The sequence below is a fragment of the Gilliamella sp. B2889 genome (genome assembly GCF_026536885.1).
In the GTDB taxonomy this organism is placed as follows: domain Bacteria; phylum Pseudomonadota; class Gammaproteobacteria; order Enterobacterales; family Orbaceae; genus Gilliamella; species Gilliamella apicola_E.
The window spans coordinates 1-230686 of record NZ_JAFNNF010000004.1; the positions used below are offsets into that span (position 1 = coordinate 1).

A 230686-nucleotide genomic window follows, 5' to 3' on the forward strand; every position below is an offset into this window, starting at 1 on the left:
TCAGTCCGTAGACTTTTAATTTTTTGTCTCGCAAGTGCCCACACAGATTGTCTGTTTCTTCTTTTTAAAGAGCTGACAGCTTTAAGTTAACTTCACAATTTCTTGCTTCAGTTTGCTGTCTCAAGGGCTGCGTATACTACGCTACACCTTTTTATTCGTCAAGATCTTTTTTTTAAAAATTTGATCTTGTTCACCAACTTCATTATCGCCTGCTTTCGCTGACGCCGTGTCAGTGGATGCGCATTATAGGCACTTCTTTTTTTTTGGCAAGTGAAAAATCACACTTAGAATTCCGTTTGTTTTTTATTTGTTCAGCAGCAATATTGATATACTCTAGATAAAGCAAAAATTGTTACTATAAAAATTCGAAAAATCAAAACGTTGCTTCAAGATACATATTGTTATATGTTTTGAACCATAAAAACACATAATTTCTATCAAGTATTCGTTTAACTATCATAAATATTAACGATTACCACCAATCAAATATTTTGCTTTATCTTTGAATACTAATTTAATGGTATACGCAACAAGAACACTTATAGTTAATGTACATATTAAAAAGCTAATAGCACCAAGTGATGCTAATTCACCATTATCTGTTTTGATAATGTATCCAAAAGGTGAGTTCAGTAACTGTGCTTCTAAAAGGATTACGATAATTTCATGAACAAAATAGATGGGAAAACTAACATTTGCCATGAAAGAAAAAAACTTATATGTATTACTTTCATCATTTTTATGGTTCAAACCATCCAGAAAATAGAGTGCTAAAATAAATAAAATAATCTTTTGTAATGTATCGTAATAAAGTTTTTCAACACAAAGATGATCAACATAACGATAAGCAAATGGAATAAAAAAGCATAAACCAAAAAAGAAAATCACCAAAACTAAATTATCTTTAACTAGTTTCATAATTTTTTCATAATTTTGCTTTATCATCATTCCCGTCAAATAAACAGGTCCATAATGCAATAAATTTAGCAATGGCTGGGTATAATCAGGCTTGGTGAACATAACTACCCAGAACATCGAAACTAACCCCACGATAATCAAACTTTTTTTTGACCATTTATATAATAAAGGGCTAATTGCGAAAATAATGATAATCATCGGCATAAACCATAATGGCAAAAGCTGGGTTCCGGTCAACATCATTTTAATGATTGAAGTACTCGAACTTGGTTCCGTTAGCGAAAAAATAGGTAAACTGGATAAATATTGGTAATGAAAATATAGGAAACAAAATATCGATACAGAAATATATGGGCAAACTACTGTTTTAAACTTAGATAAATAATACGCTTTTACATTATATTTATAAGTTAAATGCTGAAATAAAAACCCCGCAATTAATACAAAAAATGTTGTGAAATTAAAAGCAAATAAATTTAAAAAAGAAAATAAATAACTATTAGCAATTAAATGGCTATTTTTAAATACACCTAAACAATGGCTAAAAACAATCATAATGATGGCTACGCCACGCAATACATGAATAGAATGAATTTTTTGGGGTTTGACTATTGTCATTTCAGTTATCAAAACATAACAAAGAAAATTTGCTATACATTAGCACAAAATTTCAAGATAAAAACTAGTATTATTTTAGAAAATGCACAAAATATTTCTTGACAAATTTCTGAAAAAATTACAAATATTTATCAAATATAAACACAATTAGTTGTCTAGCTTACTCGCAGCAAAAGAACATAAAGGTATGATTTCACGTTTTTCTTGCTTTAATGTTTTTATCACAAGCTCAAGTAACTTATCTGCTATTCCTTGTCCACGATAATTAGGATCTGTATAGGTATGATTGATGGTTGCTTTATCTTGCCCAATTCGAGTAAACGTCATTTCTGCTATTTCTTGATTATTGTCATTACATACATAGAAACGATCGTTATCTTGCTTATATTGTAATGTCATAAAATTCCTCAATTAGTATGATTTTCATCGAAATTAATTAAATAAGAAAAGAAAAATTTGTTGGAATTTATTAAAAAAATAGTTTTAAACTTATAAAGTGAATAATTGATAAACCTAAATCAAACTATAGTATATCAATTATCCACATCTTATTAGATTATCAATGGAGCAATATTTAGAATAAACGTTTCGCTGTATTATAAAGATCCATATCAAATGGTCTTTTCATATTATTGATAGCATCAATGATATCATGATGAACCAATTTACCATTTTGAATTCCGACACAACGTCCAGCATGACCATCAATGAGTAATTCAACCGCATAAGCCCCCATACGTGAACCTAAAATTCGATCATAAGGTACAGGTGAACCACCGCGTTGTACATGGCCTAGGATAGTTGCTCGCGTTTCATGATGAACTGCTGCTTCAATATCTTTTGCTAATTGGTTTACATCACACATATGTTCAGTAACAGTGACAATTGCATGTTTTTTACCTTTAGCAAAACCTAATTTTATCTCTTCAATTAAGTCTTCTTTAGTATAAGAAACTTCAGGAATGATCATAAATTCACAACCACCAGCTACTGATGCACTTAATGTCAAATCACCACAATCTCGCCCCATAACCTCAATTACAGAAATTCGGTGATGTGAAGAACAAGTGTCTCTCAATCTATCTATAGATTCAACAACTGTACTTAATGCAGTAAAATAACCAATCGTGTAATCAGTTCCTCGGATATCATTATCAATGGTGCCAGGTAAACCAATACATGGAAAACCTTCTTCAGTTAATCGCATCGCACCCATATATGAACCATCACCACCGATAACCACTAAAGCATCAATTTGATGTTTCTTTAAATTAGCAATCCCTTTTTTTCTAATTTCTTGATCTTTAAATTCAGGAAATCGAGCTGATCCTAAAAATGTTCCACCTCGAGTAATGATATCTGAAACACTAGAACGATCTAACTTGACAATGCGATCTTCACAAAGCCCCAAGTAACCATCATAGATACCGAAAACCTCTAAGCCTTCAGTTAACGCAGTTCTCACAACTCCACGAATAGCTGCATTCATCCCTGGCGCATCACCACCACTGGTTAAAATACCTATTTTTTTTATCATAAAAAATAACTCCAATTTATAAACCTTTGGCTATTATAAGGTCATAATAAATAACTAACAATATAAAGTTTAGAAGCTATTTTGAATAGTTTTTCAGCTGATTTGTTTCAAGAGGAACAACAGAAATCGGATCTTGATGGATAATCACTGTTGCTGGAGCAAATTCTCTAGAGATATGTTTTTCGATTGCATCAGCAACTGCATGAGCTTTTATTAATGGCATATCATCATCTAATTCAAGATGTAGTTGTATAAACTTCACCGGGCCTGCTTGTCTAGTTTTCAAATCATGAAAACCACGCACATTTGAATAAGAAGAGACAATTACACTAATTCTTTGGTTATCACTTTCAGGTAAAGCCTTATCTAATAAGTCTTGAATTGCACTATAGGCTATTTTACAAGCATTATAAAAAATATATAACGCAATAAAGAATGCAAAACAGGCATCAGCATACGTAATACCATACCAGCTTAAAAATAGTGCAATAATAACTGCAATATTCATAAACAAATCTGATGAGTAATGCAACATATCTGCTTGAATCGCTTTACTATTTGTCTGTTTTATTACATGCTTTTGATATAAAACTAATGTGGCAGTCACAACAACCGAAACCATAGATACGATAATACCGAATAAAGGGAACTCTATTGCAGTTGGATGAATAATAGATTTAATACTTGATAATAATAAAATGGTCGCCGAACCAATAATAAAAGCACTTTGTGCTAATGCGGCTAATGATTCAGCTTTTCCATGACCAAAAGTATGATCATCATCAGCAGGTTTTAATGCATAACGGACTAAGAAAAAGTTAAGCCCAGATGCAAGCAAATCAATACTTGAATCCAACAGTGATGCAAATAAACTCATTGAGCCAGTGAACCAGCACGTAATTAATTTAATAATGATAAGGAAAATAGAAATTAAAACTGCACTCAATGTCGCCTTTTTAATTAATTTTTCATACAAATGTGATTTTGACATTTGTTACCTATTTATTGGTAGGATTCTATCCCTTGTGGAAGCACCAATTGCACAGCTACTTCGGCTGCAATCTTTTTGTCTAATAAAACTTCAATAATTTTTAAAGCAAAATCAATTGAAGTTGCAGGGCCTTGACTAGTAATAACTCTATTTTGAACATCAAAATAAACTCTATCCGATTTCCAATTTTTTATAGCATCTTTGGTTGATGGATAACCAGTCATATATGCATTAGGGAATAAATTATGATGTTGAAGAACCATCGCTGGGGTTGCACAAATAGCTGCAATAACAACTCCGGCTTGATGAGCTTGCTTTAATTTTTCAATTAATTGTTGAGAGTCTCGAAAGTTTTCAGCTCCAACTAATCCACCAGGTAAAATAATCGCATCAAAATGAATATCACTAACTTCAGAAAATGTTTTTTGAGTTAGGATAGTGACACCGCGAGAACATTGAACTTTTTTATCTTCAGTGATACTTGCATAGGTAACTTTAATTCCAGCTCGTGTCAACAAATCAATTGTTGTCACGGCTTCAGTTTCCTCACAGCCATTTGATAAAAAAACTAATGCTTGCTTTGTCATATTACACCCCTTCCTATCAACTAACTGTCTTTACAAAATGTTAAAAATAGAACTATTTAACACGTTCAATGTTAGCGCCTAATTTTCTCAGCTTATTTTCAATATTATCATAACCACGATCGATATGGTAAATACGATCAACAATTGTTGAACCTTCAGCTATACATCCAGCCAAAACTAGACTCGCAGAAGCACGTAAATCAGTTGCCATTACTTGAGTTCCACTAAGTTTCTCAACGCCATGAGTAATCAGAGTATTACCTTCGATTTCGCCATGAGCTCCCATACGAATAAGTTCTGGTACATGCATAAAACGATTTTCAAAAATTGTTTCTTTGATAATTCCAGTGCCTTCTGCCACCATGTTTAATAATGAAAATTGGGCTTGCATATCAGTTGGAAAACCTGGGTGAGGTGCAGTATGAATATTAACGGCTTTTGCTCGTTTACCTTGCATATCTAAACAAATCCAATCTTCGCCAGTTTCAATATTGGCTCCCGCTTCCTTCAATTTTGATAATACAGCATCAAGTAAGCTTGGATCAGTTTTACGACAAGTTATTTTGCCGCGTGAAATAGCTGCAGCAACTAAAAATGTTCCAGTTTCAATACGATCAGAAACAACTGAGTGTACACCACCACCAAGACTAGCAACACCTTCAATTTCAATGCGCATAGTACCGGCACCAGTGATTTTAGCGCCTAACATATTTAAAAATTTTGCGGTATCAACTATTTCTGGCTCACACGCAGCATTTTCAATTATCGTTTTACCTTCAGCTAGAGTTGCTGCACACATAATAGTAACTGTCGCACCAACACTAACCTTATCCATTACAATATGAGCGCCTTTTAAACGACCATCAACTGTAGCTTTAACATACCCCTCATCTAAAGTAATTGTCGCACCTAATTGTTGTAGTCCAGTAATATGTAGGTCTACTGGCCTTGCACCTATTGCACATCCACCTGGTAATGAAACTTGCCCTTGACCAAATCGAGCAACAAGAGGACCTAGAGCCCAAATTGAAGCTCGCATCGTTTTTACAAGTTCATAAGGCGCACAATAGTTATCAATCTGACCTGCATCAAGATGAATAGAACCGTTCCGTTGATATTTCACGCCTAATTGCTCAAGTAATTCCAGTGTAGTATCAATATCTTTTAACTTCGGAACGTTTTGTAATTCAACTGGTTTTTCAGCCAAAATTGCAGCAAATAAAATAGGTAGCGCCGCATTTTTAGCGCCAGAAATGACAACTTCTCCATTTAAAGAAGTTGGGCCTGTAACGTGAAACTTTTCCATTGTTAACTCTTATTCATTTAAAATGGCGATTATTATAAAAGTTATTCACTAATAGATAAATGAATTTTATCAAAAAATAGTGACTATATTTATCATTACTAAGCTACATCAAAATAATTTCAATTATTTATTATCTATAAATAATTTATTATTCCATCCAAAATCAAATAAATATTAAATAAAAAATTCTTAATTTCATTTTTAAATCAATTAGTAGGAAGTAGAATTAGATTTCAAAAACCCTCTCCTCAACTTTTTTTACGAAAATTGACTAATTTCCTTATTTTCCTATTTACTACAATTTTATCGAAGTATGATAAAATAGATGATATTCAATCTTATAAATCAAACAATACAATAATATGGATTACGATATTGCTATCATTGGACTTGGACCTGCAGGTAGTACCCTCGCACGTCTACTTAACCCATCTTTTAAAATTATTGCATTAGATAAAAAGCATCAAGCTGGTAATGAGGGTTTTCATAAACCTTGTGGTGGATTATTAGCAGATGACGCTCAAAAAGCATTTGTGCGACAAAAGTTAAATTTACCTACTGATATATTGACTGATCCACAAATTTTTAGCGTTAAAACGATCGATCTTCAATCCAAACTTATTCGTAATTATCAACGTAGTTATGTTAGTTTTGACCGACATAAATTTGACCTATGGTTAAAATCATTAATTCCCAACACTGTTAATGTTTTACATAACACACTATGTAAAGAAATCAGAAGAGTAATCGATGGATATCAAGTTACTTACATCGATGAAAATAAAATCGAACACAAAATTACGGCTAAATATGTAGTTGGTGCAGATGGCGCTAATTCGATTGTTAGACGAATGCGTTATCCTCATCATTCCATCAGACAATATGTTGCTATTCAACAATGGTTTACTGAAAAACATCAACGACCTTTTAATACATGTATTTTTGATAATCAATCAACAAATTGTTATGCGTGGAGTATTTCTAAAGATGGATATTTCATTTTTGGTGGTGCTTTCCCGAAAAAAACCGCGAATCAACACTTTGAATCGTTGAAAGAAAAGCTAACAAAGCAAGGGTTTATTTTTGGAGAACCGTTAAAAACTGAAAAATGTCTTGTGGTTTATCCAAATCGCTTCCAAGATTTTTATACAGGCAATGAAAATATCTTTTTAATCGGTGAAGCAGCAGGTTTCATCAGCGCAAGCTCATTAGAAGGTATTAGTTATGCGCTTGATAGCGCAGAGATTTTAAGCAAGATATTAAATAGGGGTATAGCAAAACCAAATAAGCGTTATTATCAAAAAACAATTCCATTACGCTTAAAGCTTTATAGCAAAATTATCAAGGCTAAAATACTGACTACACCATTGTGGCGTAAATTAATTATGAAAAGTAAAATTCAACATATCAAAACAATTTAATTTATAAAAAATGAAATAATGAAATATAACAAGGAAAAGACATTATGTTTGATGTCAACGATCTAATTCGCTTTAATCATGAATGGTCAGAAAAGATAGCACAGGAAGATCCTGAATTCTTTAAACAGCTCGCGGTTGCGCAAAATCCTAAATTTTTGTGGATCGGTTGTTCCGATAGTCGCGTTCCAGCAGAAAAGCTTATCAAACTAAAACCGGGTGAAATGTTTGTTCATCGAAACGTTGGCAACCAAGTGATTCATACGGATCTAAATTGCCTTTCAGTTGTCCAATACGCAGTTGATGTACTTAAAATCGAAGATATTATTGTTTGTGGTCATTTAGATTGTGGTGGTATCCGTGCCGCAGTTGAAAATCCCGATTTGGGCCTAGTTAATAATTGGCTACTTCATATCCGTGATTTATGGTTTCGCAACAGTTCTTTACTTGGTAAGTTTCCTGCTGATATTAGAATGGATATTTTATGTGAACTCAATGTAATTGAACAAATCTATAATTTAGGGCATTCGACCATTATTCAAGCAGCATGGCAACGTGGTCAAAAGGTTAATTTACATGGTTGGGTTTATGGAATCGATAATGGAAAAATTACAGATTTGCATATTACATCATCAAGTAGTGAAAATCTCGAAATCAACTATCGTGAAGCGATTTCTTATCTGTTAAATCTGCATAAATTACAATAAATTTATTTGAATCGATGGATAATTTGATTACTGCTACCTCGCCATAATAGTTTAGGATCAGCGAGATCTTGTACAAATTTTCCATCAATCAAGACATCAATATATGGCACTACAGATTGCTGTTCATCGGTTAATTCATTAAGTTTATAACCTGTCCATAACCAAATATCTTTATTATCACATTCGGCTTTTACTCGTTTAACTAATTTCAAAATGGTTGGCACATTTTTAGGGTGTAAAGGATCACCACCAGAAAGCGATAATCCTTGGCGTTTTATTTCGGCATCTTGTAAATCTTTAATGATTTGATCTTCAAGTGATTGTGTAAATGGCTTACCAGAGTTTATTCCCCATGTGCTTTTGTTATAGCAGCCAGGACATTGATGTACACAACCTGCTACAAAAAGTGTACAACGAGTCCCTTCGCCATTAACAACATCAACAGGATAATAACGATGATAATTCATAATAACAAAATTAATTTTTTAGCCTATTTGGCCATTATCCAAATGTTTAACTCGACGTTTTACTTCTTCTTGCTTACCGGCATTAAATGGACGAGCATCAGGACTTCCTAAATAACCACAAACACGGCGAGTCACAGAAACTTTTGACGAATCATGGTTACCACAACTAGGGCAAACAAATCCTTTGCTAGTACATGAAAACTCACCGGTATAACCGCATTCATAACATTCGTCAATCGGGGTATTAGTGCCATAATAAGGTACACGAGTGTAGCTGTAATCCCAGACATCCTCTAATGCTTTAACATTATTAATCATGTTAGGATACTCGCCATAACAAATAAATCCGCCACTTGCTACTGCTGGATAAGGTTTTTCAAACTCGATTTTTTCATATGGGTTAACCTTTTTCTCAACATCGAGGTGGAAACTATTCGTATAATAACCTTTATCTGTTACTCCAGGAATAATACCAAATTCAGCTGTATCTAAACGGCAGAATCGGTCACATAAATTTTCACTTGGTGTACTATATAAGCTAAATCCATAGCCTGTTTCTTTCTTCCATTGGTCAACAGCTTTAGCTAAGTGTTCAACTATTGCTATACCTTTTTCGCGTAAAGTTTCACTGTCAAATGGATGGGTTTGGTTTCCGTATAGTGCATTTAGTGTTTCATGTAGACCAATATAACCTAATGAAATTGATGCACGACCATTTTTAAAGATTTCAGAAACACTATCATCTTCTTTCAATCGAACGCCACACGCCCCTTCCATATATAAAATCGGAGCAACACGTGCTTTTACTCCATCAAGGCGAGCAATACGCGTCATCAATGCTTTTTTACAAAGGTTTAAACGTTTATCTAAAATTTCCCAAAAACGAGCTTCATCACCTTTTGCTTCAATTGCAATACGAGGTAAATTAAGGCTAATTACACCTAAATTGTTACGCCCGTCATGAATTTGTTGTCCGTCTTCTTCATAAACACCTAAAAAGCTTCGGCATCCCATTGGTGTTTTGAATGATCCAGTTACTTCAACAACTTTATCGTAATTTAAAATATCTGGATACATACGTTTGCTAGCACACTCTAACGCCAATTGTTTAATATCATAATTAGCATCACCTTGTTTATGGTTAATACCATCTTTAATAGCAAAAACAAGTTTTGGAAATACTGCAGTTTTATGATTTTTTCCTAACCCTTTTATGCGCACTTTTAAAATTGATTCTTGGATAAGTCGTGATTCCCAACTGGTTCCTAAACCAAAACCAAAAGTAACAAAAGGCGTTTGTCCATTTGCAGTATGAAGTGTATTAACTTCATACTCTAAAGATTGAAATGCATCATAACACTCTTTTTGCGTACGGCTTTCTGCATACGCTTCAGGATTTGGAATATCCCACTCTTCTGCAACTTTTTTATGCTTTTGATAACTGATAGTCACAAATTTTGCTAGAATTTCATCAATTCGATTAATGGTTGTACCACCATAAATATGACTAGCGACTTGTGCGATGATTTGAGCGGTTACCGCAGTTGCTGTTGCAATAGATTTTGGTGGCTCAATTTCAGCATTACCCATCTTAAAACCATTTGTTAACATCCCGTCTAAATCAATTAACATACAGTTGAACATTGGGAAAAATGGCGCGTAATCGAGATCATGATAATGAATTTCACCACAATCATGTGCACGAGAAATATCTTTAGGTAACAAATATTGTTTAGCATAATGTCTTGCAACAATACCCGCTAATAGATCTCGTTGAGTTGGAATAACTTTACTATCTTTATTCGCATTTTCGTTCAAAATAGCAACGTTACTTTGTTCTATTAAGCCACGAATATCTTGATTCAAACGGCTACGTTCTTCACGCGCACGATCACGATCATGTCGGTATTCAATATAAGTTCTTGCCAATTTTTTATAAGGCCCTGACATAAGTTGATTTTCAACGACATTTTGAATTTCATTGATATCAACACTTTCACGATCCATCATTTGATTGGTCACAACGCGAGCAACGGAGGCACAATAGTCTGGGTCATTAACATTGGCCGCAACAGCTGCTCTTATAATAGCGTCTTTAATACGAACCTCATTAAATGCAGTTTGACAGCCATCACGTTTGATTACTACGGGCATATATACTCCTCAATATTCATTAATAGTTAGCGCTTGGCATGAGTTTTATATCAACCTTAATAGTTGTTGTGGCTATTCAAAACTATTGATTTTTTATTAAAATATGGGCCTTTTGATATAAACTCGGATTTTCACATCGCTTTAGAAAACACTATATGTAGTAAATATTAGTAAATTATACACCATATATTGTGTTTTTCTAGTTTATTTAAAAAATAAATTTGCTTGACAAGGCCAACGCTAATAAATGCAAGTCTTTCGATGATTAAATTGAGAAAAATTTGGGTAGATTGGATATAAAAGATGGATAAATTTTGTATGAGTGCAACTGATTTTGCACTCATACATCGAATACAACAACAGATCTTAATCAGAATTAAGATTCAATATTTAACCAATCAGTATGGAACACACCTTCTTTATCGATACGTTTATAGGTATGAGCACCAAAATAGTCTCTCTGAGCCTGAATTAAATTAGCAGGTAGCACAGCTGAACGATAGCTATCATAATATGCTATTGCTGCCGACAAAGTAGGAACAGGAATACCTTGCGAAACCGCTAGACAAATAACATCACGTAATGATTGTTGATAAGCCTCAACCGTTTTACGAAAATATGGTGCTAACAGTAAGTTATCAATATTGTTATTTTCAGTATAAGCATCAGTAATTTTTTGTAAAAATTGCGCTCTAATAATACATCCTGCTCTAAAAATCTTTGCAATTTCACCATAATTTAATTGCCAATTATAATGTTCTGATGCAGCTTTTAACTGTGCAAATCCTTGCGCATAAGAGATAATTTTACCCATATAAAGTGCTTTACGTACTTTTTCAATTAAAGTTTGTTTATCTCCTGTAAAAGCTACTTTTTCCGGCCCTTTAAGCACTTTTGATGCAGCTACTCGCTGATCTTTAATCGCTGAAATATAGCGAGCGAATACAGATTCAGTAATCAAAGATAAAGGCTCACCTAAATCTAACGCGCTTTGGCTTGTCCATTTACCCGTTCCCTTATTACCAGCAGCATCAAGAATCATATCAACCAAATAATCGCCATTTTCATCTTTATATTTAAAAATGTCCGCTGTTATCTCAGTTAAATAGCTGTCTAATTCGCCTTTATTCCAATCAGCAAACACATCGGCAAGCTCATCATTTGTTAAACCAACAACATGTTTTAGCACACTATAGCTCTCTGCAATTAATTGCATGTCACCATATTCAATTCCATTGTGCGCCATTTTAACGTAATGTCCTGCTCCATCAGGGCCGATATAAGCCACACATGGTTCACCATTCGCTTTAGCCGCTATTTTTTCTAAAATCGGAGCAACTAACTCATACGCTTCTTTTTGACCACCAGGCATAATTGAAGGTCCTTTTAATGCACCTTCTTCACCTCCAGAAACACCGGCTCCTATAAAATTAAAGCCTTCATCGGATAACATTTTATTACGACGAATAGTATCTTCAAAGAAAGCATTACCACCATCAATAATGATATCCCCTTTATCTAATAACGGTCTCAGCTCATCAATTACGGCATCTGTTCCTTTACCTGCTTGCACCATAATTAATATACGCCGTGGTTTTTCTAATGAGTTAACAAAATCTTCAATACTATAATAAGGAACCAATCGTTTATCAGAATGTTCAGCCATTACTTGTTCTGTCTTATCTTTAGAACGATTATAAATTGATACTGAAAATCCTCGACTTTCGATATTAAGTGCAAGGTTTCGCCCCATAACGGCCATTCCAATAACACCGATTTGCTGTTTAGACATAATTTGGCTCCTTTATTTAATCTCTATAACCTTAACAAGGTTTGGTACTATTACCTTAACGCTTATTAACAATATAAGTTATATATTGCCATAAAAAAACCGTATCAATACATAATACGGCTTTTTTTCATTATTTTAATTAAAATGCTTTGGAATTAAGCGAATTATGAACGCTTCATCATTTCAAAAAACTCATCATTAGTTTTTGTCATGGCAAGTTTATCAATTAAGAATTCCATTGCATCAATTTCACCCATTGGGTTGAGGATTTTACGCAAAATCCACATTTTTTGTAGTTCATCAGGTGAAGTCATTAGATCTTCTTTACGCGTACCTGAACGATTAAAGTCAATAGCAGGGAATACACGTCGCTCAGCAATTTTACGTGATAAGTGAACTTCCATATTACCCGTACCTTTGAACTCTTCGTAAATGACTTCATCCATTTTAGAACCAGTATCAATTAAAGCAGTAGCAATAATTGTTAAACTACCGCCCTCTTCTACATTACGTGCCGCACCAAAAAAACGTTTAGGGCGATGTAACGCGTTAGCATCAACACCACCAGTCAATACTTTACCTGATGATGGAATAACGGTATTGTACGCACGAGCTAAACGAGTGATTGAGTCTAATAAAATAATGACATCTTTTTTATGTTCAACTAAACGTTTTGCACGCTCAATTACCATTTCAGCGACTTGAACATGTCTTGCTGCTGGTTCGTCAAACGTAGAAGCTACAACTTCGCCTTTAACTAAACGTTGCATTTCAGTAACTTCTTCTGGTCGTTCATCAATCATCAATACGACTAATTCACATTCTGGATGATTTACCGCTAAGCTTTGTGCAATGTTTTGTAATAACATTGTTTTACCCGCTTTTGGCGGAGCAACAATTAAACCACGTTGACCTTTACCAATTGGTGAAGCTAAATCAAGTACTCTTGCGGTAATATCTTCTGTAGAACCATTACCTCGCTCCATACGTAAGCGAGAATTAGGATGTAAAGGAGTTAAATTTTCAAAAAGGATTTTATTGCGAGCGTCTTCAGGTTTATCGTGATTAACTTCATTTACTTTTAATAAAGCAAAATATCTCTCACCTTCTTTCGGCGGTCTAATTTTGCCGGCAATGGTATCACCAGTTCTTAAATTGAATCGTCTAATTTGACTAGGTGAGACATATATATCGTCAGGTCCAGCCAAATAAGAACTATCTGCAGAACGCAAAAATCCAAAACCGTCTTGCAAAATTTCAAGTACACCATCGCCAAAAATATCTTCACCACTTTTAGCGTGTTGTTTTAATATTGCAAAAATAATATCTTGTTTTCTAAGGCGGGCAAGATTCTCAAGCCCCATTTTTTTCTCACCAAGCGCTACAAGCTCGGAAACAGAAGTGTTTTTTAATTCAGTTAAATTCATAGTTTATAAATTCTTGAGGATAAAATTGATATGTTTACAATTACTGCTATTTTTGTATATTTCTTTCATTTACTTATAAAAAATTTTCTTTCTAGCAATATATAAAATTAATTTATTAATCAGCTTTTTCGATGATAATTATGTATTTGGGCATTGAATTTTAACCACTTTATCAAGAAAAACAATGGATTGCTGAAAGGGGTTTATGTAAGAAATTAGCAATTTACACTAAAATTATAGGTATGTCTATACTTAATTGCGATTTTTGGGAATAAAAAATAATAAGCGTAATAAAACGCTTATTATTTATATTTTTTCAAGTGATTAAAGCTGTGGATCAATAAATGCTTTAAGTTGTGCTTTTGATAACGCACCTACTTGAGTGGCAACAACTTGACCATTTTTAAAAATTAATAGGGTTGGAATACCTCTAATCCCAAATTTTGGGGCAATATTCGGATTTTGTTCAACATTTAATTTGGCGATAATAATTTTATCAGCATATTCTGGAGCTATTTCTTCCAAAATCGGGGCAACCATTTTACAAGGTCCACACCACTCAGCCCAAAAGTCAACCAATACTGGTTTAGTTGATTCGCTTATTACTTTATCAAATGTAGCTTCAGAAAGTGCAACAATGTTATCACTCATTTAATTATCTCCTAGAAAATTTGTCTAAAAATATATTAGGATATTTTCATACCTACCGCTAGTAATTATTTTAATAGGACATAATTATTAGTGAAGTTGTTGTATTTAGTATGCTACAATTACCGAATTCTGATAATTATATTCTAAACAATAATGATTCAATCATATCTTACAAAAACAACTTTCAATCAATTTCCCTTACACCCATTAGTCATAAAAGCGTTGGAGAAAAAAGGTTTCGTTTACTGTACCCCAATTCAAGAACAAACATTGCCATTTACAACAAAAGGAATTGACATTGCAGGGCAAGGACAAACTGGAACGGGTAAAACGATTGCGTTTTTGGCATCAACATTTAATCATTTATTGAATAATGCTCCATTACCCGATCATAAATCTAATCAACCAAGAGCAGTCATTATTGCTCCAACACGTGAGTTAGTTGTACAAATATACAATGATGCTCAACCTCTTTCAGAAGAAACAGGTATTAAATTAGGGCTAGCTTATGGCGGTGATGGTTATGATAAGCAACTCAAGATGCTTTCTGCTGGTGTTGATGTATTAATTGCAACCACAGGAAGACTCATCGATTATGCAAAACAAGATTATATTAATTTAGGTGCAATCCAAGTTGCAGTTCTAGATGAAGCGGATCGTATGTTTGATTTAGGTTTCATCCGTGATATCCGATGGATATTTAGACATATGACATCGCCACAAAATCGTCTAACCATGTTATTTTCAGCGACGTTAACTCACAATGTTCGTGAATTAGCTTTTGAATATATGAACGAACCACAATATGTTGAAGTTGAGCCTGAACAAAAAATTGGTCACAGAATAAAAGAAGAGCTGTTTTTTCCATCAAACGAAGATAAATTAGCTCTCTTACAAACTCTTATTGAAGAAGAGTGGCCTGACCGTAGCATTGTATTTGCTAATACTAAAGTTGCCTGCGAAAAAATCTGGCGTCATTTAGTTGCAGACGGCCATAGAGTAGGACTACTTACTGGTGATATTGCACAAAAAAAACGTTTATCCATTCTTGATAAATTTACCCAAGGAGATCTTGATATTTTAGTAGCAACAGATGTTGCTGCCCGTGGTTTACATATCCCAAATGTAACCCATGTTTTTAACTATGATCTTCCTGATGATTGTGATGATTATAGACATCGAATAGGTCGTACAGGACGAGCCGGTGCCGAAGGTTATTCAATTTCATTAGCTTGTGAACGTTATTCACAAAACTTACCTGCTATTGAAAAAGCCATTGATCATACTATTCCTGTTAGTCAATATGATCCTCAGGCGTTATTAACTAATTTACCAACACCTAAACCATTCAAAAGACCAACTCGTAGAAAACCATCATAATAGAGATCGTTGGTTAAACCCTAAATAGCATCGAATTTAATACCATCATTAAAACTAAGTTTAATGATGGTATTTTCCTTATAAAAAGGAATTGATTAAATCAAATCTTGTTTTGTATTCAAGAAATTCTGATAAGCTAATTCAATTTCTTCTTTAGATTCGGATGATAATGTTCCTACATGCCGATCATGTTGAGCTCCATATAAACCAAACAGAACATTAATTGACAGTTTTGGATTTTTACTTTTTATTCGATAAAAAGTTTCCAAATAACCGACTTCTTTAAATGTTCCTATATCGGTAATATCAGAGCTTACCATCAATTTTTCCAAAGAAACCGTCATGTTGGGTAAAGATTTTAAACGACTTTGGTATTTAGCTACTTTTTCGTCTAGATCTTGTTTTGCATATTCAATGACCATTTTCACTATATCATGCAATTTTTTTCGATCTTGGCGTAACGCATCACTTGCTTTATAGTAATCAAGCAATTTATGTGATCCATCAAATACCAGATCAAGTGGTTGCATACCGAGTTCAACAAACATTGAACGATATTTATCATGAGCTCTCAAATAAACATCATTTTGATCGACCCAAGCAAACATAACTGATTCACTATTAAGACTAAATCCTCCAAAAAATGACCTTAATGAAATGTCTTCAATGCAAGAAAACTCCTGTTTAATATTCACTGCTAATGTTTTAAGCATATAAATTCCCTTTTCACTTACCTTTTCAAATAACTTTAACTAATATGTTTATGCTAAACTATATTAATTTGATTAATATTAAAACAACTAATTAACATTAATTAATAAATATGGGATCTGTCTTCCATAAATGAATATTTGTTTGATTTGTACTTGATTAATTAAATTTTTTTTGCTCTAAAAATATTTGAAGGCCTTTTTGGTGGTTAAATATTTGTCAAATCTTAATATTTCTTAAAAAAAGAAAAAACGGTTTAACATTGTTATTCTGTTGTAATAATTATACAATCAAAGACAATTAACTAAATGGTATCTATTTTTGTCAATTTCAATCAACATGCTCAAAAACGTTATAGTCCCACTTTTTATGTTTTGTTCATTTGCCGTATCAGCAGATAAAATACCGCTGATTGAAGAATTGACATCCTGTAACCCTGACTTTTTTAATCATGTCTATCAGCATAGAGAAGAATTAAAAAATCATACTAATGTTGAAATTTTTAATCATAATCAAGCTTATATTCCAGTTGAAAACCGCACAGACACGAACAACAACTTCATTTATTTCAAAACGCCAATTCAATATAAAAACTTAAAACTTATCGGTTATTATGATAGTGCGATGGATTTGAAAAAGATGGGGAAATATTATTTCTGGGGATTCATCATTGATAATGATATGAATGAGATACGTGAAAGTTTGGATTTTTTAGAGTGGAAAAATATGGAAGATAATCTTCTGTATATTGCCAATCCAAGAATTCGAAATATTACTGACGATATCCAGGTTTGGCATAAAAACACAGGGACAGTAGTTGGAGTAAAAACAATACCAGCTCCAAATACTACCGAAAAGTTATTACTGCTTGAAAAAGGTGATAATATGCAACTCCTTATTTGTTCGATTCAAGGCGTTGTCACCAATAATCTACTTAGGCAAGAACGTCCCGATATTCAAATCAATAAAGTTAAATAGCTGACTCATCCATTTCACCAGTACGTATACGAATTACTTGCTCAACGTTATAAACAAATATCTTTCCATCACCAATTTTACCTGTTTGAGCAGTTTTCATGATAGTCTCAATACATGTTTCTAAAATATCGTCAGCGACAACAAGTTCTATTTTTACTTTTGGTAAAAAATCAACCATATATTCAGCACCACGATAAAGCTCAGTATGCCCTTTTTGGCGACCAAAACCTTTCACTTCAGTGACGGTCATCCCCGTAATTCCTTGATCAGCAAGAGCTTCTCGAATATCATCTAGTTTAAAAGGTTTAATAATTGCTTCAATTTTTTTCATATTTTTTTGCCCTTAATTCGAGATTACCAATTCTTAAATCCAAAAGCAGAAGTAATTGGATATCGTCTACCTTTACCAAAATTACGAGTCGTAATTTTAGGACCTACTGCTGATTGACGTCTTTTATATTCGTTAATATCAACTAATTTAATCACTCGCCTTACAGTTGTTTCATCATAACCTTGCGCAACCAGTTGTTCAACGGAAAAATCGTGTTCAACATAGCCTTTTAATATCCCATCTAAAATATCATATGGAGGCAAACTATCTTCATCTTTTTGATCTGGTGCAAGTTCAGCTGAAGGTGGGCGTGTAATGACTCGTTCAGGAATGACAGGCGATCTACTATTTCGATATTTAGATAACGCAAATACCATGGTTTTAGGTACATCTTTAAGTACATCAAAACCACCAGCCATATCACCATAAAGTGTTGCATAACCAACCGACATTTCACTTTTATTGCCTGTCGTTAAGACTAATCTACGACGTTTATTTGAAAGCGCCATTAAAATTACACCGCGGCAACGCGCTTGTAGATTTTCTTCAGTTGTATCTTTTTGTGTCCCCATAAACATCGGCGTTAAAGAAGACATAAAAGCATCAAACATCGGTTCAATTGAAATAATATCAAATTCAACACCCAATATTTCAGCCTCTTCTTTTGCATCAGCAATACTAATATCTGCCGTATATCGGAACGGCATCATAACCGCTTGTACTTTATCTTTCCCCAAAGCATCAACTGCAATTGCCAATGTTAAAGCGGAATCAATTCCACCAGATAATCCCAATACAGCACCTTGAAAACCATTTTTAGTAATATAATCGCGAGTCGCTAAAACTAATGCATCGTAAACATTTGCTAATGGATCACTTTTAGAATCAACAACTGGTTTATAATCATGTCCAAGATAAAAAATAAAAATTTGTTCTTCAAAAAAGTTGAGCTGATGAACGATATGGCCTTTATCATCACATACAAATGAGCCACCATCAAAAATAAGTTCATCTTGACCACCAATTTGATTCACATAAATAATTGGTAAGCCGGTTCTTAAAGCATGTTGTTTTATAAGCTCTTCGCGATGCTTTTGTTTTTCATAAGCATAAGGTGAAGCATTAATAGAAATAACCAGATCCGCATCCTGAGCGCCAATTCGATCAATAGGCTCACATTGCCAAAGATCTTCACAGATCAATAAACCAATTTTTTTACCTTTAAAATAGATAACACAAGTCTGCTCACCAGCACTAAAATAACGTTTTTCATCAAATACATCATAATTAGGTAACTGCTGTTTATGATAACATGCCAATTGTTGCCCTTCAGAAAACAACGATAACGCATTATAAACCACTCCATCTTGCCAATGAGGATGACCAACAATAACACTACATTGTTGACTAGCTTGCTTGATAGTCAATAAAGCTTGTTGACAACGAATTTTAAAATCATCTCGATAAATTAAATCTTCTGGAGGATAACCACAAATTGCAAGCTCAGATAAAATAATTAGATCATTAGAGGAATAGTTTTGTATCAGTTCAATGATTTGCTGAGTATTACCTTCAATATCACCTACACGCCAATTTTTTTGTGCTAACACGAAAGATAAAGTCATATAAATTCAACATTACAGAAAAAAATTGCCAATAAGTTTAAATGATTCTAAGTTGCGCTGCCACTTTTTTATCGTTAACATTAAAGATTAAATTGGCATGAACTTATCTGGAAATAATTATGCAAAAAACCCTAAATGTAGCGTTAGATAATCGCAGTTATCCCATCACTATTGGTGAAAACTTACTTAGTCAATTTGAATATTTCAAACTACATAGTGGCCAGAGAGTCCTTATTGCTACAAATGACACTATTGCTCCAATTTATTTACAGCAATTAATTAAAATGCTTGAAGATCATGGGGTCAAAACTGATTTCATTATTGTTCCTGATGGCGAGCAATACAAAACTATGGAAACTTGGAATAAAATTTTGACCGCTTTACTTGCCAACAATCATACTCGCAGCAGCATACTTATTGCTCTTGGTGGTGGCGTTATTGGAGATGTGGCAGGTTTTGCAGCTTCCGCATATCAACGTGGCATAAAATTTATACAGGTTCCTACTACTTTATTATCTCAAGTCGATTCTTCCGTTGGGGGTAAAACTGCAATTAATCATCCTTTAGGTAAAAATATGATTGGCGCATTTTATCAGCCGCAATCAGTCGTAATTGATATTAATTGTTTAAAAACTTTACCACAAAGAGAACTTTCAGCAGGTCTAGCTGAAGTGATTAAATATGGCATTATAATGGATTGTGAGTTTTTTAATTGGCTGGAATTGCATATAGAGGATTTACTTAATTTAGATGTCGATGCATTAAGTTACTGTATTTATCGTTGTTGTGAATTAAAAGCTCAGGTTGTCGCTGCTGATGAAACAGAACAAGATATGCGCGCTATATTAAATCTTGGCCACACCTACGGCCATGCAATTGAAGCTGAGCTTGGCTATGGGAATTGGTTACATGGTGAAGCAGTTAGTGTTGGAATGCTAATGGCAGCTCAAACAGCTAAGTTACTTGGCAAATTTACTGATGAAGATTTTGATCGGATTAAAAAGTTATTAATTAAGGCCAAATTGCCAGTAAAAAGACCTACACAGATGCCAAATGAATCTTATATTCCTCACATGTTACGAGATAAGAAAGTTCAATCTGGGCAAATTAGATTAGTTTTACCGGCTAAAATAGGTTCTGTTGAAGTCATTGATGTTATTGATAAACAATTAATATTAAAAGCAATATCTTCTATTTAAATCTTAGTTAACCTCATTGATATACGAGTACTTGTAATTAATTCAAGTATTCGTACACATTTGTTTCCACTTATTTGAATTAAATCTTTAAGGTGTAAACAAGTATTTACACTTTGATATTATATCTTATCTAACAATAAGTAAAATTTTAATTTACTATTTTGTAATTTTGTGTTTACATATTAAGTGTTTATGTAATCAATATTTTACATATAAAAAATATGCATGATTTTAACAAGGAAAATAAAATGTTAAAAGACACACTAAATAATGTTCGAATTAGAGATGAGCACATGTTAATTACACCTGAAGAAATTAAGAATCTTTATCCATTATCATCAGAATTAGAAAATCAAATTGCTTCATCTCGTCAAACTATTGTTAATATTTTAGAACGTCGTGACCATCGACTACTTATTGTTTGTGGTCCTTGTTCTATTCACGATACTGAAGCCGCAATTGAATATGCACATAAACTAAAAAAACTATCTGATGAGGTTAAAGATAACTTATTTATCGTTATGCGTGTTTATTTTGAAAAACCAAGAACTACTGTTGGTTGGAAAGGTATGATCAATGACCCTCATATGGATAGTTCATTCGATATCGAACATGGTTTAAAAAAAGCACGTAAATTACTTCTTGATATCACTAAAATCGGGTTACCAATTGCAACTGAAGCATTAGATCCAAATACACCTCAATACATCGGTGATTTAATTAGCTGGTCAGCTATTGGTGCAAGAACCACTGAATCACAAACTCACCGAGAAATGGCGTCAGGATTATCCATGCCAGTTGGCTTTAAAAATGGTACAGATGGTAGTTTAGATGTAGCGATTAATGCAATGAAATCAGCCTCAATGGCACATCGATTTGTAGGTATTAATCAACAAGGGCAAGTTACGGTATTACAAACTTTAGGTAATCCACATGGTCACGTGATCCTAAGAGGAGGAAAAACACCTAACTTTGATGCCGAAAATGTTGCATTATGTGAAGTTCAAATGAACAAGGCTAAATTAGTGCCTAATTTAATGATAGATTGTAGTCACGCCAACTCAAATAAAGATTACCGTAATCAACCAATCGTTGTAGACTCAATTATTGAGCAAATTAAGCAAGGCAACAATTCAATTATTGGTGTAATGATCGAAAGTAATTTATTTGAAGGAAATCAATCATCTGAACAACCAAAAGAAAACTTTAAGTATGGTGTATCAGTTACTGATGCTTGCATCAATTTTGAAACAACTGAGCAATTATTGCGAAAAATGAACAATGATTTAGCAAAGCCTCTAAATAATAGGCAAAAGTAACCGATTAAAGTTTATATTATTTTCATGGAACTAAATCGCCGACAGAAGTCGGCGATTTTTTTATCCAAGTTGCTTACGTGCATTGCGGAAAATTCGCATCCAAGGACTATCTTCGCCCCAATTATCAGGATGCCATGAATTGGTTACAGTCCTAAAAACTCGCTCTGGATGTGGCATCATTATAGTGGATCGACCATCACTTGACGTTACAGCTGTAATACCATTTGGTGATCCATTCGGATTTGCTGGGTACTGCTCTGTCGCTTTTCCAAAATGGTCAATATACCTGACTGCCACTAAACCTGAAGCCTCTAAACGAGTTAAATGATCTAAATCTCTAGTTTCAACTTGACCTTCACCATGAGAAACCGCAATAGGCATATGCGAACCAGCCATATCAGTAAAGAGTAATGAAGGACTTGATTGGATTTTGACCAAACTAAAGCGTGCCTCAAAGCGTTCCGATACGTTTCGTACAAAACGAGGCCATAACTCAGCACCTGGTATTAGATCTTTGAGATTTGACATCATTTGGCAGCCATTACATACACCTAATGACAAAGTATCATTACGATGGAAGAATTGCTCAAACTCATGGCGAACTTGTTCATTAAATAAAATAGACTTAGCCCATCCTTCGCCTGCACCTAATACATCTCCGTAAGAGAAACCACCACAAGCAACGATGGTATTAAATTGATTCAATGTCACTTGCCCAGATAATAAATCCGTCATATGGACATCAATTGATTCAAATCCAGCTCGAGCAAATGCAGCAGCCATTTCAACATGCGAGTTGACTCCCTGTTCGCGTAAAATTGCAACTTTAGGCTTCACACCTTTGGCTATATAAGGTGCAGCAATATCTTGTTCTGAATCAAAAGTAAGGTGAACATTTAATCCCGGATCGTCATCATTTTGTTTGGCTTGATGCTCCTGATCAGCACATGCTGGATTATCTCGCAAACGCTGCATTTGCCAAGTGGTTTCTGCCCACCAAGTTCTCATGGTTAATCGAGATTCGCTATATACCACAGCACTGTTATTACGCACAATAAATTGCTGTCCGGCCTTAGCTGAGCCTAATTTATAAATCGCATGGGACAGTCCAAAATGCTTAAAGCATGTCATGACTTCGTCTAAATCACTACCACGAATTTGAATAACTGCCCCTAGCTCCTCATTAAATAACGAGGCAATCACATCACTACCGAGAGAATGAATATCAACATCAATACCGCAATGCCCTGCAAATGCCATTTCAGCCAAAGTAACCAATAACCCACCATCTGAGCGATCATGATAAGCCAATAGATTATTTTGAGCGACTAGCGTTTGTATAGCTTGATAAAAATCAGCTAATTCTTTAGCGTCATGAACATCAGCAGTTCTTTGTCCAAGATGGCGATAAACCTGCGCCAATGCCGTTGCACCTAATGCATGGTAACCTTTAGAGAGATCAACAAACAACAATAGATTATCCTGATCGGTGCGAAGTTGTGGCGTAACTGTTTTACGGACATCTTCAACTCGAGCAAATGCCGAAATCACTAATGATAAAGGTGAAGTTACCGTTTTTTGTTCACCATTTTGTTGCCATGTCGTTTTCATTGACATGGAATCTTTACCGACTGGAATAGCCAGACCCAATGTTGGGCATAGTTCTTCACCAATAGCTTTAACTGCTTGATAAAGACCAGCATCCTCACCCGGATGACCTGCGGCTGCCATCCAGTTAGCCGAAAGCTTAATTCGCTTCATGTCGCCAATGTTTGTCGCCGCAATGTTGGTAATTGCTTCACCAACAGCTAATCGTGCTGATGCAGCATAGTTAAGCAAAGCAACAGGGGCGCGTTCACCCATTGACATAGCTTCACCATAATAACTATCTAAACTTGCTGTTGTCACTGCACAATCGGCAACAGGTACTTGCCAAGGTCCAACCATCTGATCACGAGCAACCATGCCAGTTACCGAACGGTCACCAATAGTAATTAAAAAGGTTTTTTCGGCTACAACCGGCAAATGCAGAACTCGTTTCACTGCATCATATAAATTGATATCAGATGTAGAAAAATGGTCACCTTCGGCTTGGCTTGACTTTACATCACGTAACATTTTAGGGGTTTTACCAAGTAAAACATCTAAAGGTAAATCTATCGGATTATTATTAAAATGCTCATCATGTAAAACTACTGCTTTATTTATTGTAGCTTCCCCGATAACCGCATAGGGTGCGCGTTCTCGTTTACAAAGTTCATCAAATAGCTCAAGGCTTTCCGGATGAATAGCCAGTACATAACGCTCTTGTGATTCATTACACCAAATTTCTAAAGGCGACATCCCCGGCTCATCACTTAATATTTTGCGCAATTCAAACTGACCACCACAGCCACCATCACTAACAAGTTCAGGCATAGCATTAGACAAGCCTCCCGCGCCTACATCATGGATAAATAAAATAGGATTTTTATCGCCAAGTTGCCAGCAACGGTCGATGACCTCTTGGCAACGACGTTCCATTTCAGGATTATCACGTTGAACCGAAGCAAAATCGAGATCCGCATCCGATTGCCCAGAAGTCATTGAGGACGCAGCACCACCACCTAAACCAATATTCATAGCTGGTCCGCCTAAAACAATTAGTTTGGAACCAATAGGAAATTCACCTTTCTGGATATGTTCTCGACGGATATTTCCCATACCACCAGCTAACATAATTGGTTTATGATAACCTCTGACCTCTTCGCCATTAAAGCTGTTTACTTTTTCTTCATAAGTACGAAAATAACCTAACAATGCTGGACGACCAAATTCATTATTAAATGCAGCGCCACCTAAAGGTCCATCCATCATAATATCGAAGGCGCTCACTATTCGATCCGGTTTACCAAAATCTTGTTCCCACGGTTGCTCAAAATTAGGAATTCGTAAATTTGAAACGGAAAAACCAACTAAACCAGCTTTGGGTTTAGCGCCTTTTCCAGTCGCACCTTCATCCCGAATCTCACCACCACTACCAGTTGCTGCTCCTGGCCAAGGAGATATCGCAGTTGGATGATTATGCGTTTCAACCTTCATGAGAATATCTGCATATTCCTGATGAAAATCGTAAGTTCGATTTTCATAATCAGCAAAAAAACGCCCCACTTTTGAGCCATCCATTACCGCAGCATTATCTTTATAAGCGGATGACACATAATCTGGCGTATTTTCAAAGGTGTTTTTTATCATTTTAAACAATGATTTTGGTTGTTTTATACCATCAATCACCCAATCAGCATTGAATATCTTATGGCGACAATGTTCAGAATTCGCTTGACCGAACATATAAAGTTCAATATCTGTAGGATTACGGTTTAATTTTTGGAAACTTTCAACTAAATAGTCAATTTCATCCGGCGCTAAAGCTAAACCTAATTTTACATTAGCCTCTTCTAAAGCATTGCGCCCTTTTCCTAATAAATCAACAATGGTTACTGGTTTGGGCTGTTCAGTCTTAAATAATTGCTGAGCTTGCTCAAAGCTACTTAATACCGTTTCCATCATTCGGTCATGAATTAATGAAAGAAAAGTATTTTGTTGTATTGCCGTTAAGGATGAACTAACTTGTACATAATAAGCAATTCCACGCTCTATTCGATGGATTTGTGATAGTCCACAATTATGTGCTATATCGGTGGCTTTAGATGACCATGGTGAGATAGTGCCTTCGCGTGGGGTAACTAAAAAGAGTATTTTATTTGCTGGATTTTCTATCTTTATCTGCGCACTTTTAGGACCATATTGTAACAGCTTATCCAAGGTTAAACTCTGTTCGGAAGTCAGTTCATCAATCAGATCGATAAAGTGAATATATTGAGCTTCGATATTGACAATGGGGATAGATCGTTCACGACATGAGGATAGAATTTTATTAATACGAAATGTCGATAGAGCAGAAGAACCAGCTAAAATTTTCATGCTAAGTACTCTTTTTAAGCAAAAAAAGGAAAAAAATAGAACAACATTATAAAAGAAAGTAGCTAAAGAGGCTATCTTAAAAATCATTATATGATTTAATAAAAAAGTTGAGGAACGGGGTTTTTGAAAGCTTATTGACTAATCTTTAATGTCATCAACAATGATATGCTAAATAAAAAAATAGTTGATTTATTGAATAATTATTGATTTACTGCAACTCACAAAAATATATATGTATTATCAACTTTTAAAAATATTGAAGTAGTAAGTATTTTTTAGTATAAGGAAAGTGGAGTGGAATTCATTTTTTATTTCCTCATTATTGCGCTGTTTATTGCGGTATTTGTCAATTTTGCTAATTTGAAGGAACAAATTACGGTCTTACAGACCCAGATAACAGAATTACATAAAAATCTTTTATCTCTTACACAGCAACTTTATCAATCAGATAAAACATATGTAGAAGAAGAAAGCAATACAACAAAAGTAACTGAAGAATTAGTAACAGATAATCCTCATGAAATTAAGGACGAAGCTATCCAAACAGAGATTGAACAAAAAACTGACATGGTTCAATCAACACAAAACATACCTAATGAAGAAATAACAGAAAACAATGTAGAACCATTAACTTCAGAAATAATACAGCCATTAAAGCCTTTTCTTCACCAAAAAGAGACATTCTCAAGTTTGGTGCTTAATGAGAAAAATGAACTCGTTTTAGTTGATACTACGCTGCAATCAGATTCAACAACAGCCGATGAAAATGCCTTGTGTGTTGAACATGATCAGCCAGAAGTCAAAACACAACCAATCACAGAACAATATCAACAAATTGATAACCAACTAGAGATTTCACAACCTAAATACGATCCTTTTGAATCATACCATAAACGTTCTCGTAATAATGAACCAAGCATTGGTTATGCATTGTTTAATTGGTTAATTAGAGTCAATATTATCACTAAAATTGCTATTATAATTCTATTTTTGGGACTGTCTTATCTATTCAAATACGGCATTGAACATCATCATCATTATCTTAAACCTGAAATTAGAGTTTTAGGCTCACTGATTTTAGGTATTGGTTTATTGGCTATCGGCTGGAAATTGCGCCTTAAACGCCAGATTTACGCGCTTATTTTACAAGGTGGGGCTATTGCAATTTTATATCTGACTATTTTTGCTGCCTTCAAGTTATATGACTTAGTCCCTGCTTTAATCACCTTTGCCGTTTTAGTTGTGATTTGTTCTACCAGCATTATATTTGCCATCTTGCAAAGAGCAATGAGCTTGGCAATCATTGCCTGTGTTGGTGGTTACCTAACACCAATTTTACTATCCGATGGTTCCGGTAATCATATTGCGTTATTTAGTTATTATTTAATGATTTCAACAGCAATTTTGGTAATCAGTATTACGCAATCTTGGAGAATTCTTAATCTATTGGGATTTATATTTACTTTTGTTGTATCGCTAGTTTGGGGAATAAAAAGTTTTACGCCAGAATTCTATACTGAATGCCAAATCTTCATTCTTATCAATTTAGTAATTTACGGTGTTTTAGCGGTATTGTTATCAATCCGAAGCATCAATAATCAAGAAAAAAACCAGAATACTATTGATTTGCTATTACTGTTTGGTGCTCCCTTATGCGGATTCGGATTGCAATATGCTATTACCCAACAATGGGAATTTGGCCCAGCATTTTCATCGCTTGGTTTTGGATTATTCTATCTTGTCGGTGCCTATATTATTCTCCATTTATGGAAATCATTAGCTAAAACAATATCGTTATATTGGCTGGCTATTGGTGTTTCATTTATTACATTATCAATTCCGCTTGCTCTTAGCGCCAATTGGACAGCTTCATTGTGGATGTTTGAAGGAACGGCTATTACATGGATTATGTTCTCACAAAAACACTACCGTAATGCTTTATTTGGTACATTAATCATGTTGTTAGGTATTATTTCTTCACTAATATCTTTGGAGCACAATCAATTAACGCCAATCCTGTACTCTTCACTTTTAGGAACTACTAGTATTACTTTATTTGTTAATGCTTGTTTATGGCACCACTATGGACAAAAAAATGACATCACAAGATTAATCAAATTATCTTGCGTATCTATGTCTGTTGTTATATGGATATTTTGGATTTTATTAAGTATTCCGTTATTCTTAAATCAAATCAGTTTAGAAACATCATTAATTGTATTATGTTTTACTGTTTCGTTTTGGTTATGGTACTTCATTGGTAAAAAGATTAATTGGAATATTATTTGCCATGGAATGATATTACTTTGGGTTGTGTTAGCAACATGTTTGCTAAGAAGTGAAGCTCTCTCATGTTATTATTTATCTAACTATGTCTATTTCAGTTTAGCTTGGATTATAGCCTTCATCAGTGGTTATGCTTATCTATATAAATTACAGACAAACCAAATAAATTGTAACACTGACATAAAGCATCTATTTATTTTATTACATATTTGTTTATTTTGGCTAATATTGCTTTGGCTGGCCCGCGAAATACTACATATATTTAATGAATTGCCTTGGGGGTATGAGGTAATAAAATGGAGTCTTTGGGCTACTATTGCAAGTGGAATCACTTTGCTATTTTATATTCTTATTAAACGCCAATATATTACTTCATTTTCATTAATAAAAAGTTATTGGTTAGTCGGTTTGCTACCACTTGTCGGTTACATGGTATACTATTTGATTATGGGTATTGGTATGAATGGGCAAATTATCTATTGGCCTTATATCCCAATTATTAACCCGCTTGAAGAAAGTGCAATTTTTAGTTTAATCATGCTCTGCGTATGGTTAAAACTGTCTATGGGTTATTTGCAAATTGAAAATAAAACAACCAATTTTACTAACTTTAAAATACCGCTACCTAATTTGATTGTAGTCTTGTTAATGACATTAACATTCCTTTGGTTTAACAGTATTGTTTTACGTTGCCTGAGTCAAGCATTTGATATCACCTGGAGTTCATATATCTTATGGCACAATAATATTGTTCAAATGACCGCATCACTCCTTTGGATGTTAACCGCCGTCATTTTGATTATGATTGGACACAGAGCTTCACTCCGAAAAATATGGTTTACTGGCCAATTAATTCAAATCATTGTTGTTATTAAGCTGATTTTTGTCGATATTCGAGAAATAGATGGTTTATTGAGAGCTTTTGCGTTTATTGGTGTAGCGTTGTTAATGTTATTAATTGGTTATTTAGCACCTTTACCGCCAAAACAGAATGATGAAAGCTTGGTCGAAAATGAATAACAATCAATATAAAAAACAATTTAAAATATTAAGCGAATATTTCGCAAATTCAGGAAGAACAGAATTAGATTATTTACAACAGAAATAAGTACGAATTGCTGAATAGTATTTCAACTAATGGATAAAAAGTTATGAAAAAAATCTTATTAAGCTCGCTTTTGCTAATAAGTGGATTAAGTCATGCAGCTGATCAAACAAATCAATATGCCTATGGCGCTATGATAGAACTTAATGACAGTGGCAGTATGTATAACCGAATTGAGCTAACCCGTGATATATATACTCAAGCATTATCTAGCACATTAGATGATGTTCGAGTTTTCAATCAAAAAGGCCAACCAGTCCCATTTGCATTAGTCAATGTATATCAGGAAAATGAGGAAAATAAAACTTTTCCAGTTACCGTTTATACGTTAAACAACAATCTTCAAACGGAAGAAAATGATAATGAAGATGGGCAAGAAGAAAAAAATCAATCTCTAGTTGGTCAATACAATATCAATATTAATAATAAGAATGTAAAAATTAATTTTGATAGCACCAATAAATCAGATGGGTATCAGGCAACATACTTGTTGGAAATTCCTAATGAGATTAAACTTGGCCAACCATTTAGTCGTTTATCTATCGATTTCGATAAAACACAAAATTGGAGGGCAACTGCAAACCTTCTTTATAGTAGCGATTTAAAAAGATGGCAAACTGCGATTGATAATGTTCCAATAATGTCTTTGACGGATAATAACAATAATCAATCATTAAATGTTAATACTATTGATTTACCTTCGGGTATGAATTTCAAATCTACCTATTGGATTTTACAATTAAAATCAGACAAGCAAATAGTGCCGAATATTAGAGGCGTAGAATTCACATCGAGAAAAGCAACACCAATAAGAGCACTTTATCCGATCAAATTAAATTTAATTTCAGCTGATGAACAAGAGGCAATTTATGAATTACCTACATCACTACCGATTAAAGAGCTTACTGTTAAACTTCCAAATGAGCGTACAATCTTACCTGCTAGTATCTTTTATAAAACCCATGATAATGATAAAACATGGCACAAACTTGATGATTTTATTTTTCGAAGCATAAGTGACGCCAATCAAAGCCAAACAATCAATATTAATAATTCAACTTTAAATATTAAACAATTAAAAATTAAAGCAATTAATGCGTCTTTAGATCAAGCACCCTATGTTACTGCTCATTTATACCGGATGAGTATTATCTTTAACAGTGCTAATAATGGACCTTTTATTCTCGCTTGGGGGGCGGCAAATGCTAAACCGGCATCTTTAAGTGAAAAAGCTTTACTGTCTGATACAATATCTGCACAAGATGTGCCTATGGCCCATTTAGGCGATAAAATAAAACTAGGCAACAAAAATGTATTATCTCAAACCGATGATAATTCAAGCAAATCATCTTATTTATCTAAATGGTTAATTTGGATCATTTTAATAGCAGGTGCAGTATTTTTAATGCTTTTAGCTATAAAATTACTAAAAGAAGTAAAAAAGGTAGAATAACATCGCACCAGAGATGACAATAAAAACGCCAACTAAAGTTGGCGTTTTTATTCTATGATTAAGCTTCTCTATGATTAAGCTTCGTTCCAGCTATCTCTTAAACCTACGGTTCGATTAAAGACTAATTTATCTTCTGTCGCATACTTACTATCAAGACAGAAATAACCTTCACGTTCAAATTGATAAGCTTGTTCGGCTTTGGCTTTTTGCAAACTAGGCTCAACAAATCCTTGTTTAATAATTAAAGAATTTGGATTGATAGTTGATAAGAAATCCTCAGCGCTACCAGGATTTGGGGTACTAAATAAACGATCATAAAGACGAATTTCAGCAGGTTTACCATACTTGGCAGATACCCAATGAATGACACCTTTAACTTTACGTCCATCTTCAGGATTTTTATTTAATGTTGCCGGATCGTAACTACAATAAATAGTTTGTATATTACCTTCTGCGTCCTTTTCAACACGATCAGCGCGTATCACATAAGCATTACGCAGACGGACTTCTTTCCCTAATACTAAACGCTTATAATTTTTATTAGCTTCTTCTCTGAAATCAGCTCGATCAATATAAATCTCGCGTGTAAATGTTACTTCGCGATGACCGAGTTCTGGCCTGTTAGGATGATTTGGCATACTTAAGACTTCATCAAGTGTTTCTGAAAAGTTTTCAATTACCACTTTAACCGGATCAAGTACCGCCATTGCTCGTGGTGCATTTTCGTTGAGATCTTCTCGAATACAGAATTCAAGTGTACTCATTTCAACGGTATTTTCTTGTTTAGTTACCCCGATTCGACGACAAAATTCACGAATTGAAGCTGGAGTATAACCTCGACGGCGTAAACCTGAAACGGTTGGCATACGAGGATCATTCCAACCATCAACAATTTCTTCGGCAACCAATTGTGTTAATTTACGTTTTGAGGTAATTGCATACTCTAGATTTAATCTAGAAAACTCATACTGATGAGGACGAGCTTCAATAGTAATATTATCTAAAACCCAGTCATATAAACGACGGTTATCTTGGAACTCAAGCGTACAAAGTGAATGGGTTATATTTTCAATAGCATCCGAAATACAGTGAGTAAAATCATACATCGGATAGATACACCATTTATTACCAGTTTGGTGATGCTCGGCAAATTTAATACGGTATAAAACTGGATCACGCATAACAATAAAAGGTGAAGCCATGTCGATTTTCGCTCTTAAGCAAGCTTTACCTTCAGCAAATTTACCCTCTTTCATTTGGATAAATAATGCTAAATTTTCCTCTATACTTCGATCACGATAAGGGCTATTTTTACCTGGTTGTGTTAAGGTGCCTCGATACTCTCGAATTTCTTCAGGAGATAGTTCATCTACATAAGCTAATCCTTTATTGATAAGTTCTATGGCATATTCATATAAACGGTCAAAATAGTCAGATGAATAGCAAATCTCACCATCCCATTCGAATCCTAACCAGCGGACATCTTCTTTAATTGATTCAACATATTCAATATCTTCTTTGGCTGGATTGGTATCATCAAACCGTAAATTACATTTACCGTGATAATCTTGGGCAATACCGAAGTTTAAACAGATAGATTTTGCATGACCAATATGTAAATAGCCATTAGGTTCTGGCGGAAAACGAGTATGCGTTGTTTTATATTTTCCCGCAGCAAGATCCGCATCAATAATTTGACGAATAAAGTTATTTGGACGAGTTTCGTTCTCTGTCGGTAAATCACCGCTCATAAAAAACCTCTGATTATATATGTTTACTCATAACCAATTTAGAAATGAGATTTATCACTTTTATCACTTCGACCGACGAATATAGCAAATTTTTTGTCTTTTCGAAACGTTAAAACAAGAGATTTCAGTTACCTGAAAAAAATAATTACCCTCAAACGGATAACACTCCTAAATAATTTTAACAATTATTTTAATTTTAACTTCAGTTATTCCTCACCTGATTTTATCGAAACGACAAATCGTGCACCACCTAGTGGGCTAGTAACCACGAATGCTTTACCGTCATGAAATTCTGCCATTAATTTTACATAAGCTAAGCCTAACCCATATCCACCAGTTGATCGTGTACGACTGGTGTCAAGGCGAGCAAAAGGCATAAAAATTTTTTCTCGAGAATCGAAAGGAATGCCTACACCATCATCATCAATTTCCAAAATAACTCGGTTATCTTGTTTGGTTATATTTAATACTGCTTTATGGGCTGCATATTTAAACGCATTAAGTAGCAGATTTTTGACAATAGTTTCTGCCAAATTGATATCAATTTTAGCTTTAGCATCTTGGCTATGGCAAATGAGCTCAAAGCCCTTAGGTTTAAATAGTGCTAATGACTGACAAACTTTTTCACCCCATTGTTTTAACGATACAGTAGTAAAGTTTAATTCAATATTACTTTGCTGCATTTTAAAATAATTCAAACTAGCATTAATGAGGGTTTCAAGTTCATCTATATCATCACTCATTCCTTTTTGTAAATCAGATCTTTCTACTTCGTCTGTAGATTCTTCAAGCATACTTAACTCAAATCGCATTCGTGCAAGAGGGGTTCGTAGTTCATGTGCCATCGCATGTGAAATTGTTTGGTTAGTGCTGACAAGATGCTCAATGTGAGTCCCCATATTATTTAAAACATTGGCTAATGGTTTGAATAACCAACCTTTCACATTTTCCGTTCGAGCCTTCAAATTGCCCTGTCCAAGTTGTTCTGCGGTTTGACGTATGTTGACCAGATCTTTCCATACAGCACTAAACGCGAAATAGATTAATATAAAAAAGATTATGGCACTAAATAATGCCCAAATAATAAGGAAAACGCTCAACGACATGGTATTTGATTCTAATATATCTCGCATTAAAATCGGCCCCAATTGTAATAAATGACCATCATTGAGATTGATATAGACAACTTCGTCATCACCATCATAAGCAAAATCAAGTTTTTCAATTTCTTTTTTGACAGAATGAGATAATTCTGTATTTGCAGGTAATACTTTGATTGGATAACCAAAATATGGTTGTAACTCGTCAACTACTGCTTGCAGTGGACGCTGTTTATTTTCATCAATGTGTTTGCGAATTAAGTTGACTGTTCCTCGTTGTGATTCACGAAAAACGATATGATCATCTGGCATATCAGTTAATGATGAAGGTAGTGAATCAAACACTAATAATGCACCATAGGCGATAATACATTGCAATGAAAGTAAAATAACTAGATAAAAGACGATGCGGCGGTTAAAAAATAGCGGTTTAGCTAATAACTGTCTCAATGGTTTTCCCCTTCGCGCATGAATAAATACCCCTTTCCTCGAACCGTTTTAATTCTTGAAGGATTATCAGGATCATCAAGGAGTTTACGTCTTAACCGAGAAATTCGGGCATCAATTGAACGATCGCTACCGTCAAAATCAATCCCTCTAACTTGGGAAAATATATCGTCTCGAGATAGAATCTTACCTGCGTTATTAGCTAACAACCAGAGTAAGTCAAATTCGGCAGTCGTTAAATCTATTTCATGCCCGTCTAATAAAACTTTACGATTTTCACCATCAATCACTAAATTTTCAAAGGCTAAAGTATTATTGTTAAATAAAGCAATTTGCTCTTTTAGGCCTTCTTTGTCTGTTTCATTTTGCTTTCGGCGTAGCAATGCTCGAATCCGAGCTAGTAATAATCGTGGTTCAACCGGTTTAGCTAAATAATCATCAGCACCTAACTCTAATCCCACGATTTCATCAATATTATCTTCGCTAGCCGTCATTATAAGAATATAGTTACTGAACCATGAACGTATATCTCGACAGATATCAAATCCAGTTTTTTCAGGTAACATTACATCTAAAATAACCAAATCAGGGTTGATTTGTTGTATTTTTTCTTCTGCTCCTTCACCACTATTATGCCAATCTACCCTATATCCTTGACGGATTAGGTAGACTTGTATTAAATTGGCTAATCTTTCATCATCTTCGATAATTAATATGCGTTCACTCATTTCTGATTCTCTTTACCGTAAAGTGGACTTCGAGATGCTTCATTATACAGGCAAATAGAGCCTCGTTACAAAATATATACAAAGAGCCAACAAAGTTAGCTACCATTTTGTGAGAAAATTGTCGCCAATATCTATAACTAGCAATTTTTACTTGGAATATGAATACTTTTTCATCAATTACTAATCATCTTTTTCAACCATCTTACACTCGCTATCACAACCCTATTATTTTGTGTGATTTTGATGGAACAATTAGTGTTAAAGATGTAACTGATACTTTACTTAGTCAGTTCGGCCAAGATGGCTGTGATGAGCTCGAAGAGTTGTGGGTTAGTGGTAAAATTGGTTCTCAAGAGTGTATGAGTAAACAGATTGCCTTAATGGACGCAAGCTTAGAAGAGCTTAATCAAGCATTGGCAAAAATTGAAATTGATTCTAGCTTTAAATCATTCATTAAGTATACCGAAAAAAAACATATACCAGTTCATGTAGTTAGTGATGGTTTAGATTATGCTATCCAATTTGTATTAAAGCGTCATGGTATTAAACATTTACCTATTTATGCTAATAAACTATTGCATGATAATCACAGAAGTTGGCGCCTTGAGTTTCCTTACGCTAATAAGGATTGTATAAAACAAAGTGGTAATTGCAAATGCAATCATGTAAAACAACAGCAACATTTTCCTCAAATATTGTATGTTGGTGATGGTACTTCTGATTTTTGCGTTTCACATCATGTCGATCTGGTTTTTGCTAAAGATAAGCTGATCAATTACTGTGAAAAAAATAACATTAAGCACACTGCTATTGTTAATTTTGCTGATGTAACAGAGGCTTTAAAACAAGCAGAGCAATCACTAATTCCAGTCATGATGGTGAAATAAAGGAACAATAATGAGTACAATTGAAGATTTATCTTATTTTTTACCAGGAAATAAAAATGGAGTGCTATTAATTCATGGTTTAACTGGCACACCAAATGAAATGCGTATTTTAGCCAATGGTTTACATAAAGCAGGATTTACTGTTTATGCAATACAATTGGCAGGTCACTGTGGTACTGAAGCAGATCTCTGTAAAACAACTTGGCAAGATTGGTATAAAAGCGTTCAAGATGGTGCTGATTATTTAGCTAAACATGTAGACAACCTTTTTGTCGCAGGTTTATCAATGGGTGCCCTTTTGGCGTTGAAACTTGCTGCAGATCGTCCAAATCAAGTCAAAGGTGTTGGTGTTCTAGCACCTACATTTTATTATGATGGTTGGAGTATGCCATTTTGGGCTAAAAAGTTTTTCTTTTTATTGGTCTATTTTAAAAAACTTGGCATTTTTCAAAAAGTCTCTTTTATTGAAAAACCGCCTTATGGCCTTAAAGATGAGCGTATCCGAGCGGTGGTATCAGAAAGCATGTTAAGTGGCGACGCAGCATCCGCTGGACTTGCTGGAAATCCATTTCCTGCATTAGCAGAAATGCAATTATTGGCAAAACATGTTCGTCAAGAATTACCAAAAGTTACGTCACCTTGTTTAATTATGCATTCAGGTAATGACGATATTGCCAATATTGAAACTAATGCAAAATTAGTCGAGAAGCATGTTTCTGGTCCAAAACGATTAGTTGTATTAAATGATAGTTATCATTTAATTACTATTGATAGCCAACGCCGTGAAGTAATTAAAGAGTGCGCTTCATTTTTTAATAATCTGGCAGAAGGAACTTAAGCATAATGTCATCCTTAGTTATTTTTCTTTGGGTTAGTAATATTTGTTTTGATACCTTAGGACAAGTTGCTTTTAAATATGCTGCAATATCACCTACCAATAGAGATGGATGGTACTATTGGTTAGATCTCGCCAAAAATCATTGGATTTGGATAGGAATATCATCTTACATTGCCGAATTTTTACTATGGTTAGCTTTTTTAACTTTAGTTCCACTTTCCCAAGGTGTATTGCTCGCCTCATTTAATATCATTACTATCATGTTAGTGGGCCGAATTCTATTTAAAGAATTACTGACGGTTTATCGTGTTATTGGCATGTCTTTAATTACTGCTGGTGTGATCTTTGTGGGGTTATCTTAATATGGCTAAGTTCTATTTAATTGGTTTTACCGTATTATTAATGTTTGATACGATTGCACAATGTAGCTTTAAATTGGCTGCCGAACATGCCCAGCCACTTTCGATGAGTATTGAATGGATAGTTAGGGTATTTTCCGGTCATTGGATCTATGTATCAATAGCTGGCTACATTTTTACCTTCTTTACATGGATGACTCTATTAAAAAAAGCACCTGTAGGACCTGCTTTCGCAGCTTCACATTTTGAAGTTGTTACCGTGATGATTGCTTCAGTTTGGCTATTTAATGAACCTATCACTTTATTTAAGTTAATTGGAGCGATATTGGTTGTTTCAGGGATTTTGTTTTTAGCAATAGCAGAAAGTAAACTTGCGAAGAAAGATACTCATCATCGTCCTAAATAACGTCAAGATAAGGATTAAAAACCTGGCAAACTATATCAGTTCTTGAATGCTAGGTTTTTAAAGCTCTTAATAATGTTAAATTAAGTTGATGTTGTTCTTGTTGCCAATCATTTAACTTTTCTAATGATATTTCAGGCTGTTTGTCCAGTGAACTTAGTAATCTCTTAAACCAATTTTTAGGCTGCCATATTGATAATTCGCCCGTGATATCACTACCGATAATCCGAGGCTTAATAGATGTAATAGTGTCTAATAGATGATAGGTTTGTAGTTTTCCTTGGTCCCAATTGGTATGAATAACTTCTTCACTTAAGGCATCTTTATCTATCGATAAATATATCGGTTTAGTATTACGGTATTGTTCGGATAGAAACTGAGTAATAAGATCATCCGGTGAATCAAAATAGCGAAAAGCATGACTTAAACCAATTTTCTTAGCCCAGGAGACATTAACATCCAAGCTCCAATAAGTCAGTTTTTTATGAAACAGTGGTGACCATCTATTTTCCCAAAAATGCCATAAGCCTATATCATGTGATGTAATTCCTAATACATGTACATGGCTAACAAAAGGTAAACTAGCTACATAGCTAACCCAAGATCCACAGTGTATACCAAACAGATAACGCATGTTATCTGGGTGGTTATCGAAAATAACTACTTCAATGGGATTTTCTTCTGTATATTGCTTAGCTAGCTGCTCAATAAGTAATAACGAAATATGGTGGTAATCACCGCTACCCATTAATACCGTACCATAGCTTTCTGGTAATGATTGTTGTAATACCTTTTTAAATTTTTGGAATTTTTTTGTACTACAACCAAAGCGAATGACATCTTGCCACTGAGTAAAATCAATCGTTTTAGCATTATCAATTTCACCTACACTTTGATCAAAGTTAAGGATAACTAGCGATGTCATGCTACTTTCTCCTTATCAGTTTCGAAATGGCCAATTAATCTACGCAAAACTGCCCTTAATAAAGGATTTCGTATATAAACTAAGTGTTTAGTTAAGGTAAAACTAGCACCTAAAGAAGCTTTAACTTCTGGATCAGTCCAACCTGCAACATAATTACTAAGTTTTTGTTGTAATGCATATTCAAGATTAACAAACCAACTAACAAAATAGAGGTTTAATTCTCTTGCTTGAGGATAAACCATTCCTATGTATTTATCGATTAAAACATTGTTCACTACAAAACAGATGTTATAACCAATTAATTGTCCATTATGATGATAAGTAAAAATACGTCCATTTGAGGATTTGCTTTGCAGTAATTGGGTGAAAAATGGCTTAGTTAATAAATCAAAATGTACTTCACTCTGCTCATATACATTCAGATAAAGTTGATAATATAGATCAAGAGTCGCCTCATCAAAAAAACAATCATCACCAGTTTGTAAGATGTTAATCTCCAATTTTTCACGGGACTTTAGTTTTCTTCTTAAATTTTTACGACGACTGTATGATAGTTTTGCAAAAAAATCATCGATCGACTCAAAATCAATTGGAACCCAAGCTAAAGCTTGTCCATCAACTTCAATAAAACCCCGTTCTTTTAAGGAACCAATGATCTGTTTAGAATATTGATTATCCTGCTTACTAAGCAGAGGTGAATCGGATGGTAAATCTTTAACAATAACAAATGGATATTTTTTTGTATAAGCTGCCTTAACATTGTCAGCTAATTGATGCGCATCGATTTTATTAGTCAATAAACTATATTCTGAAACGGTTGTACCCACAAAGCATGTTTTTGGTTGTAACCAATGCCGCCATTTTTTATAAAAAGGCAATTTATGAACTTTATGTTTAAAATCATCATCAGCAGTTATGAGCAAATCAAACTTAGCGGAAAAAGCAGGTATACCGTCTTCACTCATCCAGCTAGTAAACTCTCGCGGAGGATGAGAAAGAAAATTGTTGATTAATTCATTAGGTTCTAATTGATTGATATATCGCATAACTTTCTATAAATGATCTGAAATTCCCGCTAATTGATATTAGCGGGATTATTTTGATTTAAGACTTAAAGTTCTTTTTTAGCTCGAGTAATTAATTGATCGAGTAGTTCAATACCTTGATCAATCTCTTGACGAGTAATATGTAATGAAGGTGCAAAAGTGATAACATTTTTGTAATAACCACCAATATCAAGCACCAAGCCCATTTTGTTACCTTTCCAATCAAGATCACCTGACATACCAATATCTACCATTTTATCAACTAATGCTTTGTTAGCTGTAAATCCATCTTCGGTACAAATTTCAGCACGAAGTGCAAGACCTAGGCCATCAACTTCGCCTATTTCTTTATGTTTCTTCTCAAGTGTTTTTAATCCTTCAAGGAAATATGCACCGCTATCCATTACCATTTTTTCGTAATCTGTTTCAGAAGTCATTTTTAATACTTCTAGGCCAACTGCGGTACCTAAAGGATTTGAAGCAAACGTAGAGTGGGTTGAGCCAACTGGGAATACTTCTGGATTGATTAACTCTTCACGAGCCCATAAACCACCTAATGGATTTAAACCATTAGTTAATGCTTTCGCAAATACCACCACATCAGGTTTAACATCAAAATGTTCAATTGACCATAATTTGCCCGTACGATAAAAGCCCATTTGAATTTCATCAACAACTAATAAAATACCATATTGATCTAAAACTTTTTTCAGACCTTTAAAGTAATTACGAGGAGGAACAATATAACCACCCGTTGCTTGTAATGGTTCGGCATAAAATGCAGCATATTCTGCTTGTCCGACTTTTGGATCCCATACACCGTGATATTCAGTTTCAAATAAACGTGCAAACTCAGCAACTAAGTGTTCACCATATTCTTCTGCTGTCATTCCTTTTGGACGACGGAACGGATATGGGAATGGTACAAACATTGCACGATCACCAAAATGACCATAACGACGACGGTAACGGTAGCTCGAAGTAATTGAAGATGCACCCAAAGTACGACCATGGTAACCACCTTGAAATGCAAACATCAGAGATTTACCACCAGTAGCATTACGAACGACTTTTAATGAATCTTCAATACATTGTGAACCACCAACATTAAAATGAACTCGTCCTTGGTAACCAAATCGCTGTTCCATACCTTGAGCAATTGTTTTTGCTAATTCGATTTTAGTTGGATGTAAATACTGGCTAGCACATTGTGGTAAAGTATCGATTTGCTTTTTAAGTACGTTATTTAAACGCTCATTAGCATAACCAAAGTTACAAGCAGAGTACCACATTTGTAAATCAAGGAAGGCTTTACCTTCTTTATCATACATGTAACTACCTTCACAGCCATCAAAAATCTTTGGTGGTTCAACATAATGCACGGTATCACCAAATGAACAGTATTTTGCTTCATCCGCTAATAACGTTGCATCGTCGGGACGACTATTAATCATTTCTAAAGTTGGTTTACTCATAATTTATCTCACTAATCCATATTCAAATATGACAAAATGTGGCATTATTATCAGAGAAAATGGATTGTAACAATGTACATTTAATGTATAGATTTTGTGACAACAAGCCTTGAGTGACAAAATAACTACAATAATTGTCTTAAATCATATCAGTATGAGTGGTTATCAAAATGAAAAAATTAAGCTGCATAATCTCACTATTATCAATGTTTCCTTTAGGGTATACTCATATTGCGTCAGCAGATCCTACTTCATTAGGCGTCGGTTTGGGTTGGTCTAACTCACCATATAAAAATTATAGTTCAAGTTACTATCCGGTTCCTCATATTGATTATGATAATGGCTATTTTTTTATTGATGATCTATCAGCTGGTATTTACGCTTTTAACAACGATAATCAAAGTTTATCATTTGGCGTTCGTTATCTTGCTAATGAATTTAAACCTCATGATTCTGACAATCATAAGTTAAGACAACTTAATAGTCGTCATTCCACTGTGTTAGCTGAAATTGATTATGATATCACCACTAATTGGGGTATTTTTTCAAGTAGTATTGGCGCTGATATGCTCAATAATAGTAATGGAATCTTAATTAATGCCGACTATACTGTTCCTTATATACAAGGTAATTTAATTATTGCACCTACTATTGGTATAAACTGGGCTGATGGTAAACATAATGACTATTATTATGGTGTATCTCATAAAGAATCTTCACGTTCAGGATTACGCTATTTCAATGCAGATAGTTCTTTTACACCTTACTTTGAAATCGGTGCCCAATATTCTTTAACAGATAATATCGCTACTTTTGGCGGAATTCATATTGATAAACTGACTGGTGATGCAGCTGACAGCCCTATGGTTGATGATAGTACGATAACATCCATTTATATGGGCTTATCTTATAAATTTTAATACTTTTATTAAATCTTATTAATAATACTTTATTTTCTGTGAAAATCTTATTTTAATTATTTTAATTAAATAGTTTTCATGAATTAATTTTTGGAAAAATTACACTATGCTTTGGTTTAAAAACGCAATTATCTATCAACTTAATAATGATAATTTACTGGATAAACAGACTATTGAAAATGCACTCAAATCTGCTTTATTTTCTCCTTGTGGTAATTTAGATACCACCAAAATGGGTTGGGTATCCCCTTACGATGATAACAATTTGGATGATTTTATTATTGATATGCAAGGGCATTTATTATTAAAAATAAAGAAAGAAACTAAAATTTTACCTGCACCTGTCATCAAACAAGCCTTAAATGAGAAGATTGACAAGCAAGAGAAAGCATTAAGCCGTAAACTTAGTAAAAATGAAAAAGCAACATTAAAAGATGAAGTGATGATCGATTTAATGCCTAGAGCATTTAGCAAATATAACTATTATTGGTTATGGATCGACATTGAAAATAAAAGGATTATTATCGATTGCAGTAGTTTTAAACTTGCTGAAGATATTCTAGCGATTTTGCGGAAAGAACTTGGAGCATTAGCATTAACGCCTCTTTCCATCGAAAAACCGCTTGAAAAGATTATGACAACTTGGGTTAGAGAAAAACTTAGTTTTCCTCCTTTTATATTGGGTGATGAAGCAGAATTAAAAGATCCACTTGAGGGTAATGGGATTATCAGTTGTAAAAATCAAGATATTACAAGTGATGAAATGTTAGTTCATTTAGATTCTGGTAAATGGGTCACCAAACTTAAAATCATTGATGAGCGTGGAATCAATTTTATTATTAATCCTGACTTAACATTGAAAAGAATTAAATTTGATTCTGTTATTTTAGATGAAAATGAAAATATTGGATCTGATGAATTTGATAAACGTTTAGAAGCTGATTTCTATATTATGGCTAACACATTATCAAACTCAATTAACGATTTATATATTATTATAAATAAGATTGTTTAATTTTTTTACAATATATTATCAATTATTCTAGATCCGAATAATAATTGTGCTATAATACGTAATAAATTATGTGTAACATAATTGGTCGTTAAGTATAAAACACCGTAAAAATTAAGTAAAATTAAACAATAAAAGCAAATTAAACAACGTCTATTACAACAAATAAGTTGAGGCAAAAAAATGAAAAAAACAACTCTAGCTCTAGCAATGGCTGTTGCAAGTTTAACCGCTACTGCCGCTAATGCTGCATATGAAGACAATACTTTTTATGTAGGTGCTAAATTAGGTTGGTCAGAACTTTATAATTTAGACGCAAATAAAGTTCGTGGTTATAATAAAGATAAAGCTGGTATTAAAACTTCTAATAGAAGTAATGTTGCTGGCGGCGCTTTCCTTGGTTTCCAAGCTAATCCTTACTTAGCTTTTGAATTAGGGTATGATTGGTTAGGTTCTGCAAAATATAAAAGAACTTACTTTAATGACCATACTAAAAATAGCAATAGCAAAATTTCAGCACAAGGTGTTTCTTTAACTGGTAAATTAAGTTACCCACTATCATTCATTTCTGACGATTTAGATATTTATGGTCGTGCAGGTGGAATGGTAACTATTGCTAAATGGAAAAATAGTGGTTATATCAAAGAAGCTTACGGCCGTGGTAAAACTAAAACTGATTTATCACCAGTTTATGCTTTAGGTCTTGATTATCGTCTTAACGAAGATTTCTCTACTCGTTTAGAATACCAATATGTTCAACATATTCATACTAAAACTCACGCATCTCCAGATGCAGGAACTGTAAGCTTAGGTATTACTTACCGTTTAGGTTCTCCATCTGTTGCAGCTCCAGTTGAAATCAAAACTGAAGTAAATCGTTATGTTTTAAATGAAGATGTGCTATTTGCTTATGCAAAATCTGATTTAAAAGCAGAAGGTCGTCAAGCACTTGATAATTTATTAACAACTCTTGTTAAAATTAACCCAACTCAAAGTGCTATCGTAGTAATTGGTCACACTGATCGTATCGGTTCAGATAGCTATAACCAAAAACTATCAGAACGTCGTGCACACACTGTATTGAACTATTTAGTTCAAAAAGGTGTTCCAGCTGAAATCATCACTTCACGCGGTATGGGTAAAGCACAACCAGTTACTGGTAATAAATGTAATGCACTTCGTGGCGCTGACTTAAAAGCATGTTTAGCACCAGATCGTCGTGTTGAAATTGAAGTTAAAGCACGTAACGTGCAAGAGGTCCAAGTAATTGATCAAACAAAATAGTTTTTGTTATTAATTACACCTTTGAACCCAGCTTCGGCTGGGTTTTTTCATTTATATGTTAATAATTAAATTATATCTTGCTTGAAACCTACAAATTATCCACAAAAAAGATTATAATTATTCCAGTATTGTTAGTATCCCAATTAAAGGAGTAGCCATGTCTACCTCGATTTGGCAAGATTGTCTTTCTCAATTACAAGAAGCGCTTCCTACAACAGAATTCAACTTATGGATTCGACCGTTACAAGTGGAAATGGTTGAGAATAAACTCTATATTTATGCTCCAAACAGATTTGTATTAGATTGGGTTAAGAATAAATATTTAACGACTATTTCGCAATTATTAAATAATTTACTGGGTAATGATTCACTAAAATTATATTTGGAAGTTGGTTCAACTTTATCTGTAGAAAAAAAATCTAAAATTAATAAATCTGATGTTGTACCTTCTTGGAAAACAACAAAAGAGAATAATAATAATCACACTTATTATTCAGGTATTAATCATAAGCATACTTTCAACAGCTTTGTTGAAGGTAAATCTAATCAACTTGCTGTTGCAGCAGCTAAACAAGTAGCTGAAAATCCAGGAAAAGCTTACAACCCTCTTTTTTTATATGGCTCAACAGGTTTAGGAAAAACTCACTTGTTACATGCTGTTGGTAATGAAATTATGGCAGGTAAAGCTAACGCTAAAGTTGTTTATATGCATTCAGAACGCTTTGTTCAAGACATGGTCAAAGCTTTACAAAATAATGCTATTGAAGAGTTTAAAAACTATTATCGATCTGTTGACGCTCTCCTTATTGATGATATTCAATTTTTTGCAAATAAAGAGCGTTCACAAGAAGAGTTTTTCCATACATTTAATTCATTGTTAGAAGGCAACCAACAAATTATCCTAACCTCGGATCGTTATCCTAAAGAAATTGATGGTGTAGAAGATCGTTTAAAGTCAAGGTTTGGTTGGGGATTAACCATCGCTATAGAACCACCAGAACTTGAAACTCGAGTGGCTATTTTGATGAAAAAAGCAGACGAAAACAAAATAAAATTACCTGAAGAGGTCGCTTTTTTCATTGCTAAACGACTACGATCAAACGTAAGAGAATTAGAAGGTGCACTTAATCGAGTTATTGCCAATGCTAATTTTACAGGCAAATCTATCACCATTGATTTTGTCAAAGATGCTTTAAAAGATTTACTTGCCTTACAAGAAAAATTGATTACTATTGAAAATATTCAAAAAACGGTTGCTGAATATTATAAAATTAAAGTTTCTGACTTATTATCTAAACGCCGTTCTCGTTCTGTCGCAAGACCAAGACAAGTAGCAATGGCGTTAGCGAAAGAGCTAACCAACAAAAGCCTTCCAGAAATAGGTGATGGTTTTGGTGGAAGAGATCATACAACAGTATTACATGCATGTCGGAAGATCGCAGAGTTAAAAGAAGAAAGCAATGACATTAAAGAGGATTATTCCAATTTAATTCGAACATTATCAACTTAAAAAAGAATTAACACTATGAAATTTATTATAGATCGTGAAAAACTTATCAAACCATTGCAACTTGTTAGTGCACCATTAGGTAGCCGACCTACCCTCCCCATTTTAGGTAATTTATTATTGCAGGTGAGTGAAAACACGCTATCCATGACGGGAACAGATTTAGAAATTGAAATGATTTCTCATATTCCCCTAACAGAGCCTAGTGAAGCGGGTGCTACAACTGTTCCAGCTAGAAAGTTTCTTGATATCTGTCGAAATCTTCCTAGTGATGCTCAAATATCGATAAGCGTTGACGATAATCGATTGATTATTCAGTCAGGTCGAAGTAAATTTTCTTTATCTACACTACCTGCATCAGATTTTCCTAATCTAGAAAATTGGCAAAGTGATGTTGAACTTTCTATACCTCAAAAGACTATCAAACGACTTATAGACGCAGTTCAATTCTCAATGGCTAACCAAGATGTAAGATATTATTTAAATGGTATGCTATTTGAAATTGAAGATGGTCTATTAAAAACCGTTGCAACTGATGGTCATCGATTAGCTGTGTGTGCTCAACCTGTTGGTCATGAGATCTCTGAATGCTGTTCAGTCATTTTACCAAGAAAAGGCGTAATTGAACTGGCAAAACTAGTTGGTGATAATGATGAGCTAGTTAATATGCAAATTGGTAACAATAATTTACGTATTAGTCTTGGCGATTTTACTTTTACTTCAAAACTTATTGATGGAAAATTTCCTGATTATAAACGTGTAATGCCTCGTAATCCTGATAAACCACTTGAAGTATCATGTGAAGAACTAAGAAATGCTTTATCTCGTGTTGCGATTCTTTCAAATGAAAAATTTCGCGGCATAAGATTATATGTACATAGCAATCAGATTAAAATTACTGCAAACAATCCTGAACAAGAAGAAGCAGAAGAAGTTATTGATGTAAAATACGAATCTCAAGAGCTTGAAATTGGTTTTAATGTAACGTATTTATTGGACATATTAAACACATTAAAATGCGATAGCGTCCAATTATTATTAACCGATGCAACATCAAGTGTGCAAATTGAAGATATCAACAACCAATCTGCAACTTATGTTGTTATGCCAATGCGCTTATAATTAACGATCATTTAAACTTCCGGCCTCGGCCGGAAACTTTACCGACATGACACTTTCTCAAATCAAAATTTATCACTTTCGAAATATTGATTATGCTGAATTATCATTATCCAAACATTTTAATTATATAGTTGGTGATAATGGTAGCGGAAAAACCAGCCTACTAGAGGCGATTTATATGCTCGGACATGGTCGAGCTTTTAGACATATTCAATCCAATCGAATAATACAACATGAAAAACCAGAGTTAGTATTATTTAGTCAAATTGAATCTGCACAAAAAACTCGAACAATAGGTTTATCAAAAACACGCCATAACGATAATACGATAAAAATTGATGGTGACGAAGGATTTCGGTTGACGGATTTAGCTAAATTATTACCAATTCAACTTATTACGCCTGAAGGATTTGATCTACTTACCGGAGGACCAAAATATCGCCGTGCTTTTATAGACTGGGGGTGTTTTCATCACTATCCTGAATTTGTATCACTTTGGAATAACTTAAAACGCCTTTTTAAACAGCGTAATGCATTATTAAAACAGTCATCAAACTATAATCAATTATTACCTTGGGATAAAGAGTTAGCACCGATTGCAGAAAAAATCAGCCAGATTAGGGCTAGTTATAGTCAAAATATATTTCCTCAAATTATGCAAACCTGTCATGATTTTCTACCAGAATATCAACTTAATTGCCAATATTATCAGGGCTGGGAGCATGGAATCAGTTATTCAGATATATTATATAGGCAATTTGAAAGAGATAAGTTCATTAATTATACTTCGCTAGGTCCTCATAAAGCAGATTTAAAATTACGAATAGATAATATTCCTGTTGAAGATTTATTATCTCGGGGACAATTAAAATTACTCATGTGTGCATTACGTTTGTCTCAAGGTGAATATTTCTCAGAAACAACAGGCCAATCCTGTATTTACTTAATTGATGACTTTGCTTCAGAGCTTGATAAAAATAAACGTAACTTATTAGCAAAACGATTAAAATCAGCACAATCTCAAGTTTTCATTACAGCGGTTAATCAAGAGCAAATTAGCCATATGATCGATGAAAATGATAAGATTTTTCACATAAATTCTGGTATAATTTCTTAAATATACAAAATGATATAAATAATCAAATAAGTCGAGAAATCCATGTCTAACTCTTATGATTCTTCCAGCATTAAAGTACTTAAAGGACTTGATGCTGTCCGAAAACGCCCAGGTATGTATATTGGTGATACTGATGATGGAACAGGGCTTCACCATATGGTTTTTGAAGTGGTAGATAATGCCATTGATGAAGCATTAGCTGGTTATTGTCACCATATTGAAGTTACAATCCATCCTGATAATTCCGTTTCTGTACGAGATGATGGTCGAGGTATACCTACTGGCATCCATGAAGAAGAAGGTATTTCCGCAGCAGAAGTTATTATGACTGTTTTGCATGCCGGTGGTAAATTTGATGATAATTCATACAAAGTGTCTGGTGGTTTACATGGTGTTGGTGTTTCAGTCGTCAATGCTTTATCAGATAAGTTAGAATTAGTGATTTATCGTGAAGGTAAAATACATAAACAAATTTATCATTTAGGCGTTCCTGAAGAACCGCTAAAAATCATTGGTGAAACAACTGAATCAGGTACATATGTTCGTTTTTGGCCAAGTCCAGAAACTTTTTCTAACATTGAATTTGTGTATGACCATCTGGCAAAAAGATTACGCGAACTATCATTCTTAAATTCAGGTGTTTCAATCAAACTCACCGATGAACGTACAGGTAAAAGTGAACATTACCATTATGAAGGTGGTATTCAAGCTTTCGTAGAATATCTAAATAAAAATAAAAACCCAATTCATCCAAAGATTTTTTATTTTAGTACTGAGAAAGATAATATTGGTGTCGAAGTTGCACTACAATGGAATGACGGTTACCAAGAAAATATCTATTGTTTTACAAATAACATTCCTCAACGTGATGGTGGTACTCACTTGGCTGGCTTCCGTGGCGCTATGACACGTACATTAAATAACTACATGGAAACCGAAGGCTATAGCAAAAAAGCAAAAATTAGTGCTACAGGTGATGATGCTCGAGAAGGGTTAATTGCTGTTGTATCAGTAAAAGTGCCTGATCCTAAATTCTCATCACAAACTAAAGATAAATTGGTGTCATCTGAAGTTAAATCAGCAGTTGAGTCTGTAATGGGCGAAAAACTAGCTGAATATTTACTTGAAAATCCTTCAGATGCAAAAATTGTAGTAGGTAAAATTATCGATGCAGCGAGAGCTCGTGAGGCAGCAAGAAAAGCTCGCGAAATGACACGTCGTAAAGGCGCTTTAGATTTAGGTGGTTTGCCTGGAAAACTTGCTGATTGCCAAGAAAAAGATCCAGCTTTATCTGAACTATACCTAGTGGAAGGGGACTCTGCAGGTGGCTCTGCAAAACAAGGACGAAATCGTAGAAACCAAGCAATTTTACCGTTAAAAGGTAAAATTCTAAATGTTGAAAAAGCTCGTTTTGACAAAATGCTTTCTTCACAAGAAGTAGCAACGTTAATTACTGCTTTAGGTTGTGGCATTGGCCGTGATGAATATAATCCAGATAAAATGCGTTACCATAGCATTATTATTATGACCGATGCCGATGTTGATGGATCGCATATTAGAACATTATTGCTAACATTCTTCTACCGTCAAATGCCTGAGATCATTGAACGAGGTTATGTCTATATTGCTCAACCACCACTATATAAGGTCAAAAAAGGGAAACAAGAGCAATATATTAAAGATGACGATGCAATGACTCAATTCCAAATCGCTTTGGCATTAGAAGATGCATCATTACATGTTAATGACCATGCTCCAGCTTTAGCTGGCGAAGCTTTAGAAAAATTAATTGCCGAATATCAGAAAGTCGAAAAATTAATTACTAAAATGGAACGTCGCTACCCTAAAGCCTTATTATCAGAATTAGTTTATCAGGAAGTATTAGATGAAAATATCTTGAAAGATCAATACAAAGCTGAAAATTGGGCAAAATCTATTGTTGAAAAACTATCTAATAAAGAACAACACGGTAGTACCTACCTTTATAGTGCGGATTACAACGAAAAAGCAGAATTGTATATACCTGTTATTAAAGTAAGAACACATGGTGTGGATACTAATTATGCGTTAGATCAAGTGTTTATTCATAGTAATGAATATCGAAATATCTGCCATTTAGGATCACAATTGAAAGATTTACTTGAGGAAAGCGCATTTATACAACGTGGTGAGAGAAAACAACCAGTTAGCTCATTTGAAGATGCAGTTGATTGGTTAATTCGTGAATCTCGTCGTGGATTAACTATCCAACGTTATAAAGGTTTAGGTGAAATGAACCCAGAACAATTATGGGAAACAACCATGGATCCAACAAGCCGAAGAATGTTACAAGTAACCATTAAAGATGCCATTGAAGCAGATCAATTGTTTACTACATTAATGGGTGATGAGGTTGAACCTCGTAGATTATTCATTGAAGAAAATGCCTTGAAAGCAGCTAATTTGGATTTCTAATTAATTATCTAATAAAAAACCAGACATTGTGTCTGGTTTTTTTGCAAATTTATTAAAAATTAAAAAGTAATTTTATGTGGTAAATTACCATCTATTAACTTTAATTACTGACAAACAGACCTATTGATTTTTAAGTCTGAAACAGCTTTATTCATCTGCCTAATCATATCTTTAGGACTTTGTGCAATATACACTTTGCCACCTGTCGCATTTGCGATACAGTCTATTTTATGTTCACCTGCAATATCTACTATATTTATCTTCAAACGAGGTTTTTGGGTAGCTATATGATTAGCAAGAGTACAAATATTTGCACGCGTACAATTATCCTCACCATCACTAATTATAAGAATATAATCATCACGTTTTACACCGTCAAGCATTTGGCTGGCTTTTTCTAATCCGCTATAAAGTGGTGTTCCTCCACCACCAGCAGCACTTGGTGTTAATCTATTAATTTTACTTTTCAAAGCACCTCTACTTGAATAATTATAAAAAGGCGTAGTATCGGCTACTGGGCAACCATTAAGTGCCACCAATGAAATATTAATATTTTGCTGTATTTTATCAATACTTGTTAATGCAACTTTTTTACTGGTTGATAAACGAGTGGGTAAACGCGTCATTCGTTTGTCATAATCTATTTTATCTTGCTGAGACATACCTCTCGGATAACCATAGCTTAAATAATTGAAATACTGCCCGACTTCCATTGGTGATTCAGCTAAAGTTACAGTCATCGATAATGAATTATCGAATATTAATGCCATTTTAGATGGATTACTATTTTTGGCTAATTCTTCTTTAGTAATACAATTTGGTGGATTTTTTACTTTTGGTTTTGGTTCAGGTTTAGGCTCAGGGTTAGTAATCGGATCTGGAACCGGTTTTGGTTTAACAACAGGTTGAGGTTCAGGAGCTTTAGGCTCTTGTTTTACTTCAGGCTTAGACTCAGGATTAGTAATCGGATCTGGAACCGGTTTTGGTTTAACAACAGGTTGGGGTTCAGGAACGTTAGGTTCTTGCTTTACTTCAGGCTCTGGTTGAGGCTTAATAACTGGTTCTTTTGGTTGTTCAACAGTTGGCTCTACTTTTTTTTCTTCCTTGACAGTTATAGACTCGACGTTTTTAGATTCTTTAAAAGGATTAAAAAAGTACCATAATAATCCTAAAGCTGCTAATAAAAGTAAGGCTAAAATCAAAGTATACCACCATTTCCAGAAAGGTTTTGGTACTATTACTGGAGCAATTGGTAGTTCGATAGGTTCAAACGTATCGACAATAACCGGCTCATTATTGATTACATAAATATTATTCTTTAGGTTTTTAATTCTCAGTAACCATGAAGAAACTAGAGTTTTTTGTTCATTAGTTAAAGAAATTAATTTTGCTGCTGTTTCAATATCATTGATTCTAGTAGCTAGAGTTTGTTTAATTTCAGATTTATGAGATTCGTCAATTATGTCATTAAGTAAGGTAGGTTGCCCTTCAAGATTTGTATACCAACCTATATATTGATTGCCTTCAATTAATTTTGGTGTAGCAAAAATTGAATATGTTCTAGCGGTTAGATGTGGTTTAAGTATTGAAAGTAAAGAACCATACTGTTCCAGTAACTGCATCTTGTTTAAATTACTTTGTTCAAAAGCTATGCGAGTTATTCTTTGCATTTCTTAACTTAATCCTCATCATTAGCCGGTAATTTTAAAAATTACTCGGTATTTTATTCGCAAATAGGCTTACTAATATTCATATTTGAAACTGCATTATTCATTTGATTAATAAGCTCTGTTGGACTTTTAGCTATATAAACATTTCCCCCCGTTCTTTTTGCAACACAATCTATTTTATGTTGCCCAGCTATATCAACAATATTTATTTTTAAACGTGGTTTTTCTGCTGCAATTTTAGTAGCAAGGGTACAAATATTAGCACGAGTACAATTATCCTCACCATCGCTGATAATTAAAATATAATCATCACGATTAACGCCATCAAGGAGTTTACTCGCCTGTTTAACACCACTGTATAATGGTGTTGCACTGTTATAGTCTAAAGGACGCAATCGTTTAATTTTATTTTTTAGTTTTTCTCTATTTTGATAAGAATAAAATGGTGTTGTTTGTGCTGCCGGACAGCTTGTTAATGTCACAAGTGAAATATCGATATTTTGTTGTATGTTATCAATACTTGTTACTGCAACTTCTTTGCTTTTTGATAAACGATTAGGTAAACGGGTCATCCGCTTTTCATAAGCTTCAGCTTCTTTCCGAGTCATTGAATAAAAATTAGCTTTTAAAAACTTATTAATACTTGCTTGTGACTCCATTAAGGTAATTGTCATGGAAGCTGAATTATCGAAAATCAAAACCATTTTAGGTGCGTCTTTATTATTGAGCACTTCTTCTTTAGGTACACAATCTTTTGCTTTTTCTACTGGTGCAGGTGCAGGTGCAGGTTCAGGAATAGGTTCAGGAACCGGTTCTGGTTTAACTTTAACATCTTCTGGTACCGATTTTATTTCAGGCTCTTTTGGTGGTTCAACTATTGGAGTTGGTTCCGTTTTATGTTCTTCTACATTTTGAGCAATTATTTGCTCAGGTATTTTTTCTTTTCCATATGGACAGAAGAAGTACCAAAGTAAACCAAGCAATCCAATTAAAAATAAGGCAAGCAACAAGAAATACCACCACCGCCAAAATGATTTTGGTGGAACTACCGGTGGTGTTATAGGAGATTTAGGTAAAATAGGTTCTTCAAAAGTATTAACTATAACCGGATCATCGTTGATAACATAAATTGTATTACCCAAACTTTTAATTCTCGGCAACCAGGTTGATATTAAAGTTTGTTCTTCGATTGTTAATGACATCGTTTTAATCGCTAATTCAATGTCATTAATCCGAGTATATAGTGTTTTTTCAATCTGCTTTTTATGTTCCTCGTTTTCAATATTACTAAGTAAGACAAGTTGACCTTCAAGATTACTATACCAACCAACATATTGATTATTATCAATTAACTTAGGAATACCTAAAATTGAAAACGTCCGCTCTGTTAAATTTCTTTTTAACAATGCTAACAAAGAATTATATTGTTCTAACAAAGACGCTTTATTAGGATCACTATTATCAAATATAATTCTTGTTATTCGCTGCATTGTTTCTTTATTTCCCTATGTTCAACAAATTTTTTAGTTAATATCAAATCATTGTTAAATATTTAACGCTTTTTGTAATCTTTGAAGCTTTTTATTTAACTTATCTAATTCAACTTGTTTTTCAATGTCAGATGCATTTGAATTATTAACTTTATTCATCTGCTGTTCAATGTCTTTAACTTGAGCTTGAAGATCATTACGATTTTTAGCTTTTGCTTTGACCTCATTGGTTAACTGAGTTAACTCAGTTTTTAATTTTTGTAATTGAGCTTGTTTTTGTTTAACACTCAGTGATGTAGAGTTTTTCTGTCTCTCAATAGTTGCGTAAATTTCTCTAAACTGCGCATTAGCTCTTTTCTCGTTTTCTAATATTTGTTCTTTCTTATCAATACGAGCTTGATAATTACCAGAATAATTACAGCTAATTTTGTCCAAAATACCAATGTTTGTATTGGTTGGATCGCACTGTTCTGGCGTTGTTGAACAACCACTCAAAAAAACGAGCGAGCTTAGTAATAAAATAAGTGAAATCTTTTTCATATTAGCTTACCTTCACTGCTGAGCGTTGCTGAGTAACAAGGTTGACTTGCTTTTCAAGCACAGCAATTTGTTTATGTAATTGGTTAATTTGTTTATCAAGTTTTGAAACGTTTACGCCTGATCGTCGTTCTTGAGCAGAAATTGATATCCAATCTCTTTCAACTTTTTTCATACGAGATAATTTATCTGTTAAATAAGCAATGTTAGCATCAATTTGAGTTAAATCACGTTTAGCTTCGGTTTTATTCACTGTTTGTGACTTAATTTGATTATTTAATGTTTTAAGTGTTGCTAAATTTTTATCTAATACAGTTTTAGCTGTTTCTGTTACAGCTTGAACTTCATAAGTATTTTGCTGAACATCTTGAATATAAACATCAAGTCGCATTTCGGCATCAGCGTATTCTGCACGTTTAGTATCAAGATAGTAATTTGCACCCATCATTACACCACAACCCACTGCAGCTGACGCAATACAAGTACCTGCTTTACCACCTAATAAAAAACATCCAACACCAGCTACACCTGCACCTACAGCGCAAGACTGCCATGCTGATTTACTAAAGAACTTAGCACTATTACTTTTAGTTAAGGTAGGATCTACACCTTTAGTTCTTGCCCCACCCGAATTCTGACAACCAGTTAAAACCATTGAGATACATAAGGTTATCGTTACTATTAGTTTATTCATTATTTTTTCCCTTTTATTTCATTACATGTTTGAAGCCAAGTGGAACGCTCGATCTTCCCTGATTCAATATATTGATTAATATGTTTGAAATAGAGTTTTAAATAATCACTCATATTAGCCTTACCACTATTTTCTAAAATAAATTGTGTGGGTTTAGATTGATTATTAATCGTGTCTATTTCATAATTTGTAGCAGTATTTACAATCGTATCAGAATAATATTTTAGTATAAAATCACGCGCCTTTTTAGATTCATCTAAGACATTTTTTAAATTATTTAATTTCACTTTCGAGCACATATTTTCATCATCTAAAGAATCTATTTCGTTTGGATCACAGATTTCTTCAGTCATTGTTTCATACAGATTATTATTATATTCAAATTTATCATTCAAATCTGATACATTAGCACAAAGGAAAGCACCTAATTGTAGTGCTGATTGAATCGAGCGGTCTCTTTGTTCATCTCGCGCTTGATTAGCGCTGCGTAATAAGGCATTTAGTTGATTCAATTCCTTTTTAGTTTTTTCATCATCAACTTGTTTAGTGATTTTTTCAAGTTCATTGACAACATTCTCATTCTTCGAAATGCCAGCACCATTACCTAATTCGTTCCATTCTTGATCGAGCTGTTTTACCAGATCATTCGACTGAATAACTTCACTTGTATAAACTAAACGAAAACCAACATCTTTGCTTTTATATGCACTTTGAGCATCATAATAAGGTTTTTCCGTTCTAATAGCTGTTGTCATTGAGGATTCAGGGGTTAAATAACTGCCTCCTCGAACAATCATACCGCCTTGTTGTCCATGGTAACGATCAAGCTTATTCATACGGAATGAATCAAACATCATTTCACTTGCATTACCCAAAATATCATAGATATCAAGAGGGTTAGGTTCTAATCGCCCAATAAGCTGCAATTTACCATTTGCTGATTTAGCACCTGAGAACCAAGCATAATTTTCTAAGTTATTAGTCATAGGAAATCTTAATTCTCTAAATTCCGATTCCGTAACTTTAGACCCACCTCGTGCTGCATATTCCCATTCAGTATTACTGGGTAATCGAACATAACCTTTAGGTACATCAATTGATTTAACTGTAGATTGATTAAGTAACCATCGATTATATTTATCAGTAAAAGCAACGGCATCAAACCAACTAACTTCAGTAATTGGGAAAATAAGATTAGGTTTAGCGGTTGGACAAGTATCATTCATAACAGCTTGATATTGAAGTGCAGTAATTTCATATTTACCAATAAGAAAATACCTTTCCTTACCAGCATCGGAAAAACTACCAGATATATAATTAGGAGTCGCATACTCAGCAAAACCTAATTCTTTATTATTACTACCTAAAACAATTTTGACATCATCTAGTAGTTTACGTGTTGGTGTAAAAACTTTTTTCATCACCAAACTGCCTTCACATGGCATAGGTAAAATAACGTCATCATTTGAAGGTTTGGGATTATAAAATTTACTATCCCATGGTTCAGCATAACTTATACTCGAAATTAAACCTAATCCAATTGCCAAGAAAACTGGTCTAAAATTACGCTTCGCGTAGGCTTTCTGCTGGTTGAATACTAATAGCACCTCGTCCTCCTATCGCAACAACAACAAATGATATAAATAACGTTAATACAAATGCGATAATAAAATGATAAAATTGTAATTGACTTACAATTGGTTGTGAAACTAAATTTTTACCTAAGACCAGATTAAATGTACAATTCCCTAATAAAAAAAGTAAACATGAAACAATAAAAGCTAAACAACTTAATGCCATCGCTTGAGTAAGCAAATAAAACATCACTTCCTTAGACTTAAATCCGATAAGTCTCATAAAAGCAATATCTTTACGCTTTCGCTCAATATTAGATAAAAATGAACCACTAAAGGATAATATACAACCAAAAATTGCGGTAATAGCAATCACGCTGAAAATAAAACTAAGTACCTTATCAATTGCTTGCATATTTTCAATTGCATTTGCTTGTGTTCGAGTTTCTATATTTTTTTCACGTAATTTCAATGATAAAGGCGCAACATTATCAAGAGAATTGGCATAAATTCGCGCTCTGGCAAATGAATCAGGATAAGTAGAATTAGCCAAACCGGTTCCGGTTGAAAAAATTTCACTTTGAAAACCGTCGTAAAAATGTTCCATTTCAATTAAAAGATCTAAACTTACAAAACCGGCTGCACGTCCATAATAAGTTTCAGGCACAATGCCAATAACCTCCAATTCCGTCATACCTTTTTCAATTTTGCCATCCAGTTGCCTTGTGATTACCATTTTTACTCGGCTTCCTATTTTTGCTTGCATTTTTTCAGCAGCTAGAGCGCTCAATAAAACTTGATTTTCTTGACTAATCAATGGCATATTTTGGGTTATCGGATCACCTTTTGCTGTTGGAACAACTTCAACATTATTAACAAAATGTCCAGAATCTTTAAACATATCTGCTTGGGTATTCAATGAACGTGTAAGAGGAATAACAAATGTAGTTTCAGGTTGGTTTTTAATCCAATCAAACATTGACTGATCAAATTGTAAATTACCAACAATTTTTACTTCTAAATTTTGTGGATCATTAAGTAATTGATGGCGTAGCTGTGCAACAACACCATATTTTAAACTAAACAAAAGTAACAAGGGTGTAATAACTGATATTATTGAGGCAATAATACAAAATGATACTTTCTTGTCATACCATAAATCGGCCAATGATAATCGAGAAATAAACCGCCACTTTGATGTTACTTTATCCATATTTTACACCTTACTTTATAACGGACGGTAAAAATTCTGACGATTGCATAGAGGTTAATTTTGCCGATAAAGTGAACAACCCTTTATTTTCAATTCGTTGCCAATCATGTGTAACAATCATTGCAGCAATATTATCTTGTTGAGCTTGTTCTATTATTAAATCAAATAACAAATTTGCATTATAAGGATCAAGAGCAGAGGTTGGCTCGTCAGCTAATAATAACGCGGGTTTATGAATAATAGATCGAATAAAAGATGCCCGTTGCCTTTCACCTATAGATAGTTGTTTCGGATATTTATTCAATAAATGAGCAATATTAAGTTTATCAACCAAATAGTCAAATCGATTAGAATCAACAGGTTTTCGCAATACTTTAGCTGATAACAAAATATTATTTTTAATATTTAAAAATGGAAGTAATCCACCAGTTTGTAACATAAAACCCAAATATTGCGCTCGGATATTGGCTAATTGATTAATATTATTCTGATGAATCACATTAGCAATGTCATAAGTTTCATTATCAACCATAAGATTATAACAATCGACTTCATCTGGCTTAAGAATCAAGCCTATCATCTCAAGTAAAGTACTTTTACCGCAACCACTATCACCTTTAATGACAACCACTTGCCCTGCTTTCATCGAAAGCTCAGGTAAACAAACCTTAAAAAAAGATTTACCGATCGGTCTAGAAATCACCAAATTATTTATAGTTAACATATTTTATGGCAACATTTCTAATGGAATCGGGTAAACGTTTTCTCTAGGGTCACTACCTTCAGATAGTGATATCCAACGATCAACATCAGCATTACATTTTTGGTAATAACGCACTTTACTATTTAGATTACGTATGAATTTTTCTTGTTCAATCCCACTCATACTTTTCCATGTCTCTTGATCAAGACTAGTTACATCACTTTTATACGGAATATTATCTAAATATTCACCTAATAGTCCTAAATCAGCAATTTTTGTGACTGAATCTGATTTTAATTTACTTGGATCTTGCCCCATCGCAGCAGCAACAGAACGTAATTGTGAGAACATATCATCGGCAGAAATTAACCCATCATTAGCAGCATTAGCGATTTTAGTTACAATATCGCTTAAATCACTTAATTGTGATTTAGTTAGTAAAATTCTAGGTTCTGCTGTTGGAATTGTCGGTTTAACAAAGTCTTTATCAGCTATCCAGGCTTTAAAAACTGACGGAGCCTTAGTGCCGTTAGTATCACCTAAATAAGCTAGCTGCATTGCTTTACCTAATAGTAAAGCATCTTTTAACATATTAGAGTCATTATCATCTTTGGCATTAAGGGCATTACCAACTGAAGACTCACCTTTATAGGCTAATTTAACTTGCTCTGATAATGCTTGAGCTAATGAATCTACTTTTTTACCAAACTCATTTACATCGCCAGCATTAACAGGATAATAAAGTGATTTATGAATAAAATCGTTATAGGTCAAATCAGAATATTGCTTTTCGGCCACTTGATGATCTTTTTCACCACTTGGCGTTTTTAAATGTAAAGCATAAATTGCAACACCTTTATGCTGTGCTTCAAGTCGTAATTGAGCAGCATCCATACCTGTACTTGAAAGCTTATCATCGCCAGGAATAGCGCTTGCATCAGTAATTAGAATCATATATCGAGCGCCAAAATTATTCCAATTAATATCATTTAACGCTTGTGCAACACCCGCGTAAGAGTCCTCAGCAAAATAAGTTGTTGAGACCGTGGCTTGTTTAAGAGAAGCACTAAGTTTTTTGAATTCTTCCTTATTTTTTACTTGATTTGGATCTACAAATATCTTACTGACAAACTCCAATTTATCCGAAGCTTTTAAGCTTGAACGAAAGGATACCAATCCAAATTTAACCTGATCTTGTAACTGTTCTTTTTCAATACGCTGATAAACTCGTTCAACAGCCTCTTTTGTTCTCGATATATAAGGATCCATCGAAATCGTTGAATCAATAACAAACACAATTGCAGCTTTAAATGGAGCAACTTGGTTAGTATTATCATCCGAAGATGAGGTAGATGGTTTATTATTACTTTTAACCACCGCTTGTTGTTTACTAACTGAAGCCACCTCTAAAATTCGTTCATAAAAACCTTGCCCATTCATTACCTCCTCACCTTGTAAAATCGGTAATAAATAAAAATTATTCTTGAAATCAACAAATTCCTTAGGTTCTTGAGCCAGAATCTGTGGTACGGCTTTATTCTCTTTTAGTGCGTCTCGAATGGGTTTTAATAACGTTTCAGGATTATCCGCATCAACAATTGAGGATAATGAGGCTTTATCTTTAAAAAATAACAGAGGGTCACGATCAACTGGATTTGTGAACACTAACGTCAATTGCATATTCCACTCAACCGCACATGAATTATTAATCCAACCAACTGTATTGCCGTAAGAATCTGGACCAACATTCAACCATTCTTGATTATTCTCATTTTTACGTTCATAGACATAATAACGAGAAAACGCAGGTACTGATTGGCCTTTAGCATCATTAATATTCTTCTTCAATTCACACGTCGGAGTACTGAGAACTCGCTGATAAAGTGTTGTTTTACCTGCTTGCTTTAATGGTTCTAAAGCTGACGTAACTAAAGGTAAGCAAGTAAGACTAAATCCGATAATCAATATTGAAATTAATGTTTTTTTCATACCTGCACCTTATTATTTTTGCAATTCAGCTAGGCGTTCTTTAGCTAAAACGTTATTAGGATCATTATTCAATGATGTTTCATACCAATAAATTGCGGTACCTTTATCAATTTTAAAGCACTGATTATCTTGATAAAATTTTTCATCATATTCTTTAGCATAAAGTAAGGCAATTTTAGCATTCAGCAAAGACTGATTAGCATATAAACGCTGAGCGATATTACATTTATTTGCTTGTTTTGCTTGATTTATTATCTCAATTATTGTGTCCGTATCAGGTTTTGACTGTAAACACTGTTGAATAAAAGATAAATCATTACTGTTTGCATTTGTAACGTCACACTGACTATTCATTGTCGCAGTCAAAGGACTCTTATCTTTTGAAAAGAAGAAATACCATGCCGCTACACTTAGACCAGCTAAAACTAATAATGTGATAAAAATTAGGATAATTATTCCCTTTTTACTTTTTGATTTAACTGGTTGTGGAGTAGAAACTTCTTCTGGTGTAATCGCAGGTTCAGGTTCAGGCTCAGGAGCTGCTTCTATTTCAACTTCAGGCTCGGCAATTACCTGATTTTCTTCTTCAGCAACAGGCAATTCAGTTTGAGGAACATCAGATTCTGAAGGTGCTTTTGAATCTGATTCAGTAAAATTCTGAACAATCTCATCAGGCTCAATTTTATCTTCTTCTATAGCATCAGATTGTTGAGTATTTAGAGCAGATGACGGAAATACTGTTTCACCAATATTAACAACACCACTATCGGTATAGCTTTCATTTTGCTTATCACGGATCTGAATAAGAAATCTAACACGGTTTTCTTGAGACAATAATGAGTCAACTAACCACTCATCAACTTGGCCAGTTAATTGCTCATTATCTACCGACATATTAGTTAATGTATGCCAATTTTTTTCTGGTCCCCACTGATTAAGACCTGATAAATAATAACCATCCTGGTTACGTTGAATAAGCATATCAATATCGGCACTACCATTCCATTTTTGTGCCAAAAATTTAGCAATACCTGGCTTGTAGCCTTCTAATTCAATTTTTAATGCCATGATATCCTCTATTTCACAATTATAATGTTATCAATATGGATTGATAAATCTTTCATAATAGAAGGTAGTTTAAGCTACCTTTTTTATAATTATTAAATGATAACCATCTAATATAATCACAACATATTATTTTATTTGCGATTGTTTAAAGATAGTTAAAACCTCACCAAGTTGAGAATTTTGTTCTTGACTAATTTCACGCCCAGCGTGATGCCCGACATTTTCTTGTGCCAGCACCGCAAATGCAATAAACCAATCAAATATAGCAAACTGAGAATAATTTTTAGTCTTATCATCAAGCACTGGAAGTGGATGAGATAATTGACTTGAAAATTGGCTCAATGGTGAAGAAAATATAGGTTTACCTTGATTAACACGGCTTGTCGGTATTTCATTTGCTTGCCCTTGAATAAACCCAAGCCAAGCAATAAAGTCGGTCAAAAAGAGATGAATAGAGCTAATTTGTCGAGACTCAAGATCATCACGTTTACTTCCCATATTTTCGATATCTAAAATTTTCTGCGTTAAACTTGCTTCAAGTTTTAAACGGTTAGCGGCAGTTATTAATTCTTCAACAATAAAAGAGAGTGATTTTTGCTCAAGTCCAAAAAATTGTAATATATGTTTATCTAATACAATATTTCTTAAATGCTCCAACCATGCAGTAAATACGTTTTTCGCAAATTTTGATTCAGTAGGTAAACTAGCAACAGCTTTAGGTTTTAGAGGAGAGCTAGAATCGGGGAACAGCTCAAATTCAGTATTTAAACCAAAATCGTTTGAAGAATTATCTAATATATCATCACTACCTGTACTGCTAACTTCATTATTTATATGGCTTGAATGATAAAGGGCTCGAATAGTTTGATCTGGCAATTCTAAAACTTTAAGTAGTTCGCCTAATAATAACGCTTTACCTTGTAGTTCTTTTACTACACCACTAATGATTTGTTTTTTCTTACCAAGTTCTTCATCACTGCCGGCTTGATACCAAGTATCAAAACGCATATTGATGATATAATCTATTTTCTCATTGAGTTGCTCAACAATTCGTTGTTGTTTAACTTCAGTAATCGCGACTTGTTCTAAATATTGGCTAATCCGACCAATTCCACCATCATTTAGCTTCAACATCGCATCCCAAGCTTGGTCTGGATCGCTTACATACTCTTTAATATCTGGATTTTCAACAAATGTCTTTTTCAAAACTGACATTTCTTGTTGATAATTATCATTATAAGATAATTCAAGATTTGCCTTGGCGTCGACATTTAAAAACGGTACATCAAATCCAGGTTTACGAACCAAAAATACATTATTAAATTTACCATTATTTGACCAATTGGATAACCAATCATAGCTACCAAAACGTTCTAAAATAGTTTGTTGTAATAAGCCACCTTTACCCCAAGTATTACTTAGATTATCTTCTGATTGATGTAATGATGCTCCAATTCTTTTATCAAACATGGTAATAGCCCATAGTAAGCCAGCTTTTTTAGTAGCCCTTTTCTCAGCGGTTTCACCTTGCGTTTTATCAATCCAACGTTCTAATACTGGACCAACATCATTAACATCTGACTGTTTATCTGATGGAGTACAAACAACCAAAACATTCATTTCTTGGCTATCAGTATATTTCTCAAATAGATAAGCAACTTTACCACGCAATAAAAGTTGAGCAATTGGATTACCTTCTTTAACATCAGAGATAGAAATTAAATTTAATCGACCTCGATATCCAGGAAAATCCAGTAAATCGACCTTCTCAAAAGTTGGTACTCGAGTTTGATTTACTAAGGGGAAGATTAATTCTGCGGTTAAAAAAGCTAATTGAGCTAATGATATCGAAGTTGGTATTCCATTAAGTGGTGTAACGGATACAGATGAATCTTTCTCCGTATTTAACCTTTCAAGCATATCAACATTCATTATGCTATCAATCTGTGACTTTTTACCATCATGCTCCTTCACCAATACTGAAAGAGGTGCATAAATAGTATTAGCATGGTTTAAACTTGACAAGGTCGTAGCTAACTGCACATAAATTGCAGTGAGTTCACTTATGCCTCCCCACAACACAGAGAATAAAGCACCTCGGTCTACAGTCGAAAGATAAGGTAGTAAAGACACAGCTTTCTCCCAATACCCCCCTTTTAAACCTTCAAGTGAATTACCAAAGTTTTCAGATAAATAATCATAGAGATCAACAATATCATCTTCAGTTATACCACCCGTATAATCAGATTGTTTTTTATTTTCAGATTGTTGAATAAGTTGATTTAACTCTGAAAATTCAATCTTATTCACAACTTTCTGTTGATCAAAATCTTTAAAATATGCATTAATTAAAATTTTAACAATTTCGATTTCTTGAAAAAGTTTAAGCTCTAGCGGATAGTTGGCAATGCCACCTTTAGCGGTACGACTAAATCGTGTAACAAGTCCAGTTGCCTCTTTACCTCCGCCAACAGGATTGACATGATCAATAAAATCTAAAATTTCATTATCGACAACGGTTTCAAGCTTACCATTCTCACCCGCAGCTAACGCTGAAATGAGATAAGATTTACCTGCTTGCGACAATCCAAAAAAGCCCACTGCAACAGACTTGGTTGACACATCACCCAATCGTTTTGCGCTATTACGCAAACGACGTAGATCTAGAATTAAATTATCAGCCTCATTGTTCAAACGCTTTGATGAATCTCGGGTTTGACTCACCCACTCTATTGCCTGTTCTGATGCTTGATAAACCTGTTCCCAAGATTTAGGGAGTTGTTCATTTAAATTTTTCATCGTTTTATCATTCCACTATCAAGCCAATATTGTGTGCTAATTAAACCTGAATTTACCATTGTGTTTAAATTAAGTTTGATATCCTTGGTTTTATTACAAGCACGTCCATCTGAAGCTTTGACATCTTTAATATAAAAATTCTCAACAGTTTTTTGTCGATTTTTAATGCCTAAAGTTACCTCTAAAACCACACCCTCAGCACTCAACCGTTTAGCAACATCACTATTTTCAATAGTCAAAATATAAATTGGTGATGCAGGCCAACGATCGATTTCAAGCTGTTTAAAACCAAGCCTTGTTGTGCCTCTAATTTCGAAAGAATGGTCAGGAAAATCATAATCAGGATCATCTAAATCAATATCTTGATAATAAATATTTTCTTTCTTTATCATGTTTAGATTATCTAACAAACCAATGTATTTGACTGTTGAATATAAATCCATATTCGATGATCTAAAATAGAAATTCGGTAATCTTAAGTTTTTACTTAGAAAACATAACATAGCGCCAACAGCAGCCGTTGTTTTTGGATCATCAATACGTTCTTGTTTATGGAATGGATACCATCCACCTGTATAATAACCATGTAATGGTAATATACGTCCTACTGGCATTGATAATCGTGAACGGAAATAACTTTGTACACCAGGCAGCCGCGAAGGACGACCTGTTAATAACAATACATCACATTGATAACAACTAATAATCTCTGATAACGCATCAAACGTTTTACAAATATTGTAATAATCACCACGAATAAATAAGTGATGAATACGTTTAAGGTCAATTTCCACATTTAAATCAAGCACAGAAAATTCAGGATTATTTAATGCTCGACTAATCGGTTCATTAATAAAATTCAGAACATGATCGGTCATCGCATTATTTTGCAGTAATTCACTAAATGTCATGTTATAAACATGCTGCTCAGCATGTAATGGATCATAAAGCTCATAAAGCTTTAATACATGCAAGCCTACTGGCGTAAACAGTTGTAAAGTTAATTGTTGGCGCAGTACTGCATCTTGTATTGATACCTGCTGAGAACCAATAATAGTAGATAAAATCGGATTAGGATCTGCAAGCCCAGCTTGTTTTAGGCCATTGTTTAGCGAAGATAAAACGGTATCTTGAATAATATCAAGTAAAATATCATCACCAGCGACTTTAAATCCATCACGAAAACGTTGTGTCGGAACAATGTAAGCATTACTGCCACTAAGCTGTTTATTAGCACCATAGTCAAGTTCATAATCATTTATAACTAAATCAGTTGTGCCACCACCAATATCAACGGTCGCAATCGTTAATTTTTGTTTATTGGTTTTATCTGGTCTGACCATTGAAGCTATAAACTCTTCTGATCGACCATTATAATTGTTTTGAGTTTCATTAAAGAGATAGACCACTTGGCCACAGGTCGCTTCATCCCACTGAATGTAAATTTCAGGGATGTTTGGCCATATACTTTTTAATTGTTCAGGATCACTAAAATCTATATCATCGTCAGAACTATCCCAACCTAAACTTTTCCATACCAAACCGATAGCTTGATAAACACAGCTTTTAAAGATAGCTTGTTCTGGTTTTGGCATCGCTGGGGGGATAGTAAGAATAATTGAACGTAAATTACGAGGCGTTCTAGCGTGTTCAAGCTTATTACGCTGAGCAACACTATTTATTTGCATTAAAGCATGCATTAATACTTCACATAGCATAAATGTCATTAGTGAGCTACGTGAATATTTTGGATGAAACACTGGCATTTTACGATCAAATTCTTCCTCAATTTCATTACTGAGGACATGCAGTGCTTCACCATATTCATTAATTAAGCTAGAGAACGGCTCTGCCGTTGCAAAGGGTTCATGATCGCTCTTCACATAATGAGAATTGAATCGCCAACCTTGCTCATACTTCTCCTGATCCCACAAATAACGTTTTGGACTTGAAAGCCCCGTTGCACCTTCGTTCCCTTCACGACGACTAGCTAAACGACTGGCTTCTTTTCCAACTCGTACAATACTAGGCCAGCGGAAAGTATCACGTCGTCCACTTTGTAAAGAAAAGTGCTCTTTACCAAAAAAGGTTTGTGCAAATTCTACTCGGCTCTCAAACGGTTCATTATAGATATGTTCAGGTTGAGTTAAATCCCGAATTTCAAGCTCATAGCGACGATTTAAGCTATCTTTATCTTGAACGTGATCTTCAATTAGTATTCCACATGTTCTAGAATTACCAACATCTAAAATCATATCAACAGGAATTGATTTAACCACATCATCTCGATTATTTGAGACAATTTTGATTTTTGGTAACTGTAATGAATCAGCAAGCAAATTAAGAATATTTAAATAATGACCATAGTAAGCTTTATTATTTATTTCTAACTCAATATCATCTTTATGAATTTTTAGTCGCTCTGGTTGGGGCGCTAACTCTTGAAATAGATCAATTAACCAACTGGTGATCCACTTTTGCTCTAAGTACCAAGCAACTTGATCTGAACGATGAGCTAAACTAAAAACAGCTCCTGTTTTGACATCATTTTCAGTCGGCGCTAAATAAGCAACGTCCTGCATATTGCTGAAAATTTTTGTATCGAAGGCGAATGTAATGCGGTGTGTATTGCCATCAGCATCTTCACCTTCTGGAATACTAACAATTCGAACTCGACTCCAGTTATGCGGGCCTTTATCAAAACGCTCTGGTGGCATTGATCTTAAAACTGGCACAGGCAACCAAATGCCATCAAACAGTTTTAATGATTGGTCAACACTTATCTCTTGAGTTGGCGTAACAGCAAAAGAGAGATTATCCGGCGCAAAAAATTTACCACTATCGATATCTTCAATTAATCTAACTAGTGCTCCGCTTTCTGATGGATCAATAAAACAGCCATTAACTTTACTTCGCCATTTATTATCTTTCCAATCTATTTTTAATGCAAAATCAAGAAACTGAATTCCACTATTCATGATAAGTGTGACTTCTTGACCATAATTGCGTATTTCTGGAAGCATATACAAACCTATTGTTTTTTCATCATAATTGGGAATGAAGTCCCGTTATCATAAACTCCCTGACAATCAGCTTGATTATTTTTGCCAGGTTTACACTGAATATTTGGTAATTTATATTTAGTATTATCACTACAAGTAGCTTCGGTATTACCCACAATATTTAAATTCGCGTTTTGAATACCACTACCGACCTTACCAACACATTTGACGCCATCACTACGAGTAAGCGTCACTTCACCATTGCCTTGATTAAAATTATAACTTAATTGTAATGGTTTACCGGTTGCTTTATCTTGAATACCGGCTCCAACTGACCATTGGCCATTTAAAAAGTTTGTTGACCCTTGCTTTAATGCATCAGTAGGTAAAGCTAAATTTTGGGATTGATTAGCATTGGTATCAGGTGAATTACCTTGATTAGAAGTGTTAGCTTCAGAATTATTAACGACATCTGGTGGTGTCGTTTGAGCATTTTTATCGTCATTATTCTGACCATTTTGATCCACGTTTTTATCATCAGGCGAATTAGGATTATTCGGGGTATTATTATCTTCACTCCCTTTATTTCCTTGATCACCTTGATCACCGTTATTTCCTTTATCATCAGGATTATTTGCATCAGGAGGCGTAGGTTGAAGTGGATCTGTAACACCATTTGCAATATTTTCTACTGTTTCGTTTGGAGCAGCAGGCGGTACGGCTGAATTATCAACAGCAGCAGAATCGGTAGAAACAACATTCACTGCATTAGGATCTACAGCAACAGTCCGATTTGATACGACACCATTAACCACACCAACAGGCCTGTTATCTATGATAACTTCTTTAGGTTTTCCCTCAGGATCCTGTTTATTATCCTCTGGTTTTTTGAGTTCTTCTGGTTTTTCTTCTTTCTTTTCATTGTTAACAACAGAAGAATTAACTTTATTATCTATCGAGACATTTGGATCTAAAGTTATACTTGGTTTTAACCAATAACCATTTAACCACAGCAACGCTAACAATAGTAATAAAAGGAGTAATAATCCCAATAACCAAACCCACCAACGCTTCCACCAAGGCTTTTTAACAACAACAGGTATTTTTTGAGAAGGTGCGGGTGCTGTACTTCTAAAGGCCTCTAAACAATAAAATGGCGAGGTCGCTTGTGGTGTTTGCGGATTAACAAAGCCCCAAAAAGTAATAACGGGTTTGCCATTAACAATATAAACAAACTGATTGCTAGGAAAGCGTATCGCCATCAAATTAGGTTCAAGGCTATCTGCGCTTTGTTTAGGATCATAGATAAGCCGACTAAAAAGTAGTTGGTCACCTTCTAAATTGGGGTTTCTAGATAATTTTTGACCTAATTCGATAACTTTGTTTTCAAAATCTTTAAGCAAAACTAGAGCAGATTCTTTTTCTGATTCACTAGCCGATGTCCAAGGAACAATATCATATTCCCCATCAGGTGAGTCTGAATCGAAAGGGATATACCAATCAACAATATTACCCTGATCATTACGTTGTGGGATAGCTAAACAATCTGAGTATTGACGCCCTAATTTGACTCGGAACATTTCGCGAATTTGAGAAGCAACAAGATAAGCCGCTTTCCCATCATGCCCGAGCATCTTGAAATCTTTTATATCACCACTTCGGAGTAATGTGTTTGCCATATATTTCCTGATATTCCTTTAAATTACTTATATTTTTTGTAATTATTATTTAATTAAATCAATTCTATCAGAAATAGCAAGTTGTTGTCATTGTTAACCCAAAAGATAATATGATTTTTTTGTCATATTTAATTCTTTATAATGATTTAAGCTATAAATATTCAACTAATTAATGACTAAATTGTTAAATTAGACCTCAAAAACCCCGTTCCTCAACTTTTTTTTGATTTCTGTTTTAAAAATTCTTCATCCGTTAACACTCGTAGTGGTTGCATATCACTTTCTCCTCTTATAACCAAAGAAGGATCAGAACGTAAACACGCACCTCCATAATGACCACCAACGGTGAAAGTACAAACTTGCAAATAACGATCATCAACTTTTGGCAAACACCATAATTCTTGATAAATATTTTCCTGTTTTGCAAATCGTCCAACAGTTTTATCCAACACTTGTTCATGACTACCAACTAACTCAATATCACTACCTCTTCGCCCGGCAATAGGCTTAATTGCGTAGCCTTTTTTGATTAAGTTGTCATTAAGTTCAAATGTAGATTCAAGCAAATAACGATGATTCGGAAATAGAGACCATAATACAGGTAAAATAGCTTTATTACTTGGGATTACAGTCCATAAAGGCTCAAAAACAGATACCTCAGGCCGCAGCAATACATCAATTAATCTAACCGCATTTTCAGGATGCCATGTTCGAATCGGCAATCCTGCTACTTGTGCTTCACTTTCTTGGCGTAATTGTTCAAGTACAGTTTCCCATGCCCACGTTTTCCAGACACAGGTAACTTGACGATCTTCATCATCAACTAAGCGTCCGCGTTTATCCCATCTTAACCCGGTTAGTCCTCGTAAAATTTTACTTTTAAATCCAGCTTGAGTCAGGGCCTTTTGCATAAATAGTGCATGATAATTTTCCTCATTGTCATTATCTTGCATAATGTGTACAAATGCTTTTGCGTCGCTATGCTTCCAACAACTAGCTAAAGCATTGAGTAATCCTGCACTCGGGTTTACCCCAACATTTAATTCGGCTTGGATTGCCCAATTTTCCAATATTTTTCCAGCTTCGGTATGACATGATGCAGAATCAGCATTGTATTCATAAACTTTAAAGCCTCTCTCATCCATACAAAAATCTAATCGACCAGTGATCATTTGATAACGCCGTTGCTGCCAAGATAACCGAAGTCTAGGCCAAAGAATTTCAGGAATATTGAAATTGCATAATAAATTGTCATCTTTTAATACTTTATCTGTAGCATGTAAATACATTAAATGAAGTTCATTTGTGGCACGAATAAGTTCCTGTTCTGCACTTTCAGAAATAGTGAAATAGCGATATTGATCATCATGACTAATAGCATGGCCAGTTGCTGACACATAAGCGCTTTCTAACGGATCGTTTTCGTTTAGCCATTTGCCATCAAATTGACCATGATTTTCAATGTGTACGCTGTGGATATCGAGTAAGTGCTTATTAACTTCAGGTTGTGGTAGGCTGTAAAGTGTATTATCTGTTTGAATCATCCAACCTAAAATTTTGGTATCATCAAAAGTATCATGCAAATAAAAGCCATCATCAGATACGGTCATCTCCAACTCACGCGTCCATTGCTGACCAATAGGAAGTCGGGTATGGATAACATTTTGTTCCGCAATTCGAATTTTATTATCAAAAACTTCAGTAACAATAGCAACATGGCCTGTTCTATCAAATATACCGCCATCATCCCATATTAATAATGCTCCTGCTTCTGGCATTTTTTTACTGCCGTTAGCAAATGCTTGTAATGGTAAAATAGCTTCATTGATAACCTGGCGAAGAAACCTTAACGAGAAAATTTCATGTGCCATGCCAACATCAGTAAAAACAATACCATAATTTAAAAATAAAAATCTTCTAGCAAATTCAACACATTGCCACTTGTACCCCATATACTCATGACCAGAATAGCTTCGAAATGAAGCATCATTAGGAAATTGTTCAGGATCTAATGTTTCATAATCAGATGAATAAATTGCGACACCACCTGGTGCATAACCAAGTAATGTACCAAAAGGTTCTTTATTAGCAGATTGGGATGACATGTTATTTTGGCCTTTTAGAATAATAGTAAGGTAGGTTTTACTAAGCTATGTTAGAATTTGCTTATCATAGATCAAATTATAAGCTTTAAAAAGTGATGTTTATGGCTTGAAGAATAATAAATTGACTATATATATTAGCAAAAGTTAGTAGTTACATTGATAAAACGAGAAAAAGACTATTATGCAACAAACAAAATTAAATGAATTATTAGATTTCCCTTGTTCTTTCACTTATAAAGTAATGGGTGAAGCAAAACCTGAATTAGTTGATAAAGTGGTGTCAGTTATTCAGCGCCATGCGCCTGGAGATTATACACCGTCGATTAAACCAAGTAGTAAAGGTAATTATCATTCTGTTTCAATTACGATTAATGCAACACATATTGATCAGGTGGAAAGTTTATACAAAGAATTAGGTGAAATAGATATAGTGAGAATGGTTTTATAATTCTTTACTTTTTGGTAATTTTTTGCACAAAATAAGAGTCTTATAGTTGTAAATATGAGGCTCTTATATGAAACCAGAAACAATTGTTTTGCACGCAGGCTATACTCCTGAACCAACCACTCACTCCGTCGCTGTTCCCATATATCAAACGACATCTTATGCTTTTGATGACACACAACATGGTGCCGATTTATTCGATTTAAAAGTCGCGGGGAACATTTATACTCGAATAACAAATCCAACAAATGCAGTACTTGAAGCACGTGTTGCTGCTCTTGAAGGTGGTATAGGCGCTCTTGCGGTAGCATCTGGTATGGCTGCTATTACTTACGCAATACAAGCCATCACATTTGCTGGAGAAAATATTGTTTCAGTGTCTAAACTTTATGGTGGCACATATAATTTACTTGCTCATACATTGCCTAATTTTGGTATTACAACTAAATTTGCACCACACAATAACCTAAAAGCTATCGAAAACCAAATTGATGACAAAACTAAAGCCATATACTGTGAAAGTATAGGTAATCCGGCTGGTAACCTTGTTGATTTGACTGCACTTGCTGATATTGCCCATCGGCATGGTATACCATTAATTGTTGATAATACAGTTGCCAGCCCTGCCCTTTGCCGACCATTTGAATTTGGCGCTGATATAGTTGTACATTCATTAACTAAATATATCGGTGGGCATGGCAATAGTTTAGGTGGAATGATAGTTGATTCTGGTAAATTTCGTTGGAAAGATCATGCCGATAAGTATCCTATGTTAAACCAACCAGACCCTTCTTATCATGGCGTTTCTTATACTGAAAGCTTTGGTGATGCAGCTTATATTGCACGTTGTCGAGTAATACCTCTTAGAAATATGGGAGCAGCTTTATCGCCATTTAATACGTTCTTATTATTGCAAGGCCTTGAAACACTCTCTTTACGTATTGAACGTCACTGCCAAAATACACTTAAAGTTGCTAAGTATTTGGCTTCACATCCTCAAGTTGAGTGGGTCAATTATGCAGGGCTTATTGATCATCCTGAACATCATTTAGCCGTAAAACAAATGGATAATGGATTACCTGCCGGGATTTTGTCTTTTGGCATTAAAGGAGGAAAGCAAGCTGGTGCAAAATTTATTGATGCCTTAAAATTGATTATTCGTTTAGTCAATATTGGCGATACGCGTTCATTAGCTTGTCACCCAGCATCAACTACGCATAGGCAACTCAATGATGAAGAATTGCAAAAAGCTGGTGTAAGCCAAGAAATGATACGTTTATCAATTGGTATCGAACATATCGATGATATTATTGAAGATTTAGAGCAAGCACTTAACTCAGCTAAATAATAAATTTGATAATATGAGGGATGAGTATCATCCCTCTTTTTAAAAATTAACCTAAAATTTTAGTTAATTCATTAGTCACAGCTGAAACAGCTTGTGTTCCATCAATGCGGTAATATTTAGTTCGACCTTCTTTCGCTTCATGTTGATAATAGTTAACTAAAGGTTTAGTTAAATCATGATATTCAACAAGACGTTTACGAACAATCTCTTCATTATCATCTTTACGGATAGTCAATGGTTCACCCGTTATGTCATCAATATTTTCCACTTTCGGCGGATTATGACGAATATGATATACACGTCCTGAACCAGCATGAATACGGCGACCACTCATACGATCAATAATAACTTCATCAGGTACATCAAATTCAAGCACATAATCTACATTAATTCCGGCTTCTTTCATTGCATCCGCTTGTGGAACTGTGCGAGGAAAACCATCTAATAAAAAGCCTTTTTCACAGTCGCTTTGTGCAATACGCTCTTTAACTAAAGCAATAACTAACTCATCAGTAACAAGCTTACCATTATCCATAAGCTCTTTTGCTTGTAGACCTAGCGGGCTACCTGCTTTTACCGCTGCACGCAACATATCACCCGTTGAAATTTGGGGAATGCCATATTTTTGCATAATAAATTGAGCTTGAGTTCCTTTTCCTGCCCCTGGTGCGCCTAACAAAATAATTCGCATAAAATAACCTCTTATGGCTTTAAATATAAATTTCTATTCTGGTAAATAATGAAATATCACTTTACTGCTGGAGATTAAACCATCAGTGTGACAAATGTAGTTTATAGCACCACAACCTTTAACTATTTGAGCACTTTGCTGACAAATTGGACAGATATACTGTTCTAGATAATGTTGCTTGCAATGAGGACAGTCATAATGTTGTGGCGACACTATGTCCATTTTATTATGGCATTTCGGACAAATACATTCTTGCCCCTCATCAATACTCTTTTTTGTTGTCATAAGTTATTTACGCCCCCGTACATGTTTCATTAAACGACGACGTTTACGTTGTTGGGAAGCCGTCAAACTATTTTTTCGGCCTTCAAATGGATTTGCGCCTTCTTTAAATTGAATTCGTATTGGTGATCCCATAATTTTTAATGAGCGTCTAAAATAATTCATTAAATAGCGTTTATAAGAATCAGGTAAATCTTCAACCTGATTACCATGAATAACAACAATTGGTGGGTTGTATCCACCTGCATGAGCATATTTTAATTTTACTCGACGCCCTCTCACTAATGGTGGCTGATGGTCATCTTGCGCCATTTGCATGATTTTGGTTAATAATGCAGTATTAACACGACGAGTCGCACAATCATATGCTTCTTGGATCGAGTCAAATAAGTTCCCTACACCACTGCCATGAAGTGCAGATATAAAATGTAAACGAGCAAAATCGATAAAATCAAGCCGATCATCTAACGTCGTTTTTACTTGCTCTTTGATATCTTGTGATAAACCATCCCACTTATTGACTGCAATAACAAGTGAGCGCCCACTATTAATGATGAAACCAAGCAAGGACAAATCTTGATCAGATATGCCTTCTCGGGCATCTATTACTAAAATAACAACATTAGCATCTTCTATCGCTTGCAGGGTTTTAATAACAGAGAATTTTTCAACGGTTTCTGTTACTTTACCTCGTTTACGAACTCCCGCTGTATCTATCAAGATATATTCACGATCATCACGCGTCATGGGGATATAAATACTATCGCGTGTTGTGCCGGGCATATCATAAACGACAACCCTCTCCTCACCTAAAATTCGATTAGTTAGTGTTGACTTACCTACATTTGGTCTTCCAACAATAGCAACTTTGATTGGCTGGTTGATGAGTGAGTCAGCTTCATCTTCAATGTCATCATAAGATTCAGGAAGCTCTTCATCTTCTGAATCATTTGATATGATTTCATGCTGATCATCTTCAAAATGGAAAATAGGATCGAGTACAGTTTCAATTAAAACATTTACACCACGACCATGACTTGCTGCAATCGGATGAATGTCCCCTAATCCTAAACTATAAAAATCAGATATTGCGCTATCTGCATCAATACCATCAATTTTATTAGCAACTAAAAATGTTGCTTTTTCACGAGCGCGAAGATGCTTAGCAATTGCATGATCAGCAGGCATAGCTCCAGCTCTTGCATCAACTAAAAAAAGGACAATGTCTGCTTCTTCAATTGCTTGTAGGGATTGTTCCGCCATAAAGCTTTCAACCCCATCTTCGGTGCCATCAATACCACCAGTATCAATGACTATATATTCATGCCCTTTGATTTCTGCTCGTCCGTATTTACGGTCACGAGTTAATCCCGGAAAATCAGCTACTAAGGCGTCTCGAGTTCGAGTTAATCGATTGAATAAAGTCGACTTTCCTACATTCGGACGACCAACTAGTGCGACAACAGGTACCATATTTTTTCTCTAATTACCTTAATTTTTTGTGAATGCGTAAATATCACCATTTTTAGCTTGGACAATAACTTTATTGTCGACAACTAATGGTTTCGAAATCAATCCACTACTACTAACTTGTGTTTTAGCAACGACTTCACCGTTATCTTTACTTAACCAATATAGATAACCTTCAAAATCACCAAGAACAATATAGTTTTCATATAAAACAGGATCGGTTAATTGACGATGTAACAAATCAGCTTGAGTCCATAGTACTGTACCACCATTTTTGCTGACCGCTTGTACATTATCATCTTGATCTACAACAAATAAATGTTGACTATCAACTGCAAAACTATGCGTAGACCCCATCTCTTTACGCCATACAATCTGACCATTACTTAAGTCAAGTGCTACAACATTACCATTGTACCCAATTGCATAAGCTAAATTACCTTCGATAACAGGGGTTGAATCAACATCATTCAATTTTGCAATTTCAGTTGATCCACTAGGTTGTGAAATACGTTGTTGCCAAATCAGTTGTCCATCGTTTAAGTAGTAAGCATTTACATGACCAGTATCATCACCAAGTATTGCTGCACCATGTGCAATTGTTGGGGTAGAATTACCTCTTAATGAAAGAGGTGGAACTTCAAGCATAACATCCCATACATCCTCGCCGGTATTACGATTCAAAGCTTGTAAATTACCACTTGCGGTATAAACAATGAGTTTATCTTCTGAAGAAATAGGACGAGCAAGTACTTCGCCTTTTACTGGTTTTTCCCAAATAACATTACCATCATTACGATCTAAAGCATATACAACAGCACGTTCACTACCAACATATACATATTTATCATCAGCACTTACACCGCCAGAAAATAGCGCTGTTTTGCTGCTAAATAATGTACTTTTTGATAAATTTTTATCCCATATTGTATGACCATTTAATAGATCAATAGCTTTAACTTGTCCGCTTCGGCTAGCAGCATAAATAGCATTATCATAATTAATAGGACCTAATAATGAATAAATATGTGTATTGCCTGATGTACTATTTCGCCATACTTCTTTTATTGAAAATTGGTTACTTACTTTCGGCGAAGGTGATACTTGTACTATCTCTTCTTCTCCACCAAACAATGAACATCCAGCAAGTGAAAACATAAAAACACTAATAGAAAGACATTTTGTTAACTTCATTGTATAAACCCTTATATCAGGATAAATTAATTTTTATTTTCTTGCGCTGCATTTACGTTAGCTTCTGCTTCTTGCTTTGCTTTATCTTTGGCGGCTTGAGCTTCTTGTTCAGCTTGTTGCTTATCTTTAAGATATTGAGCCTGATTTAACTTCATTTTGATATTTTTATCTAACTGTTCTGTAGGCAATGAAGCTTTAGAATAATTTTCCCCTGATTGATCAACTGGAGCAGGAGCTAATGCAACATTATAAGCCGCAACAGCTTCAGCATAATTATTCAATTTCATATAGGCATCACCACGAATATCATTAACTACAGGTACCCAACTTTTTTCAGTTACCTTATTTAAGGTCGCTAAAACATCCTGATAACGTTCAAGTTGATATTGTATTTTTGCAATACGAATATAACTGATTGATTTAATAACTTCTGAATCAGTTTTATTTAATGAATCAGTGAGTAACTTTTCAGCTTTTGGATAATCTTTCAATTCTTCAACGTAAAATTTAGCTGCTTTTAAATTAGCAAAAACACTATAAATAGTATTATCACTCTCAGCGAAAGAGACTAATTCATTTACTGAATCTGGATTATTTTTGTCTAAATTAGCTATTAATTGTTCATACCGTTCGGAAGATTCAATCGTTTTTTCTAATTTGTAAGATTGCCAGTAACGCCAGCCATAAAAAGCTAGTAATCCAATTACTATAACTGCAACAATGATTTTCCACGTTTTAGCAAGAAATTCTTTTATCTCTGAAACTTGTTCTTCGCCAGATAATTGATAACTCACGTTTTTCTCCTATTTTCCTTAACTTACAATATTGCCAAACACGTTTGAACAATCTCTTTTTGTGCAACTTCAACTTGTTCGCCTGTTTGTAAATTTTTAATTGTTACTGTTTGATTGGCAATTTCATTTTCGCCAATGATTACAGCTATTTTAGCACCTAATTTGTCAGCTTTGGCAAATTGTTTCTTAAAATTACTACTACCGTAATTTGTAACAATTCTTCTATCAGGTAAACCATCACGTAATGTTTCCGCCGTTCTTTGTGCAGCAGATATTGTTTGCTCATCACCAGAAGATATCATATAAATATCAATCGAGTTGTCACGATTTAAAGAAGGGTTAACCGCTTGTACAAGCAATACTAAACGCTCAACTCCCATGGCAAAACCAACAGCAGGGGTTGGTTGTCCACCAAGCTGACTAACAAGCCCATCATAGCGTCCTCCACCACACACGGTACCTTGAGCACCTAAACTGGTAGTAACCCATTCAAAAACAGTTCGATTATAATAATCTAAACCACGAACTAATCTTTGATTAATATTATATTTTATTCCTGCGTTGTCCAATAAATGACATAACCCATCAAAATGATTTTTAGATTCTTCATCTAAATAATCAAATAATTTTGGCGCCTGATTAAGCAATTCTTGTACAACAGGATTTTTTGAATCTAACACACGTAATGGATTAGTATACATTCTACGTAAACAGTCTTCATCTAATTTATCTTTATGTTGTTCTAAGAAGCTAACTAACGCGTTACGGTAATTGGATCTAGCTTCAACTGAGCCAATTGAATTGAGTTCAAGTGTAGTATGCTTTTCAATACCAAGAGCTTTCCAAAAACGAGCGGTTAATAATATAAGCTCTGCATCAATATTCGGTCCTTCAAGGCCAAATACTTCAACACCAAATTGGTGGAATTGGCGATAACGCCCTTTTTGAGGTTTTTCATAACGAAATGCAGGCCCTAAATACCATAAGCGCTGCTCTTGATTATAAAACAGACCATGTTCAATTCCTGCACGAACACAACCTGCTGTAATTTCTGGGCGTAGAGTGAGACTTTCATCATTACGGTCGTTGAAAGTATACATCTCTTTTTCAACGATATCTGTCACTTCACCAACTGCTCGTTTAAATAATCCAGTATCTTCAACAATTGGGGTTCTAATTTCATTATAACCGTAACTATTTAGCACACCTTTGACAATTTTTTCAATTTGTTGCCATGTTGCACTATCACTCGGGAGTAAATCATTCATTCCCCGTATTGATTGGATTTTTTTTTCAGTCATATATTTATTCGCTATCTAATAAGATTATAGTTCAGTGGTTGCTATTCTATTTTTCAAAATTAAGGCTTTAGCCCGTATTTTAGCTTCCAACTCATCTATCATTTTTTCATTATCTATACGCCCTATGCGCACACCATCTTCATAAAAACCGCTTTTATTGTGCCCACCAGCAACACCCATTGTGGAAGCTAATGCTTCACCTGGACCATTAACAACACAGCCAATAATAGAGACATCCATCGGTGTTATAATATCTTCAAGTCGTTGCTCTAGCGTATTAACGGTACTTATTACATCAAATTCTTGTCTTGAACAAGTTGGACAAGCAATGAAATTAATCCCTCTAGATCGGATACGTAAAGATTTCAAAATATCAAATCCAACTTTGACTTCTTCCGTCGGATCGGCAGCAAGTGAAACTCTTAATGTATCGCCAATACCTTCAGATAGCAATAAACCAAGCCCAATTGCTGATTTTACAGCACCTGTACGAATGCCTCCGGCTTCAGTTATTCCTAAATGTAAAGGCTGCTTAATTTGTTTTGCCAATAATCGATACGAATCAACTGCGGTAAAAACATCTGACGCCTTAACACTTACCTTAAATTGATCAAAATCAAGCCTATCAAGAATATCTACATGGCGCATCGCAGACTCAACTATCGCTTCTGGTGTTGGTTCACCATACTTTTCTTGGATATCTTTTTCTAGCGAACCTGAATTAACACCAATACGTATTGGAATATTTTTATCTTTAGCACAATCAACTACTGAACGAATTCTCGATTCATTACCAATATTACCAGGATTAATCCTTAAACAATTAACACCATATTCAGCAACTTTTAAAGCTATTCGATAATCAAAGTGAATATCGGCAATCAAGGGAACTTTTACTTGTTGCTTAATAAATTTAAATGCTTCAGCAGCATCCATCGTTGGAATAGAAACGCGCACAATATCAACACCAACACGCTCAAGCGTTTGGATTTGAGCTACTGTTTTCTCTACATCTGTTGTTCGTGTATTGGTCATGGATTGGACAGCAATCGGAGCTCCGCCTCCAATTGGCACATCACCGACATAAATTCGGGTAGATTCTCTCCTAACAATTGGTGATTCTTGATGACTCATAAGATGCCTAATCACATTACAAAATAACTAGGTCGCGATCTTAACAAGATTTGGGGCAAATGTCTGTATGTGAATTCGAAAATTTGCTAACTGTTAACGCGATCAGAGGCACCAGGAGAAATATAATGGCTAACTTCAACATAATTATTTTTGTTTTGACAGGTAGCGTAATATAATCCAACACCTAATAACAAAATAAAAATGGATAAAGCAATGAAGATAATCTTTTTACTATGATTTTTTTTATTATCTATTGATTCAAGTTTGAAAGGTTTTTTTACTGAATATTGCTTTGCTAATGCCTCAAGATAAGGTTGATATTCTTCACTAGGTAAACCAACAATTTTTGCATAGTTTTGAATATAGCTTTTAACAAGAACATAAGGGGCATGAACTAACTGATTATTTTCTATTTCTGAAATAACTTGAGTTCTAACATGAAGTTGAGCAGAGATATCTTTTTGGGTTAAGCCCATGTTATCCCTTAAATCGGAAAGAATCTTACCCAAAGTAATATTGTTTTCCATCATTCTCTCTTATTTCGCCTTCCATCAATTAACGTATTTTTAACTTATTTTTGCATAAGTTTATATATTTTTACATACTTTAAAAATTAATCAATTTTTTTTGCATTAAACCATTGTTTCGGTGTTTCAATTTCATTTTGTGCAGCGACTAATTGCAATTCATATTCATTTTGTTTTAATGTTTCAAGCATAACAGCATAAACTGCAGAGGTAGTATGTTCGAAAGCTTCAACCATTGATTTACCAAGCATTATATTTGCTAAAAATAGCCCGCTAGTCACATCGCCAACACCTACTGGTTGCTTAACACCAAAATCGACTAACGGGCGCTCAATATGCCAAGCTTCATCCATAGTTACAAGCAACATTTCAAAACGATCTTTTTGATAACCAGCGCGACTTAAATGTTTAACTAACACCACTTTAGGCCCTTTTTGACAAATTGAACGACAGGCTAAAATTGCTTCATTAACATTACTGATTGGTTGTTTACCATTAAGTTCCTCTAGCTCTAAGATATTTGGAGCCATCATATCTGCAATAGGCAAAGCGATATTACATAAAAATTCGGATACACCTGGTGCAACAAAACAACCTTTTTCAGGATGTCCCATTACTGGATCACAAAGATAAATTGCTTCAGGATTTACTGCCTTTACTTTCTTAACTATGTCGATGATTGCATTACCTTGCTCTGGAGATCCCATATACCCACTTAATACAGCATTACATCGTTCTAATTCCCCAATAGCATTAATTCCTTCAGCAATATCAACCAAATGAGATGCTGACATTACCGATCCAGTCCATTGACGATACTGGGTATGATTTGAAAATTGAACCGTATTTAGAGGCCAAACATTCACACCCAAACGACGCATTGGAAATACAGCAGCACTATTACCTGCATGACCAAATACAACATGAGACTGAATCGATAAAATATTTTTCATGAAATCATCTCCAAATGAGTAAGCAATAGTATTTTTTACCTCGGCGCAATAATGTATAACGATTAAAGAGTTTATCACTACTAGAAAAACGATAATCTGTTGTGGAGTTACGTTCACCATTAACAGAAATAGCATTTGATTCAATCATTGTTCTTGCCTGGCCTCTTGAAGGTGCAAAATCTGCATTAACGATTGCTTGTTGCAAATCTAGCTCTTCTTCAACAGCCAATGTAGGCATACCATCTTGAGCTAACTGCTCAAAATCAGCTTCAGATAAGTCAGTTAACTTACCAGAAAATAAACTTTCAGTGATACGTTTCGCTGCGGCTAAGCCATCTTCGCCATGAACTAAACGAGTAACTTGCTCAGCAAGTACATATTGAGCTCTAGGGGCTAAGCCACTATTCTTATCCTCTTCTTCCAATGCATCAATTTCTTCCAATGACATGAATGTAAAGAATTTAAGGAAACGATAAACATCGGCATCAGCAGTATTAATCCAAAATTGATAAAATTTATACGGGCTGGTTTTTTTAGGATCTAACCATACTGCACCGCTTTCAGTTTTACCAAATTTGGTTCCGTCCGATTTAGTAATTAATGGTACGGTTAAACCATAAACTTGTTTTTGATGTAAACGACGAGTTAAATCGATACCTGCGGTAATATTACCCCATTGATCAGAACCACCTATCTGTAACACGACATTATGTGCTTGGTTTAGGCTTGCAAAATCATAAGATTGTAACAAGCTATAAGAAAACTCAGTAAATGAAATACCTGACTCATCGCGGTCAATACGTTGCTTAACAGATTCTTTATTAATCATTGAATTGACGGAAAAATATTTACCAATGTCCCGTAAAAAAGATAAAACATTCATGCCACCAAACCAATCATAGTTATTGGCTACAATAGCTGCATTATCACCACATTCAAAATCCAAAAACGGCGATACTTGTTGTTTGATTTTCTCACTCCATTCAATAACAGTATTTTCAGTGTTAAGCTTACGTTCAACTGCTTTGAAGCTTGGATCCCCAATTAGTCCTGTTGCACCACCAACTAATGCAATTGGTTTATGACCAGCCAATTGAAAACGTTTTAAACAAAGTAATGGAACTAAATGACCAAGATGCAAACTGTCAGCTGTTGGATCAAAACCACAATATAGCGCAATAGGATTTTTTTCGATTAATTCCATTAGCGCGTTTTCATCAGTAAGTTGAGCAATAAGCCCACGCTCTTGCAGTTGTTTGATCACATTTTTTGTCATGATATTTTACCTATTAACGTTTCTATTCTATTTAATTACATTTATTTATTATGATATCTTTTATACGCTTGTTCAAAATGATCTTCGACTATTTCATTTGGTTTTTTATCTAATAAACTAAAAATAACTATTGCTATTGACGCAAATAAAAAACCTGGAATCAAGGAATACAAATTAAACCAATTGAAATTTATCCAAAGTAAAACGGTAATTGCTCCCGTTATCATTCCTGCTAGTGCGCCATTGCGAGTCATTCGAGCCCAGAAAACCGAAAATACAACAATAGGGCCAAATGCCGCTCCAAATCCTGCCCAAGCATGACTGACTAAATCAAGCACACTGTTATTTGGGTTTATTGCGAGTAAAATAGCAATAACTGAAACTAATAAGACCATAACACGCCCAACCCAAACTAATTCTCGTTGTTTAGCCTTTGGTCTGATAAATGCTCGATAGAAATCTTCAGTTAATGCACTTGAACAAACTAATAATTGGCAACTTAAAGTACTCATTACTGCAGCTAAGATAGCTGCAAGCAAAATACCTGCAATCCACGGATTAAAAAGTAATTTAGATAATTCGATGAAAATACGTTCATGCTTACCATCATCAATTAAATAAGCTAAATTTGGATTATTAGCAAAAAAAGCTATACCAAAGAAACCAACTGTAATAGCACCGGCTAAACACAAAATCATCCATGTCATACTAATTCGACGAGCGTTTTTCATTACATCATGTGAATCAGCAGCCATAAACCTTGCTAAAATATGAGGCTGACCAAAATAACCAAGTCCCCATCCTAATAAAGAGATAATGGCAATAAAATCCATATGTGAAAAGATGTTTGTATAATCGGGATTTAATGATTGAATATTAGCCAATGCATCTGCCCCCCCCCCAGCATTTATCATAACCATGATTGGGGTTAAAATTAATGCAAACATCATTAAACTAGCTTGAATAGTATCTGTCCAGCTGACAGCTAAAAAACCACCGATAAAAGTATAAGCAATGGTTGCTCCTGCACCAGCAAGCATAGCCCAGCCATAACTAAGGCCAAATGTACTTTCAAATAATTTAGCGCCAGCAACTACACCAGAAGCACAATAAATCGTGAAAAAGATTAAAATTATTACTGCCGAAATAATTCTTAGTAATGAGCTGTTATCATCAAATCGACGAGAAAAATAATCAGGTAAAGTTAATGAATTATGATTTATTTCAGTAAAAACTCTTAGCCTACCCGCAATAAGAAGCCAATTTAAATAAGCTCCAATTATTAAACCTATTGCAATCCAACTTTGTGAAATACCAAATAAAAAGACTGCACCCGGCAATCCCATTAATAACCAACCACTCATATCTGAAGCACCAGCAGAAAGTGCAGTCACTACACTACCGATACGTCGCCCACCTAATATATAATCACCAAAATTTCGCGTTGCACGGAATGCAAAAAAACCGATAGCAATCATTCCTAATATGTAAACAGCAAAGGTGACAATCATTGGTAATGACATTTTTATAATAAACCTTGAATGATGAAATTAAAAAATAGTTGGCTAGCTTACCACAAAAAGCCAATGCTAAAAAGCAGGTGATTACTGCAGGTAAATATTAAATAAAAAAGAAAAAACAATTCAAAAGTAAAAATATTTTATTATTTTCCAATAGATAGATTTTTAATAGTCTTAACTTTTATAAAAACTCAATAGATCCTACGGTTAAATCTAAAATAAAAGTATATAATATTAATTAACCATCTTATGTTTATAATATATTGTGAAACAATCAACACGAATACAAATTTTAGAAAGACTAAAAGATCATATTAAAGATCCTACAACCGAATTGGTGTATCAAACACCGTTCGAGCTACTTATTGCCGTTGTGCTTTCAGCCCAAGCTACAGATGTTAGTGTTAATAAAGCTACAAAACCGTTATTTGCGATTGCAAACACTGCAGAGCAAATTTTAGCGTTAGGCGTCGATAAATTAAAAGATTATATTCGCACAATAGGTTTATATAATAGTAAAGCTGAAAACATTATTAAAACTTGTCAGATTTTGGTTGATAAATATCAAGGACAAGTCCCAGAAAACTTTGATTCATTAATTGCGCTACCTGGTGTGGGTAGAAAAACAGCCAACGTTGTGTTAAATACAGCTTTCGGCTGGCCAACTATTGCGGTCGATACACATATATTTAGGGTAAGTAATCGAACTGGTTTTGCTCCAGGTAAAACCGTTGAAGCAGTTGAAGAGAAGTTACTGAAAGTGGTACCAAAGGAGTACAAAATAAATTGTCACCATTGGTTAATATTACATGGTAGATATACGTGTATTGCTAGAAAACCTCGTTGTGGATCTTGTGTTATTGAAGATTTGTGTGAATTTAAAGAAAAAGTTTATCCAGAGTGAGAATCAATGCCGAATAAATTTATATTAGATCATGAAGACATAGACTTGTTTAAAAATAGTATTGGTAAAACCAAACAGCTCAAACAAGATACTGTGATTCATAAACCTCAAAAACGATCTCAAAAGCTAATAGAAAATCAAAAAATTCAACATGAAAAAGTAAATAATGAATTTTACTTTTCTGATGATTACCAACCTCTATTACAAGAAGATCCGATTCGTTATAGTCGTGAAAACTCAGATCCTAATGAATTGAAAAAATTACGACGTGGATTTTATGCACCTGAATTCTTTTTAGATTTACATGGATTAACTCTGCAAGAAGCGAAAAAAGAAATAGCAGCATTAATCGCCGTTTGTTTAAAAGAAAATGCCAATTGCGCTTGCATCATGTATGGGCACGGTAAAAACATATTAAAAAAACAGACACCAATGTGGTTAGCCCAGCATCCTAATATCATTTGTTTTCATCAAGCACCGAAAGAATTTGGCGGCAGTGCAGCATTACTTATTTTATTTGATACCATCAATAACTAAAAAATAAATTTTAAATATATAAGGAATAAAAAAATGAAATTATTAAAAAAAATAAAACATGTTTATTTATTTCTAATACTTGCTATCTTTATAACTGCATGTGGCGGACTTGATGCAATTCCTTCAGAAAAAAGTAACTATATTGGCAAATGGCAAGGTGAATATATGGTGATAACTATCACTAAAGACGCCAAAGTTATTTACAATTATAAAAAAGATGGGGTAACTAAAAGCGTTGAAGGACCGATACAAGAATTTATTGGTGATGATTTTAAAGTAGGAGTTTTAGGTTTAAATTCTTTATTCAAAGTAAGTAAGCCTCCTTATTTTGAGGAGGGTCAATGGAAAATGGTCATTGATGATCAATTAGTTATCAAAACATCGTATTTTTAATCACTTTAAAATAAAAAAGCCAGCATAGTTGCGCTAGGCTGGCAAACATTGGAAGCAATGTGAGCAATGTCATACTTTTTCAGAAGTCTTGCGACGCTCTAATCAAGTACATCTTAATGATAATAATTCTCATTATTAAAAGCAAGCGTTTTTTTTGACTTTTTTCAAAAAATAAAAGAAAAATATAAACCACCAATTTTTTTAATATGAAATCATTGTGTTAGCGTTAGAATAATAGAGAGGAATACAGGGCTATGTCACCCTGTATTTTTCGCAATGGTGATTTTTTAGTTAATAATTTGAAGTGATAAGTTTAACCTATTTTAGGTTATTACTATTTTTGATAGATAAATTCAACCCCTTCTTCGTTACTGTCATCCCAATCATCAAAATCATCGTCATCAAAAGCCTCATCCATCGCTTGTTGGTGATAATCATCCCACATAAATTCAACTTTTTCTGCTGCCGTTTCTGCTTCTTCTGCTTCACGAGGATGCGCATTCATGTAGTCCATTAGATCCCAACATAAGGCTTTTACCCCTTCATGATTAACTGCTGAAATCACATAATATTTATCATTCCAGTCGAGTGCTTTTGCAATTTCTGCTGCACATTTGGCACTTTCTTCTTCACCCAATACATCCATTTTATTGAAAACTAACAAGCGCGGTTTATTGGCTAATTTTTCACTATATTGGTGAAGTTCTTGAATAATAACTTTAGCATTTTCAATTGGATCTGATTCATCGATTGGAGCAATATCAATTAGATGAACTAAAATCCTACAGCGTTCTAAGTGTTTTAAAAAACGAATACCAAGTCCTGCGCCATCCGATGCGCCTTCAATCAACCCTGGAATATCAGCAACAACAAAACTCTGCTCATTATCCATTCTAACTACCCCTAAACTAGGTACTAAAGTTGTAAATGGATAATCAGCGACTTTCGGTTTTGCTGCTGAAACTGAACGAATAAACGTTGATTTACCTGCATTAGGCAAACCTAACATACCAACATCAGCTAATAGTAAAAGTTCTAGTATCACATCACGTTTTTCACCCGGTGTACCATCAGTCTTTTGTCTTGGAGCTCGATTCACTGATGATTTAAAACGTGCGTTACCAAGCCCATGAAAACCACCTTTAGCCACAAGGACTTTTTGTTGATGATGAGTTAGATCACCAATAATTTCACCAGTATATTTGTCAGTGATACGAGTCCCAACAGGTACTTTAACGGTAATATCTTTACCTCGCTTGCCGGTACAATCAGAACCTTGTCCATTTTGACCACGTTCAGCGCGATAGTTCTTTTCAAATTGAAAATCCACGAGTGTGTTTAGATTTTCATCGGCAATAAAAAATACATCGCCACCATCTCCACCATCGCCACCATCAGGACCACCTTTAGGTATATATTTTTCACGACGGAAACCAACACAACCATTACCACCGTCACCAGCTTCCACTCGAATTGAAGCTTCATCTACAAATTTCATTATTTGTCCTCTTTTTTCGGTTAATCAGCCAGCCCTTTCTAGGTTGCCATAAATGATGTCCAACTGTTGCAAACATTGCACCTGCTACAACAGATACCGCGCCAATATAACCTATAATATTTAAATATTGCATTACAAACTTTTCTGGCCATAGTAAAGCAAATAAATCTGAGAAAATCAGTGCAAAAAGTGGTGTCAGTGTTGTTATAGCACTTACTTGCGCAGCTTGCCAACGCTCCATTGCCATAACTAAAGCACCATAAGCAATAATGGTATTTAAACCACAAAAAATAATTGCAAACAATTGACTAAAATCAGCATTAGCAATTTTAGTCGGCGATGCTAGAGGCCATAAAAAGATACTACATATAAGATAAATCAACCAAAGTAGCTGCTCTGCTCTTAATTTTCTTAATAATACTTTTTGCGCTAATGCATAACATGCCCATGATATAGAGGCTAATAAGGCAAGCCACACACCTATACCATATGAAGACATATTGGCAAAGAGATCTGCTAGATTTTCATTAAAAAATAGCGCTAAACCAATTAACAATATAGTAATACCAATAATTTGTGTTGGTCTTAATTTCTCTTTGAAAATAAAAGCACTAGAAATCATAAATATGACAATGCCAGTTTGTCCAACAACTTGAGCTGTAGTTGCAGATAAATACTGAACAGCTGTAGCAAAAAGCGCAAAATTACCTAATAAACCAAATCCGGCAATCATTAATAGAATAAAACGGCGTCGTTTTTTAAACATCATCAAATTAGGAAATTGTTTTTTATAAGCCAACCAAAGCGTTATACCTACTGCTGATATACTTAAGCGTGACCAAGCTAACGTTAATGGATCAATAACAACTAATGCATATTTCATAGCAATTGGCACGAGTCCCCACATCACTGACGTCAACATGGCTAGCGCAAAACCTAATTTAACATTTTGCTGTTTTATCATAATGAATTAATTTATATAAATTTCAAGAAATGAAAAAAGCCCCACAATAACTGTGAGGCTTCTATAACTTATGAACCGCTGGTTTATTAGCTGTTAGCAACTACACTAACATAACGGCGGTTTTTAGGTCCTTTAACTTCAAACTTAACCTGTCCATCAACTAACGCGAATAGGGTATGATCACGACCACAACCTACATTAGTACCTGGGTGGAATTGAGTTCCACGTTGACGAACTAAAATATTACCAGCAAGAACTTCTTGAGAACCATAACGTTTAACACCTAAACGTTTACTCTGGGAATCACGACCATTACGTGATGAACCACCAGCCTTCTTATGTGCCATTGTTCGATACTCCTATTAAGCGATTGCAGTGATCTTCACATCAGTGAACCACTGACGGTGACCTTGTTGTTTACGATAGTGTTTACGACGACGGAATTTAACAATTTTCACTTTCTCGCCACGACCGTGCTCAACAATCTCTGCTTTAACTGTTGCACCTTCAACAAACGGAGCACCAACTTTGATGTCTTCACCATTTGCTACCATTAAAACTTTATCGAAAACAACTTCTGCACCTGTTTCGACTTCAATTTTTTCCAAGCGAACGACTTGCCCTTCGCTAACTCGGTGTTGTTTACCACCACTTTGGAAAACTGCGTACATACTTAACTCCGCAATAAAAAGCAGACGATTCCTGATTTAACATATATGTCTGCATTGATTAATCTTATAGGGCGTGAATTTTACGCAAAATTTATGCTTGTTGCAAGCGCTGTTTAATAAAAGATCGCAAAAAGTCATAAAAAAGATCTTTGAACAACGGTTTTCACGATACAATAGAGCTAAATTATTATTTATTTAAACAATATTTAACACAAAAATATTGAGTATCGATATGCTAAAAAGAAAATTTCGCTACAGTGCATCTATTTTAAATCGTTTAACACTTTTAATGTTTTCTTTAGGTGCCATGGCGTTATTAGCTTTGTTTTTATCAATACAAGTAGCTAATGATACTAAAGGCAGTGCTTATATGATAAACCAATTGGGTTTAATTAGGATGAAAAGCTATCAATTTTTAGCCATGATCCCGATTGAAAAAAAGGACTATGATCGACTTAATATTTTTAATGATATTCCGTCTTCTGAGCAATTAAAATTATTTGAACGTTACCATTTAATTGATGAGCTTAACCAATTACAGTCTCAATGGATAACTGATATTGTCCCCAAAATTAAACAAGCAAACAGTATAGATGAAATAAAAAATGAAATTGATAAGTTTGTAACTCAGACCAATAAATTAGTCCATCAAATTGATCAAAAAACAGAAAATCAAATCCATTATATATCTCAACTGCAATTTGTTTTTATCATTCTAATTGTTCTTTTTCTTCTTGCGCAAATTTACTATTTACGTCGTTATCTTCTTGCTCCTTGGCGCAAATTAATTAATATGGCTGAATCTATTTCGCAACATAACTTTAGCCAACGATTTAACAGTAAGAAAAGTAAAAAGAACGAATTTGATTTATTGGGGCAAGCCTTCAATGAAATGGCAGAACAAATTGAATTGCAGTACCAATTATTAGAAGAACGAGTCACAGAAAAAACTGCCGAATTACAACAAATCAATAAAATATTGTCGTTTCAGTATCAAGCTATAAAACAACTGCACACATCAGATCCATTATGTGAACGCTTTTTAATTATACTCCGCCAGCTTGAGGAATTAGTGCCATTAACACAGTTTCAAATTCGTTTTTATGAGTCGGATAATATAGAACATTATCAACAAATCAGCTATGCCAACCAACAAAGACTACCTTATTGCCAAAATTCAGAATGTAACGCTTGCCTTATTCCATCAAAATCTTATCAAGAAAATGGATTTCAACGTTATTGGTATCTTCAAGAAAAAGGTGAAAAATTTGGTATTTTATTTGCTCTACAACCATCAACAATGCATCTAAGTGCAGAACAAGAAAATTTAATTACAGCCTTAGTCGAGCAAATGACGACAGCACTAATGCTTGATAGGCAAATAGAACAACAAAAACAATATCTATTAATGAAAGAGCGCTCAGCAATGGCCAGAGAGTTACATGACTCTATAGCACAATCTCTTTCTTGTTTAAAAATTCATCTTAGTTGCTTACAAATGCAACCAGATTTAACCTCACAGACAAGTAGTGATTTGCTAGCTATTATGCGTACAGAAGTTAATATTACATATTCTCAATTAAGAGAATTAATAACTTCTTTTCGTTTACGTCTTAATCAAACCGGTTTTTATGCCAGCTTAATGGAATTGATCGAAGAATTTAATCAAAAATTGAAATTTAAAATACAAGCTGAATATCAACTACCTCTCAATATCATTAAGAGCAAATATGCATTCCATCTATTGCAATGTGTACGCGAATCTTTAAATAATATTTATAAACATGCTAATGCAACACAAGTTAAAATAAGTTTAACTATTGATGATAACCAGATTATTACTGTCAGCATAAAAGATAATGGTATTGGTTTACAAAATAATGCTAATCAAGATAATCATTATGGATTAATAATTATGCGTGATAGAGTTGGAATATTAAATGGCAATTTAACCATTAATAGTAAGCCTAATCTAGGCACTGAGATTGTAATAACGTTTAAAGCAACTACAATGATCCCATTTAAAATGATAGAAGAATAACAAATGGAACAAGTTAAAAGTTCAATATTACTTATTGATGATCATCCCATGTTAAGAAATGGGGTTAAGCAGCTTATAAAAACAATCAATAATTTTGAGGTTATCGGTGAAACAGGCTCTGGCTTAGAAGGGGTTATGCTTGCAGAAACACTTGATCCAGACATTATTTTATTAGATATCAATATGAATGATGTGAATGGATTAGAAATCTTGCGTTATTTACGAGAAAAAAATATTTCTGCGCGAATCATTATATTTACTGTATCAGATGCAAAAGAAGATATCATTACTGCTATCAAAACCGGTGCTGATGGCTATTTATTAAAAGATATGGAACCGGAAAACCTTCTGAAAGCATTAATAGATATTTCTGAAGGCAAAATCACCATGGATGAAGCAATTTCACCTATTATTCTTGATTATATGCGTCATGGTGGAGGCACGACTACAAGTCAGTCCCATAATATTAATTTACTCACACCAAGAGAACGAGAAATATTTAATTTATTAGTTCAAGGATTATCAAATAAATTAATAGCGAAAGAGTTAGATATTGTCGAAAACACAGTAAAAGTCCATATAAAAAGTATATTTAAAAAACTAAATTTTAAATCTAGAATGGAAATGACTGTATGGTATTTACAAAGTAAAGAATAGCTAGTACTAATTATGCCATTCTCCACTTTATCTAACATTAAAGTTTAGAAAACCAATTTAACTTTTTGCGTAATGCAACTACACGTCCAATAATAATTAAACTAGGACTACAAGCATGTAATGCAAGTTGAGTAAGATCACATAACAATCCCTCTACAACTTTCTGATTGGCTTTTGTACCTTCTTCTACTATAGCCACAGGTATATTACTATCCATACCATGTTTAATTAATTGTGTTTTAATATTTTCTGCTTGTGATAACCCCATATAAAAAACGAGAGTCTGTTTTTCAGCAGCTAAACTTTGCCAATCCAAATGCGAGCCATCTTTCAAATGCCCCGTAATTAAACGAACACTATGAGCATAATCACGATGAGTTAATGGTATTCCACTATAAGCTGAGCATCCTGAAGCAGCTGTAATTCCTGGTACTAACGAAAAAGGAATATTAGCATCAAATAGTGTTTCAAGCTCCTCTCCGCCTCGACCAAAAATGAAGGGGTCACCACCTTTAAGTCTTACTACTCGCAACCCTTTTTGGGCTTGCTCAAGTAATATTTGGTTAATTTGTTCTTGTGGCACACAATGAAAACCAGGCCGCTTACCGACAAAAATTCGCTGAGCATCTCGTCGAGCTAAATTCATTATTTCATCGGATACTAATCGATCGTAAACAATAATATCGGCTTGTTGAATTTGTTGAAGAGCTTTTAATGTCAACAACCCTGGGTCACCCGGACCGGCACCAACTAAAACCACTTCACCTCGATAATCAACTGGCTCTTCAAATAATTCATTAGTTAACATTTCAACTTTTTCTGAATCATTATTAGCTATAGCTTGAGCTAACCTATCATGTGTAAATAGCTTTTCCCAGAATCTTCTACGTTCAGTCATGCTTTGATAAGTTGCTTTTACTTTATTACGTAAATAACCAGCATATTTCGCTAGTTTTCCAATATTTTGCGGTAAAATCGCTTCTAATTTTTCACGTAATAACCGTGCCAATACAGGAGCATGACCTTCTGAAGATATCGCAACCATTATTGGAGAGCGATCAATAATAGAAGGCATAATAAAACTAGCACCTTTAGGTGAATCAACGATATTGCAAAAAATACGTCGCTTTTCTGATTCTATACTGACTTGCTGATTGGTTTGTTGACAATCTGTTGCAGCAATAACTAACCATTTATTATCGAGTAGTTGTGTATCAAATTCACCTTGTATTAAAACCAATTGTTTTTGTTCTTGCCAACAGACAAATTGCTGAGTAAATTCAAGAGCATTGACAGTTAAATTTGCGCCAGCTTCAAGCAATAACCGAGCTTTACGCTCGGCTATTTCCCCACCACCAACTAATAAGCAATCACGGTTTTCTAATTTACAAAATAAAGGTAAATAATCCATAGACTTTAAAAACAACCATTAATATCTTATTGATCTAAAAAATTTACTGTTAATAATCCAATAATTCTTAAAAACAGTAAGCTAAACAATTACAACCTTATTCAATAATGATTAAGGTCGATCTGCTTTAGGTGTTGAAAACCAATATCCTAAGCCCATAAACAGTGCTCCAGATACTAAATTACCCAATGAAACCCATAACAAGTTATGCCCAATACCACCTAAAGTATAGGCATCAGTATGATTTCCAAACCAAGAAAGAGAAAATAACGTCATATTAGCAACACTATGCTCATACCCACAAGCAATAAATGCCAATAAACACCACCATATAGCAATAAATTTGGCTGAACCTTCAACTCGATTTGCCATCCAAATAGCTAAACAAACTAACCAATTACATAAAATTCCACGAAAAAATAGAGCCTTTGCGGGAGTGGATGTTTTTGCTAATGCCGCAGTATGTATAAGGGAAGTATCTGTTGCCAATAATGGGCTTGCCGCCCAATAAAATAAAGCAGCGACAAAAATAGATCCTAGTAAATTGCCTAGCCACGTTTGTGGTAATACCCACCACATTTGAAAGTGTGTAATCTTTTTAGCTTGAACACCAAATGTTAAAAACATGGTATGCCCAGTAAATAACTCCGAGCCTGCTATAACAACTAAAGTTAATGCAATTCCAAATGTTGCTCCCATAACTAAAGGTCTAACTGATGCATCAAGCAAATTACCCAGCGTAAAAATTAATATGATACCCAGACCAACATAAGCACCAGCCATAGCAGAACTTAGCCAAAACCCTATAGGATTGGTTTTAGCTAATTTAACAATACGTGCTGCATTAACAGCACATTTATTAATTGTTTCTGTATACATTTATTATTCCTATTTTTATTTATTAGTTAAATTTAACTTTAACAAATCCATCATTATCAATTTTGACCTCATAGTGTGCGATGGAATAACTTGCATCTTCAAAACAATAACCATCTTTTAAACGAAAGCGTTGTTTTTTCAGAGGACTAGCAACCCATAATTCATTTTCATGCTCACAAATAATCCCCCTAGAAAGCACACTAGCATTAGCAAAAGGATCAATATTACTAATCGCATAAAGCTCGTCAGAATGAAAAGGACGAAAAACAGCGACATGCTCTTTACCAACTAAAGCACAAACTCCTGTTTCAGGAAAAATATCTTCAATTTTACAGATAGTTACCCATTGACTCATAATCTACTCTCCTGACATAACTTGACGTTCTTCAAGGGTGGCGGGACGATGTTGTTGTCGCTCAGGTACAAACTGAACATTATCGTCTCGTTTAGGACTATTAATAAAATGAGCAAACCGGATTTGTGCTTCTGGATTATTAACAGTTTCTTTCCATTCACAAACAAAAAGCTTACGAATACGAGCCATCTCTTTTTCAAGTTCGTCATTGATACCTAATTTGTCATCAATAATGACACTACGCAAATATTCGATCCCCCCCTCAAGGTTTTCAAACCAGACAGAAGTCCGTTGTAATTTATCCGCTGTACGAATATAGAACATAAGGAAACGGTCTAGGTAGCGAATAAGGGTTTCTCGATCTAAATCTGCAGCTAAAAGATCGGCATGACGAGGTTTCATACCACCATTACCACAAACATAAAGATTCCAACCTTTTTCAGTTGCAATAACGCCAATATCCTTACCCTGAGCTTCGGCACATTCACGGGTACAACCTGAAACACCAAGTTTGAATTTATGAGGCGCTCGAATACCTTTATAGCGGTTTTCTAATTCGACACCTAAACTAACACTATCTCCTACCCCAAACCGACACCAAGTGCTACCTACGCAAGTTTTTGCCATACGTAATGCCTTAGCGTAAGCGTGACCACTCTCAAAACCAGCATCAATCAGCTCTTTCCAGATAGCAGGAAGATCATCTTTTTGCGCACCAAACAACGCTATACGTTGTGAACCAGTAATTTTTGAATAGAGATTGTATTTCTTAGCAATCTGACCAACCGCAATCAATCCTTCTGGAGTAATTTCACCACCAGCACTACGAGGAATAATTGAATAAGTACCATTTTTTTGAATATTACCTAAAAAGATATCATTACTATCTTGTAACGGTACAAGATCTGGTTTAAGAATATAATTATTCCAACATGAAGCTAATATAGAGCCAACTGTTGGTTTACAAACTTCACAGCCATAGCCGGCACCATGTTTTTTTATCACTTCATCAAAGGAAGTTAATCCTTCAACACGAATTAAGTGAAAAAGCTCTTGCCGAGAATATTTAAAATGCTCACAAAGTGCATGGCTTACTTCAATACCTTGTTTCGCTAATTCCAAATTAAGGATTTGCGTTACTAGTGGTATACAACCACCACAACCACTACCCGCTTTAGTTTCAGCTTTAATTGCAGCAACAGTATGACAACCAGCATGAATAGCTTGAACAATTTTTGCCTTTGTCACATCAAAACAAGAACATATTTGTGCACTATCAGGTAATGCGTCAGCGCCTAATGCAGGCTTAGCACCTGCATGTGATGGTAAAATTAGAGAATCAGGATGTTCAGGTAAATCCATATCATTAAGCATCAGTTGCAGCAAGTTACTATAATCAGATGTATCACCAACTAAAACAGCACCTAATAGTTTTTTATTATCATTAGATACCACTAACTTTTTATAAACTGGTACACTTTCATCTAAATAAACATAGCTTCTGCTAGCTATTGTTTTAGCCTTTGCATCACCAATACTACCAACGTCGACTCCCATTAATTTGAGTTTAGCACTCATATCGGCACCTTCAAATTTAGCGCTTTCACCGATTAAATGTGCTAAGGCAACTTGTGCCATTTTGTAACCAGGTGCAACTAAACCGTAAACTTTACCTTGCCAACAGGCGCATTCACCTATGGCATAAATATCCGGATCTGAAGTTTGGCAATAATCGTTAATAACGATACCTCCTCTAGGTCCAATATCTAATTCACACGCTTTAGCTAATTGGTCATTGGGACGGATGCCAGTTGAAAAAACAATAAAATCAATTTCAAGTGATGAACCATCAGAAAATTGCATAACTTTACCTGATGGGGTATGAATAATTTCTTGAGTATTTTTGCTTGTATGAACTCCAACTCCCATCTCTTCGATTTTTCTACGCAGTTGATCACCACCCATTGCATCAAGTTGCTCTGACATTAAGACTGGAGCAAATTCGACAACATGAGTTTCAACTCCTAAGTTTTTCAATGCACCAGCAGCTTCAAGTCCAAGTAAACCACCACCGACAACTGCACCTATTTTACAATTACTAGCACAATCACGAATCGCATCGAGATCTTCAATGGTACGATAAACAAAACAATTCGCCCCTTCAGCACCTTTAATTGGAGGAACCCATGGATAAGAGCCCGTTGCAATAATCAACTTATCATAAGAAACAATACGCCCAGTTTGTGAATGCACCTCTTTACGTTGGCGATTAATCAAAATAACCCGTTCATTAAGTAAAATATTAATATCATTTTCTTGGTACAAGCCTTCCCGAACTAAAGACAGTGCTTCTGCAGTATGGCCTGAAAAATAGGAAGAAAGATGAACACGATCGTAAGCTACTCTTGGTTCTTGGCAAAAGATGGTAATTTTAAAATTATCAGACTGCATTTTTTCGATAATTTCTTCGACAAAACGATGTCCAACCATCCCATTGCCTATAATAACGAGATTGGTTTTACTCATAAAAAGCTCCAAATTTATTTTTAATTCAATTATTTAATTTTCATCTATACGATATTTTAAGGAACTTTAAATAGAATATAATTACCCTCAAGGATTACCACTTTAGTAGTAGATTAAATAATAAGCTTTAAAACAATAAGTTATCATTCTTGACTAACTAAATATCAATGAAAATTAACAAATTAATGAGATCAACCTCTCAAACTAAAGTAAAAAAACAATTGCCAATTTAGGACAAACCAGTATAATTAGCCGACTAAATAAATTAGGTAAAGCAATTGAATTACAACTCAAGAATACTTCCTTCGCGCGAAACTTTAGCAAAAGCACAAAGTTTTAATGATGAAATTATCGAGGTTTCAGGCGTTGATCTGGTCCTAAGTTTAATTACTACTGCCGATTTAATTCGTTCTAATATTTATGCACAACTTGCAAAAGATTATGATGTTTCTGAAGGAAAATTTGCATTGCTAATGTCTTTGTATAGTGAAGGTGAAACCTGCGCTAGCGAGCTAGCATTGAAAGTTGGCGTCACTCCTGCAACTGTCTCAGTAATGGTTAAACGGATGTTAGCTGCGCAAGATCCTTTAATATCAATGACGAAAAGTGGGGAAGATGGTCGTTCTCGACTAATCAGGCTCACCACAACTGGTGTAAATCTTATACAAAAAGCGCTACCTAATCACTTAAAATCGATTCGTGCTTTTGCTCAGGTTTTAAATGCACAAGAGCAGGAATCTTTAATTGCAATGTTACGTAAATTATTACGTAAATAATTGCTTTTAATCACTAAAAATCATGATATTTTAACAATATACTTAGCTGACTAAATAAATGAAAAATAAACTAAACTTAGATTTACCAAAAAACATTAAAATTCCTGCTATATTTTTATTGCTACTTCTAATTGGATCAACATTGATTTGTCTTGGTTCAAGGAACGATGCAGTAACTGTTGCTAAAAGTATCAAATCAGGCGTATTAACTGCTGATGAAATCAATGTTGCATTTCAAAATGTAGGTGGCAAAGTCATTAAACGGTTTGTCCAAGAATCACAATTTGTAAAAAAAGGCGATCCATTAATGCAACTTGAAGATACTGATACGCAGCTATCAATAGATCGCTTACAAGCGCTAGTTGATAGTCAAACAGCCGCAGTTAATCAAGAACAAGCAGCAATCGAAATCACTGAAAATGAAACTAACCTCAATGAATTATCAACGTGGCGGAAAATAGAAGAAGTTAAAGCGAACTTAGAAGCTGCAATATCTTCTCGAGACTTAGCTAATACTGAATTTCAACGTCATACTCAATTAAGAAAAACTGGAGGCTCTTCACAATCACAACTTGATGCTGCACGCAATGCCTACATTAATTCAAAAATGCAAGTTGTACAGATTGAAAGTCAATTATCAACATTGATGATTGGTGCATCACCTGAGCAAATCACCCAGTTTGAACAAACTAGAAATGCAACGGGAATGACATTGCAGTCGATTACTATTGCTAGACAAAAACTGCAAAATCGCCAAAATCAGCTTGCTCAAATCCGTGCTCAACTCGCACAAGCCGAAGCTGATTTAAAGCAACTGAAAGTAAATTATAGCCGCCTTACATTAGTTGCACCAGAAGATGGAAAAGTACTAAAACTAATGTTTGAAGATGGTGAAATGGTGCCTGCTGGCGCACCAGCAGTATTGTTAGAAACAGACCGTAAATATGTTGACATCTATGTTAACGAAAAAATGGTTAATGATTATCAACCTGAAACTAAAGTAAAAGCTAATGTGATTGCTCTGGACAAAACAGTAAAAGGAACTGTCCGTTTTGCAACAGCGGCGCCTTCATTTGCTGATTTACGAATGACTCGGGAACGAGGACAGGCAGATTTAACATCTTATCAAGTCAGAATTTATATAGAACCTATACCGCATTTATTAACTGGTATGACAATTGAGGTTGATCAATGATGCAAAACATCATTAAATCTATGCTTGAAGAGCTTGATGCTATGTTATCAGGCCACTTCATTCCATATTATAAAGTGTGCTTAGGTTTAGCTGCTATCGTATCACTTGTTTTTTCAATTGTGCTAAGCCATGGTTCAGTTTTTGAAGGAAAAATTGCTGTTATTGATCTTGATGGTTCCAATTACTCAACTGAATTAATCAGTAAAGTAAATACTTCACCATTTATTGAAATAACAGAAGTAATTCGCTCACCAATAAATCCAATTACATTAGTATCACACGACCGTAATTTAGGAGTGTTATATATTCCTAAAGGACTTGAAAAGTCTCTAAAAAAAGGGGATCAAACCGTTAAGTTAGGTTATTTTGCTGATGATTCAAATGACGCACAAAATGCCAAGGTAATGCAAAGTCTTAATGAAATCATTCCTGAATCGGGTGCTGAATTGAGCGTTGGCAAAGTTGCAGCATTAGGACTTGGAAGAGAAGCAACTGAAGCAACCTTATCACCAATGCAATTAAAAACTAGGACCATGTTTAATCCGTCTAGTTCATCAACAATATCCACTATAATCTATTTCGTTTACTTCTTCTCGTCATTAACGTATGGATTAACATCATTAATGATAATTGGCCGATTAAAAACAATGGGGATGTGGAATACCGTAATAGAACGTGGTTTTATACCACTATTAGCGAGAACCGTGCCTTATGCCCTATTTTATACCACTGCTTTAACTTTAATTACTGCAATACTGGTTTTATTTGGACAATTACGTTTTGATGGTAATTACTTTGTTTTTGTACCTAGTGTATTTATGACTGGACTCGCTTTTGGCTGGTTAGGCTTCTTATTATCTTGGAATACCAATCATCCAGGTGAAGGTGCTAGCAGAATGATTTTCCTTGTTCCACCAGGATTCATTATGGGTGGCTCAACCATGGCGGTAGGCATTATGCCAATCTGGGCATTTTATGTCAGCCACGCATTTCCATTAGTTTGGCTCTTCCGCTTTTTCCGCGATATAGGTATACGAGGACGCTCATTTGTCGATATGTTATCAACATATGGGATATTTATTATTTATTTAACCGTTATTGCTTTTATCGTGATGATGTTTGTTAATCGCTTGAAAAAACCAGACAATCAAACGCAAATTAATTAATTTATTCATACATAAGTTATTGAAACGCTTCCGCGGTTCAATAACTTTCTTCTTTACTATTATTCCAAGCGACCAGTGATGATGAAAATTGAATATTTTTATCAATCCACCGTTCAAATTCGTCATTTAACCAAATTAAACCGGCGAAACCCACCACCTAAAGTGACGTTAGAAATGGGGAATTTCCCAATTAACATGCAGGGCTTTTGTACTTTTTCAACCTTTAAACAAGCGATGAGTAAGGCAACGCAATAACCTTTATCTGATTGAAAGTATGCATAAATTTATGCTAAATTTTGTATGCTTTCAATCTAAAGACGGTTAAATAGATTGCGCTTGTGTGGAGCAAAAGCAGGTTGCCGGGTGTTATCCTATTAGCAAAACGTTTTTTTATTAATAATGAATTGATCGCTACCTGTGATTTTTTCAACAATCAGATCATTAAAGTTATCGATAGTTAGCTGGGCATGATGATTAATCAAATTAGACATATTGACACCAATCACCTGACAATTAGCCTTATTTGCTGACTCAATGCCCGCAGCGGAATCTTCAAAAACAATACACGAACTGGCGGCTAAATTTAACAGTTTTGCGCCTTGCAAATAGCCGTCTGGAGCTGGTTTGGTGTTAGCCACCATTTCGCCGGTGATAAATACCGACGGTTTAGCAACCTGTAGCAAACTAAATCTTGCTTCAGCCACAATTTTAGTGCCGGAAGTGACAATCCCCCAAGGGATATTCATTGATGATAATAGCTGCAGAAAATCGCTTGCGCCCGGTATTTCATCAATCCCTTGTACATCATTTGACTCTAATTGCTCCATCCAATGATATTCTTGCTCAATCAAACTAGTGGGCTGATCAGGTAAAAACAGCTTAATATTATCGATAGCTTTACGCCCATGAATGGTTGTTAATACCTTAGTGGCATCTAAATGATGCCGCTGAGCAAATTTCAACCAGCAGCGCTCAACTGCTGGTAGAGAGTTAACCAAAGTACCATCTAAATCAAACAAAATACCTTTAGCTTTCATATTATAGTTTACCTGCACTTCCACAAATACGAATTTTATCTTCCACAATTTTCGCCATTGCCAGTTTAGCCGGTTGCATGTAGTGCCTTGGATCGTTAGCATCCGGTTGAGCTTGAAAGTATTGTTTCAACGCATCTGAAAAAGCAATTTTTAATTCAGTTGCCACATTCACTTTACAGATACCTAATGAAATCGATTTTTTCACCATTGCTTCAGGTATTCCTGAAGCGCCATGCAACACCAGAGGAATCGCAACTTTATCGCGTATTTTGGCTAATCGATCAAAATCCAATTTAGGCTCACCTTTATACATACCATGAGCCGATCCAATTGCCACCGCTAAAGAATCGATGCCTGTTCGCTCGACATATTCCCTTGCCGCATCCGGATCAGTAAAGGCGCTGTCTTTATCATCCACAACAAGATCGTCTTCTTGTCCACCCAGACGCCCTAATTCAGCTTCAACACTGGCATTAAATTTATGACTAAATTCGACCATTTTACGCACAATGTCAATATTTTCTTCAAAGGGATGATGTGAAGCATCGATCATAACCGAGCGAATACCGCCGGCAATTTTGGCTTGAATATCATCGACATCTTCATGGTGATCAAGATGCAAAGCAAACGGGAAATGTTTAATTTGGGCCGCTGTTTTACAAATGTTGATTAAATACTCTGTTCCGGCATAACGATAAGTGCCGGGGGTCGCGGCTAATATAACCGGAGACTGCAACTGTTTTGCGGTATCAACCACAACTTGAATTGTTTCAAGGTTGTGAATATTAAATGCCGGAACAGCATAATTTTCACGTTGCGCTTTTTTTAACATCTCTTGACTTGAAATAAGATACATAATAACTCCTTAATTAATATTTAATAAATTTGGTTAACAATAACTTGTTGGAAATAATCATCATAATTGTGCATATTCACAAAGCCGGTTTGCGATTCCATGGCATTTAACATGCCCATCGTCATCGCCCTTTTGAGCATGGTTTCTATCGATTCGTTTTCATGAATGCTTACTGCAAGACCCGCTAACGTCACATCGCCAGACCCAACCGGATTGACAACATCAATTTTAGGAATTGAAACTTGATAATATTGCTGATGACAACGAGCAAAAGCTCCATTTTTACCCAGTGAAATGATGATAAAAGGGATTGCATTCAGCAGTGGATGATCAACCGCCTTAATCAACGAAGCAGTATCATTAACATCAATATCCATCTGAATTATTTGTTGTAATTCATCTTTATTCGGCTTAATTAAGTAAGGTTTATGTTCAGAGACCAACGTAGCTAATAACATTTTGCCGGAGGAATCTAGTAAAACAGGAATGCCTTTTTTATTGGCGATTTGAATTAATGTGGCATAAAAATCAACCGAGAAACCTTGTGGTAGAGATCCTGAAATGGTCATTACCTTGGCTTTATCCACTAACTTTTGATAGTGCGCTAAAAAGGCATCCACCTCTTTTTGTTCGAGTGTTGGCCCAGATTCTAGAATTTCGGTTTGATTACCTTCATGTAATATCGCAATACAATTACGTGATTCATGTTTAGTAACATAAAAATGGTAATGGATATTGTCACTATCTAACTGTTTTTGAATATACTGGCCGGTTGTACCGCCAACAATACCTGAGGCTAACACATTGATGCCCGAAAATTTCACACCTCGTGTGACATTTAGCCCTTTACCACCGGCGGTTTTTTTAACATTTGTAACACGATTAATGTCATTAATATGGAGTGTATTGAGTGGATAAGAGATATCCACAGAAGGATTCATGGTAATTGTTAATATCATATTCTCGCCTACATATTGATTGCAAAATCATATCGTTGGGAGAAATAACAAGCTTAAACAATTAAATTAGTTTAATAATATTAATCAACATAATAGCCAACAACAATCCATTGTCATTATTACGTTAACTATATAAAATCAACTATTTAGCTAAAAAATCTTTTAAGCTTTATTCAAAAAGATACACAATCACCAGTCAAAATTTAAACAGCTATAAAATCAATGCCTTTTTCTTCAAATTGTTGTTTATAACTGTTATCGACATCAGTATCGGTAATAATGGTACTTAGTTTATTAAGTGGTAATACGATATTAATGCCATTTCGTCCAAATTTTGATGAATCTAAAACTGCAATAACCTGCCTTGCCGCATTAGCCATCACACTACTGATAGTGTAGCCTTCGTTAAACGTTGTTATTCCTCTTTTTGCATCTATTCCATCTGCACCAACAAACAAAATATCAGCAGAAATGCCGTCTAACGATTGCTCCGCAATTTTTCCATGAAAAGAACGAGTCTTATGCCTCAGCGTACCACCACACATAAATAACATAATGTCACTGTTATCCGACAAAATAAATGCAGAAGTAAGGCTGTTGGTAATGACAGTGATATGCTTGAGTTTTACTAACTCTTCAGCTATCAACATTGTAGTACTACCACTATCTAAAATAATGGTATCACCCTCTTTGACATGTTTAACTGCTTCAATTGCAATACGTTTTTTAGCCTCTATAAAACGCTGATAACGTTCTTCTAATTGCAATTCTTTAAATGATTTTAAATCGCCTTTACTCATGATTTTGGTTGCCCCGCCATGGAATCGAGTCAAAACACCTTGTTTTTCCAGCAAACGAAGATCTGTTCTGATTGTCACTTCCGAAACATCATATTGTCCTGATAAATCACTAACCAAAACAGTTCCTTTCGCATTAATAAGTTCGACTATTTGTTGACGTCTTTCACTTGCATTCATAATATTTCCTTTTTCGAAAATTCTTCAGCAGTGTATAACAAACAAAATCAAAAGATAAGCGCTCATTTTTAATAGCTGATCTAAATCAGATAATTAAATGCAATTTAATAAAATTTTACCGTTCATTGGATGACCGTTTAATGCACTAACTTGTTGAGTAAATTCATTAAAATCACCCACCCCTGCAATTAGCTCATCTAACCTGATTTTACCGTCAACAAAAAACTGACTAACGAGTTGCCACTCTTTGCCAGGCCATGGTGCAGAGTAATTCATCCAGCTTCCTAAGATCTCAAGCTCTTTTCGTAAAATCATCCCGAATGTTTTTTCTGAAAGAGTCACATCATGATGCAATGTGCCAATCAAACCGACTTTGGCTCTAGCGCCAGCTATTTCAATGGCTAAGCTTACTGTCGCTGGTGTGCCGGCGGTTTCTAATACCACCTGATCAAATCGATGTGGCATCAGTGCTTCATAGATCGCCGAAGCTGTCATATTTTTAGAGTGATAAACCGCATCAGCACCTAGCTTTTTAGCCAGATCTAAACGCTCTTGATTAATATCTAATACCGCAACAAATTTAGCTCCCATCGCTTTGGCGCACTGCATAGCAAGCAAACCAATGGTACCGCCACCAACAATCACCACATTCTTATTTTGACAACCGTCAGCCAATAACAGTGCATGCATCCCAACAGTCATTGGCTCAAAAAATGCCCCTTCGATAGGGCTTACACTTTTCGGTAACTTAAAGGCGTTTCTCTTATTTATGACGATATACTGTGCCAATCCGCCAGTAATTCTTGAGCCAACGAAGGTGTAATGTTTACAAAGTGAATAGTAATGTTTTTGACACTCATCACATTTAAAACAAGGCAATAAAGGTACACAAGAGATCAGATCACCAATCTCAAACTCTGTCACATCGCTGCCCATTTCGACAACCGTGCCACTAAATTCATGGCCAAGTGTGATTGGGTAAAAATGTGCACCATGATGAAAAATGCGTGGAATATCAGAACCACATAACCCGCAATACGCCACTTTCACCAGAATTTGATCTGGTGAAGTGATTTTGGGCATCTCAATATCTTCTACAGATAAAGTCCCCTCATCATTAACAACGACTGCTTTCATATTATTTTCCTATGTTAATAATCAAATAGGTTGCTGTTCTAACGTCCACTGGTTTAACAGTGAACGTTACTTAATGGATTTAAAAAATGGCTTTTTTATTGCTCATTTACGCTATTTGCACCTTCTACATGTTGCTGTTTTAATAACAATTTGTATTTTTGAGCACGTTGCCAGGTCAAAAATAGGCAAAACAGGTAAAAGAGACCAATGCAGGCAAACCCGATCGGTTGTTTTAAATTAACCAGTTGAACTAAGATATAAGTAATTGGCGAACCACCTTGATCCATCGCACCAACCGAGATGCCATTACCAGCAGTAATAGTACCGGCATTGACGGCAAGCTGAGTGGTTAGTGGCACCATTTGCGTTGCAATCCATAAGGTAATAGCAATAATGATTGAACCGGAAATAATAATCCTAAACAGATTGCCTTGATGAATCGCCACACCCATTGCGATAAAAAAGCCGATAGTTGCTAAGTCACCAAAAGGAAGAACTTCATTACCGGGCAGCACAATGGCAATAAAAATACTTAACGGGATAAAAATTAAGCTGGCAGAAACAACAGTTGAATGACCTAACAATAGTGCCGGATCTAAACCGATAAGGAAGTCTTGCCCACCAAATTTTGATTGAAGATGTTTACGTGCTTGTTTAGATATTGGGGTTAAACCGTCCATGATAGGTTTAATTACTCTTGGCATTAATAGCATTACCGCTGCGGTTTGAATCGCAAGTTGCAAGGTCTGTTTAACCCCATAACCGGCTAATACGCCTAATAAAATCCCCATAAATAGACCAACTGTGACTGGCTCGCCAAATGCGCCAAATCTTTTTTGCATATCTACCGCATTGAAATTAATCTTTCTAATGCCAGGTATTTTTTCAATCACCGCATCGACAAATACCGCTATCGGTCCACAATAGGCCGAAGTACCATGTGGCACGGCAATGCCGTCAAGTTCAAAAAAATCTTTGGTATCTTTAGCAAACCAATCCCCCAATTTATAAGCAATAATTGCATGTACAACCACGCCAGCAATACCTAGCCAGTAAGAGCCGGTTGCAATATAAACCAGCGCCCCGCTGAAGGTCATATGCCAAATGTTCCAAATATCAACATTAACAACACGGGTTAATCTTAAAAGTAACATGGCAATGTTTACTGCAATGGCAATGGGAATGGCAACCAGCGCAATTTGCGATGCCCACGTCATAGGGGCTGCGCCAGGCCAACCAACATCGACAACATTCAAACTGATATCAAATCTTTCTGCCATAGCTTGAGCTGCCGGCCCAACTGAGCTGGTTAATAAGCCAACCACCAAACCAATACCGACAAAGCCAATCCCAATATGAATCCCAGCTTTTAATGCATCACCAATTTTCATTCTTAGCGAAAGTGAAAACAGAATAATCACAATGGGTAGCATTACAGACGGTCCCAAATCTAAGATGTACTGCATAATTTCAGTAAACATAGGTTCATCCTTTTAAAATAGACAATATTTTTGCTTTTAACTGCTCAATTCCAACGCCAGACACAAAAGGCATACCATGCACAATCGGAATATCGCCAAATGTTTGATCCATTTTTGCCGTCGTACAGATCAGGTCGACATCATCAATAAAGGTATTAATTTCATTAATACGACACTGCACTAAATCGTGCTCAATATTATTTTCATTACATAGCTCTTTTATTTCTTCTGCTGCTAAAGTTGACGTCGCAACGGCGCCACCACATGCAACAATAATCTTTTTTTTCATAATGCCTCCTAAACAACTTATTGATTAAATATCACTTCATTAAAACGTTCGACCACTTCGTTTTGCGAACGACTTAATAAAAAGTGATAAAATTCTTTATTTTGTAAATGGGTAAAAAGTGCTTTCAACAGTGATAGTTGATCAGCTGGTGAAGTCACTACCAATGAAATAATCAATGAAACATCAACGGTGCCATCGTCATCTGCACGTTGAAACGAAACCGGAGATTGGGTGCGAAGAATAAAAATCGCAGGACTGTTAGCATGTTCAGCTTCACAATGTGGAATAGCCACCGCATAGCCATCGAGCAAAATACCGGTTGGATATAATGCTTCCCGATCAAGTAAAGCTTTCAAATGGCTCTGTTTGACAATCCCTTTTTTTTGTAACTGTTGACTTAAATAAGTCAGTAAGGCTAACTCATTGTCAAATTTAAGATTGTCTTCGAAAAGAAGCTGACATTTATTCATATTTACTCTCCATTTTTTATCTTTTTAATGTTACGTTTTAAATTATAACTTTCGAAAACAAAAACAATATCGAAAGATTAAATACTTTCGAAATAAAAAACAAATAAGATTTTATATTTTTGTGATCGAAATCTATTTTTTAAAATAAACTTGAGATCCCAAATCGTGATAAAGACCTTTACCCAAAACAAAGTATGATCCAGATCACAAAATCAACTTTTTTGAATTGCAATAATGGATTAAAATGTCAAAATGTTACCCGTAACAGGTTATTTTGGAGAATAACGTAATGACACAACAAAGGAAAAATGTTTTCGTATTCATGGGTGTATCAGGTAGCGGTAAATCGGTTGTTGCAAAACAAATAGCCGATAACCTAAATGCCGCTTTTCTAGATGGTGACTTTTTACATCCCAAAGCCAATATATTGAAAATGCGCAGCGGTACCCCGCTAAATGATAACGACAGGATGCCTTGGTTAAACTTAATTAGTAATGCTGCATTTGCAATGAGTAATGTCAATGATATTTCGATTATTATCTGCTCAGCATTAAAAGAAAAATATCGAGACATTATTCGTGGAGAAAATGAAAATGTGCACTTTATTTATTTAAAAGGAAGTTTTGATGTTATCTCCCAACGTTTAGCTAAACGCCAAGGACATTATCAAAAAACAGGAATGCTACAGTCGCAATTTGACGCATTAGAAGAACCAACAGCCAATGAAAAAGATGTTTATGCTATCAATATTGAACAACCACTAAATGGTGTTATTGAAGATAGCATGAAGGTTATTAATTCGATATGTCATTGTGAATAAATTTATAAAAGTTCAGAAATTATAATAAATATAATCTAAGAGGTTAATGTGAATTCCACTATTTTAGCTGTAACTCAGCGCATTATTAATCGCTCTAAAGCAACACGTGAAGCTTATCTGCAAAAAATAGAACATGCTATGTTAAAGAAAGTTACCCGAGCAAGTTTGCCTTGTAGTAACTTAGCTCATGGCTTTGCCGCTTGTTGCCTCGATGAGAAAAATGATCTTAAAAATATATTAAAAAGTAATATCGGTATTATCAGTTCTTATAACGATATGTTATCAGCACATAAACCTTATGAATTTTATCCAGAACAAATTCGAAAAGTGCTACATGAAGTCGGCGCTGTTGGCCAAATGGCTGGAGGGGTACCGGCTATGTGTGATGGTGTAACCCAAGGCGAACCGGGTATGGAAATTTCGCTAATGAGTCGAGATGTAATTGCAATGTCTGTTGCCGTTGGGTTATCACATAATATGTTTGATGGCGCACTGTATCTAGGAGTCTGCGATAAAATTTTACCAGGATTATTTATTGGGGCCCTATCTTTTGGGCATTTACCCGCTATCTTTGTTCCTTCTGGACCGATGCCTTCAGGTTTACCAAATAAAGAGAAAGTTCGCATTCGTCAACTTTATTCAGAAGGAAAAGCTTCTCGCGAAGATTTATTAGAATCTGAATCAGCCTCATACCATACCAGTGGAACTTGTACGTTTTATGGCACGGCAAATAGTAACCAAATGGTCATTGAGTTAATGGGATTACATTTACCTGGAGCCGCTTTTGTTCACCCTGAAACAACATTACGCAATGAACTAACCAATGCCGCTGCAAGACAGATCACTCGTTTAACTAACCAATCAGGAAACTATATGCCCGTTGGTAAAATGGTGGATGAAAAAGTAATTGTTAATGGTTTAGTTGCGCTTTTAGCCACAGGTGGCTCAACCAATTTGACTATGCACATTGTCGCCATGGCTAAAGCGGCGGGTATTGTTATTAATTGGGACGATATTTCAGACTTATCAACAGTTGTTCCGTTATTGAGCCGAATATACCCTAATGGGCCGGCCGACATTAACTACTTCCAAGCAGCAGGTGGAACTTCATTATTGGTCCGAGAACTATTATCCGGTGGTTTGTTACATGAAGATGTTGAAACTGTAGTTGGCCATGGACTGAGCCGTTACACGAAAGAGCCAATTTTAGAAAACGGTAAACTCATCTTCCGCGAAGGTCCTAAAGAATCTTTAGATGAAAATGTGATTGCTTCAATAAAAAAACCTTTCAACTCTCATGGTGGCTTAAAAGTGATGTCTGGCAATTTAGGGAGAGCGATAATGAAAACGTCTGCTGTTACCGATGAGCACCAAATTATCGAAGCACCTGCAGTAGTCTTTAATAGTCAGTATGATTTAGATGCAGAATACAAAGCCGGCAACCTCAATAAGGACTGTGTTGTAGTTGTTCGTTATCAAGGCCCAAAAGCTATCGGTATGCCAGAGCTACATAAATTAATAACACCATTGGGTGTTTTGCAAGATCGCGGCTATAAAGTTGCGTTATTAACTGATGGACGGCTATCTGGCGCATCAGGCAAAGTACCGGCAGCTATTCATGTTACACCTGAAGCCTATGCAGGTGGATTATTAAGCAAAGTTGAACAAGGTGATATGATCCGAGTCAATGGTCAAACCGGTGAAATAACACTATTAGTTGATGAAGCTGAACTCGCAAAACGCAGTCCAGCACCAATCGATTTAACCGATTCCCATAAAGGTTTTGGTCGAGAACTTTATACAGTTGTTAGAGAAAATTTATCTTCAGCTGAAGAAGGTGCTGTTAGTTTTTAATCAAACTTATCTGTCGCAAAATGCGGCAGATATCGTAAAAATCCCCCTAAAAACCCCGTTCCTCAACTTTTTTTTATCTATTGCTTAGTCTATTTTTTTACAAAATTATCAACCAACAAATTAACCACATCTTTCATTTTGCCACTCAATGATGCCTTTACACTATAAAGCGCCATTCCCATTACTTGTGAAGTATGAATTTCAGGCGGCATAACTAATTCATATTCGTTTGTCTTAACATCTAATAATGCAGGTCCAGGGTGAGCTAAAAATGATTGCACTGCGGCTTCAAGCAAATCTGAACTATCGACACGAATAGCAAATAATCCCATCGCTTCAGCTACTTTAGCAAAATCAGGATTTTTTAAATCAGTATAGTGATCGACAAGCCCTTCTGATTTTTGTTCCAATTCAACAAAGTTAAGTGAGCTATTATTAAGTACAACAACTTTGATTGGCAGGTTTTCTTGAATTGTGGTTAACAAATCGCCTAACAACATACTAATACCACCATCTCCTGATAAGGTAATGACTTGACGATTAGGAAAAGCTTTTTGTACACCTAATGCTTGTGGCATCGCATTGGCCATAGTGCCATGTTTTAAACTAATAACTGTCCGTCTTTTACCATTGGTTGAAAAATGACGGCAAGCCCAAACCATAGCAGAACCAACATCTGCACATAGTACGGCATCATCATTGGCATATTTATCAATCAATTCGGTTAAATATTGAGGGTGAATAACCGTTTTTGATGGTATCGCTTTCTTACCTAATTTATCAATTGCTTTAGTGTGTAATTCACGACATTTATCTAAAAATGCACTGTCTGCTTTTTCATTAACTAATGGCAATAAAGCGGCTAGGGTTGGTTTACTTGCACCTACAACACCAATATCTACACTATGGCGATGACCTAGATGAGTTGCATCGATATCTACCTGAATAATTGTTGCGTCATCTGGATAAAATTGTGACCACGCAAAATCAACACCAAACATCAAAAGCACATCACACTCTTTTATCGCCGTTGCGCCAGACTCCATACCAAACATCCCTGTCATACCAACGTTATACGGATTATCATATTCGACGAAATCTTTAGCTCTTGAAGTATGAACAATTGGTGACTTTAATTTTTTTGCTAACGCAACTAATTCATCATGAGCTTCTGATACTCCATGACCTGCAAATATTGCCACTTTACTGTTTTTATTTAGAATTTCGGAGATTTGTGCTAGCTCTTCATCAGATGGCCGAATTACTGGTTTCGGGTGAAAAATTTTATGTCCACTATTATCTTCAACTTTGACTAAACTTATATTATAAGGAATAACTATAACAGCAACACCTCGTTGATTTATTGCCGCTTGTACAGCTGCTGTAGTAATTCGTCGCGCTTGTGTTGGATCCGAAATTTGCTGACAAAAGACAGAACAGTTTTTATAAATAGATTCAAAATCAACCTCTTGCGGAAAATCAGTTCCTTGTTGAGAGGTAACTAACTGGCTAGCCAGTAAAACCAATGGTACTTTATTGCGTTGTGCTTCATAAATACCATTTATAAAATGTAGGCTTCCTGGTCCACAAGAACCAGCACAAGCGGTTATTTGATCGGTAAGATAAGCTTCAGCTCCTGCAGCAAAAGCACCCACTTCTTCATGACGAACATGTACCCATTCAATATCACTTTTTTTGATAGCAGACGTAATTTGATTTAAGGTATCTCCAACAATACCATAACAATGTTTAACCCCCGCTTGAGATAACACTTCAATAATAATTTCCGCAACAGACTTTTTTGATGACATATTGACTCCTAAATATGGTTTTAAAATTAAACGCATCAAGTTGACTAAATTACACCTAAGTTTTATGAATGCGAAGAGCTTAAAAATAAAACAGCAAAAAATGTTAAAAATGTCATTTTAACCATAGTTGATACTTAAGAATCTTTACTTCAAGATATTCCCTATTACAATAAATCAAGGTATTATGTCAAAAATATAATCAACTTCATGAGCTACCTTTTGTGGAACATTCGTCATCTGGACATAGTTTTTTATCATCAATGCCTGCTCTTTTACCTAATTATATAATCGAATATTACCCACTCATTACTGTTTGTTTGTTACTTTTTATTGCGATTTTATTGTTTTCATTCAGTAAATTAAGAATGGATATTATTGCGTTATTGACGATAACTGCAATTACCGTCACGGGTGTATTAACTCCGGCTGAAGCGCTTGCGGGATTTAGCGATCCCAATATTATCCTCATTGCACTGTTATTCGTAATCGGTGAAAGTTTAGTAAGAACGGGTATCTCTTACAAAATGAGTGAATATATCTTAAAAGCAGCAGGTAAAAATGATATTCGAATTATTACCTTTATTATGTTAGGTGTAGCTTTACTGGGTTCGGTTATGAGCTCAACTGGTGTAGTTGCAATCTTTATTCCTGTTGCTATCAGTATTGCTAACCATACAGGTATCCATGTAAAAAAATTGATGATGCCACTGTGTATTGCAGCATTAATTAGTGGCATGATGACTCTTGTCGCAACAGCTCCAAACCTTGTAGTAAATAGTGAACTTAGCCGAGCTGCATTAACCGAGTTTGGCTTCTTTTCAATTACGCCAATAGGCCTTGGCGTATTAGTTGTTGGTGTGATTTATTGTTTATTAACACGCAATTGGTTACTTACAGCGGACCAAGTCACCGCTAACAATAGTTTACCTCAAAGACGTAAAATTACCGATTTAATTAGAGATTATAAATTAATTGGCCGAGCTCACCGCGCGCAAATTCTTGCTGGTTCTCCTTTTGTTGGGCGAACCATTGATGGATTACATTTACGTACTGAGCATGGTGTAAATGTAATTGGTATTGAACGTTGGCGAAAATTCCAAAAAGTGCTCATCCCTGTAAATGGTAGTACTGAATTTAGAGAAAACGATATTCTTTTATTGGACATGTCTCATTCCGAAGCTGACTATCGCACATTTCTAACCACTAACAATCTTGAACCAAAAGTATTACGTGGTGAATATTTTTCAGAACAAGTCAAAGAAGTCGGTATGGCTGAAGTTGCATTGCTGCCTGAGTCATCATTGTGTGGAAAGACCCTTAATGAAATTGATTTTAGGGAAAAATATTTTCTTACCGTTATTGGAATCTGGCGAAACCATGCGCCAGTTGAAACCAATAACCTATTCCAAGAACGACTAGAAATGAGCGATACACTTTTGGTATGCGGAGACTGGGGATCTATACAAAAACTACAAACTCGGACTAGTGATTTTGTGGTACTTGATTACCCATCAGACATTGATGATGTTGCACCAGCAAGCTCTCAGGCTTTTATCGCACTATTTAATCTAGCGGTAATGATTATTTTAATGGTGACAGGTATTGTCCCAAATGTTGTTGCTGCACTGATTGCTTGTTTATTAATGGGTGCCACCCGCTGTATTGATATGGCAAATGCTTATAAATCAATTCATTGGCCAACATTAATTCTAATTATCGGTATGATGCCTTTCGCGGTAGCGTTAAATAAGACGGGAGGGATTTCGCTCATATCACAATGGCTTGAAATCCACTTACGTTCATTTGGCCCTTACATGGTGTTAACTTTTATCTTTTTATTATGCTCAACGGTAGGATTGTTTATTTCTAATACCGCAACCGCGATTTTAATTGCACCAATTGCGATTGATTTAGCAATAAAATTTGGATATTCACCCTATCCATTTGCTATGACCGTTGCTATTGCGACATCTGCATCGTTTATTACACCTGTTTCATCGCCTGTAAAAACAATGGTTGTTGCACCTGGTGGATATAGCTTTAGTGATTTTGTTAAAGTTGGTGTGCCGTTAACCTTCTTGGTTATGTTAGTTGATATAGCGTTGGTACCAATATTTTTTCCATTTTAAGTAAAATAAAAACATAATTAATTGGTTAAATATAAGGTTACTAAGTTGTTTGTGGATTTTTACTATTATTTTATCCACAAACTTTTCACCAGCTATTATGAGATTTCGCTATGATTCAAGGTCAATTAACGCTATAACCACCTTTACTCGGTATACATATGATATCCATTATGAGTACAGTGATGTGATTAAGGATTATTAGGTCAATTTAAAGTATAATATCTGTCATATTTTGATTATGGATATATTACACATGTCACACACAACAAATCCCCTAAAGATTATTTTTGCTGGTACGCCTGATTTTGCCGCTACCCATTTAAAAGCATTAATTGATGCTAAACATAATGTCATTGCAGTTTTTACTCAGCCCGATCGCCCTGCTGGACGTGGCAATAAGTTAACTGCAAGTCCGGTTAAACAATTAGCAATCGAAAATCATCTTCCTGTTTATCAACCAGCTACACTCAAAACTGAAGAAAATCAAAAAATCATTGCTGAGCTCAATGCCGACATTATGATTGTGGTGGCTTATGGTCTTATTTTACCGCAAGCTGTGCTTGATATGCCTAAACTAGGTTGTTTAAATGTGCATGGTTCATTATTACCAAGATGGCGAGGCGCAGCTCCTATTCAACGCGCTTGTTGGGCTGGTGATACTTTAACCGGTATCACAATTATGCAAATGGATGCAGGGCTTGATACGGGTGATATGTTATATAAACTCACCTGTCCAATTGAACCTTCTGATACCAGTGCAACGTTATATAACAAATTGGCGCAATTAGGTCCACAAGGACTACTTGATACCTTAACACTAATTACCGAAGGAAAAATCCAACCTGAAAAACAAGATCCATCACAGGTCACTTATGCTGAAAAATTATCTAAACAAGAAGCTAAACTTGATTGGAACCTATCGGCACAGCAACTTGAACGTTGCATTCGCGCCTTTAATCCTTGGCCTGTTAGTTATTTTGACGTTAATGGCGAACCAGTAAAGGTATGGCAAGCAGAAATGATAAAAACATCCCACAATCGACCTGTTGGCACTATTTTACAAGCAGATAAAAAAGGAATATGTATTGCAACAAGTGATGGCGCATTAAATATGACACTTTTACAACCTGCTGGTAAAAAACCAATGTCTGCTCAAGATCTATTGAACTCTCGCAAAGCATGGTTTGAAGTAGGTAAGATACTGGGGAAATAGTTAAAAAGATATTACAGGATAAATTCCTGTAATATTATCGTTTTTTGGCTAACAGCGTCGCAAAGCGGAGCTTTATTCGGTTGCCATGGATATCCGTTTTATGCAGTTCGCCAACATCTTCATTGTATTTTAGGATGTCCCAATTTTGATAATAATTAAGTAACTCATTCTCTTTAAACGTAAACGAAAATCCTACAGTGCAAGGAAAATCATCAGTTGACATAGCGCAAACAATTAAATTATAACCACCTGTTTTAGTTATGTTTTGCATATTATGAATGATATCGGGAATTCTATCTGGTTGTAAAAACATCATTACAACAGTTGAAATAATTAAATCGTAGTTACCTTTTAAATTAGCCTGATTAATATCATAAATAGATGCATTGATATGCGATAAATGATCGTTTGCAATAATTTCTTGTAAATTACTAATACTCATTTCTGACTTATCAACGGCATCAACATCAAAACCAAGTAGCTGTAGATAGAGTGAATTACGGCCTGAACCACAACCTAAATCTAGAGCTTTTCCGGCCTGAATGATTTGACAGACTTCCAACACGTCAGAATGGGTTTTAGTCATCTGATATTTTTTCTGGCTATAATCCTCAGGTTGACAATAAAAAGCCAACTGGCACTGCAAATCATCTGAAACTTGAGCTATTCGATGCCATTGCTGAGGCTCAATAAATGGAGGCTGATGCTGAACATCAAAAACATATTGAGAAACGATATCGCCTTGCTCGGTTAACATATCAAAATTGATATGACCTTTTATGATGTTTAATTTTGCCCAAGTACCTAGTTGTGTATTATGTTTTTCACGGAACAAATCGGGTAAAGTTTTTGCATCCCAAACAGGTAACGTTTTATAGCAAACTAAATCTTTATCTTTCATCATGAAGTACCAACAATGTCATCTAATAGTTGAGTATTATAGTCAAGTATTAATTAAATAAACAACTTATTTTTTAGAAATAAAATGACGATTAAATAAGGAAAAATAAATTTATAGTAGCGAAGTTAACTATATCAACATATAATCATCAGCATTCTAGAATATATAGTAAAAAATATTAGAGGAACAATTTATGGGATTTTTAACAGGTAAACGCATACTGGTTACCGGCGTTGCAAGTAATCGTTCTATTGCTTACGGTATTGCAAAAGCGATGCACCGTGAAGGCGCAGAATTAGCTTTTACTTATCAAAGCGAAAAATTAAAAGGCCGTGTTGAAGAGTTTGCTGCTGATTTTAATTCTAAAATCGTTTTACCTTGTGATGTTGCGCATGATGAAAGCATCACAACATTATTTACAGAGCTAGCTAAAACTTGGGATAAATTCGATGGTTTTGTTCATGCAATTGCCTTCGCTCCTGGTGATCAATTAGATGGTGATTATGTTAATGCGGTAACTCGTGAAGGTTTTGCCATCGCACATGATATTAGCTCTTATAGCTTTGTTGCTATGGCTAAAGCTTGTCGTTCAATGCTAAATCCTGACTCAGCATTAGTCACTCTTTCTTATTTAGGCGCTGAACGTGCAATTCCTAATTATAACGTTATGGGTCTTGCTAAAGCATCTTTAGAAGCAAATGTACGTTATATGGCAAATGCAATGGGACCTGAAGGTATTCGTGTAAATGCAATTTCTGCTGGCCCTATTCGTACTTTAGCTGCATCAGGAATTAAAGATTTCAAAAAGATGTTATCACATTGTGAATCAGTAACCCCTATTCGTCGTACAGTAACCATTGAAGACGTAGGTAATTCAGCTGCATTCTTATGTTCAAATTTATCGTCAGGTATTACAGGTGAAGTCATTCATGTTGATGGTGGCTTTAGCATCGCAGCGATGAATGAATTAGAACTTAAGTAATATAGTAGAATATTTTAATGAAAGGCTAATTGTAAAATTAGCCTTTTTTATTGCATAAAAGTAAATCTATCAATGATTAAGCTTTCTTAGATTTAATATGAATGCCTATTTTGCTAAGTAACGACACAAATAAACTGTTGTCTCGCTGACTTGCACATCAAATTGACTCTCTTTGGCGACATGAAAAATCTGCCCTGCTTCAAAAATTTGCCAATCAGTTGCAGTAGGTAATAAAACTTTGAGCGAACCAGTGATCACTGTCATTTCTTCTGGATTATTGGTACTAAAAACATATTCGCCAGGCATCATCACACCAACAGAGGCTTTACCCGTTGAGCCATTTTCAAAACCTATAGACTTCACTTTTCCATCAAAATAATCATTAATTTCTAACATAAAAACCCCTCTCCTCAACTTTTTTTATAAATTTTATTAAACTTATTATTATCAGCTTAATTGATTTCAATTAGCTATCCAACGATTATTTATTAGTTAAAAGTTATTTTTTAAACCAAAATCGCATCAATAACAAAGATAATATTAAAACTTCCTAAATTACAAAGAAAATAGCATACAGAAGCGTTTTTTTCCGTTAAAATTTAACATTATTTGCTCAGTAACAGTTTGTTGGAGAAAACATGAAAATAGCAAAAAATACAGTTGTAAGTTTAGCATATAAAGTTCGTACAAAAGATGGCGTGTTAGTTGATGAAGCTACAGCAGCTGCGCCACTTGAATATTTACAAGGTGCAGGAAACTTATTACAAGACCTTGAAAATGCGTTAGAAGGCCGTCAAGTTGGTGATAAATTTGATGTGGAATTAGTTAACCCTTATGGTGATTTTAACGATGCATTGGTACAAAATGTACCGCGTGATGTTTTTGTTGGAGTTGATGACCTCGAAGTTGGTATGCGTTTTTTTGCTGATACTGACCAAGGTTCTTTACCCGTTGAAATCACGGCTATTGATGGCGATACCGTTACTATTGATGGTAACCATATGTTAGCTGGCCAAGACTTAAATTTTAATGTTGAAGTGCTTGCTATTCGTGAAGCGACACCTGATGAGATATCTCATGGTCATATTCATGGTGCACACGATCATGGACATGGTGGCTGTGGTTGTGGTGGTCACGATGATCATGACGATGATGAAGAAAGCGGTTGTTGTGGCGGTGGAAACGGCAGTTGCGGATGTCACTAATATTTAAATAAAATAGAATTTTAAAAGCGCTGATTAGCGCTTTTTTTGTAAAATAGTCTCGATCTTTGCGAACCATTTCACAACTTTTCATCTGTTTCGTTATCAATTTATAAAAATTAATCAATAATCTCATTTTAAAAAAATGGGAATACCATAATTATGTCAACACAATGCAGACTTTTGATGCCACGAGAAAAATTATTACAATTTGGTGTTGAAGCGCTGTCAGATGCTGAATTACTTGCTCTTTTTTTACGTACGGGAACTCGTAATTTACCAGTATTAACGTTATCCCAAAAATTATTAAATGAATTCGGTTCCTTTTACCATTTAATGAATGCAAGTCATGATGAATTTTGTAAAAAAGAAGGTTTGGGAACAGCTAAATACACTCAATTGAAAGCGGTGGTTGAACTATCTCATCGTTATTTAAAAGTTAAAATGACCAAAGAAAATTATCTTACATCACCTACTTTAACTCATCATTATCTAGCTAATCGTTTAATGGATAAAGATCGTGAAATTTTTATGGTTATTTTTCTAGATAACCAGAATCACGTGATTAATTGTGAGGAGATGTTTGTAGGAACATACAACTGCGTTGAGGTTCATCCTAGAGAAGTCGCTAGAAAAGCCTTACAATACAATGCGGCAGCATTAATTTTAGCACATAACCATCCTTCAGGCTTAGCTGAACCAAGTCAAGCTGATCGTGCATTAACTAAAAAAATCGAACAAGTTTGTGAATTAATTGATGTCCGAGTTATCGATCATCTCGTCATTGGTAAAGGTGAATACGTCTCTTTTGCGGAACGAGGATGGATTTTATAATAACTTTTACTTACAATATAAAATTAAATAGCCATTAAGTAACAGACTATGAACCAACAATTGGAATTATTAGAAACAAAAGTTGCATTTCAAGAGATGACCATTGAAGAATTAAATCAAATGGTGGTTAATCTACAGTCCGATATCAGCAAACTTAAAGAACAATTAACGTTATTATCACAAAAATTACAAGCAACCCAAACATCGAACATAGCAAGTTTATCAGAAGAAACTCCGCCTCCACATTATTAACTTATAGCATTAAAATGTTTTGAAGAATTCCTACTAATTATGGACAAAATGGTGGCTATATCATTTGCCATCTCGTTTAAAATTGCTGGTACTTATATTAAACTTTGGTAGTTAAATCTATAATAATCAGCTAATAAAAAACCGGCTCATTAGCCGGTTTTAATTTTAAGCTTTAATTATTTATTCAGCTGCTGCTTCTGCTTCTACAGCAGGGCGATCAACTAATTCAATATAAGCCATTGGAGCATTATCTCCATCACGAAAACCACATTTTAAAATGCGTACATAACCGCCAGGACGGGTAGCAAAACGTGGGCCTAAATCTGAAAATAATTTTTTCACTGTATCTTTATCACGGATACGAGCAAAAGCCAAACGGCGATTAGCTACGCTATCGCTTTTGGCTAGCGTAATTAACGGTTCAACAACACGACGCAACTCTTTTGCTTTAGGCAATGTAGTTTTGATGATTTCATGTTCAACAAGTGAACTAGTCATGTTACGAAACATTGCTTGACGATGGCTGCTATTTCGGTTCAGTTGACGACCACTTTTACGATGGCGCATAACTTTATCCTTCTTATATAAATTTTATTTTAGTCTTCAACAATACTTGCTGGTGGCCAGTTCTCAAGACGCATGCCTAAAGACAAACCACGAGACGCGAGCACATCCTTAATTTCAGTAAGTGATTTCTTACCAAGATTAGGGGTTTTAAGTAACTCAACTTCGGTACGTTGTACTAAATCACCAATATAATGAACTGCTTCTGCTTTTAAGCAATTAGCAGACCGAACAGTTAATTCGAGATCATCTACTGGACGTAGAAGAATCGGATCAAATTCCGGTTTATCTTCTTTAACTTCAGGTTGACGTACATCACGTAAATCAACGAAAGCTTCAAGTTGTTCAGCCAAAATAGTTGAAGCACGACGAATAGCCTCTTCAGGATCAATCGTACCATTAGTTTCCATATCAATAACTAATTTATCTAAATCGGTACGTTGTTCCACACGAGCCGCATCGACAGAATAAGCGATACGCTCGACTGGGCTATAACATGCATCAACTAATAGACGACCAATCGGTCGCTCTTCATCTTCTGACTTAACGCGAGCAGAAGCAGGGACATAACCACGTCCTCGTTGTACACGAATACGCATACTAATTGAAGCATTGGCATCAGTAAGATGACAAATTACTAAATCAGGATTTACAATTTCAACATCACCATCGTGAGTGATATCCGATGCAGTTACCGCACCTACCCCTGATTTATTTAAAGTCAGCATAACATCATCTTTAGTATGTACACGTACTGCTAATTTTTTCAAATTAAGCAGAATATCAAGCACATCTTCTTGAACGCCTTCTTTAGTACTATACTCATGCAGAACACCGTCAATTTCAACTTCGGTCACTGCATATCCCGGCATAGATGATAATAAAATGCGGCGTAGTGCATTACCTAAAGTATGTCCAAAACCACGCTCAAGTGGCTCTAAAGTCACTTTTGCATGAGTTGGGCTGTATTGAACAACGTCAACTAGGTGAGGTTTTAAAAACTCTGTTACAGAACCCTGCATTATGTCCTCTCTTAAGTGCTAAACTTTACTTAGAGTAAAGTTCGACGATCAAATGTTCGTTGATGTCAGCAGATAAATCTGAACGTTCTGGTAAGCGTTTGAACACACCTTCCATTTTGCTAGCATCAACTTCTAACCATGTTGGTTTTTCACGTTGTTCAGCTAACTCTAAAGCGGCTTTAATACGTGCTTGTTTTTTAGATTTTTCACGAACACTAATCACATCTTCAGGTGAAACTTGATAAGATGCGATGTTAACAACGTGACCATTAACAAGAACAGCTTTATGACTAACTAATTGACGAGCTTCAGCACGAGTTGCACCGAATCCCATACGATAAACAACGTTATCTAAGCGACGTTCTAAAAGACCTAACAAGTTTTCACCTGTATTACCTTTAATACGTGCTGCATTTTTGTAGTAATTACGGAATTGACGTTCTAGAATTCCATAAATACGTCTAACTTTTTGTTTTTCGCGTAACTGAACACCATAATCTGATAAACGCGGTTTACGCGCACCATGTTGTCCAGGAGCTTGTTCTAACTTACATTTACTGTCAACCGCTCGGACGCCAGACTTAAGGAATAAATCTGTACCTTCACGACGACTTAATTTGAGCTTTGGTCCCAAATATCTTGCCATTTTTTTTCTCCAATAATCCTATAAACATTCAATGTTTAATAAAAAATTAAACACGACGTTTCTTTGGTGGACGACAACCGTTATGAGGAATCGGAGTAACATCAGTAATATTAGTGATGCGATAACCCGCTGCATTTAATGCACGAATTGTTGACTCACGACCAGGACCAGGTCCTTTTACCATAACTTCCAGATTCTTAATTCCGTAGTCTTTTACGGCTTCTGCACAACGCTCTGCTGCTACTTGAGCTGCGAACGGAGTTGACTTACGAGAGCCACGGAAACCAGAACCACCAGCGGTTGCCCAACCCAACGCATTACCTTGACGATCGGTAATTGTTACGATTGTATTGTTAAATGATGCATGAATATGAGCTATACCATCAGAAACTTGCTTTTTAACACGTTTACGTGTACGAACAGGTGTCTTTGCCATTTATTATCACCTCAATTATTTCTTGATTGGCTTACGCGGTCCCTTACGGGTACGAGCGTTAGTCTTAGTGCGTTGACCACGGACAGGAAGTCCACGACGATGACGCACACCACGATAACAACCAAGGTCTAATAAACGCTTGATACTCATAGTTACTTCACGACGTAAATCACCTTCAACAGTGAATTTAGCGACTTGTTCACGTAACTTTTCAATCTGATCTTCAGATAGTTCTCTGATCTTAACATGTTCAGGAATACCAGCTTCAGCACAAATTGTCTTAGCGCGGGTATTACCGATACCATAAATTGCTTGTAACGCAATAACAGTATGTTGTTGATCAGGAATGTTAATGCCTGCTATACGGGCCACTATGCACTCCTTTATTGTTAATGTTCAGCAAATCCACCATACTGAAAAGCCCGTTTTCAGGATACTCAAACGGCGGATCTACAAAAAAATTTTAGGCTGGCTATTCTAGCCAGCTTTACTATACTTTGGCAAGTAAAATATGCAAAAGTTCAATTTCGCAGTTAAATAATATTAACCTTGACGTTGTTTGTGTTTACCTTCAATGCAAATAACACGAACGATGCCATTGCGTTTGATGATTTTACAATTTCTGCATAATTTCTTGACTGAAGCACGAACTTTCATGTTTTTCTCCGTAACTTCTGGCTAACTTATCGGCCGTAGCCTTTAAGGTTCGCTTTCTTTAACACTGACTCATAACGATTTGGCATCATTAAAGTCTGTACTTGTGCCATAAAATCCATGATTACAACAACCACAATTAACAAAGATGTTCCACCAAATTGAACTGGAACTTTCATCGCACTTGTCATAAACATTGGTACCAAACATACAAAAGTAATGTAGATAGCGCCAATTAGCGTTAAACGTGTCATTACTTTATCAATATACTTCGATGTTTGTTCACCTGGACGGATACCTGGAATAAATGCACCAGATTTTTTTAACTGATCTGCTGTTTCTCTCGGATTGAAAACCAATGCGGTATAGAAGAAACAGAAGAAAATAATCGCAGCTGCAAAAAAGATTATGTATAACGGTTGATCATGAGAGAAATATTGCCCAATAAGAACAAAGATATATCTCCATCCTTCACCATTTCCTTGAAACCAAGAAGCCATCATTGATGGTAACATAATAATTGTTGAAGCAAATATTGCTGGAATTACACCTGCCATATTAATTTTAAGAGGTAAATGCGTACTTTGTGCGGCATACACACGACGACCTTGTTGTCTTTGAGCGTAATTAACAACAATACGTCGTTGACCACGTTCAACAAAAACGACAAAGTAAGTCACACCAACCACTAATGCAGCGATTACTAATAATAAAATCGGATGCAAATCACCAGAACGAGCTTGTTCAATTGTTTCATATATCGCATGAGGAAGACTTGCCACAATACCAGCAAAGATAATGATAGAAATACCATTACCTACACCGCGCTCTGTGATCTGTTCACCCAACCACATAAGAAACATAGTGCCAGTAACTAAGCTAACCGATGCAATAAAATAGAAAGAAAATCCTGGATTAATCACAACTTGACTATAACCAGGAATATTCGGTAAACCAGTCGCAATACCGACTGCTTGTACAATCGCTAAAGCTAGTGTGCCATAACGAGTATATTGGCTAATTTTCTTACGACCTGATTCACCTTCTTTCTTCAATTCAGCTAATTTAGGATTAATTGATGTCAATAACTGCACAATGATTGATGCAGAAATATAAGGCATTATCCCTAAAGCAAATATTGAAGCACGGCTTAAAGCACCACCAGAGAACATATTGAACATACCAACAATACCATTAGATGATGCTTGTAGTAAGTCCGATAACGCTTTAGTATCAACACCAGGAACCGGAACGTAAGAACCAAGACGGAAAACAATAAGCGCTAAAAGCACAAATAATAAACGTCTTTTAAGCTCACTACTACCGCCTCGTGTGCTTTGAAAATCTAATCCTGGTTGCTTTGCCATCTTTCTAATTATTCCTCAATTTTTCCGCCAGCAGCTTCAATTGCAGCTTTAGCACCTTTAGTTACTCGAATACCACGAACTGTTACTGGTTTAGAAATTTCACCAGATAACATGATTTTTGCATATTCGATTTGTGAATTAATCACATTAGCAACTTTTAAGCTATTTAGGTCAACAATATCACCTTCAACTTTCATTAAATCTGAAAGACGAACTTGTGCTGTTACCATAGCTTTACGTGAGGTAAAACCAAATTTTGGTAAACGACGATATAAAGGCATTTGACCACCTTCAAAGCCACGACGAACGCCGCCACCTGAACGAGATTTTTGACCTTTGATACCACGAGTACCAGTTTTACCAAGCCCTGAACCGATTCCACGGCCTACGCGCTTAGGTGCATGCTTTGAACCTTCAGCAGGAGATAAAGTATTTAAACGCATTACTATTACTCCTCAACTTTAACCATGTAATAAACTTGGTTTACCATACCGCGAATTGCAGGTGTATCTTCACGTTCAACAGTATGACCAATACGACGTAATCCTAAACCAACTAACGTTGCTTTATGCTTCGGTAGACGACCAATAGAACTACGAGTTTGTGTAATTTTAATTGTCTTTGCCATGGCTAATTACCCCAAAATTTCTTCGACGGTTTTACCACGCTTAGCAGCAACCATTTCTGGAGATTTCATATTTTCTAAGCCATCAATCGTTGCACGAACCACGTTAATTGGGTTTGTAGAACCATATGCTTTAGCTAGAACGTTACGAACACCAGCAACTTCTAATACAGCACGCATCGCACCACCGGCGATAATACCAGTACCTTCTGATGCTGGTTGCATATAAACACGAGAACCTGTGTGAGCACCTTTAACTGGATGCTGTAAAGTATCGTTGTTTAACGCAACATTGATCATATTGCGACGTGCTTTTTCCATTGCTTTTTGGATTGCTGCTGGCACTTCACGTGCTTTACCATATCCAAAACCTACGCGGCCATTACCGTCACCAACAACAGTTAGTGCAGAAAAACTAAAAATACGACCACCTTTTACGGTTTTAGAGACTCGGTTAACTGCGATTAATTTTTCCTGCAGTTCACCAGCTTGTTTTTCGATGTTTGACATCTTTAACTCCTACCTTAGAACTGTAGGCCAGCTTCGCGAGCAGCATCTGCTAGCGCCTGAACTCGACCATGATATTGGAAACCTGAACGATCAAAAGAAACTTCTTTGATATCTTTCGCTAATGCACGCTCTGCAATTGCTTTACCAACTGCTGCTGCGGCATCTTTGTTTCCAGTGTATTTTAAACTTTCACTGATAGCTTTTTCTAATGTAGAAGCGGCTGCCAGTACTTCTGATCCGTTTGGTGCGATAATCTGCGCATAAATATGACGCGGAGTACGGTGAACTACTAAGCGAGTTGCAAGTAGTTCATGCATCTTACGACGCGCTTTAGTTGCACGACGGATACGAGCTGATTTCTTATCCATAGTGTTACCTTACTTTTTCTTAGCTTCTTTAGTACGCACAACTTCATCTGCGTAACGAACACCTTTACCTTTATAAGGTTCAGGACGACGATAAGCACGGATATCTGCTGCCACTTGTCCGATTAACTGTTTATCAGCACTTTTTAGTACGATTTCAGTTTGAGAAGGACACTCAGCTGTTACACCTTTAGGTAATTGATGTTCAATTGGATGTGAATATCCAAGAGATAAACCAATTGCATTACCTTTAACTTGTGCACGATAACCGACACCAACTAGCTGAAGTTTTTTAGTAAAACCTTCAGTAACACCAATTACCATTGCATTAATCAATGCACGAGCTGTACCTGCTTGAGCCCAAGCATCAGCAAAGCCGTCACGAGGTGCAAATTTAATTTGACCTTCTTCTTGATTAATTACAACAGCATTATTTATTGTGCGAGATAACTCGCCATTTTTACCTTTAATCGTAATTACCTGACCATTGAGTTTTACCTCTACGCCAGCAGGAACAACGACAGGTGCTTTTGCAACACGAGACATTTTTTTCTCCCTTACGCTACGTAGCAGATAATTTCACCACCAAGACCAGCTTGGCGTGCTGCACGATCAGTCATAACACCTTTAGAAGTAGAAATAACTGCAATACCTAATCCAGCCATTACTTTTGGTAATTCATCTTTACGTTTATAAATACGTAAACCTGGACGGCTAACACGTTTAATACTTTCTACAACAGCCTTACCTTGGAAATATTTTAAAGTGATTTCCAATTCTGGTTTAGTGTCACCAACTACTTTATAGTCCCCGATATAACCTTCTTCTTTTAGCACATTGGCAATTGCCACTTTTAGCTTAGAGGAAGGCATGGTGACTGCAACTTTATTCGCAGCTTGACCGTTACGAATACGGGTCAACATATCTGCTATAGGATCTTGCATGCTCATCTATAACACTCCCCTGATTACCAACTTGCCTTTTTAAGACCAGGAATCTCACCACGCATGGCTGACTCACGAACCTTAATACGGCTTAAACCAAATTTACGAAGGACGCCATGAGGACGACCGGTTTGACGACAACGACGACGTTGACGTGATGGACTAGAATCACGAGGAAGCGTTTGCAATTTAAGCACTGCATTCCAACGATCTTCATCTGATGCATTAAGATCAGAGATAATCGCTTTTAATTCTTGACGCTTTGCAAAATATTTTTCTGCTAGCTTTACGCGTTTCTTATCGCGTTCAATCATTGATTGTTTAGCCATTATGCCCTACCTTACTTACGAAATGGGAAGTTAAAGGCAGATAATAAAGCTCGGCCTTCTTCATCAGATTGTGCAGTAGTTGTGATAGTAATATCTAAACCACGAACACGATCAACTTTATCATAATCGATTTCAGGGAAAACGATTTGTTCACGAACACCCATGCTATAGTTACCACGACCATCGAAAGATTTTGCGCTTAAGCCACGAAAATCTCGAGTACGAGGAAGAGCAATATAAACTAGACGTTCAAAAAATTCCCACATACGTTCGCCACGTAAAGTGACTTTACAACCAATAGGATACCCTTGACGGATTTTAAAACCAGCAACTGATTTGCGTGCTTTAGTGACAAGTGGTTTTTGACCACTGATTGCTGCTAAATCAGCAACCGCATTATCTAATAATTTCTTATCAGTAATTGCTTCACCCACACCCATATTCAAGGTGATCTTTTCGATCCGAGGGACTTGCATGACAGATTTGTAGCCAAACTGTTCTTGCAGTTTATTTACTACCTGTGCTTTGTAGTAATCATGCAGTTTCGCCATCGTACACTCCAAATTACTTAATTGATTAATTTATTAGTAGACTTATAAAAACGGACTTTTTTTCCATCTTCAAAACGAAAGCCTACGCGATCTGCTTTGCCTGTATCTTGGTTAAAAATTGCTACGTTAGAAACGTTAATTGGCGCTTCTTTCTCAACAATTCCACCTTCTTGATTTAATGCAGGTACTGGTTTTTGATGTTTTTTCACCAAATTAATACCTTCAACAATCACTTTACCAGTAGACAAAACACTTTTTACTTTACCGCGTTTACCTTTATCTTTACCGGCTAACACGATAACTTCATCTTCTCGACGGATTTTAGCTGCCATTACCCGCTCCTTACAGTACTTCTGGTGCTAATGAAATGATCTTCATAAACTTCTCAGAACGAAGTTCACGAGTGACCGGTCCAAAAATACGCGTACCAATCGGTTGCTCACTGTTATTATTTAAAATAACGCAAGCATTGCGATCGAAACGAATGACAGATCCATCAGGACGACGAACACCTTTTCTAGTGCGCACGACTACAGCTTTAAGTACATCACCTTTTTTCACTTTACCACGTGGAATTGCTTCTTTAATGGTAACTTTGATGATATCACCGACAGCTGCATAACGACGATGCGATCCACCGAGAACCTTGATACACATTACGCTACGTGCGCCAGAGTTATCAGCAACATCGAGCCTAGTCTGTTCTTGGATCATTTTAATGCTCCGTATAAATTAATTATTGTCTAATCTACCTTCATCCACCTCAACTACCATGGATAAGAATAGACAACCAAAAACCCACATATGTGAGGGCGCATAGTATAACACCACTCAAATAAAATGGATAGCATAAAATAAACGGCCGATGAGCCGTTTATTAAATTATGTACAGTTTTTAATCAAAAAAGATTAACTAACTGCTTTTTCAACGATTCGAACAAGAGTCCAAGATTTGGTTTTTGATAATGGACGACACTCTTTAATTTCAACAGTATCACCAATACCACACTCGTTGTTTTCATCATGTACATGCAATTTAGTCGTACGTTTAATGAACTTACCATATAACGGATGCTTCACTTTACGTTCAATAGCTACAGTAATAGATTTATCCATTTTGTCGCTAATAACACGACCTTGCTGAGTACGAATTTTTACTTCAGTAGTCATATTACGCACCCGCCTTCTCAGTTAATAACGTTTTAACTCGTGCAATATTACGACGCACTTGTTTTAACATATGAGTTTGTGTTAACTGCCCCCCAGCTAATTGCATACGTAAGTTAAATTGCTCACGTAATAAATTAAGAAGTTCAGTATTTAACTCTTCAACGCTTTTTTCGCGTAGCTCTTTTGCTTTCATTTACATCACCGTCTTAATCACAAAGGTGGTTTTAATTGGCAGTTTTGCAGCTGCCAACGCAAATGCTTCACGAGCAACTTCTTCCGGTACACCGTCCATTTCATAAAGGACTTTACCTGGTTGAATCTGAGCAACCCAGTATTCAACGTTACCCTTACCTTTACCCATACGCACTTCAAGTGGTTTTTCAGTAATTGGTTTATCAGGGAAAACTCGAATCCAGATTTTACCTTGACGCTTAACTGCACGAGTCATTGCACGACGTGCCGCTTCGATCTGGCGCGCAGTCAAACGACCACGACCCACAGCCTTAAGACCGAATGTACCGAAACTAACGTCAGTACTTACAGCAAGACCACGATTGCGGCCCTTGTGCACTTTACGGAATTTTGTACGCTTTGGTTGTAACATCAGCGACGCTCCTTATTGTTTTCGGCCTTTGCGCTGCTTTTTCGGTTGAGCAGCAGGTTGTTTTTCTGCTTGTTCAACGGCAGCCATACCACCAAGGATCTCACCTTTGAAGATCCACACTTTAACACCAATAATACCATAGGTAGTTAATGCTTCAGATGTACCATAATCGATATCAGCACGTAGAGTATGTAGAGGCACACGACCTTCACGATACCATTCACTACGAGCGATTTCAGCGCCGCCTAAACGACCACTTACTTCAACTTTGATACCTTTAGCACCCGCTTTCATTGCGTTTTGAACCGCACGTTTCATAGCGCGACGGAACATAACACGGCGTTCTAACTGAGAGGTAATACTGTCAGCAACTAATTTAGCGTCAAGTTCTGGTTTACGAACTTCAGCAATATTAATTTGTACTGCAACATCACGTTTCTCTCTTTTGTCTTTGTATTTATTGACAATAGAAGCTACGGCATTACGTAATTTTTCAACGTCCTCACCTTTTTTACCAATCACAATACCTGGACGAGCAGTGTGAATAGTAATGCGAACGTTAGTTTCTGCTGAACGGTCGATCACAATTTTAGAGATAGATGCTTGTGCTAATTCTTTATTTAAGAATTCACGCACTCTAAAATCACTTTCTAAATTATCAGCGAATGTCTTTGTACCCGAATACCATGTAGATGTCCAAGGCTTGACGATGCCTAGTCGGATACCATTTGGATTTACTTTTTGACCCATTGCTATTCTCCAGCCTAGCGATCAGAGACGATCACGGTGATGTGACTCGTACGCTTCAAAATTCGATCTGCACGACCTTTTGCACGAGGCATAATACGCTTCATGGTTGGGCCTTCGTCTACGAAAATTTTCGCGACTTTCAGATCATCAATATCAGCACCATCGTTATGCTCTGCATTAGCAATAGCAGACTCTAATACTTTTTTAACTAGTACAGCCGCTTTTTTATTGGTGTACGTTAAAATATCAAGTGCCTGAGACACTTTTTTACCGCGAACAAGATCTGCAACTAAGCGAACTTTTTGTGCAGAAGAACGAGCGTGGCGGTACTTTGCAATTGTTTCCATCTCTTTCTCCTACTTATTTCTTCTTAGCTTTCTTATCCGCAGCGTGGCCGCGATAAGTACGAGTCGGCGCGAATTCACCCAATTTATGACCAACCATTTCGTCGGAAACATAAACTGGAACGTGCTGACGACCATTATGGACAGCGATGGTCAAACCGATCATGTTAGGAAAGATCGTTGAACGACGGGACCAAGTACGAATTGGTTTCTTGTCCCCGCTTTCCACCGCTTTCTCTACCTTCTTCAGCAAGTGTAGGTCAATAAAAGGACCCTTCTTGAGAGAACGTGGCATAGCTAATCCTCTATATTAATTATTTCTTATTGCGACGGCGAACAATATACTTATCAGTACGTTTGTTGCTACGCGTTTTCAATCCTTTGGCTTTTTGACCCCATGGAGACACAGGATGTTTACCAAAGTTACGACCTTCACCACCACCATGTGGATGGTCTACCGGGTTCATTGCTGTACCACGAACAGTAGGACGAACACCACGCCAACGCGAAGCACCCGCTTTACCTAATACGCGAAGCATATGTTCTGAATTACCCACTTCACCAATAGTGGCGCGGCAATCAGATAATACTTTACGCATTTCACCTGAACGTAGACGTAATGTTACATAAGCACCATCACGAGCAACGATTTGAACATAACTACCAGCAGAGCGAGCAAGTTGTCCGCCTTTACCTGGTTTCATTTCAATATTATGCACGGTAGAACCGACTGGAATATTGCGCATCGGTAAACAGTTACCTGTTTTAATTGATGCATCAACACCAGATTGGATCTGATCACCTGCTTTTAAGCCTTTAGGCGCTAAAATATAACGACGTTCACCGTCTTTATATAGAACCAATGCAATATTTGCACTACGGTTCGGATCATATTCCAAACGTTCAACAACTGCTGGAATACCATCTTTATTACGCTTAAAGTCGACAATACGATAATGTTGTTTATGACCACCACCGATATGACGGGTAGTGATACGACCATTATTATTGCGACCACCAGTTTTGCTTTTTGAATCAAGCAACGGTGCATAAGGCTTACCTTTATGCAACTCTGGGTTAACCACTTTAACAACGTGGCGACGACCCGGAGATGTAGGTTTACACTTAACAACTGCCATTGTTCTTACTCCTCCGAATTACTCAGCGACGCCAGCAAGGTCTAAGTTTTGACCTTCTGCTAAAGTAACGTAAGCTTTTTTCCAGTCGCTACGGCGACCGATTTGTTGACCACGACGTTTTACTTTGCCTTTAACAACAAGAGTATTTACGTCATCTACTTTAACTTCAAATAGTTGTTCAACTGCGGCTTTAATCTCTCTCTTAGTAGCATCTTTAGCAACTTTCAATACTAATGTATTTGTTTTTTCCATTGAAATAGATGCTTTTTCAGAAACATGTGGTGCTCGCAGGACTTTAAGCAGACGCTCTTCACGAATCATGCTAACATCTCCTCTACTTGTTTAACGGCATCAACAGTGATAACCACTTTGTCAAATGCAATCAAACTAACTGGATCAATACCTGCCACATCACGCACATCAACTTTATATAAGTTACGTGCTGCTAAGAAAAGATTTTCATCAACTTCAGAGGTAATGATTAGAACATCATTTAAGTTCATATCATTTAATTTCTGAGTTAATAATTTAGTCTTAGGTGCTTCAACAGTAAATGTTTCAACCACGATTAAACGTTCTTGACGCACTAATTCAGAGAAAATACTCTTTAATGCACCACGATACATTTTACGGTTAACTTTTTGGCTATGATCTTGTGGTTTTGCTGCAAATGTTACACCACCACTACGCCAGATTGGGCTCTTAATAGAACCTGAACGAGCACGACCAGTGCCTTTTTGACGCCATGGTTTTTTGCCTGAACCAGCGATTTCTGCACGAGTTTTTTGTGCGCGAGAGCCTTGACGAGCAGCAGATGCATAAGCAACAACTACTTGGTGAACTAACGCTTCATTAAACTCACGTCCGAAGGTAGTTTCGGAAACAGAAAGCGCTTGCGCGTCTTTTACTACTAATTCCATCTCTATCTCCTCGACGTTAAGCCTTGATTGCCGGTTTAACAATTACGTCACTATTGATTGCGCCTGGTACTGCACCTTTAATTAATAAAAGGTTACGTTCTGCATCAACACGCACAATATCTAAGTTTTGAACAGTTACACGTTCATTACCTAGGTGACCTGCCATTTTACGACCTTTGAACACTTTACCTGGAGTTTGGTTTTGACCGATAGAGCCATGACCACGGTGTGCCAAAGAGTTACCATGTGTTGCATCTTGAGTACGGAAATTCCAACGTTTAGTTACGCCAGCAAAACCTTTACCTTTAGATGTTCCAGTAACATCAACTTTTTTAACGTCTGTAAAAATATCAACGTTAATGCTTTGACCTACAGTATATTCGCCTTCTTCAAAACGGAATTCCCATAGACCACGACCAGCTTCAACGCCAGCCTTAGCGAAATGACCTGCTTCAGGTTTATTTACGCGGCTTGCTTTTTTGCTGCCAGTAGTAACCTGAATAGCTTGATAACCATCATTCTCAAGAGTTTTAACTTGAGTAACGCGGTTGCTTTGAACTTCAACTACGGTGACAGGAATAGAAACACCCTCTTCGGTGAAGATTCGTGTCATTCCTACTTTACGACCGATTAAACCAATCATTGTTTAGACCTCTCAATCATTCAGCTTAGGATTAACCTAAACTGATCTGCACATCAACACCGGCAGCAAGGTCTAGACGCATTAAAGCATCAACTGTTTTTTCAGTTGGCTCAACGATATCAACTAGACGTTTGTGAGTACGAATCTCATATTGATCACGCGCATCTTTATTTACGTGCGGAGAAATCAATACGGTGAAACGTTCTTTGCGTGTCGGTAATGGAATAGGACCACGAACTTGTGCGCCTGTGCGCTTCGCAGTTTCTACAATTTCAGCAGTTGATTGATCAATCAAACGATGATCAAACGCTTTTAACCGAATACGGATTCTTTGGTTCGACATGAGACCAGAGCTCCACTATTTAAAAGTTATAACAAAAGATTACTCCTCTTGCCCTGTTTCGATTGACAGGAGAGTGTAATCCGTTCTTTTTCGTAATTCCCAAATCGGGAATATTGTTGATATAATTCAATATTTTTACATAAAGATTATATCTTTTTACTCATTTGCTTACATAAAGACAATAAACAAAGTGGCGGGATTATACCCCGTTAGTTAATCAACATCAAGTATTAATTATCATACAGATAGAGAAAATATGATCATTAATAGCTATCAAAAAAGTTGAGGAACGGGGTTTTTTGACATATTTATGTCGCTATCAGTCACTCAAGTCTGGCTATCAAAATGCGCCTCAATACATCTTTTTTATTTAATATTGCAATAACTCATCGCGATTTCAGATGCTAATTTTGCATTATTAAAAACAAGATTGATATTTGCTTCTAAGCTATCACCACCAGTTAACTCAACCACCTTTGCTAACAAGAATGGGGTAGTCTCTTTACCTTTAATTCCTTGCTCAACTGATTCTTTTAATGCTTTTTCAATTGCTGCGGTAATTAACGCTTCATCCATTGCATATTGTGTCGGGATAGGATTTGCAACCACAACTCCACCATTTAAACCTAAATCCCATTTTACTTTAATCATGTCAGCAATCTGTCTAGCGCTATCTAGTTTTACGCTAACTTCAAACGGACTAGTTCGGCTAAAGAACGATGGCAGTTTTTCTGTTTGATAACCAACCACAGGCACACCAAATGTTTCAAGATATTCCATCGTTAAACCTAAATCTAAAATTGATTTCGCCCCAGCACAGACTACCGCAACATTGGTATTAGCGAGTTCTTGAAGGTCGGCTGAAATATCAAAGGTATGCTCAGCACCTCGATGAACACCACCAAGCCCGCCGGTTGCAAAAACTCGAATACCAGCTAATTCAGCAATAATCATTGTAGCTGCAACCGTTGTCGCACCATTTTGTTTATTGGCAACAACAACAGGTAAATCACGACGACTCACTTTTGTTACATTTAACCCTTCTTTACCAAGAATGGTGATCTCTTCTTTAGATAATCCCGCTTTTAAACGACCATTAATTACCGCAATCGTTGCAGGAATTGCGCCATTTTTTCTGACTATTTCTTCCACTTTTAATGCTGTTTCCACATTTTGTGGATAAGGCATACCATGTGAAATAATAGTAGATTCTAAAGCAACGACAGGTTGATTATTTTCTAGCGCTCGTTTGACTTCAGGCGAAATATCAAGATATTGATTATACTTAGACATATTGTTCATGAAAGGGACTCCAAAATATTTTGAACACAATCAATTGATAAATTAGGATTATTAGTAAATTCTGATGATAATGTTAATGATGAACAGGCTTGACCAAATTTGACACTTTGATAAAAACTCAGTCCATCCAAATAACCTTGAACAAGCCCTGCCAGCATCGCATCACCAGCACCAGTTACGCTAACAATGTCGGTAGGAATTGGCGCGGACCAACCACGATCACCATCGATTTCACTATAGTAAACGCCATCAGCTCCAGCACTAATGGCAATTCGCTGAACACCTTGCTGATGGAACCAGTCAACTACTTTAGGAGTATCATCATTGGTTTCGATTTTTATTCCACTTAAAATTTCGGCCTCTAAACGATTTGGTTTTAAGGTATGAATATATGATAACCAATCTTTGATTTTATAGGATTTAAATGCTGAAACAGTATCAACAAAAATCGGAATAGAGCCAGCATTACTAAACAGCCATGTCAGAGCTTCTTGTTGCAAATTACAGTCAATAACCAGTAATTTAGCATGTTGAATTAACTGTTTTGATTCATTTAATAAGCTTGGGTTTAACTTATTAATAATATCCATATCATTAACAGCTATCACCATTTCACCTGACTCATCAAGTAAAGAAAGATAGGTTGAAGTACGATCTCCTTTTACCACGTGGCAATGATCCATATTAACGCCGGATTTTCGAGTATGTTCGATAAGTTGCGCACCATAAAAATCATCACCTATCATTGAAATAAGGTATGTATCAAGCCCTAATAACGCTAAATTTTCAGCAATATTTCGCCCTACACCACCAGGTGTGCAACGAATTTTACCGGGATTAGAATCTCCATAAACTAATTTCTTATCTGAATAACCAGTCACATCCATATTACATGAACCAACGACAACAACATGATTATTTTCAGATAAAAGATACCCTTTTCCTTTTATATAGCCTTTTTGAGTCAGCGTCATAATATAACCTGCCACACTAGAACGGGTAATGCCTAACATACCAGCAATAACATGCTGTTGAATGAAAGGATTATTGCGAATAATTGTGAGGATCTATTTTTCTCTTTTATTCATAAACACCTGTCTATTTTTAAACACATGTTTATTTTTTGACAATAGCAGAATTATGAAAAGGTTAAAAGCAAACAAATAAACTAGATTGATAAAATGTGATAACTATCACAATTAAAAAAGTTGAGGAGCGGGGTTTTTGAGGAAATCACGTCGCCATAAAGGCGACTAATTAATGATCTTCTTTGGCGTGATTTAGGCTATATCTTGGAATTTCGACTTCAAGATCTTCGTCGGTCACTCGAGCTTGACAACTTAAACGGCTATGAGGCTCAACGCCCCAAGCTTTATCGAGCATGTCATCTTCTTGTTCATCACTCTCTTCAAGTGAATCAAATCCTTTTCGAACTATACAGTGGCAAGTTGAACAAGCACAAGACATCTCACAAGCATGTTCAATTTCAATGTCATTGCGCAAAGCAACTTCTAAAATAGATTCGCCTTCTTCTGCCTCAACAGTTTTTCCTTCAGGACAAAGATCAGCATTTGGTAAAAAGGTAATTTTTGGCATAATAATCTCTTTGGTTAAATATCATCAACGCTATGCCCGGTTAAGGCATGGCGTATTGATCTATTCATGCGTTTTGCTGCAAAAGTTTGCGTTGCATTATCAACATGTTTAATTTCTTGCTCAATCAAATAATAATCATCAGATCCAGTCGCTTGCTGTAATTGATTTTTAGCCTGTAATATGAGGTTAAGTTCCTCTTCATCTAATAAATCGGCATCTTTATCTAAAGCACTTTGCAATGTTTCAAGAACTCGTGCTGCTTCCACTTTCTGCTCTGCAAGCATTCTTATTTGTTTATCTTGATTTGCATAATTGATTGAATCTTGAATCATGGTCGCAATCTCATTTTCTGTCAGTCCATAAGATGGTTTAACTTGAATTGCAGCCTCAACTCCTGTCGATTTTTCCATTGCAGTGACACTTAATAGGCCATCAGCGTCAACTTGAAAGGTAACTCGAATATGAGCTCCACCTGCTGGCATAGGAGGAATGCCCCTTAAAGTAAATTTTGCTAATGATCGACAATCATTAACACTTTCTCGTTCACCTTGTAAAACATGAATCATCATAGCCGTTTGGCCATCTTTAAATGTGGTAAATTCTTGTGCTCTCGCACACGGTATTGTGCTATTACGAGGGATGATTTTTTCTACTAAATCGCCCATCGTTTCAATACCTAATGATAAAGGAATCACGTCAAGCAATAACATATCCGAATCAGGCTTATTGCCAACCAGTATATCCGCCTGTATTGCTGCACCAATGGCAACAACTTTATCTGGATCTATTGAAGTTAAAGGTTCGGTTTCAAAATATTGACCAACCAATTGTCTTACTAATGGCACTCGTGTTGAACCACCGACCATCACAACTTCACTAACTTCACTAACTTCTTCAACATTAATTTGAGCATCTTTTAATGCTCGACGACAAACCGCCAACGTTCGTTTGACTAAAGGTTCAATTAGCGTTTCAAATTGCTCACGCGTTATAGTTAAAGATTGATCTTCTATGTTGACTAAAACAGAATCTTTCTGGCTTAGTGCAATTTTGACTTTAACCGCTTCATCAATAATTTTTTGGTTGATATGGGGATCAGTGTTATTTTCTAAACCGACTTGTCTTTTTAAATAATCTGCAAGTAGTCGGTCAAAATCATCACCGCCAAGCGCAGAATCGCCCCCCGTTGCTAAAACTTCAAATACCCCTCTATGTAAGCGCAAGATAGAAATATCAAACGTACCACCACCTAAATCATAAACTGCAATCACCCCTTCTTTGCCTGAATCTAAACCATAAGCAATCGCGGCAGCGGTTGGTTCATTCAATAATCTTAAAACATGCAGTCCAGCTAATTTAGCTGCATCTTTAGTTGCTTGTCTTTGCGCATCATCAAAATAAGCCGGTACGGTTATTACCGCCCCATCAATTTCACTTGCTAAACTCTGCTTAGCACGTTCAGCTAAAGCAATCAAAATTTCAGATGAAACTTGTACAGGATTAACTTGTTGATTAGGTAAATTTAATAAAGGAACACCATTATCAGTTTGGGAAAACGTATAAGGAAAACGCGAAATATCAATATCAGATAAGCTTCTTCCCATTAAACGTTTTATAGAACTAACAGTATTTAATGGATCACTTGCCGCATTAGTTTTAGCATTTTTTCCGACAGTTATAATAGTATTATCATCATGATCAACACCATAATGCACAACTGAAGGCAATAAGGCATCGCCTTCTAAATCAGGCAATACTTCGGATTGTCCGCTACGAACTGTTGCGACTAAGGAATTAGTTGTTCCAAGATCGATACCAATTGCCACACGACGCTGGTGAGGTTCTGGTGTTTGCCCTGGTTCACTAATCTGTAATAATACCATTTGATCTATCTCTAATTGATGTGTGACTTAATCTTAAATTATAAAGCAAATTGCTTTTCTTGTAACTTTTCGATTTGTTCAATCAACCTAGCCAGATAGCGGATTTTATAGATTTGATTAAGTGCGGTTTGCCAATCTTGTTTCGAAATATAATCCAATAATTGCTGATAGACTTGTTTTTTTCGTTCTGAAATTTCCGAATAAAAATTATCTAAAAGATCAAGATTATTTTGGCTTTCAATATCATCCAATTTTTCTCGCAAACTGAATTGTTCCATTAAAAAATCAGCATCGTGAATAATATTCTGTTCTGTAGCGACATCAAATCCCTGCAAAGATAACAAATATTCAGCCGCTTTTATCGGATTTTTTAATGTTTGATAGCCATCATTAATCATTGCCGACTTCTGAATAATTGCCACTTTTTCATTATCAGCTACCTGAGCGAAATTATCAGGATGATATTGCCGTTGTAACTGTTGATAGTTGACCGTTAACTGGCCATTATCAATTGGCAATTTAATCGGTAATTGAAATAATTCAAAATAATTAGTCAAAATTCATGTCCCAACTAAACATTAAAGCTTTCGCCACAACCGCATTCATTCTTAGAATTAGGATTATTGAATTTAAAGCCTTCGTTTAGGCCTTCTTTGACAAAATCAAGCTCTGTTCCATCAATATAAACTAAGCTCTTTTTATCAACGATAACTTTGATATCTTTATCTTCAAATACACTATCATCGTCATTAATAGCATCAGCAAATTCTAGGACATAAGCCATACCTGAGCAACCAGAGGTCCTCACTCCTAATCTGAGTCCAACCCCTTTACCTCTATTAGCTAAGAAAGCTTGAACTCGATTGGCTGCACTATTAGTTAATGTTATTGCCATCAACGTTGTCCTTTTTTGGATTTATAATCATCAATTGCCGCTTTAATTGCGTCTTCGGCTAAAATTGAACAGTGAATTTTAACTGGTGGCAAGGCAAGTTCTTTAGCGATATCTGTGTTTTTAATCGCTTCAGCTTCATCTAACGATTTACCTTTGATCCATTCAGTCACTAATGAACTTGAAGCAATGGCGCTACCACAACCATAAGTTTTGAATTTAGCATCTTCAATAATACCATCATCATTAACTTTGATTTGTAATCGCATTACATCGCCACACGCTGGGGCGCCAACCATTCCACTACCAACATTAGGATCATTTTGATCGAAAGAGCCAACATTGCGGGGATTTTCATAATGATCGACGACTTTATCACTGTATGCCATAATTTGCTCCTAATTTTAATGGGCTGACCACTTAATTTTTGTTAGATCAACACCATCTTTAAACATTTCCCAAAGTGGAGAAAGATCCCTTAATTTACCGATAGAATCTTTAATTAACTTAATAACATAATCCACTTCTTCTTCGGTACTAAATCGCCCAAGTGAGAATCGAATTGAGCTATGTGCAAGTTCATCGTTAAGTCCTAATGCTCGCAATACATAAGATGGTTCTAAACTTGCAGATGTACATGCAGAACCTGATGATACTGCTAAGTCTTTTAAAGCCATCATAAGTGATTCACCTTCAATATAAGCAAAGCTTACATTTAAGATATTAGGAACACTATGTTCTAATGAACCATTAAGGTAGACTTCTTCGATATCTTTTAAACCATTCCATAAACGGTTTTTTAATGCCAAAAGGCGAGGCATTTCTGTAGCCATTTCTTCTTTGGCTATGCGATAAGCTTCGCCCATACCAACAATTTGATGAACGGGTAATGTACCAGAGCGCATACCGCGTTCATGACCTCCACCATGCATTTGAGCTTCAATGCGCACACGAGGTTTACGTCTAACATAAAGTCCACCAATCCCTTTTGGTCCATAGATTTTATGTCCAGAAAATGACATAAGATCGACTTTTAATTTAGACAGATCAATTGGCAACTTACCAACACTTTGGGTTGCATCAACATGAAATACAATACCTCTTTCACGACACATCTCACCAATTTTTTCGATATCTTGAATAACGCCAGTTTCATTATTAACGTGCATAATAGATACCACTGTTGTATCACTACGCATTGCCGCAGCTAATTTATCAAGGTTAAGTATACCATCTGATTCTGGCGCTAAATAAGTAACTTCATAACCTTCTCGTTCTAATTGACGACAAGTATCAAGTACGGCTTTATGTTCAGTTTTACAGGTAATAATGTGTTTACCTTTAGCTTGATTGAAATGTGCTGCACCTTTAATGGCTAAGTTATCTGCTTCTGTCGCTCCTGATGTAAAAACAATTTCTCGTGAATCTGCACCAATTAAATCAGCAATTTGGTTACGTGCTATGTCAACAGCTTCTTCTGCTTGCCAACCAAATTTATGAGAACGTGAAGCGGGATTTCCAAAAACACCATCCGGTGTTAAATACTGCATCATTTTTTCAGCTACTCTTGGATCAACAGGCGTAGTGGCTGCATAATCCATATAAATAGGTAATTTCATTAATTACTCCCAATTACAAATTCTGTATTCTATTTCTTTAATTAATTCTGGCGTGATGGAGATGACTTTGTCGATTTGCGACAGCTCTTACTTCCTGATTATTCACTAGTTCGCTTAACGTGATGCTGGTCAAAAAATCGTTTATTCGTTCACTTAAATCATTCCATAAACTATGAGTAAGGCATCTTACACCTTTTTGACATCCAGTATGCCCATGGCATTTGGTTGCATGAACAGTTTCGTCTACTGCTTTAACAATCGAACTAATCGCAATTTGATCCATACTACGGCCAAGTACATAACCACCGCCAGGACCTCTTACACTTGAGACTAGACCATTTTTACGCAACCTAGAAAAAAGTTGTTCTAAATAAGATAGTGAAATTTCCTGACGTTCTGAAATATCAGCAAGTGATACAGGGCCGGAACCAGAATGCAGCGCTACATCTAACATAGCTGTAACCGCATAACGCCCTTTTGATGTCAATTTCATTAATCATTCCTCTATATTTAATAATAAATATTTTATATATCCTTTAATTTTAGTCAAGTATTTAGTTGACTATTTTAGTGGGAATTAAGTTATCAGTTCATCATCGACGAAATATAACCAAATATGCTAATCTAATAGGCTGATTTGATACTGGAGTTAAGGAATGAATTTAGTAATACGTTGGTGTTTAATATCAAGCACTTTATTGGCAAACAGTCTATTTGTAGAAGCATCACAACATGAGTTGCGCCAAAATTATCAAAGATGGCAAAACACCTATCAATCATTAAACTATGATGAGCAACAAGCATTACTAAAACAATTAAATAATTACTCACTTTATCCTTATGCGGCTGTGCAGTTTTTTCAAAAAAATATCAAAACGGTACCACCACAACTCGTCAGTAGTTTTGTAAAAAAATATGATGACTTTCCATTAACTTCATCATTAACGCAAGCTTATTTGAATGAACTATCAAATCGCAAAGATTGGAATGCCATAGTCTCTTTTCCTAAAGACAATTCAATTAGCTCTAATTGTCGATATCAATATGCAAAATTACAAAAAAATAATGACAAATCGGTTTTAGATAGTGTCGAATCGCTATGGTTAACGGGGAAAGAATTACCTTCAGCCTGTAATCCATTGTTGGATGCATGGTCAAAAAGTGGAAAACGTACATCAAATCTTATTTTATCTCGTATTGAGCTTGCGTTTGAAAGCAATAATTTAAAACTCGCTCGTCATTTAACCAACTTATTAGATGACAATAATCAAACAAATTATTTATTGGCCGTGCTTGATAATCCAAGAAAACTTGACGAATTTTCCAAAAACATTAAAACCAGCACATTTACCAAAAAAATAGTCTTAGCATCTTACCCTCGTTTAGTCAAAGCCGACAAAAATCTTGCGGCAGCATTATTACCACAACTGATAAAAAAACAGAATCTAACTGATGAGGAACAAAATAGATTACAAAGTAGCTTAGCAAATAGCTATTTTAGTGATTCAGTAACAACAGAACAGAGCAAATGGCGAGATAATTACCTAACTAAAAGCCATGATACTGCATTAGTTGAAAAACGTATTCGCATGGCTATTGATGCAAATAACTACAAAGATATTGCTCATTGGATAAAACAATTAAAGCCAGAAGACCAATTAAAAGAAGAATGGCAATACTGGCAAGCCAGAGTATTACTTAAAAATAAGAAAACCAATGAAGCCAAAAATATTTTAAAAACATTGAGCAACAACCGAGGTTTTTATGGAATGATCAGTGCTCAAGCACTTAATCAACCATATATAATCAACAACTTATCTAAAAAACTGCCAACAACAGAAGTAAATTCTTTGAAAGCCAAATATGATCAAAAACCATTTGCCATTCGAATCAAAGAGCTAAGGTTTTTAGGTATGCTAGCGGAATCAAAACAAGAATGGCGTTATATACTTAAAGCAAAAGAAAATGAATATCTCGATTTAGCTCAATATGCTTACCACAAGGGCTGGGGAGATCTTAGTATTCAAGCAACAATATCTGGAAAATTATGGGATAATTGGACAGAACGATTACCTATCATGTACAAAAAGCTATATAATGAAGCTTTAAAAGATAAAGCTATTCCGCTATCTTACGCTTTAGCCATCACGCGTCAAGAAAGTGCTTTTGATGCAGCAATACAGTCTCCTGTCGGAGCAAGTGGCTTAATGCAATTAATGCCAGCAACAGCAAAAGAAACGGCCAAAAAAGTTACCAACATTAGCTATAATTCACCAAACCAATTATTTGAGCCTATGACTAATGTACAATTAGGCACTTATTTTCTAAACAGCGTTTATTTACAAAATGATAATAACCGTATTTTATCTTCAGCAGCCTATAATGCAGGTCCAAGCCGAGTAAAAAAATGGTTGAATAATAGCAACGGAAAGCTTGATGCAGTCGAATTTATTGAAAGTATTCCTTTCAATGAAACACGAAATTATGTCAAAAGTGTATTAGTATATGATTATATTTATCAGCACATTTTAGGGGAACAAACCCCACATATACTGACAAAAAAAGAATTTAATAGACAATACTAATGGTGCATGACATGAAAACTAAAGAATGGAACCAAACGGTTGAAATATTACACCAAGCATTTAATAACGGTTATTCATTAGATATTTTAAAACTACTGATGACATCTGATGAACGTGATGCTTTAATTACACGAGTCAAAATTGTACGCTCATTACTTGATGGATCAATTAATCAGCGCCAGCTTAAAGATCAATTGAAAATCGGTATTGCAACAGTCACCCGAGGTTCAAACAGTTTAAAAGAAGCAACACCTGAATTTAAAGCATGGCTAGAAAAGATTTTATTGAACTCTAATGACTAAAAACTATCGTCAATATTCATGACGATAGCATGTTATAACGATAGGTTTGATTGAATATTGACTTCTTCATCCGCCACAACAGGGACACAATAATCACATTCCATGCTAAGGATATCTTCAAAACATTTTACAGAATCATCATGGTGATTATGATGGATTTCAATTAAACAGCTTGAACTACGCAATCGCACTTTTAAGGCTGGCATCGCCGCTAAATGGACTTGAGAAATAAAATCACTAAAATTTTCTGGTGGACCGATATATTTAAAACAAAGATATAAACCACCTTCACTAACAAAAGGCTCAATATGCTCCAAATTGTTATTGTGATCTAAAGCAATGGTATATAAAAGTTCTTGTTCATTAGCATTATCTTTACTTTTTAAAATACGACTAAAAGCAAAGATTTTGTCGGGTAAACATTCACTCTTGTTCTCATAATGAGACAGATAATTATGAAAAAACTGCGATCTTAATTTATTTTCTTCATCTAAAATTTGGCTCAAATTACAGTTATTCTTATATGAAATTCCCCAAAATGTTTGCTTTGGCATATTAACGAATTTAGGTTCAGGTAAAGAGAGTCGATTTTTATTTAATTCAATAGCCGGGGTTAAGCCAGTTGGATCCCAAAATTCACCTCGTCGATAGCTGGCTGGTGTTTCATTAAATTGTTTTTTAAAAGATCGGGTAAAAGTTTGTTGTGAATCAAAACGATATTGCATAGCAATATCTAAAATAGGTTTGCTTGTCATTCGCAAAGATAATGCCGCATAAGTTAATCTGCGGTGACGAATATAAGTACCGAGCACTTGACCGGTTACTTCTTTAAACATCCGTTGTAAATGCCACTTTGAATAACCTGATTTTTGGGCAACATTATCAATAGATAAGGGCTGCTCCAAATTTTTTTCAATCCAAACGATAAGATCTGAAATAATACTAACTTGATTCATAAAACCCCATCATAAAGTGAATTGGCAGACATCATGCGATTATGACTTAATCCCAGCAATAAGCAAGATTTAAATCGAAAAATTTTTAACAATAAGAATGGCTTCCCGCTTGATGTTCAGTAATATCTTTAACGCCTGCTAATTCAGGGAATTCCGCAAGCAATTGCTTCTCAATACCCTCTTTTAAAGTAAAATCAACCATTGAACAACCATTACAACCACCACCAAATTGCAATATAGCATAATTATCTTCAGTCAATTCCACTAAGCTAACATGGCCACCATGACTAGCTAATTGAGGATTAACCTGAGCTTGAATAACATAATTAACGCGCTCAATTAATGGGGCATCATCCGCAACCTTTTTCATTTTTGAATTTGGCGCTTTTAAAGTTAACTGTGAACCTAATTCATCTGTCACATAATCAATCACGGTTTCTTCTAAAAAAGGTGCACTAATTTCATCGATATAAACAGAAAAACCTGCTTGTTGTTCTTCTTCGATATCACCATCTTCAACAGTATCTGCCGGACAATAGGAAACCCCACATTCAGCAGATGGCGTGCCAGGATTAATAACAAAAACCCGAATTTGAGTACCATCAGGCTGATTAGCAAGCAATTTTTTAAAATGTTGTTGAGCTGATTCAGAAATGGTAATAATAGACATAATCCCTCACTTTGACACGATTGACATTGATAATCCTCAACATCATCGATAATAGTTGACTTACTCTCTTGGTTATTATAGGGGGTGTTTTGGATTTTACAAGACGGTCCGACACAAACAAACTACCTGCACATAAGCGGCACCACTCTCTTTTAATTGCTGGCTAATAACATTTATCGTATTACCGGTAGTAACAATATCATCAATAAGCATTACCGATTGATTGGTTAAATCAGAGTGACATCGAAAAAGTGTTTCTACATTACTCATTCTTTGCTTAAGCGATAGGTTCTTCTGATCGCGAGCTGCAAATTTTCGCGACAATAGGTAAGGCTTAAATTCTCGATTTAACCATCTAGCTATTGGCTTAGCCAATAATGCCGCTTGATTAAAACCTCTAGACCAATAACGAAAATGGTGTAAAGGGACACAAGTCACAATGTCAGGTTTAGCAAGACCATCACTTAATCGACGTTGATACCAGGCTAAAAACATTAACCTAGCTAATGCGTTGGTTAATTCGATTTTATTATGAAATTTTAAATGTTGAATTAATTTTTTTAATGGATCGATATAGCCTGTTACAGCCACCATTTCATCCCAATAAGGTCTTTTCTCTCGGCATCGATAACATTCATTTGTTGATAATGAGTGAGGAAGGCAGCATTGATGGCAAACTTTATTAAGCTTCGGTAAGTTTTCTATACATTGACTGCAAATTCCATGGTGAGATAGCACCAAAGGCATATTACATAAAATACATCGCATCATCATTCAGAAAAAAGTTGAGGAACGGGGTTTTTGAGCTAATTAATGGATTAAAAATAGTCATAAAGAAGAATATCAATTTAATAATATTCTGGATTATAGTGAATATAAGTCATTTTTTACTGGTTTAGAAAAATATTGCGATTTACCACACAAAATTTTAATTGATTTTGCATATTTATGATTTCAATTAAACCAATATTAGGTATAATTTGCCGGCAATATAATAATAAGGATTCATAAAATGAAAAAAATCAAAGTGTTATTTATAGGAATATTATTAACCCTCTTTTCAACCATTACTTTGGCTGATACTAAAGTATTAATTCAAACCAGCATGGGCGATATTGAAGTTGAGTTAGATAGCGAACATGCTCCAATCACTACGAAAAACTTTCTTGATTATGCCAATAGTGGTTATTACGAAAATCTAACATTCCATCGTGTCATTCCTGGATTTATGATTCAAGGTGGTGGTGCTGATGATCAATTAAAATTTAAAGAAACTAAACAACCCATCAAAAATGAAGCTAATAATGGCTTAAAAAATGATCGTGGAACTATCGCAATGGCAAGAACCAATGCAGTAGATAGCGCAACTAGCCAATTCTTCATTAATGTTGTGAATAACGATTTCCTCAACTACCAAGGACCAGAAAAATACGGCTATGCTGTTTTTGGAAAAGTCACCAAAGGAATGGATATTGTTGATAAAATTGTGAATGTACCAACTAAACGTATGGGACCACATCAAAATGTGCCTGTTGAGCCAGTTTATATTAAAAAAGTTACAGTTGTTGAAGATAAACAATAAGTTTATTTAAAACCAATAAATATTTCATGCAAACCATCTTAATGATTTAAGGTGGTTTTTCTCAAATCATCAAATAATAGTATTATTTTTCTAATTCGTCACAAGCCTTTTGAAAAGCTTGATCACAAGACTGCTTGAAATACTCTTTAGCTAACGATCTATTTTGCTCCACTCCGTTACCATTATAGTACATGATGGCGACATTGTACTGTGAAAAAGGATTACCTTGTGCGGCCGCTTTTTCAAACCAAAAAAATGCCTTTTGTTTATCCGCTTCGGTTCCTTCACCATTAAAATACATAGCTGCTAAATTGTTTTGAGCATTTAAGTAACCTTGTTCTGCAGCTTTAGTGTACCAAAAAAGAGTTTTTTGTTTATCCTGCTCAATTCCATCGCCTTGATAATACATCTGCGCTAAATTGAATTGGGCTTCAAGGTGACCTAGTTCTGCCGCTTTAGTATACCAATAAGCTGCTTTTTGTTTATCTTGCCCAACGCCTTTACCCTCATCATATACAAGTGCTAAATTGAATTGAGCATTAGGGTTATTTTGTTCTGCTTCTTGATGACATTGAGCGAAAAACTTTTCAAAATTTATTTTATGAAAATTTAGTTCGCACAGGCTAGCGTGAACGACGGGAAAAAATAATAATATAATCCATAATATTTTTTTCATGGCTTTCCTTATTTCACTATAATCAACAATAGCTTAATTAGAAATTTAGTACCTATAAAATTATTGATAAATATTATAAATAATTCTTAAATTCACCTTTAATTATCAAGATTAAAGATAATCAAACGCTTTTCAATTAATTGAAATAAATGCTTTTGTGTAAAACTATCTTCATATTGAAGATAGTTTTTCTAATTTATTTAATTATTTCTACAAAGTATTATCACAAGCAATTTGTAGCCCCAATGAACAAGCTTGTTTTAGATACTTTTTGGCTAAAGCTTTATCTTTTTCAACACCTTCGCCCTCATAGTACATAACAGCTAAATTATTCATTGATTCAGCTTTGCCCTGATCTGCTGCTTTTTTATACCAAAATGCTGCCTTTTTCTTGTCTTGAGCTATACCATCACCTTCATCATACATAATAGCTAAATTATGCTGAGCATCGGCATCACCTTGTTCTGCCGATTTTGTATACCACAATACAGCTTTTTCTTTATCTTGCTCTACACCCTCGCCATCATCATACAGAACCGCTAAATTAAATTGCGCATCAGAGTCACCTTGTTCAGCACTTTTAGAGTACCAATTAAAAGCTTTTTGTTTATCTTCTTCAGTACCTTCGCCTTTATCATACATAACCCCTAAATAAAACTGTGCAACAGAATCACCATTCGCCGCTTCTTTTGTACATGCCTCAAAAGCTTTTTCAAAATTTTCTTTTTCAAATTCTGTTTTACAATCACTTGCATAGACAGAAACTGAAAATAAAAGGGTTATCAGTGTTAATAACTTTTTCATACTATTCCTCATTCCTTATATATTTATAAATAATTTAGCGATTCAATTTTATTACAATTTAATACAATTTGCTTAATAAATTAGCAAGTGTTCTTATACCAATACCTGTTGCACCTGTTGCCCATAATGCGGTTGCGCTTTTACGAAAGGTTGCTGAACAGTCAATGTGGAGCCAATTTTTTTTATAATTTTTAATAAAATAGGATAAAAATGCCGCTGCTGTACTTGCACCAGCGGTGTTCGGTAATCCAGAATTTGCCATATCTGCAAACGAAGATGGGAATTGGGCTCGATGAAAATCAGCTAATGGTAATCGCCAAAAGGCTTCATGTTCAGCTTGACTACTGGCTAATAACTGATTAGCAAATTTGTCATCAAATGAAAGTAATGATTGATAATCATTACCTACAGCAATCTTTGCTGCCCCAGTAAGGGTTGCACAATCAATGATATAATTGGGGTTATCATTATCAGCACTAATTAATCCATCAGCCAAAACCAAACGCCCTTCGGCATCGGTATTATCAACTTCCACTGTTTTACCATTACGATAACGAATGATATCGCCAAGTTTGAAAGCATTACCACTTACCAAATTATCTGCACAGCATAAATAAAGTTTGATACGGTGTTTAACTCCACGTGCAATCGCAAGGGCTAGAGCCCCTGTCACCAATGCTGCTCCCCCCATATCCGATCGCATTGATTCCATAAAACTACTTGGTTTTAAGCTATATCCACCTGAATCAAAAGTAATTCCTTTGCCAACTAAGCAAGCAATGATTGGTGCTTTAGGATTTTTAGTAGGATTATAATCAAGCTCAAGCAAGGCAGCCGGTCGTTGAGACCCTTTGCCAACTGTGTAGATCCCCATATAATCTTGCTCTTTTAATGCTTCACCTGAAATAATGTTATAAGCTACATCAGAGGAATAATGGCTAATTAAGTTTGCACTTTGCGTTGCCAGTTCGAAAGGGCTTAATGTTTCCGCTTGTTGATTAACAATGTCTCGACACCAATCAATAATGGCTAAGCGATTTTTTAGTTCTTGTTTATCTTTATTACTTAGCTTTGGCCAACTGATTTTATTATTATTCTTGGCATTACGATAACCCATCCAAAAATGCCAACATGACTCTAAATCCCAATTGTCACCACTCAATTTAACCGATCTAATACCTTGATTATCTAGTTTTCGTGCAGCTCGTTGAATAGCACCATGCCGATGCTCAGGTCGATAATGAATAGTAACAGCATCTTCTGAAAAACTGAGTAATGCATCTTTACCCCACTTTGATGGAGCAGGTTTTTCCGAAAGTAATATAGATAACATCGACATAATAAATTCCTCAAGCAATAATAATGCGAAAACAATGAATCAATTCTAATCAGAAACATGCTAATATAGCAAGCAAAGTTAAGCATAAATAAGGACCTATAATGACATCAGTTGTACCGATCAAAAATGGAATTAATTTTCGTGACTTAGGTGGAATTAAAACTAGTGATGGTCGCCAAATTCGAACTGGAATGTTGTATCGTTCAGGTGAGTTTTCACGCCTAAATGATGATGAAAAAGATTTTTTATCTGATGAGCTTAATTTACATTATGTCTTAGATTATCGCGATCAACATGAAATCGATCGTCATCCAGATAATCTTTGGAACAATAGCCAATATATTAATATCCCTGCCAATCCATTAAGTGATGAATTTACGGCAAGTTTAACGAGTGAACAAGGTAAGGATATTTTTGTGTTAAAAAAATACTCACCGTTTGATTTTATGGTTAAGCTTTATCAATTGTTACCTTTTAATAATCTCGCGTATAAAAAGTTAACATCACTATTACTTAATGCTAACGGAAGACCTTTAGTCCAACACTGTGCTGTAGGTAAAGATAGAACTGGTATCGGTGTCGCTTTAACCTTATTTGCATTAGGTGTGAGTGAAGAAATTGTTATGCAAGATTATTTGCTTACCGAACGCTATTTAAACGACTATCGTGAAGCCGTACTTAGCGAAAATAAAAGTAAATTATCGCCAGAAGAACTTGAAAAACATAAGATCATCTTTGCGGCTAAAAAAGAGTTTTTAACCGCAGCTATTGAGGAAATAAAAAAACGTTATGACACTATCGATAATTGGTTAGCAAAAGAATATCAATTGGACGATAAAAACAAAAAAATTCTTCAAGATATTTATTTGATTTAAATTAGCTTAATGTTTGGACAGCCACCTTACGTTTATCAAAAAGCTGTCAGTAAGTAATTGCTAATGCATTAAGATTGTAAGACAAAATTTGTGATAGGTTTATCATGATTTACAGCAAGATGAACTGGTGCCTGTTGTTGATAATGATAATAAAAATGCTGACCAAACGGCGCGCTAATTAATTGGTTTTCAATATCTACTTTTACCAATTTCATTTGCCAAACCCCTTTGGCATATAGTTTAAGTGCCGATTCTTTTAATGTCCAAAGTTGCCAAAAGGCGTTTAAAGTATTACTTTGCGCTAACATCCACTGATATTCATCATTAGCAAAAAAACTTTTGGCAACATTCAGATAATTTTGACGTTGTCGAGAAACTTCAATATCGAGCCCAACTTTACCATTAAGCGAAATTGCAACTGCTACCCAATCTTGGCTATGGCTGATATTAAAATCAGGAAGATGACTATCTAAAAAGCCTGGGCGATTATTGTCGGCAATTATCATCCTCGGCAAAGTATCAATATGGCAATACTGTTTAAGCAAACTCGCTAATATTGAACGGCAAGCTAAAAACTGTTTTTTACGTGTTCCATTTAACGATTCCGCATCATTAATAACTTGTGGTGATAACAGAGAATAATTTAATTCCACCGAATCTAAATGGGCAAGTTTGACAATTACCATGTGTGTAAGCCAGTTTAAACAAAAATTATTTTTTACTATTTTAACAGCATGCTATGCTAACTGTTATCGAAATTTATCAGATCACTAAGGATGCATCATGTCATTACAAACAAAATTAGTTCATGCTGGTCGAAAAAAACGCTATACCCAAGGTGCAGTCAATTCCGTTATTCAGCGAGCTTCATCGCTAGTTTTTGATTCAATCAAAGCAAAAAAAGAAGCAATGGAAAATCGGACTAAAGGGGCTCTATTTTACGGTCGTCGTGGCACTTTAACTCATTTTGCTTTGCAAGATGCCATGGTAGAAATAGAGGGAGGAGCAGGCTGTTACCTATATCCTTGTGGAGCAGCAGCAATTGCAAATGCCATTTTAGCTTTTGTAAAAGCAGGAGATCATATTCTGGTATCAGAAGCCAGTTACGAACCAACCCAAGAATTTTGCGAGCATATACTTAAAGATTTTGGAGTGGAAACCGATTATTTCCCGCCACTCATTGGTCGATATATTACTAAATATATAAAACCGAATACTAAAGTGGTATTTCTTGAATCACCAAGCTCAATTACCATGGAACTGCATGATGTGCCTGCAATTGTTAAAGCAATCCGCAGCGTGAATCCAGAAATTGTAATTATGATGGATAATACATGGGGAGCAGGTGTTTTATTTAAAGCATTAGAGCATGATGTTGATATCTCAATTCAAGCCGGTACAAAGTATTTAATTGGTCACTCAGATGCCATGCTAGGAACGGCTGTTGCTAATCAACGCTGTTGGGATAAATTACGTGAACGTTCTTATTTAATGGGGCAAATGTGTGATGTAGATACCGCTTATATGGCAGCACGAGGATTGCGAACTTTAGCCGTTAGATTAAAACAACATCATGAAAGCAGTATAAAAGTGGCAAATTGGTTAGCTAATCACCCCAAAGTGGCAACCGTTAATCATCCAGCACTTGAGAGTTGTAAAGGACATGAGTTTTTTAAACGTGATTTTAGTGGCGCCAGTGGTCTATTTTCCTTTGTACTTAACGATCATTTAAGCGAAGTGCAATTATCTGATTTCTTAGATAATATGACTCACTTTTCAATGGCATATTCATGGGGTGGATTCGAATCACTGATATTGGCCAACCAACCCGAAGATCTAGCAAAAATACGACCAATATCCGGCATTGATTTCACGGGTACGTTAATCCGATTACATATCGGTCTTGAAGATCCTGATGATTTAATTGCCGATTTGGCTGCTGGTTTGGATAGAATCAAACTACATAAAAACAAGGTTAATGCATTACAAAGTTTAGTATAAATGGATAGCAGATGGGTCATCAAACAAAGAGCGACAATGTGATTGAACAAACTATTTTACAACATCTAAACGGTCGGCAATCGCTACTAGTTGCTTTTAGTGGTGGAGTCGATTCAACCGTTTTAATGCAAGCATTAGTCAACTTAAAGCGACAGTTGCAAAATTTGCAACTCAGAGCAATTTATATCCATCATGGTTTGAGTCAAAATGCCGATAATTGGGCTGAACATTGCAAACAACAATGCCTAGTTTGGCAAGTCCCTTTGATTATTGAAAAAGTCAAACTTGATAAAACGGCAGGCAATGTTGAAGAACAAGCTAGAGAAGCCCGTTATCAAGCCATTTATCAACATTTAAAAAATAATGAATTTTTATGTACTGCTCAGCATCTTGATGATCAGAGTGAAACTTTTTTTCTAGCCTTAAAACGTGGCAGTGGTCCAGCGGGATTATCAAGTATGCCACTTGAAAATGGTCAACACCTTCGACCATTACTCACAATTTCACGTCAAGAAATTGAGCAATATGCCAATCAACACCAATTAAGTTGGATAGAGGACGAAAGTAATCAAGATGACCATTATGATCGCAACTTTTTACGTTTAAATGTTCTACCAACACTTAATCATCGTTGGCCTCATTTTTCACAAATGGTTGCTCGCAGTGCAGAGTTATGCCAACAGCAAGAAGCATTAATACATGAAATTTTATTTCCAGAATTTAAAAACATTATTGGCGATAAGAAGCAACTTAACCTTCAACCATTATATGATTATTCAGAATATAAACGTAATGCAATATTGCGAATGTGGTTCAAAGAGCAACATATTGGAATGCCAAGCCAAAAGCAACTTTCACTAATTTGGCATACGGTTATTCAAGCTAAACAAGATGCTAACCCGCGATTTATTTTACATAATTGGCAAATTCGCCGATATCAAAATCAGCTCTATTTGTTACCTTTGTATCAAGATATTGAGCAACAAATTTTACCTTGGGATTTAACCGCTTCGCTAACTTTGCCGGATAATTTAGGTATATTGCAGCCCAATTACCAAACCAATTTAACTTGTCGTTTACCACAAAATGATGAAACCGTATCAGTCCGATTTCAGGCTCAAGGGCAATTTCAAATTGTTCAACGCCAGGGATCGCGCTCGATAAAAAAATTGTGGCAAGAGCATCATATTCCACCTTGGATGCGCACGCGTATTCCCTTAATTTATTATAATGAACAACTCATTACCGCAGTTGGGGTATTTGTTACTGAGCAAGGTAAAGGATCACAAGTTGGGTTTAACCTTATAAATAAACAATAAGGAGACAATCCGTCTCCTCAATTTACAAAATATCAAATTATTCAGAACGAGCTTTCCATCGTTTCAACAACAACGCATTTGTCACCACACTCACACTGCTCAGTGCCATTGCAGCACCAGCTATCATTGGATTTAAAAAACCTAAAGCAGCGAGAGGTATGCCAATTAAATTGTAGAAAAACGCCCAAAATAGGTTTTGTTTAATTTTATTATAAGTTCTTCGAGAAATATCGATAGCATCGGCAATTAAAAATAGATTGCCACGCATTAAAGTAATACTAGCCGTATGCATTGCGACATCAGTTCCCGTCCCCATTGCAATACCAATATCAGCGGCAGCTAAAGCCGGTGCGTCATTGATACCATCACCAACCATGGCAACTTTATTATTGTTTTGATTATTGTTTTGGCTATCTTTTTGTAATTGATAAATATAGTTTGCTTTATCTTGAGGCAAAACTTCAGCAATAACTTTATCTAAATTTAATTGCTGTCCTACATAATTAGCAGCTTGTTGATTGTCACCGGTTAACATAACCGTATTTACCTTTAATTGACGTAATGCATCAATAGCACTTTTCGCTTCAGGCTTAATAACATCAGAAAAACCGAATATGGCTAATATCACAATACTATTTTCTGATTGCTGTTTGGCTAAAAATGAGATTGTGTAACCTTTTTGCGTAAGCTCATTAACTTTATCCTGCATATCTACAAAATAGGCATTTAACGTTTTCATCCAACGCAGACTGCCTAAATAATATTCATGGCTATCAATCGTTGCCATCACTCCTGAACCCGCGATTGATGTAATATTTTGTGCATAACTGTAGGATTTAGCCTTAGCTAATATTGCTTTAGCTAGTGGGTGTTCACTACCTGCTTGCATAGATGCTGCAACAGAAAGGATTTGATCGGCTGTTTCCATGCCCAGCACATCTAGCTCAACTAACTCTGGTTTACCGATTGTTAATGTGCCAGTTTTATCAAATGCTACAGTATTAATATTGTGTAAGGTCTCAAGTGCTTCGGCATCTTTAATCAAAATACCATGACGGGCAGCAACCCCCGTACCAACCATTATAGCTGTTGGCGTTGCTAACCCTAGCGCACATGGGCAAGCAATCACTAACACGGCAACCGCATGAAGTAAAGCTTGCTGCCAATCATAAGAAATAAAGCCCCAAGCAAGCAATGTAATTAAAGCAATCAATAAAATGACGGGTACAAAAATAGCACTAATCCGATCCACAATACGCTGAATTGGTGCTTTTTTCGCTTGGGCTGACTCAACCATAGCAATAATCTTAGACAACATAGAATCAGCTTGAATAGCGGTTGTTTTTACAATTAATAGTCCTTCACCATTTATAGTTCCACCGGTTACGGTACTATTGAGTGTTTTAGTAACCGGAAAACTTTCCCCAGTCAACATAGACTCATCACAACTTGATGCGCCTTCAAGAACAATACCATCAACGGGTATTCGCTCACCGGGTTTAATAACCACCACATCATTAACCTTAACCTGACTTATTGGCAAACTCACCTCTTGTTCCCCTTGTCGAACTAATGCTACTTCAGGGCGAAGCGCAGAAAGTGCCTCAATCGCTTGGGTCGTTTGATGTTTGGCCCTTGACTCTAACCATTTACCAATCAAGATCAAGGTAATAATAACCACTGATGACTCAAAATAGAGGTGATCGGCATGACCAATAATAAGCTGATAAAGAGAAAGTCCATAAGCAGCGCTGGTACCAATTGCAACAAGTAAATCCATATTCCCAGACAATGCTTTAGCTGCATTAAAACCACTACGATAAAATTTAGCGCCAAGTCCAAATTGTACAATCGAAGCAATCACTAATTGCAGCCAAGCGGGCATCATCCAATGAATTCCAAATAATTCAAGTAACATCGGCAAAACAAAAGGAAGTGCAAATATAACCGAAATAATAATCGGCCAAACTGATGCTTGCTTACTCACGTCTTTAGCGTGAATTTCCGGCTCGGAAATCTTCACTGCATGGTAACCAGCTTTATCAACTGCTGCCATTAAAGTTTCTAATTTAACATCAGCATTAGCCTTAACGGTGGCCTTTTCAGTTGCAAGGTTTACACTAACATCAATCACACCATCAATCTTTCTTAATGCTTTTTCTACACGGCTAACACATGATGCGCAGCTCATCTCTTCAACAAAAAAATTATATTCGATAGTTTTCATTTGAGGCATTCCTTGATTTTAGGTATGGTAGATATTGTAGTATTAATTATCTTTTTAACAAGAATGCACCTTTTTGATATATACTACCCAAAAAGATACTGTAAAGATAACCAAGTGAAAAATAATTCGATTATCAACCCCCATTGTGAAAAACAAGACCAGACAATTATCTATTGCCCAGTTGATGTCACAATTAATATGATTGGTGGTAAATATAAATCGCTAATACTATGGAAATTGATGTCCAAAAGCGCCATGAGATTTTCTGAGTTACACAAAGAAATTCCAACGGCCACAGCTAAAATGCTAACCCAACAACTACGCGAACTTGAATCAAATGGCTTAATTCATCGACAGGTTTTTCCGGTGGTACCACCTAAAGTTGAATATTCTTTAACTAATTTTGGCAAAAGTATAAAACCAGTACTTGAATCAATGTATTTATGGGGCAGTGACTATTTAAATAATCAAGGCTTACAAGTTAATTGTTCAATGACCGCATTAGATCAATAAATTACTGTTCGTGGTTAATGACAAGTATAGATACAGGGACAATACATCCCTGCATTTAGAGAAAGAAATTAAAATTAATTACGTAATTTTTCTGGCCAATCGTTTTGAGTCGTCACCAGCAAATCTTTAACAATTTTCGGGTTTCCTGCGACAATATTACCAGAAACCATATAATTGTTACCGCCAGCAAAGTCGGTAACCACACCACCAGCTTCACGTAAAATCAGTTCACCTGCAGCAATATCCCATGGTTTTAAACCAATTTCAAAAAAGCCATCCAAACGCCCTGATGCAACATAAGCGAGATCTAACGCAGCTGAGCCAGTACGGCGGAAATCACCACATTTAGTAAATAACTTTTGTAAAACCGCAAAATAACTATCACTATGTTGTTTCGCTTTAAAAGGGAAAGCTGTTGCAAGCACACTACCTTCTAAATCTTTAGCATTACTTACACGAATACGATAACCATTAAGTTGAGCACCTTTACCACGTGCAGCAGTAAACAACTCATTACTCATTGGATTATAAACGACCGCCACTTCGGTTTTACCTTTGACACGAGCAGCAATAGACACAGCGAAATGTGGAATATTTTTAATAAAATTTGTAGTACCATCAATTGGGTCAATTATCCATTGCGTATCAGCATCACTACCTTTAGCAAGGCCACTTTCTTCGGCAATAATAGTATGATCTGGATAAGCTTTTTTGATTGTTTCGATAATCAAAGCTTCAGCGGCACGATCTGCATTAGTCGCAAAATCATTAGCACCTTTAGTATCAATTTCGATTGAACTAGGATTTTCATAGACCTTAATGGCAACATTACCTGCTTTACGAGCAGCACGAATAGCAATATTAAGCATCGGATGCATAATTTTCTTCCAATTGATGATGTTAAAGAACGGGTTAATTTAGCAAACTTACAAAGTCATACTAAAATTTAGGGCATAGTATAAAGGTTTTATCGATTTATTGCCAGATTATGTTGGGATCTAGATTTGAAATCGCAAAAGTAAAAATCTAAGCAATAAATAAGCTGGTGCGTAATATAAAAACAAAATTTAATGATAAAAGTTATAATTATACTATTTAATGAATTTAACATACTTACTTGAATTTAATAGATTTAATATAAAACTATAAATTTTGTGTAATACCTGTGTAAATATTAAATTGTGAAGTTTTCGAATGAAAATGCATATTTTAAGTTTAGACTTTCTCGTCTTGTAAGCTAAGCCTCTACCTATTTGAAGAAGCGCATTATTTGTATAAAGCCTAAATGTTTTAAAGCTAGACGAAAAGCCTATCTAGCTTGGGTAAAATCAAACTGGAAAGATAAAGAATTAACGGAATATGGAAAAAAGATTAGCGCTCTTTGAAAAATAAAACCCATCATAAATTAAATTGCTTTAGCTAGCACACTAATATGTTCTTCAGAAATATACTGAACAAAATCTAGACAAATGTCATATTCAATAGAATAATAAAGATGCTTCAAATATTAACTTATTATTTATGGAGATAAAAAATAATTTGATGAAATAAAAATATACAAAAGGAAACATAAAATTATGAAAATTTTTAAATACGCTTTATTAAGTTGTAGTTTGTTCATATTATTTGGATGTTCTGGAAATAGAGAATCATTACCAAGAACAAAGATTGTAGAAACAGAAGTAATTACCTTAAATAATGGCACGAATATTAATGTAATAACTGAAAATGCCATTAATGGGCAGGTAATTAATGATACTAATAATTATTTAAACGTTGTTACCCGAGGTGATACAGCACAAGCTGTTGGAGTAAAAATGGTTCAATTTGCCACTGCATTTTTTGGTAACCTTGGTGGAAATGTAAATACTTTTTCAAAAACAGATTTAAAAGGTAGTTATGTAAATTCAGTACCAAATAAAACCATGGAGCTTTTAAAACCTCAGTTATATACAATATTAAAAAAAATAAAAGCCAACAAACAAAAAGAACACACCATAACTATTCAACCTTATAAATTTAAACTAATTTATGATGGTATAACTGATAATAAATACAATTTTATTTACCAAACATTCATTAAAACCAATGGATTTACTTTTACTTGTTCTAGCGATAGTTTACCGCTAGATGATAAAACCAAAACTTTTGATGCATGGGAAAGTAATAACTATCAGTTGGTCCAAAATATTACTTCAAAATTAATCAATAATTGTATAACTCAATTAAATTCAGAAAAAAATTTCATACAACTTGAAGATGCTTTTAAATAAGAATTAATTATTAGCAATATAGTATGCTAACCATATAAAAGATTGATTTTAATCAATCGGTTATAAAATTCTTTTTTGATTATAAAAACCAGAAATTTAAATTATAAATATCTGGTTTTTTACTCATCACATCGTAAATTATCATATATTAACTATTACCGTTTAAATTCAATATGATTATTAATCATAATCATTTGCTTTAGTAAAAATATCATTTAATACATACACTTAAATTAAAAATGAAGTTACATGTTTTTTTGTCTGGGAATTCGCTTATTATTCGCATTAAATTAGGAATTATTGCATAATATATGGCGTATAAAATACCGAACTTAAGTTAGGAATAATTATGGAACTTCTTTGCCCCGCTGGCTCATTACCATCCCTAAAAGTGGCGATTGATAATGGAGCTGATGCTGTCTATATTGGTTTAAAAGATGATACCAATGCTCGCCATTTTGCTGGTTTAAATTTTAATGAAAAGCGACTTGTTGAAGCATCAGATTATGTTCACAAGCGCGGTAAAAAATTACATATAGCTATTAATACCTTTGCTCATCCTGAAAACTTTGAGCGATGGCAATATGCTGTTGATACTGCAGCTAACATTGGTGCTGATGCTTTAATCATTGCTGATTTAGCAATGCTTGATTATGCTGCTGAGAAGTATCCGAATCTTGAGCGTCATGTCTCGGTGCAAGCCTCATCAACTAATGAGGAGTCAATTAAGTTTTATTATAATAACTTTCAGGTGCATCGTATTGTTTTACCTCGTGTGTTATCTATGCATCAAGTTAAACAGTTATCACAAGTATCACCCGTGCCTTTAGAGGTTTTTGCGTTTGGTAGTTTATGTATTATGGCGGAAGGTCGCTGTTATTTATCTTCATACCTAACAGGTGAATCGCCAAATACTGTTGGCGCTTGCTCTCCTGCAAAATTTGTCCGTTGGGAAGAGACCGATAAAGGGCTTGAATCAAGACTCAACAATGTTTTAATTGATTGTCATAAACAAGGTGAAAATGCTGGGTATCCAACACTTTGTAAGGGACGTTATTTTGTTGGAAATACACTTTATCATCCAATTGAAGAGCCAACCAGTTTAAATACAATTGAACTTTTACCGGAGCTTTTTGCTGCAAATATCGCTTCCGTTAAAATTGAAGGAAGACAACGCAGTCCAGCTTATGTAGAACAAGTCACAAAAGTATGGAGACAAGCTATTGATCGCTATAAAGCGAATCCACAAGCATTCCAAGCTGAAAAGAATTGGATGGATACCTTAGGCTCTGTTTCAGAAGGGACTCAAACAACTTTAGGTGCTTATCACCGTAAATGGCAATAATTGGTCAGCATTGATATTGAAATTTTAAAATAAAATAAACATATAATAATCTTAGTAGTTTTCAATATTAATGTGCTAGCCAATTGACTATTCAAGAATTTAAATATAGTGAGCAAAACTATGAAATATGCATTAGGACCAGTGCTTTATTATTGGCCTAAAATTGAAACTGAATCTTTTTATCAAGCCGCTAAAGATAGTGAAGCTGATATCATTTATATGGGCGAAACGGTATGCACCAAACGCCGTGAAATGAAAGTACCTAATTGGTTAGATTTAGCCAAAGAAATTGCTAAGTCTGGTAAACAAGTAGTACTCTCTACCCTTGCGTTACTGGAAGCGCCATCAGAACTGAACGATTTAAGACAATTAGTAAATAATGGTGACTTTTTAGTTGAAGCTAATGATTTGGCTGCCATTAATATTGCCCACGATAATAAAGTACCTTTCGTCGCTGGCCCAGCGATTAACTGTTACAACGCATTTACGCTAAAATTATTACAAAAACAAGGTATGGTGCGGTGGTGTATGCCCGTAGAACTATCTCGTGATTGGTTAAATAATGTTCTCAACCAATTTGATTCTTTAAAAATTGATCGTAAATTTGAGGTTGAAGTGTTTAGTTATGGTTATTTGCCATTAGCTTATTCTGCTCGTTGTTTTACAGCCAGATCAGAAGATAGACCAAAAGATAAATGTGAAACTTGCTGTATAAAATATCCTGTAGGACGAGAAGTCTTTTCTCAAGAACAACAAAAGGTGTTTGTACTAAATGGCATTCAAACTCAAAGTGGTTATTGTTACAATTTAGGTAATAATCTTAAAGATATGAAAGGGTTAGTCGATATTGTGCGTATTTCACCACTTGGTATTGAAACGCTTGATATAGTTAAACAATTTAAAGCCAATGAAGACGGCACAAACCCATTACATATTGAACATAAAAGAGACTGTAATGGTTATTGGAATGGGATTGCTGGACTTGAACTTACACAATAAACTACCTGAAAAATTTAGGGCAGATTTCCCTGCTCTAAGTAACTCTGTTTATCTTGATTCGGCTGCTACTGCGTTAAAACCGCAAACTATGATTGATACAACGGTTGAATATTATGCACATAATACCGCAACCGCACAGCGCAGTTTACACCAAGATGCACTAAAAGTTACCACAGCGATTAGTGAAGCTCGGCAAAGTGTGGCTAAGTTTATTCATAGTCAATCAAGCCATCAAATTGTTTGGACTCGTGGAACCACCGAATCTATAAATATAATTGCGCAAAGTTATGCGAGACCTTTACTACAGGCCGATGATGAAATAATTGTCAGCGAATTAGAGCACCATAGCAACCTATTACCTTGGCTAATCGTAGCCAAACAAACTGGTGCAAAGGTAATTAAGTGGACTGCCGATGTTAATGAACTTTCATCATTACTATCACCCAAAACTAAAATTGTGTCCATAACCCAGATGTCTAATGTCACTGGCTTTTGCCCAGATTTAGTTAAAATTAGTCAATTAGTCCATCAGCATAATGCCATTTTAGTGGTAGATGGTGCACAAGGTGTTGTTCATCAGCCAATTGATGTTGAAAAGCTAGATATCGATTTTTACGCTTTTTCTGCCCATAAGTTATATGGCCCAACAGGGCTTGGCGTTCTATATGGAAAACAACATTTATTAGAACAGATGGACGTTTGGCAAGGTGGCGGTAAAATGTTGAAAAATACAACATTTTCAGATTTTGAAGTCGAAGATTTGCCTTATAAATTCGAAGCTGGTACCCAAAATATTGCAGGAATACTTGGTTTTAAAGCAACATTAGATTGGCTAAAAAAATGGGATGAAGCACAATTAAATTGTTATATAACACAATTGGCAAATTACGCTGAATCAAAATTAAGTGAATTGAACCATATCCAATTCTACAGTGTTAAGAATAGTCCAATAATTAGCTTTAATATGCATAACATTCATCATAATGATATCGCTATTTTATTAAGTGAACAAAACATAGCAATTCGAACAGGTGGATTATGTGCAAAGCCGTTGATGGATAAACTTGGCTGTCATGGGGTTATTCGCATTTCAATAATGCCATATAATAATCAGCAAGACATTGATAGTTTTGTTACAGCACTGAAAAATGCTATTGAGGTATTAACTTAGGATTTTACGCTAATCGCTTATCTTTTATCTCTAATTACTAACTGGTTTTATTATGTTATCACCACTATTTGAACTATTTTCTAAGCAACATAACTGGCAAGATCGTTATCGGCAATTAATTGCTTTATCAAAGCAATTACCTGCGTTTCCTGATGACCAAAAAACTGAGGCTAATCAGATTGATGGCTGTGAAAATCGAGTATGGTTAACAGTCAAAAAACAACCTGATGATTCATTTATTTTTCAAGGTGACAGCGAAGGTCGAATTGTTAAAGGATTACTCGCCGTTTTAATTATGATTGCCAATAATAAAAATGCAGAACAAATTAAGGCTCTTGATTTTCACGCGATATTAAATCAGTTAAAAATTATTGATGAATTGAGTCAATCTAGGCAGCAAGGACTAGATAAAATAATTGAACGAATTAAATTGTTAACTAATGATGTAAAAAAAGGAGAATAAATTCTCCTTTTTTTAACTATTTATGATTAGCGTTGGGTGAATAATGTAACAACTTTCTTCACGCCAGCAACTTTACTTGCAACATTAGCGGCTTCTTGCCCTTCTTCACTGGTAACAATGCCAATTAAAAACACTTCGCTATTTTCAGTTACCACTTTGATATTACGTGCTTTTGTTTTGGAATTCATGACAAGTTGTGATTTAACTTTTGTTGTTATCCACATATCATTACTGATAGTTCCAGCACCGACAGGCTCACCTGAACGAATTTGGTTGTAAACTTTCTTCACACCTTCAACTTGATATGCAAGACGTTCAGCCTTTTCAATTTGTTCTGCATTCGCTTGGCCAGTTAAAATAATATTGCCATCATAGGTACTTGAAGAAATACGAGAGCCTATAAAGAAAGGACCATTTTCGCTTAGCTTATTATTCATTCTGGTATTGAGCGTTGTATCATCAACTTGCGTTCCAGTAGTACGTGGATCGGTTGCAACTTTTGCTGTAGCGCCAGCGCCGACACCAATAACAGCCGCGACACAACCTTGTAGCATTAAAGCACCCGATACTAATACAGCAACTAAGACAATTTTTTTCATTATTACTCCTTTTATTTACAGCTCAGTAAAATTCAAATACTGATAAATTCTTTTTATTATGCCTTGTAGATAATGATTTGCAAAATAATTTTATTATTCTGAAATGTAAAAGTTATTTGATTATTTTTAATTAACATATCTCAAGAAAGCAATTACTCTACTTGTTAAAACAAACATTTATTTTTCTATAAAATCTGCTATCTTTTTACACAGATTAATAATAAACATTAACAGAGTTAAGCTATGCATCAAGATTGTATCGATTGGTTATTTGGATTATCTGCACCAATGGTTGCATTAAATAAAGAAGAAGGCGCAAGTTATACCTCACCTTATTTTTATCCAGAACGAAATTATACTGATATGAAAAAAGACTGGGGCATTGACTCTCGAGAAAGCCTATTATCAATGATTTTTGATATGGTTGATGATGGTCATGCGCCGGCTTTATCTAAACACTATTTTATGTACCCAAGATTAACCACTCCTCATTGGCTTAAATATATTGAAAAACACTGCGATTACGATAAATTCTTAATTGAATATGTAGAAAAAACCTATTCCGAGTGTGGTGTTGGTGGCATACGTAGCTTTGATTATGCAAGAATGGGCTATCTATTACGCAATGGCACCAGCAATATGTTCATTACTGAAGATGAAGCACTATGGATTTTTTATAGAATAGCGCTACGAGCTCAGCACTATTATTCATCTTGGCAAAGCTATTTTTCAGGATGGTTTATTGGGTATCAATATTGGGAATCATTATCCAATAAAGAAGATTTAGAGCAGCTACGTTGCGAATTATGTCGCTCATCGCGTAATTGGACTATGTCCAAGTTATATTCCAATGAAGACTCCCCCTATCATCACTTACCTTGGTATATCGAACTTGAAGAAATAGAAAAACCACAATCTTTAATGGAGTATGCTTGGTCATGAATAATAATTTTTGGCAATTATTGGGTATTGATAAAACCATTGATATAACAGAAATTCGTAATGCTTATCGAGCAAAACTTCCTCAATATCACCCCGAAACAGATCCAGTAGGCTTTAAAGCTTTACGGGAAGCTTATGAATTGGCGATGCAATACGCAAAGTCACCAGAAGAAACAGATGAACAGTCCAATCAAGAGCAAGAGGAAGTAAGCATTACCGAAGAAGAACGCCAAGTCAAAGAGATCTGCGATAATTATCAAGCTTTACTAGATGATCCTGCTCGCTGCAATGATGTTGATGAATGGCAAAAGTTTATTGCCTCCTTTTTTGATTACCCAATGTCTGTATTAGATATTGCCAAATGGAAAATGTTAGATATCAGTTATGATACATTAACCATATCACTTAATTGCGTAAAAATATTGGCAGAAAATTTACGTTGGCGCCAACAAGTGATGGATCACTATCCTGATAAAATTGAAATGTACGAGAATTTTTTCGATCACATTGAACGAGGTGATTTGTTTGACTATAACTGCCTACCTAAAAATAATAAAGCAGTACAAAATGAAACTATCAATTATGTGCGTAATGCGCAATGGATTTTTTGGGATAAACCTTATAAGGAATTAAATAAGTATTTTTCTATTCATACTGTGATTTACTTACCCAATAACCAGGAATTGATGGAAGATTTAGCTAATTGGCATAGCTTTGCTAAAGTGAAAAATAAAAGTTTATTAGAGTATGCTTTAACTCGCATCGCTAATTCCAATCAAGATGAAGCTAATCAATGGAAAGTTGTTGCAGCAATACAATATTCTTTACTTGAAGATGAAGAAAATGCCTTTCAATTTTGGTTAGAGTTATATCATTTACCACAATATCAAGAGCAAGCTACTATTTGGTTAATTGAGTGGTGTACCAAAAACCATCAAAATTATTTACCTTTACTGCTCCTTGCACTTAATCAATCACATTGTCTACCCGCTGAAACTGATAATAAATATTTATATGCGATACCCCAGCTTACTACATCTACAAACTCGCGATTATTTAAATTAAAAATAGAAGATTACCCAGAAGAAATTGCTAATGTTATTAGATGGGCAACTGATATTAATTGGAATTATCGCCAAGTGTTATATACATTATTACATGATGATGGAACCAGTAGCTTTTATCGCTTATATCGTCATGCAATTATGTTACGACACGGTAATGAAACATTATTACATGCAATCTTAAATGATCACTTTGAAGATCAATTTGAACAATTTATCTTACAAAATCTACAACGCCAGGCTAAACAGCACCTTGAATGGCTAACAAAACTTTCACCAGTCCAAGAATTTAAAGCTTGGTTATATTATGATGATACTATTATTCCAACTAAGTTTGACCCAGATGAAAATGGTGAATATGTTTTATTTGGTCGTTTATGGCTAGATAGATTCGATGATATTCCAGACACAGCTAAACTAAATTTATATAGAAATATTAACTATCGCAATATGGAGATGTTTGACTGGCCAATATATTTTCATTTCAGAGGGCGAGATAATTTACCCAAATTACCAGTCGAGTTAATTACTGATAATAAAGATGCATATTGGCAATGGTATCGTCATTGTCTATTGGTCGTGACTATTGGTAATTCGCCGTTTAAAGCTGCAAATTTCATTAGGAAAAATAATCAGTTATTTCATTTGCCTGATGATGATCAACTCACACCACTATTAAATACTTTTAAGTCTAATGAATGGCAAAATGAAGTTGAGTTATATAATCTGATCGATTGTAATAACAAGCTAACTAGTAGTATGTTATGTAATTACCCTAATGCCATTGAATATTTTATTGATATACCTGAGGATGTTAATTTTACCGATATCAAACAAAATATAGATCAATTATGGCAAGCTAAATTAGCTAACCACTCACCAGCATATTTAATGCTACTCCATACAATAATCTTAAATAAACTGAATCAAAAAGAGGAGTTACATCAGATCTTACAAAAATTAGCTGGTGATGATGAAGCATTGCAACAATTAGCTAAAGCATTTGAGAACAAACTATCAATCTCCTCCTCATTTAGGAAAAAAAATCGTGATATTTATGAATCATTAAAACAATTGAAAGCCCTTAATGAAAATTTATCTGACGATAATATGATTTTTAATGATGATAAAAGTAATAAATTGGAGAATATTAGAAGTGATACGGATAATGATCTAATATTACGTTTATGCTCTACACTGCTTCTAGCAAAAAATATTGAAAATCAAAAAAATCTTGAAGCAAAATCACTGCCTAAAAATAAATCGCATCAAATATGGCGTTGGAATGGTCGAACCAATGGCAAAGGTTTTTATAATCAAATATGTTGCGTCACCACGATATTAAGTTTTTTGATAATAAAGTTAAGTGGGGTGAAATCATCTCATCATATGATTTACTATATATTATTTGCATTAATTATAATTAATATTATTTTTGCAATTAGGCGACGTTCAAATGATGCATATAGTAGCGGAAAATATCGTCTTTCTATTTTCTCACCCTCAATTAATCAAACTAATCGCTATGGACCACCGTTAGATAGCTAAGCAAAGATACGGCTTATGCTATCTTCTTTGTATACTATCATCTTTGTATACTATCTCGTTTGTATACAATCCCCTTTGAAAAGCTATTTAATTATGACCAAAGGGGATATTTTAAATCTATCTGATTATCGATTAAGATCGTTAAGATTCGATTCAATTTCGCTTCTAACCTGTTCTATCTCTTCAGGATTTTGCTGATTTAAGACTTCCATAAAAGCTTCGATATAAGAGCCAATGAGTAGTCGTTCATCACCCAATGATTGTGCCCATGCTCGCTCTAATCTTGCTAATAAAGTACGATTTAACATTTCATCACGAGGATGAATTTTAAGTGCCGCTAATCGGTCATGGCTTTCTTGTTTTTGTTTATCGGTTAATCCAATCGGACTGTGATCAATCACTTTACCATGCAATGCCCCTGTTTCAAGTAATACCACATCGACTTCAAGCAAACCATTTAAATCATAACTAAAGCGAACATCAATACCTTGTATTTTTTCCATAGGTGTGACTGGCACTTCAAATTCATCAATTAAAACGTTATTTTCAACCTTTGGATTCTCACCTTGATAAACAGAAAGCATAATACTTTTTTGTTGAGGGTATGAAGTGTAAAACGTTTTGACCTTTGAAGTTGGAACTATCGTATTACGCTCAATAATTGGCGAAAATAACCCTTTAATATTACCCGAAGAAATTTCAATACCAAGTGTATATGGGCAAACATCGGTTAGAATAACCTCTTCAACATCGGCATTTCGCAAACGACATGCCGCCTGAACAGCTGCACCTTGTGCAACAATAGTAGTTGGATTGATATGACGATAAGGCAGTTTACCAAATAACTTTGTCACTAACTCACGAACCACACCTAATTGCGATGAACCACCAACTAAAACAATATGTTCGAGTTCATTAGCCTTTAAGCGAGCATCACTTAATGCTTGTTCAACTGGCGCTCGTAATCGATTGAGTAATGGCAACCAAATTGACTTAGCTCTTACTTCATTTAATGAAAATTGCCATTGCTTATCTTGCCAAAACCATGTCAAATTATGCATTTGCTCGCCACTTAGCTTACATTTTAATTGTTCAGCTAAATCCAATAAACGCGCATAATCATCGACAGGAATATCTTCTTGCTTAAGTTCCCATTCACTCAAACATGCTTTAACTATTTCATGGGTAAAATCTTCACCGCCTAAGTAGTTATCGCCTGCTGATGCATGAACCTCAATGATTGGCATTGCATATTCCAATACTGTCACATCAAATGTGCCACCACCTAAGTCAAAAACCAGCGTATTTCCTGATTGTTCTTCATGTAATCCATACGCCATTGAAGCAGCGGTGGGCTCATTGATTAGACGGACTGCGTTTAATCCTGCAAGCTCAGCAGCAAAGCGAGTTTGTTTACGCTGTTCGTCATTAAAATAAGCGGGAACTGAAATCACGACATCACGAATTTCTTGTTTCAAGAAAGCTTCAGCATCCGCTTTTAATGATTTTAAAACTAATGCTGAAAGTTCTGTTGGGGTAAATTTTTTATCACCCAACTCAAAAACTTTACTTGAACCTAAAAAACGTTTGAATGCTGCTGCACTACGACTAGGATGAGTAGTTAAACGAGATAAAGCCGCATGACCAACCAAAATGGTATTATCTTCATCAATGCTGACAGCTGAAGGAGTAACAACTTCACCTATTGAATTGGGAATTAGTGTCGGCTGGCCGTTTTGCCAAACACAAATTAAACTATTGGTAGTACCTAAATCAATACCTATTGGAGGATGTATAACCACTTTATTCTCTTAGTATTTTCCAACATGTCAGATATTATATCCTTAATACTATTTGAGGTGCAATTTTATCCAATGTGTTGAGTTAAACATTATTGAAAAAAGAGCATTTTTACTTATTTTTTTTATCTATCTCAACAAGTTGGCTGATTAATTTACCTGTCTTAAGCTGGGTTAAAATAAAGTCACCAATAGACACTTGTTCAACCGTTCTTATCACTTGTTGTTGCTGGTTAGTCGTTACTGAATAACCACGATCTAAAGTAGCAAGTGGACTAACACTATTAAGCTGAGATGTTTTTAATACAAATTCATGCTTAGCATCCGTTAACCTTTTTTGAACCAGATTAATCAGTTGCTGCTGTTTTCTCTCTAGGTTTTGACCATAATAGAGCACTTTATGTTGTGGTGAAACACGTAACAAATATTTATCCAACACATTATGACGATAGGATTGTTTAGATAAATAATGCTGCATATTTTCAAATAAAGCATGACGACTGGTTAATAAACGATTTAATTGCTTAGATAATTTAGTTTGAGGATGTTGTGATTGCAATCGTTGATAACGCTTATTTAATAATTCTCGTCGACGTACTAAATAGTAATCAATCGCCATACATAAGTATTGTTCTTGAACTTGTAAACTTTTTATCTGCTCTAGCTTATCCCGGCTAACCAACTCAGCTGCTGCCGATGGGGTAGCTGCGCGCACATCAGCAACAAAGTCAGCAATGGTGAAATCAACTTCATGACCAACAGCACTAATAATAGGTAATTGACTAGCAAAAATAGCTCTAGCTAAAAGCTCCTCATTAAATGACCAAAGATCTTCAAGCGATCCCCCTCCTCGCCCAACAATTAAAACATCACATTCTTGGCGAATATTTGCGATTTGAATCATTCTGGCAATTTGTGCCGCAGCTTCGGTACCTTGTACCGACGTTGGGTAAATAATCAAATTCAGACTTGGATCGCGCCGGTTTAATATCTGACAAATATCATGTAGTGCTGCACCTGTTGACGAAGTAATAATCCCAACCGTACGAATATTATCAGGTAACGACTTTTTATAAATCGGATCAAACAATCCTTCTTCTGACAGTTTTTGCTTTAGTTGCTCAAACTTTTGTTGTAACAAACCAGCACCAGCCGGTTGTAATTGATTAATAACCAATTGATAATCACCACGTGCTTCATAAAGAGTTACCGAGGCATTAACTAAAACTTGTTGACCATTTTGAGGGGTAAATCCCGTACGATAATTATTATTACGAAACATGGCACAGCGCACTTGCGCAATATCATCTTTCAAAGTGAAATACCAATGACCTGAAGCTGGACGAGAAAAATTGGAAATTTCACCAACTAACCAAACTTGCCCAATAGCATCAGAAAGCAGACCTTTAACTAATTGATTAAGATCTTTTACCGATAAAATCGAACTATTGTGCATACTATTATCCTAACAAGTTTAATCTAAATCAAAGTCAGCCCAAATTGGCGCATGATCGGAAGGTTTTTCCATACCACGAATATCGTAATCAATACCGGTTTCACCGCAATATTGCATAAGTTTTTCACTAGCTAAAATAAGATCGATTCTTAATCCAGTTTTTACACTAAAACCTCTGGAACGATAATCAAACCAAGAAAATCTCTGTGTATCTGGATTGGCATGACGGTAAGTATCAGTATAACCTGCTGCCATTAAATTATTTATCCATTCACGCTCTTCAGGTAAAAAAGAGCATTTACCCGCACTTAACCACCGTTTGCGGTTATTTTCATTAATCCCAATATCTAAATCAGTTGGGCAAATATTCATATCACCCATAATGAGTGATAATTGGCTATTCAGCTGTCGATCCTGTATATATTCAATTAAATCTTGATAAAATTTACGCTTAGCTGGATATTTAATTTCATTATGCAAACTTTCACCTTGCGGGAAATAACCATTAATGACGGTCAAATTACCTTTGCTAGTAGGAAATTCAGCTACCATTAATCGACATTGAGCACCATCTTCATCGGTCGGAAACCCACACTCGACCGACAACGGTTTTTGCTTAGTCAATAAGGCTACACCATAATAACCTTTTTGACCGTGATAATATAAATGATAGCCAAATTGCTTAAGTTCTTCGATTGGAAATTGGTCATTATGAACTTTAGTCTCTTGTAAACCAATGATATCGGGCTGATGTCTTTCAATAATCGCAGCTAATTGATGGATTCTAATACGAATACTATTAATATTAAAAGATAAAACTTTAATCATAAATTTATTGTATTTGATTTAATTTTGCAATTGACCCATGCTACCAAAAATACGTTATACTGTTAAGCAATTACAGCGAAAGCTATAACTAGTGATTAAAGGATCAACAATATGTCTAAGGAATTACTTTCATTGCGTCATAAAATTGATGAAGTCGACAAATCAATTTTAGCTTTAATTAGTCAACGACTAGCATTAGTTGCTGAAGTTGGTGAGGTAAAAAGCGAGCATGGAATTCCGATTTATGATCCTAAACGTGAAGCCGATATGTTAGCTAAACGTAAGCAAGAAGCCGAAAATTTAGGTATATCACCCGCCTTAATTGAAGATATTTTACGCCGATTAATGCGTGAGTCCTATATAAGTGAAAACGACAAAGGTTTTAAAAAAGTTTACAACGGCAAAGGCTCAATTGTCATCATTGGTGGTAATGGACAAATGGGTAGATTATTTGCCAAACTATTTACCCTATCAGGTTATGAAGTTAAAACCTTAGGTTCAAAAACCATGCATCAAGCAGCCGAAGTTGTCGCTGATGCCGCTGCCGTTATTGTTACAGTACCTATCAACAAAACATGCGAAATCATTGAACAATTACCACCGTTACCTAAAGATTGCATTTTAACCGATTTTACATCAATCAAAGTCAAACCTTTACATGCCATGCTAGCCAAACACGCGGGGCCTGTGGTTGGATTGCATCCAATGTTTGGTCCGGACGTACCAAATTTAGCCAAACAAGTCATTGTCTACTGCCAAGGTCGATATCCTGAGCAATATCAATGGTTAATTGAACAGATGCGAATTTGGGGAGCCAATTTGTGCGCGATTGATGCCAAAGAGCATGACAAATGTATGTCGTTTATTCAAGCATTACGCCATTTTACTTCGTTCTCATATGGTGTAAATTTACAACGAGAACACGCTGATTTAGAACAATTAATTACCTTATCATCACCTATTTATCGCTTGGAGTTAATGATGGTTGGTCGCTTATTTGCTCAAGATCCCGTTCTTTATGCCGATATCATCATGGCGTCAGATGAAAATATTGAGTTAATCAAACGCTATTATGAATGTTTTGGGCAAATGGTTAAATTAATTGAACAACGAGATAAAACTAAATTCATTGAAAATTTTAATGAAGTAACTAAATGGTTTGGCAGTTATGCTGAACGTTTTATAAAAGAGAGCCAAGTATTATTAAAATTTGCTAATGACAATCGAGAATAATTTTACTTCGCTTCCTTTTATAGGATAAAAAACGACTTATAAGAAAGGCAATTGGTCAAATAAAAAACTTTAGTATGAGGAAATAACATGTCTAATCGGAAATATTTTGGGACAGATGGTATTCGTGGAAAAGTTGGAGAATATCCTATCACGCCTGATTTCGCCCTCAAGTTAGGCTGGGCAGCAGGACGAGTACTGGCTAAAGATGGTGTTAAAAAAGTCCTCATCGGTAAAGATACTCGTATTTCAGGTTATATGCTTGAATCAGCTTTAGAAGCAGGATTTGCCTCTGCGGGCGTCGCTGCTGCTTTTACTGGACCAATGCCAACACCTGCCATTGCTTATCTAACTCGCACATTTCGGGCTGATGCGGGTGTAGTCATATCGGCCTCCCACAACCCTTTTTATGATAACGGTATTAAATTTTTCTCAACTGAAGGGCGAAAACTCGATGACGCCATTGAATTAGAAATCGAAGCCGAGCTTGAAAAACAGATCGACTGTGTTGAATCAAAACAACTTGGCCGAGCAAGCCGAATAACCGATGCAGCTGGCCGATACATCGAATTTTGTAAAAGCACCTTTGATCACGACTTAAGTCTATCAGGACTAAAAGTTGTTGTGGATTGTGCCAACGGAGCCACTTACCACATTGCCCCAAAAGTACTTCGAGAACTTGGTGCTAAAGTAATAAAAATTGGTTGCGAACCGGATGGAGTCAATATTAATGAAAACTGTGGTGCTACTGATGTAAAAGCATTAACTAAAACTGTCCTTGAAGAAAAAGCTGACTTGGGCTTTGCTCTTGATGGTGATGGTGACCGCATCATTATGGTCGATCATAAAGGCAATAGAATTGATGGTGATTTAATTATTTACATTATTGCTCGTGAAGCCTTAAGGCAAGGTCAACTTAAAGGTGGCGTTGTCGGAACCTTGATGAGCAACATGGGACTTGAAATCGCCCTTAAAAATCTTGGCATCCCATTTGTACGAGCAAAAGTGGGGGACCGTTATGTGCTTGAAATGCTGGTTGAAAAAAATTGGCGATTAGGCGCAGAAAATTCAGGCCATGTCCTTTTACTTGATAAAACCACAACAGGCGATGGTATTGTTGCAGGCTTACAAGTTCTGGCGGCAATGATAAGAAATAACATGTCGCTCGCTGAATTATGTCAAGGCATGACCATGCTACCACAAATATTAATTAACGTTCGTTATACAGGAAACCCATTAGCCAATGCTGCGGTCAAATCTGCAATTGAACAGGCAGAAACGCAACTTGGCAATGAAGGTCGGGTATTGATACGCAAATCCGGCACCGAACCGCTTATCCGCGTAATGGTAGAAGGTAGTAATCACTCTCAAGTGCAAAAATTAGCGGAACAAATTGCCAATGCAGTTAAAGCATCAAATTAGCCTGTTTTTTCATCATTAATTAAGCTATTGATGAACAATATTTCTAATAAAGTGAGCGGTAAAGCTGTTATTCTTTACACAAAATTAGTAAAAAGTGTCTAAATTCTTTATTTTTTTAATCAGTTGTTGACTTATTATAGGGAATTAGGTTTAAAATAATAGCTTCGGTTATTGCAGTGATTGTTTATACCTTTTAAGGCAAAAACAAACTGTAGTTTTTATTTTTAAAATAGGTAAGAGGGTTATATGGCAGTTTCCTCTCCAGCTTCACCGCAAGCTTATATAAAACACCATCTGGAGAACTTACAAGTTGGTTCTGGTTTTTGGACCTTTAATCTTGATTCCTTGTTCTTCTCAATTGTACTTGGTGTGCTTTTCTTATGGATTTTCCATCGTGTAGCAAGGAAAGCGACGAGTGGCGTACCAGGTAAACTTCAATGTGCGGTAGAGATGATCTTTGAATTTGTAAATAATACTGTCAAAGACATGTTCACAGGTCAAAATAAACTCATTGCCCCTTTAGCACTTACTGTGTTTATCTGGGTATTTTTAATGAACTTAATGGATCTAATCCCTGTTGATTTCCTACCTTATGCGGGACAATATTTAGGTCTATCTCATTTAAGAGTCGTACCGACAGCTGACGTGAGTATCACAATGTCAATGTCACTCGGTGTCTTTGCACTTATCATCATTTATTCAATCAAATATAAAGGGATTTCAGGGTTTATTAAAGAATACACCTTGCATCCATTTAATCATTGGGCATTTGCACCAATCAATTTAGTCCTTGAACTTGTTAGCTTATTGGCTAAACCTGTTTCTTTAGGATTACGACTCTTCGGTAACATGTATGCTGGTGAACTTATCTTCATCTTAATAGCAGCATTATTACCTTGGTGGTCACAATGGGTATTATCACTACCGTGGGCTATCTTCCATATTTTGATAATCACCTTACAAGCATTTATTTTTATGGTGTTGACTATCGTCTATTTAGCGATGGCCTCAACAACAGAAGATCATTAATTTTAACTTTTTTTAGATAATAAACTGGAGTATATAATGGATAGTATGAGTATGTTATTTGTAGCCGCTGGCATAATGATGGGATTAGCTGCAATCGGTGGTGCAGTTGGTATCGGTCTATTAGGTGGTAAATTCTTAGAAGGTGCTGCTCGTCAACCAGAATTAATGCCTATGTTACGTACACAATTCTTTATCGTTATGGGCTTAGTTGATGCGATTCCTATGATTTGTGTGGGTATTGCGCTATATGTTATTTTTGCTGTTGCTGGTTAATAATAATTTAAGAGGAATTGTCTCATGAATATGAACGCAACTCTCCTCGGCCAAGCAATTACATTTGTATTGTTTGTTTGGTTCTGTATGAAGTTTGTTTGGCCTCCGGTTATCCGAGCGATTGAAAAACGCCAAAAAGAGATAGCGGAAGGATTAGCTTCAGCAGAAACAGCAAAAAAAGATTTGGAATTAGCCAAAGCAAATACATCTGACATAATGCAACAGGCTAAGGTTGAGGCTAATGCAATTATTGAGCAAGCGAATAAACGCAAAGCAGCCATTCTAGAAGAAGCTAAACAAGAAGCTACTCGTGAAAAAGAAAGGATTGTTGCTCAAGGACTTGCTGAAGTTGAGGCTGAGCGTAAACGCGCTCGTGAAGAGCTTAAACAACAAGTCGCTACACTCGCTATTGCCGGTGCAGAAAAAATTATTGAACGTTCTGTTAATGAAGCCGCTAACAGCGACATCATTGATAAACTCGTAGCTGAACTATAAGGAGAATAGAGCAATGGCTGACTTAATTACGATTGCTCGCCCTTATGCTAAAGCCGCTTTCGACTTTGCTGTTGAAAAAAATAGCATCGAATCATGGCACAAAATGTTAGTGTTAACTGCTGAAGTGAGCAAAGATGCTCAAATAAAAAGCATTTTAACATCTGACATGAAAACCGATTCAGTGGCTAACTTACTCATCAACATCTGTAAAGATGTACTTGATGAGTTTAGCACTAATTTTATTAAAGTGATGGCTGAAAACAAACGCTTATCCCTTCTTCCTGAAGTGTTAACATTGTTTGAGCAATACTGTTTAGAAAGAGAAGCGCAAGCAGACGTTGATGTAATTTCTGCCAATGAGCTTACTAGTGAACAACTTGATAAAATTTCTGTCGCTGTCGAAAAACGTTTATCACGAAAAGTAAAACTAAAATGTCATATTGATAAATCGCTCATTTCTGGTTTTATTATTCGTACGGGCGATATGGTTATTGATAGTAGTATCAGAGGACGTCTAAATCGACTAAATGACGTTCTACAGTCTTAAGGGGACTGATAATGCAGCTAAATTCAACTGAAATAAGTGAACTAATTAAAGAGCGGATAGCTCAGTTCAATATTGTGAGTGATGCTCACAATGAAGGAACGATCATCTCAGTAAGTGATGGTATCCTTCGAATCCACGGATTAACTGATGTCATGCAAGGCGAAATGATTGCATTGCCAGGTAACCGATATGCAATGGCATTAAACCTTGAAAGAGATTCTGTTGGTGCGGTGGTCATGGGACCATACGAAGACTTATCTGAAGGGATGAAAGTACAATGTACTGGCCGTATTTTACAGGTACCAGTAGGTGATGGTTTATTAGGCCGTGTTATTAACACACTTGGTGAACCAATTGATGGTAAAGGTTCGATTCAACATGACGGCTTCTCACCTGTAGAAGTTGTTGCGCCAGGCGTTATCGATCGTCAATCTGTTGACCAAGCGTTACAAACTGGTTATAAAGCGGTTGACTCAATGATTCCAATTGGTCGTGGTCAACGTGAACTTATCATCGGTGACCGTCAAACCGGTAAAACCGCATTAGCCATCGACGCCATTATTAATCAACGTGATTCTGGTGTTAAATGTATTTACGTCGCAATCGGTCAAAAACAATCAACTATTGCTAACGTAGTGCGTAAACTTGAAGAGCACGGTGCACTTAAAAATACCATTGTGGTTGTTGCATCAGCATCTGAATCAGCAGCATTACAATACTTAGCACCTTACGCGGGTTGTGCTATGGGAGAATACTTCCGTGACCGCGGACAAGATGCACTAATTGTTTATGATGATTTATCGAAACAAGCCGTTGCTTATCGTCAAATTTCATTACTACTTCGTCGCCCACCTGGACGTGAAGCTTATCCTGGTGACGTGTTCTATCTTCACTCACGTTTACTTGAACGTGCAGCTCGTGTTAACGAAGCTTATGTTGAAGAGTTCACTAAAGGCGAAGTAAAAGGTAAAACCGGTTCATTAACTGCGTTACCAATTATCGAAACTCAAGCGGGTGACGTTTCTGCATTCGTACCAACTAACGTAATTTCGATTACAGATGGTCAGATCTTCCTTGAAACTAGCTTATTCAACTCGGGTATCCGTCCTGCGGTAAACCCAGGTATCTCGGTTTCTCGTGTAGGTGGTGCGGCTCAAACTAAGATAATGAAAAAATTATCAGGCGGTATTCGTACAGCACTTGCACAATATCGTGAATTAGCCGCTTTCTCACAATTTGCATCTGACTTAGACGAAGCAACAAGAAACCAATTAAGCCACGGTGAAAAAGTAACTGAATTACTCAAACAAAAGCAATATTCACCAATGACTGTTGCAGAGCAATCAATTGTACTTTATGCCGCTGAGCGTGGTTATCTAGAAGATGTTGAACTTGCTAAAGTATTATCATTTGAAACAGCACTTCTATCGTATGCCCATAGTCAATATGCCGATTTTGTAAAACAGATCGACGAGACAGGCAATTACAACGATGAGATTGAAAGTAAGTTAAAAGCATTGCTTGAAAGCTTTAAATCAACTCAAACTTGGTAAGGGTGAGGTAACAAATGGCTAATGCAAAAGAGATTAGAACGAAAATTGCCAGTATCCAAAGTACGCAAAAGATCACCAAAGCGATGGAAATGGTAGCCAACTCTAAAATGCGTAAAACGCAGGACAGAATGGCTGCTAGTCGTCCATATGCTGAAATGATTCGCGAAGTAATTGGACATTTAGCGTTAGCTCAAATAGGCGCCAAACATCCCTATTTAGAAGAAAGAGATGTAAAGCGAGTTGGCTATCTTATCATATCAACCGATCGTGGTTTATGTGGTGGATTAAATATCAATCTTTTCAAAACTGTCATTGCTGATATGTCAGCATGGCAAGAGAAAGGTGTTGAAGCAGATGTGGCTTTAATTGGTTCACGTGGGGTATCGTTTTTCTCTTCAGTAAAAACGAATATTTTAACCCAAGTAACTAATTTAGGTGACGAACCCACTTTATCTGATTTAATTGGTCCGGTAAAAACAATGCTTGAGGCATATGACAACGGTAAAATTGATAAATTATATATAGTAACCAATAAATTTATTAATACCATGTCCCAAAAGCCGACAATACAGCAATTATTACCATTACCACATTCAGAAGATAAAGAGCTAAAAGCTTCATCATGGGATTATATTTATGAGCCAGATGCAAAATCATTATTAGATGTGATTTTACGTCGTTATATTGAATCACAAGTCTATCAAGCGGTGGTTGACAATTTAGCGAGTGAACAAGCAGCAAGAATGGTGGCCATGAAAGCAGCAACCGATAACGGTGCAAATTTAATTAATGAATTACAAATTGTGTATAACAAAGCACGTCAAGGTGCGATTACCAACGAATTAATTGATATTGTATCGGGTGCAGCTGCTGTTTCAGGTTAGTGCTAAATATTGGCTTATAGTTAAGAAAAAGACGTAGAGGAATAAAAATGGCTACTGGAAAGATTGTCCAGATCATCGGTGCGGTGGTTGATGTCGAATTCCCAGAAGATGCAGTACCAAAGGTATATGATGCATTAGAAGTGGAAACTGGCACTGAAAAATTAGTTCTGGAAGTTCAGCAACAATTAGGTGGTGGCGTTGTATGTTGTATTGCAATGGGCTCATCTGATGGTTTAAGACGTGGACTTAAAGTAGTAAATACAGGTCACGGCATAGAAGTTCCTGTAGGAACAAAAACACTTGGCCGAATTATGAACGTACTTGGTGATCCTGTTGATAAAGCAGGTCCTATTGGTGAAGAAGAGCGTTGGGCGATTCACCGTGCAGCACCAACATACGAAGAGTTGGCTAACTCAACAGAATTACTTGAAACCGGTATCAAAGTTATCGACTTAATTTGTCCATTTGCAAAAGGTGGTAAAGTTGGTCTATTTGGTGGTGCGGGTGTAGGTAAAACCGTTAACATGATGGAATTAATTCGTAACATCGCGATCGAGCACTCAGGTTACTCAGTATTTACTGGTGTGGGTGAACGTACTCGTGAAGGTAACGACTTCTATCATGAAATGAAAGAATCAAACGTACTTGATAAAGTATCGTTAGTTTATGGTCAGATGAATGAGCCACCAGGGAACCGTTTACGCGTAGCGTTAACTGGCTTAACCATGGCGGAAAAATTCCGTGACGAAGGTAAAGACGTACTATTATTTATCGATAATATTTACCGTTATACCTTAGCCGGTACTGAAGTATCTGCACTATTAGGTCGTATGCCATCTGCGGTAGGTTACCAACCGACATTAGCAGAAGAGATGGGGTTATTACAAGAACGTATCACCTCAACTAAAACCGGTTCAATTACCTCAATCCAAGCAGTATACGTACCAGCCGATGACTTAACTGACCCATCACCGGCAACAACCTTTGCTCACTTGGATGCAACAATCGTATTAAGTCGTCAAATCGCATCATTAGGTATTTACCCTGCGGTTGACCCACTTGACTCAACAAGTCGTCAATTAGATCCACTTGTTGTTGGTCAAGAACATTACGATTGTGCTCGTGGCGTACAGTCAATTCTTCAACGTTATCAAGAGTTAAAAGATATCATTGCAATTCTTGGTATGGATGAATTATCGGAAGATGATAAATTAACTGTTGCTCGTGCACGTAAGATTCAACGTTTCTTATCTCAACCATTCTTCGTTGCGGAAGTGTTCACTGGTTCACCAGGTAAATACGTACCATTAAAAGACACCATCAGTGCATTTAAAGGTATTATGAACGGTGATTATGACCATATTCCTGAACAGGCATTTTATATGGTTGGTTCAATCGACGAAGCGATTGAGAAAGCAAAATCTCTCTAAGAGATTTATAGAACGGAGAGAGCATTATGGCACTAACTTCCTATCAATTAGAAGTTGTTAGTGCTGAATCTCACCTTTTTTCAGGTGATGTTCAGCGAATCAGAGTCACAGGGCGAGAAGGTGAACTCGGAATTTATCCCGGTCACACTCCGTTACTGACCACCATAAAGCCGGGAATGGTCGGGATTGTAAAAGCCAATGGTGAAGAAGAGTTTATCTATCTATCAGGTGGTATTCTAGAAGTACAACCAACTTTGGTCACAATCTTAGCTGATACCGCTATTCGTGGTGAAGACTTAGATGAAGCAAGGGCGCAAGAAGCAGTAAGACAAGCACAAGAACACATCAATCACCCAAGCGATGATATGTCTTTTGCTCAAGCATCTGCTGAACTGTCAAAAGCCTTAGCAAAAATACGTGTTATCGAATTAACGCGTCGTATGGGTCAATAAAATATACGTTGATCATTCAACAAAGCAATAAAGGTTACAAATTAATAAATTGTAGCCTTTTTTATTAGCGACTTAATCGCATCATTTGATAACGAAAAAACACAACTTTCCCCTTCAAAAACCCCGTTCCTCAACTTTTTTTACAAAAGCGAGTTGGATATTATAAGAATTATTACGATATAAAAAACACCGCCTATAGGTAACTGGATTTATTAATAACAATCGGCGATAATCAATTTAATTATCTTAAAACTAATGTAACCATGTTTACTATTTATCATTCAAATCAAGTCGATTTACTCAAATCATTAGTCAGCGAATTAATGCGCAGAGACCCTCTAGAACAGGTGTTTACACCTGATATGGTCATTGTGCAAAGCCAAGGGATGGCGCAGTGGTTACAAATTGAATTGGCTAACGATCTTGGTATTGTGGCTAATGTTGATTTTCCCTTTCCGAGTCAATTTATTTGGCAGTTATACCAAGCCCTTCTGCCTGAGGCACCAATTGAAAATAGTTATAATGTCGAATCAATGACTTGGCGTTTATATTATCTATTGCCAAAAATTATTGAGCGGCCAGAATTTGAAACAATCAAATATTATCTTGATATTGATAAAGAAGAACGAAAACAGTACCAATTAGCAACTCGTATAGCAAAATTATTTGACCAGTATTTAGTTTATCGCCCAGACTGGCTAGCCAAATGGGAAGCCAATCAAACAGTGGCTGAATTAAACAACCACCCGGATGAGAAGTGGCAAGCGGAATTATGGCGTCAACTCATCTCGATTAGCCAACCCTATCATCGTGCTAACATTTATCAACAAATGTTAGAGATTATGTTAGATAGTGACTTTGATCGCGCCCGATTAAACAATTTACCTAAGCGGATTTATATTTTTGGCATCACCTCTTTGCCCCCAATTTATCTATCACTATTATCCGCACTTGGACAACATATAGACGTTCACCTCATGTTTAACAACCCTTGTAAATGGTATTGGGGAGATATTGTTGAAATATCGGATACACAAAACCCACTACTGACATCGTGGGGAAAATTGGGACGAGATAACCTATTTTTATTGCAAGAGTTTCAAAATAAGCAGGATATTGATCTCTTTGTCGACAATGAACGTAATTGTCTATTACATGCTATTCAGCAAGATATTTTAGAGCTCTACCGTGAAGCACCAGTAGATGAAATCGATAACCAAGATAGATCGATAACATTTCATGCTTGTCATAGCGAACAGCGGGAAGTCGAAGTACTTTATGATTATCTATTATCGGCATTTGATGCCGATCCAACACTGGAATTACGTGATTGTATTGTCATGGTTTCAGATATTGATAAGTATGTACCTTATATTCGATCCGTATTTGGAAATGCTGAAGGACAACGTCATTTACCATTTACCATTTCCGATCAAAAAGCGCGTAACATCGATCCAATTGTGCAAGGATTTTTTGCTATCTTAAACTTTACTGAAAGCCGCTTTACTGCCGAAGAGTTATTTAACCTGCTAGAAATCCCAGCAATTGCTGAAAAATTTGCCATAAGTGAGCCACAACTAACTTTATTACATACCTGGATTATTGAGTCTGGCATTCGTTTTGGTCTCGAAAATGCTCACAGTTGGCTATTTGGTCTTGAGCGCTTACTACTTGGTTACACCATGAATAGTGAACAAGGTGGCTGGCAACAGATATTACCTTATGATGGGGCTACAGGATTAGATGCCGAATTAATCGGCCAATTAGCAGAATTTATAAAATCTGTACGTAAATGGCTAAATATTTTAAGTGAAGACAAACCGTTATCTGAATGGCAAAGTTGCTGTATTGAGCTTATCAATGACTTCTTTGTTAGCAATACATCGCGTGAATCAATTTTACTCATGATCCAAGAAGAGTGGGAAAAACTGATCAGCAGTGGTTTAAATGCCAATTTTACCGACAATATTTCGATAACCGTCTTACATGATGCAATGCAAACCCGATTGGAACAAAACCACTTAGCACATCGATTCTTAGTTGGTAAAATAAACTTTTGTACTATGATGCCAATGCGTTCTATTCCGTTTAAATTGGTTTGTTTATTAGGTATGAACGATGGTGACTACCCAAGAACATCATTACCTTTAGATTTTGATTTAATTGCACAAAATCCAAGACGCGGCGATCGTAGTCGACGCATTGATGATCGTTATCTATTTTTAGAAGCTATTTTATCGGCACAAAATCAACTCTATATCAGTTATATTGGCCGTGATATGAAAGATGATAGCGAACGTTATCCATCGGTATTGGTTGATGAACTTTGGGATTATATTGTGCAGTATTATGCAACGGATGAAAATTCCACTAAAAAAAATCAACTAATAGATAAATTAAAAACATTGCATACCCGCACCCCATTTAATCCGCTAAATTTCTTAAATGAGCCCAGAAGTTATGCCGATGAGTGGTTACCAGCAGCGTTAAAAGCAGGGGAAAGCCAATCATTTATCAGTGATATCACCAATATGGTTGTTGATAACATCAATTTGGATGAACTAAAGCGATTTTATCAACACTCTATTCGATTTTTTTTACAAAAACGCTTTAATTTTTATATCAATTATTTAGATGACACATTACCCGATGCCGAAAACTTTAGCCTAGATAGCTTGAAACGCTATCAACTCAATTTACAGATTCTAAATGAGATGATCACTAAGGACTCAACTGATAATTTGTATCAACGCCTAACATTGACGGGTGAATTACCAGATGGAGCTTTTGGTGAGATTATTTATGATGAACAATGTGAATTATTACAGCCATTAGCCAACAAAATCATTAAAGAGCGAACCGATCTTTCAACGTCAGAGGTGAATTTAACCATTTCGATAGATAAACAACATTATCAATTACAAGGATGGTTAACTCATGTTCAACAAGATGGCATTTTAACTTGGCGACCGACTAATCTCTCTATCCGTGATGGTATATCATTATGGATTGACCATTTAATTTATTGTATTTTAAATACAGATAAAAGCCAAAGTCGATTATATGGGCGAGAAGACAACCAATGGCGTTTTTCACACATTGACGCTAACCAAGCATTAACAATACTAACTGATTTAGTTGACGGTTATATACAAGGTATTAATCAACCGATGTTGTTACCATTACAAAGTGCTTGGAGTTGGTTAATTACCGCATATAATTCAAAAACAGCAGAAATTGAGCCGAGTGAAAAAGCCATCAGTAAATTATTAAATGCATGGCAAGGTGGACAATTTCACTCCGCTGAATGTGATAGTTATTACGCAAGATTATACCCTGAGTTGAACAATGAATTAATTGAGCAAATAACCCATCTTGCTCAACGATTTTTATTACCGGTATTATTACATCAAGTCGAAGAATAGGAGGCATTATGTTTATTGATACACATTGCCATTTCAATTTTCCTGCTTTTGTTACCGATTTAGATAATTCAATCAACCACATTCGCCAAGCTCAGATTACTGGTTTAATTATTCCGGCCGTATGTGCTGATCATTTTAGCCAAATTTTGCAACTCAGCGGACAGTATCATGAACTTTATGCTGCACTTGGCCTACATCCTATATATCAACACTCCCCTACTGACCTTGAAATATTAGTAGATAAAGTTAGTACTCACTCAAAAAAAATAGTCGCTATTGGCGAAATCGGTTTGGATCGTTATGACAACTCGATTGCGTGGCAACAGCAACTTGATTTTTTCCGAGCACAATTGACTATAGCCAAGCGCTTTGATCTACCGGTTTTAGTCCATTCCCGCAAAACACACGATGTTATCTATCATGAATTACATCAAGCCAATTTACCCTGTCGTGGCGTGATCCACGGTTTTTCTGGAAGTTATCAACAAGCCATGCAATTTGTTAAATTAGGCTATTACATTGGTGTGGGTGGCGTAATAAGCTATGCGCGAGCCAATAAAACTCGTCAAACCATCGCCAAATTACCGCTCGAAAGTTTAGTGTTAGAAACCGATGCACCTGACATGCCGTTAAGTGGCCGGCAAGGACAAATCAATCGACCAGAAAATATTGTCGATATTTTTAAGATTCTTTGTCAATTACGTCCTGAAAATCCGATAGAAATACGCGACACAATTCTAACAAATACCTTGACGCTATTTAATAGAATCAATAAAATGGAAATACTAAATCAAACTTAACCATATAATTATTAAAAAATTATTCAGCCACAAGGTGGTGCTTATGTCTCGACGCTATAGTCAGTTATTTGTACAATCCCTTATTTCACTTACTCGATTATTTCCTCTATGGGCAATGCTTTGCGCAATAATCGCCTATTTTTTACCTAACGTATTCCTACCAGTTCGCCCTCATACATCACAACTATTAATGTTTGTCATGTTTACCATGGGCGTAACGTTAAGTATTGATGATTTTAAACGCGTCGTTACCAAACCTAAAGCGGTAATAATTTGCACCCTACTGCATTATATTGTTATGCCACTAACCGCATTGATCTTATCTAAATTATTTACCATGCGACCTGAGTTATTAGTTGGCATGGTTTTAGTTGGTAGTGTTGCGAGTGGAACCGCCTCGAATGTAATGATTTATCTGGCTAAAGGTGATGTGGCTTTATCGGTCACCATCTCATCAGTATCAACACTTGTTGGTGTCGTGGTCACCCCACTACTTACACTACTATTAGTCGGCACCACTGTTGAAGTACCAGTATGGGATATGTTAGTGCATATTGTCCAAATAGTACTTGTTCCAATATTATTGGGATTAATTGTTCACCACTTTTTATATTCAGTAGTAAAAAAATGTGAGCGCTTCCTACCATTACTCTCAATGTTATGTATTTTATTAATTATTTGCATAGTGGTAGCGGGTAGCCATGCGCTCATTGGTCAAGTCGGTATCACGGTCATTTTTGCAGTAATCATCCATAATGGAATTGGTTTGTTAGGTGGTTATTGGGGAGGACGTTTATTTGGATTTGATGAATCGACCTGCCGAACCATGTCTTTAGAAGTGGGAATGCAAAACTCAGCGTTAGCTGCAACACTGGGTACCACCTATTTTTCAGCTTTATCAGCACTGCCAGCTGCGGTATTTTCTGTTTGGCACAATATTTCTGGCTCACTCTTGGCGGGTTATTGGCAAGGCAAACCGGTTAAAAATAAGAAAAAAGCTAATAATTAATTATCATAAAATAGCATTCATGGGCTCTCTTACCCAATCATAAAGGTAAGAGAGCATAATCTTAGCGCTAAGCATATCGTTCGTGCAATTTAATAATATTAGGCTGAATAAAATGAATCGCGAATTACCTCCTTTTGTCTATCGAATATTACCTTGGATTGCAGCCTTTGCTTTTTTTATGCAATCGCTTGATACCTCGATTTTAAATACTGCGCTGCCAACCATGGCTAAAGATCTCAATGAATCACCATTAAATATGCAATCAGCGGTAATTTGTTACGCATTAACCTTGGCACTATTTATTCCGGTAAGTGGGTTTTTATCTGACAAATTTGGTACCAAAAACGTGTTTGTCATGGCGGTCGCACTCTTTACATTAGGATCATTGCTTTGTGCGCTATCTAATTCGTTAATATTCTTAGATATATCAAGAGTGATTCAAGGCATTGGTGGCTCAATGATGGTCCCCGTTTCCCGTTTGGTTTTAATTAAGGCATTTAAACGTAATGAGTTTTTATCCGCATTAAATACTGCCACCATTCCCGGATTAATTGGACCGGTACTCGGACCTGTTTTAGGTGGTTATTTGGTTGATATGGTAAGTTGGCATTGGGTCTTTTTGATTAATTTGCCCATTGGTATTTTAGGCGTGCTTGTCAGCTTAAAATATATGCCGAACCTAAAAGGTGAACATATGCCTTTTGACGCATTTGGATTTATTTTTATTGTTATAACCTTCATCAGCGCGACGCTGAGTATTGAATGTTTAAATGAAGGTCAACAATATTATTTACCGCTATCGCTTGCTATTATTAGCATCGTATTTCTCTTTATTTATCGTAGCTACGCCCAAAAGAGACAAGCACCGCTGTTTCCACTCTCATTATTCAATATCCGTACATTCAAAATTGGCATTATCGGGAATTTAGTTTGTCGCTTAGGTATTTCAGGTGTACCTTTTCTTATTCCGTTATTTTTACAGGTTGGATTTGGCTATTCAGCCATGTTTGCCGGAATGATGTTAGTACCAATGGCGATCGCTTCAATTTTTACGCGATTTTTTATTACCAAATTATTGGCTCGATTAGGCTATCGTTTTGTGCTGGTTGCAAATACTATTTTAGCGGGAATATTGATTCTTTTACTGTCATTATTAAATTTAACCACACCACTAGTCATATTAGGTATTTTACTATTTTGTATTGGTGGCGTTAACTCAATGCAATTTACCTCAATGAATAGTATAACTTTAGCTAACCTACAAGGCGAAAACACTAGCAGTGGCAATAGTTTAATGGCGGTCAATCAACAATTAGCTATCAGTTTTGGTACTGGCTTTGGTGCGGTATTGGTTAGATTATTTAGCAACTCAACAACGACTATTCACGCATTTCAGCTATCCTTTGTTATACTAGGTGTTGTCACTATGCTATCAAGCATAATCTTTGCACAATTAACAAAAGAAGATGGTCAAAATTTAACGGCTCGGCACTAAACAACAAGGAGATAACAATATGTTTCAGTATCAAATCATTCCCGTTACAGCTTTTCAAGAAAACTGTAGCATTATTTGGTGTGATGAAACAAATCAAGCCGCATTTATCGACCCAGGTGGTGAGCCAGAACTACTAAAAAAAGCAGTTGAAAAGCTTAATGTAGATATTAAACAAATACTGCTTACCCACGGTCATTTAGATCATGTTGGTGCAGCGGTGGAATTAGCTAAACACTATAACGTTAAAATTATTGGCCCTAGCCAAGAAGATGAATTTTTACTGTCAGGCTTACCACAACAATGCATACAATTTGGTTTTCCTCACATTGATAGCTTTTTACCCGATCGCTGGTTAACAGAAGGTGAACAAATAAAAGTAGGAAATGTCACTTTAGATGTTTTATTCTGCCCAGGTCATACTCCGGGCCATATCGTATTTATTAACAAACAAGATAAAATTGCGTTTGTGGGTGATGTGCTGTTCAAAAGCAGTATTGGACGAACCGACTTTCCTCGCGGAAATCATGAAGATCTGATCTCATCAATTACCCATAAACTCTTTCCATTAGGCGACGATTTTATCTTTGTACCTGGTCATGGCCCGATGTCGAGCTTTGGTAATGAACGAATGACTAACCCTTACTTAGTATAACGTCACTATTTGTTTAAATAGATTAAAGAATAATGTAAACTTTTTTGAAACAAAAGAGTTTACATTATAAATTTTTGTATTATTATTGCACTACTGTTTATCTTTTAATGGTAGAAAATAATGAAACTCACAACATATTATCCAACTTATATCAATACACTATTTAACTTATCATCTTGGCAACGCAAACTGTGTGTAACTACAGGGGCGGCCCTACTGCTAGGGTTAGCAGCTAATATCAGTATTCCCACATACCCAGTACCATTCACACTTCAATCGTTAGCCGTATTGTTAATAGGCGCTTTTTTAGGTCGTAAACTAGGTGCATTAACCATACTTCAATATCTCTTTTTAGGTGCAATGGGATTACCACTATTCGCTAACGGTAGCGGTGGAATTATGGCATTAGCTTCACCGTCATCAGGTTATTTGTATGGTTATATATTTAGTGCTTATTTAGCAGGTTTTGCTGCCGAAAAAGGGTACGATCGTCACTTTATTTTAGGATTAATTGCCTTTGCTTGTGCACATCAACTCTTATTTGTATTTGGTGTCGTTTATCTAATGGGATATATGCATATTTCACTTATCGAAGCATTAAAAGTCGGCTACTTACCTTTCGTTGGTGTTGATGCAGCTAAATTTATTATTGCAACTTGCGTAATGTTCTCATTATGGCGCCACCACGCACGCAAATAACCATGCAAATTGGCGATATTATTTTCCAAGCCCAGAATGAAGAAAGCGAATTCAATACCGCAGTGACGCATTCTGGTGCCGACACGGATGAAATAATCAAACAGATAAACCATGTTGGGTTATATATTGGTAATAATATCGTCATAGAAGCCACTCAACAGCATGGCGTGATTCAACAACCCCTTAATGACTTTTTAGCGAGGGCTAAATATAATCTGGTCGCAACCATTTATGATGATTCAGTCATAAAAAATGCAATAACCCGAGTTAAAACGTGTTTAGGATTGCCCTATAACCATAGTTTCCGTGCTGAAGATGAAGGATTTTACTGTAGCGAATTAATTACTTATGCATTTAAATACCCATCAGGTGAAGACTATTTTCAGCGCTATCCAATGAATTTCAAAGATTCTGCGACTGGCCAAATTATTCCTTATTGGATTAAATACTACCAAAAACAACCCATCCCGCAAGGCGAACTTGGCTCACACCCTCAGCAATTACTTAGACAAAAAGCCTTATTCAAAACAATCCTGAATCATCATAAATGCGTTAAAAATACAGTAAAAAAAATTTAACAGTTGACATGGAGCGATTAAATCTATAATATGCGCGCTACATTTCGGTTCCTCCATAGTTCAGTCGGTAGAACGGCGGACTGTTAATCCGTATGTCACAGGTTCAAGTCCTGTTGGAGGAGCCAACTTTTCCATCTCTTCTAATACCTAGTTACAAATTTACGTTCGACAAGCTCACCGTCTTTATAGGTTTCTGTGTACAAAAGTTTGCCTTTTTTGCGAGTGGATAAGATGGGTTCATACAGTTCATTATATTGTTGTTCTAATTGATGACATTTCCAAATACCAACAGGCAGGCCATTTTTATATTCCGATTCGAGATAAATATAACCGATACCTAGAGGCGCATATTTACTGCCTGTTATCTCTATCCATACCCCCTCGCGAGTATGGTTTTGAACTAAACCTTCCTCTGTATCATTAAGATCTGTGTTTTGAAAAGGACCATTAGTATCATAATAGCGGATGAATTTGCCTTGGGGTGTCAGTTGGTATGTTCTTTTTTCATTAGCAGCACTGTCTGTCTCATCACTACCAAGATCCCTAATAATTATTTTCCCATTGTTATAATGGAAAAATCGATAGCTTCTACCCAGATCATTTCCATATTCGTAAGTGGCTACTAATCTATCCACAATTTGATGAGAGCTGATAGATATAATGGATTGAAAAATAAGGTGTCTTCCATACTCGCAATGGTTGCATTCTAACTCAAGGTTCTCAGTGGTGAGTAGAAACAGATCAAACTGAGGAAAGCCGGCTATTTTTTCCACATGAACTGTAATCTTCTGGTTTAAAATATCGTTGATATTAAATGGGATATCATAGGAATCCTGAACAACCTGCTTTAAATTTTCTTGGGTTAAAGTGATCTTATAGGATTGTTCTGATTGGGACTGCTTATCTAAATTTCTGGCCAATTCATCAAAAGCTTTTTCACTCCCCGAACGTTCATTTTCTGTTTCTGCATGTTGCCAGTGTGTGGCAAAAGGATATAAAACATGTTTATCACCAATTGGCGGGCTGGCAAGCGGAGCTTGCGTAATTTGGGTAATAAGATCGTCTTTTTTATTTTTATTAATCGGTTGGCTATTCGCCATTTGATTACTCATAAATAAGAGGGTTATACATACTATTATCAATCTCATTGCCAATATTCCTTGTACATTTTTTACTCCCCCGTACTTTAAAAAACGCTTGTATAGAATAACGGGTGCAGTATATGAGTGCGGTTTTCAGAATTTATGAAGAGTATATACCTAATTTCAGATAATAGTGAATTTATTTCCGCTTTATTTTAGGTGAATTTTTAATTGATAAATTACTATGAATATTAACAATTTTTGCCAATATATTTTTTTATTATCACGCATATTATGCACGGCAATCCATAGTAAAAAATCCTAAATAATTATATATCATTTAGTCGCAATAAATTGGTATATCATTATTCAGGATTTTTATGTTGATTTTCTATAAAACTATTTAAAACTAATTCTTTTTTAAAACTATAATTTTCTATTGCCTAATACACCATATTTGAAGTAATCTTCCATACCTATATTATCCTCAGTATTATAATCAGCAGGTATAGGGCAGTCCAATATTTTGGTCTCAATTGGTAAAGGTTTTAATTTTATTTCCTTAGTGACTTCATAAATTTTTTCAATCTCAAAAAAAACATTTTCTTCATCAAATGTCCCCAAGCAAATTCCATTTTTATTATTTTCTAATCGAACATCAATAGAATATACATATTTATTAGCAACGGGGAGCACATCTCTTAAAATGTCATTTTTATCATATAAGAGAATATAATAATTTTTATGATTATCTTTAATTTCAATGGGTCGAACATAATAAAACTCTGTATCAAGACCAAAAGTATCTGGAAGCAAATAGTCTTCATTATTAAGATTAAAAAGCTTGTCTAACTCTTTTGATTTAAAATAATCATTATTTCGATCATATTGTTCTTCATAGACAAATTTTGTATCTATATATTGATTTTCGTAGGCATTACAACCGAATGGTAAAAAAATTGCTAAAAATAAACTAATCAAATAGTTTTTAATTTTTATGGTAGTGCGGTTTATTTTCATTTTCATCATCTTTATCTTTGGTATTATAGGAATTTAGTCTAATTTTTGCCGATATATTTTTTTATTACCACGCATTTTATGCACTGCAATCCATAGTATAAAAATCTAGAATGGATAAATACCATTTATTATCTAATTGGGTTAGATAAAATATAAAAATATTTTTTTCATGATTCGGTATTGTACCTGGAAAGTTTTCTATATAGACAATTTTAACTGTTTTAGGGGCTATTTTATCGGCAATGGATTGATATTCCTCCCAAACAGGATTTTTTTCAAATTGATAGTGTTTTAATTCCCAATGATAATAATCAAGCGCTATTTTTAAAGCCTCAATATTTTTTTCTTTTGGATTGGCATACAGACCTAGTTTAGTGACTTTTTCACTACATGGATCAAATGGAGGATATTGTTCATATTGTATTTTAGGATTGCCAGATATTGTAACCCCTAGCAATTCATCTTCTACCCAAGAGGGTATTGTATTTTCAGTTATTTTATTATTCGATTTAAATTGTTCAATTCTTCTCATTGTTGGGCTGGTACTTCCATTATATACAATGAAAAGACCTATATCTTTATTAATATATTGGTTAATTTCTTTAAAATTCTTTTTATTAAAAAGGTCAATAAGTTGATAAACCGTAGCATCAAAATGTGGGATTGTTTGAGTCACTGCTGATTGATTTTCTATTTTTTGACTACATGCTATATTAGCCAAAGACAATAGAATCAGTAATAATATTCTCATGTTAAAATTCCCATGTTTTTTAGTTGTTTATCTTTCTTTCGAACTTAAACTTCATTTGCCATCAAATTCAACTTTTCCTTGACTTATCCATTGATTATCTTTCCACTCGCCGTCACACATATCTACCCCTGACCTAACAACTTTTGAGTTTTTGATATCGATAATGATACATTGATAGTTTCCGTTTAGTTCCTCTGATGTTCCAACATAACCTTTGCTAATAGTATCCATTTCAACATAATGTTTATTTTCAGATATTTTAAAATCAATTGAATAAATACCTGCATATACGTCATCGTATCCTTCATATCCTTCGATTTTAGATATAACACCATTTCTACTTAGTCTTGGTTCTGAATAAAGTTTGTAATCTTTAATATAATTTAAGAAGATTAATTCTTCTTGATCGCTGATTTTTAGTTTATAGGCATAGCCTGATTGACCAGATAAATGCGTATCAGACTGCAAATCTATCTTAGGAGAAACCTTAGGAGTAGAAGAAGGAGGAGACTCTAAAAAAACCTCAGTAACTACGTAATCATATTCAATGGGAGTGACATGATCATCAGCTTGTTGACTCTCAATTTTTTGACTACACGCTATGTTAGCCAAAGACAATAGAATCAGTAATAATATTCTCATTTTAAAATTGTTTCCTTTTACTATTAAGTCGACTGACAGGAAAAGCAAAAAAATTTAAACCCCAAAAAGTAATATGTGGTAAAAATTGCTTCATAGGGTTTTCTCTTTTGTATTTTTACGTTTTAAAAAAAACAGTATAAGTAAAACTGAAATATAAAGAATTAAAGGAATCTTATAAATCATATCAATGATATTTTGTCCTATCATTTCATTTTCATCAGAAAACAAAACATAATAACTATTGTGACTTAAATAATTAATATAATTATAATTTTCAGAAAGAGGATTCAATTTTAGCGCCAAAAAGACAGTAGGATCATCGTTGCAAATAAGAATTTGGGTAAAACCTTTAATTAATAGTAATAGTATTATTAAGATCTTTAATAATTTCATATTGTCATCCATTTATAATCTTATTGAACTGATTGAATTTCGACTTTAATTCGGGGATATCCTTCATAAATATTACTTTTTCCCTATTCTTTTCTTCCAATAATATAATGATATTCAATATCTACCCAATTATTTTTTACAATATGTCTTTTTTCTACTTGATTAACTTTTGTACTTAGCTTATTTGCTTAATATTGTTTGAGATAATAGCGTAGCAATAGACGAAAATAACTTATTCCAAAATTGATTTGAATTTTAATGATTTCAGCCTTTTCTTCACCCACAAAAATGACAATAAACATGAAATTAGGTTTCCGATTGCCATAGAGATAAAAATGCCATTCATTCCCATTTTTTGAACATAGACTAAATATAGTCCTATAGAAAAAATAATGATCATTCTAATATAAAGGATAATTACCGCAGGTAGGGGTTTTCCTGTCGCTTGAAAGAATGATGCGATTATCCACGTTATTGCCATAAAACAAAAGGTAAATGATACGATTAGCACTTGTTTTCTGGCAAGATCAATCACTTCTGGTATTGAAGTAAATATTGAAAATAACCAAGGAGAAAGTAATACATAAAGTGCTGCAATGATGCTACATAATATCATTATTGTCCTTAAGCTTAGATTTAAAGCTTCTTTAATCCGATCAAGTTGATTACGTCCATAATTTTGAGAAATAAAGACCGTCATTGCACCAGCAATAGCAATCATCGGAATAACTAAAATCTGATCAATTCTCCCAACCAATGTCCATGCATTCATTGCATTTTCATCAAAGGTATTGGTGATCATTTTGTTATATGCAACGATAATGATATAAGTTGAGGCTGTCATTAAAAACTGAGGCAATCCAATCCGTATGATTTCTCTGGCAATTTTTCCGTTAAAGTGAGCAAAGTTAAATGTTAACGGAATTCTTGATTTTCCCTTGTGTATAAAGCGGATTAAATAGATATAAGCCATAAATAACGATATTGTTGTGGCTAAACCTGCACCAGCCACCCCCATATCGAGTACAAATATCAATATCGGATCAAGTATGATATTGAGCGTTACCATAATCATAAATGATATTGCAGTAACATATGTCAGGCCTTCGCCAATAAGAATACCGCCATAAACCTGTAATAATATTATGAACAGTAAACCAGGGGCTAATGAATATAAAAACTGTAGACTATAGACTGTTGCTTCTAGGCTTAATTTATCACCTGATAATAAATTAATAATTTGTGGGCCAAAAGCATAACACATAATCATAAATGGCACGGTTAGCAGTAAAGCGATGACGACACCTGTAACACCTAGATTTTGATAATGATTAAATCTTTTTTCGCCGATCAATCGCCCCGTTGTGGTACTGAGTCCAACGGCTAAACCTGAGGCGATAGCTTCAAAGACAAAAAATAATGGAAATAAAAGACCGGTTCCCGCCAACGGGGCTGAAGAAGTCGGATTGATCAATGAAATAAAATAGGTATTGATTATTAAGTAAGCATAATTTAATAAGTGACCAATGAGAATGGGAATCCCTATTTTTATAATTATTGGCATGATTGGCCCTTCAAACATGCCTTTTTGCAATTTTTCTTGAAAATTTGACATAGATTTCTCTTTAAGTTTATTTTTTAAATAGTGATGTTATTTTTTCTCTAGCGCAAAAAAGCTTCTAATCGACATGTTATCGAGAGCAAAATATCCATTATATTTTTCACTTTATAGCACCTGCCCTAACAGCACCTATCCCAACCTAAAACGTTTTGTTAGACAGTTCATGGCGGTAAAACCTTCTTGCCTTTTGGTGGAATGAATCGCAATAAGGATATTTTATTTACAACGAAAAAATTAACTGTCTGTAATTGATGGAATAATATAATCCGCCATGAGTTCCCACCTATCGATTATCATTTTGTCGACTTTCGATACGATTGCCACTATCAGATCCTTTTCGGGAACACAATAGAGATAAGTTCCGCCTATGCCTGCCGCGAGAAAAGTGTTAATACCCTTATCTTCTCTAAGCCACCACATATAGCCACAATCTTCCGTATGCTGTTTTAGCGATTCAGTTATCCAGTTTTCTGAAATGATCGGCTTGTCATTGCAATGGCCTTTATTCAAATACAAATATCCCAAACGAAGCATATCACGCAGAGTTAAAGACAGTCCCCAGCCTCCAGTATTGATATTTTGAGGATCTTTTATCCAACCGGTAATACTTTCACCATAGACATCTTCTTTAGAAAAGGATTTCATCTGCTGGTCAACGATCTCTTTAACCCCTAAATGGCTGAATAATGATTTATTGGCAAATTCTCGGGTTGATAGTCCCGTACTCCGCGTAATAATCGCTGAAAGAAGGTGGGCATTAGACATATTGAATTGAAACTCCCCAAGCAGGCCTTTTTGTCCCAACATTTCAAGCATAAACATCGTCCAATTCTTTTGCCTTCTCAACCTATCTAATGGCTCACTCTTTTTCCAAGAATAGGGTGCAGTCATGGTAAGTAAGTGTTTGATTGTCAGATGTCGCTTTAACATATCACTGGCTTTGGATTCCGCTTCTGGAAAAAAATCCAGTATTGGTTGATCGACGCTTTTTATATATCCTTTATCAATGGCTATTCCCACTAAAGCGGAAGTAACGCTTTGTGTTACTGAAGTGAGATGATGAGTATTTTCAGCATGGTAACCTTTGAAATATTTTTCAAACACAATGCCGCCTTTTCGCAAAATAGCGATTCCTTTAATAATGCCTAGTTGAAAATTCAAGGCGACATCCAGCTCTCTCAATTTATCTGGATTCATATCCGCCAATTCTGCATCAATGGTTTTCAATTCTTTTATATTAGCCATAATCAAGTATCCACTTTTCAAGTCGTAGGAGTTAAATATTTTCCGATTAGTGATTTTGGATTTTTCACCAAGTCTTTAGGGGTTCCTTCGGCAATGATTTCACCGCCTTTTAATCCTCCTTCAGGGCCAAGCTCCACGATCCAATCGCACGATTCAAGAACTTCATGATTATGTTCAATAACAATCACAGAGTTTCCGCTTTTGATTAATTCATCCAACAGTTTTATCAGCTGAGCTGTATCATAGAGACTTAAACCAGTAGTGGGTTCATCCATGATATACAAGATATGACCTTTTCGTTGCCGTCCTAATTCCTTCGCGAGTTTTAGTCTTTGGGTTTCCCCTCCGCTCATTGTTGAAGTGGGTTGCCCAAGCTTTATATATCCCATACCAATCCGTTCCATTATCTGTAACGGACGAACGATGAAATCATTATCACTAAATAGGGCTATCGCTTCAGAAATCTGCATATCAAGAATTTCTGAAATATTTTTCCCTTTATACGTGACAGTTAAAACTTCGTTGTTATATCTTTTACCTTTACATTTTTCGCACGTTGCGTACATTTTTAAGCTACCCTCAGGAAAAATAGCTTTACGTCCACTACCATTACACTCTCGGCAAGCGCCCTCGGAATTGAAGGAAAAGTGTCCAGCCGTTAAATTTAACCGTTTTGCTTCGGGTTGTTCTGCAAATAACCTGCGTATCTTGTCCCATATTTTGGTAAAAGTAACAGGATTCGAATTTATATTTCTTCCTATTGGTGCCTGCGATACTTCAGCAAAGCCAGAAATATTTTCTGCACCATCAAGCCTTTCGGCTATTGTTTCGATTAATAGTGATTCATCTTCAAAATCTACTTCTTCTCCATTGGTATTGTTCTTATTGGCGTCTAAGCGAAAATAACTTTTTAACAGGGGCGTTAGCGTGCTCGATATCAAGGAGCTTTTACCACTTCCGGAAACGCCCGAAACCCCAATAAGAATGCCTAATGGAAATGCGACTGAAATATCTTTTAAATTGTTGGTTTTGGCGTGTCGAATGACTAAACGGGGAATAGCAGAATCATCGATATTTTGTTTTAACATCCTTACCGGCATTTTTGCTTTACCGGAAAGATATTGTCCTGTCAATGATTTATCGCATTTTAACAGACCAGCATAATCACCTTCATAAATTACTTCTCCGCCTTCAATCCCCGCTTTTGGGCCAATATCAATGATATGTTCAGCTATTTCTATCGTACTTCTGTCATGTTCCACGACAATAACCGTGTTGCCCAAATCTTTAAGCGCTTTTATGGATTGTAAAAGTTCAATTTTTTCTGATTCATGTAGACCCACTGTGGGTTCATCAAGAATATAGATAAGTGACTCCAGTTTCGATTCCAAATGCGAATTAAGGAAGAGTCGTTGTATTTCTCCGCCACTTAGTGAGGACATTTCTCTATAAAGTGATAAATGCCCTAAACGAGAAGCAATTAATGAGTTTGTTTTACCCAAAATATCTTTAAGAAGATTTTTCCCAAATTGCGTTATTTCGTTTAGTTCTAATGCCGATTCAAAAAACGTTTTAGCCTCGTCTAAAGTCATTTTGCCGACTTGACCAATATGTTTATCATTAATTAATATGTTGCGAGCTTCTTCACCTATGCGATATCCATGACATTCTGAGCAAAGGGTTATTTCGTATAGACCATTTAAATATTCGCCTCTTTTGTGTTTAGCTTGCAAAATTCTTGATAAGCAGAAGCTTTGATTTGCACTGTTATTGCTGACATAATGCCCGTTAACCACGTCTTCTTTTATTTCATCCGGTATTTCTAAATAAGGCTGATCCATATAGCCTTTGAAATTCCTTTCCAAGACGCGAAGTATACCGGGGGTTACCCCGATAAAATTAAATAACTCTCGAACGGTGGGATTTTTATTTGCAATAAGCTTTTCCATATTAACGTGATAATATGCGCCTCTGCCAGCGCATTTCATACACATTCCGTTAGGGTTATTATAGGAAAAATAGCCTAATTCAAGGCGCTCTTCCTCATGTCCACACTTAGCGCAGACCCTATCTTGTCCAATAGTTTCGTTGCACTCTGAACATTTAACCTGCCCTTCACTTGAATACAGTAGGGCGAGAAGGTTGAATATGTTTGTTTTTGAACCGACTGTTGATCTTGGGTTATTCTGACGTACAACGCTTTGTTTAACTGCAATTGTCGGGCCAATACCCTCTATGCTTGCAAATTTTCTCTCATTTTCAAGTCCCGGAAATATTCCTAATGATTGAAGATACCCTTTACGTCCTTCTTCAAACACAATATCAAACATAAGACTAGACTTTCCTGATCCACTTATACCAGTAGCAACGGTTAATTTGTTTTTGGGAATAGTAATATCAACATCTTTAAGATTGTGAATGCGAGCTCCTGTTATTTTTATACTTTTCATCTAATCACACCTTGTCTTTTTAATTAAGAAATTTCAACTAATTTATTTATCGTTAAGATCAAACTATTGAGGAAATATAGAGCATTATTTTTTATTAGTGAAATGAAATATCTATATTTTTTAAAATTTATTGACAAAATTGCAATTTTATGAATTGGTTGTATTTGACCAATATTTTTACTCGAACTTCATCGAAAAATTATCTAATAATTTTATATTGGCTTTCGCTTCTTTTGCCTAGCTAAATTAGGTACCTTAATTAGTAATTAAAAAATTTATTAATAAAAATTCAAAAGGATAAAAGTGTTTAAGAAAAAGTTTAAAATTAAAAAATGACATTGTTTTTTAAATGTCCCAGTATTTATTATCCAAAAATAACGTATTAGAAATTATGTGCATCTATCATCAAACAAAAGCGACTGTCATTTTCGCGCTAAAACCATAAAATCTCTCACAAGAACCAATTTTACGAATTCTAAATCCGACTAAAGCAGATTTTTATGCCAAATATCTCCCACAAAATGCCAAATCTTCACATTTCATAATAAAAGATTCATAATAAACTTCGCGTTTAATTGTCCATATTCGATATAAAATAGAACCCAGAACGATAAGATTAAAGGAGATTTACCAATGCATGTGCACTTTATCATCCACGAAGATTTCGAAGCACCTGGCGCATATGAGCAATGGGCAAAAATGCATCAACACACCATTAGTTATTCTCGTGTTTATCTTGGTCAGCCGCTTCCCGATAAGATAGATAAGATTGATATGTTGATTATTATGGGTGGTCCTCAATCACCAGCAACGACCAAAAAAGAGTGTCCACATTTTGACTCATTAGCCGAGCAAGCCATCATATCTACGGCAATCAAATCACAAAAAATAGTCATCGGTGTCTGTCTTGGCTCGCAATTAATTGGTGAAGCCTTAGGTGCACATTTCGAGCATAGTCCGGAAAAAGAGATTGGTAAATTCCCAATTACGTTGACCGAAGCAGGCAAAAAAAATCCGCTTTTTGCGCATTTCGGTGATAGTTTGGCGGTCGGCCACTGGCACAATGATATGCCGGGTTTAACCCCAAATGCCCAAATCATTGCTTATAGTGAAGGCTGTCCACGGCAAATCATTGCCTATGGTCAATTCGTGTATGGTTTCCAATGTCATATGGAGTTAACCCATGACGTGGTTGAACAACTTATTGCTCACTCTGAAAATGACCTAAGACAAGCCGAGAAATACCGTTTTATTGATACTCCCCAGCAACTTCGTTTACATGACTATTCTGAAATGAATCAAAAGCTTTTTGTATTTCTAGACAAGTTAAGCCTTTTATCACAGACCCAAAAATAATAAATTTGATGATGATATAGAAACAATCCAAAGCTATATCATCAAAAAATCATAAGTAACGAAAATTAAACAAAAATTAGGATAGCCACCAGCTATCTAAGTAATAGTTTGTGAGATATATTGATAGTTCGTATACTCATAAAATAATGTAGTTAATAATTCCGAATAGATGAAAGGAGCGATTCCATGGCTTACACACTACCCCCTCTACCTTATGCTTATGATGCTTTAGAACCTTATATTGATACTGAAACAATGCATTTACACCATGATAAACATCATCAAACTTACGTAAACAATGCCAACGCATTATTAGAAACCCTACCTGCTGAATTAAACGATTTTTGTCCAGAAACATTATTAAAAAATTTAGACAAAGTACCAGCAGACAAATTGACTGGAATTAAAAACAATGTCGGTGGTCACGTTAATCACACCCTATTTTGGGAACTGCTAAAAATTGGAACCGAGCTTAAGGGCGAACTTAAAGCGGCAATAGAAAAAGATTTTGGTTCGGTTGATGCTTTTAAAGAAAAATTCTCAGCAGCGGCTGCAACCCGTTTTGGTTCAGGTTGGGCGTGGTTAGTATTGAAAAATGACAAACTTGAAGTCGTGTCAACCGCGAATCAAGATACCCCAATTATGGGCGAAAAATTTGCCGGCGTGTCAGGCACACCAATTCTAGCGCTTGATGTTTGGGAACATGCTTACTACTTAAAATACCAAAACCGCCGTGCGGATTACATTGGTGCATTTTGGAATGTCATCAATTGGGACAAAGTCGCTCAATTATATGCAGCAGCCAAAAAATAATCATCTCAAATAAACCTAAAAAATGACGCTTTATGCGTCATTTTTATTTTTTACCATAGCGTTAAACGATCGCATTTACTCAAATCGCGAAAGCAAAGTCATTGCTAAGTTATACTTAAATCCGTTACAATGTACGATTAGTTAAAAACAGCAAAAATAGCAAAACATGTTTGAAATTAATCCTATCAAATCAAAAATAACCGAATTAACCGAACGAACGAATGTCATTCGGGGGTATCTTTGACTATGACCTCAAAAAAGAGCGTCTAGAGGAAGTCAATGCCGAACTAGAACAATCCGAAGTTTGGGCCGATCCAGAAAAGGCACAAGCATTAGGCAAAGAACGCGTTGCGCTAGAAGAGATCATCAATACCATCAATACCTTAGAACAAGGTCTGGACGACGTCGAAGGTCTACTTGAACTTGCTATTGAAGCAGAAGATCAAGACACTTTTGACGAAGCCAATCAAGAAGTTGAACAACTCGAAAAAAAGCTAGCCGGTCTTGAATTTCGCCGAATGTTCTCGGGTGATTATGACAGTGCTGACTGTTACTTAGATATCCAATCAGGCTCAGGGGGTACTGAAGCTCAAGATTGGGCTGAAATGTTATTGCGAATGTATTTACGCTGGGCTGAATCGAAAGGTTTTACAACCGAAGTGATGGAAGTATCAGACGGCGATGTAGCTGGCATAAAATCAGCCACAATCAAAGTAACCGGCGATTATGCTTATGGCTGGTTACGCACTGAAACCGGTGTGCACCGCTTAGTACGAAAAAGCCCATTTGACTCAGGAAACCGCCGTCATACCTCATTTGCATCGGTATTTGTCTATCCAGAGGTTGATGACAATATTGATATCGACATCAATCCAGCCGATCTACGTATCGACGTTTATCGGGCATCGGGTGCGGGTGGTCAGCATGTCAATAAAACCGAATCTGCTGTACGTATTACCCACGTACCAACCGGAATTGTGACACAATGTCAAAATAACCGCTCGCAACATAGCAATAAAGATCAGGCCATGAAACAGTTAAAAGCAAAACTGTATGAGCTTGAAATGCACAAAAAGAATGCCGAAAAACAACAAATGGAAGAAAACAAATCCGACATTGGTTGGGGCAGCCAAATTCGTTCGTATGTACTTGATGATTCACGAATCAAAGACTTACGCACCGGCGTTGAAACACGCAATACTCAAGCCGTATTAGACGGCGATTTAGATCAATTTATTGAAGAAAGCTTAAAAGCCGGTTTATAACTGGTGATAAATAAAAGGTAAAATTATGTCAACACAGCAAGAGCAACAAAACCATATTGAAGAGTTAAATAACGAGCTTACAATACGTCGTGAAAAGCTAGCTGCAATTCGCGAACAAGGCATTGCTTTCCCGAATGATTTCCGTCGTGACGCAATTTCAAGCGATCTTCATAAATTGTATGATGAAAAAACTAACGAAGAGTTAATTGAAAACAAAATTATTGTAACCGTTGCGGGTCGAATGATGATGCGCCGTATTATGGGTAAAGCCTCATTTGTATCATTACAAGATGTTGCAGGGCAAATCCAACTCTATGTCACTCGTGATGATCTACCCGAAAACTACTACAACGAACAATTCAAAAAATGGGATCTTGGTGACATCGTTGGCGCTAAAGGCTACTTATTCAAAACCAAAACAGGTGAACTATCAATCCATTGTGAAGAAATCCGCCTACTAACAAAAGCATTACGCCCATTACCCGATAAATTCCACGGCTTAGCAGATCAAGAAATGCGCTATCGTCAACGTTACCTTGATTTAATTACTAATCAACAATCACGTGACACCTTTATTGCGCGCTCAAAAGTGGTAACTGAAATCCGTAACTTTATGTTAGAAAACCACTTTATGGAAGTTGAAACCCCGATGATGCAAGTCATCCCAGGTGGTGCATCAGCCAAACCATTTATTACGCACCATAATGCGCTTGATCTAGACATGTATTTACGAATTGCGCCAGAACTTTACTTAAAACGTCTAGTAGTAGGTGGATTTGAGCGTGTATTTGAAATCAACCGCAATTTCCGAAACGAAGGGGTATCGCCAAGACATAATCCTGAATTCACCATGATGGAAATGTACATGGCGTATGCCGATTATAAAGATTTGATTGTATTAACTGAAGCGTTATTCCGTCGTTTAGCCATTGCCGTGACGGGGAATGCCGTAGTGCAATATGGCGAACACACTTTTGATTTCGGCAAACCATTTATCAAAATGACCATGCGTGAAGCAATCTGCCATTATCGCCCAGAAACCAATAATGCTGATTTAGATGATTTTGACAAAGCTTGTGCCATTGCAAAAGCAGTGGGAATCAAAGTGGAAAAAGGCTGGGGACTTGGTCGAGTGGTAACTGAAATATTTGAAGAAGTGGCTGAAGCTAACCTCATTCAACCAACATTTATCACCGAATACCCGGCAGAAGTCTCACCACTTGCTCGTCGAAACGATGAAAACCCATTTGTAACAGACCGCTTTGAATTCTTTATTGGTGGACGTGAAATTGGTAACGGCTTCTCAGAACTTAATGATGCCGAAGACCAAGCACAACGTTTTGCCGACCAAGTATCACAAAAAGACGCGGGTGATGATGAAGCAATGTTTTATGATGAAGATTACATCACTGCATTAGAACATGGCTTACCGCCAACAGCAGGGCTAGGAATTGGGATTGACCGAACCGTAATGCTATTTACCAATAGCCATACCATCCGGGACGTCATTTTATTCCCAACAATGCGCCCAGTTAAATAGTTTCGACAAAGTTAATCAAACTCACTTATTCACCAATAAGTGAGTTTTTTTATATCAAAAACCCCGGTCCTCAACTTTTTTTGCTATAAAAAAGACAAAAATAAACCCACCAAGGTGGGGGTTTATGTGGACTATGCCCACAAAATTGCTTTTATTGTAAGACCATGCTAAGGCAAAGTGCAAAGCCCTACCGATTTATCATACGAGGGCTCAGCCCAATGTACATGACCATCTTGAGGAAAAACAACGAACCGGCTTAAACCTTTTATATCACTGGTCCAGTACCATCGGACGGCGTCAAAGTTGGCTCGATTATATTTGCCTATATTACCCCACTCCGCAAGCAAGCCTGCACCAATTGTACGCATATAATAATCACCTGATGATGAAGGTGTACCTCCAGTAATTTCATAACGTTTTGCATTAGTTAAATCCTTAACTTTAGGCAAGCGATAACCAATACTGTTACACCAGGATTCCATGCTAGGATAACTGTAATAAGTTTTACCTCGGTTGACAAACCATTGTTTTAACGTAAATCCATATTTAACGATAGCGTTACCACTACTATCTCGACCAACTAACTCGAAGGTCTGGGGCAAAGTAGGCATAGTAATAGGACCAGGATTGCTGGAATTCCATTGAGATTCAGTTGCAACAGGGCCAGTTAAGGTAACCCGTACGCCTGTCGCTGTAGAATTGGTCATAGTCGCCGTGATACCACCATGCGAGACAGGAGACCAAGACAATGCTTGTTTATTACCTGCAATGCTTAAATCAAAGTACATGTTGTTAGCAGCTGTAGTCGGAAAGTTCTTATCATATGAGTCAGTTGACTGAGGCAAAAAACCAAGAGATGGATCAAAAATTTCAGGTGGACCCGCTTTTACACCTCCATTGCCTTCGAAAGATAGATTTGGACTGGCAAAACAAATTTCCTGCCCCTTAGGTTTGACAAAATAAGTGACCCGACTAGGATTGAAATCACTACTATTTGGAATACCATAACGCGTTGTTAATGTACCATTTGTACTAGTTAATATAACCTCATAAGGCGCTTTACAAGGCCTTAACACTGTATTACGTGATACTGTTCTATTTCTTTCATCAAGGAGAGATAACTCTAAAAAACCATTAACATTAATCTCACCATCACCGTCATCATCCCACCAATAATTATTGGGCGAACCAATAAGCGTTTTTAAAGTGATTGAATCTACATTTGTTGGAACGATCATATCTATATCAGTAAAACTTTGACCTGCAACCGGTAACTCAATGGGTTTTGAAGATGATGAAGTATTAGTTGTAGGCGTGTACTGCTTTCCGTTAGATAGTGTAATACCGAGCAAAGCTTCAATATTAAGAGCACGAGTCTTACCACCATCAAAAGTTAAATAAGGCGCATTGCCCTGAATCATATTTGAGGTTTGAGAGGTTAATGCATGGCTAGAATAAAAAGGTATTAGTAACAATCCAAGCGGTAAAAAGATCTGTCGGCATAATTTAGGTCCGAGAGATGATCGGAATGATAATCCGCGTGACGATCTAATGCGTGATCTTAAATTTTCGTCGATTAATAAGCTAGAGTGAAAAAAAAAAGACTGAGAGTTTAATTTAGGCAAATTTAAATTATAGGTTGCCCTAGGCTTTTGCAAATTGTAATACATATTCGACTACCCTGTCAAGTAAACATTTGATTTATTTACTAATTTATATTTATTGGTTGAATTTTAGCTACTCAGCTAAAATGATTCGAGAGTATAATAACTGGAAAAATATGGCGCAATAAATTTTTCATTTTATATCGTTAATCTTTGTAAAGCTCTTCAGAAAAAGAACTAAACAATTGTTAATTAAATTATGTTTTAATTGATAAATATCAAATTTACAAATCCTTAAAAACCATAATTTTTAATTCTAGAAAAATTTTATTTTTTTGGAATTTTTTTCAATTTATTGATTTTAGGGGGGGGAGAAATGCCAAAAACCCCACTCCTCACTTTTTTTGTAAAAATCAGTAATTTTTTTAGCCGTTAATCAATTTGATGATTAACAGCTATTTATTAGTCAGTTGATTTTTTAGGTAAGATTAAATTTAATAAAATCGCTAAAATTCCACATAAGCTAATGCCTTGTAGTGCATAAGATCCAAAATCAAAGATCATTCCGCCGATCCCAAAAACTAATACTAATGAAACAATACACATATTGCGTGATATAGAAAGATCGACTTCATGTTTGATCAATATATTAATACCGACTGATGCAATCGATCCGAATAAAAGCACCATAATTCCACCCATAACAACTGTTGGGATCGTACTTAAAAAAGCGCCGATCTTTCCAACAAATGACATGAAAATCGCCCAAATTGCCGCCCAAGTCATTACTCGTGTTTTGAAGTTACGGGTTAATGTGACCGCGCCAATAACTTCGGCATAAGTAATACAAGGTGGACCACCAAAGAAGCCTGCACTTGAGGTTGCTAATCCATCACCAAGCAATGTTCTTTGTAAGCCGGGATCTCGGGTATAATCTTTTCCGGTTACGGCGCTGATCGCCATAATATCACCAACATGCTCGATCGTCGGTGCAATTACAATTGGGATCATATATAAGATAGCTTGCCAGTGAAACTCTGGAAAGGTGAAATCTGGTACTTTAAACCATGGCGCATCAATAATGGGTTGAAAATTGACTATGCCCATTATGCAAGACAATGCGTATCCCACAACAATACCTGCAATGATCGGGACTAATCTAAAAAAGCCTTTGGCCCAAATTGCTACAATTAAGGTGGTTAATAGTGACGCCATTGAGATCAAAATTAATTGATAGTTTTCGGCGGGTATTCCACTGTCGGTTCCCATTGCCATTTTGACGGCTACCGGTGCAAGTGATAGACCGATAACCATTATGATCGGTCCAGTAACCACTGGCGGTAAAATGCGATCAATTACGTGCTTTCCGTTAATTTTGACCAAAAAAGCAAAAAACATAAACACAAAACCGGCTGCAACAAGTCCACCCAATGTTGCAGGAATTCCCCACTGTGCAACGCCAAAAGAGATCGGTGCAATAAAAGCAAAGGATGATGCTAAAAATACCGGGACTTTTCCTTTGGTGGTGAGTTGAAATAATAGTGTGCCCAATCCGGCTGTGAATAAAGCAACATTGGTATTTAATCCGGTTAATAATGGCACAAGTACTAATGCACCAAATGCAACAAATAGCATTTGAGCGCCGGTAAAAATATCTTGCCACGAATGTTGTGATGCATCATTATTGATATTGGTAGTTTTAGACACATTGTCCTCTCTTATTCCACTTAATGTTAATCATATCTATTTATAATCAAATAGTAGGCATAAAAAAACCGGTTAAAACCGGTCTAAAATTTGAGATTTTATTTAGTGCCGAATATTTTGTCTCCGGCGTCACCAAGTCCTGGTAAAATGTAGCCCTTTTCATTCAACCGTTCATCGATTGATGCGGTATAAAGTTCTACATCTGGGTGAGCTTGTTCTAATACTTTGATTCCTTCTGGCGCAGCAACTAATACAAGTACTTTGATATTTTTACATCCTGCTTTTTTAAGCAGATCAATAGTTGCAACCATTGAACCACCGGTAGCAAGCATTGGATCAACGACTAATGCCATTCGTTCTTCAATATCAGAAGTTAGTTTTTGGAAATAAGGGACTGGTTCAAGCGTTTCTTCATTACGATAAAAACCAACAACACTAATTCTTGCACTAGGTATATGTTCTAAGACACCATCCATCATTCCTAAACCAGCACGTAAAATAGGCACAACGGTGATTTTTTTACCTTTGATTTGTTCTACTTCAACAGGTCCACACCAACCTTGAATTGTGACTTTTTCAGTCGGTAAATTGGCTGTCGCTTCATAAGTTAATAAGCTACCAACTTCACTAGCAAGGTCTCGGAAATCTTTTGTGCTAATATCGTGTTCACGCATTAAGCCGATTTTATGGCGAACTAGAGGGTGTTTTACTTCAACAATTTTCATGGGGGCCTCAGTGTTATTTTTCGATGATCTAATTAGTAGGTATAAATAACCACTGAGAGGTAATTATAGCAGAGTTATCAAATCATGAAAACCAGAAATCCCAATAAAGGCATTATTATTGATGATGTGAATACTTGCTTGTCATTTTTTTATAAACTTTCACCTTCGAGGTATTCAACTGGTAAATCGATAACTTTTTGGTCTATTTTTTCGCCATTGATACGCTTTAATAGTAATTCAGCAGCAATTTTGCCCATTTCGATTCTTGGTGTTTGAATTGAGGCTAGCTTGGGATTCATATATTGACCAATTTTATGACCATGGAATCCAACGATGGCTATTTGTTTCGGTATTTTAATACCAATACGTTGACATTCAAGTAGCACACCTAGCGCCAAATCATCATTAGTACTAAATATACCATCGACACTTGGGTACTCTTTTAGTATTTGGTGTAAAAATCTTGCGCCTAGTTCATAGGATGAGGCTTCTTTGGTTGCTAATGTTTTAGGCGTTAATCCTGCCTCTTGCATGGCTTTTTCATATCCTTGCTGACGTATGATGCTTCGCTGATCTTGCCTTGCACTGAAGTAGACTATGTTGCGTCGCCCTTTCTCTATCATGTGATGAATCATATTTTTGGTGGCAGTAAAGTTATCAAAGCCAACAGCCATATCTATGCAAGGTGAGATACTGTCCATTATTTCAACTACTGGTACGCCAGATATTTCGATCATTTTGAGCGTAGCCGGATTGTGTATTCTTTCTGTTAATATTAGTCCATCGATGTTATAAGAGAGTAATGATCGAACCCGTAGCTCTTCTTTATCCGCACTGTATCCAGTGTGGGTGATCATGGTTTGGTACCCTTTTACATCAGTAACCATTTCGATACCTTTTAAAATATCAGCAAATACTTGGTTAGTTAATGAGGGTAATACCACGCCAATAGCATAACTTTTGGCGTTAGATAGCATGTCAGGCGCTTTATTTGGAATATAGCCTAATTTATCAATAGCCGATGAGATTTTTAACCGGAGTGATTCTGATACTAGGTTGGGATCTCGCAAAAAGCGACTGACTGTCATTTTGCTGATGCCGATTAAGTTGGCGATTTCTTGTAAGCCAGGGCGACGTTTTTTACTCATTGTTTATTTTCCGGTAATCTTGGTTGCCAATCGATTGGTGTTTTACCATGCTGTGTAATGATCGCATTTGCTTTTGAGAAGTGTTTACATCCAAAAAAGCCACGATGTGCAGATAATGGCGATGGATGTACCGCGGTTAATACATGATGTTTTTGCCGATCAATAAATTGACCTTTTTTCTGAGCCGGCGAGCCCCAAAGTAAAAATACCACGCCTTCCAAATGTTTATCGATCGCAGCAATAACATGATCGGTAAAGGTTTCCCAACCTATTTTGGCATGAGAGTGGGCCTGTCCAGCTTCAACCGTTAATACGTTGTTAAGTAGTAGTACGCCTTGAGTTGCCCAGTAACCTAAGTAACCATGATTTGGAATAGTAAATCCGTCAATATCCGTTGAGAGTTCTTTATAGATGTTGAGTAGTGATGGCGGTGGTTTGATTCCCGGTAATACAGAAAAGGATAAACCATGAGCTTGGTTTGGACCATGATAAGGGTCCTGCCCGAGGATTACCACTTTGATGTTATTAAATTCAGTGAAACGAAATGCATTAAACACATCGCGCTGAGGAGGATAAATGGTTTTACCTTCAGCGCGTTGTGTGGCAACAAATTGCATTATATGTTGAAAATAGGGCTTCTCTTTTTCAGAGCCAATAACATCGTTCCAGATTAATTGATTACTCATATTTTACCTTTACTATTATTTTATCTGGTACTGCATTGATAATAATTATACCTAAAAATAATAATAAACCTAATGCTAATCAATGCTGGATGATATTAAATGAACACTCTTAAATATTCAGTTAAACACAAAATTGCCATGGATTGACCATATGGCATCGATGTTAATGGTATTTGTTTGTAATATGCTAAGTCGCTGCCCATTGCAGTGCCAAATGAAACATTGAGTAGTGTTCCGTTGTCATCTATGTTTGTTAATATTCCTTTAATTGCTTTTTCTGCCATTACTGTATATTCATCAGAGATATAACGTTTTCTTATCGATTTTAAAATACCATAGGCAAATCCAGCGGTTGCCGATGCTTCTAAATAGGAATCTGGATCATCGATGATTGTGTGCCATAACCCATTTTCATTTTGGTATTTAGCCAATGCCTGAATTTGGGCATTTAGTACTTCAATTAGTAGTTTTCTAAATGGATCATTTTGATCAAGATCAAGTAGTTCAATAAATTCGGGAATGACGATGGTTAACCAGCTGTTTCCCCTTGCCCATCTGGCTTTGGCAAAGTTATGGTTGCCGTCAAAAGTCCATCCATGAAACCAAAGCCCAGTTTGGCGATCCATTAGATATTGGATGTGAATCAGTATTTGATAAATGGCTTCTTGTATATATTCTGGTCTATTGAGTAATTTACCGATTTTGGCGATAGGTAATACACTCATCATTAGCGTGTCATCCCAAAGTTGTTGATGATTTTCATTGTTGTAGACAATATGTTGTAAACCGCCAAATTTCGTTCTTGGCATTTCATACATTACCCAGTCAGCCCAACGTTCTAAATATGGTAGAAAAACAGGTTTTTTGGTTTCTTCATATCGATAGGCTAACGTTAGAAATGGACAAACCGTATTCACATTTTTGGTTGGTGTTCCTTCTGATAAGCGCTGTGTAAACCAGTCGTCAATAATGTCGAGCGTCGGTTTGTCGCCTGTTTGTTGATAAAATTGATACATACCATAAAGTCCAATGCCATGAGTCCATTCCCAGCCATTCCAACCTTTAGTGTCTATTACACGTCCATCATCTAAGCGTAATAGAAATTCACCGGTTTCATCTTTGATATTAATTAGATTATTAATAATTTTATGTATCAGTTGTTTTAATTCAGAACGTGAAATTATATATTCAGGTTTACAAAGTAATTTGCTATGTTTTACAGGAAATATCTGCATTTTGTACCTCTACTAATCATTAAATTTGAATTCTTTTTTTATTTATTTTTATAACCTATATTGTTATTTCCCCAGAGCTGGGAAACCGGCATACCAGTTAACATTTCTACAACCGGTTTGCCTTCATCACTAATTCGTCTTTCAGAACTTGTTCCAATACCTTTTATGTTATTAATTTCATTGATTAAAATTTTATGAGTGGTTAGATTTAATTTGAATTTTAACGAAATGAAAAATCCTAATGAGAGAACGAATATTGTTCCAATCACTAATAAGAATAAGATAGTTAGCGATACTTGTTCAGGTTGCTGATTTTGGCCACTCACAAAGCCCGACCATTGTAAACACACACCAATCAACATTACTGCTCCCGCTTGTGAAGCTTTTCGGGTAAATGTCATTACGCCAGCAAAAATACCTTCTCGGCGTTTGCCGGTAATAATTTCATCAACATCTGAAATATAAGTGTAGATATTCCAAGGAACGTAGTTGATACCACCTCGACCTAATCCAGCTATTGCTGAGATGGTAACAAGTAAAGTGTGAATGTGGCTTAAGTTGTAATACCAAATGATGCCATAAGAGAGGCAACTTAAGCCAAAGATAGTTACGACAGCTCGGTATGCCAGCGCTGGACCATATTTTATGCATAATGGCATCATACAAAGTACAGCAATAAATTGGGTGATAGACATGGTTCCAATTAGCATTGAAGCAACGGTTGGCTCTTGTAATAGAACGAAAATTACATAATAGGTAAAAACGACGTTAAATACATCCTGAGCAATATATCCACCAAGATACATGCCTAAATGCTGTCTGAAGATTTTTATTTTGAAGGTGGATAATAATTCGATAACCAAATGGCGGATACTTTCTTTAAATGATAATGAAGCAGCTAGTTGTTCTGCTTGTAAAGCCTCTTTCGATTTTAGTTCATTTGGTCTTTCCCATGTAAATAGGTATACCATGCAAAGGGCAAAAGAACATAGGATTGAGAAGACTAAACTTGCATAGAAGAATGATATTGCATTATCTTTACCAAAATAGTTGAGTAAAATCCCCGGTAAGAACCCGGCTAATATTGCCGATAATTGTGCCATTGAAATTCGTGCACCGGAAAATTTGGTTTTTTGTTTAAAATCATCGGTCATTTCAGGAACTAATGTTTCGTATGGAACCAGCACCATGGTGTAGACCATGTCAAAGAAGAGGTAGGTGATTAAGTAGTAGAGATAATTCATACCAGGTGCCCACATTACGCTATAGCTAAATATGAGTGGAATACCAAGTAAGATAAAGAATTTACGACGCCCAAAACGTTTACCTAATCGAGTTCGGCCAAAGTTATCCGTTAAATAACCCATCAATGGGCTAATCACTGCATCAAGAACCCTTGCTACCGCAAAAATAAATGTGGCTTCGATAGGCGTTAGTCCACAAAAATTTGTATAAAAATATAATAACCACACAGCAGTCAATGCTGTTGTTCCCGCACCTAAAAAATCACCAGCGCCATAAGCTAAGTAATTTTTTAAACCTATCACTCTCTTTTTCATATTTGCCCCACTCATTTTTCCTTATTTCAAAAAATAAATATCCTTTTCACATTCTTTAGCTAGTCTATGGTGGGTGCTTTTCTTAAACTTTAATATATATGCCAACTTTTTATAAAAATGGCAAAATTTTGAAAGTCGATGTGATTTTGTTCACATAAATCTTATTTTTATAAAATAATTTTTATTTGGTAAAAAAATTTATGAAACAATGATTCAAATTTCAATCATTATTATGAGTATTTATAATGAAGATCCCAAAAGTAGCCATTTTATTAGCTGAAGGTTTTGAAGAAGCTGAAGCCATTATTATCTATAACGCACTTTGCCGAGTAAAAATAGCCGTTCATCTATTAGCCTGCCAAGATGATATTGAGGTTAAAAGTTACCATGGTATTGAGATGAAAGCTCATGCATTGGTAAGGATAAACAAACAACGCTATACGATGCAGTGATTTTACCGGGTGGGCCAGATGGCACAGTTAATTTAGGCAATAATCCCAATGTGATTGATTTTATTAAACGCCACGATAAGGAAAATAAGTGGATTTGCCCGATTTGCTCGGCAGCAGCAAAAGTTTTGAGTAAGAATAAGCTATTAAATGGTCGGAAATATGTCTGTTCTGGTGATTTATATAAAAATGTTCAAGATGGGATCTTTGTTGATCAAGATGTTGTCTGTGACGGAAATCTTTTGAGTGGTAAAGGGCTGGGTATGGCATTTAAATTCGCTTTTACACTAGCAGAATCGTTAAAAATAGATAAAGATGAAGTTCACTTTCAAGCCGAACATATTTATATCAATTATTAACCCCCCAATATAATTGAAGTTTATACCTTATTAATTGTTAAAAAGCTAATCAACGGTAAAACTTATCAGATTAATAGCTTTTTTTGATTTTAATCAAATTTTGAAAGTGCTATATTAGTCTCAATAGTTTAGGACAATAACGTCCAGATCCATTAGGAGGATTTAAAATGATTACAGGTATCCAAATTACTAAAGCTGATAATAAAGCACTACTTAACTCATTCTGGTTATTAGATGATTCAACAAAAGAAGCTCGTTGTGTTGCTGCTAAATCAGTTTATAAAGAAGATCAAGTTGTCCCAACTGCTGAACTTGGTCAAATCGAATATCGTGAAATTCCATTAGATGTAGCACCAACAATTAAAGTTGAAGGTGGTCAACACTTAAATGTGAACGTTCTTCGTCGTGAGACTTTAGAAGACGCTGTTCAACATCCAGAAAAATATCCACAATTAACTATTCGTGTTTCTGGTTATGCTGTTCGTTTTAACTCGTTAACAGCTGAACAACAACGCGATGTTATTGCTCGTACTTTTACAACTAAAATCTAAGTTTCTTATTTGACAATAAGTTTCACCCAGCTTTATGCTGGGTTTTTTTTAACTTTTAATTTAGGTTTTATTGCACCCAAGTTAAATATTGCGCTGTGTCAAATTTACATTCAATATTTACAGATACATTTAGTCTTATTTGAGTGTCAAAAAAATAGCGAAGCAGGAAACCCTACTTCGCTATTAAGTGATATTTTTTATCCAAAAAACTTTTTCACTTTATCAAAAAAGCTTTTTTCTTTTGGGCTGTGTTTTGAGTTTTTGTCAGCTTTGAAACTTTCACCCAATTCTTTTAGTAGCTCTTTTTGTTTGCCAGTTAAGTTTACTGGGGTTTCAACCACTACGTGGCAGTATAGATCACCTACTGCGCTACCGCGTAATGATTTAATTCCTTTTCCACGCAATCTGAACATTTTACCTGTTTGAGTTTCAGCTGGTATGGTTAAGCTGACTTTACCATTTAGTGTTGGTACTTCTACTTCACCACCAAGTGATGCTAAAACAATGTTAATTGGAATTTCACAATGTAAGTTTGTACCATCACGTTCAAAGATTGCATGTGGTTTTACTTGTACCTGAACGTATAAATCTCCGGCTGGGGCGCCATTAAGTCCCGCTTCACCCTCGCCTGAAAGTCGAATACGGTTTCCGGTATCCACGCCAGCAGGGATGGTAACAGATAGTGTTTTCGTTTTCTGAATACGTCCTTCACCAAGACATTTTTTACATGGATTTTTAACGATTTTTCCACGGCCGTGACAGGTTGGACACTCTTGCTGTACAGCAAAGAAGCCTTGTCGCATTTGTACAACACCAGCGCCATGACATGTATCACACGTTACGACATCAGATGATTTTTCTGTTCCTTGTCCATGACATACATCACAAGTTACCCATGTTGGTACTTTTATCTCTTTACTTACGCCACTTGCTGCTTCTTCTAGCGTTAATGAAATGTTGTATTGTAAATCATCGCCTCGTGACGCGGTTTGACCACGTCCGCGCCCACCACCGAAGAAATCACTGAAGATATCATCAAATGCAGAACCTCCACCAAAACCACCAAATCCGCCGAAGCCACCGCCTCCAGCACCACCTTGACCTTGTTCAAAAGCAGCATGTCCATACTGATCATAAGCGGCTTTCTTTTGTGGATCGGTTAAGATTTCATAAGCTTCTTTGACTTCTTTGAATTTCGCTTCAGCTTCTGCTTTATTATCCTGATTTTTATCCGGATGATATTTCATGGCTAGGCGTTTGTAGGCTTTTTTTATCTCAGCTTCAGTAGCACTTTTACTTACGCCTAATGTTTCATAATAATCTTTCTTCGCCATAATTAACCTTTAACTTTAATCATTATATAAACAACTAAACGGGCTTGAGTTACCTCGCGCCCGTTTAATGTTTTACATGTTTAAAACTCGTTGAAATAACTCATTAAAAAACATATTAGTTAATGCTTATTTTTTCTCATCATCAACTTCTTTGAAGTCCGCATCAACTACATCATCAGCAGAGTTTGCGCTATTTGCTTGGCTTGCAGATTGATCAGCTTGAGCTTGTTGTTGAGCTAACTCAAGTAATTTTTTTGAAGCTTCCATTAATGCATTAATTTTAGCTTCGATTTCTGCTTTATCTTCACCACGTGCAGCATTTTCTAAATCACTCACGGCGCTTTCGATAGCGGTTTTGTCATCAGCTGATAATTGATCGCCAGCTTCAGTCACTTGTTTACGAGTTGAGTGAACAAGATGATCAGCTTGGTTACGAATTTGAGCTAATTCTTCAAATTTACGGTCAGCATCAGCATTTGCTTCTGCATCATTTACCATTTTTTGGATCTCTTCTTCACTTAATCCTGAAGAAGCTTTAATGGTAATGTTTTGTTCACGACCAGTATTTTTATCTTTTGCTGATACATGCAATATACCATCAGCATCGATATCAAATGTTACTTCAATTTGTGGCATACCGCGTGGTGCAGCTTGAATTCCATCAAGGTTAAATTGACCTAATGATTTGTTATCACTTGCACGTTTACGTTCACCTTGTAACACATGAATGGTTACCGCAGATTGATTATCTTCAGCAGTTGAGAACACTTGACTATGTTTAGTTGGAATAGTTGTGTTTTTCTCAATCAAGGTAGTCATTACACCACCCATTGTTTCAATACCTAATGATAATGGTGTTACGTCAAGTAATAATACATCTTTAACATCACCACCTAATACACCACCTTGTACCGCAGCACCTACTGCTACTGCTTCGTCAGGGTTAACGTCTTTACGTGGTTCTTTGCCAAAGAAGTCTGCAACGGCTTTTTGTACCATTGGCATACGTGTTTGACCACCAACTAAAATCACATCTTTAATATCAGAAACAGTAAGACCTGCATCTTTTAATGCTGTTTTAACTGGTTCCATTGAGCGTTTAACTAAATCTTCAACTAATGATTCAAGTTTAGCGCGAGTCACTTTGATATTTAAGTGTTTTGGTCCAGTTGCATCAGCAGTGATATATGGTAAGTTAATATCAGTTTGTTGTGCTGATGATAATTCAATTTTCGCTTTTTCAGCTGCTTCTTTTAAACGTTGCATTGCAAGTGGATCATTTTTAAGATCGAATCCTTGTTCACGTTTAAATTCATCAACTAAATAGTTAATTAAACGAGAGTCAAAGTCTTCACCACCTAAGTGAGTATCACCATTAGTTGCTAATACTTCGAATGTTTTTTCACCATCAACATCATCAATTTCGATAATTGAGATATCAAATGTACCACCACCAAGGTCATAAACTGCAATGGTGCGGTTACCGACATCTTTATCTAAACCATACGCTAATGCTGCTGCTGTTGGTTCGTTGATAATACGTTTAACATCTAAACCAGCAATACGACCAGCATCTTTAGTTGCTTGACGTTGTGCGTCATTAAAATAAGCAGGAACAGTAATTACTGCTTCAGTTACTGGCTCACCAAGATAATCTTCTGCTGTTTTTTTCATTTTCTTCAATACTTCAGCAGAAATTTGTGGTGGAGCAATTTTTTGGCCTTTAACATCAACCCATGCATCGCCATTGTCTGCTTTAACAATTTTATATGGCATGATGCCAACATCACGTTGTACTTCAGCGTCTTCATAACGACGACCGATTAAACGTTTAATCGCAAATAATGTATTTTGTGGATTGGTTACTGCTTGGCGTTTAGCTGGTTGACCAACTAGAATTTCACCATCTTGTGTGTAAGCAATAATCGATGGGGTTGTGCGATCACCCTCGGCATTTTCTAATACTTTTGCTTGGCCGTTATCCATTACTGCAACACATGAATTTGTTGTACCTAAGTCGATACCAATAATTTTACCCATAATCGTTTCTCCTCAAACCTGTATTTTATTCTTTGTATATAAGTCTTAAATATTTAATTTCAAGTCCTTATTTTGACAAAGATATGTAATTGTTTTCACATAAATGGGAACAATATTTTTAATATCAAGGGGCAAAATAAATTATTTTTTCTTAAATCTTGATTATAGACCTCTCTACACTTATTATTGCCGCCTTTTTTATTATGAGAATTAATTTATAGGATCTTTATGGAACAAACTAAATTAGCCAACCCTGGTCCTCTCGGCTTAATGGGTTTTGGTATGACTACAATTTTATTAAATATTCATAACGCAGGTTTTTTTCCTGTCATGACGGCCATTGTGTCAATGGGTATTTTTTATGGAGGACTGGCACAGGTGATCGCTGGAATTTTAGAATTTCGTAAAGGTAATACTTTTGGTACTACAGCGTTTACTTCATATGGTTTCTTTTGGATCGCTCTTGTTGGTATTTGGTATTTACCGACATCACCAGCAACAGCACCAACTGATGCAACTTTTGTGGGTATCTTCCTGGCATTATGGGGAATTTTTACCGCATTTATGTTTATCGGTACTTTAAAAGGTAATCGAGTATTACAATTTGTTTTTGCAAGTTTAACTGTTTTATTTGCTTTATTAGCAATTGGTAACATTTGTGGTAACCATGACATCATTCATATTGCCGGTTTTGAGGGTATTATTTGCGGTGCCAGTGCTATTTATTTAGCGATGGCTGAAGTGCTTAATGAACAATATGGACGTACAATTTTACCAGTTGGTGCAAAATCTCAGCATTGATAAGAACATCACATCTACTAACAAAATTGGTAGATGTGATTTTTTTGAAAAGGAAAATAAAAAATCTAGCTTTTAATTTTTATTTGAATTTATCAATGACTTACATACATTTAAAAGAGACTGGGTATGTTTATTTATTGTTTCTTCAGATAAATGATTATCTTTTGAGCTAAAAGCGTTATTTATCATAATTTTACCACTGTTATCCATTGTTCCCGATGTCATCATAATGTAATTTGGAAATTGGATATCCATTGTTCCTTGTTTAAAAACAATATTTTCTAAATAAATGTTTGACTCTTCAGGTTTTAAATAAATCAATTCATCACCATTTCCAATGCTATCAATAAATATGAATTTTTTATTTTTCAATTGTTTTGCATAGCTTTCCAGCATCTTTAGGCCATATTGTCCATTATTACCATCATCATATAAAACAAAAGCAATTTTCTTCTTTTCTTTTTTATCTAATTTATTAATTAAATTGATAATTGTAATAATACTTGAAGAGTTACAAACAAAATTCTTTTGATTCGGAATGCCACTTTTGTATTTCAAAATAATAAAAAATAATAAAATAGTCGAAACAATAGATGATATGCCGGGAAGACTAAAAAAACCCTGCGACTGAATTTTTGGTATGAACACCCAGTAATTTAATACCAATGAGGTGATGAATAAGAAAATAATTGGCGAAATACTTATAAAATAGCCTAATTTACTAAAGTGAGGCGTGAATGCATATTTTTTATTAAAATTAAAATTTTTAATACCAGTATCATAATAGGTACAAATGATTAATTCAGCTTGATCTAAATTACCAATATAAGCGTTGTAATAATTTTCATACCGTCTTGTTGCTAACTTTAATTTTGCTAATTTAGCATCAACTATATAGCCCAATTGAGTAAGTTCTTTAGATATCACTCTTAAAAAAGTGATTTTTTCTTTAGACGTAAATCTTTTGCCAAAAATGACACAGTATCTTAGTACAAGGTCTTTAAATTTATCCATTTTTAATAATTATTTTAATTTAGAAAAACTGTTAGTGCGATATTAGTCACACTAACAGCGAAACAAATAGATAATATTAAAATAATGATTATCAAATAATATTATCTATAGAAGATGTTAGTTTAATCAATAATCATCTTCATTTTGAGATTGGGAGAAATTAGCCATATTGCTAATCGCTTCTTGGATATTCTCATGTCCAGTTTCAACACACTCTTTTGCCAAATTAAGTAGTGATAATGAATCTCTATTACATACAGCATTAATTACCATTGGCAAGTTCATACCGGTAATGACGCGGACATTCATACCTAATTTTTCCCATTCTGGCAAACATCGCATTGATGCGTTATAAGGCGAGGCACCCAATAAATCAACAAAAATTAAGACACCTTGCCCTGAGTCTAGAGATTTTGAACAATCAAATAAATTATCTTTTAATTGTTCAATATCTTGTCCTGGATTGAGTGATAGTGATTCAAATTTATCTTGTTCTCCAACAATCATTGATACACTATCTTTAATCCCTTCAGCCATTTTGCCATGACTAACTAATAAAACACCTATCATATTTTCGATACCTATATTATTCAAACATCTTAATCGCTTCGTTTAATGTGACTTTTTTCAACGAAGGCGTCGCTTGAAAATAGATATCCATGTTAGGGAAGCTGTTTTGTAAATCGATTAGTAAATCAAGTTGTTCTTTATTAATCGATACTTCTTTAATTATTGAAGTTGCTCCAGGTACTAGCGGTAAACCCCCAATATTAAGATTAGTTATTGGCACACCCGCTTTAATGATTTTATACATAACTTCTATATTTTTTGTTATCAAAATAACATTAAAATCATCATACTGGCGATCATTCCAATATCTTACCGCGCCATCTTCTTTTAATACTCTTATTTTGTGTCCTGTACTTGCCCCAGCACCTAATATAATATTTTTAGTAAATTCATCATTTGCTGAGTAATCATCGGCTACAAATAACGCATTTGCTCCAGCTGCTTTAGAGACATTAGTTGCAACTTGACCATGAATAAGGCGGCTATCTACACGCGCTAACACTACTTTTCCCATAATTTTACCTCTATATTTTTTTAATTTTATAAAATTCCAATGGCTGCTAATACACCAAGTATTATGGTTAATCCCACTAATGCTTGAGTTACTTTTAACCCTTTCTTAGAAAAATAGAAATATAATCCCATCACGACCATAAGAGGCAATACACCCGGTAGGATTTTATCCAAGGTATCTTGGATAACAAATTCTTTACCGGATAAATTGAATTTCAAACTTGATGATAATTTTATGTAGTTAGCAGCTAAAATACCCATCATGAATAAACCTAGAATGGATAAGCCCTCAATGACCATTTGCATTTTATTACCAACCACTTCAGTAGCTGCATTTCTACCCAATTTGAATCCTAACTGAGCAAAATAGTACCCAACAAAAAGTTGATAGATAACAAATGCAATGAAAGGAAATAAAGCACCAATTGCTAGGCCTTCTTGAGCCCAAGGAAGCGCAATTGCAATAAAGATATATTGCACTGTTCCAGAGTCGATTGCGTCACCTATTCCGGCTAAAGCCCCCATTAAACCAGCTTTTGTATTATAGAGAACGTCGTTATCAATACTGATCGGTTTCTTTTGATAAACTTCATCTGCTCTTACAGCTTCTAGTGACGCCATAATTCCTGAAATTGTTCCCCCACCCCAGGTTAATTGAGTGTTAAAGAACAATAAGTGTCTTTGATAAGCTGCTGAAAGCTCACTTTTTGATTTATATAATTTTTTGAGAATTGGCATCAATCCCCACATTAAAGAAGCGGCTAGATAGCGGTCAAATGAGTGTGGGATTTCATTTGCATAATACCAACGTAACCATGCAATAGTGATATCTTTTTTAGTTATTGCTTCCGGTTTGAGATCAATACTTTCTTGTACGATTTCAGTCATTATAAATTCCTCTTTTTAATTTATTAATCAATTAAAGATTAATAATCGTCATCATCTACTTGGTTATTTGAATTACTTCTAGGTTGCTCAGCCGCAGAATTAACCGCTTCATTCTTTGCAAGGACAAAGATAAACGCAACAATAGCGCCGACAATTGCGTAGGTAACCATTGTGATATTCAGTGGTTTTGCAATTACGGCCATGAAGTAAGCTAATAAGAAGAAAATGATGTAATTTTTCTTACCGATAACATAAATAGTTAGCGCAATACCTACTGCAGCAAGACCACCACCAATTACATTAAGGATATGGAAAACAAGTCCACCAGCATTGGATTTAATGATATCTGCAATTATTGGCGCACCAAAATAGAGTGCGACAAACATAAATGGTAAAAAGAGTGCGACACTACAAATGATTGGTAAGATAATAATTGATAAAGTTAATCCCGAACTGTTAGCTTCGTCAGCATATCGTTCAGTTAATTTCATAATCATTGTATTGAGGAAAAATCTTAATTGGTATAAATACGATCCTAACAAACCAACAGGTACGGCTACCGCCACCGCTGCTGCTGGTTGCATATCGCCGAGTAATGCGACAGGTACAGCGACAGCTGTTGCAATTGCGGGTTCTGATGGCATTTGTCCGCCAGGAGAAAACACACCCATATAAATTAACTGTATTGCTGCGGTTATTATCATCGCGTTTGAAATATCATTAAAGACTATTCCAACAATTAACCCCGTCATCATCGGTGAGAATCTGAGTGTTAATGTTGCTCCACCCAGCCCCCGAGACATTACCATTGCAACCCATATTGAAATAATGGTTGCTTGAAGAAACGTTACATGCATTTCTTGCATATATAAACTCCTCGATTTTTTTATAATATTTAAAAAATTTTAAGAAACAATTGATTGTAATTCTTGCTTATTGACAAATTTCTCTACATCTTCGACACATTTCTCACCCATACCCTGCAAACACTCAATGGCATAAGCTGATGTATGTGGAGTAACAAGAACTTTTGGATGCTGAACTAGAGGATTGTCGTTATATGAAGGCTCGACATACATTACGTCAGTAGCATGACCCGCAACAATACCCTCATTCAATGCATGTAATAGTGCATTTTCATCAATTAGTTCAGCTCGAGCTGTATTGGTGATGTAAACACCTTTTTTCATTAAAGAAAATTGGTGATCTTTTAAGATATGATAACTAGTTTCATTTAATGAAGCATTTAGAGAAATGATATCCGCATGTTTTAGCAAATACTCTAAATCAACAATTTCAATATTATGTTGATTAGCCCATTGTTTATTTACGTTTGGATCTACAACAAGTAAGCGCGTATTAAATCCGTGTTTAAAAATTTCTGCCACACGGCTTCCAATATTCCCACAGCCAATAACGCCAACAACTTTACCCGTAACATTGATACCCAAAAAAGAGGCTCTTTTTTTCCAATCATTTGATTTCACTGCAGCTTGTGACTGAACTGTTTGCCTAATTAATGCAAGTAAATTAGTCACTGCATTTTCGGCTACAGCATCTCGCTCCACTAGAGGCGGTACAATTGTTACAATCGTTCCATGTTCCCTTGCAGCAACAACATCAACATTATTAAAACCTATTCCATGACGAGAAATTAAAAACAAAGGGTCTTTTTTATTATCAAAAAAATCTTTGTTAAAAAAAGGTCTAACACTAGCAATAAAAATATTAAAACCTTCTAAAGCCTTTGCTAATTCCTTCCCTGGTATGTCATTATCAAAAGTAAAATGCTTTACTTCGCCAATTTTTTCTAATCGTTTTAAATGATCTGGAAAATATTTTCCAAAACTACTTGAGTTAATTATCGCAATTTTATAATTATCCACTCCATACTCCTAATCAATGAATGATAAACGTCACTGCTTTTTATTTAAAATGAACGTTATTCATCCTTTTTCTGACTTAAATGTGACAGGTAACATTGATTATAATTAATATGATTTAAAAAAAAGTGAATTTAGATCACATATTTAACAAATATTATAAAAATCAGCTTTGATAAGGGGATAATTATTTTCTATCAGAAAATATACTAATAATGCTGGAGGGCTTTAAGAATATAGCTTTAGGAATGTAGCATTAGCTAGTTCAAGACATAATAAAAAAGGGCAATCATGCCCTTTATAAAATTTAAGATTGCTATTTTTTATAAGCATCATTATGTACACCAACTGCTGCACGGCCTGACGGATCATTTAGATTTTTAAATGATTCATCCCATTCAATCGCTTTTGCAGTTGAACAAGCAACGGTTGGGCCACCTGGTACACAATGTGCAGCACTTTCAACAGGGAATAATTCGTCAAAAATCTCACGATACATATACGCTTCTTTTGATGTTGGCGTATTGTATGGGAAACGGAATTTTGCATTTTCTAGCTGTTGATCCGTAATTTTGCTTTCAGCAATTTCTTTTAAGGTATCGATCCAACTGTAGCCTACACCGTCAGAGAATTGTTCTTTTTGACGCCATACCACTGATGCTGGTAAGTAAGATTCAAATGCTTCACGAACAATGTGTTTTTCCATTTTACCGTTACTACCACACATTTTATCTTTCGGATTAATACGCATTGCCACATCTAAGAATTTTTTATCCAAGAAAGGTACACGCGCTTCAACGCCCCATGCAGCCATTGCTTTATTAGCACGTGCACAATCGTACATGTGTAACGCGGCTAATTTTCGGACAGTTTCTTCATGAAACTCTTTGGCATTTGGCGCTTTGTGGAAATAGAGGTAACCACCAAATACTTCATCAGCACCTTCACCTGATAGGACCATTTTGATACCCATTGCTTTAATTTTTCTTGCCATTAAATACATTGGGGTTGAGGCACGAATCGTTGTTACATCATACGTTTCGATAAAATAAATAACATCACGGATTGCATCAATACCTTCTTGAATGGTGAAGTTAATTTCGTGGTGAACAGTACCTAGATGATCAGCAACTGCTTGTGCAGCCTTAAGATCTGGGGCACCTTTTAAACCAACCGCGAATGAGTGCAATTGTGGCCACCATGCTTCTGATTTTTCATGATCTTCAACGCGACGAGCAGAAAACTTTTTAGTAATTGCTGAAATAACAGAAGAATCAAGTCCACCAGATAATAAAACGCCATAAGGAACATCTGACATAAGATGACTTTTTACAGACTCTTCTAGTGCAACACGAAGTTCATTGATATCTGTCTTATTATCTTTGACGTTATCATATTCCATCCAATCACGTTTGTAATAGGTTTTAATTTCACCTTCTGTACTTGATAAGTAACTTCCAGGAGGAAAAGCCTCAATCGTTTTACAAACCGGAACCAATGCTTTCATTTCAGACGCAACGTAAAAAGTGCCGTTTTCATCATGTCCCATATACATCGGAATGATACCGATATGATCACGACCAATAAAATAGGTGCCTTTATTAATATCATAAAGAATAAACGCAAACATGCCTTGTAAGTCATCAAGACAGTGTATACCTTTTTCTTGATATAAAGCTAAGATCACTTCACAGTCAGAGCCTGTTTGGAATTCATAACGATCTTTGTACTGATTTCGGAGTTCTTGATGATTATAAATTTCGCCATTAACCGCTAAAACTAATGTTTTATCTTTATTATAAAGCGGTTGAGATCCAGTATTAACATCTACAATTGATAGACGTTCATGAGCTAAAATCGCTTTATCAGAAGCAAAAATACCAGACCAATCAGGGCCACGATGACGTTGCAGGCTTGATAGCTCTAATGCTTTTGTTCGTAGCTGTTCCGGATCTGATTTAATATCAAGAATACCTAAAATCGAACACATTGAATTTCTCCATTTAAAATCGCTATAGCGATACTATTTACTAATAAAATTTATTTTAAATATTATTGCAAGCAAATCACAAAAATAACAGGATACACATTATTGATTAACAATTAAAGTACAATATCGTTATACTTTTCCTATAATAAAGATTGCTTTTATTTTTTTATCCACTGCCCTTGCTGTTTGATGTATTGACCAGCAGGCGTTTTTTCTTGAGCTTTACTTCCTGCTTTGTTTTGAACTTCAACTAGTGGCACGTTACTTTCAGCTGATACTTTTTGGTACTCTTGTTTACGAGCCTGATTAATTAATTGGGCAATTTCGCTTGCATTACCTTCATTTTTTACAACGCCTAAATAACCATCGGTTTGTTCTCCCACTAGACCATTAGCTTTTGCTTGAGGTAGTGAATTAATCGCTTGATCTAAATTTAAAGCAAAAACAGGCAAAGCTAATAGGATTGATAATAATGCTACTGTTGCTTTTTTATAGATATTCATAACAGACTCCTTATTAAATACATCATATTAAGATGAATTAAATATGTAAAAACGGTTGAAAGTTAAATGTTTTGCTATAAAAGTCGTGTTTATGCACTCATTAATATTAATATAAACCTGATTTATTAATAATATTATCTAGCGCTTTGTCCACTTTGATATTAATTTCGTGATCAATCTTAACGTTCAAATTGATATTAATTGGTTCATTTGGTGCTTGCACTTTAACCGTTGGCGTACAACCCATTAGTACAGCACTACACACTATAATTGTAATAATAGTTTTAATCATAGAATAACCTCTTATCTATCAAGATTTCCTTTTTAAATACGCTTCAATACGTTTGCGAATAGGTTCGTTAATTTGATCGGAAAGTTGTAAACTTATTAATAGTTTTGCAATATTCTCTTCAAGATTTATATTCAAATTCACCGCTTTACCATTTTCAACATCACGGTTATTACCTTGAATATTTAGTCCTAATTTAGCAATTTCATTTTGATAACTCACCATACCCGACAACTTAGTATAATGAAAATTTTTGATTATATCAGTGAGAATTTTCATATTCGGGTTAGCTTGGGCATAATTTTTCAGTGCCGTATTTTCAAACTGTAAATATCCTTCATTAACCGTAACTAACTGGCCGTTTTTTATGACGACTTCATTAAAAGCTGTCCCTTTTTTACTGGACGGTAATAATGTTATTGGCAACGTGCCATCAATTGCCCCATCTCCAGCTAAACCATCAGCAGGATATTTAGCCAAGATATCTTTCAATTGTATCTTTTTTAGCCTTAAATTAAATTGTTGGGGTAATTTAGCTAAATTCAATTGTCCCTGATCAAGAAAAACTGAGCCAGAAAAAATAGCGGCTTGCGCTTTCGTCCATTTCACTAACCCTTTACTCGGAGCATTTAGCGATGCTGAATAACTACCTGCTAATCTAATCTTCTCGAAATTAACACCAATATTAACTTGTTGAATAGTTAATGCGGGCGTTGAAATAGTAAATTGATTGTTATTAAATGAAATATCGATGTTGCCAACTGCGGATTTAAATTCAGTCGCTTTAAATATGCCATCAAATTTATTAATTGTTAATGTTGATTTTGCATTAATTTGTTTCGATTCAAGCGAAATAGGTATTGTTACTTCAAAGGTCAGCTTCCCTACTAATGGTTTAACAATTAAGTCATCTGAAAATTTCGCTTTTTCAATATTAAATAAAGCGTTGTCTGAACTCTTTAAAATAACTTTATCGCTAGTTAAAACCCCTGTAAATGGTAAAGTCAGATTACCTTTTTCTATTCCAAATTGATTCAAGGAAGTCGTCAAGACCCCCTCTTTGATTTCGAAGCAAGAATTTAACTGATCAAACGAAAGGTTAGCAGTTAATGTGTGTTGATTATTACTTGATAGATTAAGTTGTATTGTATTTTGTTCTTTAGTGGCCTGAACCTTCAGGTTAACTAACTCTTTTTTCTGTTGATAAAATGTTAAAGAGTCGACATTGATATTATTTGGAAACCAATAAATGATAGTCGATACAGTGGAAGAATTAGGAGAAGATTGATTGAGCTCTTGTGTATCTGTCACCTTTGGCAAGCCTGATTTATCAGTTGAATCGGACCAGTAAATATCAATACTTTTTGCCGTAAAGGTTGACAACGATAGTTTGACATTGCTCGCTTTTAACGATAATTGTGGCTGTTGTGAAATAGTTAGTTCATCAAAAGATAATCCGCCGAGGCCGATATCAATACCTTGCCAATCTATAGAAAGATTATGTTCATCCTTGAATGATAACCAATATCGCCAACCATATAAGCTTAATATCACTATTATGAGTAATATAAGAGATGGAATCCAATAACGTTTTTTTAAGCGAGCCATAATAAACTCTCAACAAGTGGATCGCCGAATAGTATCGGCGATTATTATGCTTGTTCTCTGTTAGCAATATAAGCCAATGCCTTGTCAATTCTTGCTAATGTACGTTTTTTACCAACAGCATAAACCGTTGCATCTACAGAAGGCGATTGCCCAATTCCCGTTACTGCAACACGAAGTGGCATACCTACTTTACCCATCCCGACTTCAAGCTCGGTGGCTGTTGCCTCAATAGCATGATGAATTTTATCAATTTGCCAATCAAAATCTGAAATTGCTGCAATTTTAGCTTTGATTGCCTCTAAAGGTTCTTTTGCAACAGGTCGTAAATGTTTTTTAGCTGCATCAGCATCAAACTCATCAAAATCTTGATAACAATAAGTACATGATTCAGCCATTTCTTTCAATGTTTTACAACGTTCACCAAATAGTTTCACTATAGTAATTAAATCAGGACCTTGTGTTAAATCATAACTTTGCTGATTCATATGCCAAACTAAATGCTGTGCAACATAATCAGCATCTAAATGATTAATATAATGATGATTTAACCATAGTAATTTTTCAGTATTAAATGCACTGGCAGATTTACTTACTGCATCTAATGAAAAGAAATCAATCATTTCTGGTACGGAAAATATCTCTTGATCGCCATGAGACCAGCCTAGACGAACTAAATAGTTAAGCAAGGCTTCTGGCAGATAACCATCATCACGGTATTGCATCACACTCACTGCGCCATGACGTTTAGAGAGTTTTTGTCCATCGTCACCTAAAATCATTGATACATGACCATATTCAGGTAATGGTGCGCCTAGTGCTTTTAAAATATTAATTTGACGAGGCGTATTATTAATATGATCTTCACCACGAATAACATGGGTGATTTCCATATCCCAATCATCAACAACGACGCAAAAGTTATAAGTTGGAGAACCATCAGTGCGACGAATGATTAAATCATCCAGCTCTTTATTGGCAATTTCAATAGGACCACGAATTAAATCGTTAAAAATAACAACGCCATCGACCGGATTAGCAAAGCGAACAACATGTGGTTCGGTATGTGAATGCTGTTTTTGTACTTCATCACAACGACAATGACCATCATAACGCGCTTTTTCGCCTTTTGCCATTTGCTCTTCGCGCAATTTTTCTAAGCGTTCTTTTGAGCAAAAGCAACGATAAGCCGTTCCATTAGCTAACATTTCGTCAATAACTTGATTATAACGATCAAAACGTTTAGTTTGGAAATATGGACCTTCATCCCATGATAATTTTAACCAATTCATACCTTCCATAATCGCATCAATCGCCTCTGGTGTTGAACGTTCAAGGTCGGTATCTTCAATACGCAATACAAAGGCGCCATGCGCATGGCGGGTATAAAGCCACGAATAAAGCGCAGTACGTGCACCACCAACATGTAAGTAACCAGTTGGGCTTGGTGCAAAACGGGTTTTAATTTTCATGAAATAATCCTATTAATAAAGAGCCCTAAATGTCAATTTATCACTTATGCTCTTTTTATTTAACCGCTTTCCATCAATAGGAAAGGCAATTGCAATAAGTTCAATTTAGTTGCTTATTTTAACACGTCAAAAGGTTTGAGCAAGCCGTCAGTAATAGACAAAATTAGCAACTAATTTAAGTAGTTACTCAATATAAAATCGAGTATAAAAATATAAATTATCAAAGTTATTAATGAGCTTCATCCCAATTATTACCAATACCAACATCCACTTTTAATGGTACTGAGAGTTGATAACAATTTTCCATGATAGATTTAATAGATTTACTATATTCACTAACAAGCTCTTCTTTAACCTCAAATACAAGTTCATCGTGTACTTGCATTAACATTCTGATATTACCGTTAGGCTGGGCTTTAATCCATTCACTCATCTTGATCATAGCTGTTTTAATAATATCAGCTGCTGTACCTTGCATTGGCGCATTAATTGCTGCACGCTCAGCCCCACGTTTTTCATTAACTCTAGATGAAGTGATTTTTGGTAAATATAATCGTCGTCCTGATAAGGTTTCAACATAGCCCTGCTCTGATGCCTGTTGACGAATTTTGTCCATATACATTTGTACGCCAGGATAACGTTCAAAATAACGATCAATATAGAATTTTGCTTCTTTACGAGGAATATTAATTTGTTTAGATAACCCAAAAGCACTCATGCCATAAATTAATCCGAAATTTACGGCTTTAGCTCTTCTTCGCTCTTCGGCGGTAACTTCTGGCTCTGGTTTACTTAGAATTTCACTCGCTGTCACTCGATGAATGTCTTTATCATGGGCAAAAGCATTTAGCAAACTTTTATCCTGCGATAAATGCGCCATAATACGTAGCTCAATTTGCGAATAATCAGCTGAAATAATTTTATAACCTTTTGGAGCGATAAATGCTTGGCGAATACGGCGACCTTCCTCGGTTCGAACAGGAATATTTTGTAAATTAGGGTCGTTTGATGATAATCGTCCAGTTACAGTACCAATTTGGTTATAATTGGTATGAATTCGGTGATCAATTGGGCTAATCATCAACGGTAGTTTATCTGTATAAGTATTTTTTAATTTGGCTAATCCTCGGTAATATAAAATTTTACGAGGTAATACATATGTATTTGCTAATTCATTTAATACTTCTTCACTAGTTGAAGGATCACCTTTAGGCGTTTTTTTGAGTACGGGTAATTGGTGTTTATCAAATAAAATTGCTTGAATTTGTTTTGGTGAACCCGGATTAAATTTTTCACCCGCAAGGAATTGTAACTCTTCTTCAGTATCCTTTAATATTTTGCTAAGTTCTTTTGAATACGCTTTTAATTGTTCAGCATCAACAAGAACCCCGGTTCTTTCCATGTCAGCTAAAATAATTGCTAGTGGCATTTCAATGTCTGAAAATAACTTAGTGAGTTTTTCATTTTTCTCTAGCTGTGGCCATAATTTTTGATGTAATTGAAGAGTAATATCCGCATCTTCTGCTGCATATTGAGTTGTTTTTTCAACATCAATAGTATCAATACTTGATTGTTTTCTACCAACTTTAGTTAATTCATCATAAGTAATTGTTTTATATTTCAAATAGCGTTTTGCCATACTATCCATGTCATGTCGTTGAGTGCTATTTAATACATAGGACTCTAACATGGTGTCATAAGCAATACCCTGCACTTGAATGCCATAGTTCGCCAATACACTGTAGTCAAATTTGGCATTTTGGACGATTTTTTTGATTTGAGGATTCTCTAATATTGGTTTTAATTTTGCCAATACATGATTAAGCGGTAACTGCTCTGGAACACCAAGGTATTGATGAGCTAGAGGAATATAAGCAGCTTGATGTGGAGTAACACTTAGCGATATCCCAACAAGTCTAGCATGGAAATGATCGATATTATCCGTTTCCGTATCAAATGCAAAGCCTTCGCAACTATTTAATTTTGCAATCCATTCATCTAATTGTGTATCGGTTAAAATACATTGATAATCCTTTTCGTGTACTTCAGTCTCTAGCTCTTCTTGGTCAATCGAGGACAATTCCCCTTCAATTTCGACATGAATTTGACTTTGCTGATTTAAAAAGTTACCCGTGATTAATTCTTGTTGCCAACGGTGGAAATCATAATAAGCAAACAATTCAACTAATTTAGTTGCATCGATATCACCTATAAGCAATTGTTCCGTCGTAAAATCTAATGGAACATCCGTTTTAATTGTCGCCAATAAATAACAAAGGTCAGCTTCTTTTTTATGATCAGCCAATTTACTTTTCAATGATTTAGCACCACGAATAGGCAATTTTTGAATTTCATCCAAATGGCTATAAATATCATTTAAACTTTCAAAATGCGTTAATAAATTTAGTGCCGTTTTTTCACCAATTCCCGGAACACCAGGAATATTATCAGACGTATCACCTCTTAGTGCTAAATAATCAATCATTTTTTCTGGTGGAACACCAAATTTTTTCATAACACCTTCTGGGTCAAGAATTGTGTTATTCATGGTATTTATTAGTGTGATTTTATCACTGACTAATTGTGCCATGTCTTTGTCACCAGTACTGATTAGTACCTCAAGATTTTCTTTTTCCGCTTGTCTAGCCAATGTGCCTATCACATCATCAGCCTCAACACCATCTACACAAAGCAGTGGTAATCCCATCGCTTTTAAAATAGTATGAATTGGTTCGATTTGAGGTCGTAAATTTTCTGGCATTTCTTCTCGAGTAGCTTTATATTCGCTATAAAGTTCATTACGGAAAGATCCGCCACTTGCATCAAAAACGACAGCAATATGAGTTGGATCATATTGATTTATTAGACTGCGTATCATATTGACCACACCAAAAATAGCCCCAGTAGGTTCACCTTTGGAATTAGTTAATGGAGGGCATGCAAAAAAAGCACGATAAAGATAAGAAGAGCCATCAATCAAAATAATTGGCGTATTATTTGGCATTAATAGTTACCCAAATGTTATTTAATACAGTTATTATTAGTATAACCTAATTAGTAACAATATTCTTGTGAGTACCGATAATATAGTGTAAAAATATTCGAGATCGCATCGATCTTTAA

At 35.5% G+C, this 230686-nt stretch carries 218 protein-coding genes, 1 tRNA gene and 1 pseudogene; 77 read left to right on the forward strand and 143 right to left on the reverse strand.

Annotated elements, in window-relative coordinates; translation table 11 throughout:
• Positions 1-465 precede the first annotated feature (465 nt).
• From J3U09_RS07040 to murA, 6 genes are all read right to left on the reverse strand, one after another.
• Positions 466-1536: an acyltransferase family protein gene (locus tag J3U09_RS07040; protein WP_267353673.1), complete on the reverse strand. Its 1071-nt coding sequence runs from the start codon at positions 1534-1536 to the stop codon at positions 466-468.
• Positions 1537-1683: 147 nt separating this feature from the next.
• Positions 1684-1935 carry a GNAT family N-acetyltransferase gene (locus tag J3U09_RS07045; protein ID WP_065734913.1) on the reverse strand — a complete coding sequence of 84 codons (252 nt, stop codon included), beginning with the start codon at positions 1933-1935 and terminating at the stop codon, positions 1684-1686.
• A 175-nt stretch (positions 1936-2110) separates the two neighbouring features.
• Positions 2111-3073, reverse strand: coding sequence for a 6-phosphofructokinase (gene pfkA / locus J3U09_RS07050; protein WP_065562788.1), 963 nt, complete (start codon positions 3071-3073; stop codon positions 2111-2113).
• 76 nt (positions 3074-3149) lie between these two features.
• Positions 3150-4064, reverse strand: coding sequence for a cation diffusion facilitator family transporter (locus tag J3U09_RS07055; protein ID WP_267357641.1), 915 nt, complete (start codon positions 4062-4064; stop codon positions 3150-3152).
• An 11-nt stretch (positions 4065-4075) separates the two neighbouring features.
• Entirely contained in the window at positions 4076-4651 is a 576-nt protein-coding gene (locus J3U09_RS07060; RefSeq protein WP_267357642.1) for a DJ-1 family glyoxalase III, read from the reverse strand.
• 52 nt (positions 4652-4703) lie between these two features.
• Positions 4704-5957 carry a UDP-N-acetylglucosamine 1-carboxyvinyltransferase gene (murA, locus tag J3U09_RS07065; RefSeq protein ID WP_065734915.1) on the reverse strand — a complete coding sequence of 418 codons (1254 nt, stop codon included), beginning with the start codon at positions 5955-5957 and terminating at the stop codon, positions 4704-4706.
• A gap of 362 nt (positions 5958-6319) precedes the next feature.
• Here murA and J3U09_RS07070 point away from each other — a divergent pair, with 362 nt between their 5' ends.
• Complete coding sequence (locus J3U09_RS07070) at positions 6320-7378, forward strand: FAD-binding protein (RefSeq protein WP_267357643.1); 1059 nt, start codon at positions 6320-6322, stop codon at positions 7376-7378.
• 44 nt (positions 7379-7422) lie between these two features.
• Positions 7423-8082 (forward strand): carbonate dehydratase, encoded by a 660-nt coding sequence (can, locus tag J3U09_RS07075; protein ID WP_065562862.1) that lies wholly within the window; start codon positions 7423-7425, stop codon positions 8080-8082.
• A 2-nt stretch (positions 8083-8084) separates the two neighbouring features.
• Here the strand turns inward: can and nrdG are convergent, their stop codons facing one another.
• The 5 genes from nrdG to trxA form a co-directional block, all read right to left on the reverse strand.
• The gene (gene nrdG / locus J3U09_RS07080) at positions 8085-8549 is read right to left on the reverse strand and encodes an anaerobic ribonucleoside-triphosphate reductase-activating protein (RefSeq protein WP_267357644.1); all 465 of its coding nucleotides are present in this window, start codon (positions 8547-8549) and stop codon (positions 8085-8087) included.
• An 18-nt stretch (positions 8550-8567) separates the two neighbouring features.
• Positions 8568-10703 carry an anaerobic ribonucleoside-triphosphate reductase gene (nrdD, locus tag J3U09_RS07085; protein WP_065734917.1) on the reverse strand — a complete coding sequence of 712 codons (2136 nt, stop codon included), beginning with the start codon at positions 10701-10703 and terminating at the stop codon, positions 8568-8570.
• 376 nt (positions 10704-11079) lie between these two features.
• Positions 11080-12495, reverse strand: a complete 1416-nt coding sequence (gene gndA / locus J3U09_RS07090) for an NADP-dependent phosphogluconate dehydrogenase (protein ID WP_267339082.1) — start codon at positions 12493-12495, stop codon at positions 11080-11082.
• Positions 12496-12659: 164 nt separating this feature from the next.
• A complete protein-coding gene (rho, locus tag J3U09_RS07095) occupies positions 12660-13922 on the reverse strand; it encodes a transcription termination factor Rho (protein WP_034883026.1) in 1263 nt (420 codons plus the stop codon).
• Positions 13923-14246: 324 nt separating this feature from the next.
• The gene (trxA, locus tag J3U09_RS07100; RefSeq protein ID WP_065734920.1) at positions 14247-14573 is read right to left on the reverse strand and encodes a thioredoxin TrxA; all 327 of its coding nucleotides are present in this window, start codon (positions 14571-14573) and stop codon (positions 14247-14249) included.
• 153 nt (positions 14574-14726) lie between these two features.
• Between trxA and rhlB the strand changes: the two genes are divergently transcribed.
• Positions 14727-15953 (forward strand): ATP-dependent RNA helicase RhlB, encoded by a 1227-nt coding sequence (rhlB, locus tag J3U09_RS07105; RefSeq protein WP_267332045.1) that lies wholly within the window; start codon positions 14727-14729, stop codon positions 15951-15953.
• Positions 15954-16048: 95 nt separating this feature from the next.
• Here the strand turns inward: rhlB and J3U09_RS07110 are convergent, their stop codons facing one another.
• Entirely contained in the window at positions 16049-16666 is a 618-nt protein-coding gene (locus J3U09_RS07110) for a TfoX/Sxy family protein (RefSeq protein ID WP_065562868.1), read from the reverse strand.
• A 319-nt stretch (positions 16667-16985) separates the two neighbouring features.
• On the opposite strand from J3U09_RS07110, the gene J3U09_RS07115 reads away from it, so the two are divergent.
• Entirely contained in the window at positions 16986-17642 is a 657-nt protein-coding gene (locus tag J3U09_RS07115; RefSeq protein WP_141673941.1) for a hypothetical protein, read from the forward strand.
• Here J3U09_RS07115 and glnB read toward each other — a convergent pair.
• Both glnB and J3U09_RS07125 read right to left on the reverse strand, forming a co-directional pair.
• Positions 17635-17973, reverse strand: a complete 339-nt coding sequence (glnB, locus tag J3U09_RS07120) for a nitrogen regulatory protein P-II (protein WP_034883030.1) — start codon at positions 17971-17973, stop codon at positions 17635-17637. The genes J3U09_RS07115 and glnB overlap by 8 nt on opposite strands.
• 23 nt (positions 17974-17996) lie before the next feature.
• Positions 17997-19604 (reverse strand): NAD+ synthase, encoded by a 1608-nt coding sequence (locus J3U09_RS07125; RefSeq protein WP_416380051.1) that lies wholly within the window; start codon positions 19602-19604, stop codon positions 17997-17999.
• Positions 19605-19717: 113 nt separating this feature from the next.
• Here J3U09_RS07125 and aroB point away from each other — a divergent pair, with 113 nt between their 5' ends.
• On the forward strand, positions 19718-20797 hold the full coding sequence (gene aroB, locus J3U09_RS07130) for a 3-dehydroquinate synthase (RefSeq protein ID WP_267332047.1): 1080 nt from the start codon (positions 19718-19720) through the stop codon (positions 20795-20797).
• Between the two features lie 248 nt (positions 20798-21045).
• A complete protein-coding gene (locus tag J3U09_RS07135; protein WP_267357648.1) occupies positions 21046-22116 on the forward strand; it encodes a 3-deoxy-7-phosphoheptulonate synthase in 1071 nt (356 codons plus the stop codon).
• 60 nt (positions 22117-22176) lie between these two features.
• Here the strand turns inward: J3U09_RS07135 and purL are convergent, their stop codons facing one another.
• Entirely contained in the window at positions 22177-26079 is a 3903-nt protein-coding gene (gene purL / locus J3U09_RS07140; RefSeq protein ID WP_267357650.1) for a phosphoribosylformylglycinamidine synthase, read from the reverse strand.
• 294 nt (positions 26080-26373) lie between these two features.
• Here purL and J3U09_RS07145 point away from each other — a divergent pair, with 294 nt between their 5' ends.
• Positions 26374-29385: a DUF2339 domain-containing protein gene (locus tag J3U09_RS07145; protein ID WP_267357652.1), complete on the forward strand. Its 3012-nt coding sequence runs from the start codon at positions 26374-26376 to the stop codon at positions 29383-29385.
• Between the two features lie 131 nt (positions 29386-29516).
• Entirely contained in the window at positions 29517-30923 is a 1407-nt protein-coding gene (locus J3U09_RS07150; RefSeq protein ID WP_267357654.1) for a DUF3999 family protein, read from the forward strand.
• A 74-nt stretch (positions 30924-30997) separates the two neighbouring features.
• Here J3U09_RS07150 and glnS read toward each other — a convergent pair whose 3' ends face one another.
• From glnS to J3U09_RS07165, 3 genes are all read right to left on the reverse strand, one after another.
• On the reverse strand, positions 30998-32674 hold the full coding sequence (gene glnS / locus J3U09_RS07155) for a glutamine--tRNA ligase (RefSeq protein ID WP_220225260.1): 1677 nt from the start codon (positions 32672-32674) through the stop codon (positions 30998-31000).
• 206 nt (positions 32675-32880) lie between these two features.
• The gene (locus tag J3U09_RS07160; protein ID WP_220225261.1) at positions 32881-34224 is read right to left on the reverse strand and encodes an ATP-binding protein; all 1344 of its coding nucleotides are present in this window, start codon (positions 34222-34224) and stop codon (positions 32881-32883) included.
• Entirely contained in the window at positions 34221-34949 is a 729-nt protein-coding gene (locus J3U09_RS07165; protein ID WP_267357656.1) for a winged helix-turn-helix domain-containing protein, read from the reverse strand. Before J3U09_RS07165 ends, J3U09_RS07160 begins: the two co-directional genes overlap by 4 nt.
• Positions 34950-35107: 158 nt before the next feature.
• On the opposite strand from J3U09_RS07165, the gene J3U09_RS07170 reads away from it, so the two are divergent.
• From J3U09_RS07170 to J3U09_RS07185, 4 genes are read left to right on the forward strand one after another with little or no spacing between them, the layout of a single operon-like run.
• Positions 35108-35836 (forward strand): MtnX-like HAD-IB family phosphatase, encoded by a 729-nt coding sequence (locus J3U09_RS07170; RefSeq protein ID WP_267357657.1) that lies wholly within the window; start codon positions 35108-35110, stop codon positions 35834-35836.
• Positions 35837-35846: 10 nt separating this feature from the next.
• Positions 35847-36674, forward strand: coding sequence for an alpha/beta hydrolase (locus J3U09_RS07175; RefSeq protein WP_065562878.1), 828 nt, complete (start codon positions 35847-35849; stop codon positions 36672-36674).
• A 5-nt stretch (positions 36675-36679) separates the two neighbouring features.
• Entirely contained in the window at positions 36680-37036 is a 357-nt protein-coding gene (locus tag J3U09_RS07180) for an EamA family transporter (protein ID WP_065562879.1), read from the forward strand.
• Position 37037: 1 nt separating this feature from the next.
• Positions 37038-37439 (forward strand): EamA family transporter, encoded by a 402-nt coding sequence (locus J3U09_RS07185; protein ID WP_267357659.1) that lies wholly within the window; start codon positions 37038-37040, stop codon positions 37437-37439.
• A 49-nt stretch (positions 37440-37488) separates the two neighbouring features.
• Here J3U09_RS07185 and J3U09_RS07190 read toward each other — a convergent pair whose 3' ends face one another.
• From J3U09_RS07190 to J3U09_RS07200, 3 genes are all read right to left on the reverse strand, one after another.
• Positions 37489-38361, reverse strand: a complete 873-nt coding sequence (locus tag J3U09_RS07190; protein WP_267357660.1) for an arginase family protein — start codon at positions 38359-38361, stop codon at positions 37489-37491.
• A complete protein-coding gene (locus J3U09_RS07195) occupies positions 38358-39407 on the reverse strand; it encodes a GNAT family N-acetyltransferase (protein ID WP_267332055.1) in 1050 nt (349 codons plus the stop codon). Before J3U09_RS07195 ends, J3U09_RS07190 begins: the two co-directional genes overlap by 4 nt.
• A 65-nt stretch (positions 39408-39472) precedes the next feature.
• Entirely contained in the window at positions 39473-40882 is a 1410-nt protein-coding gene (locus tag J3U09_RS07200; protein WP_110422514.1) for an aspartate aminotransferase family protein, read from the reverse strand.
• 170 nt (positions 40883-41052) lie between these two features.
• Here J3U09_RS07200 and J3U09_RS07205 point away from each other — a divergent pair, with 170 nt between their 5' ends.
• From J3U09_RS07205 to gyrB, 7 genes are all read left to right on the forward strand, one after another.
• A complete protein-coding gene (locus J3U09_RS07205; protein WP_267357662.1) occupies positions 41053-41802 on the forward strand; it encodes a MipA/OmpV family protein in 750 nt (249 codons plus the stop codon).
• Positions 41803-41908: 106 nt separating this feature from the next.
• Positions 41909-42817, forward strand: a complete 909-nt coding sequence (locus J3U09_RS07210; protein WP_267357663.1) for a recombination-associated protein RdgC — start codon at positions 41909-41911, stop codon at positions 42815-42817.
• A gap of 180 nt (positions 42818-42997) precedes the next feature.
• Positions 42998-44098: a porin OmpA gene (gene ompA, locus J3U09_RS07215; protein WP_267357665.1), complete on the forward strand. Its 1101-nt coding sequence runs from the start codon at positions 42998-43000 to the stop codon at positions 44096-44098.
• Between the two features lie 157 nt (positions 44099-44255).
• Entirely contained in the window at positions 44256-45608 is a 1353-nt protein-coding gene (gene dnaA, locus J3U09_RS07220) for a chromosomal replication initiator protein DnaA (RefSeq protein WP_065562885.1), read from the forward strand.
• Between the two features lie 15 nt (positions 45609-45623).
• The gene (gene dnaN, locus J3U09_RS07225; RefSeq protein ID WP_065562886.1) at positions 45624-46727 is read left to right on the forward strand and encodes a DNA polymerase III subunit beta; all 1104 of its coding nucleotides are present in this window, start codon (positions 45624-45626) and stop codon (positions 46725-46727) included.
• Between the two features lie 46 nt (positions 46728-46773).
• Positions 46774-47844, forward strand: coding sequence for a DNA replication/repair protein RecF (recF, locus tag J3U09_RS07230; protein ID WP_065562887.1), 1071 nt, complete (start codon positions 46774-46776; stop codon positions 47842-47844).
• A 42-nt stretch (positions 47845-47886) separates the two neighbouring features.
• Positions 47887-50298, forward strand: a complete 2412-nt coding sequence (gene gyrB, locus J3U09_RS07235; protein WP_065562888.1) for a DNA topoisomerase (ATP-hydrolyzing) subunit B — start codon at positions 47887-47889, stop codon at positions 50296-50298.
• 104 nt (positions 50299-50402) lie between these two features.
• On the opposite strand, the gene J3U09_RS07240 is transcribed toward gyrB, so the two are convergent.
• From J3U09_RS07240 to gss, 13 genes are all read right to left on the reverse strand, one after another.
• Complete coding sequence (locus J3U09_RS07240; protein ID WP_267357668.1) at positions 50403-51968, reverse strand: VWA domain-containing protein; 1566 nt, start codon at positions 51966-51968, stop codon at positions 50403-50405.
• 53 nt (positions 51969-52021) lie between these two features.
• Positions 52022-53458: a VWA domain-containing protein gene (locus J3U09_RS07245; RefSeq protein ID WP_267357670.1), complete on the reverse strand. Its 1437-nt coding sequence runs from the start codon at positions 53456-53458 to the stop codon at positions 52022-52024.
• Positions 53459-53512: 54 nt separating this feature from the next.
• Entirely contained in the window at positions 53513-53998 is a 486-nt protein-coding gene (locus J3U09_RS07250; protein WP_065562891.1) for a hypothetical protein, read from the reverse strand.
• Between the two features lies 1 nt (position 53999).
• Entirely contained in the window at positions 54000-54689 is a 690-nt protein-coding gene (locus J3U09_RS07255) for a hypothetical protein (RefSeq protein ID WP_065562892.1), read from the reverse strand.
• Positions 54689-56296, reverse strand: a complete 1608-nt coding sequence (locus tag J3U09_RS07260) for an SUMF1/EgtB/PvdO family nonheme iron enzyme (RefSeq protein ID WP_267357671.1) — start codon at positions 56294-56296, stop codon at positions 54689-54691. The genes J3U09_RS07255 and J3U09_RS07260 overlap by 1 nt, the downstream gene beginning before the upstream one ends.
• Positions 56253-57476 (reverse strand): ABC transporter permease, encoded by a 1224-nt coding sequence (locus tag J3U09_RS07265; protein ID WP_267357673.1) that lies wholly within the window; start codon positions 57474-57476, stop codon positions 56253-56255. The genes J3U09_RS07260 and J3U09_RS07265 overlap by 44 nt, the downstream gene beginning before the upstream one ends.
• A gap of 10 nt (positions 57477-57486) precedes the next feature.
• The gene (locus J3U09_RS07270) at positions 57487-58200 is read right to left on the reverse strand and encodes an ABC transporter ATP-binding protein (protein ID WP_267330571.1); all 714 of its coding nucleotides are present in this window, start codon (positions 58198-58200) and stop codon (positions 57487-57489) included.
• Positions 58201-58203: 3 nt separating this feature from the next.
• Positions 58204-60168 (reverse strand): vWA domain-containing protein, encoded by a 1965-nt coding sequence (locus J3U09_RS07275; RefSeq protein ID WP_065734941.1) that lies wholly within the window; start codon positions 60166-60168, stop codon positions 58204-58206.
• A gap of 12 nt (positions 60169-60180) precedes the next feature.
• Positions 60181-61236: a hypothetical protein gene (locus J3U09_RS07280; RefSeq protein ID WP_267357674.1), complete on the reverse strand. Its 1056-nt coding sequence runs from the start codon at positions 61234-61236 to the stop codon at positions 60181-60183.
• Between the two features lie 126 nt (positions 61237-61362).
• On the reverse strand, positions 61363-64035 hold the full coding sequence (locus J3U09_RS07285) for a putative virulence factor (RefSeq protein ID WP_267339108.1): 2673 nt from the start codon (positions 64033-64035) through the stop codon (positions 61363-61365).
• Positions 64032-67058 carry a virulence factor SrfB gene (locus J3U09_RS07290; protein WP_065562899.1) on the reverse strand — a complete coding sequence of 1009 codons (3027 nt, stop codon included), beginning with the start codon at positions 67056-67058 and terminating at the stop codon, positions 64032-64034. The genes J3U09_RS07285 and J3U09_RS07290 overlap by 4 nt, the downstream gene beginning before the upstream one ends.
• Positions 67059-67066: 8 nt before the next feature.
• The gene (locus J3U09_RS07295; protein ID WP_267357676.1) at positions 67067-68716 is read right to left on the reverse strand and encodes an SrfA family protein; all 1650 of its coding nucleotides are present in this window, start codon (positions 68714-68716) and stop codon (positions 67067-67069) included.
• A gap of 212 nt (positions 68717-68928) precedes the next feature.
• Positions 68929-70821: a bifunctional glutathionylspermidine amidase/synthase gene (gene gss / locus J3U09_RS07300; protein WP_220225278.1), complete on the reverse strand. Its 1893-nt coding sequence runs from the start codon at positions 70819-70821 to the stop codon at positions 68929-68931.
• A 181-nt stretch (positions 70822-71002) separates the two neighbouring features.
• Here gss and ybeD point away from each other — a divergent pair, with 181 nt between their 5' ends.
• Positions 71003-71269, forward strand: a complete 267-nt coding sequence (gene ybeD / locus J3U09_RS07305; protein ID WP_034883735.1) for a DUF493 family protein YbeD — start codon at positions 71003-71005, stop codon at positions 71267-71269.
• Between the two features lie 67 nt (positions 71270-71336).
• On the forward strand, positions 71337-72614 hold the full coding sequence (locus tag J3U09_RS07310) for a bifunctional O-acetylhomoserine aminocarboxypropyltransferase/cysteine synthase (RefSeq protein WP_267357678.1): 1278 nt from the start codon (positions 71337-71339) through the stop codon (positions 72612-72614).
• Between the two features lie 46 nt (positions 72615-72660).
• On the opposite strand, the gene adk is transcribed toward J3U09_RS07310, so the two are convergent.
• The 11 genes from adk to putP all read right to left on the reverse strand — a co-directional run bounded on the left by adk (position 72661) and on the right by putP (position 83765).
• A complete protein-coding gene (adk, locus tag J3U09_RS07315; RefSeq protein ID WP_267357680.1) occupies positions 72661-73305 on the reverse strand; it encodes an adenylate kinase in 645 nt (214 codons plus the stop codon).
• 33 nt (positions 73306-73338) lie between these two features.
• Positions 73339-73590 (reverse strand): zinc-ribbon domain-containing protein, encoded by a 252-nt coding sequence (locus tag J3U09_RS07320; protein WP_267357682.1) that lies wholly within the window; start codon positions 73588-73590, stop codon positions 73339-73341.
• A gap of 3 nt (positions 73591-73593) precedes the next feature.
• Complete coding sequence (der, locus tag J3U09_RS07325) at positions 73594-75060, reverse strand: ribosome biogenesis GTPase Der (RefSeq protein ID WP_065734948.1); 1467 nt, start codon at positions 75058-75060, stop codon at positions 73594-73596.
• Between the two features lie 18 nt (positions 75061-75078).
• Positions 75079-76251, reverse strand: coding sequence for an outer membrane protein assembly factor BamB (gene bamB / locus J3U09_RS07330; RefSeq protein WP_267330564.1), 1173 nt, complete (start codon positions 76249-76251; stop codon positions 75079-75081).
• Between the two features lie 26 nt (positions 76252-76277).
• The gene (locus tag J3U09_RS07335) at positions 76278-77045 is read right to left on the reverse strand and encodes a YfgM family protein (protein WP_267357684.1); all 768 of its coding nucleotides are present in this window, start codon (positions 77043-77045) and stop codon (positions 76278-76280) included.
• 23 nt (positions 77046-77068) lie between these two features.
• On the reverse strand, positions 77069-78346 hold the full coding sequence (gene hisS, locus J3U09_RS07340) for a histidine--tRNA ligase (protein WP_065734951.1): 1278 nt from the start codon (positions 78344-78346) through the stop codon (positions 77069-77071).
• Positions 78347-78370: 24 nt separating this feature from the next.
• The gene (gene ispG, locus J3U09_RS07345; RefSeq protein ID WP_065734952.1) at positions 78371-79480 is read right to left on the reverse strand and encodes a flavodoxin-dependent (E)-4-hydroxy-3-methylbut-2-enyl-diphosphate synthase; all 1110 of its coding nucleotides are present in this window, start codon (positions 79478-79480) and stop codon (positions 78371-78373) included.
• An 86-nt stretch (positions 79481-79566) separates the two neighbouring features.
• Entirely contained in the window at positions 79567-80010 is a 444-nt protein-coding gene (locus J3U09_RS07350) for a helix-turn-helix domain-containing protein (RefSeq protein WP_267357686.1), read from the reverse strand.
• Positions 80011-80093: 83 nt separating this feature from the next.
• Positions 80094-80960 (reverse strand): pyridoxal kinase PdxY, encoded by an 867-nt coding sequence (pdxY, locus tag J3U09_RS07355; RefSeq protein WP_267357688.1) that lies wholly within the window; start codon positions 80958-80960, stop codon positions 80094-80096.
• Between the two features lie 4 nt (positions 80961-80964).
• Positions 80965-82236 carry a tyrosine--tRNA ligase gene (tyrS, locus tag J3U09_RS07360; RefSeq protein WP_267357690.1) on the reverse strand — a complete coding sequence of 424 codons (1272 nt, stop codon included), beginning with the start codon at positions 82234-82236 and terminating at the stop codon, positions 80965-80967.
• A 41-nt stretch (positions 82237-82277) separates the two neighbouring features.
• Positions 82278-83765 carry a sodium/proline symporter PutP gene (putP, locus tag J3U09_RS07365; protein WP_416380052.1) on the reverse strand — a complete coding sequence of 496 codons (1488 nt, stop codon included), beginning with the start codon at positions 83763-83765 and terminating at the stop codon, positions 82278-82280.
• A gap of 256 nt (positions 83766-84021) precedes the next feature.
• Between putP and nth the strand changes: the two genes are divergently transcribed.
• The 3 genes from nth to J3U09_RS07380 are packed head-to-tail and all read left to right on the forward strand — an operon-like array spanning position 84022 to position 85590.
• Positions 84022-84660: an endonuclease III gene (gene nth / locus J3U09_RS07370; RefSeq protein WP_065562913.1), complete on the forward strand. Its 639-nt coding sequence runs from the start codon at positions 84022-84024 to the stop codon at positions 84658-84660.
• A 6-nt stretch (positions 84661-84666) separates the two neighbouring features.
• Positions 84667-85197: an endonuclease SmrB gene (gene smrB / locus J3U09_RS07375; RefSeq protein ID WP_267357694.1), complete on the forward strand. Its 531-nt coding sequence runs from the start codon at positions 84667-84669 to the stop codon at positions 85195-85197.
• Positions 85198-85230: 33 nt separating this feature from the next.
• Complete coding sequence (locus tag J3U09_RS07380; protein ID WP_267357696.1) at positions 85231-85590, forward strand: hypothetical protein; 360 nt, start codon at positions 85231-85233, stop codon at positions 85588-85590.
• 334 nt (positions 85591-85924) lie between these two features.
• Here the strand turns inward: J3U09_RS07380 and cgtA are convergent, their stop codons facing one another.
• The 4 genes from cgtA to rplU all read right to left on the reverse strand — a co-directional run bounded on the left by cgtA (position 85925) and on the right by rplU (position 88723).
• Entirely contained in the window at positions 85925-87088 is a 1164-nt protein-coding gene (gene cgtA / locus J3U09_RS07385; protein ID WP_267357698.1) for an Obg family GTPase CgtA, read from the reverse strand.
• Positions 87072-88052, reverse strand: coding sequence for a DMT family transporter (locus tag J3U09_RS07390; RefSeq protein WP_065562917.1), 981 nt, complete (start codon positions 88050-88052; stop codon positions 87072-87074). Before J3U09_RS07390 ends, cgtA begins: the two co-directional genes overlap by 17 nt.
• An 86-nt stretch (positions 88053-88138) precedes the next feature.
• The gene (gene rpmA, locus J3U09_RS07395; RefSeq protein WP_034883716.1) at positions 88139-88399 is read right to left on the reverse strand and encodes a 50S ribosomal protein L27; all 261 of its coding nucleotides are present in this window, start codon (positions 88397-88399) and stop codon (positions 88139-88141) included.
• Between the two features lie 15 nt (positions 88400-88414).
• Positions 88415-88723 (reverse strand): 50S ribosomal protein L21, encoded by a 309-nt coding sequence (gene rplU, locus J3U09_RS07400; RefSeq protein ID WP_065562918.1) that lies wholly within the window; start codon positions 88721-88723, stop codon positions 88415-88417.
• A 232-nt stretch (positions 88724-88955) separates the two neighbouring features.
• Between rplU and narX the strand changes: the two genes are divergently transcribed.
• Positions 88956-90764, forward strand: a complete 1809-nt coding sequence (gene narX / locus J3U09_RS07405; protein WP_267357700.1) for a nitrate/nitrite two-component system sensor histidine kinase NarX — start codon at positions 88956-88958, stop codon at positions 90762-90764.
• Between the two features lie 3 nt (positions 90765-90767).
• Positions 90768-91421 (forward strand): two-component system response regulator NarL, encoded by a 654-nt coding sequence (gene narL, locus J3U09_RS07410; RefSeq protein WP_065562920.1) that lies wholly within the window; start codon positions 90768-90770, stop codon positions 91419-91421.
• Between the two features lie 37 nt (positions 91422-91458).
• Here narL and cysG read toward each other — a convergent pair whose 3' ends face one another.
• The 4 genes from cysG to nirB all read right to left on the reverse strand — a co-directional run bounded on the left by cysG (position 91459) and on the right by nirB (position 96592).
• A complete protein-coding gene (gene cysG, locus J3U09_RS07415; RefSeq protein WP_267353603.1) occupies positions 91459-92832 on the reverse strand; it encodes a siroheme synthase CysG in 1374 nt (457 codons plus the stop codon).
• A gap of 111 nt (positions 92833-92943) precedes the next feature.
• On the reverse strand, positions 92944-93711 hold the full coding sequence (nirC, locus tag J3U09_RS07420) for a nitrite transporter NirC (protein ID WP_267357702.1): 768 nt from the start codon (positions 93709-93711) through the stop codon (positions 92944-92946).
• A 22-nt stretch (positions 93712-93733) separates the two neighbouring features.
• Positions 93734-94066, reverse strand: coding sequence for a nitrite reductase small subunit NirD (gene nirD, locus J3U09_RS07425; protein ID WP_065562923.1), 333 nt, complete (start codon positions 94064-94066; stop codon positions 93734-93736).
• A gap of 3 nt (positions 94067-94069) precedes the next feature.
• Positions 94070-96592 carry a nitrite reductase large subunit NirB gene (nirB, locus tag J3U09_RS07430; RefSeq protein ID WP_267357703.1) on the reverse strand — a complete coding sequence of 841 codons (2523 nt, stop codon included), beginning with the start codon at positions 96590-96592 and terminating at the stop codon, positions 94070-94072.
• A 278-nt stretch (positions 96593-96870) separates the two neighbouring features.
• Here nirB and J3U09_RS07435 point away from each other — a divergent pair, with 278 nt between their 5' ends.
• The 4 genes from J3U09_RS07435 (at position 96871) to J3U09_RS07450 (ending at position 99984) form a co-directional block, all read left to right on the forward strand.
• The gene (locus tag J3U09_RS07435; protein WP_065562925.1) at positions 96871-97368 is read left to right on the forward strand and encodes a MarR family winged helix-turn-helix transcriptional regulator; all 498 of its coding nucleotides are present in this window, start codon (positions 96871-96873) and stop codon (positions 97366-97368) included.
• 58 nt (positions 97369-97426) lie between these two features.
• Complete coding sequence (locus J3U09_RS07440; RefSeq protein ID WP_065562926.1) at positions 97427-98563, forward strand: HlyD family secretion protein; 1137 nt, start codon at positions 97427-97429, stop codon at positions 98561-98563.
• Complete coding sequence (locus tag J3U09_RS07445) at positions 98560-99729, forward strand: ABC transporter permease (RefSeq protein ID WP_267330558.1); 1170 nt, start codon at positions 98560-98562, stop codon at positions 99727-99729. Before J3U09_RS07440 ends, J3U09_RS07445 begins: the two co-directional genes overlap by 4 nt.
• Before the next feature lie 78 nt (positions 99730-99807).
• The gene (locus tag J3U09_RS07450; protein ID WP_176713967.1) at positions 99808-99984 is read left to right on the forward strand and encodes a hypothetical protein; all 177 of its coding nucleotides are present in this window, start codon (positions 99808-99810) and stop codon (positions 99982-99984) included.
• 119 nt (positions 99985-100103) lie between these two features.
• On the opposite strand, the gene J3U09_RS07455 is transcribed toward J3U09_RS07450, so the two are convergent.
• The 8 genes from J3U09_RS07455 to gatA all read right to left on the reverse strand — a co-directional run bounded on the left by J3U09_RS07455 (position 100104) and on the right by gatA (position 106935).
• Positions 100104-100766, reverse strand: coding sequence for an HAD-IA family hydrolase (locus J3U09_RS07455; RefSeq protein ID WP_267357705.1), 663 nt, complete (start codon positions 100764-100766; stop codon positions 100104-100106).
• A 1-nt stretch (position 100767) separates the two neighbouring features.
• Positions 100768-101622, reverse strand: a complete 855-nt coding sequence (locus J3U09_RS07460) for a tagatose bisphosphate family class II aldolase (protein ID WP_220225300.1) — start codon at positions 101620-101622, stop codon at positions 100768-100770.
• Between the two features lie 20 nt (positions 101623-101642).
• The gene (gene lacC / locus J3U09_RS07465) at positions 101643-102581 is read right to left on the reverse strand and encodes a tagatose-6-phosphate kinase (RefSeq protein ID WP_267357706.1); all 939 of its coding nucleotides are present in this window, start codon (positions 102579-102581) and stop codon (positions 101643-101645) included.
• Between the two features lie 203 nt (positions 102582-102784).
• A complete protein-coding gene (locus tag J3U09_RS07470) occupies positions 102785-103558 on the reverse strand; it encodes a DeoR/GlpR family DNA-binding transcription regulator (protein ID WP_065734965.1) in 774 nt (257 codons plus the stop codon).
• Positions 103559-103651: 93 nt separating this feature from the next.
• Positions 103652-104695 (reverse strand): alcohol dehydrogenase catalytic domain-containing protein, encoded by a 1044-nt coding sequence (locus J3U09_RS07475; RefSeq protein ID WP_065734966.1) that lies wholly within the window; start codon positions 104693-104695, stop codon positions 103652-103654.
• A gap of 95 nt (positions 104696-104790) precedes the next feature.
• Complete coding sequence (locus J3U09_RS07480; RefSeq protein ID WP_267330556.1) at positions 104791-106176, reverse strand: PTS galactitol transporter subunit IIC; 1386 nt, start codon at positions 106174-106176, stop codon at positions 104791-104793.
• Between the two features lie 4 nt (positions 106177-106180).
• On the reverse strand, positions 106181-106465 hold the full coding sequence (gene gatB, locus J3U09_RS07485; RefSeq protein ID WP_267357708.1) for a PTS galactitol transporter subunit IIB: 285 nt from the start codon (positions 106463-106465) through the stop codon (positions 106181-106183).
• Between the two features lie 17 nt (positions 106466-106482).
• Positions 106483-106935: a PTS galactitol transporter subunit IIA gene (gene gatA, locus J3U09_RS07490; RefSeq protein ID WP_267357710.1), complete on the reverse strand. Its 453-nt coding sequence runs from the start codon at positions 106933-106935 to the stop codon at positions 106483-106485.
• Positions 106936-107224: 289 nt separating this feature from the next.
• On the opposite strand from gatA, the gene J3U09_RS07495 reads away from it, so the two are divergent.
• Both J3U09_RS07495 and edd read left to right on the forward strand, forming a co-directional pair.
• Positions 107225-107755, forward strand: a complete 531-nt coding sequence (locus tag J3U09_RS07495) for a gluconokinase, GntK/IdnK-type (protein WP_065562927.1) — start codon at positions 107225-107227, stop codon at positions 107753-107755.
• A gap of 48 nt (positions 107756-107803) precedes the next feature.
• Entirely contained in the window at positions 107804-109609 is a 1806-nt protein-coding gene (edd, locus tag J3U09_RS07500) for a phosphogluconate dehydratase (protein ID WP_065734970.1), read from the forward strand.
• An 89-nt stretch (positions 109610-109698) separates the two neighbouring features.
• On the opposite strand, the gene J3U09_RS07505 is transcribed toward edd, so the two are convergent.
• Positions 109699-111420: a thiamine pyrophosphate-dependent enzyme gene (locus J3U09_RS07505; RefSeq protein ID WP_065562929.1), complete on the reverse strand. Its 1722-nt coding sequence runs from the start codon at positions 111418-111420 to the stop codon at positions 109699-109701.
• Between the two features lie 260 nt (positions 111421-111680).
• Here J3U09_RS07505 and J3U09_RS07510 point away from each other — a divergent pair, with 260 nt between their 5' ends.
• Together J3U09_RS07510 and fmt are read left to right on the forward strand one after the other, a co-directional pair.
• Positions 111681-113549 carry an SLC13 family permease gene (locus J3U09_RS07510; protein WP_416380053.1) on the forward strand — a complete coding sequence of 623 codons (1869 nt, stop codon included), beginning with the start codon at positions 111681-111683 and terminating at the stop codon, positions 113547-113549.
• A 253-nt stretch (positions 113550-113802) separates the two neighbouring features.
• Positions 113803-114762 (forward strand): methionyl-tRNA formyltransferase, encoded by a 960-nt coding sequence (gene fmt / locus J3U09_RS07515; RefSeq protein WP_267357713.1) that lies wholly within the window; start codon positions 113803-113805, stop codon positions 114760-114762.
• 34 nt (positions 114763-114796) lie between these two features.
• Here the strand turns inward: fmt and tehB are convergent, their stop codons facing one another.
• Positions 114797-115666, reverse strand: coding sequence for an SAM-dependent methyltransferase TehB (gene tehB, locus J3U09_RS07520; protein WP_267353583.1), 870 nt, complete (start codon positions 115664-115666; stop codon positions 114797-114799).
• 190 nt (positions 115667-115856) lie between these two features.
• On the opposite strand from tehB, the gene fabI reads away from it, so the two are divergent.
• Positions 115857-116645 (forward strand): enoyl-ACP reductase FabI, encoded by a 789-nt coding sequence (gene fabI / locus J3U09_RS07525; protein WP_065562933.1) that lies wholly within the window; start codon positions 115857-115859, stop codon positions 116643-116645.
• Between the two features lie 105 nt (positions 116646-116750).
• Here fabI and ppnP read toward each other — a convergent pair whose 3' ends face one another.
• Positions 116751-117041 (reverse strand): pyrimidine/purine nucleoside phosphorylase, encoded by a 291-nt coding sequence (ppnP, locus tag J3U09_RS07530; RefSeq protein ID WP_065562934.1) that lies wholly within the window; start codon positions 117039-117041, stop codon positions 116751-116753.
• Positions 117042-117283: 242 nt separating this feature from the next.
• Between ppnP and slyD the strand changes: the two genes are divergently transcribed.
• The 3 genes from slyD (at position 117284) to J3U09_RS07545 (ending at position 118933) form a co-directional block, all read left to right on the forward strand.
• On the forward strand, positions 117284-117850 hold the full coding sequence (slyD, locus tag J3U09_RS07535) for a peptidylprolyl isomerase (RefSeq protein WP_267353581.1): 567 nt from the start codon (positions 117284-117286) through the stop codon (positions 117848-117850).
• A gap of 159 nt (positions 117851-118009) precedes the next feature.
• A complete protein-coding gene (gene radC / locus J3U09_RS07540; RefSeq protein ID WP_065562936.1) occupies positions 118010-118681 on the forward strand; it encodes a RadC family protein in 672 nt (223 codons plus the stop codon).
• A 48-nt stretch (positions 118682-118729) separates the two neighbouring features.
• The gene (locus J3U09_RS07545; protein WP_065562937.1) at positions 118730-118933 is read left to right on the forward strand and encodes a SlyX family protein; all 204 of its coding nucleotides are present in this window, start codon (positions 118730-118732) and stop codon (positions 118931-118933) included.
• Positions 118934-119113: 180 nt separating this feature from the next.
• Here the strand turns inward: J3U09_RS07545 and rplQ are convergent, their stop codons facing one another.
• From rplQ to iscR, 37 genes are all read right to left on the reverse strand, one after another.
• Positions 119114-119500 (reverse strand): 50S ribosomal protein L17, encoded by a 387-nt coding sequence (gene rplQ / locus J3U09_RS07550; protein WP_034884211.1) that lies wholly within the window; start codon positions 119498-119500, stop codon positions 119114-119116.
• Positions 119501-119529: 29 nt separating this feature from the next.
• Positions 119530-120519 (reverse strand): DNA-directed RNA polymerase subunit alpha, encoded by a 990-nt coding sequence (locus J3U09_RS07555; protein ID WP_065562938.1) that lies wholly within the window; start codon positions 120517-120519, stop codon positions 119530-119532.
• A 25-nt stretch (positions 120520-120544) separates the two neighbouring features.
• Positions 120545-121165 (reverse strand): 30S ribosomal protein S4, encoded by a 621-nt coding sequence (rpsD, locus tag J3U09_RS07560; RefSeq protein WP_065558591.1) that lies wholly within the window; start codon positions 121163-121165, stop codon positions 120545-120547.
• A gap of 46 nt (positions 121166-121211) precedes the next feature.
• The gene (gene rpsK / locus J3U09_RS07565) at positions 121212-121601 is read right to left on the reverse strand and encodes a 30S ribosomal protein S11 (RefSeq protein WP_025314405.1); all 390 of its coding nucleotides are present in this window, start codon (positions 121599-121601) and stop codon (positions 121212-121214) included.
• A 15-nt stretch (positions 121602-121616) separates the two neighbouring features.
• Positions 121617-121973 (reverse strand): 30S ribosomal protein S13, encoded by a 357-nt coding sequence (rpsM, locus tag J3U09_RS07570; RefSeq protein ID WP_034884217.1) that lies wholly within the window; start codon positions 121971-121973, stop codon positions 121617-121619.
• Between the two features lie 171 nt (positions 121974-122144).
• Positions 122145-122258, reverse strand: a complete 114-nt coding sequence (rpmJ, locus tag J3U09_RS07575) for a 50S ribosomal protein L36 (protein WP_034884218.1) — start codon at positions 122256-122258, stop codon at positions 122145-122147.
• A 26-nt stretch (positions 122259-122284) separates the two neighbouring features.
• Positions 122285-123622: a preprotein translocase subunit SecY gene (gene secY, locus J3U09_RS07580; protein ID WP_065562939.1), complete on the reverse strand. Its 1338-nt coding sequence runs from the start codon at positions 123620-123622 to the stop codon at positions 122285-122287.
• Positions 123623-123630: 8 nt separating this feature from the next.
• On the reverse strand, positions 123631-124065 hold the full coding sequence (gene rplO, locus J3U09_RS07585; RefSeq protein WP_065562940.1) for a 50S ribosomal protein L15: 435 nt from the start codon (positions 124063-124065) through the stop codon (positions 123631-123633).
• A gap of 5 nt (positions 124066-124070) precedes the next feature.
• Positions 124071-124250 (reverse strand): 50S ribosomal protein L30, encoded by a 180-nt coding sequence (gene rpmD, locus J3U09_RS07590; RefSeq protein ID WP_025314400.1) that lies wholly within the window; start codon positions 124248-124250, stop codon positions 124071-124073.
• Between the two features lie 6 nt (positions 124251-124256).
• Positions 124257-124757 (reverse strand): 30S ribosomal protein S5, encoded by a 501-nt coding sequence (rpsE, locus tag J3U09_RS07595; RefSeq protein ID WP_025314399.1) that lies wholly within the window; start codon positions 124755-124757, stop codon positions 124257-124259.
• Between the two features lie 14 nt (positions 124758-124771).
• A complete protein-coding gene (gene rplR / locus J3U09_RS07600; protein ID WP_025314398.1) occupies positions 124772-125125 on the reverse strand; it encodes a 50S ribosomal protein L18 in 354 nt (117 codons plus the stop codon).
• Positions 125126-125134: 9 nt separating this feature from the next.
• The gene (gene rplF, locus J3U09_RS07605; protein ID WP_065562941.1) at positions 125135-125668 is read right to left on the reverse strand and encodes a 50S ribosomal protein L6; all 534 of its coding nucleotides are present in this window, start codon (positions 125666-125668) and stop codon (positions 125135-125137) included.
• An 11-nt stretch (positions 125669-125679) separates the two neighbouring features.
• Positions 125680-126072, reverse strand: coding sequence for a 30S ribosomal protein S8 (gene rpsH, locus J3U09_RS07610; protein WP_034884228.1), 393 nt, complete (start codon positions 126070-126072; stop codon positions 125680-125682).
• A 17-nt stretch (positions 126073-126089) separates the two neighbouring features.
• Positions 126090-126395 (reverse strand): 30S ribosomal protein S14, encoded by a 306-nt coding sequence (rpsN, locus tag J3U09_RS07615; RefSeq protein ID WP_025314395.1) that lies wholly within the window; start codon positions 126393-126395, stop codon positions 126090-126092.
• Positions 126396-126406: 11 nt separating this feature from the next.
• Complete coding sequence (gene rplE / locus J3U09_RS07620; protein WP_025314394.1) at positions 126407-126946, reverse strand: 50S ribosomal protein L5; 540 nt, start codon at positions 126944-126946, stop codon at positions 126407-126409.
• Positions 126947-126963: 17 nt separating this feature from the next.
• Positions 126964-127278, reverse strand: coding sequence for a 50S ribosomal protein L24 (rplX, locus tag J3U09_RS07625; protein WP_034884230.1), 315 nt, complete (start codon positions 127276-127278; stop codon positions 126964-126966).
• A 10-nt stretch (positions 127279-127288) separates the two neighbouring features.
• A complete protein-coding gene (gene rplN, locus J3U09_RS07630; protein WP_025314392.1) occupies positions 127289-127660 on the reverse strand; it encodes a 50S ribosomal protein L14 in 372 nt (123 codons plus the stop codon).
• A gap of 195 nt (positions 127661-127855) precedes the next feature.
• Positions 127856-128116 (reverse strand): 30S ribosomal protein S17, encoded by a 261-nt coding sequence (gene rpsQ / locus J3U09_RS07635; RefSeq protein ID WP_025314391.1) that lies wholly within the window; start codon positions 128114-128116, stop codon positions 127856-127858.
• A 1-nt stretch (position 128117) separates the two neighbouring features.
• Positions 128118-128309: a 50S ribosomal protein L29 gene (gene rpmC / locus J3U09_RS07640; protein ID WP_034902373.1), complete on the reverse strand. Its 192-nt coding sequence runs from the start codon at positions 128307-128309 to the stop codon at positions 128118-128120.
• Positions 128310-128720, reverse strand: coding sequence for a 50S ribosomal protein L16 (gene rplP, locus J3U09_RS07645; RefSeq protein WP_025314389.1), 411 nt, complete (start codon positions 128718-128720; stop codon positions 128310-128312).
• A gap of 12 nt (positions 128721-128732) precedes the next feature.
• Entirely contained in the window at positions 128733-129470 is a 738-nt protein-coding gene (rpsC, locus tag J3U09_RS07650) for a 30S ribosomal protein S3 (RefSeq protein WP_065562942.1), read from the reverse strand.
• 14 nt (positions 129471-129484) lie between these two features.
• Complete coding sequence (gene rplV, locus J3U09_RS07655; protein ID WP_034884235.1) at positions 129485-129817, reverse strand: 50S ribosomal protein L22; 333 nt, start codon at positions 129815-129817, stop codon at positions 129485-129487.
• Between the two features lie 13 nt (positions 129818-129830).
• A complete protein-coding gene (gene rpsS / locus J3U09_RS07660) occupies positions 129831-130109 on the reverse strand; it encodes a 30S ribosomal protein S19 (RefSeq protein ID WP_024496505.1) in 279 nt (92 codons plus the stop codon).
• Between the two features lie 19 nt (positions 130110-130128).
• A complete protein-coding gene (gene rplB, locus J3U09_RS07665; RefSeq protein ID WP_065562943.1) occupies positions 130129-130953 on the reverse strand; it encodes a 50S ribosomal protein L2 in 825 nt (274 codons plus the stop codon).
• 18 nt (positions 130954-130971) lie between these two features.
• Positions 130972-131274: a 50S ribosomal protein L23 gene (gene rplW / locus J3U09_RS07670; protein WP_034885052.1), complete on the reverse strand. Its 303-nt coding sequence runs from the start codon at positions 131272-131274 to the stop codon at positions 130972-130974.
• Positions 131271-131873, reverse strand: a complete 603-nt coding sequence (gene rplD, locus J3U09_RS07675; protein ID WP_065562944.1) for a 50S ribosomal protein L4 — start codon at positions 131871-131873, stop codon at positions 131271-131273. Before rplD ends, rplW begins: the two co-directional genes overlap by 4 nt.
• Before the next feature lie 16 nt (positions 131874-131889).
• Entirely contained in the window at positions 131890-132516 is a 627-nt protein-coding gene (rplC, locus tag J3U09_RS07680; protein ID WP_034902384.1) for a 50S ribosomal protein L3, read from the reverse strand.
• A 31-nt stretch (positions 132517-132547) separates the two neighbouring features.
• Positions 132548-132859 carry a 30S ribosomal protein S10 gene (rpsJ, locus tag J3U09_RS07685; protein ID WP_006120582.1) on the reverse strand — a complete coding sequence of 104 codons (312 nt, stop codon included), beginning with the start codon at positions 132857-132859 and terminating at the stop codon, positions 132548-132550.
• A gap of 366 nt (positions 132860-133225) precedes the next feature.
• Positions 133226-134161: a pseudouridine-5'-phosphate glycosidase gene (locus J3U09_RS07690; protein WP_267357714.1), complete on the reverse strand. Its 936-nt coding sequence runs from the start codon at positions 134159-134161 to the stop codon at positions 133226-133228.
• Positions 134158-135228 carry a PfkB family carbohydrate kinase gene (locus J3U09_RS07695; RefSeq protein ID WP_324170057.1) on the reverse strand — a complete coding sequence of 357 codons (1071 nt, stop codon included), beginning with the start codon at positions 135226-135228 and terminating at the stop codon, positions 134158-134160. Before J3U09_RS07695 ends, J3U09_RS07690 begins: the two co-directional genes overlap by 4 nt.
• Positions 135229-135418: 190 nt before the next feature.
• Positions 135419-135757, reverse strand: coding sequence for an ISC system 2Fe-2S type ferredoxin (gene fdx / locus J3U09_RS07700; RefSeq protein ID WP_065562946.1), 339 nt, complete (start codon positions 135755-135757; stop codon positions 135419-135421).
• 14 nt (positions 135758-135771) lie between these two features.
• Positions 135772-137640 carry a Fe-S protein assembly chaperone HscA gene (gene hscA / locus J3U09_RS07705; protein ID WP_267357716.1) on the reverse strand — a complete coding sequence of 623 codons (1869 nt, stop codon included), beginning with the start codon at positions 137638-137640 and terminating at the stop codon, positions 135772-135774.
• Between the two features lie 38 nt (positions 137641-137678).
• Complete coding sequence (gene hscB / locus J3U09_RS07710; protein WP_065562948.1) at positions 137679-138197, reverse strand: Fe-S protein assembly co-chaperone HscB; 519 nt, start codon at positions 138195-138197, stop codon at positions 137679-137681.
• A gap of 14 nt (positions 138198-138211) precedes the next feature.
• A complete protein-coding gene (gene iscA, locus J3U09_RS07715; protein ID WP_065562949.1) occupies positions 138212-138535 on the reverse strand; it encodes an iron-sulfur cluster assembly protein IscA in 324 nt (107 codons plus the stop codon).
• Positions 138535-138921, reverse strand: a complete 387-nt coding sequence (iscU, locus tag J3U09_RS07720; RefSeq protein WP_065562950.1) for a Fe-S cluster assembly scaffold IscU — start codon at positions 138919-138921, stop codon at positions 138535-138537. Before iscU ends, iscA begins: the two co-directional genes overlap by 1 nt.
• A gap of 15 nt (positions 138922-138936) precedes the next feature.
• Positions 138937-140151, reverse strand: a complete 1215-nt coding sequence (locus J3U09_RS07725; protein WP_065734977.1) for an IscS subfamily cysteine desulfurase — start codon at positions 140149-140151, stop codon at positions 138937-138939.
• A gap of 37 nt (positions 140152-140188) precedes the next feature.
• On the reverse strand, positions 140189-140644 hold the full coding sequence (gene iscR, locus J3U09_RS07730) for a Fe-S cluster assembly transcriptional regulator IscR (protein ID WP_065562952.1): 456 nt from the start codon (positions 140642-140644) through the stop codon (positions 140189-140191).
• Positions 140645-140807: 163 nt separating this feature from the next.
• On the opposite strand from iscR, the gene sltY reads away from it, so the two are divergent.
• Together sltY and trpR are read left to right on the forward strand one after the other, a co-directional pair.
• Positions 140808-142736, forward strand: a complete 1929-nt coding sequence (gene sltY, locus J3U09_RS07735; RefSeq protein WP_267357718.1) for a murein transglycosylase — start codon at positions 140808-140810, stop codon at positions 142734-142736.
• 11 nt (positions 142737-142747) lie between these two features.
• Positions 142748-143038: a trp operon repressor gene (gene trpR, locus J3U09_RS07740; RefSeq protein ID WP_218058433.1), complete on the forward strand. Its 291-nt coding sequence runs from the start codon at positions 142748-142750 to the stop codon at positions 143036-143038.
• Positions 143039-143070: 32 nt separating this feature from the next.
• Here trpR and robA read toward each other — a convergent pair whose 3' ends face one another.
• The 3 genes from robA to J3U09_RS07755 all read right to left on the reverse strand — a co-directional run bounded on the left by robA (position 143071) and on the right by J3U09_RS07755 (position 145432).
• Complete coding sequence (gene robA / locus J3U09_RS07745) at positions 143071-143994, reverse strand: MDR efflux pump AcrAB transcriptional activator RobA (protein WP_065562955.1); 924 nt, start codon at positions 143992-143994, stop codon at positions 143071-143073.
• A gap of 85 nt (positions 143995-144079) precedes the next feature.
• A complete protein-coding gene (gene nfuA, locus J3U09_RS07750; protein ID WP_065562971.1) occupies positions 144080-144658 on the reverse strand; it encodes a Fe-S biogenesis protein NfuA in 579 nt (192 codons plus the stop codon).
• A gap of 102 nt (positions 144659-144760) precedes the next feature.
• Entirely contained in the window at positions 144761-145432 is a 672-nt protein-coding gene (locus tag J3U09_RS07755) for a phosphoribosyltransferase family protein (RefSeq protein ID WP_176713969.1), read from the reverse strand.
• A gap of 244 nt (positions 145433-145676) precedes the next feature.
• Between J3U09_RS07755 and J3U09_RS07760 the strand changes: the two genes are divergently transcribed.
• Entirely contained in the window at positions 145677-146246 is a 570-nt protein-coding gene (locus J3U09_RS07760; RefSeq protein WP_220225316.1) for a peptidylprolyl isomerase, read from the forward strand.
• Positions 146247-146328: 82 nt separating this feature from the next.
• Here the strand turns inward: J3U09_RS07760 and J3U09_RS07765 are convergent, their stop codons facing one another.
• The 3 genes from J3U09_RS07765 to pepB form a co-directional block, all read right to left on the reverse strand.
• Positions 146329-146922: a tetratricopeptide repeat protein gene (locus J3U09_RS07765; protein ID WP_267357720.1), complete on the reverse strand. Its 594-nt coding sequence runs from the start codon at positions 146920-146922 to the stop codon at positions 146329-146331.
• Between the two features lie 210 nt (positions 146923-147132).
• Positions 147133-147726, reverse strand: coding sequence for a tetratricopeptide repeat protein (locus J3U09_RS07770; protein WP_267357722.1), 594 nt, complete (start codon positions 147724-147726; stop codon positions 147133-147135).
• Between the two features lie 58 nt (positions 147727-147784).
• On the reverse strand, positions 147785-149065 hold the full coding sequence (gene pepB / locus J3U09_RS07775) for an aminopeptidase PepB (protein WP_267330545.1): 1281 nt from the start codon (positions 149063-149065) through the stop codon (positions 147785-147787).
• Between the two features lie 101 nt (positions 149066-149166).
• Here pepB and J3U09_RS07780 point away from each other — a divergent pair, with 101 nt between their 5' ends.
• Positions 149167-149940: a tyrosine-protein phosphatase gene (locus tag J3U09_RS07780; protein WP_267357724.1), complete on the forward strand. Its 774-nt coding sequence runs from the start codon at positions 149167-149169 to the stop codon at positions 149938-149940.
• A gap of 68 nt (positions 149941-150008) precedes the next feature.
• Here J3U09_RS07780 and J3U09_RS07785 read toward each other — a convergent pair whose 3' ends face one another.
• Entirely contained in the window at positions 150009-150626 is a 618-nt protein-coding gene (locus J3U09_RS07785) for a 4'-phosphopantetheinyl transferase family protein (RefSeq protein WP_065562962.1), read from the reverse strand.
• Between the two features lie 97 nt (positions 150627-150723).
• Here J3U09_RS07785 and metC point away from each other — a divergent pair, with 97 nt between their 5' ends.
• Complete coding sequence (metC, locus tag J3U09_RS07790) at positions 150724-151941, forward strand: cystathionine beta-lyase (protein WP_267357725.1); 1218 nt, start codon at positions 150724-150726, stop codon at positions 151939-151941.
• An 11-nt stretch (positions 151942-151952) separates the two neighbouring features.
• Positions 151953-153260, forward strand: coding sequence for a tRNA lysidine(34) synthetase TilS (gene tilS / locus J3U09_RS07795; RefSeq protein ID WP_267357727.1), 1308 nt, complete (start codon positions 151953-151955; stop codon positions 153258-153260).
• Positions 153261-153297: 37 nt separating this feature from the next.
• Here the strand turns inward: tilS and J3U09_RS07800 are convergent, their stop codons facing one another.
• Positions 153298-155487 carry a heavy metal translocating P-type ATPase gene (locus J3U09_RS07800; protein ID WP_267357729.1) on the reverse strand — a complete coding sequence of 730 codons (2190 nt, stop codon included), beginning with the start codon at positions 155485-155487 and terminating at the stop codon, positions 153298-153300.
• 198 nt (positions 155488-155685) lie between these two features.
• Here J3U09_RS07800 and J3U09_RS07805 point away from each other — a divergent pair, with 198 nt between their 5' ends.
• Positions 155686-156000: a winged helix-turn-helix transcriptional regulator gene (locus tag J3U09_RS07805; protein WP_416379940.1), complete on the forward strand. Its 315-nt coding sequence runs from the start codon at positions 155686-155688 to the stop codon at positions 155998-156000.
• Between the two features lie 74 nt (positions 156001-156074).
• Here J3U09_RS07805 and suhB read toward each other — a convergent pair whose 3' ends face one another.
• Complete coding sequence (gene suhB, locus J3U09_RS07810) at positions 156075-156878, reverse strand: inositol-1-monophosphatase (RefSeq protein WP_267357733.1); 804 nt, start codon at positions 156876-156878, stop codon at positions 156075-156077.
• Between the two features lie 699 nt (positions 156879-157577).
• Between suhB and J3U09_RS07815 the strand changes: the two genes are divergently transcribed.
• From J3U09_RS07815 to csdE, 5 genes are all read left to right on the forward strand, one after another.
• A complete protein-coding gene (locus J3U09_RS07815) occupies positions 157578-158273 on the forward strand; it encodes a hypothetical protein (RefSeq protein ID WP_065563760.1) in 696 nt (231 codons plus the stop codon).
• Positions 158274-158622: 349 nt separating this feature from the next.
• Positions 158623-159618, forward strand: coding sequence for a ubiquinone anaerobic biosynthesis protein UbiU (gene ubiU / locus J3U09_RS07820; protein ID WP_065563761.1), 996 nt, complete (start codon positions 158623-158625; stop codon positions 159616-159618).
• A 120-nt stretch (positions 159619-159738) separates the two neighbouring features.
• On the forward strand, positions 159739-160617 hold the full coding sequence (locus J3U09_RS07825; RefSeq protein ID WP_065563762.1) for a U32 family peptidase: 879 nt from the start codon (positions 159739-159741) through the stop codon (positions 160615-160617).
• Positions 160574-161788: a cysteine desulfurase CsdA gene (csdA, locus tag J3U09_RS07830; protein WP_267357735.1), complete on the forward strand. Its 1215-nt coding sequence runs from the start codon at positions 160574-160576 to the stop codon at positions 161786-161788. Before J3U09_RS07825 ends, csdA begins: the two co-directional genes overlap by 44 nt.
• A 52-nt stretch (positions 161789-161840) precedes the next feature.
• Complete coding sequence (gene csdE / locus J3U09_RS07835) at positions 161841-162251, forward strand: cysteine desulfurase sulfur acceptor subunit CsdE (RefSeq protein ID WP_065563763.1); 411 nt, start codon at positions 161841-161843, stop codon at positions 162249-162251.
• Positions 162252-162277: 26 nt separating this feature from the next.
• On the opposite strand, the gene dolP is transcribed toward csdE, so the two are convergent.
• Positions 162278-162850, reverse strand: coding sequence for a division/outer membrane stress-associated lipid-binding lipoprotein (gene dolP, locus J3U09_RS07840; RefSeq protein WP_065734991.1), 573 nt, complete (start codon positions 162848-162850; stop codon positions 162278-162280).
• Between the two features lie 243 nt (positions 162851-163093).
• Here dolP and J3U09_RS07845 point away from each other — a divergent pair, with 243 nt between their 5' ends.
• Complete coding sequence (locus J3U09_RS07845; protein WP_267357737.1) at positions 163094-163792, forward strand: DUF1266 domain-containing protein; 699 nt, start codon at positions 163094-163096, stop codon at positions 163790-163792.
• Positions 163789-166404 carry a J domain-containing protein gene (locus J3U09_RS07850; RefSeq protein WP_267357739.1) on the forward strand — a complete coding sequence of 872 codons (2616 nt, stop codon included), beginning with the start codon at positions 163789-163791 and terminating at the stop codon, positions 166402-166404. Before J3U09_RS07845 ends, J3U09_RS07850 begins: the two co-directional genes overlap by 4 nt.
• 125 nt (positions 166405-166529) lie before the next feature.
• On the opposite strand, the gene J3U09_RS07855 is transcribed toward J3U09_RS07850, so the two are convergent.
• The 3 genes from J3U09_RS07855 to xthA form a co-directional block, all read right to left on the reverse strand.
• Positions 166530-168206 (reverse strand): molecular chaperone HscC, encoded by a 1677-nt coding sequence (locus tag J3U09_RS07855; RefSeq protein WP_267357741.1) that lies wholly within the window; start codon positions 168204-168206, stop codon positions 166530-166532.
• Between the two features lie 109 nt (positions 168207-168315).
• Positions 168316-169659, reverse strand: a complete 1344-nt coding sequence (gene xseA / locus J3U09_RS07860) for an exodeoxyribonuclease VII large subunit (RefSeq protein WP_267357742.1) — start codon at positions 169657-169659, stop codon at positions 168316-168318.
• A gap of 18 nt (positions 169660-169677) precedes the next feature.
• On the reverse strand, positions 169678-170484 hold the full coding sequence (gene xthA / locus J3U09_RS07865; RefSeq protein WP_065563846.1) for an exodeoxyribonuclease III: 807 nt from the start codon (positions 170482-170484) through the stop codon (positions 169678-169680).
• A gap of 114 nt (positions 170485-170598) precedes the next feature.
• Here xthA and tyrA point away from each other — a divergent pair, with 114 nt between their 5' ends.
• The 18 genes from tyrA to J3U09_RS07955 all read left to right on the forward strand — a co-directional run bounded on the left by tyrA (position 170599) and on the right by J3U09_RS07955 (position 188585).
• Positions 170599-171720: a bifunctional chorismate mutase/prephenate dehydrogenase gene (gene tyrA / locus J3U09_RS07870; RefSeq protein ID WP_267357745.1), complete on the forward strand. Its 1122-nt coding sequence runs from the start codon at positions 170599-170601 to the stop codon at positions 171718-171720.
• A gap of 87 nt (positions 171721-171807) precedes the next feature.
• The gene (glmM, locus tag J3U09_RS07875) at positions 171808-173139 is read left to right on the forward strand and encodes a phosphoglucosamine mutase (RefSeq protein ID WP_065563770.1); all 1332 of its coding nucleotides are present in this window, start codon (positions 171808-171810) and stop codon (positions 173137-173139) included.
• A 246-nt stretch (positions 173140-173385) separates the two neighbouring features.
• On the forward strand, positions 173386-174168 hold the full coding sequence (gene atpB, locus J3U09_RS07880; RefSeq protein WP_065734997.1) for a F0F1 ATP synthase subunit A: 783 nt from the start codon (positions 173386-173388) through the stop codon (positions 174166-174168).
• Between the two features lie 36 nt (positions 174169-174204).
• Positions 174205-174441: a F0F1 ATP synthase subunit C gene (atpE, locus tag J3U09_RS07885; RefSeq protein ID WP_065563772.1), complete on the forward strand. Its 237-nt coding sequence runs from the start codon at positions 174205-174207 to the stop codon at positions 174439-174441.
• A gap of 24 nt (positions 174442-174465) precedes the next feature.
• The gene (atpF, locus tag J3U09_RS07890) at positions 174466-174936 is read left to right on the forward strand and encodes a F0F1 ATP synthase subunit B (protein ID WP_065563773.1); all 471 of its coding nucleotides are present in this window, start codon (positions 174466-174468) and stop codon (positions 174934-174936) included.
• A 13-nt stretch (positions 174937-174949) separates the two neighbouring features.
• Positions 174950-175483: a F0F1 ATP synthase subunit delta gene (gene atpH, locus J3U09_RS07895; protein ID WP_065563774.1), complete on the forward strand. Its 534-nt coding sequence runs from the start codon at positions 174950-174952 to the stop codon at positions 175481-175483.
• Between the two features lie 11 nt (positions 175484-175494).
• Positions 175495-177036, forward strand: a complete 1542-nt coding sequence (gene atpA, locus J3U09_RS07900) for a F0F1 ATP synthase subunit alpha (protein WP_065563775.1) — start codon at positions 175495-175497, stop codon at positions 177034-177036.
• A gap of 14 nt (positions 177037-177050) precedes the next feature.
• The gene (atpG, locus tag J3U09_RS07905; RefSeq protein ID WP_065563776.1) at positions 177051-177920 is read left to right on the forward strand and encodes a F0F1 ATP synthase subunit gamma; all 870 of its coding nucleotides are present in this window, start codon (positions 177051-177053) and stop codon (positions 177918-177920) included.
• A gap of 47 nt (positions 177921-177967) precedes the next feature.
• Positions 177968-179350, forward strand: a complete 1383-nt coding sequence (gene atpD, locus J3U09_RS07910; protein ID WP_025314341.1) for a F0F1 ATP synthase subunit beta — start codon at positions 177968-177970, stop codon at positions 179348-179350.
• Positions 179351-179376: 26 nt separating this feature from the next.
• A complete protein-coding gene (locus tag J3U09_RS07915; protein WP_065734998.1) occupies positions 179377-179802 on the forward strand; it encodes a F0F1 ATP synthase subunit epsilon in 426 nt (141 codons plus the stop codon).
• Positions 179803-180065: 263 nt separating this feature from the next.
• Positions 180066-183227: an exodeoxyribonuclease V subunit gamma gene (gene recC / locus J3U09_RS07920; RefSeq protein WP_267357747.1), complete on the forward strand. Its 3162-nt coding sequence runs from the start codon at positions 180066-180068 to the stop codon at positions 183225-183227.
• Positions 183228-183235: 8 nt separating this feature from the next.
• Complete coding sequence (locus J3U09_RS07925; protein ID WP_065733587.1) at positions 183236-184027, forward strand: TatD family hydrolase; 792 nt, start codon at positions 183236-183238, stop codon at positions 184025-184027.
• Between the two features lie 43 nt (positions 184028-184070).
• The gene (gene panS, locus J3U09_RS07930) at positions 184071-185036 is read left to right on the forward strand and encodes a ketopantoate/pantoate/pantothenate transporter PanS (protein ID WP_267357749.1); all 966 of its coding nucleotides are present in this window, start codon (positions 184071-184073) and stop codon (positions 185034-185036) included.
• Positions 185037-185148: 112 nt separating this feature from the next.
• Entirely contained in the window at positions 185149-186531 is a 1383-nt protein-coding gene (locus J3U09_RS07935; RefSeq protein WP_267357751.1) for an MFS transporter, read from the forward strand.
• 19 nt (positions 186532-186550) lie between these two features.
• Positions 186551-187183, forward strand: a complete 633-nt coding sequence (locus tag J3U09_RS07940) for an MBL fold metallo-hydrolase (protein WP_267357753.1) — start codon at positions 186551-186553, stop codon at positions 187181-187183.
• A 120-nt stretch (positions 187184-187303) separates the two neighbouring features.
• The gene (locus J3U09_RS07945; protein WP_267357756.1) at positions 187304-187882 is read left to right on the forward strand and encodes a biotin transporter BioY; all 579 of its coding nucleotides are present in this window, start codon (positions 187304-187306) and stop codon (positions 187880-187882) included.
• The gene (locus J3U09_RS07950) at positions 187858-188460 is read left to right on the forward strand and encodes a YiiX/YebB-like N1pC/P60 family cysteine hydrolase (protein ID WP_267357759.1); all 603 of its coding nucleotides are present in this window, start codon (positions 187858-187860) and stop codon (positions 188458-188460) included. The genes J3U09_RS07945 and J3U09_RS07950 overlap by 25 nt, the downstream gene beginning before the upstream one ends.
• 49 nt (positions 188461-188509) lie before the next feature.
• A tRNA-Asn gene (locus J3U09_RS07955) sits at positions 188510-188585 on the forward strand.
• 15 nt (positions 188586-188600) lie between these two features.
• Here J3U09_RS07955 and J3U09_RS07960 read toward each other — a convergent pair.
• From J3U09_RS07960 to J3U09_RS07995, 8 genes are all read right to left on the reverse strand, one after another.
• Positions 188601-189560 (reverse strand): hypothetical protein, encoded by a 960-nt coding sequence (locus J3U09_RS07960; RefSeq protein WP_267357761.1) that lies wholly within the window; start codon positions 189558-189560, stop codon positions 188601-188603.
• Positions 189561-189968: 408 nt separating this feature from the next.
• The gene (locus tag J3U09_RS07965; protein WP_267357763.1) at positions 189969-190562 is read right to left on the reverse strand and encodes a hypothetical protein; all 594 of its coding nucleotides are present in this window, start codon (positions 190560-190562) and stop codon (positions 189969-189971) included.
• Positions 190563-190638: 76 nt separating this feature from the next.
• Positions 190639-191313 carry a hypothetical protein gene (locus J3U09_RS07970; RefSeq protein WP_267357765.1) on the reverse strand — a complete coding sequence of 225 codons (675 nt, stop codon included), beginning with the start codon at positions 191311-191313 and terminating at the stop codon, positions 190639-190641.
• A 51-nt stretch (positions 191314-191364) separates the two neighbouring features.
• Positions 191365-191955, reverse strand: coding sequence for a hypothetical protein (locus J3U09_RS07975; protein WP_220225343.1), 591 nt, complete (start codon positions 191953-191955; stop codon positions 191365-191367).
• Between the two features lie 90 nt (positions 191956-192045).
• On the reverse strand, positions 192046-192348 hold the full coding sequence (locus J3U09_RS07980; protein ID WP_267332122.1) for a hypothetical protein: 303 nt from the start codon (positions 192346-192348) through the stop codon (positions 192046-192048).
• A gap of 232 nt (positions 192349-192580) precedes the next feature.
• The gene (locus J3U09_RS07985; protein ID WP_267357766.1) at positions 192581-193963 is read right to left on the reverse strand and encodes an MATE family efflux transporter; all 1383 of its coding nucleotides are present in this window, start codon (positions 193961-193963) and stop codon (positions 192581-192583) included.
• 240 nt (positions 193964-194203) lie between these two features.
• Complete coding sequence (locus tag J3U09_RS07990; RefSeq protein WP_267357768.1) at positions 194204-195214, reverse strand: serine hydrolase domain-containing protein; 1011 nt, start codon at positions 195212-195214, stop codon at positions 194204-194206.
• A gap of 17 nt (positions 195215-195231) precedes the next feature.
• Complete coding sequence (locus J3U09_RS07995; protein ID WP_267357770.1) at positions 195232-197664, reverse strand: excinuclease ABC subunit UvrA; 2433 nt, start codon at positions 197662-197664, stop codon at positions 195232-195234.
• Between the two features lie 633 nt (positions 197665-198297).
• On the opposite strand from J3U09_RS07995, the gene J3U09_RS08000 reads away from it, so the two are divergent.
• The 4 genes from J3U09_RS08000 (at position 198298) to lysS (ending at position 202638) form a co-directional block, all read left to right on the forward strand.
• Positions 198298-199020 carry a type 1 glutamine amidotransferase gene (locus J3U09_RS08000; protein WP_267357771.1) on the forward strand — a complete coding sequence of 241 codons (723 nt, stop codon included), beginning with the start codon at positions 198298-198300 and terminating at the stop codon, positions 199018-199020.
• A gap of 186 nt (positions 199021-199206) precedes the next feature.
• Positions 199207-199833, forward strand: coding sequence for a Fe-Mn family superoxide dismutase (locus J3U09_RS08005; RefSeq protein ID WP_065563798.1), 627 nt, complete (start codon positions 199207-199209; stop codon positions 199831-199833).
• Between the two features lie 166 nt (positions 199834-199999).
• Positions 200000-201098, forward strand: a protein-coding gene (prfB, locus tag J3U09_RS08010; RefSeq protein ID WP_141677433.1) for a peptide chain release factor 2 whose coding sequence is annotated in 2 segments (ribosomal slippage) — positions 200000-200074 and positions 200076-201098 — 1098 coding nt in all. Because the reading frame shifts where the segments join, the coding sequence is not laid out codon by codon here.
• A 25-nt stretch (positions 201099-201123) separates the two neighbouring features.
• Complete coding sequence (lysS, locus tag J3U09_RS08015) at positions 201124-202638, forward strand: lysine--tRNA ligase (protein WP_065733572.1); 1515 nt, start codon at positions 201124-201126, stop codon at positions 202636-202638.
• 167 nt (positions 202639-202805) lie between these two features.
• Here the strand turns inward: lysS and J3U09_RS08020 are convergent, their stop codons facing one another.
• From J3U09_RS08020 to J3U09_RS08050, 7 genes are all read right to left on the reverse strand, one after another.
• Positions 202806-204308 carry a hypothetical protein gene (locus tag J3U09_RS08020; protein ID WP_267357773.1) on the reverse strand — a complete coding sequence of 501 codons (1503 nt, stop codon included), beginning with the start codon at positions 204306-204308 and terminating at the stop codon, positions 202806-202808.
• A 396-nt stretch (positions 204309-204704) separates the two neighbouring features.
• Positions 204705-205931 (reverse strand): uracil-xanthine permease family protein, encoded by a 1227-nt coding sequence (locus J3U09_RS08025; RefSeq protein ID WP_416380054.1) that lies wholly within the window; start codon positions 205929-205931, stop codon positions 204705-204707.
• A 116-nt stretch (positions 205932-206047) separates the two neighbouring features.
• Positions 206048-206674 carry a uracil phosphoribosyltransferase gene (gene upp / locus J3U09_RS08030; protein WP_065563803.1) on the reverse strand — a complete coding sequence of 209 codons (627 nt, stop codon included), beginning with the start codon at positions 206672-206674 and terminating at the stop codon, positions 206048-206050.
• A 149-nt stretch (positions 206675-206823) separates the two neighbouring features.
• Complete coding sequence (gntR, locus tag J3U09_RS08035) at positions 206824-207822, reverse strand: gluconate operon transcriptional repressor GntR (protein WP_267357775.1); 999 nt, start codon at positions 207820-207822, stop codon at positions 206824-206826.
• On the reverse strand, positions 207819-208508 hold the full coding sequence (gene ung / locus J3U09_RS08040) for a uracil-DNA glycosylase (protein ID WP_267357777.1): 690 nt from the start codon (positions 208506-208508) through the stop codon (positions 207819-207821). The genes gntR and ung overlap by 4 nt, the downstream gene beginning before the upstream one ends.
• A gap of 95 nt (positions 208509-208603) precedes the next feature.
• Positions 208604-209743, reverse strand: a complete 1140-nt coding sequence (locus J3U09_RS08045; protein WP_267357779.1) for a glycoside hydrolase family 88/105 protein — start codon at positions 209741-209743, stop codon at positions 208604-208606.
• Between the two features lie 38 nt (positions 209744-209781).
• Positions 209782-211302, reverse strand: coding sequence for an MFS transporter (locus J3U09_RS08050; protein ID WP_267357781.1), 1521 nt, complete (start codon positions 211300-211302; stop codon positions 209782-209784).
• A 245-nt stretch (positions 211303-211547) separates the two neighbouring features.
• Here J3U09_RS08050 and J3U09_RS10995 point away from each other — a divergent pair.
• Together J3U09_RS10995 and grcA are read left to right on the forward strand one after the other, a co-directional pair.
• Positions 211548-212110: pseudogene (locus J3U09_RS10995) on the forward strand (DJ-1/PfpI family protein).
• Positions 212111-212277: 167 nt separating this feature from the next.
• Positions 212278-212661: an autonomous glycyl radical cofactor GrcA gene (grcA, locus tag J3U09_RS08065; RefSeq protein ID WP_065563808.1), complete on the forward strand. Its 384-nt coding sequence runs from the start codon at positions 212278-212280 to the stop codon at positions 212659-212661.
• A 197-nt stretch (positions 212662-212858) separates the two neighbouring features.
• Here grcA and dnaJ read toward each other — a convergent pair whose 3' ends face one another.
• Entirely contained in the window at positions 212859-213995 is a 1137-nt protein-coding gene (gene dnaJ, locus J3U09_RS08070; RefSeq protein WP_267357786.1) for a molecular chaperone DnaJ, read from the reverse strand.
• A 126-nt stretch (positions 213996-214121) separates the two neighbouring features.
• Complete coding sequence (gene dnaK, locus J3U09_RS08075; protein WP_267331099.1) at positions 214122-216035, reverse strand: molecular chaperone DnaK; 1914 nt, start codon at positions 216033-216035, stop codon at positions 214122-214124.
• 228 nt (positions 216036-216263) lie between these two features.
• Here dnaK and satP point away from each other — a divergent pair, with 228 nt between their 5' ends.
• The gene (gene satP / locus J3U09_RS08080; protein WP_065733562.1) at positions 216264-216836 is read left to right on the forward strand and encodes an acetate uptake transporter; all 573 of its coding nucleotides are present in this window, start codon (positions 216264-216266) and stop codon (positions 216834-216836) included.
• Positions 216837-216908: 72 nt separating this feature from the next.
• Here satP and J3U09_RS08085 read toward each other — a convergent pair whose 3' ends face one another.
• From J3U09_RS08085 to polA, 12 genes are all read right to left on the reverse strand, one after another.
• The gene (locus J3U09_RS08085) at positions 216909-217850 is read right to left on the reverse strand and encodes a hypothetical protein (RefSeq protein WP_267357788.1); all 942 of its coding nucleotides are present in this window, start codon (positions 217848-217850) and stop codon (positions 216909-216911) included.
• A 126-nt stretch (positions 217851-217976) separates the two neighbouring features.
• Positions 217977-218420 (reverse strand): PTS sugar transporter subunit IIA, encoded by a 444-nt coding sequence (locus J3U09_RS08090; RefSeq protein ID WP_065563813.1) that lies wholly within the window; start codon positions 218418-218420, stop codon positions 217977-217979.
• Between the two features lie 16 nt (positions 218421-218436).
• Entirely contained in the window at positions 218437-218934 is a 498-nt protein-coding gene (locus tag J3U09_RS08095) for a PTS system mannose/fructose/N-acetylgalactosamine-transporter subunit IIB (protein WP_065563814.1), read from the reverse strand.
• Positions 218935-218960: 26 nt separating this feature from the next.
• A complete protein-coding gene (locus J3U09_RS08100) occupies positions 218961-219821 on the reverse strand; it encodes a PTS system mannose/fructose/sorbose family transporter subunit IID (RefSeq protein ID WP_267357791.1) in 861 nt (286 codons plus the stop codon).
• Between the two features lie 38 nt (positions 219822-219859).
• Positions 219860-220678, reverse strand: a complete 819-nt coding sequence (locus J3U09_RS08105) for a PTS mannose/fructose/sorbose/N-acetylgalactosamine transporter subunit IIC (RefSeq protein ID WP_081303305.1) — start codon at positions 220676-220678, stop codon at positions 219860-219862.
• A gap of 48 nt (positions 220679-220726) precedes the next feature.
• On the reverse strand, positions 220727-221707 hold the full coding sequence (locus J3U09_RS08110; RefSeq protein ID WP_267357792.1) for a D-isomer specific 2-hydroxyacid dehydrogenase family protein: 981 nt from the start codon (positions 221705-221707) through the stop codon (positions 220727-220729).
• 313 nt (positions 221708-222020) lie between these two features.
• Complete coding sequence (gene asnB / locus J3U09_RS08115) at positions 222021-223694, reverse strand: asparagine synthase B (RefSeq protein WP_065563818.1); 1674 nt, start codon at positions 223692-223694, stop codon at positions 222021-222023.
• Between the two features lie 158 nt (positions 223695-223852).
• Entirely contained in the window at positions 223853-224197 is a 345-nt protein-coding gene (locus J3U09_RS08120) for a YdbL family protein (protein WP_220225359.1), read from the reverse strand.
• A gap of 106 nt (positions 224198-224303) precedes the next feature.
• Entirely contained in the window at positions 224304-224489 is a 186-nt protein-coding gene (locus J3U09_RS08125) for a YnbE family lipoprotein (protein WP_065563820.1), read from the reverse strand.
• Between the two features lie 18 nt (positions 224490-224507).
• Positions 224508-226094 carry an intermembrane phospholipid transport protein YdbH family protein gene (locus J3U09_RS08130; protein WP_267357794.1) on the reverse strand — a complete coding sequence of 529 codons (1587 nt, stop codon included), beginning with the start codon at positions 226092-226094 and terminating at the stop codon, positions 224508-224510.
• 44 nt (positions 226095-226138) lie between these two features.
• Positions 226139-227563, reverse strand: a complete 1425-nt coding sequence (gene gltX / locus J3U09_RS08135; protein WP_267357796.1) for a glutamate--tRNA ligase — start codon at positions 227561-227563, stop codon at positions 226139-226141.
• 229 nt (positions 227564-227792) lie between these two features.
• The gene (gene polA, locus J3U09_RS08140) at positions 227793-230567 is read right to left on the reverse strand and encodes a DNA polymerase I (RefSeq protein ID WP_267357799.1); all 2775 of its coding nucleotides are present in this window, start codon (positions 230565-230567) and stop codon (positions 227793-227795) included.
• Positions 230568-230686 lie beyond the last annotated feature (119 nt).

Coding starts and splice junctions, on each gene's coding strand:
- J3U09_RS07040 (WP_267353673.1), bottom strand. CDS start 1,536: ATGACAATAGTCAAACCCCAAAAAATTCATTCTATTCATGTATTGCGT.
- J3U09_RS07045 (WP_065734913.1), bottom strand. CDS start 1,935: ATGACATTACAATATAAGCAAGATAACGATCGTTTCTATGTATGTAAT.
- pfkA (WP_065562788.1), bottom strand. CDS start 3,073: ATGATAAAAAAAATAGGTATTTTAACCAGTGGTGGTGATGCGCCAGGG.
- J3U09_RS07055 (WP_267357641.1), bottom strand. CDS start 4,064: ATGTCAAAATCACATTTGTATGAAAAATTAATTAAAAAGGCGACATTG.
- J3U09_RS07060 (WP_267357642.1), bottom strand. CDS start 4,651: ATGACAAAGCAAGCATTAGTTTTTTTATCAAATGGCTGTGAGGAAACT.
- murA (WP_065734915.1), bottom strand. CDS start 5,957: ATGGAAAAGTTTCACGTTACAGGCCCAACTTCTTTAAATGGAGAAGTT.
- J3U09_RS07070 (WP_267357643.1), top strand. CDS start 6,320: ATGGATTACGATATTGCTATCATTGGACTTGGACCTGCAGGTAGTACC.
- can (WP_065562862.1), top strand. CDS start 7,423: ATGTTTGATGTCAACGATCTAATTCGCTTTAATCATGAATGGTCAGAA.
- nrdG (WP_267357644.1), bottom strand. CDS start 8,549: ATGAATTATCATCGTTATTATCCTGTTGATGTTGTTAATGGCGAAGGG.
- nrdD (WP_065734917.1), bottom strand. CDS start 10,703: ATGCCCGTAGTAATCAAACGTGATGGCTGTCAAACTGCATTTAATGAG.
- gndA (WP_267339082.1), bottom strand. CDS start 12,495: ATGTCTAAACAGCAAATCGGTGTTATTGGAATGGCCGTTATGGGGCGA.
- rho (WP_034883026.1), bottom strand. CDS start 13,922: ATGAATTTAACTGAATTAAAAAACACTTCTGTTTCCGAGCTTGTAGCG.
- trxA (WP_065734920.1), bottom strand. CDS start 14,573: ATGAGTGATAACATTGTTGCACTTTCTGAAGCTACATTTGATAAAGTA.
- rhlB (WP_267332045.1), top strand. CDS start 14,727: ATGATTCAATCATATCTTACAAAAACAACTTTCAATCAATTTCCCTTA.
- J3U09_RS07110 (WP_065562868.1), bottom strand. CDS start 16,666: ATGCTTAAAACATTAGCAGTGAATATTAAACAGGAGTTTTCTTGCATT.
- glnB (WP_034883030.1), bottom strand. CDS start 17,973: ATGAAAAAAATTGAAGCAATTATTAAACCTTTTAAACTAGATGATATT.
- aroB (WP_267332047.1), top strand. CDS start 19,718: ATGCAAAAAACCCTAAATGTAGCGTTAGATAATCGCAGTTATCCCATC.
- J3U09_RS07135 (WP_267357648.1), top strand. CDS start 21,046: ATGTTAAAAGACACACTAAATAATGTTCGAATTAGAGATGAGCACATG.
- purL (WP_267357650.1), bottom strand. CDS start 26,079: ATGAAAATTTTAGCTGGTTCTTCTGCTCTATCGACATTTCGTATTAAT.
- J3U09_RS07150 (WP_267357654.1), top strand. CDS start 29,517: ATGAAAAAAATCTTATTAAGCTCGCTTTTGCTAATAAGTGGATTAAGT.
- glnS (WP_220225260.1), bottom strand. CDS start 32,674: ATGAGCGGTGATTTACCGACAGAGAACGAAACTCGTCCAAATAACTTT.
- J3U09_RS07165 (WP_267357656.1), bottom strand. CDS start 34,949: ATGAGTGAACGCATATTAATTATCGAAGATGATGAAAGATTAGCCAAT.
- J3U09_RS07170 (WP_267357657.1), top strand. CDS start 35,108: ATGAATACTTTTTCATCAATTACTAATCATCTTTTTCAACCATCTTAC.
- J3U09_RS07175 (WP_065562878.1), top strand. CDS start 35,847: ATGAGTACAATTGAAGATTTATCTTATTTTTTACCAGGAAATAAAAAT.
- J3U09_RS07180 (WP_065562879.1), top strand. CDS start 36,680: ATGTCATCCTTAGTTATTTTTCTTTGGGTTAGTAATATTTGTTTTGAT.
- J3U09_RS07185 (WP_267357659.1), top strand. CDS start 37,038: ATGGCTAAGTTCTATTTAATTGGTTTTACCGTATTATTAATGTTTGAT.
- J3U09_RS07190 (WP_267357660.1), bottom strand. CDS start 38,361: ATGACATCGCTAGTTATCCTTAACTTTGATCAAAGTGTAGGTGAAATT.
- J3U09_RS07195 (WP_267332055.1), bottom strand. CDS start 39,407: ATGCGATATATCAATCAATTAGAACCTAATGAATTAATCAACAATTTT.
- J3U09_RS07200 (WP_110422514.1), bottom strand. CDS start 40,882: ATGAGTAAACCAACTTTAGAAATGATTAATAGTCGTCCCGACGATGCA.
- J3U09_RS07205 (WP_267357662.1), top strand. CDS start 41,053: ATGAAAAAATTAAGCTGCATAATCTCACTATTATCAATGTTTCCTTTA.
- J3U09_RS07210 (WP_267357663.1), top strand. CDS start 41,909: ATGCTTTGGTTTAAAAACGCAATTATCTATCAACTTAATAATGATAAT.
- ompA (WP_267357665.1), top strand. CDS start 42,998: ATGAAAAAAACAACTCTAGCTCTAGCAATGGCTGTTGCAAGTTTAACC.
- dnaA (WP_065562885.1), top strand. CDS start 44,256: ATGTCTACCTCGATTTGGCAAGATTGTCTTTCTCAATTACAAGAAGCG.
- dnaN (WP_065562886.1), top strand. CDS start 45,624: ATGAAATTTATTATAGATCGTGAAAAACTTATCAAACCATTGCAACTT.
- recF (WP_065562887.1), top strand. CDS start 46,774: ATGACACTTTCTCAAATCAAAATTTATCACTTTCGAAATATTGATTAT.
- gyrB (WP_065562888.1), top strand. CDS start 47,887: ATGTCTAACTCTTATGATTCTTCCAGCATTAAAGTACTTAAAGGACTT.
- J3U09_RS07240 (WP_267357668.1), bottom strand. CDS start 51,968: ATGCAAAGAATAACTCGCATAGCTTTTGAACAAAGTAATTTAAACAAG.
- J3U09_RS07245 (WP_267357670.1), bottom strand. CDS start 53,458: ATGCAGCGAATAACAAGAATTATATTTGATAATAGTGATCCTAATAAA.
- J3U09_RS07250 (WP_065562891.1), bottom strand. CDS start 53,998: ATGAAAAAGATTTCACTTATTTTATTACTAAGCTCGCTCGTTTTTTTG.
- J3U09_RS07255 (WP_065562892.1), bottom strand. CDS start 54,689: ATGAATAAACTAATAGTAACGATAACCTTATGTATCTCAATGGTTTTA.
- J3U09_RS07265 (WP_267357673.1), bottom strand. CDS start 57,476: ATGGATAAAGTAACATCAAAGTGGCGGTTTATTTCTCGATTATCATTG.
- J3U09_RS07270 (WP_267330571.1), bottom strand. CDS start 58,200: ATGTTAACTATAAATAATTTGGTGATTTCTAGACCGATCGGTAAATCT.
- J3U09_RS07275 (WP_065734941.1), bottom strand. CDS start 60,168: ATGAAAAAAACATTAATTTCAATATTGATTATCGGATTTAGTCTTACT.
- J3U09_RS07280 (WP_267357674.1), bottom strand. CDS start 61,236: ATGGCATTAAAAATTGAATTAGAAGGCTACAAGCCAGGTATTGCTAAA.
- J3U09_RS07285 (WP_267339108.1), bottom strand. CDS start 64,035: ATGAAAAATTTAAATGAACAACTCCCTAAATCTTGGGAACAGGTTTAT.
- J3U09_RS07290 (WP_065562899.1), bottom strand. CDS start 67,058: ATGCTTCCAGAAATACGCAATTATGGTCAAGAAGTCACACTTATCATG.
- J3U09_RS07295 (WP_267357676.1), bottom strand. CDS start 68,716: ATGGCAAACACATTACTCCGAAGTGGTGATATAAAAGATTTCAAGATG.
- gss (WP_220225278.1), bottom strand. CDS start 70,821: ATGTCATCCCAATCTGCTAATAAAGAACCTTTTGGTACATTACTTGGT.
- ybeD (WP_034883735.1), top strand. CDS start 71,003: ATGCAACAAACAAAATTAAATGAATTATTAGATTTCCCTTGTTCTTTC.
- J3U09_RS07310 (WP_267357678.1), top strand. CDS start 71,337: ATGAAACCAGAAACAATTGTTTTGCACGCAGGCTATACTCCTGAACCA.
- adk (WP_267357680.1), bottom strand. CDS start 73,305: ATGCGAATTATTTTGTTAGGCGCACCAGGGGCAGGAAAAGGAACTCAA.
- J3U09_RS07320 (WP_267357682.1), bottom strand. CDS start 73,590: ATGACAACAAAAAAGAGTATTGATGAGGGGCAAGAATGTATTTGTCCG.
- der (WP_065734948.1), bottom strand. CDS start 75,060: ATGGTACCTGTTGTCGCACTAGTTGGTCGTCCGAATGTAGGAAAGTCG.
- bamB (WP_267330564.1), bottom strand. CDS start 76,251: ATGAAGTTAACAAAATGTCTTTCTATTAGTGTTTTTATGTTTTCACTT.
- hisS (WP_065734951.1), bottom strand. CDS start 78,346: ATGACTGAAAAAAAAATCCAATCAATACGGGGAATGAATGATTTACTC.
- ispG (WP_065734952.1), bottom strand. CDS start 79,480: ATGAGTCATCAAGAATCACCAATTGTTAGGAGAGAATCTACCCGAATT.
- J3U09_RS07350 (WP_267357686.1), bottom strand. CDS start 80,010: ATGATGGAAAACAATATTACTTTGGGTAAGATTCTTTCCGATTTAAGG.
- pdxY (WP_267357688.1), bottom strand. CDS start 80,960: ATGAAAAATATTTTATCGATTCAGTCTCATGTTGTATTTGGTCATGCA.
- tyrS (WP_267357690.1), bottom strand. CDS start 82,236: ATGACAAAAAATGTGATCAAACAACTGCAAGAGCGTGGGCTTATTGCT.
- smrB (WP_267357694.1), top strand. CDS start 84,667: ATGCCGAATAAATTTATATTAGATCATGAAGACATAGACTTGTTTAAA.
- J3U09_RS07380 (WP_267357696.1), top strand. CDS start 85,231: ATGAAATTATTAAAAAAAATAAAACATGTTTATTTATTTCTAATACTT.
- cgtA (WP_267357698.1), bottom strand. CDS start 87,088: ATGAAATTTGTAGATGAAGCTTCAATTCGAGTGGAAGCTGGTGACGGT.
- J3U09_RS07390 (WP_065562917.1), bottom strand. CDS start 88,052: ATGATAAAACAGCAAAATGTTAAATTAGGTTTTGCGCTAGCCATGTTG.
- rpmA (WP_034883716.1), bottom strand. CDS start 88,399: ATGGCACATAAGAAGGCTGGTGGTTCATCACGTAATGGTCGTGATTCC.
- rplU (WP_065562918.1), bottom strand. CDS start 88,723: ATGTACGCAGTTTTCCAAAGTGGTGGTAAACAACACCGAGTTAGCGAA.
- narX (WP_267357700.1), top strand. CDS start 88,956: ATGCTAAAAAGAAAATTTCGCTACAGTGCATCTATTTTAAATCGTTTA.
- narL (WP_065562920.1), top strand. CDS start 90,768: ATGGAACAAGTTAAAAGTTCAATATTACTTATTGATGATCATCCCATG.
- cysG (WP_267353603.1), bottom strand. CDS start 92,832: ATGGATTATTTACCTTTATTTTGTAAATTAGAAAACCGTGATTGCTTA.
- nirC (WP_267357702.1), bottom strand. CDS start 93,711: ATGTATACAGAAACAATTAATAAATGTGCTGTTAATGCAGCACGTATT.
- nirD (WP_065562923.1), bottom strand. CDS start 94,066: ATGAGTCAATGGGTAACTATCTGTAAAATTGAAGATATTTTTCCTGAA.
- nirB (WP_267357703.1), bottom strand. CDS start 96,592: ATGAGTAAAACCAATCTCGTTATTATAGGCAATGGGATGGTTGGACAT.
- J3U09_RS07440 (WP_065562926.1), top strand. CDS start 97,427: ATGAAAAATAAACTAAACTTAGATTTACCAAAAAACATTAAAATTCCT.
- J3U09_RS07445 (WP_267330558.1), top strand. CDS start 98,560: ATGATGCAAAACATCATTAAATCTATGCTTGAAGAGCTTGATGCTATG.
- J3U09_RS07450 (WP_176713967.1), top strand. CDS start 99,808: ATGATGAAAATTGAATATTTTTATCAATCCACCGTTCAAATTCGTCAT.
- J3U09_RS07455 (WP_267357705.1), bottom strand. CDS start 100,766: ATGAAAGCTAAAGGTATTTTGTTTGATTTAGATGGTACTTTGGTTAAC.
- J3U09_RS07460 (WP_220225300.1), bottom strand. CDS start 101,622: ATGTATCTTATTTCAAGTCAAGAGATGTTAAAAAAAGCGCAACGTGAA.
- lacC (WP_267357706.1), bottom strand. CDS start 102,581: ATGATATTAACAATTACCATGAATCCTTCTGTGGATATCTCTTATCCA.
- J3U09_RS07470 (WP_065734965.1), bottom strand. CDS start 103,558: ATGAATGCAAGTGAAAGACGTCAACAAATAGTCGAACTTATTAATGCG.
- J3U09_RS07475 (WP_065734966.1), bottom strand. CDS start 104,695: ATGAAAGCAGTCGTTGTTAATGATGAGGGGACTTTATCTGTAGAAGAT.
- J3U09_RS07480 (WP_267330556.1), bottom strand. CDS start 106,176: ATGTTTACTGAAATTATGCAGTACATCTTAGATTTGGGACCGTCTGTA.
- gatB (WP_267357708.1), bottom strand. CDS start 106,465: ATGAAAAAAAAGATTATTGTTGCATGTGGTGGCGCCGTTGCGACGTCA.
- gatA (WP_267357710.1), bottom strand. CDS start 106,935: ATGAATAAATGTCAGCTTCTTTTCGAAGACAATCTTAAATTTGACAAT.
- J3U09_RS07495 (WP_065562927.1), top strand. CDS start 107,225: ATGACACAACAAAGGAAAAATGTTTTCGTATTCATGGGTGTATCAGGT.
- J3U09_RS07505 (WP_065562929.1), bottom strand. CDS start 111,420: ATGTCATCAAAAAAGTCTGTTGCGGAAATTATTATTGAAGTGTTATCT.
- J3U09_RS07510 (WP_416380053.1), top strand. CDS start 111,681: ATGCCTGCTCTTTTACCTAATTATATAATCGAATATTACCCACTCATT.
- fmt (WP_267357713.1), top strand. CDS start 113,803: ATGTCACACACAACAAATCCCCTAAAGATTATTTTTGCTGGTACGCCT.
- tehB (WP_267353583.1), bottom strand. CDS start 115,666: ATGATGAAAGATAAAGATTTAGTTTGCTATAAAACGTTACCTGTTTGG.
- fabI (WP_065562933.1), top strand. CDS start 115,857: ATGGGATTTTTAACAGGTAAACGCATACTGGTTACCGGCGTTGCAAGT.
- ppnP (WP_065562934.1), bottom strand. CDS start 117,041: ATGTTAGAAATTAATGATTATTTTGATGGAAAAGTGAAGTCTATAGGT.
- slyD (WP_267353581.1), top strand. CDS start 117,284: ATGAAAATAGCAAAAAATACAGTTGTAAGTTTAGCATATAAAGTTCGT.
- radC (WP_065562936.1), top strand. CDS start 118,010: ATGTCAACACAATGCAGACTTTTGATGCCACGAGAAAAATTATTACAA.
- J3U09_RS07545 (WP_065562937.1), top strand. CDS start 118,730: ATGAACCAACAATTGGAATTATTAGAAACAAAAGTTGCATTTCAAGAG.
- rplQ (WP_034884211.1), bottom strand. CDS start 119,500: ATGCGCCATCGTAAAAGTGGTCGTCAACTGAACCGAAATAGCAGCCAT.
- J3U09_RS07555 (WP_065562938.1), bottom strand. CDS start 120,519: ATGCAGGGTTCTGTAACAGAGTTTTTAAAACCTCACCTAGTTGACGTT.
- rpsD (WP_065558591.1), bottom strand. CDS start 121,165: ATGGCAAGATATTTGGGACCAAAGCTCAAATTAAGTCGTCGTGAAGGT.
- rpsK (WP_025314405.1), bottom strand. CDS start 121,601: ATGGCAAAGACACCTGTTCGTACACGTAAACGTGTTAAAAAGCAAGTT.
- rpmJ (WP_034884218.1), bottom strand. CDS start 122,258: ATGAAAGTTCGTGCTTCAGTCAAGAAATTATGCAGAAATTGTAAAATC.
- secY (WP_065562939.1), bottom strand. CDS start 123,622: ATGGCAAAGCAACCAGGATTAGATTTTCAAAGCACACGAGGCGGTAGT.
- rplO (WP_065562940.1), bottom strand. CDS start 124,065: ATGCGTTTAAATACTTTATCTCCTGCTGAAGGTTCAAAGCATGCACCT.
- rpmD (WP_025314400.1), bottom strand. CDS start 124,250: ATGGCAAAGACAATTAAAATTACACAAACTCGTAGTTCTATTGGTCGT.
- rpsE (WP_025314399.1), bottom strand. CDS start 124,757: ATGTCAAACATCGAAAAACAAGCTGGTGAACTGCAGGAAAAATTAATC.
- rplR (WP_025314398.1), bottom strand. CDS start 125,125: ATGGATAAGAAATCAGCTCGTATCCGTCGTGCAACTAAAGCGCGTCGT.
- rplF (WP_065562941.1), bottom strand. CDS start 125,668: ATGTCTCGTGTTGCAAAAGCACCTGTCGTTGTTCCTGCTGGCGTAGAG.
- rpsH (WP_034884228.1), bottom strand. CDS start 126,072: ATGAGCATGCAAGATCCTATAGCAGATATGTTGACCCGTATTCGTAAC.
- rpsN (WP_025314395.1), bottom strand. CDS start 126,395: ATGGCTAAACAATCAATGATTGAACGCGATAAGAAACGCGTAAAGCTA.
- rplE (WP_025314394.1), bottom strand. CDS start 126,946: ATGGCGAAACTGCATGATTACTACAAAGCACAGGTAGTAAATAAACTG.
- rplX (WP_034884230.1), bottom strand. CDS start 127,278: ATGGCAGCTAAAATCCGTCGAGAAGATGAAGTTATCGTGTTAGCCGGT.
- rplN (WP_025314392.1), bottom strand. CDS start 127,660: ATGATCCAAGAACAGACTAGGCTCGATGTTGCTGATAACTCTGGCGCA.
- rpsQ (WP_025314391.1), bottom strand. CDS start 128,116: ATGACTACTGAAGTAAAAATTCGTACTCAGCAAGGTCGTGTTATTAGC.
- rpmC (WP_034902373.1), bottom strand. CDS start 128,309: ATGAAAGCAAAAGAGCTACGCGAAAAAAGCGTTGAAGAGTTAAATACT.
- rplP (WP_025314389.1), bottom strand. CDS start 128,720: ATGTTACAACCAAAGCGTACAAAATTCCGTAAAGTGCACAAGGGCCGC.
- rpsC (WP_065562942.1), bottom strand. CDS start 129,470: ATGGGTCAAAAAGTAAATCCAAATGGTATCCGACTAGGCATCGTCAAG.
- rplV (WP_034884235.1), bottom strand. CDS start 129,817: ATGGAAACAATTGCAAAGTACCGCCACGCTCGTTCTTCTGCACAAAAA.
- rpsS (WP_024496505.1), bottom strand. CDS start 130,109: ATGCCACGTTCTCTCAAGAAGGGTCCTTTTATTGACCTACACTTGCTG.
- rplB (WP_065562943.1), bottom strand. CDS start 130,953: ATGGCAGTTGTTAAGTGTAAACCTACATCTCCGGGTCGTCGCCACGTT.
- rplW (WP_034885052.1), bottom strand. CDS start 131,274: ATGATTCGTGAAGAGCGTCTGCTTAAAGTCCTGCGAGCACCACATGTT.
- rplD (WP_065562944.1), bottom strand. CDS start 131,873: ATGGAATTAGTAGTAAAAGACGCGCAAGCGCTTTCTGTTTCCGAAACT.
- rplC (WP_034902384.1), bottom strand. CDS start 132,516: ATGATTGGTTTAATCGGTCGTAAAGTAGGAATGACACGAATCTTCACC.
- rpsJ (WP_006120582.1), bottom strand. CDS start 132,859: ATGTCGAACCAAAGAATCCGTATTCGGTTAAAAGCGTTTGATCATCGT.
- J3U09_RS07690 (WP_267357714.1), bottom strand. CDS start 134,161: ATGAACAATATGTCTAAGTATAATCAATATCTTGATATTTCGCCTGAA.
- fdx (WP_065562946.1), bottom strand. CDS start 135,757: ATGCCAAAAATTACCTTTTTACCAAATGCTGATCTTTGTCCTGAAGGA.
- hscA (WP_267357716.1), bottom strand. CDS start 137,640: ATGGTATTATTACAGATTAGTGAACCAGGGCAAACACCAGAACCTCAC.
- iscA (WP_065562949.1), bottom strand. CDS start 138,535: ATGGCAATAACATTAACTAATAGTGCAGCCAATCGAGTTCAAGCTTTC.
- iscU (WP_065562950.1), bottom strand. CDS start 138,921: ATGGCATACAGTGATAAAGTCGTCGATCATTATGAAAATCCCCGCAAT.
- J3U09_RS07725 (WP_065734977.1), bottom strand. CDS start 140,151: ATGAAATTACCTATTTATATGGATTATGCAGCCACTACGCCTGTTGAT.
- iscR (WP_065562952.1), bottom strand. CDS start 140,644: ATGAAATTGACATCAAAAGGGCGTTATGCGGTTACAGCTATGTTAGAT.
- sltY (WP_267357718.1), top strand. CDS start 140,808: ATGAATTTAGTAATACGTTGGTGTTTAATATCAAGCACTTTATTGGCA.
- trpR (WP_218058433.1), top strand. CDS start 142,748: ATGAAAACTAAAGAATGGAACCAAACGGTTGAAATATTACACCAAGCA.
- robA (WP_065562955.1), bottom strand. CDS start 143,994: ATGAATCAAGTTAGTATTATTTCAGATCTTATCGTTTGGATTGAAAAA.
- J3U09_RS07755 (WP_176713969.1), bottom strand. CDS start 145,432: ATGCGATGTATTTTATGTAATATGCCTTTGGTGCTATCTCACCATGGA.
- J3U09_RS07760 (WP_220225316.1), top strand. CDS start 145,677: ATGAAAAAAATCAAAGTGTTATTTATAGGAATATTATTAACCCTCTTT.
- J3U09_RS07765 (WP_267357720.1), bottom strand. CDS start 146,922: ATGAAAAAAATATTATGGATTATATTATTATTTTTTCCCGTCGTTCAC.
- J3U09_RS07770 (WP_267357722.1), bottom strand. CDS start 147,726: ATGAAAAAGTTATTAACACTGATAACCCTTTTATTTTCAGTTTCTGTC.
- pepB (WP_267330545.1), bottom strand. CDS start 149,065: ATGTCGATGTTATCTATATTACTTTCGGAAAAACCTGCTCCATCAAAG.
- J3U09_RS07780 (WP_267357724.1), top strand. CDS start 149,167: ATGACATCAGTTGTACCGATCAAAAATGGAATTAATTTTCGTGACTTA.
- J3U09_RS07785 (WP_065562962.1), bottom strand. CDS start 150,626: ATGGTAATTGTCAAACTTGCCCATTTAGATTCGGTGGAATTAAATTAT.
- metC (WP_267357725.1), top strand. CDS start 150,724: ATGTCATTACAAACAAAATTAGTTCATGCTGGTCGAAAAAAACGCTAT.
- tilS (WP_267357727.1), top strand. CDS start 151,953: ATGGGTCATCAAACAAAGAGCGACAATGTGATTGAACAAACTATTTTA.
- J3U09_RS07800 (WP_267357729.1), bottom strand. CDS start 155,487: ATGAAAACTATCGAATATAATTTTTTTGTTGAAGAGATGAGCTGCGCA.
- J3U09_RS07805 (WP_416379940.1), top strand. CDS start 155,686: ATGATTGGTGGTAAATATAAATCGCTAATACTATGGAAATTGATGTCC.
- suhB (WP_267357733.1), bottom strand. CDS start 156,878: ATGCATCCGATGCTTAATATTGCTATTCGTGCTGCTCGTAAAGCAGGT.
- J3U09_RS07815 (WP_065563760.1), top strand. CDS start 157,578: ATGAAAATTTTTAAATACGCTTTATTAAGTTGTAGTTTGTTCATATTA.
- ubiU (WP_065563761.1), top strand. CDS start 158,623: ATGGAACTTCTTTGCCCCGCTGGCTCATTACCATCCCTAAAAGTGGCG.
- J3U09_RS07825 (WP_065563762.1), top strand. CDS start 159,739: ATGAAATATGCATTAGGACCAGTGCTTTATTATTGGCCTAAAATTGAA.
- csdA (WP_267357735.1), top strand. CDS start 160,574: ATGGTTATTGGAATGGGATTGCTGGACTTGAACTTACACAATAAACTA.
- csdE (WP_065563763.1), top strand. CDS start 161,841: ATGTTATCACCACTATTTGAACTATTTTCTAAGCAACATAACTGGCAA.
- dolP (WP_065734991.1), bottom strand. CDS start 162,850: ATGAAAAAAATTGTCTTAGTTGCTGTATTAGTATCGGGTGCTTTAATG.
- J3U09_RS07845 (WP_267357737.1), top strand. CDS start 163,094: ATGCATCAAGATTGTATCGATTGGTTATTTGGATTATCTGCACCAATG.
- J3U09_RS07850 (WP_267357739.1), top strand. CDS start 163,789: ATGAATAATAATTTTTGGCAATTATTGGGTATTGATAAAACCATTGAT.
- xseA (WP_267357742.1), bottom strand. CDS start 169,659: ATGCACAATAGTTCGATTTTATCGGTAAAAGATCTTAATCAATTAGTT.
- tyrA (WP_267357745.1), top strand. CDS start 170,599: ATGTCTAAGGAATTACTTTCATTGCGTCATAAAATTGATGAAGTCGAC.
- glmM (WP_065563770.1), top strand. CDS start 171,808: ATGTCTAATCGGAAATATTTTGGGACAGATGGTATTCGTGGAAAAGTT.
- atpB (WP_065734997.1), top strand. CDS start 173,386: ATGGCAGTTTCCTCTCCAGCTTCACCGCAAGCTTATATAAAACACCAT.
- atpE (WP_065563772.1), top strand. CDS start 174,205: ATGGATAGTATGAGTATGTTATTTGTAGCCGCTGGCATAATGATGGGA.
- atpF (WP_065563773.1), top strand. CDS start 174,466: ATGAATATGAACGCAACTCTCCTCGGCCAAGCAATTACATTTGTATTG.
- atpH (WP_065563774.1), top strand. CDS start 174,950: ATGGCTGACTTAATTACGATTGCTCGCCCTTATGCTAAAGCCGCTTTC.
- atpA (WP_065563775.1), top strand. CDS start 175,495: ATGCAGCTAAATTCAACTGAAATAAGTGAACTAATTAAAGAGCGGATA.
- atpG (WP_065563776.1), top strand. CDS start 177,051: ATGGCTAATGCAAAAGAGATTAGAACGAAAATTGCCAGTATCCAAAGT.
- atpD (WP_025314341.1), top strand. CDS start 177,968: ATGGCTACTGGAAAGATTGTCCAGATCATCGGTGCGGTGGTTGATGTC.
- J3U09_RS07915 (WP_065734998.1), top strand. CDS start 179,377: ATGGCACTAACTTCCTATCAATTAGAAGTTGTTAGTGCTGAATCTCAC.
- recC (WP_267357747.1), top strand. CDS start 180,066: ATGTTTACTATTTATCATTCAAATCAAGTCGATTTACTCAAATCATTA.
- J3U09_RS07925 (WP_065733587.1), top strand. CDS start 183,236: ATGTTTATTGATACACATTGCCATTTCAATTTTCCTGCTTTTGTTACC.
- panS (WP_267357749.1), top strand. CDS start 184,071: ATGTCTCGACGCTATAGTCAGTTATTTGTACAATCCCTTATTTCACTT.
- J3U09_RS07935 (WP_267357751.1), top strand. CDS start 185,149: ATGAATCGCGAATTACCTCCTTTTGTCTATCGAATATTACCTTGGATT.
- J3U09_RS07940 (WP_267357753.1), top strand. CDS start 186,551: ATGTTTCAGTATCAAATCATTCCCGTTACAGCTTTTCAAGAAAACTGT.
- J3U09_RS07945 (WP_267357756.1), top strand. CDS start 187,304: ATGAAACTCACAACATATTATCCAACTTATATCAATACACTATTTAAC.
- J3U09_RS07950 (WP_267357759.1), top strand. CDS start 187,858: ATGGCGCCACCACGCACGCAAATAACCATGCAAATTGGCGATATTATT.
- J3U09_RS07960 (WP_267357761.1), bottom strand. CDS start 189,560: ATGGCGAATAGCCAACCGATTAATAAAAATAAAAAAGACGATCTTATT.
- J3U09_RS07965 (WP_267357763.1), bottom strand. CDS start 190,562: ATGAAAATAAACCGCACTACCATAAAAATTAAAAACTATTTGATTAGT.
- J3U09_RS07970 (WP_267357765.1), bottom strand. CDS start 191,313: ATGAGAATATTATTACTGATTCTATTGTCTTTGGCTAATATAGCATGT.
- J3U09_RS07975 (WP_220225343.1), bottom strand. CDS start 191,955: ATGAGAATATTATTACTGATTCTATTGTCTTTGGCTAACATAGCGTGT.
- J3U09_RS07980 (WP_267332122.1), bottom strand. CDS start 192,348: ATGAAATTATTAAAGATCTTAATAATACTATTACTATTAATTAAAGGT.
- J3U09_RS07985 (WP_267357766.1), bottom strand. CDS start 193,963: ATGTCAAATTTTCAAGAAAAATTGCAAAAAGGCATGTTTGAAGGGCCA.
- J3U09_RS07990 (WP_267357768.1), bottom strand. CDS start 195,214: ATGGCTAATATAAAAGAATTGAAAACCATTGATGCAGAATTGGCGGAT.
- J3U09_RS07995 (WP_267357770.1), bottom strand. CDS start 197,664: ATGAAAAGTATAAAAATAACAGGAGCTCGCATTCACAATCTTAAAGAT.
- J3U09_RS08000 (WP_267357771.1), top strand. CDS start 198,298: ATGCATGTGCACTTTATCATCCACGAAGATTTCGAAGCACCTGGCGCA.
- J3U09_RS08005 (WP_065563798.1), top strand. CDS start 199,207: ATGGCTTACACACTACCCCCTCTACCTTATGCTTATGATGCTTTAGAA.
- lysS (WP_065733572.1), top strand. CDS start 201,124: ATGTCAACACAGCAAGAGCAACAAAACCATATTGAAGAGTTAAATAAC.
- J3U09_RS08020 (WP_267357773.1), bottom strand. CDS start 204,308: ATGTATTACAATTTGCAAAAGCCTAGGGCAACCTATAATTTAAATTTG.
- upp (WP_065563803.1), bottom strand. CDS start 206,674: ATGAAAATTGTTGAAGTAAAACACCCTCTAGTTCGCCATAAAATCGGC.
- gntR (WP_267357775.1), bottom strand. CDS start 207,822: ATGAGTAAAAAACGTCGCCCTGGCTTACAAGAAATCGCCAACTTAATC.
- ung (WP_267357777.1), bottom strand. CDS start 208,508: ATGAGTAATCAATTAATCTGGAACGATGTTATTGGCTCTGAAAAAGAG.
- J3U09_RS08045 (WP_267357779.1), bottom strand. CDS start 209,743: ATGCAGATATTTCCTGTAAAACATAGCAAATTACTTTGTAAACCTGAA.
- J3U09_RS08050 (WP_267357781.1), bottom strand. CDS start 211,302: ATGAAAAAGAGAGTGATAGGTTTAAAAAATTACTTAGCTTATGGCGCT.
- grcA (WP_065563808.1), top strand. CDS start 212,278: ATGATTACAGGTATCCAAATTACTAAAGCTGATAATAAAGCACTACTT.
- dnaJ (WP_267357786.1), bottom strand. CDS start 213,995: ATGGCGAAGAAAGATTATTATGAAACATTAGGCGTAAGTAAAAGTGCT.
- dnaK (WP_267331099.1), bottom strand. CDS start 216,035: ATGGGTAAAATTATTGGTATCGACTTAGGTACAACAAATTCATGTGTT.
- satP (WP_065733562.1), top strand. CDS start 216,264: ATGGAACAAACTAAATTAGCCAACCCTGGTCCTCTCGGCTTAATGGGT.
- J3U09_RS08085 (WP_267357788.1), bottom strand. CDS start 217,850: ATGGATAAATTTAAAGACCTTGTACTAAGATACTGTGTCATTTTTGGC.
- J3U09_RS08090 (WP_065563813.1), bottom strand. CDS start 218,420: ATGATAGGTGTTTTATTAGTTAGTCATGGCAAAATGGCTGAAGGGATT.
- J3U09_RS08095 (WP_065563814.1), bottom strand. CDS start 218,934: ATGGGAAAAGTAGTGTTAGCGCGTGTAGATAGCCGCCTTATTCATGGT.
- J3U09_RS08100 (WP_267357791.1), bottom strand. CDS start 219,821: ATGACTGAAATCGTACAAGAAAGTATTGATCTCAAACCGGAAGCAATA.
- J3U09_RS08105 (WP_081303305.1), bottom strand. CDS start 220,678: ATGCATGTAACGTTTCTTCAAGCAACCATTATTTCAATATGGGTTGCA.
- asnB (WP_065563818.1), bottom strand. CDS start 223,694: ATGTGTTCGATTTTAGGTATTCTTGATATTAAATCAGATCCGGAACAG.
- J3U09_RS08120 (WP_220225359.1), bottom strand. CDS start 224,197: ATGAATATCTATAAAAAAGCAACAGTAGCATTATTATCAATCCTATTA.
- J3U09_RS08125 (WP_065563820.1), bottom strand. CDS start 224,489: ATGATTAAAACTATTATTACAATTATAGTGTGTAGTGCTGTACTAATG.
- J3U09_RS08130 (WP_267357794.1), bottom strand. CDS start 226,094: ATGGCTCGCTTAAAAAAACGTTATTGGATTCCATCTCTTATATTACTC.
- gltX (WP_267357796.1), bottom strand. CDS start 227,563: ATGAAAATTAAAACCCGTTTTGCACCAAGCCCAACTGGTTACTTACAT.
- polA (WP_267357799.1), bottom strand. CDS start 230,567: ATGCCAAATAATACGCCAATTATTTTGATTGATGGCTCTTCTTATCTT.